Consider the following 230,686-nt stretch of genomic DNA (forward strand, 5'->3'; position numbering starts at 1 on the left):
CTCTGGCCAACATGAGGATCGGTCGGCTGTTGTCCCAGCACATCCTCCGCAAAGCCCGGGCACACGAGGCCGCCGTACAGCGGCGGATGTCCTGGATCTTCAACCTCGTCGACGTCATCATCGCGCCGACCACCGCCCAACCTCCGCCGCTCACACACGAATTCGACCGGCGCGGGTGGTCTGCCACCGAACGCAGCTCGATCGCCGCCTGCCCGGTGACCTGGCCGTGGAACCTGCTGGGCTGGCCATCGATCAATGTGCCCGCCGGCTTCACCTCTGGCGGGCTGCCGATCGGCATCCAGCTGATGGGGCCGGCCGACAGTGAGCCACTGCTGATCTCACTGGCCGCCGAGTTGGAGGCGATCACCGGTTGGGCAGCCAAGCAACCCGAGGTCTGGTGGAATACCCCGTCGCAGACCGACGCGTCACAGGCCGCCGCCGCGATCAACTCGCTTGACGGGTAGGACGGAAGAGCTGGTCACACCTGGCAGGAAGCCGTCGAATCGCTTTGAAAATTGCCGCAATTGACGCCTGCCACTCGTTGCTACGCTCGAATCCACGGCGTGGGGGCCGCGAACAAATTGTTCAAGCTGTCGGGAGGGTCAAGAGGCGTGCACACTGATGCATCCATGGGCGATACGCGGGCCTCTGAATGACGGGGTCATCGTCATCGGAAGGTGAGGGCACCAGAGCGCCCAGCAAGGGACCCAGCAAGTCCGGCATAGCGTCTACCGCCTGGAGCACCTACGGCAACCTCAAGAAACTCATGGAAGGCGATCCGCAGGGCGCGGTCGGCTTGTTCGGCGACGCCGGCAAATGGGCGCAGGCGCTCGCCCCCGCCGCGACCGCCACACCGGTGATCAAAGGCGGCTTGTGGACCCTGACGGCAGTCAGCGTCACCATGGGCGAGGGAAGCCCGGACGGTGGCGGCGACTTCAGCGACGGCGCCAAACTGTTCCAGTCCAACGGGAAGAGCCTCGAAGGCGCCTACCCCACCGAGACGTGGTCCGGTTCAGCTTCTGACGCCTATATGTCGCAGAACTCGCACCAGATCCAGCGTGCGACAACCATGCTGGCAGCCGACAACGACATCGTTCGGATCCTGTCTACCCAGGCGGGCCAGGTGGACCAGGCCCGCAGGGAAGTCGACTGGGCGTCAAAAGGTTTGGCCGCAATGATTCCGGTGGCGCTGGCGTTGGAAGCCACCGTGCTGGGAGCTCCGGAGTCGATTGCACTCCAGGTCGCTGCGGTGGCTGTAGCTCTCACAGCCGCCGGTCTCACGGCAAACAATCTGCGCAACTACGCGCAAGACAATGCCGCCCAGATACGGGAAGCCACGACCAAGTACCGCGAAGCGGGCGCGGTGAGCCCGTCAGGGACAGGTTCGCCTACCTCACCATCCGGCTCGGGCGGCGGCAACGGCCCCGGGTCCGGGTCCGGAAAACCGAACAATCCGTCCGGACAGGACACTCCTGGTACCCAGAGCGAACCGGCAGGTAACGGAAGTTCGGGTAGCCAGACCAGGGGCGGCGGTTCAGGTGCCGGCGGCGGATCGAGTGCCGGCGCCGGCGGCGGCTCCCGGAGCGGTGGCGGATCGGGCAGTGGGAGCGGTGGCGGAGCTGCGGCATCGATGCCGAGCACGACCGGCATGTCCAGCGGGGCCGCAAATGCCGCGAGCAGTGGCGCCGGGATGGGCGGCATGCCATCGCTACCTCAAATGGGTGGCGGTTCCGGTGGCGGTGGCGCCGGAACGCTCGGCAGTCTCGCGGGCGCCGCCGGCCAGATCGTCGACACCGTCATGCAGGCAGTGGAGCAGTCCGATCAGCAAGACCCGAACACGCAGAATGGCGGCCAGCCCGGTGCGGCGGCAGGTGGCGAATCGCAGGCCGGTCGCGCACCGATCAATGTATCGGTTGGCGCCGACACCGCGAACCATGCTGCGCCGCAGCGCCTCACAACCGAACTGTAACCGCGAAAGGAGCACTTCTTGTCTGACGAATTGAACGTTCTCACTTCGGATCTCCGAGACATGTCGACCACGCATGACGCGGCCGCGGCCGGATTCTCCGCGGCGGGCGATACGACGTCGTATGTGGAATGGAAGGTGCTGGCAACGCATGGTCCGATCTGTTGGTCGTCGCAGCAAGCCTTGTGCGAAGCGAACGAGGCCCGCAAATCCGCATCCGAGGCGATGATGAAGAAGTCCAACGAACTGGCCGGAAACCTGACCACGGCGGCCTCGCAGTACGACCAGACCGACGCACAAGAATCCGGCAACCTCGGCCGCACCATGCACTCCTGATCACATGACCGATCACACCTGGGACGATGACGGTCCCGAAGACGAACAGTTCCCGAGCGACCTCGATGCGCTGGGTTTCGACGACCACCAACACGGCCATGACGACCACGAAGACGACTGGTCCGGGCTCGACGGGTTCACTGCCGACGAAGCCCCGAGCGAGAGCTTCAGCGACCCAACGGGTGATGCGCCTGCGCCGACGATGCCCGGGGACGATGACTCAGACGATGAGTCGTCGGGGCCGGTCACGTTCGGGATCACCAACCCGGCCGGGACGATCACGGCGCAAGCCACCATCTCGGGTGCGATCAATCGGATCGAGTTGTCCTCGGCCACAACCTCGATGACCGAATCGGACCTTGCGCGCGACATCATGTCCACCGCCAAGCTGGCCAACATCCAGGCCCGGGCAATTCAACGCGCGATGGTGCAGAGCCTGCTCATGCATCAGGGCATGGACCAGGACGTGGCCGCGCAGTTCATCGACGACATCAGCGATCTACCCACACCGGCACAGTCCGAGGCTGCCCAAGCCGAGGCAATGGCAGAGTATCTGCGAAGCGGACGTTGACCGTCAGCAGTTCGTCGGCCAGTTAGGATTTCGCAGGCTATCGAATAGGGCAAGGGGAATGCCGCAATGAGCTATCCGGATCCGTACCACCCCCAACAGCAACCTCCGCCGGGGCAATATCCGCCCGCCCCGCCTGGATCCCATGGATTCGGTTATCCGTCCAACGTGTCACCCAACGGTGGTTACCCGCCCGCTCAGCCCTACGGCGCCCAGCCACAACCCCCGTATTATCCGCCTCCGCCTGTCCCCCCGCAGCCAGAGGCCGAGCGAGACAACGGCAACTCGCGGGGTTGGCGGATGATGGACGCGCTGTTGGTTCTCGCCAGCGGCTCCGGGGAACGTGGCGGTACCGCACGCGACCGTGTCAAGACCCAGCTGATTATCTTCGGCGTCGCTATGCTCGGGTTCGCGATTCTGATGCTAGTTGTCGTGTTGATCGGCAAATAGCGAGTCACAAACGCTGGGTCAGTCAGAAGCCCAGCCGGCCGAGCTGCTTGGGATCGCGCTGCCAGTTCTTGGCGATCTTGACCCGAAGGTCGAGATAAACCTTTGTGCCGAGCAGCTTTTCGATCTGGGTGCGGGCGGCGGTGCCGACCTCACGCAGCCGGGCGCCGCCCTTACCGATCACGATGCCCTTCTGGCTGTCGCGCTCGACGTACAGGATGGCGTGCACATCGATGAGATCGTCACGTCCCTCACGCTCTTCGACCTCTTCGATGACCACAGCCAGTGAATGCGGCAGTTCGTCGCGCACACCTTCCAGGGCAGCCTCGCGGATGAGCTCGGCCATCAGTACTTCCTCGGGCTCATCAGTGAGCTCGCCGTCGGGGTAATACGCAGGCCCCGGTGGCAGTTTCGAGACGAGGACTTCGGTGAGAACGTCGAGTTGCTCGTTGGCGGTGGCCGAGACCGGCACGATGTCGGCATCGGGTCCCAGGAGTTCGCTGACGGCCATCAGTTGTTCGGCGACCCGGTCCTTGGGCACCTTGTCGATCTTGGTGACGACAGCGATCAGCGTGGTCTTGGGCGCGACCGCGCGGATCTGCTGATAGATCCAGCGGTCACCGGGACCGATGCGCTCATCGGCGGGGATGCACAGACCGATCACGTCCACCTCGGAGTAGGTGTCCTTGACCAGGTCGTTGAGCCGCTGCCCGAGCAGGGTGCGCGGACGGTGCAGCCCCGGGGTGTCGACCAGGATGATCTGGAAGTCCTCACGATGCACGATGCCGCGGATGGTGTGCCGGGTGGTCTGCGGCCGGTTCGAGGTGATCGCGACCTTCTGACCCACCAGCGCGTTGGTCAGCGTCGACTTGCCGGTGTTGGGCCGGCCGACGAAACAGACGAAGCCGGAACGGAACTCAGTCATCGTTCTCCCCTATCACCGAAACTGCGGTGAGATCGCAATCTGCACCAGAAACGCGATCTGTGCGCAGTCTCGGCGGTGTCACAGCGGTTTTCCCGCCCGATCGGTGACGATCACCGCGGCATCGGCGGACAGTTCCCGCACCGCCGCGACGCCCGCGTCATCAGCGGCACCGCCCACCAGCACCGCGGCCTCGAGGCCGGTGGCACCGCTGGACACCGCGGCCGCCACCGCCGCTTGCAACGCAGTCAGCTGCAGCGCCGCCAGGGTCACCGGGGCGCCGGCATAGGTACGACCGTCCTGGTCGCGCACCGCCGCACCCGCGGGCGCCTCGGCGCGGCCCATCGCGCCGCGGGCCAGCACCACGAGCTTGTTGTCTTCTGCGTCGAGCTCAGTCATCGGTATCTCGGGTCTCCTGTTTCTCAGATTCAGCCGGGCTGACCAGAATTGTGCCGATCCGCACTCGTCCACGATGGTCGGAATCCCCCTCGGCGCGCAGCCTCAGGCCGTCCCACGTGACTTCGGCGCCGGGCAGCGGCACCCGGCCCAATTCGAAGGCCACCAAGCCGCCGACAGTGTCCACGTCGAGATCCTCGTCGAACTCCATTTCGTAGAGTTCGCAGAGGTCTTCGATCGGCAGCCGTGCCGACACCCGGTACTGACGGTCACCGAGGTCTTCGACCGGAACCACCTCGCCGGCGTCGTACTCGTCGACGATCTCGCCGACGATCTCCTCCAGCACGTCCTCGATCGTGACCAGGCCGGCGATCGCGCCGTACTCGTCGACGAGCAGGGCCATGTGGTTGCGGTCGCGCTGCATCTCGTTGAGCAGTTCGTCGAGTGGTTTGGAGTCCGGGACGAACACCGCCGGGCGCATCACCTGCGCGACGTTGGTGTCACGGCCGCCGTTGGTCGAGTAATAGGTCTGCTGGACAAGGTCTTTCAGGTAGACCACGCCGACGATGTCGTCGACGTTCTCCCCGATCACCGGGATGCGGGAATGTCCGCTGCGCACCGCCAGTGACGTCGCTTGGCCTGCCGATTTGTCACTTTCGATCCACACCATCTCGGTGCGCGGCACCATGACCTCGCGGGCCGGGGTATCGCCGAGCTCGAACACCGACTGGATCATCCGGCGTTCCTCGTCGGCCACCACACCGCGCTGCTGGGCCAGGTCGACGACTTCACGCAGCTCGATCTCGGAGGCGAACGGTCCGTTGCGGAAGCCGCGGCCGGGAGTCAGCGCGTTACCGATCAACACCAGCAGCCGGCTGATCGGGGTGAGCAACACCGAGATCGCCTGCAGCGGAAGCGCCGAGATCAGCGCGATGGAGTAGGCGTTCTGCCTGCCGACCGTGCGCGGCCCGACGCCGATGGCGACGAAGCTCGTCACCACCATGATCGCGGCCGAGGCAACCAGACCCCAACTGACACCCAGGTGCCCGTCGAGGAAGGACACGAGGAGGACCGTCGCGCTGATCTCGCAGGTGATCCGCAGCAGCACAACAAGATTGATATAGCGGGGCCGTTCGGCGACCACCCGGCTGAGCCGTGCGGCGCCGGGACGTTCGTCGCGGACGAGCTCTTCGATCCGCGCGATCGAGACCGTGGACAGTGCGGCGTCGATGGCCGCGAACAGGCCGCCGAACCCGACCAGCACCACGGCGCCGAGCAGCGGGAGTATGCCACTCACTGATTGTCGCCGTAGTTGAAATCACTGAAGTATCGGGACTTGTCCAGCAGGCGCTGATCTTTCTGGCTCTGCCGGTCGGCGTGATAGGCCTCGACCTGATCAGCCACCCACTCCTCGAGGAGCTGACGCTGCAGCGCGAACATCTCCTTTTCCTCGTCCGGCTCGGCATGGTCGTAGCCGAGCAGATGCAGCACCCCGTGCACGGTCAGCAGGGCCAGCTCCTGACCGAGCGAGTGCCCGGCCTTGGTCGCCTGCTGCTCGGCGAATTCCGGGCACAACACGATGTCGCCGAGCATGGACGGACCCGGCTCAGGTGAGTCCGGTCGGCCTCCCGGCTCCAGCTCGTCCATCGGGAAGCTCATCACGTCGGTGGGCCCCGGCAGGTCCATCCACCGCATGTGCAGGTCGGCCATCGCGGCACTGTCCAACAGCACCATCGACAACTCGGCCGCCGGGTGCACGTCCATCTTGGCGATGACGAAGCGCGCGACGCTGATCAGTTCGTCCTCGGAGACGTCGATGCCCGACTCGTTGGATACCTCGATGCTCATCGGCGGGGCCGCCCGTTCGGCGAACGGCGTTGGGCACGGTTGAGCAGGGCGGGCTCCTCATGCCGGGCGTAGGCGTCAACGATCTCGGACACCAGGCGGTGGCGGACCACGTCGGCACTGGTGAGTTCGGCGAAATGGATGTCGTCGATACCGTCGAGGATGTGCATCGCCGCGCGCAGGCCCGAGGTGTTGCCACCGGGCAGGTCGACCTGCGTAATGTCGCCGGTGACAACGACTTTGGATCCGAACCCGAGACGGGTCAGGAACATCTTCATCTGTTCGGCGGTGGTGTTCTGCGCCTCGTCGAGGATGATGAATGCGTCATTCAACGTCCGGCCGCGCATGTACGCCAGCGGCGCGACCTCGATCACCCCGGCGCTCATCAGTTTTGGAATGAGCTCAGGGTCCATCATGTCGTGCAGTGCGTCATACAGCGGCCGAAGGTATGGGTCGATCTTCTCGCTCAACGTGCCGGGCAGGAAACCAAGGCGCTCACCGGCTTCCACCGCGGGGCGGGTCAGGATGATCCGGCTGACCTGCTTGGTCTGCAGGGCGCTGACCGCCTTGGCCATCGCCAGGTACGTCTTGCCGGTACCGGCCGGGCCGATGCCGAACACGACGGTGTGCGCATCGATGGCGTCGACATAGCGCTTCTGGTTGAGCGTCTTGGGCCGGATGGTCTTGCCGCGGCGGCTCAGGATGTCGAGCGTCAGCACCTCGGCCGGCGACTCGTCTTCGGTGCCGGTGAGGATCGCGACGCTGTGCCGCGCAGCCTCGGGCGTCACCGCCTGTCCACTGGAGGCGACGGCGATCAGCTCGGCAACCACACGTTCGGCCAATGCCACGTCGGCCGGCTCGCCGGTGAAGGTGATCTCGTTGCCGCGGGCGTGAATGTCAGCGGTCAGAAGTCTTTCGAGTGCCCGTAGGTTCTCGTCAGCGGAGCCGAGCAGGCCCACGATGATGTCGGGCGGAACGGTGATGCTGCTGCGGACAGATTCCGATGCGGTGGCCGACGAGTCAGCGGTCGTGTCGCGGGGCGTCACGTGAAGTTTGTGCCTGCTTTCCGTGTTTTCAAGACGGCTGGCTGCCGTCGTACTGTTGCCAGTTTACCGCTGGTCAACGACACGCCCCAATGGTTAAGCAGGCTGATGGCGATCGGTACCGCGCGGTTGACGGGCCGAACTGGCCGGCCGGGTGAACACACAGGTCAGCGTGATGGCGTGGCCATCCGGGTGGCACGCGAATCTCCCGGTGATGCGACCTGCCAGACCCTGCGCCGAGTGTGGCGCCTGTCGCGACGTTTCCGCCGCGTCGGCTCAAGAAGCTGCACCCTCGTCGCAGCGCGCGGAGGCCGACATCAGGACCTGAATCGGCGTCGGATCAGCCCGCGAACGCGCCCAACTTGGCCTGCACCGCATCTTCGTCGGGCCTGGCGTACATCTTCCGAGACCCGCGATCGTAGGTGGCGATAAAGGGGCAACTTCCGGCGGTACCGGGCACTGTTCCCCCGCTCTTGATCACGGTGCCGGTCTTTGCCTCGCGGAAGGTGACCTCGTATTCGACCGAGTAATAGTCGACGGTGACGTGGTCCCCGTCATCGTCGTCGACGCACGACGCGGATTTCACCTCGCTGCCCTTTTTTCGATCCAGGCAGGCAACGACATTGATCTCGGAGAACTGGTCGGACGTGGTCCATTTGTCGGCAGCGACCGGCAGCCAGATTTCGTCCACGATGCCGAGACCCTTGAAGAAGGCCACGACGTTGTACGGCTTGCCATATTCCGCGGAATTGCTGATCCGATCGTTCTCGCACACATATGAGAAATCAGATGCCGAACTGGCGACCCGGTCCTGCCCCTCACCAGCAACTTTGACGATCTCGTACCCCATGAATCCGACGAACGAGATGCCTACGACAGCGATGACGGCGACGATCGCGATGGCGAGTCCCGATTTCTTGGGCCGGATCGGTGGTCGCGCCGGCGACCACTGCGGCGGCTGGCCGTATGGGGGCGGGGCACCCGCCTGCCCGTGCCACGCTTGGCCCTGCCACGGCTGCCCCTGCGACGGTGGCCAATGCGGGGGAGGCTGTCCGTAAGGAGGCTGTCCGTAAGGAGGCTGTCCGTAGGGCGGCTGCGGGCCTTGCGGCGGAAAACTCACAAATAGAGCGTAATGCCTGGCCAGGCACGCCGTTGGCGCTAAATCTCCCAGCGCGCCGTCAGAGCACCGATCGCTCCCAGGGCCACGGCCGCAGCTGTCGACGTGCGCAGCACCGTCGGGCCCAGGCGGACCGTCTTCGCGCCGGCCCCGGTCAGCGCTGCGATCTCCTCGTCGGCGATCCCGCCCTCCGGCCCGACGATGAGCATCAGTGAATCCGCTTGGGCCAGAGGCAGTTCGGCAATGGGCTCGGTGGCCGACTCGTGCAACGCCAGCACCACCGCGCCGGCTGCCGCGGCGTCGGCGACACGCTGGGTGAGCGCCGGCGTCGAGACCACGCCCTCGACGGCGGGGACATACGCGCGGCGCGACTGCCGGGCCGCCGAACGAGCCACCGCCTCCCACCGCCGCAGGCCCTTGTCCACCTTCGGGCCGTCCCAGCGGGCCACGCACCGAGTCGCCTGCCAGGCGACAAAGCCGTCGGCACCGGCCTCCGTCGCAAGCTCGACAGCCAGCTCTGACCGGTCGGATTTGGGCAGCGCCTGCACCACGGTGACCGTCGGGCGCGGGGCCACGATGGTGACCCGCTCGGTCACCCGCGCCGACAACCGGCCCTTGGCGGTCTCTTCGACGACACAATGCGCCAGCACTCCGGCGCCGTCGCTGAGGTCGATCTGTTCGCCGACGCGGATGCGGCGCACGTTGGACGCGTGGAAGCCCTCGTCACCGTCGACGACGGCGAGTTCCCCCGCGCCCGGCAGCGCGTCGACGTAGAAAAGCGCTGCGCTCATCGGGTAGCTCGCGGCGTCAGCGGCCGGAGAACGTCTCGCGCAGCCGGCTGAACAGACCGCCGGAACTCGCCGCGGCCTGCGTCGAGCGCACCTCCGCGGCGTCGCGGCTGCGGTTCTCCTTCAGCTTGCGCAGCAGGTCGGTATCGGTGCTGTCCAGCCGCGACGGCACCACCACGTCGATGTGGGCATGCAGGTCACCGCGCACCCCCGAACGCAGATGCGGCATGCCATGGCCCCGCAGTGTGGTCACCGAGCCGGGCTGGGTGCCCGCGGCGATGGTCAGTTCGGTGGGTCCGTCGAGAATGGCGTCGACGGAGACCGTGGTGCCCAGCGCAGCGTCGACCATCGGCACCGAGACGGTGCAGTGCAGATCGTCGCCGTCGCGGACGAAGATTTCGTGCTGCTTCTCGTGGACCTCGACGTAGAGGTCACCGGCGGGCCCGCCGCCGGGTCCGACCTCGCCTTGCGCAGCCAGCCGTACCCGCATGCCGTCGCCGACACCGGCCGGGATCTTGACGCTGATCTCGCGTCGGGCGCGCACCCTGCCGTCGCCGCCGCAGCGGTGGCACGGATCGGGAATCACCTCACCGATTCCCCCACAGACCGGGCACGGCCGGGTGGTCATCACCTGGCCGAGCAGCGAGCGCTGCACGGTCTGGATCTCACCGCGGCCGTCACAGGTGTCGCAGGCGACGGGAGTGGAATTGCCGTTGGTGCCCTTGCCGTGACACAGATCGCACAACACCGCGGTGTCCACGGTCACCTGCTTGGTCACGCCAGTGGCACACTCCGCCAGGTCCAGCCGCATCCGCAGCAGCGAATCGGCGCCGGGCCGCACCCGGCCGACCGGCCCGCGCGACGCGGTGCCGCCGCCGAAGAACGCCTCGAACACGTCCCCCAGACCGCCGAACCCGCTGAACCCGCCGGGCGCTCCGCCCACCGATTCCATCGGGTCGCCGCCCATGTCGACGATGCGGCGCTTCTCCGGATCCGAGAGCACCTCATAGGCGACCTGGATCTCGGTGAACCGGGCCTGCGCTTCCTCGTCGGGGTTGACGTCGGGGTGCAGCTCACGCGCCAGCCGCCGGTAGGCACGTTTGACCTCCGAATCGCTCGCGCCTTTGCTCACTCCGAGCAAGCCGTAATAATCGCGTGCCACGCTGACCTTGCCTGACCTTTCTATGCCGGACTAGCCGGCTGATTTACCGGGTACCTAAGACTTCGCCGATGTAAAGAGCAACCGCCGCGACATTGGCAATGGTTCCCGGATAGTCCATTCGGGTGGGGCCCACCACACCCATTCCGCCGTACACCTTGCCCGAACTGCCGTACGTCGTGCTCACCACCGACGTTCCCAACATCTGTTCGGCCTCGGTCTCATGACCGATCCGCACGGTCACCTTGCCCGCTTCCTGCTGGGCCGCCAACAACCTCAGCACCACCACCTGCTCCTCCAGCGCCTCCAACACCGACCGCAGCGATCCGCCGAAATCAGCGGTGTTGCGGGTCAGGTTGGCGGTTCCGCCGAGTAGCAGTCGTTCCTCGGTGTGCTCGACGAGCGTCTCGACCAGCACGGTCGCCGAGCGGCCGACAGCATCGGCCAGCGCACCATGTCCGTTGAGGTGCGTGGCCAGATCGCTGACCGCGATCGATGCCGCGGTCAACGGCTTGCCTTCGAGCGCCTGCCCCAACATCTCGCGCAGTTTTGCCAGCTCATGCTCGTCAATGGCATCGCCGAGCTCCACAATGCGCTGATCGACCCGGCCCGAATCGGTGATGACCACCAGCAGCAGCCGCGCCGGAGTCAGCGCGACCACCTCGAGGTGACGCACGGACGAGGTGGAAAGTGTCGGGTACTGCACGATCGCGACCTGCCGGGTCAGCTGCGCGAGCAGCCGCACCGCGCGCCGCAGCACGTCGTCAAGGTCGACCCCGGACTCCAGGAACGACAGGATCGCGCGACGTTCCGACGAGGACAACGGCTTGACGTTGTCGATCCGGTCGACGAACTCCCGGTAGCCCTTCTCGGTCGGCACCCGGCCCGAGCTGGTGTGCGGCTGGGCGATGTAGCCCTCCGCTTCCAGCACCGCCATGTCATTGCGGACAGTGGCGCTGGACACTCCGAGGTTGTGACGCTCCACCAGCGTCTTGGAGCCGATGGGCTCCTTGGTGGCCACGAAGTCGGCGACGATGGCGCGCAGCACCTCGAATCGACGTTCGTCGGCACTCCCCACCAGTTCACCTACCCTTCACAGCAGCGATGACTTTATTTTGCTCGGTTCATTTTACTGATCAGCAGCGGGTTTACCGATTCGCAGTGAGCGCTGGGGATAAATACGCCGAGCGATACCGGCGCAGGCAACAACCCGAGAACGTATTAGCCTAGGCACCTATGCCGATGGCTACACCGCGCGACAGTGCGACGGACGCGGGCCGGCGATGATTTTCAAAGGCGTCCAGGAGGGCAAACCCTACCCGGAACACGGGCTGTCCTATCGGGACTGGTCCCGTATCCCGCCGCGCCAGTTGCGCCTCGACGAGCTCGTCACCACCACCACGGTGCTGGCCCTGGATCGCCTGTTGTCCGAAGACTCGACGTTCTACGGCGACCTGTTCCCGCACGCCGTGAAGTGGCGCGGTGACATCTACCTGGAAGACGGCCTGCACCGGGCCGTGCGCGCGGCGCTGCGGAACCGCACCATCCTGCACGCCCGGGTGTTCGACATGGACGCGCTCGCGCCCAGCCCGGCGTAACCGCCGTCGGTCAGCTGTCCCCTAGTTCGCCATCGCCTCACGCAGGCTGCCGGGCCGCAGATCCGTCCAGTTCGCCTCGACGTAGCTCAGGCACTCGTCGCGGCCGGCCTCACCGAAGACCACGCGCCAGCCGGCCGGCACATCTGCGAACGCCGGCCACAGGCTGTGCTGCTCCTCATCGTTGACCAGTACAAGGAACGTGCCGTTCTCGTCATCGAACGGATTGGAACTCATCGAGTCTCCTCATCGAGGGGTGGGCCAGGTCTGCACCCAGCACCCGGTCGGACAACAGGCCAAGGCAGCTCAAGTTCGGGAAGCCGGGGCCCTGGGTGAGCCCGGCCAGCCCCGGAAGGAACAACTTCGGGAAGACATCGGTCAGAGCCAGGTCGTGACCGATGTGCTCCTGCAGGGATTCTCCGCTCAGCGGACCGCCGAGACCCAGCTCGAGCAGGTCCAGGGCGTCCTGGCTGAACAATGGGGCGAACCATAACGCGTCGGCGCCGGACCCGTCGATCACCAGATCGAAGCCGTGGACGGTCTCGACCGCCTCGCCCCCGGTGTTGGTGGACAGTGTCAACCGGATCCGCTCGTCACGAGCCACCGCGTGGGCGACCCGGCCACGAAGATGGCGGATCCGATCGTCGGCCAGCAGTGCATCCTGAACGCGCGCCGAGAACACGCCACGATCGGTGCGGGCCAGCGCATCCCGGCGCTCGGCCAGGGTGAGCCCGGTCCACCCGGTCGGATCGGAGAACAAGGTGTTCTCGAAGAACCCCTCGCCGCGGGTGAACAGGGTGACCGTCGGCGAGATCACCGTGATGGTCGAAACCCGGTGGCGGAACAGCTCGTTGAGCATCGACGCGGCGGTCTCACCACCGCCGATCACCGCCACCCGCTCGGCGGTGATCAACTCGTGCTTGCCGGCCTGATGCCAGAACTGCGCGATCGACATCACCCGGGGGTTGCCCGGCAGCACCGAGCGTTCCGCCTGACCGGGCCCGGTGACCATCAGACCGTCGGCACTGACGGTGTCATCGGCGGTGTGCAGAACCCACCGGCGCGCATCACCGTCGACCGAGATCCGTTCCACGTCACCGGAAACCACGGTCATGCCGATGTCATCGGCCACCCAGCCCAGATACTGGCTCCAGCGCCTGTGGGTCGGCGCGGGTCTGCCGCGGTCCACCCATTCGGCGAACCCACCCGTGGCGATCAGGTAGGCCTGCCAACTGTGCCGGGTCATCCGCTCATCGAGTTCGGCGTTGCGCCGCGGCACCAGCGACGACCGGTAAGGGAAGCCGACGTCCTTCTCGGGTCCGGTACCGAGGCGATGGTTGCCGTCGGTCCAGCCGCCGACGGCCTGCCAGTTGGCGGCCACCCCGGCACGTTCGACGACGACAACCTCGGGGGCCGGCACACCCATCGTCCGCAACTCGGCGGCCTTGGCGGCCACCGCGATGGCCTTGGGTCCAGCTCCGATGACGGCCAGGGTGGGGGCCGATGGGGCGCTCATTGGGTCACCTCTCGCAACACCTCTCGCAATGCGTCCTGCCACATCGCCTGCAGGGCGGCGACGTCATCGGCGGACAGAATGTCTGGCAGGGACCGCCACTGGGTACCGAGCACAGCTGACCCGTCGCGGTCGATCACCGCGGCCATGATCGTCAGTTCATGGCGCACAGCGACATTCGGTTCGGGAACCGGGGTCACTCCGGTCTGCAATGACCGGTCCTGCAACAGGGCGTGGTCGGACGCATCCAGCTCGATCCGGCCCAGATAGTTGAGCAGAACCTGTGGATCCCGATGAGTTCCCAGTCGTTCAGCGGTGTCCTCGCGCAGGTAACGCAGCAGCCCGTAGTCGATGGCATCGCCGGGGATCGCTGCCACCTGCGCGGCCACACCACGGGCGCCATCGGCGTCCAGGCGCAACGGGTAGATCATGCTGAGCAGACCGGCGGTGTCGCCGGTGTCGACCTCGTCGTGGTCCGACACCACCGCATCCGACCTGCCGTGGGTCTCCAGCGCCAGCAACGGCGCCGGGGTCGGCTGGCGGCGGTGCCGACGCCAATCGGTCAGGGCGCGAGCCGTGGCAGCGGCGAGCACGTCGGTCACCGGGACCGCGCCGGTCAACAAACGAGCGGTCAACTCGGGATCGGTGAAGGCCATCGTGATCGTCACGTCGGCCATTCGGTCGGTGGCGGGATCGATCCGGCGGGCGCCGATGTCAGGATCGTCGCCCTCGAACTGCTGCTCCCAGAAACCGCACGTTCCGAGCTCGGCCGCCCGTTCGGTGAGCAGACGTGACCACTGCCGTAGCGGGGTGTGTTCGCGGACCGGCATCGGATCACGCCCGGAAGCCAGTGCATGCCAGGCATTTTCGAGCTCACCGACCAGGATCCGCCATGATGCCGGATCCAGGGCCAAAACGTGGGCGGTCAGGATCAGCAGCCCGGCCTCAGCCTGTGGGTGATGCAACCAGACCGCGTCGAGCATGGATCCGTTCTCCGGATCCATGCGCTGCACCGAGAGCTCGGCCTGCTCCGCCACCGCGGCGTTGAGATCACCCGAACCTGTCGCCTCCGAAAGCACCTCGCGCCTTGGGTGCGCGACCAGGGCCATGGCCTCACGGTCCAGCCGGGTGCGCAGCACCTCGTGTCCGTCGATCACGTTGCGCAACAGCGTCTCCAGCTGCGCACCGGTGATGCCCGCAGGCAGCCGGAATACCTCGGTCTGTGCGAGCCGGCGCGGGTCACCGTACTGGTAGAGCCACCGCGCGTTCGGCAGGAGCGGGATCGGACCCGATGTCCCCGCCCGTTCGTCGGCCGCATCGTCGGCGTGTTCGACGGCGACCGCATCGGCGTCGATCGCGGCCGCGAGTTCGCGAACGGTCGCGCAGTCCAGCATCAACCGGGCCCGCAGCGCCACGCCTCGGCGCCGCACGGCTTGCACGACCGACAGCGCCACGATGCTGTCCAAACCGAGATCGAGGAAGTCGGCGGTGACGTCGACACCCGATCCCTCGGGAGTTCCCAGGACTTCGGCCAGCACCTCGGCGAGCACCCGCTCGGTTTCGGTGGCCGGATGCTCGGACCCCTCGGCAGAGCCACCGGTGCCGACCGCGGCCAGCGCGGCATCGTCGACCTTGCCGTTGGTGGTCAGCGGGATCTCGTCGACGACGACGATGTGGTGTGGCACCAGATGTCTCGGCAGGGTTGCGGTCAGCATCCGGCGCAGCTCGGCGACCGCACTGTCGGTGACGACGTACGCGACGAGTCGCGGCCCGCTGCGGTGCTGACGTACCGCCACGTGGGCATGCCGCACCCCGGGATGGGTGTGCAGCGTCGCGGCCACCTCTCCGGGCTCCACGCGGAAGCCGCGGATCTTGACCTGGTCGTCGCTGCGGCCGAGAAACTCGATGGCACCCGATTGCGGATTCCGGCGCACCACGTCACCGGTGCGGTACATGCGGGCACCCGGCGTGAACGGATCGGCGACGAACCTGCCCGCCGTCTCCCCCGGCCGGCCGAGGTAGCCGCGCGTCAATTGGCCACCGGCCAAGTACAGTTCGCCGTACACACCGTCGGGAACCGGACGCAGCCAGCGGTCGAGCACATAGGCCGCGGTCGAATCCGTGGGATGACCGATGCACGGTTGCTCGTGGTCGGCGATCGCCGCGACGACGGCTTCCACCGTGGTCTCGGTGGGTCCGTAGCAGTTGTGCGCGGACATCCAGGTGCGCTCGCACTCGGCCTGGATGCCCTGCCAGGTGGCGGTGTCGATGGCCTCCCCACCGAGCGCGAGGACCGCCAGCGGCACCCGGCTGAGCAGCCCTGCCGCGCGCAGCGAGGCGAACATCGACGGGGTGGTGTCGATCATGTCGATCGCGAACTGCCCGATGGTGTCCACGAGCGCCTCGGCGTCGCGCTGCACCTCGTCGGAGACGATGTGCACGGTGTGCCCGTCGAGCAGGGCCGCCAACGGCTGCCAGGCCGCATCGAAGGTGAACGACCAGGCGTGCGCCACCCGCAACGGGCGGCCGAGGCGCTTGGCCGCGGGCTGCAGCACGTGGTGGGCGTGATCGGCGGCATAGGCGCGCAGCGCCTGATGGGTTCCGATGACTCCCTTGGGTTTTCCGGTGGTCCCGGACGTGAACACGATGTAGGCGGCCTGGCCGGGCTGAACCGGCGCGGGCCGGTAGTCGGCGTCCGGTTCGGAACCGGCGGATGCCAGGAGCGCGTCGTCGACGATGAGCTGCGCGGGCCGGGCTGCGCCGATCTGGCGCAGGATTTCGGCGACCCGTTCCTCGGGCATGGCCGGATCCAACGGCACGATCATCGCGCCCGCCTTGAGCACTGCGAGCATCGCCACGACATAGTCGGGCCCTCGGCGCAGCCGGATGGGGACCGGAGTCTCGGCGCCCACACCACGGCGGATCAGCTCGGCGGCCAGGCGGTCGGCGGCATCGTCGAGCTCGCGATAGCTGAGTTCTCCTCCGTCCCAACTCAATGCCACCGAACCGAGCCGCTCCTCGGCGGTCTCACTGAACGCGATGTGAAAGCCCGCGTGGAATCGGTCATCGCCGGCAACGGTTGGTGCCCCGGTCGGCCGCGGATCGTCGTCGAGTGTGACGGCCACCTCGCGCAGCGGATGCTCCCAGCCGTCCAACAGCCGCTGGACGACGGCCAGCACCCGCAGTCCCAGGGCACGCGGATCGAGCAGTCCCAGTGCCCCGTCGAGGGTTTCGACGAGCACTGTGAGCCGGCCGTGGGTGGGATGTGCGGCGATGGTGACCGGGAAGTGCGACAGGCTCTCCAGCGCCGACGGCCGCAGCACCGCTCCGCCGAGATCGAACTCGTCGCTGCCGACCAGCCCGCCGGGCGGGAAGTTCTCGTAGACCAGCAAGGTGTCGTACAGCTCGCCGATGCCGCCGAGCGAACGCAACTCGGTATGGCTGAGATAGCTGTGCTCACGCAGTTCGGCGGCTTCGCGCTGCAGGGCAAGGCACTGGCCGCCGACCGGCAGGCTGGGGTCGACCCGGACCCGCAGCGGCACCGTGTTGATGAACAGGCCGACCATCGACTCGACGCCCGCCAGCTCGTCCGGGCGCCCCGACACAGTGACGCCGTACACCACATCGGTGCGGTCGGTGAAGACGGAAAGAATTGTTGCCCAGGCCATCTGGAACAGGGTGTTGACGGTGACGCCGCGGCGACGGGCTGCCTCGAAGATCGCGGCGGACTGCTGTTCGTCGAGGTTCACCTCGGTGCGGGCAGGCAGGCCCGGCTGGGTCTCCCGCCCGGACAGCACCGGAGACAGCAGTGTGGGCGCATCCAGGCCGTACAGATGGGCCTGCCACCGTGCCCGGCTGGCCTGCTGGTCGCGCCCGGCCAGCCAGCCGATGTAATCGCGATACGGGCGCACCGTGGACGGCAGCGCGGTGACGTCGCCCTTCGCCCCGTAGAGCGCCAGGAGCTCGCCCACGAAGACCGGCAGAGACCAGCCGTCGATTGCGATGTGATGGGCGACGATCACCAGACGCCAATGCAGGCCCGGCTTTTCGATGAGCAGGAAACGGATCAGCGGCCCGCGTCCGAGGTCGAACCGCCGGGCGCGTTCTTCGGCCTCCAGAGTGACCGCCTGCGCTTCATCGGTCTGCACATGCCGCCAGGGCAGTTCGATGGCGGACGGGACCACCGCCACCGGGCGGCTCAGGTTTCCCTGGAAGAAGCTGGCCCGCAGGTTCGGATGACGCACCAGCATCGCCTCGGCGCAGGTCCTCAGCAGTTCCGGGTCCAGCGCCCCGTCGACGTCAGCGGCCATCGCGATGACATACGGATCGGCTCCGTCGTCCCCCTCGGTCAGCCCGGCCAGGGAGTACAGCCCCTGCTGCAGTGGGCTGAGCGCCAGGACATCCTCGACGCCGGGCGGCGTTCCGGTTGTCGTCATGTCGAGATCCCCTGGTCCTGGCCCCAACCCGCGGTCAGCGCGGCCAGTTCGTCGGGCGACAGGCCTGATGCGGACATCGGCTCATGGCGCACGTCGGCCGCCGCGGGGCCGTCGCCAGCCGCGTCGATCGCGGCAGCCAGGTCGGCCAGCCCGGGATGTTCGAACACCATGCGTGCCGTCATCGCCATACCGGCATCGCGCGCCCGCGCCGCGAGCTGCACGGCCAGGATGCTGTCGCCGCCGAGGGTGAAGAAGTCGTCGTACCGCCCCACCTCGGTGGCACCGAGAAGATCCACCAGCATCGCTGCCATCGTGTGCTCGGTCGGGGTGGCCGGCGGCTCGGACGGTGCTGAGGCGGTGACTCGAGGACGGGTCAGAGTGGCCGGTTCGATGCCGTCGACCACGGTGAGCACGGCACCGGCGAACTCCTCGGGCAGCGCGGTCCGTGCGTTGTCCAGGAAGGTTTCCGTGCCAGCAACTCCGGGCTCGAGCACCACGTAGCCGGCCAATGTGATGGCGCCACGGCCGTCCCAATGTCTGGTCGCCGCGACCGCCACGCCGTCGAGCGCTTCCAGCGCGGCCTGCAGGCGGGGCTCACCGGTGATGATCGGCTCAAGCCGGCCGTCGGTGGTCCAGCGGCCCCGGTCCCCGGTGCGGTACAGCAGTCCCTCCCCAAAAGGATTGGGCGCGAAGCGCTGTGCGGCAATCCCGACGGCAGCCCGGGCGGCCTCGTCCACCGCACCACCGGCGTAGTAGACGTCCCCGGTGACACCGATGGCCACCGGTTGACGCCACTCGTCGAGCAGGTAGACGCGGTCCGCACCCTCGGTCTGCGGCAGCCCGGCCGGCGGCACCGCCTTGCGGCTCCAGTCATCGACCAGCAGGTCGCGTTCGGCCGCATCCAGGACTGCGATATCGCGCACCGTCTGGTCGGCGTCGCCGGCGAAAGCCTCGGCGATGCGGTGCAGCCAGCCCACGAGACGCTGTGCGGTGGCCGCCTCGTAGAGCTCGGTGCGGTAGATGACGGTGGCCCGATATCCGGCGCCCGCTTCGGCGAAGAAGTTGAGCGACAGGTCGGCGTGGGCCACATCGAAGGTGGGTTCCAGTGCGGTGAAACGCGTTTCACCGTCAGCACCGGAGTCGATGACCTGCTCGGCCGGCAGGTCCTCACGCACGTGCACCACGACTCCGAACAGCGGGTTGCGCGCCAGCGAACGCACCGGGCTCACCGCGTCGACGACCCGGTCGAACGGCAGGTCCTGATGCTTGTAGGCGGCCAGCGCCATGTCACGGGAACGGCGCAGCACCTCGCGCAGGGTCGGGTTCCCAGACAGGTCGTTGCGCAGCACCACGATGTTGATGAAGAACCCGATCAGCGCGTCGAGTTCGGGCGCGGTGCGCCCGGCCACCGGGGTACCCAGCGCGATGTCGCTGCCCTGACCGGCCTTGTGCAGAGCGATGGCGACGGCCGCCTGCAACACCATGAACTCGGTGACTTCGAGTTCACGGCTGAGCTCGATGAGCTTGGCCCGCAGTGCCGCGTCAATGGTGAAGTCGAGTGCCTTGCCCTCACCGGTCGGAACCGGCGGCCTCGGGAAGTCGGGCTGCAGGCCGTTCTCGACGTCCGGCTCCCCCGACAGCCCCGCCAATTGCTTTGTCCAGTAGGCGCGTTGCTCCTCGACACGCTCCTCGGCGCCCGAGAGCACCTCGGCCTGCCAGGCCGCGAAGTCGGCATACTGCACGGGCAGCGCTGCCCATTCTGGCGCCTGTCCGGCCCGGCGGGCGTGGTAGGCGGTCAGCAGGTCGGTGAACAGCACTGTGCCCGACCAGTGATCGGCGGCGATGTGGTGCACGATCAGCGAGAGCACATGCGAGTCTGGGGTGGACAACATCGCGGCGCGGACCGGCCACTCGTTCTCCAGGTCGAAGCAGTGCCGCCGTTCGGCGTCGAGTTCGCTCTGCACCCAATCCTCGCCCGCGCCGTCGGCACGGCGCACCTCGACCGGAGCGGCGGGATGGACCACCTGATAAGGCACACCGTCGATTTCGCGATAGGTGGTGCGCAGGATCTCGTGGCGGGCGACCACATCGCTCACCGCGGTGGCCAGTGCCTCGACATCGCAGGGGCCGGTCAGTCGTGCGGCGAAGGGCACGTTGTTGACCGGGTTGGGTCCGTCGATGCGGAACTGGAACCACTGCCGGTGCTGGGCCGCCGACATCTGCGCCGGGCGGTCATGGCTGGTGGCGACGATGGCAGGCAGGCCGGCACCCAGGCCCGATGCGCGCAGTTCGTCGACCTTGGCCGCCAAGCCCGCCACCGTGGCGTTCTCGAACACATCGGCCACGCCCAATTCGACACCGCAGCGAGTCCGTACCGCGGCAACCAGTTTGGTGGCCAGCAGCGAGTGACCGCCCAGATCGAAGAACGAGTCGTCCGCGCCGACGCCGTCCCGCTCGAGCAACTCGCCGAACAGCGCGACGATCTCGTGTTCGGTTTCGGTGTCCGGCGCGCGGAATTCGGTGGCCGAGCGGATCTCCGGCTCCGGCAGGGCCCGGCGATCGATCTTGCCGTGCGCGGTGATCGGGATCTCGGCCAGCTCGACGAACGCCGCCGGGATCATGTACTCGGGCAGCGCGGCGGTCACCCTGGCGCGGATGCGGTCGATCTCCACCTGTTCGGCATCGGCGGCCGGCGTGATGTAGGCGACCAGGCTCTTGCCCAGCGACGGCAGGTCGCTGACCACCACCACGGCCTGCCCCACCGACGGGTCGACGGAGATGGCCGCGGAGACCTCGCCCAGTTCGATTCGGAAGCCACGGACCTTGACCTGCTCGTCGGCACGGCCGACGAATTCGATGTCACCGTCGGCGTTGCGCCGGGCCAGGTCACCCGACCGGTACATCCGGCCGCCGGGATTGAACGGATCGGCGACGAACCGCTCCGCGGTGAGTCGCGGGCGGTCGTGATAGCCGTGCGCGACGTGTGTTCCGCCGATGTAGATCTCACCGATCACCCCGGCCGGGACCGGCTGCAACGCATCGTCGAGCAGGTGGATCGTGGTGTTGATCTTCGGCGTGCCGATCGGCACGATCCGTGCGCCCTGCTTGCCCTCCACCTTGTACCGGGTGCAGTTGAGCACCGTTTCGGTGGGCCCGTAGAAGTTGTGCAGCAGGGAGTCGAACGTGGCGAGGAACTTGTCGGCGATCTCCCCGGGCAGCGCCTCGCCACCGATCGGCACGCGCTGCAGCGTGCGCCATTCGTTGACACCGGGCAGCGACAGGAACAGCCCGAGCAGCGACGGGACGAAGTGCATCGAGGTGATGCCTTCGTCGCGCAGCAGATCGGTGAGGTATCCGATGTCGCCCAGGCCGCCCGGCTTCGGGATCACCAGGCGCGCACCGGCGGCGAGCATGCCGAAGATCTCGCCGATCGACACGTCGAAGCTCTGCGAGGCCACCTGCAGCAGGCGTTCGTCCTCGGTGACCTGGTAATCGCCGCCGAACCAGACGAAGTACTCCGCGATCGGCCGGTGCGGCACCGGCACGCCCTTGGGCAGGCCGGTGGATCCCGACGTGTAGATCAGATACGCGGTGTTGTCCGGGCGCAGCGGCCGGACCCGCTCGGCGTCGGTCGGATCCGTGGCCGGATAGTTCTCCAGGCCGTCGACCGGCTCGCGCAGAACGATTTTCGGATCGGAGTCCTCGAGAATGTAGGTGAGCCGGTCCTCGGGATAGGTCGGGTCGACCGGCAGGTACACCGCACCGGCCTTGACGATGCCCAGCGCCGTGATGACCAGTTCTGGGGACTTCTCCAGCAGCACCGCCACCCGGTCCTCGGTACCGATGCCCTGCCCGATCAGCCAGTGCGCCAACCGGTTCGCCGACTCGTTGATCTCGCGGTAGGTGTAGTGGCGGCCCTCGTAGACCACCGCGACGGCGGCGGGGGTACGGGCGGCCTGCTCGGTGACCAGCGCAGCCAACGTGGTGGCCGGCGTCTCGAACTGCTCACCGGTGGACACCGCGCGCACCCATTCGGCGTCCTCGGGGGTGAACAGGTCCAGCCGCGACAGCGGCCGGCCGGGCTCGGCGAGCGCGCCGTCCAGCAGCACGACGAAGTGCCGCAGCATCTGTGCGGCAAGCTCGGCATCCATCACCTCGGTGAGATGCTCGGCCTCCACCACCGCACCGGCTGCGTCGAGTTCGACCATGAAACCCAGTGGCAGCTGGGTGTGCTGGCCGCGCAGGTCGGCACGCTCGCTCGTCACGCCCTCCGGGGCGAAACCGCCACCGTCGGGCTCGCGGAACCCGAAACTCACCCGGGTCATCCGCTCTGCCCCGTGGCGGCGGTCCGGGTTGAGCTCGGCCACCACGCGGTCGAGGTTGACCCGTTGATGCGCGAAGGCACCGATGGCGATGTCCCGGGTGGCCGCGACGAGATCCCGGAACCCGGCCGAGCCCTGCGGTCGCAGCCGCATCGCCACGGTGTTGCCGTAATAGCCGATGGTTTCGTCGGTGTCGCGGTTGAGCACCGGGGTGGCGATCAGGAAATCGTCGGCATGGGTGTAGCGGTGGATGAGTGCGCCGAAGGCCGCCAGTAGGACCATGTACGGCGTGGCACCGGTTTCGCGGGCGAGCGCCGATACGCGGGCAACCGTCTCGGCGGACAACCGCACCGCGCTGCGCTGGGACCGAAAACCGTTGGGAACCACCGACCCCGACGGACCGGGCAACTCCAGCGGCTCCGGTGGGTTCGCCAGCACCTCACGCCAGTACGCCAGGTCCTCGCCGCCGTCCCCGGCGGCGGCCACCGTCACACGCGGCGTCTCGGCAAGCTGCGCCCCGGAATAGGCCCGGGTCAAGTCGGCGAAGAAGACCCGCCACGACCCGTCGTCCCAGGCGATGTGGTGCGCGACGAGCAGCATCACGTGTTCGGCGGGCCCGGTCTTGATCAGCGAGATCCGTAGCGGGGAGTCGCTGCTCAGATCGAAGGCCGTGCCGAACTCGCGCTGCGCCAGCACCTCCAGCCGCAGCTTGCGGGCCCGCTCGGATTTGTCGGACAGATCGTGGACCGTCCAGCCCGGGGTCAGGTCATCGTGGACCGTCGCGGTGGGCTCGCCGTTCTCGTCGGCCCGATAGGTGGTGCGCAGGATCGGGTGCCGGCGTGCCACCGCATTCAGGGCATCGTGCAGCCGCTCGGCGTCGATCACCCCACTGAGCCGGTAGGACAGGCAGATGTTGAGCAGTACCCCGCTCGGGTCGAATCCCTGCACGAACCACATCCGGCGTTGCCCGTCCGACAGCACGGTCGGATCGACCGGCGAGCTTTCGCTGCCCGCGGCGGCTTGCCCTGATTCCGCACCCGACGCCGAGGCCAGGCCCCGTTCGGCAAGCCTGCGCCGCATCAGCTCCAGACGCTCATCGGAGGTGCGGGGGGCTGCCGAGTCGGCACTAACCATGTCAGTCACGCGAAAATGCTTCCTTTTCAGGTCTTTCCAAATGCCCGATCAATTCGGCGGCGGTGGCGCCACCGAGGATGGTGGCCAGCGGCACTGATCGGCCGGTGGCCTTCTTGAGCTTCTTGCGCAGATCGATCGCCAACAGAGAGTCGACTCCGAGATCCAGTAACGACGTGTCGAAATCAAGTGCGGTGGTGTCGGTCAGCTTCAGCACCGACCCCAGTGCGATCCGCATCGCGCCCGTGGCGTCAGCCGCATCGCTGTCCGCCGCCTCGGGGGTGTCACCGAGGGCCGCAACGGCACGTTCTTCGGTGTCGCCGAGAAACGTCCGCAGCCGGTCGGCGTCGGCGGTGAACACCAGCGGATCGGCCGGGTAGTCCCGCAGCCCGGCCTCGACCGCAAGGTCGGGCGCCATGGCCCGCAGCCCGGACTTCTCCACCCTGCTGACCTCAGCCGAGTCGATGATGCCGTCGCCTTGCCACAGTCCCCACCGCACCGCGGTGCAGTGCCGGCCCTCGGCCTTCAGTTGCCCGCCGAGCGCGTCCAGCAGCCGGTTGGCCGCTGAATAGGCGGCGTGGCCGTATCCGCCCCACAGGCCGGATACCGAGGAACACAACACGATCCGGGCATCCGGGCGCAGCGGCCATGCCATCGTCAGGTTGGCCAGGCCGCTGACCTTGGCCGCGAACGTATCCCGCACCGTCGCGCCGGTCAGCTCGCCGCCGGGGGCGAGGGTGGCTGATGCGGCCGCGTGGATCACCAGCGATGCCGGGCCGACCGCCAGCTCGGCGATGGTTGCCGCGATCTGCGCCGGGTCCGTGAGATCGCATCGGGGCGCGAGGATCTCGGCCCCGTCGGCGGACAGTGCGGCCACCTGCTGATCGTCGAGTCCACTGCGGCTGAGCAGCACGATACGTCGCGCCCCCTGCTCGACCAGGTGGCGGGCATAGTGCAGACCCACCGCGCCGGCGCCGCCGGTGATGACCACCTCGTCGAAGATCCCCGACTCCGCAGTCCACGACCGGACCTCTGAGGTGTCGTCGCGCATCCCCCGCTGCCAGAGGGTCGGCCCGGACCCGTTGTCCCGCAGGGCGATATCGCGCGCGGTCGTCAGCATCGCGGTGACGGCCGCGGTTGCGGCGGCCGTGCCGAGGGTTCCAGGCGACAGGTCCAGATGCCGGAACGTCTGGTCGGGATGTTCGTAGCCCAGGCTGCGGTGCATCGCGGCCAGCGCCGCAGCCTCGGGTCGCGATGAGTCGTCGCCGGGGAGCTGCTCCCCGCCGACGGTGACCAGCCACACGTCGCGGGTCTCGGCGGCGATCGCCCCGGCATAGCCCAGCAGTCCGTCATCGATGCGGCGGCTCAAGGTTTCTGCCGCGGTCACGGTGTCGACCTCGTCGGACACCGGCGCGACCACGACCAGTAGGTCGGCGTCGGCGGGTGCGGCAGCGGTGGTCTCGGTGATCTCCTCGATCGCGCGGCCCAACGCGCCCGCCGATCCCTGCCCGGCAGCCAGGTCCAGCACCGCGACGCGGCGCTGGCCGGCCGGTACGTTGAGCGGGGGCACCTTCTCCCAGTGCTCCACACCCACCGTCACACCGGCGACCGGAGGTAGCGGTTGCGGTGTCGCCCAGAGATGTTCGGTCCGCATCGGCGCGAACGGGAAGTCGCGAAGCGATGTGGCGCCGTGGTTCGGGAGGTCGCCCCAGCGATAGCCGGTGTCGGCCATCGCCACCGAGACGATGTTGGCACTGAGCCGTTCGGTGATCGGTTCGTCGCGCCGGCCCGATCCCACCATCACCACCGGACCACCGGTGAGTTCGGCCGCGTCGTCGAGCAGATCCCCCATGGCGAACAGCAGCGCCGGATGCGCGGAGAGTTCCACGAAGATCCGGGCGCCGCGCCGGGCCGCGGTCTCGATGGCCCGGTCGAAGCGCACGGTGCTGCGCAGATTCGTGTACCAGTAGTCGGCGAAACCGGTGCCTGCCTCGACCACATCAGCGGTGGCCGAGCCGATGAACTGCACCGGCGACTCACTGAATTGCGCTGCGGGAAGCATCGATTCCAGATCGGCGCGAGCCGAGTCGAGCGCGGTGGTGTGCGCCGGGAACCACATCTCGATTTCCTTGGCGAACGATCCGCGGCCGGACACAGCGGCCACCGCCGCGGCCACCGCATCGGTATCCCCAGACACCGCGACCGATGACCGTGAGTTCACCACCGACAGTTCGAGCCAGCCCGGTGTGTCGGCAACGACTTTCGACGCTTCGTCGGGCGTGATCCCGAGCACCGCGACCCGGTAGGGGCCCGTCAGACGGTCGAGGACGGTCGCGCGGGCGACCACCACGGCCACGGCCTCCGGCAGGCTGATGCTGCCCGCCACGTAGGCCGCCCCGATCTCACCCAGGCTGTGGCCCACGGTGATATCGGGCAGCACGCCACAGGAACGCCACACCCGGGCCAGCGCCACACCGTGGACGAACTGGGCACCCTGAATCTGCACCTGAGAGAAATCGTTGGTGACCGCACCCGAATCCGGATCGGCCAGTAGGTAATCCAGTGGGGAGGCCGCACCGGCAGTATCGAACTCGGCCGCGCACTTGTCGACCTCGGCCCGGTAGACCGGCAGCCGGTCGTAGGCCTGCACACCCATCGATGGCCACTGGCTGCCCTGACCCGGGAACACGAACGCGATGCGCGCACTCGACCCCGGTGCCGCAGACCCGCCCTGTACCCGGGTGACCAGCGGATGATCCGCGTCCTCGGTGAGAGCACGCAGACCCGCGGCAAGTTCGTCACGATCGGTGGCCCGGACCACAGCGCGGTGACGGCGCAGGCGCCGCGTGGACAGCAGGGTGGCGGCGACGTCGCCGGCGTTCACCTCGGGACGCGAATCCAGATAGCGCAGGATGGCGGCGGCATCGGTGCCGATCAGGTCCTCTGCGTGCGCGCTGAGCAGGACGGGTGTGCGCCCGTCGGGGAGACAATCGACTTCGGACCCAGGAAGCACGATTCGCTCGCAAGCTTCGCTCATGCCGCAGCCTCGGGAACCGAGATGATCGCGTGGGCATTGGTGCCGCTCATCCCGAAGGCCGAGACCGCGCCGATGCGCTGCCCGTCGACCGCGGACCAATGAGTCAGCTTGGTGGCCAATCGCAAACCCTGGGCATCCCAGTCGATCTCCCGGCTGACCTCGTCGACGTGCAGGGTGGCGGGGATCGACGCATGCTCGGCGGCCAGGATGACCTTGGCCAGGCCGAGCCCACCGGCGGCGGCCTGCGAGTGGCCGACGTTGGATTTCACCGACCCCAACAGGGCGCCGGCGCCCGGGGATGTGGCGCCGTATGTCTGTGCCAGCGAACGTAATTCGGTCCGGTCGCCGAGGCGGGTGCCGGTGCCGTGGCCTTCGATCATGCCGACGTCCTCGGGCCGCACGCCCGCCTGCTCGATCGCCTTGGCGAACAACCGCTGCTGGGCGCCGCCACTGGGCGCGGTCAGACCGGTGGTCCGGCCGTCCTGGTTGACGGCGGTGGCGCGCACCTCGGCCAGGATGCGCCGACCGTTCCGCAGGGCGGCGGATCTGCGCTGCAATACGAACATCGCCGCACCCTCGGCCCACACCGTCCCGCTCGCGTGTGCGCTGTAGGGCCTGCAGTGCCCGTCGTCGGACAATGCGTGCTGTTTGGAGAATTCGACGAAGTACCCGGGTGTGCCCATCACACAGACACCGCCGGCCAGCGCCATGTCGCAGTCCCCCACCCGTACCGCGGCCACAGCGGTGTGGAACGCGGTCAACGCCGACGAACACGAGGTGTCGATGGTCAACGCCGGACCGCACAGGTCGAGTGTGTAGGCGATCCGGCCGGAGATGACGCCCAGCGAGGTGCCGGTGATCAGATGACCGCTGTGGTGGGAGAACTCCGACAGTGGCGGCCCGTACTCCAGGCCGGACGCACCGACGTAGCAACCCACGTCGTGCCCGGCGAGGTCGTCGGGGTTGATGCCGCTGTGCTCCAGCGCGCGCCACGCGATCCGCAGTCCGATGCGTTGCTGCGGATCCATCGCCACCGCCTCACGCGGTGAGATCCCGAAGAACGCGGGGTCGAATGCACCTGCGCTGGACAGGAATCCGCCGAGGTCGTGAATGCGCTTGAATCCGTCGCGACGGGAGCCGTCGAACAGTTCGCGCACTGACCATCCTCGGTCGGTGGGAAATCGGCCCAGCGCCTCACGCTGCTCGGTCAGCAGCGACCAGTAGCCGGCGGCGGTGTCGATCCCACCGGGAGCTTCCAGCGCCATCCCCACGATCACCACCGGGTCGGCGGCGTCTGGCCCGGGTTGATGCCCGCTAGAGCTCATTGACCAGCTCCGCCACATCCTCGAGCTGGGCGTTGAGATAGAAATGCCCGCCGTCGAACATCGAGCACGTGAAGGCACCGGCGGTGTGAGATTCCCAGCGCCGCAACATGTCCTCGCTGATGCGGTGGTCGCGGTCGCCACCAAGGGCGTAGATGTCGGCGGCGATCGTCACGTCGGCCTCACACGAGTACCGGTTAAACGCCGCGTAATCGGCCCGCACCGCCATCAGCAGCAGTTCGACGAAATCCTCGTCGGCGAGCAGCGCCTCATCGGTGCCGCCGAGATCGACCATCTCGGCGAGGATCTCGGACTCGGCCATCGGCAGCGCGGGCGCGGCCGCCACCGCTGACGGCGCCTCGCTGGCCGACACCCACAGGGCATCGATCGCCACACCGTTGCGTTCTGCGATCCGTGCGAATTCGAAGGCCACCACTGCGCCCATGCAGTGTCCGAACAGCCGGATCGATCCGATACCGGCCCAATCAGCCGCGTCGAACAGATCTTTGGCCAGATCGCCCACCGTGGGCGCGGCCGGATGCGACAGTCGGTCGCCGCGTTGGGGGTACTGCATGACGTAGGCATCAGACCCGGCTGCGGCCAATGCCATACCGAATCCGCGGTAGGCCAGTGCCGCTCCGCCGGCGTGCGGGAATACCAGTGTGGCTGTTGTGCTTTCGGACCCTGAGTAGCGCTTCACCCAGGGCTTGACCGTGATCTGGGTATCCGGCCCAGTCACGATGGCATTGCGGTGTCGAGAGCAGCCACCGCATCCCGATGCCGCACAGCGAGGGCGAAGCCGTTCATCCCCCGCTCGAGGTTGCGTCGCGGCGCATCATCGGCGACGACGACGGCTGCGCCCGCGGTAAGTGCCATCAGCATCATGAGGATCGGAGCCGCAGCACCGGTAGCCGCGAACGCGCCGATGCGGTCGTCGCCGGTGACGCCCAGCCGGACGCTGAGTTCCATCACGGCATCATGGGCGGCGGCGTGAGTCACCACCGCATATCCCGTCTCGTCGATCGATCCCAGGAAAGCGGGATCGGCCGGCGCGGAGCGCACCGGGGTGACGTCACATGTGCGGGCGCCGATCCGCAGCGCCTCGGACACGGTGAGTGCAGGTAGCCAGTTGGGTGGTCCGTCTCCGGTGAACAGCGCCATCCGCACGCCCGCGTGCTCCAGGACCGGCTCGGCCGGCTCGACGGTGTCGATCGGGACGCACACGCCGCCTGCCGCCAGGATTGCCAGCGTGGCGATCACGGTGTCCAGGCCGGTGGGCCCCACGACCGCGACCCGGTCACCGACGCGTACCCCGGCCACAGCCAGCGCACCGGACACCGATAGCGCCTGGTCACGCAGTTGCCCATAGGTCCAGCGAACGGTCGGGCCGATCACCGCGATATCGTCGGGCGCAACCTGCGCATGTGTGAAAAACCCCTGGTGGAGCGGCTCGGCCGCCACCGCGTGCATGGTCTGTGTAGTCGTGCGACCTACGGCGTCCACAACGACCTCCTGACGATAAGCAAAGCCTGCCCTAACTGAAGTAACTCTAACCTTAGTTGCCGAACGCGGGTTCTGGGGCCGTGCGTTCCAACTCGGACGCCACATCTGCGCTGTCCATGCCCGCGACCTCGAGATACAGCTCGGAAACCAGCTGCAGACGGTCCGAGCCCGCCTCCCGGCCGACCAACAGCGCAGCCATCTCGGCGACTGTCCGGGCCGCGAAGACGTCTGCGACCATGACGGTCGAGGTGTCCAGCCAGTCCCTGATCCGGGCCACCAGCTGTGTGCCCAGCACCGAGTCCCCGCCGAGGGCGAAGAAATCGTCGTCGACACCGACGCCGGACTGCCCGAGAACGTCGCCGACGATCGCACACAACGCCGTTTCCAGCGGGTCCGACGGCGCCCGGTAGCCCCTGGCCTCGGGGGCGCCCACCGCCGAGAGCATCCGGACTACCGCGGTGCGGTCGGTCTTGCCCCTGGCGTAGGGAATCTCGTCGGCGACCAGGAGCACCTGCGGAATCATGTGCGCGGGCACCAGCTCGGCCAGTGCGGTCGTCACCGCCTGAGGGTCGAGGCCGGCATCCTGACCGTCCTGATCCGCGCGGACCACCGCGCCGAGCAGATCGTGGCCGCCGTCGACGGGCACCAGCACCGCGACGGCCGCGTCCACGCCGGGAACCCGGCACAAGGCGCCCTCGACCTCACCCAGCTCGATACGGAAGCCACTCACCTTGATCCGGTGATCGGCCCGGCCCACGAATTCCAGCGTGCCGTCGGGCCAGGACCGCACCAGGTCCCCGGTGCGGTACCAGCGGCGCCCGTCGTGCTCGACGAACCGTTCGGCGGTCAGGTCGGGGCGGCCGCGGTACCCGCGGGCGATGCCGCGACCACCGACCCACAGCTCACCCGGAACCCAGTCGGGGCAGTCCTCTCCACGAGAGTCGACCACCCGGCAGCAGTTGTTGGTCAGCGGGACGCCGAACGGCACCGAGGTCCAGTGCGGCGGCAGCGCGTCGTCACCGGATCCGACTTCGAAGATGGTGTTGTGCGTCGCGGTCTCCGTGGCCCCGCCCAGCCCGGCGAACCGCACCCGGGGCGACGCGGCACGCAACGCGCGCACCATGTCCGGACGCACCCAGTCACCGCCGGTGGGCACCACCCGCAATGAAGACAACGATGCCCCGTCAGTCGCGGCCACCAGCATCTCCAGCCAGCCGGTCAGGAAGTGCAGGACGCTGACCTGGTGCTCGTCGATCAGCTTGACCCAGACGTCGGGATCGCGGCGGTTTTCCTCGTCGACGACCACCATCGAGCCGCCCGAACGCAATGTCCCGTAGACATCGATCACCGACAGGTCGCACTCCAGGTGCGACAGCGCCAGGCAACGATCCGCCGGACCGATCTCGAAATGGTCGTTGATGAATTCGATGGTGTTCATCGCCGCGTCGTGGGTGATCTCGACGCCCTTGGGCTCGCCGGTGGAGCCCGACGTGAACAACACATATGCCAGGTCCGAGAGAGCGACCTCGACCGGCTCGAAATCTTCTGGGTCACCGATGATCTCGGCGTCGGCAACGGTCAGGTGCGGCAGATCCGGATGCTCCGACCCCGAACCACACACCAGGGCGAAGTCCACCCCGCCGGTGTGCAGGATGCGCGCGGCCCGATCGGCGGGCTGATCCACCCCGACCGGCAGGTACGCGGCGCCGACCATCGAGATGGCCAGCAGCGCGATGACCTGCTCGACACTCTTCGGACCCAGTACCGCGACCAACTCGCCGTGGCACACCCCGCGAGACTGCAGTGCGGCCGCCACGGCCAGCACCTTCTCCCGCAGCTCGCCGTAGGTGAGATTCCCGGCGCTGCAGAACACCGCAGGCGCGTCCGGAGTGGCGGCCGCGTTCGCCAGGAAACCGGTGTGCAGCACGTCGCCGCTGGGCGTCGAGGCCGTCGCGTTCAGCTCGGCCCGCACCCGGCGCTGCTGCTCGGACGCCGCAGGCGGGTCCGGGGCATCCCAGGCGGAGTCGTCGGTGGCCAGGCGGCGCAGTTCGTCCAGGTGGTAGGCGAACATGGCCTCGGCCACACCCGGCCTGAACGCCTCGACCCGGACGTCCCAGTTGATCATCAGGCCCTCGGCGATCGGGGTCGCCTGGGCATCGATGAGCACCTGGGGTCCCTGCGAGATGGTCCACACCGGCGCTCCGAAGTGATCGGTGACGTCACCGGCGAACAGATCGCCCAGCCCGAGCGCGCTGGTGTAGACGATGGTGGCCAGTGTCTGGCTGCCGCGATGGCGGCTCATGTCGCGCAGCACATCGAGCCCGGACACCGACGAATGCGCGGCGGTGGCGTGCAGCGTCTCCTGCACGACCCGGGCCCGGGCCGCGGCGGTTTCGGCTCCGGTCAGGTCGATGTCGAGCAACAGCGAGGAGGTGAAGTCACCGACCAGCTTGTCCACATCGGGGTGATACAGCTCCCTGCCGAACATCGGCAGGTTGAGCAGGAACCGCGACTGCGTCGACCAGTGCGCGAGCGCATTGGCGTACGACGCCCCGACCGCCATGGCCGGGGTGATGCCGCGCCGGTGCGCCGCCGCGAACAACGCGTCGCGGGTCGCCACGTCAAGGGTTTCCCACAGCCGGATGCTGCGGTGTGGGTTGCGCTGATCGGACAGCGGAACCAGCGGCAGCGCAGGCGGATCCGGCAGATCCGGGACCCGTTCGGCCCACCATTGCAGGTCCTGCTCCGAGGGCGGCGGCACCGAAGCTGTCAGCTGCGCCCGGTACTCGCGGTAGGTGTAGCCGAGATCGGGCAGGTCGGCGCCGCCGTAGAACGCCGCCAGGTCGGCCATGAAGTTGCGGTAACTCACCGCATCGGCGCACTGCATGTCCATGTCGACGTGAAGACGCGTGCGGCCGTCTGGCAGCAGAGACAGGCTCAGCTGCAGCACCTCGTCGTGCAGCATCTGATGCGACTTGGATTCTCTGGTCAATTCCAACTGCGCTTGTGCCGCAGCCTCATCCAGGTCGCGGAGGTCGTAGACGGTGACCGGCAGCGACCGGTCACCGATCCGCTGTGTGCCGTCGGGCAGGATCTCCACCCGCAGCATCGGGTGGCGCGCGGCCAGTTTCGCCGCGGCCGCCTGCAGTCGCTGTGGATCGACACCGTCGCCGTCGAATTCGACGTACAGATGGGCGCCGACTCCGCCCAGTTGCTGATCCTGGTTGCGTCCAACCCAGAAGGCGTGCTGGATGGGCGCCAGCGGGAAGGGTTCGCCCGCATCATCGGCGACGTGACCCGCGGTTTCGGGGACGGAGTCTTGGACCGGGGCGTCGGGAGTGTGCTCAGCGACCAGGTCGATCCAGGCGGCGACGGTGGGATTGGCTGCCAGAGCGGCGAATCCGACATTGATGCCCTGCTTACGCCACCGCCCCGACAGCGACATCATCCGGATCGAGTCGAGACCGGATGCGATCAGGTCGGCGTTGGGATCGACGTCGTCTGCGCTGACCCCCAGGAGTTCGGCAACCTCGTCGCGGACCGTCCGGGAACTCGTCGCCACCACGCTTCATCCTCCAAACAATTAGTACAGGCTGCCCTAACTTAGTGGAGGTTACCCTATATTCGATCTGCTGACACACCCACCCGACGGGAGCCGAGACCACCGATGACCACCGGTTTTGACCGCGAACAGGACGTACTGGCAAACGGATTCACACCCTTCCCCGAGGACCGCGCCGAGGTATACCGCCAGGCCGGGTACTGGCAGGGCAAAGCGCTGGACAGCATCCTGCGCGAGGGAGCGCAGCGTTGGCCGGACAAGCCGGCCGTCGTCGACGCCACCGGCAGTCACACGTTCGCCGAACTGGACGCACTCGCCGACCGCATCGGCGCCGCTCTGGCCGCCCAGGGCATCGTCCCCGGCGACCGCATCCTGGTGCAGCTGCCGAACACCCGCGAGTTCGCGGTCGCCACCTTCGGTCTGCTTCGCGCCGGGGTGGTCCCGGTGTTGTGTCTACCCGGCCACCGGTCGGCCGAGCTGGGTCACTTCGCCCAGGTGAGCGGAGCCGTCGGCCTCATCATCGCCGACGTCATCGCCGGATTCGACTACCGCGACCTGGCGGAGCAACTCGTCGCCGAACATCCACGATTGCGTCACATCCTCGTCGACGGGGATGCGGGCGCCTTCCAATCCTGGTCGGCCCTCAAGGATTTCGAGGGCAGCCCGCTGAACATCACCGTCGACACCAGCGGCCCGGCCGTACTGCTGGTGTCCGGGGGGACGACGGGACTACCCAAACTCATCCCCCGCACCCACGACGACTACCTCTACAACGCCGCGGCCTGCGCCCAGGCCTGCGAGATGGTGCACGACGACGTGTATCTGGCAGTGCTGCCGGCCGGCCACAATTTCCCGTTCGCCTGCCCCGGCCTGCTCGGCTCGATGACGGTCGGCGCCACCACCGTCTACACCGACGACCCCAGCCCCGAATCGGCCTTCGCCCTGATCAACACCCACGGCGTCACGGTGACCGGACTCGTCAACGCCCTGGCCAAGCTATGGGCCCAGGCCTGCGACTGGGAACCGGTCCTGCCGACGTCGCTGCGGGTGGTCCAGGTGGGTGGATCGCGGATGTCCCCGGACGAGGCCCGGTTCGTGCATCAGGGCCTGAGCTCGGGGCTGCAGCAGATCTTCGGAATGGCCGAAGGGATGCTGAATTTCACCCGGCCGGGCGATCCGGTGGACGTGGTGGAGCACACCCAGGGCCGGCCCATGTCGCCCCACGACGAGATGCGGGTGGTCGACGAGGACGGTCACGAGGTCGCCCCCGGGCAGGAGGGTGAGCTCCTGGTGCGCGGGCCGTACACGCTCAACGGCTACTACCGCGCCGAGGAAGCCAATGCCCGGTCCTTCAGCCCCGACGGGTTCTTCCGCACCGGCGACCGGGTCCGGATCTTCACCGACGGACCCCGCGCCGGCTATGTCGAGGTGACCGGCCGGATCAAGGACGTCATCCACCGGGGCGGCGAGACGGTGTCGGCCACCGACCTCGAGGACCACCTGCTGGCCCACCCGGCTGTCTTCGCGGCCGCGGCAGTGGGGTTGCCCGACGATTACCTCGGCGAGAAGATCTGTGCCGCAGTGGTGTTCAAGGGAACACCGATCACCCTGGTCCAGCTCAACGAGTTCCTCGACGAACGTGGCGCATCGGCCCACGCCCGGCCCGACGTACTGGTACCGATGTCGACGCTGCCGGCCACCGCGGTCGGCAAGGTCGACAAGAAGAAGCTGGTGACGTCGCTGTCCCTCGGGTGAAAATGTCTCGACCTTCACGGCGCCATGGACGACACTGCCCGACATGACCAGCGAGGTGGTGTTCATCGGCGGGCGTTCGGGGACGGGCAAGACCAGCACCGGTTTCGAGATGCACGCCATGCTGAGCGTCGCCGGCGTCGCACACTGTCTGATCGACGGAGACTTCCTCGACATGGCATACCCCGCCCCGTCGGAACACCAGCTCGCCGAGCAGAACCTCGCAGCGATGTGGGCGAACTACCGCGCTGTGGGTCATCGCCGGTTGATCTACACCAACACCGCTTGCGTTCTACCCGACGTGGTGCACGACCTCACCACCGCGATGGGCGACAATCCCGAGGTTCGCACGGTCCTGCTCACGTGCACCGACGCCACGGCGCGAGCCCGGCTCGGCAGGCGCGAGATCGGCTCGACACTCGACCAACACATCGCGTCCAGTGCCCGGATGGACACCCGCCTGCGAACCGGCGTCGCGCCAGGCACACACCGAATCCCGACCGACAACCGCACCGTCTCCGATATCGCCGAGGAGATCATCGGTCTGACCGGATGGAGCGCGGCTACGCCTTGATCTCACACTCCACGGGAGGCGCCAGCAGCTCGATGATCCTGGCTGTCACGGCCGCGGCGGTGGGGTGCTCCCACAGCAGTGTCGGCGGCAGTGACAGCCCGGTCTGCTTCTCCAGCTGCCGGCGCAGCCGGACCGTCATGATCGAGTCGACGCCCAGTTCGACCAGCGGAAGGTCGACGTTCACTTCGGACTCCGCGAGCCCCAATTGGCTTGCCACCGCCGTCAATACGTGAGACGCGAGTTGTTCGGGGTCGAACTCCCCCGCGACCGGCTCCGCGGCGTCATCGGGCTCTTCCTCGGGCGCCACCTCCGCCAGGATGGGCACGGCCGCAGCCGCGGGCAACACCGGCAGCACCACGACGTTGGCCGCGTCCTCACGCATCGCCAGGTCCAGTGCGCGTATCGCGTCGTCCGCGCCGACCGTGCCCATGCCGAGCGCATCGAGTTGTGCGGCCACGAACTCCGACGCCGACCCCATCCCCAACCCACGCCACGCCGTCCACGCGATGGCCGTGGTGCGGTCGCCGAGACCGCGCCGGCGCCGGGCCATTCCGTCCAGGAACGCGTTGGCGCAGCCGTAGGCGCCCTGTCCCGGGAAGCCGGCGAGGTAGCCGCAGGAGGAGAACAGCACCATCCAGTCGAGCCGCTCGGGCGGGAACACCTCGTGCAGCACAAGGGTCCCCCGCACCTTCGGATGCATGGCGGCGGCGAACTCGTCGGAGGTCGTATTCATCAGCAGCGCACCGGCTTCCACGCCGGCTGCGTGGATGACGCCACGCACCGGCGGGAGCGGGCGCAGCACGTCCCGCAGGGCGTCGGCCGATCCCGGTGCTCCGACGTCCACTGCGGCGACAGTGACCGACACCCCACGCTCCTCAAGCGCGGTCACCGCACGGACTGCCGCCGACTGCTCGCCGCCCGTCCAGGCCGAACGGTCGCCCAGGCCCGAGCGGGACAGCAGCACGAGACGGCGCGCACCCAGATCGGCCAGGTGCTGAGCCATCCGCAGACCGAGCACGCCGGTACCGCCGGTGATCAGATAGGTGCCGCCCGGCTCACACCGCATCGGGGTCGCCTGCGCCGCACCGGCCGATGCCGAGAGGCGGGCGGCCAGGGCAACGCCGTCGCGGACCACGAGCACACCGTGCCCGGGCAGCGACCCCAGGACGTCCAGCGGGATGCGCCCGTCGGCCACGTCCACGACACCGCCCCACAGCTGCGGATGCTCGGCGGCCGCGACCCGGCCCAGTCCCCACAGCGGCGCGTGGGTCACGTTGGCTCCCTCGTGGACGCCGACGGTGAGCGCCCACAGCCGCGCCGACAGTCCCAGGCGGTGTTGCAACGCCAGCGTCCGCGTCACGAGGTCGACGGCCACCTCGGGTGCGTCATCGTCGCGCGGCAGCACAAGCACGACCGGATGGTCGCCGAGTTCGATTGGCAGCGAGCCGAAGTCGACGATCGATTCCAGTTCGGCCGGATCTTCCACTGCCACGTACGGCACCGCCGCCGTCGTCAGGTCGTCAACCGCGGCTTCCAGCCGATCGACATCCCCGCCGACCAGAACCACACCGCTGGGGCGCCGCTCGCCGCGAGCCGACACCGGATGCCACGACACCTGATGCACGATCCTGCGGACGTCGGTCCCCGATGACTCCCGCCCGGAATTCTCTAGTTCCTCGAAGGCCATGCCGCCGATCGACACCAGCACCGATCCGGACTCGTCGGTGATCGCCACATCGGTGGTAGTGGTGCCGGGCCTGCGCCGCACAGACAGCATCGCGACTGCCGGCGGCGCGCCATGGACGTCAACCCGTTCGATCCGCGCAGGCATCCGCAGCCGGGGCGAACCGTCGAAACTCGTCGAGGCGGCCGAGGTGGCCGCGTCCACCAGCGAGGCCCAGGTGCTCGGCTGCGCGCCGTCGGGTTCAGAACTCACCGTGGCTAGCAGTTCACCTTCACCGCGGCGCAGATCCGTGATGTCCCAACCGAATCCCATGGCAGCGACCCCGAGTTCGGCCAGGGTGTCGATCACGTGGCGCGGCGGCAGCTGCTCGGGGCAACGCGACCGCGCGGCATCGAGATCGACATCGGCAACCTCGGCGGGAGCCGGATCCACCACCGCACTGCTGTGCGTCAGCCATCCGCCGTCCTGGTCCTCGGCGTCGGCCAGCCGTGAGGCCAGCGTCAGTTCCCGGTCGGCCAGCACCACCTGAAGATCCCGGGCGCGCGCGGGGGCCACGGGCGTGCGCAACCTGATGTCGGTCAGCCCGGCGCCGTTTCCGGCCGCCGTCAGGAACGTGTTCAACAGCACTGCGGCCGGCACGATCTCGGTGCCCTGGACCGGATGGTCGCCGGGATACGGCCGGGTGTCGAAGTCCAGCCGCGTCTGCCAGATCCGGGTGGCGACGGTTCCGGCCACGTCTGTGCGTCCACCCAGCAGGGTATGGCTGGTGGTGTCGTGTACCGCGCGCCCACCGGGCGCGGCAGAGGGCACCCGCCAGAAGTGCCGGTGCTGCCATTGGGTGACCGGGAGGTCGGCGGCCCACGGATCGGTCTCGGCGAAACCGTGTTCGATGTCGGCGCCGTAGCAGTACAGCGAGGCGACCGCGGTCATGACGGCCGGCGACTCGGGCGTATCGCGACGCAGCAGCGGGACGACGGCGTGGTCCTCGATACCCAGGTGCAGCAGGGTCTCGACGATCGAGTGCGACACCACCGGATGCGCGGATACCTCCAGGAACAGCCGGTGCCCGTCCTCGGCGGCGGCCGTGACGGCCTCGGCGAACCGGACCTGCCCGCGCAGGTTGTGCACCCAGTAGTCGGCGTTCCGCGACGCGGCGGAGCGGGGATCAGGCAAAGCTGTGGTGTAGAGCGGGATCACCGCACCCCGGGCCGGGTCCAGCCCGGCGACGTTCTCGGCGAGAGCGCCGGTGAGGTCGTCCATCGCGGGGCTGTGGAATGCCACGTCGGTGTTGACCCGGCGCACCACGACGCCCTGCTCGCCCCAGGACCGGCAGATCTCCTCCACCGCGTCGGTGATCCCCGAGATGACACATGATTCGGCAGACGCGCTGATGGCCGCCACCACATCGGTGCGGCCGGTCAGCCGCTGTTCGGCCTCGGCGAACGGCAGTCTCACCAAAGCCATGGCACCGCATCCCATTACGGAGCGGAACCCGCGGGCCCGATAGCACGCCACGGCCGCGCCCTGGCGCAACTCGAACACCCCGGATACCACGCACGCCGCGACCTCACCCACCGAGTGCCCGATCACCGCGGCAGGCCGCACCCCCCGCTCGCGCAGGACCGCGGCCAGCCCGACCTGCATCGCGAAGGTCAGCGCCTGGATGCCGTCGGTGCCGCCGAGTTCGCCGGTGCTCAGCGCCTCGCGGGCGGAGAATCCGAGCTCGCGCCCGAAGACCTCGTCGATCTCGTCGATGATACGGGCGAAAGCCGGTTCCGCCGTGAGCAGTTCGCGTCCCATACCGGACCAGTGCGACCCGTGTCCGGAGAACACCCACACCGCGTCCCGGGCCTGGCCGCCCGGAACCTCCCCGGTGACCAGCCCGGCGCCGGATTCCCCTCGCGCGAGTGCGTCGAGGCCGGCGATCAGTTCATGGCGATGCTCGGCGACGACCGCGGCCCGGACCGGCTCGTGCCCGCGCCGTGCCCACAGCGTGGCGGCCACCGGCGCCATCTCCTGGTGCCCGGCCCGGAGGTGATCGCCGAGCGCTTCGGCCTGACGGGCCAGGCGCTGTCCGGACCGTGCGGACAGCGGGACGATCAGCGGACCGGGCACATCGTGCGACGTCGTGTCCTGTTGTGCCGGAGCCTCTTCGAGCAGGATATGCGCGATCGTGCCGCCGTAGCCGTAGCTGCACACCGCGGCCTGACGGGGCGTATCGGCGCGGGCCCACGGTTCTACCTCGGTGGGCACCCGGAGTCCGCTGTTTGCCCAGTCCACCGCACCGGTGAGCTCCCGCAGGCCGGCGGTGGGCGGGATCGCCTCATGGTGCAGGGCCAGGACCGTCTTGATCAGGCCCATCACCCCGGCGCCACCCTCCAGGTGGCCGATGTTGGGCTTGACCGAGCCGATCCGGCAGCGGTCCCCGCCGGCCCGCCCGGCGCCGTACACCTCGGCCAGCGCCCCGACCTCGGTGGGATCGCCTGTGGGAGTGCCCGTTCCGTGCGCCTCGACATAGCCGACGCCGGCCGGGTCGACACCCGACATCCGGCACGCGAGCCGGAACATGTCCGCCTGGGCGGCGCCGTTCGGCGACATGATGCCGACGGTGCGCCCGTCCTGGGCCGTGGCACCACCGCGCACCACGGCCAGGATGCGGTCACCGTCGCGTTCGGCGTCGGCGAGTCGCTTGAGCACCACGACGCCGGCGCCCTCGCCGCGCCCGTAGCCGTCCGCGGCGGCGTCGAAGGTCTTGCAGCGGCCGTCGGGGGCGGTTGCCCCGGCCTCGTCGAGCACCCGGGTCAGGCCCGGGCCGATCAGTGCGCTGACCCCACCGGCCAGCGCCAGCGATGTCTCGCCGGCCCGCAGCATCTGGCACGCCTGGTGCACCGCGACGAGCGAGGCCGCACACGCGGCGTCCAGCGCCACACTCGGGCCCCGGAGGTCCAGCAGATGCGAGACCCGGTTGGCGATTCCACACAGCGAGGTCCCGATTCCGGTCCACGCGTCGATGCCGGTCAGGTCTTCCATGATCAATTTGCCGTAGTCGTCGGAGTTGACACCCATCAGCACCGCGGTGTCGCTGCCGGCCAGCGCCTTCGGCGAGACGCCGGCATGTTCGAGCGCCTCCCAGCTGACCTCGAGGGCCAAGCGCTGCTGAGGGTCCATCACCTCGGCCTCGCGCGGTGACACACCGAAGAACTCGGCGTCGAATCCGGCCAGGTCGTCGAGGAAGGTGCCCAGCCGGGTCACTTCACGCAGCACTGCGGCATTGCGCGGATCGCGCCGCAGGTAGGGCTCCCAGCGTTGCTCGGGCACCTCGGTGACGTGGCTATGGCCCTCCACCAGGAAATTCCAGAAGTCCGCAGGAGTGGCGACGCTGCCGGCCACCCGGCAACCCAGTCCGATGACGGCGATGGGCTCCGGGGTCGAAGTCTCGGATGCCATGTCAGCAGGACCTCGACGGAAGGAAAGTCTGGATAGGCTTGCCTAAATACGCTGCCGACATGCGGACCATAGTGGCACACGATCCGAGAGAGCAGGAGTTCTACATCAGAACCAGCTGTGAATCTCCTGGGAGGCCCTCAGGTGGCGATGACGTGCAGGTTTGCCGGTCGAGTCGGCGGTTTTGACCACCCGTTCGCCCTCGCGGGCGACCGCCGTCGGCGTGTTAGCTCACTCACATGTCGGCTCGGCTCCCTCGATGAGGTACGGCGACAAGGTGCTCAGCTTCTCGCAGGTCTCCTCGAACTCGCGGTCGGGCGTGGACTCGGCGATGATGCCGGCGCCGGCCCGCAGCCAGGTGTGTCCGTCCGCTTCATACGCCGCCCGTAGCGCGAGCGCTGCGTCCAGGGAACCGTCGGCCGAGAACATCGCCACCGCCCCCGAATACAGCCCACGGGGCAGTTCGTCGTGGCGCAGGATCGCGTCGACGCCCTCGGCCTTGGGAATTCCCGATGCCGTCACCGCCGGGAACAGCGCTTCCAGCGCGTCCATGCGATCCATCGACGGGTCGAGGCGAGCACCCACCGTGGACCCCAGGTGCTGCACGCTTCCTCGCTCACGAATGGTCATGAAGTCGGTGACCGTCGCCGTGCCGGGTTCGGCGACCTCGGCAATCTCCTTGAGCGAACTGCGCACGGATATCGCATGTTCGACGATTTCCTTGGAGTTGGACTCAAGATCGTCGCGGGCTGCCTGATCGTTGGCTGCGCCGCGACCGAGCGCCCGGGTTCCGGCCAGTGGTTCGGTCACCACGAGCCCGTCCTGGTGCACAGCTGCGACGAGTTCGGGGCTGTATCCGAGCGCACGAAGTGAGCCGAGCCGCAACAGGAATGACCGTGCCGGGTTGTTGTGCCGGCGCCCCAGCCGGTAGGTCGACGGGAAGTCGAGCCGGAACGGCACGTCGAAGCGCCGCGACAGAATGACCTTCTGATACTGCCCCCGGCCGATCTCGTCGATCGCCGATGCCACCCGGTCACGGTAGCCACTACCGTCCTGCCGGATGTCGACGCCGCGAGGGTCGGCCGTGGGCGGGAGGCCCTCGGTGATCAGTCGCCGCACGACATCGTGGTCGCTCTCGCGGCCACCGAGCACGGTGACCCGTTCCGCGGTGACCTCGATCTGGGTCAGCGGACTGAAGACCCGCGCCAGTGGCGTCTTCGGCGGCAATCGGTCTTCGAGACCGAACTTGAACGCGCCGAATTCGAATGCGACCCAACCGAATGCGGTGTCAGCGTGGGTTTCGGAGTCCGCGAGCATCAAATCCACCGCTTCGCCGAGCACGGCGCCCGGCCTACCGGTCCATGGCCGACGGGCAGCTACGGCTCCATCCCGGGTGAGCCGCAGTTCATCGCTGTCCAACTCGACACCGCATTGCGCTCCGGAAGCCAGAATCCACCGGTTTCCCCGCTCGTACACCACGTAATCACTGCCGTCGCCGGACAGCGCGCGAGCGATCTCGGCGACCAGGTCGGCCGGGCCGGTCGAGTTGTCACCCGCAGGCAGCTCGAACGAGGCGAGCGCGGCCGAAGCATTGCAGTCAGCTTGGTCGTTCCTTGTGAGCATTCGGCAAAGGTTAGCCCGATGGTTTCCATTGCACAGACCTACGTATTTACTACGGATTCAACATCATCCGCATAGACGACACACATACGAACACAGCCGACTCACAGACACTCCACAGGAGCGCGGCGGTGTTCGCCGCTACCCGAGTAAGTCCCGGACGACCCCGTCCGCGAGCAGGCGGCCCCGGTCGGTCAGCACCAGGACTTCTCGCTGCCGGAGGAGAAGTCCTTCACCACAGAGAGTTTCGGCGCGAACCTGTTCGTCGGCATCGAGCAGTGTCACCGGGAGACCGTCACGAAGCCTGACCCGCAGCATCACTTCCTCCACATGCCGGTCGCGAGCATCGAGCTTCTCGAAATCGGCGATGGGCAACCGGTCTTCAGCCAAAGTCTGCGCATAAGCATTGGGGTGCTTGACATTCCACCACCGGGTGTCCCCGAGGAAGCCGTGCGCTCCGGGGCCGGCGCCCCACCACTCGCCACCACCCCAGTAGCCGAGGTTGTGCCGGCATTCCCCGCCTTGGGCGCTCCAGTTCGACACCTCGTACCAGTGCAGGCCCGCCGCCGAGAGCCGGCTGTCGAGCAGTTCGTAGCGCTGCGCGAGCACGTCGTCGTCGGGCCGGGCGATCTCGCCACGGCGCACGCGGCGGGCCAGGGCGGTGCCGTCCTCGACGATCAGCGAATACGCGGACACGTGGTCGACACCGGCACCCACCGCGACGTCGATCGAGCGCCGCAGATCGTCGTCGGTCTCCCCCGGCGTGCCGTAGATGAGATCGATGTTGACGTGTTCGAACCCCGCGTCCCTGGCCTCCACTGCCGCCGCCGGCGCGCGCCCCGGGGAGTGCGTGCGGTCCAGCACCGCCAGCACCTGCGGCGCCGCCGACTGCATGCCAAGGGACACCCGGGTGTAACCGGCCTCGCGCAACGTCGCGAACATCTCCGGCGAGGTGGACTCCGGGTTGGCTTCGGTGGTCACCTCGGCGCCGACCGCCAGGTCGAAGTTGTCGCGGACGGCTCCGAGCACCGCGGCCAGGCCGGTACCGCCGAGCAGCGAGGGCGTGCCGCCGCCGACGAACACCGTCTGCACGGGCACGGAACCGACCCTTTGGGCCGCCAGCCGCAGTTCGACGCGCAACGCGGCCAGCCAGCCGTCGGGGTTCGCACCACCCAGTTCGGCGGGTGTGTAGGTGTTGAAGTCGCAGTATCCGCACCGCGTCGCGCAGAACGGAACGTGGATGTAGATGCCGAACGCGCGACCTGGCAGGTGGGCCAACTCGGGTTGGCCGACAGGCGCGGTACGGGTGTTCATGGTTTTGATTTTCCCAGACTGTCCAGCGCGGACTTTTGCTCACCGTGAGCGCAAATATGGCCCGGTTAGGGCAGGTGGCGACAATCGTGGCACAATGGCGTCGTGACTGCCGCCCACAACAGCACCACCCGCATTCAGCTGGTGGCCCGTCGGCATGTCGATTTCAAGCGCGTCTGTAGCTGTTGCTGTCTGCCTTAATCGTGCGTTGATTTCGGAACCCGCCCGCCCAATACATTCAGCTGGCCGCCGGATCTGCGCCGCCGGACAGCCCCACCGGCGATAAGCGCATTCCAGCGGTCGGTTCCATAAGAGGAGCCAAGCAATGACCGAGGTTCAAGCCCAGCCGCGACCCGCGAAGACTCGCGACGAGGGTCAGTGGGCGCTGGGTAGCCGCGATCCCCTGAACCCCAACGAGGTGTTCAAACAGGAGGATGACGCCCTCAACGTCCGGGCCCGCATCCTCGACGTCTACTCCAAGCAGGGCTTCGACAGCATCGACAAGACCGACCTGCGCGGCCGGATGCGCTGGATGGGCCTGTACACCCAGCGTGAGCAGGGCTATGACGGCACCTTCACCGGTGACGACAACGCCGAACTGTTGGAGGCCCCGTTCTTCATGATGCGGGTGCGCTCCGACGGCGGCGCGCTGACCGCCAAGTCGCTGCGCACGCTCGGCGAGATTTCGACCGAATTTGCCAGGGACACCGCTGACATCACCGACCGGGAGAACATCCAGTACCACTGGATCCGCATCGAGGACGTACCGGAGATCTGGCGCCGGCTCGAAGAGGTCGGTCTGCAGACCACCGAGGCCTGCGGCGACTGCCCCCGCGTCGTCCTGGGTTCGCCGCTGGCCGGTGAATCCCTCGACGAGGTACTCGATCCGACGCCCGCGCTGGAAGAGATCGTCCGCCGCTACATCGGCAACCCGCTGCTGTCGAACCTGCCGCGCAAGTTCAAGACCGCGATCTCGGGCCTGCAAGACGTGGCGCACGAGATCAACGACGTGGCGTTCATCGGGGTCAATCACCCCGAGCACGGCCCCGGCCTCGACGTGTGGGTCGGAGGTGGCCTGTCCACCAACCCGATGCTGGCCCAGCGCCTGGGCGTCTGGGTGCCGCTGGACGAGGTGCCCGACGTCTGGGAGGGCGTCACCTCGATCTTCCGCGACTACGGCTACCGCCGCCTGCGCAACAAGGCCCGGCTGAAGTTCCTGGTCAAGGACTGGGGCCCGCAGAAGTTCCGCGAGGTGCTGGAGACCGAGTACCTCAAGCGCAAGCTGATCGACGGTCCTGCGCCCGAGCAGGTGCCCCACAACATCGACCATGTCGGCGTACAGAAGCTCAAGAACGGTCTGAACGCCGTCGGCGTCGCACCGATCGCCGGTCGGGTGTCCGGCACCATCCTGACCAAGGTCGCCGATCTGGCCGAGGCCGCCGGGTCCGATCGGATCCGGTTGACCCCGTACCAGAAGCTGATCGTGCTCGACGTGCCCGATGACAAGCTCGCCGAACTGCGCGCCGGTCTCGATGCGCTGGGACTGTCCTCGACCCCGTCGCGCTGGCGGCAGAACGTGATGGCCTGCACCGGCATCGAGTACTGCAAGCTGTCCTTCGCCGAGACCCGGGTGCGGGCACAGAGCCTGGTACCCGATCTGGAGGAGCGCCTCGCCGACCTGAACTCGACGCTGGACGTGCCGGTGACGGTCAACCTCAACGGCTGCCCGAACTCGTGCGCCCGCATCCAGATCGCCGATATCGGCTTCAAGGGGCAGATGATCGACGACGGCGACGGGCCCGAGGAGGGCTTCCAGGTGCATCTGGGCGGCAGCCTCGGCCTGGACAGCGGATTCGGCCGCAAGTTGCGCCAGCACAAGGTGTTGTCCACCGAACTCGGTGACTACGTCGAGCGGGTCGTCCGCAACTTCGTGAAACAACGCGAGGACGGCGAGCGTTTCGCCCAGTGGGCCGTTCGGGCCGACGAGGCGGACTTGAGGTAGATCGCGAGATGAGCGCATTGACTGAAGCGGAATTGATCGAGCTGGCCGAGCGCGGTGCGGCCGAGCTGGCCGACGCCGGCGCCGAGGAACTCCTGCGCTGGACCGACAAGCACTTCGGCGGCAACTACGTCGTAGCGTCCAACATGCAGGATGCCGTGCTCGTCGAGATGGCGGCCAAGGTGCGCCCGGGCGTGGACGTGCTGTTCCTTGACACCGGCTACCACTTCGCCGAGACCATCGGTACCCGCGACGCCGTGGAACAGGTGTACGGCGTGAACGTGGTAAACGTGCATCCCGAGAACACCGTCGCCCAGCAGGACGCGCTGCACGGTAAGGACCTGTTCGCCCGCGATGCCGCCGCCTGCTGCCGGATGCGCAAGGTCGAACCGCTGGGCAAGGCCCTGGCGGGCTACAGCGCGTGGGTCACCGGTATCCGCCGGGTGGAGGCGCCGACGCGCGCCAACGCCCCGCTGATCAGCTGGGATGCCGCCTTCGGCCTGGTGAAGATCAACCCGATCGCGGCCTGGTCCGACGACGAGATGCAGGCCTACATCGAGGCCAACGACATCCTGGTCAATCCCCTTGTGTACGACGGCTATCCGTCCATTGGGTGCGCCCCGTGCACGACCAAGCCGGCCGAAGGCGCCGATCCGCGCAGCGGCCGGTGGGCCGGCCAGGCCAAGACGGAGTGCGGGCTGCACGCCTCGTGAGGTTTCGGTGACGCTCGTTCTCACAGCACACGGCAGCGCGGACCCGCGTTCGGCGGCGAATGCGCATGCCATCGGCGGGCATCTGCGTCGCCTGCTGTCCGACACCGAGGTACGGGTCGCGTTCTGTGAACAGAACGCACCCAACCTCACCGAGGTGCTGCCCGGCGTGGAGCCCGGCGCCGTTGTGGTGCCGTTGCTGCTGGGCAGCGCCTATCACGCCCGGATCGACATTCCTGGGCTGATCGCCGACTCGGGTGCCGAGGTGACCCAGGCCGATGTGCTCGGCGATGATCCCCGTCTGTTGCAGGTGGTGCGGGAGCGGCTGACCGCGGTGGGCGTGTCCCGGTTCGACGCGGACCTCGGCGTGATCCTCGCCGGGGTCGGCTCGTCACATCCGGCCGCCAATGCGCGCACCGCCGCACTTACCGCAGCGCTGGCAGAGGGCACCCGCTGGGTTGGCACCCACGTGGCGTTCGCCACAGGGCAGACCCCGTCCCTGCCGGAGGCCGTCGAGCGTTTGCGGCAACGCGGCGCGCGCCGCCTGGTGATCGCCCCCTGGTTCCTGGCACACGGCCGGATCACCGACCGGGTTGCCGAATTCGCCTGTACCGCAGGCATTCCGATGGCTGAACCGCTTGGCGCGCATCGCCTGGTGGCGGCCACGGTGCTCGATCGCTACGAAGAGGCGCTCGCCGCACGCAGCGCCGGCTTCGCCGCCTGACCCCCGCACCATTCAGAGCAATCGCGCCCCTGGGTACCGCCCGGGGGCGCCTTCATTGGCTTGACTCCTATACCCCAAGGGGTATATTCGACGGTATTGGTATACCCCCCTAGGTATACAGATCCACCCGTCAAGGAGTCGAACAATGAAGTTCATCCAGTACTACCTGGACTGTCTGTCGCACGCGTCGTACCTGATCGGCGATGAGTCGTCCGGGCGCGCCGTCGTCGTCGACCCGCAGCGCGACGTCGCCGAGTACGTCGCCGACGCCGAGAAGCTCGGCATGCAGATCACCCACGTGATCGAAACCCACTTCCACGCCGACTTCCTGTCCGGCCACCTCGAGCTGGCCGAGGCCACCGGCGCCGCGATCGTGTACTCGTCGGTCGCCCAGCCGGAGTTCGACCACATGGGAGTCGAAGACGGCCAACGCATTTCATTCGGCGAGGTGGTGCTGGAATTCCGGCACACCCCCGGTCACACCCCCGAATCGATGAGCATCGTGGTCTACGAGCACGCCGGCGACGACGTGCCCTACGGCGTCCTGACCGGTGACACCCTGTTCATCGGCGACGTCGGTCGGCCCGACCTGCTGGCCTCGATCGGCTTCACCCGCGACGAGCTGGCCGACAAGCTCTACCACTCGCTGCACGAGAAGCTGCTGCCGCTGCCCGATGCCACGCGGGTCTTCCCGGCCCACGGCGCGGGTTCGGCCTGCGGCAAGAACCTGTCCACCGAGCTGTCGTCCACCATGGGTGAGCAGAAACAGACCAACTACGCGCTGCGCGCACCGGACAAGCAGTCCTTCATCGAGCTGGTCACCGCCGGACAACCGCCCGCCCCGGGCTACTTCGTCTACGACGCGATCCTCAACCGCAAGGACCGCGCACTGCTCGACGAGGAGGCGATGCCGAAAGCGCTGGACTACGGTCAGGCCACGGACGCCGTCGCGAACGGGGCCATGCTGATCGACGGCCGCAGCCCCGAGGATTTCGCGCTGGGTCATTTGCGCAACGCAGTCAACATCGGGCTGGCCGGGCGCTACGCCGAATTCGCCGGATCGGTGGTCAAACCCGACGCCGACATCGTGCTGGTCACCGACCCGGGCGAGGAGCGCGAGGGCAAGAATCGCCTGGCGCGCATCGGGTTCGACAGGGTGCTGGGTTACCTCGACAATCCGGAGCGGACGATGTTCGAGAACCGCGACGATGTGACGGTCGCCTCACGGTTGACCGCCAGCGCCTTCGACGAGCGGGCGGCCGCAGTCGCAGACCTGCAGATCGTCGACGTGCGCAATCCTGGTGAGACCGAGGCGGGCATGATCCCGGGCGCGGTCAACATCCCGGTGGGTCAGCTGGCGGATCGGACCGACGAATTGGATCGCACCCGCCCGACCGTGGTCTACTGCGCCGGCGGCTACCGCTCTTCTGTGGCGGCCAGCCTGCTGCGTCAGCGCGGCTTCACCGATGTCAGCGACATCCTGGGCGGCTACGGCGCCTGGGCTGACAGCACCCACGCCGCCTGAAACCGCGCACACCCTCTGAGAGACAGGAAAACACAACAAGCATGTCGACCCCAGTCAAGCACGAGGTCCTGATCATCGGCGGCGGCACGGCCGGGATCACCGTGGCGGCCCGATTGCTGCGCAAGCACTACCGCGACGTGGCGATCATCGAGCCGTCCGACAAGCACTACTACCAGCCGCTGTGGACGCTGGTGGGCGGCGGCCAGGCTACGGCCGCCGAAACCGAGCGCGCCGAAGGCTCGGTCGTGCCACGCGGCGCCACCTGGATCAAGAGTGCGGTCACGGCCGTCGACCCGGATGCCAACACGGTCACGTGTGCCGACGGAGCCACCTACGGCTATGACGTACTGGTGGTGGCGCCGGGCATCCAGCTGGACTGGGAACGCACCGAGGGTCTGTCCGACACCCTTGGCAAGGACGGCGTCTCGTCGAACTATCTGTTCGACCTGGCGCCGCGCACTTGGGAGTTCATTCGCAACACCCGGTCCGGGACGGCCGTGTTCACCATGCCGTCGGGACCGATCAAGTGCGCGGGTGCACCGCAGAAGATTGCCTACCTGGCCTGCGACCACTGGCGGCGCCAGGGTGTGCTCGACAAGATCGACGTGCACCTGGTGGTCCCGACCCCGCGGATCTTCGGTATCCCCGCGATCGCCGACAACCTGGACAAGGTCATCGCCGACTACGGCATCACGTTGCACACCGGAAGTGAAGTGCGGTCCATTGATTCGGCGGCGCGCAAGGTCACGATGACCAACATTGCGGAGGGAATCGAGACCACGCTCCCCTACGACGTACTCCACGCGGTCCCGCACCAGTCGGCGCCGGACTGGATCAAGACCAGCCCGCTGTCCACGAGCCATGTCGGTGGGGACGCCAACGGGTATGTCGACATCGACAAGCACACGATGCAGCACGTGCGCTACCCGAATGTATTCGCACTCGGCGATGCGGGATCGTCCCCGAACTCGAAAACCGGTGCGGCCATTCGCAAGCAGGCACCCGCCGTGGTCGAGAACATCGGTGCGGTCCTGAGCGGACGCCCGCTGTCGGGATCCTACGACGGCTATGCGTCCTGCCCCATCGTGACGTCCTCACACGACATGTTGCTGGCCGAGTTCGACTACGACTTCGCCCTCAAACCCTCCTTCCCCCTGCTCGATCCGGTGAAACCACACCGGCCGTACTGGTACCTGAAGAAGTACGGACTACCCGCCATGTACTGGAACCTGATGTTGAAAGGTCTTGCCTGATGTCCACCTCGTCGATCATCGACGCCGCCGAACTGAACGAACTCAAGCAGACCGGTAACGGCCCGCGGCTCATCGATGTCCGCACGCCCGGCGAGTTTGAAACCGCCCACATCCCAGGCTCTTACAACGTGCCACTGGATCTGCTGCAGGAACATCGGGACGAGATCGCCCAGCACCTCGACGAGAACGTCGTGCTGATCTGCCGCTCCGGGCAGCGGGCGAGCACCGCCGGCCAGACCCTGCGCGACGCCGGTCTGCCGAACGTCTCGATCCTCGAGGGCGGCATGACCGCCTGGCACGACAAGGGATTCGGGGTGCGCCGTGGCGCGCAGCGCTGGGACCTGGAACGCCAGGTCCGCCTGGTTGCCGGGTCGATCGTGCTGAGCAGTGTCCTGGGCAGCATCGCCTCCCCGAAGCTGAAGTGGGTCGCCGCGGCGATCGGAGCCGGGTTGACCACCGCCGCGCTGACGAACACTTGCGCCATGGGCATGATGCTGGCCAAGCTGCCGTACAACCGCGGTGCGTCCTGTGATGCCCAGAGCGTCGTCGAGCAGCTGATCGGTTCCACGCAAACACCTTCCGGCGCGTTGGCATGATCGCCGTCGCTGTCGCGCTGGCCGTCCTGGTCGGGGTGTCCCTCGGACTCCTCGGCGGGGGCGGCTCGATCCTGACCGTTCCGCTGCTGGCATATGTGGCCGGCATGGAGGCCAAGCAGGCGATCGCCACGTCGCTGCTGGTCGTCGGGGTGACCAGCGCGGTCAGCACCTTGTCGCATGCGCGCGCCGGCCGGGTGCAATGGCGCAGTGGCCTGATGTTCGGGGCGGCCGGCATGGTCGGCGCGTACCTGGGCGGACTGCTGAGTTATGTCGTGCCCGGATCGGTACTGCTGACCGCCTTCACGGTCGTGATGATCGCCACGGGTATCGCAATGATCAAGGGACGCAAGGCGTGCGATCAGACGACTCGGACGATGCCCGTGGTCAAGGTCCTGCTGATGGGGCTGGGGGTCGGCGTGGTGACCGGAGCCGTCGGAGCCGGCGGTGGGTTCCTGGTGGTGCCCGCCCTGGCGCTGCTGGGTGGTCTGCCCATGCCCGTCGCGGTGGGAACCTCTCTGCTGGTGATCACGATGAACTCGGCCGCAGGTCTGGCCGGACATCTCAGCACCGTGCCGATCGACTGGACGATCGCCGGCGCAGTCACCGCCGCGGCGGTGCTGGGCAGCCTGCTGGGCACCCGCCTGACCGCGCGCGTCGACCCCGACGCGGTGCGCCGGGCCTTCGGCTGGTTCGTGTTACTCATGGCGTCGCTGATCCTCGGCCAGGAAGTCCACCCCGCCATCGGGCTCACCGCCGCCGGACTGACTGTGCTGGCCGGCCTCGGCAACCTGAGCTGTGCCCGGCTCGGATGGTGTCCGCTGCGGTGGATTTTCGGTCCACCTGCTACGACAACATGACGCCAGAAACATACCCCCACGGGTATGATGAGAATCAGAGGACCCAACCGCGAAACCGCTCTTTAAGGGGGACAACATGATCTGCGACGAGGAATCGATCGCCGCCATCCTGAACCGGCTCAAGCGCGCGCAAGGACAGCTCTCAGGCGTCATCTCCATGATCGAGCAGGGCCGCGACTGCAAGGATGTCGTCACCCAGCTCGCCGCGGTGTCCCGCGCGCTGGACCGCGCCGGATTCAAGATCGTCGCAACCAGCCTGCGCGAATGCATCAACGGCAACAGTGACGAAACCATGGATGTCGCCGAGCTGGAACGGCTGTTCCTGACCCTGGCCTGACCGGGTGGGCCTGACCGTCAGCTGACGGTCAGCGCCTCATCCTCGTCGTTGGTCTTCTCAGAATCCTTCGATGGTTCGTCGCCACGCGCCGGAATCTGCACGCCCCCGGCGATCTGAGGAACGCGCGTCGCCCGCACATAGACCGTGTCACCCTCACGCAGCCCCAGCGCCTCGGCGTCACCGCGGGTGATCTGTGCGGTGAACGGGACATGCGTTGCGGCACCGGTCAATTCGACCCGCACCTCGAAGCCGAGCATCACGATCCGATCGATGGTGGCCCGCAGTACCCCGGTGGCCTCGGCGGTGCCGTCCCCGGCGGCAACGGCCAGCTCCGGATTGCGCCCGACCCGAATATCGTGCGGGCGCACCAAGATCCCGTTCAGCTCCGAGACCGCACCCAGGAACGACATCACGAACGCGTTCGCCGGCTCGTCGTACACCACGGTCGGTGAGCCGACCTGCTCGATGCGCCCCTTGTTGAGCACCGCGATCCGGTCCGCCACGTCGAGCGCCTCGGCCTGGTCGTGGGTCACCAGCACTGTGGTGACGTGCACCTCGTCGTGCAGGCGACGCAGCCAGGTGCGCAGGTCGTCACGCACCTTGGCATCCAGCGCCCCGAACGGCTCGTCGAGCAGAAGCACCTGCGGATCCACCGCCAAGGCCCGCGCCAATGCCATGCGCTGACGCTGACCACCGGACAGCTGGTTGGGGTAACGGGTCTGAAAACCGGCCAGCCCCACCACTTCCAGCAGGTTGTCGACCTTCTCCTTGACCTCGGCCTTGGGACGCTTACGGATCTTGAGGCCGAACGCCACGTTGTCGCGGACGGTCAGGTGCTTGAACGCCGCGTAGTGCTGGAACACGAACCCGATACCGCGGCGCTGCGGCGGCACCCCGGTGACGTCGCGCCCGTTGATGGTGATGGTCCCGGTGTCGGGCTGGTCCAGGCCCGCGATGGCGCGCAGCAGGGTGGACTTGCCCGACCCACTGGGGCCAAGCAGTGCGGTCAACGAACCTGACGGCACCTCGAAGTCGATGTTGTCGAGTGCCGCAAAATCGCCGTAATGCTTGTTGGCGCCCCGAACCACGATCGCGTCGGTCATAGCTCTTGTCTCCTTCTCGGGCCTACTGCGCGGCCTTGGTTCGGCGTCGGTCGAGGATCACCTGGACGACCAGGACGATCACGGCGACAGCCATGAGCAATGTCGAGATGGCGTACGCCCCGTACACCGATTCGGCGGTACCGCGGTTGTAGCGGTCGGCCACCAGCAGCGTCAGCGTCTGGGAGGTGCCCGGCAGGTTCGAGGACACCATGATCACCGCACCGAACTCCCCCAGCGTGCGGGCGATGGTCAGCACGATGCCGTACGTCAGTCCCCACCGGATCGACGGCAGCGTGATCCGCCAGAACGTCTGCCACCAGGTCGAACCCAGCGTCGCGGCGGCTTCCTCCTGATCGGTGCCGATCTCGTGCAACACCGGCTCGACCTCACGGATCACGAACGGGACCGTGACGAAGATGCTGGCCAGCACGATGCCGGGGAACCCGAAGATGATCTTGAAGCCGAGGTTGTTCTCGACGAACCCGAGCAGCCCCGCCGAACCCCACAGCAGGATCAGCGCGACACCCACGACCACCGGCGACACCGCGAACGGAAGGTCGATGATCGCCTGCAGCGCACTCTTGCCGCGGAAGCGGTTGCGCGCCAGCACCAGGGCCGTGGGAACACCGAACAACACGTTCAGCGGCACCACGATCGCCACCACAAGAAGCGACAGCTGCAGCGCGGAGACCGCGGCGGGCGTGCCCACCGATGCGAAGAACGCTCCGACACCAGGGCTGAAGGTCCGCCACAGGATCAGGCCGACCGGCACCACCACCAGCACCGCCACATAGGCAAGCGCCAGAAAGCGCAGCAGGTAACGCACCGACGGTGAGAGCGTCATGCCGAAAGCTCCTCACGTTTGGCCGCACGCGAACCCACCGCCCGCAGCACGAACAGCACCACGAACGAGATCACCAGCAGCACAATGGAGATCGCCGCGGCACCGGTCCGGTCGTCGTTCTCGATCAGGGTCCGGATCCACTGCGAGGACACCTCGGTCTCGCCGGGAACCGCGCCACCGATCAGCACCACCGAGCCGAACTCGCCGATGGCACGAGAAAACGCCAGCCCGGCACCGGACAGCAATGAGGGCAGCAACGCGGGCAGGATGATCTTGGTCAGGATGGTGAAGGTGTTGGCGCCGAGCGATGCCGCGGCCTCCTCCACATCACGGTCCAGTTCCAACAGCACCGGCTGCACCGAGCGCACCACGAACGGCAACGTGACGAACAGCAACGCGACACCGACACCCCATTTGGTGTGCTGCAGGTGCAGGCCGACCGGGCTGGCCGGGCCGTACAGCGCCAGCATCACCAGGCTCGCCACGATGGTCGGCAGGGCGAACGGCAGGTCGATCACGGAGTCGACCAGCCGCTTGCCGGGGAAGTCGTCACGGGTCAGCACCCAGGCCACGATCAGCCCGAAGAACAGGTTCACCACAGTCACACCGGCCGAGATGGTCAGGGTGACCCGGAACGACTCCAGCGCCGCGTTGGAGGTGACGGCCAGCCAAAAGGCGTTCCACCCGCCGCCGGCCGCCTGCCACAGGATCGCCGCCAACGGCAGCAGCACGATGACGCTCAACCAGATCGACGCCGCCCCGACGCGCAGCGAGGTGCTGCCGTAGCGGCCGGGCCGCGCGCCGGGGGTGGGATCCCCCGGCGCGGGCGCAGCCGAATCAGGCTCGGCTGCATCGGTCTGCGTTACTGAAGTCATCCAGTCGCCTGCTTGTAGATCTTGGTGATCGAGCCGTTTTCCTTGTCGAACAACGCCGGGTCGGTCTCTTTCCATCCGCCGAGATCAGCGATCGTCCACAGCTTCTCCGGCGTCGGGAAATCCTTGGCGAAGTCCGCCGCCACCGCCGGGTCGACCGGACGGAAGCCGGCTTCGGCCCACAGCTTCTGGCCTTCGGCGGTGAACAGGAAGTTCTCCAGGGCCTTGGCCTTGTCGGCGTGGGCACTGGTCTTGACGACGGCCACCGGGTTCTCGATCTTGAAGGTCTGCGGCGGGTTGATGTGCTCGACGGGCTTGCCCTGCCGCTCGACGTTGATCGCCTCGTTCTCGTAGCTGATCAACACGTCGCCGGTGCCCTGCAGGAACACATCGGTGGCCTCACGGCCCGAACCTGGGCGGGTCTTGACGTGCTCGGTCACCAACTTGTTGATGAAGTCGAGACCGGCCGCGGAATCCTTGCCGCCGTTGCTCTTTGCCGCATACGGGGCCAGCAGGTTCCACTTGGCCGAACCCGAACTCAGCGGGCTCGGGGTGACTACCTCGAGCCCGGGCTGCAGCAGGTCATCCCAGTCTTTGATGCCCTTGGGGTTACCCTTGCGCACCACCAATGACACCACAGAACCGAACGGGACGCCCTTCGTATTGCCCGCACTCCAGTCGTCGGCCACCTTGTCGGCCTTCACCAGCCGGGTGACGTCGGGTTCCACCGAGAAGTTCACGATGTCGGCCGGCTTGCCGTCGGCGACGGCGCGGGACTGATCTCCCGACGCGCCGTACGACGTGGTGACCGCAACGCCCTTGCCCTCTTCCGTGGCGGCGAATGCCGGGATGATCTTGCTCCAGCCCGGCTCGGGCACCGCGTAGGCGACGAGTGTCAGCGTGGTGTCGGCGCCCGCGGCACCGTGGTCACCGCCGGCGACGTCGCTGGCGCCCCCACCGCAACCGACGGCGAGCACGCCGGTGGCAGCCAGGACGGTGGCAGTTCGCCAGAACTTGTTGACGTTGGACTTGTAAATGGGCACTGATGACCTTTCTTACGGACAGCGGACAAAACGAGGTCCGTCATGCGGAAAGGCTAGGGAGGCGTGGCAGGCGAGAAAAGAGCATCCGGGCACAGGACCGCCACCGACACCAAACCGCGGACGGGTTGGAGTCAGCGACAACAGGCGACGTCAGCAACAGCGCATGAACCCACGGCAATGAGAGCCAAGACATGGCTCTCGGTCTTGCCGGACGCTGAATGCATGGCGCGAAGAATAACAGAATTCCGGCGTCGTGCCCGCCGAGCGATCTGTGTCCGTGTCAGCGGGTCAGCAACCACATCACGATGACCAGGACGACCAGCAGAATCAAGATCAGGGTGACACGTGAGCGTGGCATACCGTTCACTCGGATTCCACCTCGTCTGCCGGGGCGTGGCGCAGTCGGTGCAACCCGGTGATTCCCCAGCCCAGCGCGCCGTCGAGCACCAGCGCACTGCCATAGGCCAGCGCCAGAACCACCGGCATCACGACAGCGGTCTGCACGACGAACGGCAGCCCGGTCAGCCACAGTTCGACGCCGTCCCACCAGTTCAGGATTGCCGCCATGGGGCAAGCGTAGGCGATCGACAAGTGGGCCCGTTATTAGTCCCGTCCCGCCCGTAACATTCGACACGCGTGTCTTGGGTAGACGACACCTGTATCCACGCACGATGATGTGCGGATGGTTCTGCAACACACCGAGCCCACGGATGTCGTCGCGGCACTCGACAAGGCATCGGACACTCCCAAGGCGCCCGAGGCACCGTTGACGGTCACCGCCCCGGTGCCGTACTCGTCCGGCGGGGCACTGCGGAACCCGTTCCCGCCGATCGCCGACTACGGCTTCCTGTCCGACTGCGAGAACACCTGCCTGATCTCCTCGGCCGGATCGGTGGAGTGGCTGTGTGTCCCCCGGCCCGACTCCCCCAGCGTGTTCGGCGCGATCCTGGACCGCAGCGCGGGCCATTTCCGGCTCGGTCCCTACGGCGTGACCGTTCCGGCGGCGCGGCGCTATCTGCCGGGCAGCCTCATCCTGGAGACCACCTGGCAGACCCACACCGGCTGGCTGATCGTGCGCGACGCGCTGGTGATGGGCCCATGGCACGACATCGACACCCGCTCCCGCACACACCGGCGCACCCCGATGGACTGGGACGCCGAGCACATCCTGTTGCGCACCGTGCGGTGTGTCAGCGGCACCGTCGAACTGGTGATGAACTGCGAGCCGGCGTTCGACTACCACCGGGTCAGCGCGTCGTGGGAGTACTCCGGACCGGCCTACGGCGAGGCCATCGCCCGCGCCAGCCGGAACCCGGATTCGCACCCCACACTGCGGCTCACCACCAATCTGCGGATCGGCATCGAGGGCCGCGAGGCCCGCGCCCGCACCCGGCTCACCGAGGGCGACAACGTGTTCGTCGCGCTCAGCTGGTCCAAGCACCCGGCCCCTCAGACCTACGAAGAGGCCGCCGAGAAGATGTGGAAGACCAGCGAATCATGGCGGCAATGGATCAACATCGGCGACTTCCCCGATCACCCGTGGCGGTCGTACCTGCAGCGCAGCGCGCTGACGCTCAAGGGCCTGACCTACTCGCCGACCGGCGCCCTGCTGGCCGCGCCCACCACGTCGCTGCCGGAAACCCCTCACGGCGAACGTAACTGGGACTACCGCTATTCGTGGATCCGGGATTCCACCTTCGCGCTGTGGGGTTTGTACACACTCGGCCTGGACCGGGAAGCCGACGATTTCTTCTCGTTCATCGCCGACGTCTCCGGCGCCAACAACGGCGAACGGCACCCGCTGCAGGTGATGTACGGGGTCGGCGGCGAGCGCAGCCTGGTCGAGGAAGAACTGCACCACCTCTCGGGTTACGACAACGCCCGGCCCGTGCGCATCGGCAACGGCGCCTACAACCAGATGCAGCACGACATCTGGGGCACCATGCTCGATTCGGTGTACCTGCACGCCAAGTCGCGCGAGCAGATTCCCGAGGCGCTGTGGCCGGTGCTGAAGAACCAGGTCGAGGAAGCCATCAAGCACTGGAAGGAACCCGACCGGGGCATCTGGGAGGTGCGCGGCGAACCGCAGCACTTCACCTCAAGCAAGATCATGTGCTGGGTGGCACTGGACCGTGGTTCGAAGCTGGCCGAACTGCAGGGCGAGAAGAGCTACGCGCAACAGTGGCGCGCGACGGCCGAGGAGATCAAGGCCGACATCCTGGCTCGCGGGGTCGACTCCCGCGGCGTGCTGACCCAGCGGTACGGCGACGACGCACTGGACGCGTCACTGCTGCTGGCGGTGTTGACTCGGTTCCTGCCCTCGGATGACCCGCGGGTACGGGCCACGGTGCTGGCGATCGCCGACGAACTCACCGAGGACGGCCTGGTGCTGCGCTACCGGGTCGAGGAGACCGACGACGGCCTGTCCGGCGAGGAGGGCACCTTCACCATCTGTTCGTTCTGGCTGGTGTCCGCTTTGGTCGAGATCGGCGAGGTGAGCCGGGCCAAGCATCTGCTGGAGCGGTTGCTGTCGTTCGCCAGCCCGCTGCATCTGTACGCAGAGGAGATCGAGCCACGCACGGGCCGCCACCTGGGCAACTTCCCGCAGGCGTTCACCCACCTGGCCCTGATCAACGCCGTGGTGCACGTCATCCGGGCCGAGGAGGAGTCCGACAGTTCCGGGGTCTTCCAGCCCGCCAACGCGCCGATGTAGGCCGGAGGCCTACGTTCTACAGATGTAGCCGCTACAGCTAGGCGCTGCGGGTCAGCGTGTCCGTCGACACGGCGCCGAACTGGACGTCGAACTCGACCTCCAACTGGGCCGGGGTCACCAGTACCACCGGCGTGAGTCCGCTCGCAGTGCCGCTCCCCGGGGACTGGGCGATCGCTGTGATCACGCGCCCGCCGAATCCGTCCGGGGTGGCCGGGACGCGCACGGTCAGCGTGACCTGATCGACGCCCGGGGGCACCCGCAGAAAGAACTCGTCACCGGGTTGCACCGCGCCGCTCAGTTCCCGGCCGGCGCGATCGACGACGACCCCGTGCGACACCTCGAGCGCCGCACTGTCGGTGGCCCGCAACCGGAACGGCCCGATCACCCCGGCCTCGACCACCGCCTCCTCGGCCGACAATGCGGGGGACGTCGTGGCCCGCCGGGCCGCCCGGGCCCCGGCGGTCAGATAGTTGTACAGATGCACCACGCGGTCGGAGTTGGCGTACGCGCCAGAACCGTTGAGCCAGAACCGGATATCGGTGACCCGAACCAGCGCGTCACGATCGGACAGGACGGCCAGCCGGTAGTACCGGTAGCCCTCCGGCCCGCGGCCGGGCCGGGTCGAGGACACCGTGCTGCCGACGCCGAGAGTCCGGCGATGCGTGCCACGGCCCGCGGCGATATTGAGTCCCGAGGCCGCCACGTCCTCCCACAGCACGCCGTCGTTCGACTTCTGCAGCACCAACGACACCGCGGCGGTCGATTCCAATTCGACCGTGTAGCCGCCCAACTGGGGAGCCCCGTCGAAGTCGAACACGATGCCGTCGGCATCGGGGTAAGCCCTCGCCGGTTCGTTGCGCGCCCGGTTGTCCAGCGCCAGCCCGTTGGTGAACAACCAGATGGCCGCCTGAGTGGCCGCGATCGCCTCGTGTTCGGCCAGGTTGGCCGACCCCAGCGGCACCCCGGCCGCCCGCACCCGGCGGCTCAACTCGGCCGTGCCGAGGGTGGGAAACGAGTTGCGGACGATCCAGTCCACCTCGGCCTCATAGGACCGGGCGCGCAGGTTGCGCACCGCCGACCACGTGGCGGCCTCATACCGCGACGGTCGGGTGGGCGCGATGCCGGCGAAGTCCAGCGAGTAGGCCTCGACGTTGGGATTGAGCCTGATCAGATCGGTGCGAGCCGAGGTGCCGTCGGTGAACACCACGGTGTCCACGGTGTGCGAATAGGTGCCACCGCGATACCGGGTCATCGTTACCGGGTCGGTCCGGCGGGGACGTATCCGGGTGCGTACGGCCACCGGGCCGGACACCCCCTGGGAATCCATTGGGAGTTCGCCGCGGGAATCAGCAACAGACAGGACAGACATGACGGGTTGACTTTCTTGAAGGCCGGATACGCGCGCATCAACGCACCGCGAGAAAGGCGGGCGGACGACGCAGAGGAGGGCGTCAGAAAATCAACAACAACAACGCACGTCGAGGCAGCGCACGATGGCGACGCGCAGCGATTCGACGTGTTGCATGGGGCCCACCATACGGCAAGTGGACAGCAATGCCCAGTTCACATCGTGGTGACAGATTTGAATCGTCCGCGCACTAAACACTGTCGTGGACAGATTTTGGCCGTATCGTTGCCGCCCACACTCACATTCATCGGTTGGAGGTAGGACCCCGTGACGTCCGCACAGAACGAATCACAGGCACTCGGCGATCTCGCCGCCCGCCAGCTGGCGAATGCCACCAAGACCGTTCCCCAGCTGTCCACCATCACCCCGCGGTTCCTGCTGCACCTGCTGAGCTGGGTGCCCGTCGAGGCAGGCATCTACCGGGTCAACCGGGTGGTCAACCCCGATCAGGTGGCGATCCACTCGGAGGAAGGCGCGGGCACCGAAGAGCCGCTGCCCGAGACCTACGTCGACTACGAGACCAGCCCGCGCGAATACACGCTGCGCTCGATCTCGACGCTGCTCGACGTGCACACCCGGGTGTCGGACCTGTACTCCAGCCCGCACGACCAGGTCGCCCAGCAGCTGCGGCTGACCATCGAGACGATCAAGGAGCGCCAGGAGTTCGAGCTGGTCAACAACCCCGAGTACGGGTTGCTGTCGCAGGTGACGCCGGAGCAGACCATCCAGACCCTGCGCGGCACTCCCACCCCCGATGACCTGGATTCGCTCATCACCAAGGTGTGGAAGACCCCGGCGTTCTTCCTTACCAATCCGCTCGGAGTGGCGGCGTTCGGCCGCGAGGCCACCCGCCGCGGGGTGCCGCCGCCAGTCGTCAGCCTGTTCGGCGCCCAGTTCATCACCTGGCGCGGCATCCCGATCGTGCCCTCGGACAAGGTTCCCGTCGAGAAGGGCAAGACCAAGTTCATCCTGGTGCGCACCGGCGAGGAGCGTCAGGGCGTCGTCGGCCTGTTCCAGCCGGGACTGGTCGGCGAGCAGGCCCCGGGCCTGTCGGTGCGCTTCACCGGCATCAACCGGTCGGCGATCGCGTCCTACCTGGTGACCCTGTACTCGTCGCTGGCTGTGCTCACCGACGACGCGCTGGCGGTCCTCGAGGACGTCGGAGTGGACCACTTCCATGAGTACAAGTGAGTTCGAGCCGCTAGGCCCAGAAGGACGGGCAAGCGATCAGCCGTTCACTGAAGCCGAACTGGCCGCGCTGGCCACCCAGCTGTACGCGACCAGCATCCGGCCCGGGCCCGACAGCCCGCCCGCGGCCACACAGGTCGCCCCGCGCGGGGTGGCACCGGATACCACCTCGGCGGCGTCGGCGGGCTCAGCCGCGGCCGGCCTGGCACATCCGGGCACTCCGGCCGAGTTCGTGTCGGTGCCGGAGGTTTTCGTTCCGGCACCGAGCACACCTGAGCCGGAAGGCATTCCGGGCGTGGTCCCGGTAGCGCCCCGCGGTGGTGCGGCCAGTCCCATCGCCCCCATCGGTGGGCTGGAGGCGTTCGCGGTCCCCACGGGCCTGGTCCCGAAGGTGCCCGGCGTGCTGGCAAGCGCTCCCCCGTCGGCACCGGTGGCGCCCCGTGGATCGGCGCCGACGTGGCCGGGCGCGGTGCCGGACGTACCGCATCTCGGGTGGTCGGACACGCCGGCAGTTTCCGAGGATGCGGGGAGCTACTACTTCCTGCAGGCTCCTACCGATCCCGTTGCAACCGAGCCGGTCCCGGCAATCCAAGACGACCACGAGATCTTCGACGTCAACGCGATCCGCGCGGACTTCCCGATCCTGCGGGAGACCGTCAACGGCAAGCCGCTGATCTGGTTCGACAACGCCGCCACCACCCAGAAGCCCCAGTCGGTCATCGACCGGCTGTCGTACTTCTACGCGCACGAGAACTCCAACATCCACCGGGCCGCCCACGAACTGGCGGCCCGCGCCACCGATGCCTATGAGGACGCGCGGGAATCGGTGCGCCGCTTCATCGGCGCGGCGAAGGCCGAGGAGATCATCTTCGTCCGCGGCACCACCGAGGCGATCAATCTGGTGGCCTACGCATGGGGCGGCAAGCATCTGGGCCCGGGTGACGAGATCGTCATCACCCACCTCGAGCACCACGCCAATATCGTGCCGTGGCAGCTGATCTCACAGCAGACCGGCGCGGTGCTGAGGGTGGCGCCGGTGGACGACGCGGGCAACCTGTTGCTCAGTGAGTTCGAGGATCTGCTCGGGCCCCGGACGAAACTCGTTGCCGCCACGCAGGTGTCCAACGCGCTGGGCACGGTGACCCCGGTCAAGACCATCGTCGAGCTCGGGCACCGCTACGGCGCCAGAGTGCTGATCGACGGGGCCCAGTCCATTCCGCACATCCCGATCGACGTGGCCGAACTCGGGGCCGACTTCTTCGTGTTCTCCGGCCACAAGATCTACGGACCCACCGGAATCGGTGCCCTGTACGGCCGCGAGGACGTGCTCGCCGAAACCCCGCCGTGGCAGGGCGGCGGCAACATGATCGCCGATGTCACCCTGGACCGGTCGTTGTATCAGGGCCCGCCGAACAAGTACGAGGCCGGCACCGGCAACATCGCCGACGCGGTCGGACTCGGTGAGGCACTGCGGTACGTGGAGCGGGTCGGTATCGAACGCATCGCGGCCTACGAGCACGCGTTGCTGGAGTACGCCACCCCGCGACTGGCCGCCATCCCGGGCGTGCGACTCGTCGGAACCGCCGACGAGAAGGCGAGCGTGCTGTCGTTCGTGCTGGCCGGGCATGAACCGCTGGAGGTGGGCAAGGCGCTCAACGCCGAGGGCATCGCGGTGCGGGCCGGGCATCATTGCGCCCAGCCGATCCTGCGTCGCCTGGGCCTGGAAGCCACGGTGCGACCGTCGTTCGCGTTCTACAACACCTTCGAGGAGATCGACGTGTTCATCGACGCGGTGCGCCGGATCGCCGAGGGCTCACCCTAACTGCGCGAGCAGACGTAAAACTGCCCCAAATCCGATGATTTGGGGCAGTTTTGCGTCTGCTCACGGGAGAAATCACCGTGCGCCGATCTCTGGATCCACCGTTGCCGGCACGGCACCATCGGACCATGAGCTACAACCGCCTCCGTGCAGACGACACCTCACGCATCAAGATCGACGTGGCGATCGGTGTTCTGGTCGCCCTGCGCGGTTGCGCGCCCGATCAGGCGTTCGCCGAGCTGGTGCGGGTGGTGCAGCGCACCGGCATCGGAATCGGCAGCATCGCACGGGCGTTGGTCGACCTCGCCGGTGGCAGATCGGGCACCACGGCCGAATATGCCGAGGCCTTCAACGCCTGGGGTGAACTGCTGGCGCAGGCCCGGCGGGTGCCGGTCAACACCGCCCAGTGACCGCGCAGTCGCCGGCCACCGATGGGCCGATCATCCTCAACGGTTTCTCGATGGACGCGGTCTCCCACGTCAACTACGGCCTGTGGCGCCACCCCCGCGACCAGACCCACCGCTACAACACCATCGCCTATTGGCTCGAGCTGGCATGCATCCTCGACGAGGGGCGGTTCGACACGTTCTTCCTCGCCGATGCGGTCGGCCTGCTCGACACTTACGGCGGCAGCGCGGCCACATCGTTGCGGACGGGCACTCAATCTCCGCTGAGCGATCCGCTGTTACTGGTTTCAGCCCTCGCCGCGGGAACCACGCATCTCGGATTCGGTGTCACGGTGTCGACCACCTACGAGCATCCGTATCTGCTGGCCCGCAAGTTCACGACCCTGGACCATCTCACCGGCGGCCGAGTGGCCTGGAACATCGTCACGTCCCAACTCGACAGTGCCGCACGCAATCTGGGCCTGGACACCCAGATTCCCCACGACGAGCGCTACGAGCGCGCGGACGAGTTCCTCGACGTCGCCTACAAGCTGTGGGAGGGGTCCTGGGAGGACGACGCCGTGGTGCGCGACCGTGACCGCAACGTCTACACCGATCCGGGCAAAGTGCACGGGATCGCCCACCGCGGACGGCACTTCAGCGTGCCCGACGCCCACCTGTCCGAGCCGAGCCCGCAACGCACCCCGCTGCTCCTACAAGCCGGCGGCTCGCCGCGTGGCCAGCACTTCGCCGCCAAACACGCCGAAGTGGTGTTCGTGGCCGGGGCCGACGCCCCCGGAATCCGGCGCAACGTCGAAACCATCCGCGGGTTGGCGGCCCACTACGGGCGCGATCCCGACTCCCTGAGCTTCGTCAGCGCGCTGTCGGTGGTGGTGGACGACACCGCGGCGGGCGCCGCAGCCAAACTCGCCGACTATCAACGGTATTTCGATGTCGAAGGGGCGTTGGCGCACTACTCGGCGAGTACCGGCGTGGATTTCTCCGGTCAGGACCTCGACACCGTGATCGGCCACCACGACACCGATTCGAACCGCTCGCTGCTGTCGATGTTCGCCGACGCCGACAAGGCCTGGACCCTGCGCCGCGCACTGGCCCCGGACACGGGATTCGGCCGGTCCCACACCCTGGTCGGGGATGCCCCATCGGTCGCCGACCAGTTGGAGCAGTGGTTGCGCGACACCGGAACACAGGGCATCAACCTGATCCACATCGTCAATCCGGAGAGCTATCGGGACTTCGCCGAACTCGTTGTGCCCGAGCTGGACCGGCGCGGTCGGGTGCGCCCCACACCGGCCGCCCCGGCCACTCTTCGCGGCAGGATCGGCGGGCGGGCCAGGGTGCGCGACGATCACCCGGCGGCACGCTACCGGGACGCCCTGTCCGCCGACGCGAGCCGCCAGACGCGGACGGGTTAGATTCACGGCTGGTTTATCGGTTGTCTGCGGCCGGCTCCGGTGGCAGCGTTGCCAGGCTGATGAGCATTCACCTGCACTGGTACCTACCCACCAACGGAGACAGCCGCGATATCGTCGGGTCCGGCGACGATTCGCACCTGGCGGTCGGTCCGTCGTCCAGCAGAATCCGGCCACCGACAATCGAATACCTGACCGAAGTCGCCCGCACGGCAGAACTTCTCGGCTTCGAAGCGGTACTGACGCCCACCGGGACCTGGTGTGAAGACGCCTGGATCACCACAGCGGCGCTGAGCCAGGCCACCACCCGCCTCAAATTCCTGGTGGCGTTCCGTCCCGGATTCATCTCGCCCACGCTGGCGGCGCACCAGGCCGCGACCTTCCAGCGCATCTCCGGTGGACGGCTCCTGCTGAACATCGTCACCGGTGGCGACCCGGTGGAACAGGCCCGCTTCGGTGACCACCTCGGCCACGACGAGCGGTACCGGCGAACCGGCGAGTTTCTCAACGTGGTGCGCGGTGTCAGCACCGCCCCGGCGGGAGCCGCCTTCGACTTCGACGGGCAGCACTACCGAATTTCCGGCGCCCGCATCGACTTCGGCGACTGGGATCCGCCGCAGATCTTCTTCGGCGGTGCCTCACCGGCGGCAGAGGAGGTCGCCGCCCGGTATGTCGACACCTATCTGGCCTGGGGCGAGACGCCGGCCCAGATCACCGAGCGGCTGCAGCGGTTGCGGGCCCGTTCAGCGGCTCACGGCCGGACCCTGCAGTTCGGTATCCGGCTGCACGTGATCAGCCGGGACACCTCGGAACAGGCGTGGGCACATGCCGAGCGGCTACTGGGCGCGATCAGCGAGGAGCGGATCAGATCCGCTCAAGAGGTGCTGGCCCGCACCGAATCGGTGGGACAACAACGGATGACCGCGCTGCATGAGGGCAGCACGGCCGACCTTGAGATCTCCCCCAACCTGTGGGCCGGCTACGGCCTGGTCCGCGGCGGTGCGGGCACCGCGCTCGTCGGCAGCCACACCGAGGTCGCCGACCGCATCAGCGAGTACCACGATCTGGGCATCGACCACTTCATCCTGTCCGGGCAACCCCATGTCGAGGAAGCCTTCTGGTTCGCCGAGGGCGCCGGATCCATTCTGAGAGAACGGGGTCTGGTGTGAGCCGCGGCAGCACCGACATCCGGGTGCTCGACACCGAACAGGATCTGACCAAGGCGCTCAACGTGTTCCGGGCCGCGATGGTCGGTTTCCCGCAGCTGACCGGGTTGTCCTCGGGACGTATCCACCAGATCCTCGAGCCGGGACGCACGTTGGGGGCGTTCGTCGGCGGAGAACTGGCCGGCACCACCGACTCGGCGTCCAGCTCGCTCACCCTGCCCGGCGGCAAGATCGTGGGCCACGCGGCGGTGACCCACGTCGGCGTCCTACCGTCGTATACCCGGCGCGGGATCGCCACCGACCTCATGCGCCACCAACTTCGCGATATTCGTGACCGCGGTGAGGCGGTGGCGACACTACGGGCCTCAGAGGCCACCATCTACGGGCGTTTCGGATACGCCGTCGCCAGCTTCTCCACCACCGTCGAAGTGCTGACCAGACGGGCCGGCTTGCGGCCGGGCGTCGGCCACGGCGGGCCGGTCCGGCTGATCGGACCGGACGAATCCTGGCAGCTGTTACCGCAGATCTTCGCGGTCAACCGTCCCGAACGACCGGGCACCATCGACCGTCCGGCGGTGTGGTGGCAGTCCCAGCGGCTACGGGCCGAGAGTTCCACCGGGCCCAGTTATGTCGCGGTCCACGGTGAACCGGGGTCTGAAACGGGGTTCGTCAGGTACCACCCGGTGGAAACCGAGACATGGTTCGTCAGCGAGCAACGAACCGTGGTGGTGGATGATTTCTTCGCCCCCACCGACGACGCATACCTGGGCCTGCTTCGCTACCTTCTCGACCTCGACCTCATCGACCGCCTGGTCTTCCAGATGCTGCCGACCGATGACCCCCTGCCCTGGCTGCTCACCGACCGGCGCGCGGCGCGGGTCGCCGGTACCCGCGACGAGACCTGGCTGCGGGTCATCGACGCCCCGGCTGCCCTGGGCGGCCGCAGTTACCCCGACCAGGGAGAGCTCACCCTTGAGCTGGACGACCCGCTGCTGCAGGAGAATTCCGGAACCTATGCGATCTCGGCGGGAGGCGCGCAACGCGTGGAAGGACCGGCGCAGCTGGAAGCCGGCACCGGCGCGGTGGCGGCGGTGCTGCTGGGTGCCGCGTCGTGGCGCGCCCTCGCGCTGAGTGGATTGGTGAGGGTCAACGACCCGACCGCGCTCGCCACCGCGGACCGCCTGTTCAACGTTCCGGTGCAGCCGCACACCGGGATCTACTTCTGACGTGGAGTTGAGTGCCGATAACTTCGGACTGATCGAAACCGTTGTCCACCAGATCATCCTGGCAAAGGATGTTCCTCATGAGATCGGCGCCCGCGCAGCAACACACGCACGATGACGCTGTTTGACGTCACCGATCTCGCCGTCACACTTCACACCGGTAACCGGGCTCGCGGTCGGCGAGCGGTGAGGGCGGTCGAGCGGATCAGTTTCTCGGTCGAGCCCGGCCAGACCGCGGCCATCGTCGGTGAATCCGGTTCCGGTAAGAGCGTTTCACTGCTGGCGGCCACCCGCCTGCTCGGGCCGCAGGCCGAGGTCACCGGTTCGGTTCGATTCGCCGGCCACGATCTCCTCGGGCTGCGGGAGAAGGTGCTGCGCCGGATCCTCGGCAAAGATATCGGTTTCGTGTTCCAGGACCCGCAGAGCAATCTGCACCCGTTCAAGACCATCGGTCACCAGATCGACGAGGTATTGCGGATCCATACCCGGACGGGTCGCGGGCAGCGGCGCCGGCGGGTCGAGGAGCTGCTGGACGAGGTGGGCATCGCCGATCCCTCCGGTGCCTTCAGCAGCTATCCCGCAGAGTTCTCCGGCGGAATGCGCCAGCGGGCAATGATCGCGATGGCCATCGCGCTGAATCCGGCGCTGCTCATCGCCGACGAGCCGACCACCGCGCTCGACGTGAGCGTGCAAGCCGACATTCTGAGCCTGCTCAAACGGCTGCAGCGCGAGCATGGCACCGCGATCCTGTTCGTCAGTCACGACCTGGGCGTGGTGCACGAGATCGCTGACACCGTCACCGTCGTCAAGGACGGACGGGTGGTGGAAAGCGGTCCACGAGAAAGGATCTACGAACAGCCCCAGGAGCAGTACACCCGCGACCTGTTGTCGGCATCGCTGCTGCACACCGTGGATACCGGCCACCTGGCGCGGGCGGTCGAACCAGCCGGTTCGGCCGAACCCCTGCTGTCCGTGCGTGGCCTGCGCAAGAGTTATCCCACCCGGAGCCGACGGGAGCGCCGGACCGTGGTGGATGCGCTCGACTTCACCATCGGGCCCGCTGAGATCGTCGGCCTGGTCGGTGAATCGGGTTCCGGTAAGTCGACGGTCGGGCGGATCGTCGCCGGGCTGCAGTATGCCGATTCCGGTGAGATCACGTTGTCCGGAGCGCGTTTCCCGACCGGGTTCGGCGACGGCGTACCGGCCTTGCCCCCCGCTGCGCGCCGTGACGTGCAGCTGGTGTTCCAGGATCCCTACTCCAGCCTGAATCCGCGCCGTACGGTGGCCCGGTCTCTCGCCGAACCGCTGCGGGCGCAGCGGGTTGACGAGGCCGCCATCGCCGCCCGGGTGCGGCGCGCGGCCGACGACGCGAAGCTGTCCCGTTCGCTGCTGGACCGCTACCCTGCCGAATTGTCCGGTGGACAACGGCAGCGTGCCGCGATCGCCCGGGCACTGGTCTTGCAGCCCCGGTTGATCGTCGCCGACGAGGCCTTGTCCTCCCTGGACGTCACCACCCAGAGCGAGATCATTTCGCTCGTCCGCCAGCTTGTCCGGGAGCAGCACACCGCATTCCTGTTCATCACTCACGACCTGGGCGTGGTGTCTTCGATCGCACACCGGGTGATCGTGCTGGGACCGGACGGGGTGCAGGAAAGCGGCGTCACCTCCGAGGTCTTCGCGAACCCACGCTCGGCCTATACCCGCAAGCTGCTCGACGCGATCCCACGTCTGAAGGCCTCATGACCGATCTGCTGTTCAAACCGTCTGTCGCCATTGGCATCCCGGAACCCGTACGCCGCGGTCGGCTGCACTCATTCCTGCGTGACCCCGGCCTCGTGGTGGGTTCGGCCCTGGTCGGCCTCGTCCTGCTGGCCGCACTCGTGGCACCCCTGATCGCCGCCGCTGTGGGCCACGGCCCCAATGAACAATTCCCCGATGAAACTCTCGACGCGGCCGGGCTGCCGATCACCGGTGGACACGGATTCCTGTTGGGGGCCGACGGGAGCGGTCGAGATGTGCTCATCCGCACGCTCTACGGGGCGCGGGTGTCCCTGGCCATCGGGATTCCCGCCACCACCATCGCCATGCTCGTCGGACTCGTGGTGGGGCTCACCGGAGGGTACTTCGGCGGCCGGATCGACGCCGCGCTCTCCGAGGTGACCAACATCGCGCTGGCTTTTCCCTTTCTGGTGACGGCACTCAGCGTGGTGACGCTCAACCGCGGCACGGCCGGCTCGACCGTAGTTGACCCGATCATCGTGGTGATCGGCATCATCGCGCTGTTCTCGTGGACGTATTTCGCTCGACTGGTGCGCAATTCGGTGGTCGAGATCAAGTCCAAGCCGTTCGTGCTCGCCGCGATCGGCGCGGGCAGTTCACCGACCCGGGTGATCCTGCGCGAGATCCTGCCGAACATCGCACCGACCGTCGTCATCTACTGGGCCGTGCAACTTCCGATCAACATCATCGCGGAGGCATCGTTGTCCTACCTCGGCGTCGGGATCAGACCGCCCACACCGAGCTGGGGCACGATGATCGCCAACGCCCAGGATTCCGCGCTCTACCAGACTCAGCCGCTGATGCTCATCGCCCCCGCGGGGGCACTGTTCCTCACCGTGCTCGGCTTCAACGTGCTCAGCACGGCGCTGCGCAATCGCTTCGACCCGGGTGCCGCCCGATGACGCGAACCCTGCTCTGGCGTTCGGCACGCATGGTGCTGACGGTGTTCGCCGTGGTACTGGTGACGTTCGGGCTCACCAAGGTCGCCTACCAGAACCCGGCCCGGATGTTGGCCCCGGAGAACGCGTCCCAGCAGACCGTCGATGCCATCGCCAACAGCCTGCGGCTCAACGACCCCTGGTTCGTCCAGCTCTGGCATTACGTTGTGCGCGGTCCGGAGATCAAGGGAACACCCACCGGATTGCTGAACTGGCCGCCGAGCCTCGGGTACTCGTACCGAGAACAACGTCCGGTCACCGATCTCATCCTGGAGAAGATCCCGGCCACGCTGAGCCTGGCCGTCGGTGCACTGGTGTTGTGGATCGCCTTGTCGATCCTGCTCGGAGTCTACGCAGCTCGTTCGCCCGGCAGCGTGTTCGACGCCGTCACCTCCGGGTTCTCCTACGTGTTCTTGTCGATCCCGACCTTCGTCACCGGCGTGATCCTGTTGTTCTTGCTGTACTACCAGCTCTCCCTGGCCGGCCTGAAGTGGTTTCCCAGTGGCGGGTACGTGGCGTTGACCGCCTCACCCACCGAGTGGGCCCGGCACCTGCTGCTGCCGTGGCTGACCCTGGTGCTCGCCGAGCTCGGCCTGTTCCAGCGGGTGGTTCGCGCCTCGGTCCTGGAGGTCGCCAACAAGGACTACATCCGCACGGCACGCGCGAAAGGAGTAGCCCCACATGGGGTTTACTTCAACCACGCCCTGTCGGCAGCACTCAATCCGATCCTGACCCTCGGCGCCATCGAGTTCGCCGCGATACTGGGCGGCGCCATCATCACCGAGCAGATCTTCGGTCTCGACGGGGTGGGGCGTCTGGCCGTCAGTGCCGCGAACAACGGGGATGCGCCCGTCGTGATCGGCTGCACCTTGCTCGGCGCTGTCATCTTCGTCGTGTCCACATTCGTCATCGACGTCATCACCGCAGCCCGCAGCGGCAAATAGGCCGTCCCACAACACAAATGAGGAGCACAATGAGCACACCACGGACAGTGGTCGGCGCCTTGATCACGACGACCGCACTGCTCGTCGCCGCATGCGGTACCGACAAGGGCGAGTCGGCATCGCCGACCGACCCCAACAGCCTCTACGGCGGGACGCTGCAGATCGCCTCCGTCGGTGACGTCGACGCACTCGACCCGCTGATCGCCTACTCTGCCGAATCCTGGCAGGTGATCCGGGCGACCACCCGCCAGCTGGTCACCTATTCCGGCAACAAGGAGAGCATCGGCAAGGACACCCAGGTGGTCCCCGATCTCGCTGAGAGCTGGGATGTCAGCCCCGACGGCAAGACCTACACCTTCCACCTGCGCGACAACATCAACTACTCGGGCGCCGCGACCCGGCCGATCACCGCGCAGGATTTCGTGTACGCGGTGAAGCGCTTCCCCGACCCCAACGCCCAGGTCAGCGCCATCACCTACTACAACGCACTGTTCGACGGGTTCAAGGAATACGCCGATGAGTTCGCCAAGGTTCCCACCGGCGATCTGGCCGCGGTCAAGAACTTCATCGATACCCACCAGATCAGCGGACTGAAGGCCCTGGACGACAAGACATTACAACTCACCCTGACCCGGCCGGCCAGTGATGTCCTCGACATCCTCACCCTCAACTTCGTCACCCCGCTGCCCGAGGAAGTGGTGTCGAAGTATTTCGCCGACAGCCTGGAGTTCCGCAAGAACTACGCCTCCAGCGGCCCGTACTTCATCGAGTCCCTCGATCCGGGCAAGCAGCTGACCCTGGCCAAGGTGCCCGAATACCACTCCGACGGCGATCCGCGAAAGGCATACGCGGACAAGATCGTCTTCGACACCACGGTCAGCTCTGCCGACGCGGCCTCCCAGCAACTGCAGACCGGCACCGCCGATATCGGGCTGTACGTCCGCGCCTATCCGGCCAATGTCATCGCCCAGTACAAGACGACCGCCCCGGACCAACTGCACACCTCGGCCAGCGGCTCGGCGATCTTCATCAGTCAGAACAACCCTGCCGATCCGAAAACCCCTGCGCAGGAGGCATTCAAAGATCTGCGGGTGCGACAGGCGTTCAACTACTCGCTGAACCGGGCCGACGTGGTCCGTGGGCTCGGCGGCCCGGACTCCGCGATCCCCAGCAATGAGATCCTGACCTCGACGATCGTCGGGTACACCGGGAAGAACCCCTACCCCACCCCGGAAGACAAGGGCGATCCGGAGAAGGCCAAGGCCTTGTTGGCCGAGGCCGGCAAGGCCGGCCTGCCGGTCAACGTGGCATACCGCAACAATCCGGAGTTCGAGAAGATCGCCACCTCGGTGCAGACCGCTGCGGCCCGGTCCGGGATCAACGTCACGCTCACCCCGATCGCGGCCGACAGCTGGGGCGCCTTCGACGCGTTCCTCAGCGACAAGTCCAAGCTCGGCCAATGGGATCTGGCCATCACCAACTGGACTCCGGACTGGCAGGGCAACAGCGCCCGCATGACCCTGGGCGGCTGGCTGGATTCGGACTTCGCCCCCGGCGGCACCTGGAACGGCGTCACCTACCACAACCCCAAACTCAACGAAGCCGTCAACCGCGCATTCGCCGCCAAGGATCCGACCGCCGACTGGCAGGAAGCCAACACGATCGCAACCGAGGATCTGGCCTGGTTCCCGTTGATCGAGCGGGTCAAGACCGTCCCGACGTCTGACCGGGTCACCAACTGGACCTGGCAGTCACTCGGGAACAACGCCGACATCACCAATATCGCCGTCAACGGGTAGCGCATCTCGCCGGCTGTCGCACCACCTCGAATTGAATTGAGCTGAACTCTTGGTCACCCCTGCACGAAAACGCCTCATCCTCAACGGTTTTGTCATGCCGACGGTCGGACACCTGTCCCCCGGACTCTGGCGGCATCCCGATGACGAGGCACACCGCTACCTCAAGCTGTCGTACTGGACCGATCTGGCCCGACTGCTGGAGTCCGGTGGCTTCGACGCGCTGTTCATCGCCGACGTGCTCGGCCCCATCGAGGTGTATCAAGGCAGCCACGACTCAGCGTTGCGCAATGCCACACAGATGCCGGTGAACGATCCGATCCTGGCGGTGTCGGCCATGGCGGCGGTGACCGAGCACCTGGGGTTCGGCGTCACCGCGTCGACGTCGTACACCCAGCCGTACCTGCTGGCCCGCAGCTTCTCCACGCTCGACCACCTGACCGACGGCAGGATCGCCTGGAACGTCGTCACATCCATGGTCGACAGCGCCGCCAGAAATCTGGGCCTGGACAAGCAATTCGACCACGACGACCGGTACAACCGGGCACAGGAGTTCCTCGACGTCACGTATCAACTCTGGGAAGGCTCGTGGGAGGACGACGCGGTGGTACGCGACCAGGCCGCCGGCGTCTACACAAACCCGGCGAAGGTGCATTCCATCGGCCACGTGGGTTCGTACTACCGCGTGCCCGGCCCGCATCTGTGTGAGCCGTCCCCGCAGCGCACTCCGGTGATCTTCCAGGCAGGTGCCTCGGCCCGAGGCCGCGAGTTCGCGGCCCGCAACGCCGAATTGGTCTTTCTCGGCGGGCGGGACGCCGCCGAGATCGGCCGCAGCGTGGCCGCCGTCAAGGATTTGGCAGCCAAGTTCGGGCGCAACCCGGATGCCATCAAGTTCGTCACCTCGGTCACGGTGGTGACCGCGGCCGATGAGCGGTCCGCCGCCGCGAAGTACCGCGATTACCAGTCGCACGGGAGCATCGAGGGTGCGTTGACCCTGTTCTCGGCCTTCACCGGAATCGACTGGTCTCAACACGATCTCGGCGAGATCATCACCCAGCGCGACACCAACGCATCGCAGTCCACCCTGGCGACCGGACAAGGACGCACGCTGCGTGAGGTTGCCGAATCCATGACGCTCGGCGGCCTGCACCCGACCATCGTCGGGTCGCCGCAACAGGTAGCCGACCAATTGGAAAGCCTGGCCGATGAAGCCGATCTGGACGGGTTCAACATCGCCTATGCCGTCAGCCCCGGCTCGTTCGCCGACTTCATCACCTACATCGTTCCCGAGCTGCGCTCGCGCGGTCGACTCGACACGTCCTATCGACCCGGCACATTGCGCGAGAAGCTCAGCGACAACGGGACGGCCAGACTTGCCGCGGATCATCCGGCGGCGCGATACCGCACCGAACTACCCATCGCGGCCCAGCAGTGAGCAGGGCCGCCACCACACCACTGCTCGATGATCGGCCCGTCGGCGAATCGGTGGTGCGCCTGCAGGACATCACGAAAACCTATCCACATCACGAGCACGGACGGTTCACCGCACTCGATGGGGTGAACCTCGACATCGGACGCGGCAGCGTGCACGGCATCGCAGGCTTCAGCGGCGCAGGCAAGTCGACACTGCTGCGCAGCATCAACCTGCTGGAGCGTCCCGATTCTGGTGCGGTGCTGCTCAACGGTGAAGATCTCACGTCGCTACCCGAGAAGGTGTTGCGGGAGAGGCGCCGCAAGGTCGGGATGATCTTCCAGGAGTTCAACCTGCTCGCCAACCGAACGGTGCTGGAGAACGTCGAATTGCCGTTGCGGCTGGCCAAGATCGGCACTCGGTTGCGCCGCGAGCGCGCCGCGGCGGCGCTCGCGGCCGTGGGTCTGGCCGACAAGGCGGGCGGATATCCCGAGAAGCTCAGCGGCGGCCAGAAACAACGCGTGGGCATCGCCCGGGCACTGGTCACCGAACCGGATGTGCTGTTGTGCGACGAGGCGACATCGGCACTCGACCCGCGGACCACCGACGAGATCCTGGAACTGCTGCGGGGAATCAATGCCGAACGCGGCATCACGATCGTCGTCGTCACCCACGAGGTGCACGTGATCAACGCGGTGTGCGATCGCGTCTCGGTGATGGAACAGGGCCGGGTCGTCGAAGACTTCAGGCTCGGCACGCCGATCCGGCCGCAGTCACCGATCGCCCGCTATCTGTTCGGGCTGGCCGAACGCCCCACGCGGGGTTGGGAGGTTCTCGGTGATTGAGAAGATCCACTCCGTACTACCCGAAATCGGGTTGGCGACCGCTCAGACCGCCTACATGCTGGCGCTGACGTTGGTGATCGCGCTCGTCTTCGGCGGGGCGTTGGGCGTATGGCTCTACGTCGTGCGGCCCGCCTCACTGGCCCCGAAAAGGTCGCTGTACATCGTGCTGGACGCGGTCGTGAACTTCGTGCGGTCGTTTCCGTTCCTGATCCTGTTGGTCTCGGTCATCCCGTTCACCCGGTTCGTCGTCGGCACCGCAATCGGCACGACGGCCGTCGTCGTGCCGCTATCCATCAGCGCCATACCGGAATTCGCGCGCCTCGTAGAACAGGCGCTACTAGACGTCCGGGCCGGCGTTGTCGATGCGGGACGCGCATTCGGCGGCGGACGACTTCAGATCATCCGCCATGTTCTGCTCGTCGAGGCCCGTCCGGGATTGATCAACGCCTTCACCATCCTCAGCGTGATCTACCTATCGGCCACCACGGTGGCCGGGCTCGTCGGCGGCGGAGGGCTGGGCAACTTCGCCATCACACACGGCTACTACCGCTACGAACCGATGGTCATGGTCGCCACCGTTCTGGTGATCATCGTGTGGGTCCAGCTCATCCAGACCATCGGCAGCTTCTTCGTGCGCCGCACCGACAAGCGCCGGCGCTGATCCCGGTTCACCCGGATCCGATCCCAAGTAGGGCAAGTAAGGAATGAGAATGAAAAGACACACACCACACCGGTCGATCCTCACGTCGAGCCTGCTCGCGTTGTCCCTGCTGATCGTCTCAGCATGCAGCCAGGTGACGGGCCTGTCCAGCGGCGGCAGCGATGACAAGACCATCAAGTTCGTCTCGACGAACATCGCCCTCTACGAGGACACCACGAAGGTGCTTGCCGACGAGGTGGCCAAGCACGGTTACAAACTTGACTACAAGTTCATCACCGACGGTCCAGAGCTCAATGCCGCCGTAGAGAGCGGCGAAGCCGACGCCACATACCACCAGCATCAGGCCTACCTGGACTACTACGACCGCCAGTTCGACGGTCACCTGGTCGCGGCGTTCGATGCGTTCGTCGATCCGAGCGGTCTGTTCTCCAAGAAATGGAAATCCATCCAGGACCTGCCCAACGGTGCGCTGGTCACTGCACACGTCGATCCGTCCAACTACTACCGGCCGTTCCTCATGCTGGCCGACGCGGGTCTGATCAAGCTACGGCCCGGTGTCGATCCGCTCTCGATCACCGAGAAGGACATCGTCGAGAATCCGAGAAACATCAAGATCCAGGGCCTGGACTACGCCCTGCTGCCCAAGGCGCTGGATGACGCGGACGCGGGCTTCCTCTACGGATCCCAGGCCGCCGACATCGGTATCGACTTCAGCACCGCACTGGTCACCGAAACCAAGCAGAATCAGTCGCCCGACGTGATCGCCGTCAAGGACGGGCAGCAGAACAGCGAGAAGATCCAGGCGCTCAAGGAGGCCTATCAGTCCGACGCGATCAAAGAGCAGCTGGTGAAATCCTTCGGCGGCAAGCAGGTGGTGCTCCCCGCGTGGTGAGAATCTGATCGCGCGCACGTGGGGCCGGGCCGATTCCGATCGGTCCGGCCCTGCGGCGTCACCGGCCAGACACGGCCGGGCCCGGGAGGCGTGCCAGCAGCCAGGCCTCGCCGTCGCCCTCCCCCGCCGCCAACACGTCGAGCTCGGTGAAGGCGGAGACAAGCTCACCGGGAGCGGCCCGGAACCGTCCCGGTGCCGCGCCGACCTCGCTGAGGACGCAGATCGCCAGCAATCCGCCTGGGGCCAAGCGTTTGACGACCGTGTCGTCGAGTCGACTGTCGCGGAACCGGTGACAGACGATCACATCCACCGGCGGACCCGGCGGCAGACCGTCGTCGAGGTCGACCACATCGAAACGGCAGCGGGAGGCGACGCCGCACCGTGCCGCCAGCTCCGTGGCCTGCTCGATGGCGATCGCAGACACGTCGATCCCCCAGACATCCAGACCGCGCCGGGCCAGCCATACCGAGCCGAGTCCCTGGCCGCAGGCGAGGTCGAGCGCTGTTCCGCGCACCGGAAAAGCGTCGGTGTGGGCGGCGAAGGCGGGTGGCGGCGTGGGTTCGCCGGCCGGCCCACGGCGGCTGGAGTACGTCGCGTCCCACCGGATGCGGTCATCCTCGCTCACCTCGCCAACCCTACGGAATCACCGGAAAGGGAATAGCGGCGATACAGCTGGGGTTGGCCACTTCATGCGAGCCATCGTCTACGACCCGCACGCCCCCGCCAAGCTACGGTTCGACGAGGTGGCTGAGCCGCCGGCAACCGAATCTCAGGCGCTGATCGACGTCCATGCGATCGCTCTGAACTTCGGCGAAGTGCACTTCATCGATCACATGCGCCGCCCGGGCGAGGTTCCTGGATGGGACAGCGCGGGTGTGGTCGCACGGGCCGCGGCAGACGGGTCCGGCCCGCCCGTCGGTACCCGGGTGGTCGGCTTCAGCGGTGAATCCGGCTGGGCGGAGCGGCGCGCGGTGTCGACCGAGAATCTCGCCGAGCTTCCCGAGTTCGTCGAATTCGAGGAAGCCGCCGCGCTGCCGGTGGCCGGCGTGACCGCATTGCAGGCGCTGCGGGCCCTCGGCCCGGTACTTGGCCGGCGGGTGCTCATCACCGGTGCCTCCGGAGGCGTCGGCCGGTTCGCCGTGCAACTGGCAGCCCGGGCCGGTGCACACGTGGTGGCCACGGTCGGCAGCCCCGCGCGCGGTGAGGGTCTCGAGGAACTGGGCGCGGCCGAAGTCGTCGTCGGGCTCGACACCGTGACCGAGCCGGTCTTCGGCGTGCTCGACAACGTCGGCGGGAAGCTCTTGGCACAAGCCTTCAGCCTGGTGTCCGACGGCGGGTCGGTGCAATCGATCGGGATGGCCTCCAACGAGCCGACCACGATCAACTTCGAAGCGGAACGGCGCCGCGGCAACCGGAAGCGATTGGAGCCGTTCACCGTCCGGGCACCGTTTCAGGCGGACCTGGATTACCTGCTGACCCTGTTGGCCGACGGTGAGCTGGACCCGCAGATCGGGTGGCGGGACACGTGGGACAACATCGCCACGGCAGCCCAGGCCCTGCTCGACCGCAAGGTCGCGGGCAAGGCGGTGCTGCGGGTCGGCTGACCCGCAGCCTCAGTTGCCCTGCCCGCCGCGTCCCCGGGACGCCAGGTCGGCCACCGGATCCTTGCCGTTGATGAACCAGTCCCCGAGAATCCGGGCCTTGTAGACCACCGGATTGTGGGACGCCAGCGTACGCGCATTGCGCCAATGCCGGTCCAGGCCAAGCTCTTCGGATACCCCTGAGGCACCGAGGGCGTCGAACAGCCGGGTGGTGGCCCGCAATGCGGCACCGATGATCACCAGCTGCGCCTGCGTCACCGCGACTTCGGCTTCGATCAACAACTGACGGGCGTGGTCTTCACCTCCGGCCAGTCGGCCGGCGACGATCCGGTCCAGGGTGCGTGCGCTGACGCCCAGCGCCGCCTCCGCGCCGAAGGCCTCGGCCGAAAGCTCACCGATGACCTGCAGTAGCTGAGGGTCCTGAGCCGGCACCTCGGCCAGACCCTGCGGATAGTTGCGCTTGCGGTCCTTCAGCGCCGCCGACGCGTCGCGCTGAGCTGCCTTGGTGATGCCGGTGAGTACCGCCAGCATCGCGGTCTGATAGAAGTGCGCCTGGTAGCTGAACCGTTCCGCTGCGGGGAACACGTTGCCACGCTCGGCGCGGGCCAGTTCATAGTGGGCCGAACCACTCGCGGTGGTGCGCTGGCCGAATCCTCGCCAGTCGTCGGTAAGGGTCACTCCCGGATCATCGGCACGCACCAGCGCCGTCCACAACTCACCGTCGTCACCCCGGCCGAGCACATCGAGCCAGTCCGCGTACAGGCTGCCGGTCGCATAATATTTCGCGCCGCTCACCAACCAGTGGTCATCCTTGGCGATCACCGTGGTGGCCAGGTTGGCCAGTGTGACGTTGTTGGCCTCGGTCCAGCCGCCGCCGACGAATTCGCCTGCCAGGAAACGTTTGATCCAGGCGTTGTTGTCTTCCGACACCGGCGCGTTGAGGCGATCCTCGACGAAGGCCAGGTGGTTGCGCCAGATGTGGGCGACGTTCGGGTCCGCCGCCCCCAACTCGGCCAGCAACAGGAAGGTCTGCTCCAGCGACGCACCGAACCCGCCTTGCTCGGCCGAGATCCGCAGGGTGCCGAACCCGGCGTCGCTGAGCCAGCGCACCTGCTCATGCGGGAACACCCGGTCGGCCTCACGCTCCCGATTCCCCTCGGCGATCCGATCGAAGATCGGCGCGAACACCGATCGAAGCTCAGCGTCATAGCCCGTCGGGCGCTTCAGATAGGTACTAGCCGTTGTCATTACAAATTCTCCTCGGCGTCGATTCGATACGCGTACTCGTCGCGGACAGTGCGATAACCCAACCGCTGATAGAGCAGGTGGGCATTGCTGGCATTGGCGATGTCGGTGCCCAACGAGGCATGGGTGAATCCCCGCCGCAGCGCCGCCAGCCAGAGCTTTCGCAGCAGCAGTTCCGCGGTTCCGGCCTTGCGGCGGTCCGCGCGTACACCGATGTAGTCGGTATGGGCGCTGCGGATCTCGTCCGCGCCGGTTCCCGATGTGTAGGTGGAGCCGAGCACGTACCCGACCACCACACCGTCGTCATCCACCGCGGCCAGGCTGAAATCCGGGGTGAACGCTCGGCTGGCCAGGTGATGTTCCCAGCGCTGCGGGGTCTTCGACATGTTCCCGAAATGCTCGCGAAAGGTGTCGAATTGCACCTGTCGGACCTGCTCGGCGAGACCTTCCGCCAGGACCTGTGGCCACGACAGGATCGTGATCGACTCGATCCCTGCCTCGGCCAGCGCGACAGGATCCTCGTCGCGCAACGACTTTCGGGTGCTGGCGAATTGGCGCTCTTGGCGCGCTCCCCGGGCGAGCAGGGCATCGATCGTCACTGCCTGGTCGGCACCGATGAACACCCGTAGGTAGGCGCCCGGCACGGCCACCCGGCCGAACCGATCGACAGTGTCGTCGACGATCGCCCGCACCGTCCCGGCTGGGGCGTGCGGACCGAATACGAAGTCCCCCAACACCTCCGGTTCCGCACCGTCCGGTCGGTGCAGGGCTGTGTATCCGGCCACCGCACCGTCCTCATCGAGGAGAACGACCGCCGAGCCGGGATACGCGCCGTCGAGTTGTTCTGCGATATCGCGGGAATCGGCGGCGAACTTGCGTCCACCGAGCCCCGGCGTGGTGGCCAGGAAGTCGGCGATCAGCGGGTGGTGTCGTGGGGTTACCTCCGCGACGGTCCAACCGGTGACATCCGACGCTGCGGACGGGCTGTCATGGATCAGCGTCACGGCGTCACGCCCGCGTCGAGCAGTCGCTGCTGTTCCTCGGGCGAGACGCTCTGGATGGTGCCGATCCGGTTGGCCACCTCAGGACGGGTCCGCTTGAGGTACCAGTACCAGGACAGCCCGGCCAGCAGAATGGCGCCGAACACGAAAGGCAGGATGTTGAAGGGGAACTCGGGCACCGGGTAGAAGTTGCTGACGATCACATACCCGAGGCCGATGGTGGCCGCGACCGCGACGGCGAGCCGCCGCGGGGTCAGGGCACCGATCTTGCGAAGCCAGATCGGCGTGGCGATGACCACCAGCAAGTAGCTCACCAGGAAGCCCCAGTTGGCCACGTAGCCGCCGTACACGTCGAACACCAGCCGGCCCGCGGAGCTGAACGTGGCCGTGATCGAGAACGCGAGGGCCAGGATCCCGACGAACACCACACCGGCCCACGGCGTCTTGTAGGTCGGGTGCACCTTGGTGAACACGTGCGGCAGGGCGCCTTCGTGGGCGAAGGTGAACAACGAGCGCGCGGCGGCGGTGGTGACCGCGGTGACGAACACGATGAACGCGACCGCAACGGCACCGCTCACGACCTGGTTCACCCACTCCACCCCGACACTGGTGGCCAGCTGCGGCAGCACGGCCTTGTCCCCGTCGATCTCGCCGAAGTGCAGGATCTGCGGGTACGTCGCGAAGATGTAGAGGGCCCCGATCAGGATCACCACACGCAGAAGGGATCTGGCGATGTTTCGGTGGGCGTCCTTGGCCTCGGCGCCCAGCGAGGCGACGCTTTCGAAGCCGGCGTAGGAACCCACCGCCGTGACCGCCGCGATGAATGTGGCACTGGACCCGAGATGCTGGGGGTTCCACTGCTCCCAGTCGATGCGGAACCCGTAGCCGATGTAAGAGGCCACGATGATCACCAGGATCGACGCGATGGCGAGCAATTCGAAGGCCAGCTCGTATTTGGCGGCCAGTGAAACCCCCCGGTACGGCAGGTACACCGCGACGCCGACCACCACGATCACCAGTAGCAGGCGGAACCAGACCGCTTGGGATCCAAGGCCGATCGACTCCAGGAACGCGTCGAGGTACAAGACCCCACCGAGGGTGCCGGTGGTCGCGAAACCGATGTAGCCGAACAGCAGGCTGAACCCGGCGGCGAAGGCGAAGCCGGGGCCCAGACCGTTACCCGTGTAGGTCCCCAGCGATCCGGACGACACCGTGCGCTTGGCCTGGAAACTGATCGTGATGGCGACCAGCACCACGATGGACAGGCCGATCACCGCGGCCCACGCCGCACCCTTGCCCGCCGCCACGAACAGCGAGAACGGCACGACGGCCAGGGCCACGCTGGGTGCGGCGGCCGCCAGCCCCTGGGCGAACACGCCCCACGGGCCGAGTGCGCCCGATTCCAGCCCCGTCGACTCCGCCGCAATCAGCGTGCGGCCTCCGGCCTCCGTCGGCGGGTGCGTCTTCGGATCGTCTGTAGTAGTCACGGCAATGTCCCTTTCTGACCGCGACGCCTCCCGTCCGTGAACCGGTACGGGTGGTTGATATGTCGGTATGTGTTGCCACACTGCCGCAATCGGATTCGCGTCGTCAGCTATGGAATCGACGGGATTCTATTGCGAATGAACGGAATTCCTACGGAATGCGGCGGCCGGGTGCCCATCAGGCAGTAATCCGTCGCCTCCGCCGAACAGCTTCTGCCGCAACGTGGTCGGATCGGAGGTCTCGCGGGCGCGGCCACGCCGGCGAAGCTCGGGGATGAGGTAGGTGGCCACATCGGCGAAGCTGCCGGGCGTGACGTGATAGGCGATGTTGAACCCGTCCACCCCGGTTTTGTGGGCATACGCGTCCAGGGCATCGGCCACCGTGGCGGCCGACCCGACGAACAACTCGCCGCCGAACCCGCCCAGTCCCCCGACGTAATCCCGCAACGTCAGGCGCTCACGGACCCCGGAATCGGTGACCGCGGCCAGGATGGACCGGCTGGCGTCGGTGTCGAACTGCCCGATCGGGCGGTCGACCCCATATGTCGACCAGTCCACCCCGGACAGTGCCGACAACAGCACCAACCCGCCTTCCAGGTCGTGGAAGTCGGCGAGTTCGCGTGCCTTGGCCTGTGCCGCCGAATCGGTACTGTCAGTGACGATCTCGACCGAGGTGATGAACTTCAGCGATTGCGGGTCGCGACCGTGCCCGGCCGCCCGGCGCCGGATGTCCTCGATGTGGTTGCGCAGGACGTCGGGCCGCGGATCGCTGACGAACACCAGTTCCGCGTTACGGGAGGCGAATTCCCGTCCCGCTGGTGAGGTACCCGCCTGGAACAGCACCGGAGTACGTTGCGGCGAGGGTTCGACCAGGTGCGCCCCGGGCACGGTGAAGTACCGGCCGTTGTGGCCGATGTCGTGCACCTTCGCCGGGTCGGTGTACACCCCCCGCACGGCGTCGCGCAGCACCGCACCCGGCTCCCACGAACCTTCCCAGAGCTTGTAGGTCACCTCCACGAACTCCTGCGCCATCGCGTAACGCTCGTCGTGCGGGATCTGCCGGTCACGGCCGATGATGTTGCGCGCCGCGCTGTCGAGCAGCGAGGTGACGACGTTCCAGCCGATCCGGCCACCGGTGAGGTGATCCAGGGTGCTGAACTTACGTGCCAGCAGGTAGGGGCTCTCGTAGGTGGTGGACACCGTGATGCCGAATCCCAAACGCTGCGTCGCCGCGGCCATCGCCGACACCGCCAGCAGCGGGTCGGTCACCGGCGTCTGCACGCCCCGCGCCAGCGCGGCGCGGGCGTCACCGCCGAACACGTCGAGTTGGCCGACCGCGTCGGCGATGAACAGCACGTCGAATCCGCCGTCGTCGAGCAGCTTCGCCAACTCCACCCAGTACCGGACATCGGTGTAGTCGGCGGTGCGGTCCTGCGGGTGGCGCCACAGCCCGAAATTGCCGTGCGACACGGTCGACATGGTGAACGCCGACAGAACATAGGGTTCGGTCATGACAGCTGCCGCTGTGGTGCGTCCAGCCCCAGATGGGATCGCAGTGTGGCGCCGGCGTATTCGTGGCGGAACAGCCCGCGCTTGCGCAGCACCGGCACCACCTGCTCGACGAAAAGCTCGTGCTGACCCGGTAATCCGGAGTCCCGCAGCACAAATCCGTCGGCAGCGCCTGCGCTGAACCACTGCTCGATCTCGTCGGCGATCTGCTCGGGCGTGCCCACCACCGCGGCTCCCCAACCGTTGACCGTGCGATACAGGAACTCTCGCACCGTTGGGTTTCCGTCGGTGGCCAGTAGCCGGTAGCCCGCCAACGCGGTCTGGTGGGTCTCGGTGTGCGCCGGGAACGCCGACTCCGGAACCGGACCGTCCAGGTCCGCACCGGTGACGTCGACGTCGACCTCGAGCAGCCACCCGGCCTGGTACTGCGGGCTGAAGTACTCATACTCCTGCTGCTGTGCGCGCCTGGCTTCTTCCTCGGTGGAGCCGACGAGATACCGCAGCGACGGGGTGATCAACGGAGGCCTGGCCCGGCCCGTGCGCCGCGACTCCTCGTGGATCTGGGTGTAGAACTCCCGCGCCCGCGCCCGATTGCCGTGGCTGGTGAAGATCACCTCGGCGTGCCGAGCCGCGAAACCCCGTCCGGTTTCCGATGATCCGGCCTGGAAGATCACCGGTTGCCCCTGCGCCGACCGGGCCGAGCCCAGCGGGCCTGCCACGTCGAAGTAGCGCCCGTGGTGATCAGTCCGCTGAATCTTGGTGACATCGTTGAATATCCCCGCAGCGCGGTCTTCGACGATGGTGTCTTCGCCCCAGCCGTCCCACAGCTTGCGCACCACCGCAAGCGCTTCCTCGGCGATCCGGTAGCGCTCGTCGTGGGCCACCACACCGCGGGCGCTGAAGTTGTCGGCGGCGGCCTGCGCGAAGCTGGTCACCAGATTCCAGCCGGCCCGGCCACCGCTGAGATGATCGAGTGAAAGCAGCTGGCGGGCAAGGTGATACGGGTGGGCCAGGGTGGCCGATCCGGTCACCACCAGCCCGATCCGGTCGGTGACCGATGACAGCGCGGCCGTCGCGGTGAGTGGTTCGAAGTCTTCGGTGATCTTGTACGGCCAGGTCGCCGGCGGACCGTAGTTCAGGCCGTCGGCGAAGAACAACGCGTCGAATGTGCCGGCCTCGGCGGTCTGGGCATAGCTGATCAGCCGCCGGCGTACTCCGGCGGTGCTGTTGTCGATATCGGGATGCCGCCACGGCCCGGTAGACCGGGTATTGCCGAAGGCCAGCAGATGCAGCTCTCTGGACACTGCGCCGACACTACGGTCGCGGTCGCCCCGCGCCGAGAGTTGCACTCAGCGCGAAGAAATCCGAGCCTACTTGCTGCGGACGTGGGCGACGATCTCCCTGACGACCTCGGTTGCCTGCTGGTCTATGTCGTCACCGCAGACCCACGCCTCGACGACCACATTGGACGCCGCCGACAGCACGTGGTGGCATCCTCCGCTGGGACTGTCCTCGGGGGTCGACATCTGGCTTATCGAGGAATCATCTGCAGTGACGTCGCTGACCGACCAGATCTGGGGCATGTCCTCGGAGTCAAAGGTGACAATCGTTCCCGCACAGCCCTCCCAGATCGCCTGGGAGTGCTTCACGAATGCCTGGGCCTGTTCGGCCGTGGAATGGAGCACCACGACCTGCTCGATCCAATGCGGGTTGCCCTCGCCAGGCTCGCGCACGATCTGGTCGCGCACGGCCGTCCACCCGCTGTCCTGATAAACAAGCTCCTGAGCACCGAACGCGGCGGCCAGACAATCCCGATCCGATACGGCTTCCGAATTGTCGTTCAAGGTACTGGAATCGAAGCTCACCTGTAGATCCGACGACCCGACGATGTCGTTGAGGTCATCGACCCCCAGCAGTAGGCCATCGAGGTCGGCCTCGATCAGCATCGGCTCCCACCTCGGCTCATCAGGGTCACGCGACGCCACACCGGCGACAGTGCTCACACAACCCGACAGCCCGAGCGACAACGCCAACACCGCCGCCGCCACGACCCCGGTGGTGCACAGCCGGGCCCAGCCCGGAACGGTCATTTCTTTGGTTTGTCCGAGGCCGCGTCGGTGGACAGGGCCGCGACGAACGCCTCCTGAGGAACCTCCACGCGACCGATGGTCTTCATGCGCTTCTTGCCCTCTTTCTGCTTCTCCAGCAGCTTGCGCTTACGAGTGATGTCACCGCCGTAGCACTTGGACAACACGTCCTTGCGGATCGCCCGGATGTTCTCGCGGGCAATGATTCTCGCTCCGATCGCGGCCTGCACCGGCACCTCGAACTGCTGACGAGGGATGAGCTCTTTGAGCTTGGTGGTCATCTTGTTGCCGTACGCGGACGCCGAATCCTTGTGCACGATGGCGCTGAACGCGTCCACCGCCTCGCCCTGCAGCAGGATGTCGACCTTGACCAGATCGGCCAGCTGCTCACCGGCCTCCTCGTAATCGAGGCTGGCATAACCGCGGGTACGGGACTTCAGCGAATCGAAGAAGTCGAAGATGATCTCGCCCAACGGCATGGTGTAGCGCAACTCGACACGCTCGGGCGACAGGTAGTCCATGCCGCCGAGCTCACCGCGCCGCGCCTGACACAGCTCCATGATGGTGCCGATGAACTCGCTCGGCGCGATCACCGTTGTCTTGACCACGGGCTCGTAGACCTCGCGGACCTTGCCCTCGGGCCAGTCCGACGGGTTGGTCACCACGATCTCGGAGCCGTCGTCCTTGATCACCCGGTACACGACGTTGGGCGCCGTGGAGATCAGGTCGAGGTTGAACTCGCGTTCCAGGCGCTCGCGGGTGATCTCCATGTGCAGCAACCCGAGGAAGCCGCAGCGGAACCCGAAACCCAGCGCCACCGAGGTTTCCGGCTCGTAGGTCAGCGCGGCGTCGTTGAGCTGCAGCTTGTCCAGCGCCTCGCGCAGCACCGGATAGTCGGAGCCGTCTACCGGGTAGAGCCCGGAATAGACCATCGGCCTGGGCTCCCGGTAGCCGGTCAGGGCCTCGGTGGCTCCCTTGCGCGCCGTCGTCACGGTGTCGCCCACCTTGGACTGCCGGACGTCCTTCACACCCGTGATGAGGTAGCCCACCTCGCCGACGCCGAGACCGTCGCTGGGCTTCGGGTCCGGTGAGACGATGCCGACCTCGAGCAATTCGTGGGTGGCGCCGGTGGACATCATCGCGATCTTCTCGCGCGGGGTGATCTTGCCGTCGACGACGCGCACGTAGGTGACCACGCCGCGGTAGATGTCATAGACCGAGTCGAAGATCATCGCCCGCGCGGGAGCGTCGGCGTCGCCGGTCGGCGCCGGCACCTGCCGGACCACCTCGTCGAGCAACTCGGCGACCCCGACACCGGTCTTGCCGGACACCCGCAGCACATCCGAGGGCTCGCAGCCGATGATGTGGGCGAGCTCGCCGGCATAACGCTCCGGGTCCGCGGCGGGTAGGTCGATCTTGTTGAGCACCGGGATGATCGTGAGGTCCCGGTCGAGCGCCAGGTACAGGTTGGCCAGCGTCTGCGCCTCGATGCCCTGGGCGGCGTCGACCAGCAGCACTGCCCCTTCACACGCCTCCAGCGCGCGGGACACCTCGTACGTGAAGTCGACGTGGCCGGGGGTGTCGATCAGGTGCAGGACATAGTTCTCTTCGGATCCGTCATCGCCGGTCACCTTCCAGGGCAGCCGCACGTTCTGCGCCTTGATGGTGATGCCGCGCTCACGCTCGATGTCCATCCGGTCCAGGTACTGCGCCCGCATCGACCGGTCGTCGACGACGCCGGTGAGCTGCAGCATCCGGTCCGCCAGCGTCGATTTGCCGTGGTCGATGTGGGCGATGATGCAGAAGTTCCTGATCTGCGCCGGCGCAGTGAACGTCTTGTCGGCGAAGCTGCTGATGGGAATCTCCTGGTGAGCGTGGGTGTCCAGCACGTGCTGTGCTCCCTAAGGGTATCGAGCAACCACCGTCGCGACACAATCGCCAGGGGTCCGCTCGCATATGCTCGACACCATGGCGTCGCAGTGGAAGGCGTTCCAACAGGTTCTCAGGGGCGTAGTGGATGGCGCCGAGAACCTGGTGTTCAACGAGGCACCGAAGTTCGTGCGTCAGCTACAGACCACGGACAACGTGCCGCGGACTGTGCAGCAAGGCATCCAACAGGGCCTTCAGCAGGGCCTCAGGCTGGGTCTCGGCGTGCTCGCCGGTGCGGCCGCCCCGCCGCCGCAAGCGATCACCGCCGGCCGTCCGGTATCGAAGAACAGCGTGCCCACCGCACACCGGGCCCGCAAAGTCGTCTACGCCCCCGATCTGGACGGGCAGGCCGATCCCGGCGAGATCGTCTGGACCTGGGTGGTCTACGAGGACGATCCGACCCAGGGCAAGGACCGGCCGGTCCTGGTGGTGGGCCGCGATCAGCGCACCCTGCTCGGGTTGATGCTGTCCAGCCAGGACTACCACCGAGACGATCCGGACTGGATCGCCATCGGCACAGGCACCTGGGATTACGACGGCAGGCCGAGCTGGGTGCGGCTGGACCGGGTGCTCGACGTTCCAGAGGAAGGCATCCGCCGTGAGGGCGCGATCCTGGATCGCGGCCGGTTCGAAGCGGTCGCGCTACGGCTGCGCGCTCAGTACTCCTGGAGCTGACTACCCGTGCCGCGGGTCGGGCCGCCGCGTTCGAATCGCACGTACGGTCCGGCGTCGTCGACAGTGATCCGGCACCGCACTCCGTAGACGTCGGCCACCAGCTCCTCGGTCAGCACCTCGACCGGGGAGCCGTTGGCCACCACGGTTCCCGCTGACAGCACCACCACGTGGTCGCAGAACATCGCCGCGAGGTTGAGATCGTGCAGGGCCACCACACTGGTGACGTCGAGCGTGCGGATCATCGCCAAGATCTCCAGTTGATGGGCGATGTCGAGATGGTTGGTCGGCTCGTCGAGCAGTAGCTCGCTGGGTTCCTGGGCCAGCGCCCGGGCGATCTGCACGCGCTGACGCTCCCCACCCGAGAGGGTGTGCCACAGCCGGTCGGCCATGCCGCGCAAGCCGGTGGCCGCCATCGCCGCGGTGACGGCTTCGGTGTCGTCGCGGCCGGCCCCGAACACCGGAGTGTGCGGGATGCGCCCCAGCCTGACGACGTCGCGGACCGCGATGTCCAGATCGGTGTCGGCGTGCTGCCCGACCATCGCCACCCGGCGTGCCACCGCGCGCCGCGACATCGTGTGCAGCTCACGACCGTCGAGCTGCACAGATCCGGAATCAGGCCGGTCGATCCCGGCCAACAGCCTCAGCAGTGAAGACTTGCCGGATCCGTTGGGCCCCAACAATCCGACTGTGCTGCCCGGAGCCGGGTCGACCGTGACACCGTCGAGCACGACCCGCCCCGAACGGGTCCAGCACACCTCTAACGCCCGCAGGCTCATCGGCGTATCCCCCTGCGCCGCAACAAGATCAACGCGAACGCGGGGACGCCGAGCAGTGCGGTGACCACCCCGGTGGGCAATTCCTGCGGAGCGAAGACGGTCCGGGCCAGGGTGTCCACCCACACCATGAAGATCGCGCCGAGGATCACCGCGGTCGGCAACAGGCGCCGATGGCCGGGCCCGACGACGAAACGCGCGGCGTGCGGCAGCACCAGCCCGACGAATCCGATCGCCCCGGCCGCACTGACCAGGGCCGCCGTCACCAACGCGGTCATGACCAGCAACACGACGCGTGCCCGGGCCACCGCGACGCCCAGCGTCGCGGCCGCATCCTGACCGAAGGCGAAGGCGTCGAGGGTGCGCGCATAGGCCAAACACACCGCCAGCCCGACTCCGACGACGACCGCGCAGGTGAGGACATCGGACCAGGACACCCCGGCCAGCGAGCCCAACAGCCAGAACAGCACTCCCCTGGTCTGTTCGGCGTCGGCCGACGACAACACGATGAAGGACGTCAGTGCCGAGAACAGCTGGGTTCCGGCCACTCCGGCCAGTACCACCCGGTCGGTCCCGCCGCCGGCCGCGTAGGCCAGCAGCAGCACCACGGCGAACGACAGCACCGCACCGGCGAAGGCGCCGCCGGACAAGGTCAGCGTGCCCGCGCCGACGCCGAGCACCGCGACCAGCACCGCGCCCGTAGAAGCACCCGATGAGACCCCCAGCACGAACGGGTCGGCCAGCGGATTGCGCAGCAGCGACTGCAGTATCGCCCCGCACAGCGCCAGCCCGGCTCCACAGATGGCCGCCAGGACGACTCTCGGCAGGCGCAGTTGCCAGACGATGCTCTCCTGCAGTCGGGTCGTCCCCGAGGGCCCCGCGCCGAGACGGTCGCCGACGATGCGGTAGACGTCGCCCACCGACAACGCGGCGGGCCCGATGGTGATGGCCACCGCGGCCGAGAACACCAGAAGGACAAGGCCGGCGGCCCACAATCCGCCGAGCCATCCGGTACGCAGACTCACCGCGGTGAGCCGAAACCGAGTTCGGCCAGGCCCTTCGCCACCTTCTCGACGCCGTCCACGGTGCGGATGGACGGGTTGAGATCGGCCCCGTTGACCACGATGTAGCGGCGGTGCCGGACGGCGGTCAGGCCTCGGGTGAGCGGATTCGATTCCAGGAAGTCGACTTTGGTCTCCAGCGCGTCACCGTCGATCGTGCGGCGGCTCAGGTCGCCCAGCACCAGCACATCCGGATCGCGGTCGGCCACACTCTCCCAACTCACCTGCGGCCATTCATCTGTGGTGTTGGCGAACACGTTGCGTGCCCCGACGGTCCTGGCGATCACCCCGGGGGATCCGCAGCAGCCGGCGAAGTAGGGGGCACGAACATCGGAGAACCAGAAGGCCATGTCGACTCCGGAGAGAGCCGCACCGGCTGTGTCCATCCGGCGGCGCAACTCCGCGATGAGCCGATCGCCGCGTTCGACGACACCGAATATCGTCGCCAGGTCCCGGATTTCGGTGTAGACGGCATCCATGCTGAACGGGGTGCTGCGCGCGCCGTCGCCGTTGACCGAGTTCTTGCCCTCGCAGTCACTCGGTGCCAGATAGGTCGGCACGCCCAGCTGTGCGAACTGGTCGCGGTCGGCGACACCACCGGGTCCCAGGGTGCCGCCGAAAGACGCCGACACGAAATCGGGTTCGGTGTCGAGAACCGTCTCCAGCGACGGCTTGTTCACCGCCAGGCGCGGCACCCGGGCATTCTCGGCCTCGAGGCCGGGGCGGACCGGGTCCGTCCACGTCGCGGTGCCGACCATGCGGTCCGCCAAGCCCAGCGAGAGCAGAATCTCGGTGGAGCCCTGGTTCAACGACACCGCCCGCTGCGGCGGTGCATCGATCACCACCTGCCTGCCGCAATTCTGCACCGTCACCGGATATCCGGGCGCCGCCCCGGGAGGCGCTGCCGGGTCGGCAGCCTGGCCGCAGGCAGCCAACAGCAGCGCGCCCATCAGTCCGACCATCAGCCGGACCCGTCCCGTCACCGGGCCAGCCCGAACGCCCTGAAACCGGCAGCCAGCTTCTCCAGGGCATCGATCTCGCGGATTCCGGGGTCGAGTTCGGATCCGGACAGCACGACATAGCGCTTGTCGCGCACCGCGGTCATGTTCCTGGTCACTGGATTCGATTCCAGGAACTTCACCTTCGCATCCAGAGCGTCCCCGTCGACGCGCCTTCGATTGAGGTCGGCCAGCACCAGCACGTCAGGATCGCCGTCGGCCAGGGCCTCCCAGCTGACCTCCGGCCAGTCCTCGCGGGTATCGGCGAAGACATTGGTGACGCCGAGTTCGGTGGCGTACAGCCCGGGCGCCGAACAGCAGCCGGCCAGATACGGCGTCCGTAGCCCCGAGAACCAGAATGCGACGCTGGTACCCGGCTCGGTGATCGACGGTGTGTCGTCCAGCCGCCGGGTGAGCCGGGCGATCAGGTCGTGGCCGCGCTCCTGCACATCGAAGATCTGGGCCAGCTCGGCGATCTCCCGGAACAGTGTGTCGAGGGCCAGCGGTTCGGTGCGGGTGACGGTCTCACCCTCGACGCGCGCCCCGGTGCACACCGAAGGCGATTGATACGTCGGGATGCCCAGCTGGGCGAATTTGGGCCGGTCGGCGACCACCGCGGAAGTAAAGGTGTGAGCGCTGGCCGAGGTCACCAGGTCCGGCTCGACACCGAGCACCGTCTCCAGCCCCGGGTCGTTGTCCGCCAACCGGGGCACGGTGGCATTGTCGGCCGCGAGCTCGGGCAGCACCGGATCAAACCAGGTCGACGTGCCGACCATCCGATCAGCCAGACCGAGCGCCAGCAGTATCTCGGTCGAGGACTGGTAGAGCGACACCGCCCGCTGCGGCGGCCCATCGAAAGTGACTGTCACACCGCAGTTCTCGATCGTGAGCGGATAGCTGGTCGGGCCCGCGGTGGCCTCGGCGGCGGGGTTGTCGGCGCCGGACTCTCGGTGCCCGCAAGCCACCGTGAGCGACAATGTCACAGACAACAGGCACAACAGTGCGGTGAGCACACGCACGGCCAACAACTTCCTTTGATCCAGGGCCCAGTCGCGGAGCCGTCAACGGTCATTCCCGGCCACAGGTAGTCGGACTCGAGGCAGTGCCTCACACCGTTGCGCGTCAGTTCCGGCTTTTCACCGGATTCCCCTGTTGGTCGGCCTTCGCACTGTAACAGCCGCGATGCGTCAGCGATTGCCGTCGCGTCTGGCTACCGCGGCGCCCGCCACATCGGCGTCATGGTGGGTCCGCCGTCGGGCAGCACGATCTCGCCGGTGACCTCGAACCCGAAACGCATGTAGTACGGGATGTTGTCGGGGTTGCTCGACTCCAGGTAGGCGGGTGCATGCTCGGCGTCCACCCGGTCGAGTCGCGATTGCATCAGGGCGTGCCCGAAACCGCCGCCGCGCACCGCGGGGTCACTGCCGATCACCGCCAGATACCAATGCGGTTCCTCGGGGTGCTGCTTCTTCATCAGCTCGACGACCTGCTGTCCACGCCGCATGGCGCTGCCGAAGGCCAGCACCATCGTGGGCAGCATGCGCAGTTCTTCGCTCGGCGTCTGTTTCCAGCGGCCCGGGCCGTCCCACAACGCCGCCGCGCCGATCTCGCCGTCCCGGACGGCCACCTCGGCACCACCGCCGGAGAGAAAATGGTGGCGCGTGATCGCCGCGAACAGCCGCGGCAGGCCCTTGGCGCGACGGGTGTCGTCAGCCAGGATCCAGGCCATCACCGGGTCATCGTGGAAGGCCCGGCCCAGGACCGCGGCGAGCCGCTTCACGTCAGACTTGTTCGGGGGACGGACATCGACGGCAGCCACCAACCCACCATCGCACACCCGGCCCATGCTCAGCACCCCTGCGGTCGGTGACCTCGACGTTGTCAGACCACCTCGATGGCGGGCGAGTTCCAGGTGCCCTCGGTGATGCCGGGCACATTCCCGTAGGTGCGAAAAGTCGAGAACGGCGGTGAATACCTTTGCCCACCAAGGCTTTCACCGACTAGTGCGCCGACCATAACCAAGGTTACTTCCGATCAGAAGGATTTCTATCCTGTACCGCCGGTAGTCCGCTGCGTAGCTTCACCCGCTGTCTGACCTTCAGACCCGGTAGATCCCGCATGGCCGCAGCCGCAACCGAAGCGCTCGGCCTGCCGCAGTCCCTTCAGAGAGCCCCGTGATAGAGATCGAGAACCTGACCAAACGATTCGGGGACCGCACGGTCCTCGACGACATATCGCTGACCGTCGGTAGCGGTGAGATCTTGGCTGTCGTGGGCCCCAGCGGGGCCGGTAAGAGCACGCTGTCGCGATGCGTCAGTTTCCTGGAACGCCCCAGCAGCGGCGCCGTCCGGGTCGGCGGCCTGGATTTCAGCCGGCTCGACGGCAACGAATTGATCGCGGCGCGCCGAAGGATCGGAGTGATCTTCCAGAACGCGCCGCTGCTGCGGCGGCGCACTGTCGCCCAAAATGTATCGCTGCCACTGGAATACCTCCGGGCCACCGACGAATCGATCGACCGGCGGGTCGGCGAGCTGCTCGAGCGCGTCGGCCTGTCCGACCGCAGCGAGTACTTTCCCGCGCAGCTCTCGGGCGGTCAGAAGCAACGGGTCGGGATCGCCCGGGCCCTGGCGCTGCGTCCTTCGGTGCTGCTGTCCGATGAGGCCACCTCGGGGTTGGATCCCGCCACGACCACCGCGATCCTGTCCCTACTCGGCCAGTTGCGCGACGAGTTCGGCTTGTCCATCATCCTGATCACCCACGAGATGGAGGTCGTTCGCGAGATCGCCGACTCGGTGGCCCGTATCGACGGTGGACGGATCATCGAGAGCGGCGCGGTCACCGACATCATTCTCGACCCGAGCTCGGCACTGGCCCGGGAACTGCTGCCACACCGGCCGATAGTGCCACCGCCGTCAGCGGGTGACATCTGGGAGATCTCCTACGCCTCCCGGGAAGTTCCGCTCGACTGGCTCACGTCGATCCACCACGCTCCGGGCATCTCGGGTACCCAGGTCAGCGTGCTCAGCGCCAGCGTCGAGGCCATCCGCGGGATCGCCGTCGGACGCGCCACACTGGCCGTCTCCCCCACTGCGCCAAGTGGATTCGCCGACTATCTGGCCGATCTGGGGCTGCACGTCCACACCGGCCCGGCACGCTCCGACGACGAGGCCGCCGCATGAACCTGTTGGCCCAGGAGGATTTCAGCACGCCGTGGGTGAGGGTGCCCGACCTGCTGCTCCCCGCCTACGGCGAAACCTGGATCATGGTCGGTGTCACCATGGTGCTGGTCGTCTTGATCGGCACCCCGCTGGGAATCGTCCTGCACAACACGTCGAACCTGGGACTCCATCCGAATCCACGGGTGTTCACCGCGCTCAACACGATCGTCAACATCGGCCGGTCACTGCCCTTCCTGATCCTGATGGCGGCCATCATCCCGGTGACCCGGTTCATCGTCGGCACCACGATCGGCATCCCGGCGGCCATCGTGCCGATGACAGTCGCGGGTGTGCCGTTCTTCTCCAGGCTCGTCCAGAACGCACTGCGCGAAGTGCGCCCCGATGTCACCGACATGGGCCAGGCCTCCGGTGGGACCACCCTGCAGGTCATCCGCACCGTGCAGCTCTCCGAGGCGCTACCCGCCTTGGCGGGTGCGCTCACGGTCAACACCATCGCGATGATCGAGTACTCGGCGATCGCCGGATCAATCGGCGCCGGCGGCATCGGAAATCTGGCGATCACGTACGGCTACAACAGATTCGACCACAACATCATGATCGCCACGGTGGTCTCGCTGATCATCACCATCCAGATCGTGCAATTCGTCGGCGACCGTGCGGTCAGGGCGCTGACGCGCTGAAAGGAAGACTCGTGACAAACCACACCATCTCGCCGGCCGGCGACGATATCGAGATCAGGCAACGCAAGCGCTGGCCGTGGATCGTTGCCGCCGCCGGCGTGGTGATCGTCGCCGTGGGCGGCGTCGTCTTCGCGAAATACTCCAACCAGGACAAGCCGTTCGGCACCACCTTGGAGGTCGCGACCTGGAGCACCGACATCGCCGCCGAGAACCTGCTGTCCTACATCGCCGAGAACGTCGCGCCCGAACACGGCATCACGATCAAGCCGGTCCAGATCGACAACATCATCGAGATCAACCGTGCCGTGGATGCCGGCAACGTCGCCGGGAACTTCTTCGAGCACCAGCCGTTCCTCAACGACGCGATCGCGGCCAACGGATTCCAACTCACCCTGGCCGCACCGGCATTCACGTGGGACCAGGCGACCTACTCGAACAAGTATCGCGACTGGAACCAGCTGCCCAGGGGTGCCAAGATCGCTCTGCGCGACGACCCCGCCGGTCAGGCGATCGCCCTGCTGGACCTCTCCGAAGCCGGGCAGATCACCCTCAAGCCCGGCAAGGACACCCTCGCCGGTCTACCGCAGCTGGGTGATATCGAGGGCAATCCCAAGAACTACCAGTTCGTCCAGGTTCCGATCGGCCAGCTTGCGCGCAGCCTCGCCGATGTCGACGCCGTCGTCGTACACATCTCCGACGTCTACGCCGCGGGTCTGCGCGAAAACCAGATCCTGGCCCGCCATCCCGCCCCGAAGGGCAGCGAAGGCGGACTCGTGGTCAGCAACAAGCATCTCGACGATCCCAACGTGCAGAAGCTGATCGAGACGTTCAAGGACCCCAAGATCGCCGAGTTCCTCGAGACGACCGACAACGAGCTGATCCGCAACACTCTCGGCCCAATCGGCCGGTGACCTTACTTCCGTCAGGAGCATCGACGTGACCTATCAGCGAGAAGCGAGGCGAGATCGCGCATGAGCAAGAAGCCGCTGTACTTCTCGGCCTTCGTGATGAACACCGCATCCCATGTGCTGCATGGCCTTTGGCGCGCACCAGAAGCCGAGAACCACAAGTTCAACGAGCTGCGGCACTGGACTTCGCTGGCGTCGGCGGTGGATAAGGCCGGCTACGACCTGCTGTTCTTCGCCGATGTGTTCGGGCTGCGCGCACCCTGGAACGGCAATTGGCGCAAGTCGGTCGAGGGCGGCATCCAGATCCCGGTCAACGACCCATCCGTGCTCGCCTCCGCCCTGGCCGCGGCGACCGAGAACCTGGGCATCGTCTTCACCAGTTCGATCGTCCAGGACCACCCGTTCGACTTCGCCCGCCGCATGTCGTCGCTCGACCACTACACCGACGGCCGGCTGGGCTGGAACATCGTGACCAGCTTCAACGAGAACATGTTTCGCAGCTTCGGGCATGAGGGCACCCTCGCGCACGACGAACGTTACGAATGGGCATACGAGTACGTCGACGTGACGTACAAGCTGTGGGAGGGTTCCTGGGACGAGGGTGCGCTCGTGCAGGACAAGGAGCGCGGTGTGCACTCCGATCCATCGAAGATCCACAAGATCAACCATGTCGGCAAGCGATACAAGGTCGAAGGACCGCATTTCAGTTCGCCGTCGCCGCAACGCACCCCGGTACTCTTCCAGGCCGGTTCGTCTCCTGCCGGGCAACTCTTCTCGGCCCGCAACGCCGAGGGCGTGTACATCAGCAGCCCGAATCCCCCTGCCGCGCACGCACTCACCTCGGAGACCAGGGCTCTGGCAGCGGACAACGGTAGAGACCCGGAGGGCATCACGTTCGCCCAGGGCCTGTCGTTCGTGATCGGCGATACCCACGCCGAAGCGGTCCGGCGCAACGACGAACTCAAGCGCTACCTCGACCTGGAAGGCATTGCGCTGCACGCCCTCGGCGACGCCGGGATCGACGCGGGCAGCCTGCCGCTGGATACGCCGATCAGCCAGCTCGGCGAGTTCACCGGCATCAAGAGCTTCATTCGATGGGCCGCCGAAGCCTCCGGCAACGACGAGCCGACGATCCGGGATATGGCCTGGGTGCTGGAGGGGGCGAACCGGGTTGTGGGGACCGCCGAGGAGATCGCCGATCGTCTCGAAGAGTGGCGGGAGGCCGGTGTCGACGGCATCAATGTCTACCACGCGACCGTTCCCGGTTCATTCCAGGAAGTTGCCGACCGGCTCTTCCCGACACTGCGGGAGCGTGGCCTGATCGCCACCGACAAGTCGGGCACCCTGCGCCACAAGTTGCTGGGTCGCGGCGACCGATTGCCCGACAGCCATCCCGCCGCGGCCTATCGCGGTGCATTCGGCGACAACGACCTACTCAACGACGTCGGGATCGCCTGATCCCTTCGTCGGCTCAGCGGCCTTGCGTGATGTAGGCCTGCAGCTGTTCCTGCTCGGCCTCCAGCTCTTCCATCCGGGTCTTGACGATGTCGCCGATGCTCACGATGCCGGCCAGCCGGCCGCCGTCGAGCACCGGGATGTGACGCACGCGGTTCTCCGTCATCAGCGCACTCAGGTGATCCACGGTGTCGCGCGGCGTGCAGGTCGCCACCACCGTGGTCATGATCTCCGACACCGGCTGCGCCAGCAGGCTGCTCCCCCGCTCGTGCAGCTTGCGCACCACATCACGCTCCGAGACGATGCCGGCCAGCCCGCCGGGCCCGATGACCACCATTGCACCGATATTCAGCTCGGTCAGCCCGGCCAGTAGTTCGGTCACCGTTGTCTCCGGCGAAATCGTCACCACCGCCGTGCCCTTGTTTTTCAGCACGTCCGCGATTCGCATCGGCAGCCTCCGATCGTGATCCACCTCACATAAGGCTAGGTCGGTGACGGTCAGTAAGAAAGAAGCCACGCCTGTTTGGCCCGGGACGAGTAGGAATGAGCACATGATCGAGGTCACGCTGCTCGGCACCGGTAGCCCGATCCCTGATCCGGAGCGGGCCGGACCGGCCACCTTGGTGCGCGCGGGTGACCAGATGTTCTTGATCGACTGCGGCCGTGGGGTGCTGCAGCGCCTGGCCGCCGTCGGCTCGGCCGCCAACCAGCTCAGCGCGCTATTGCTGACCCACCTGCACAGCGATCACATCGCCGATCTGGGGGACGTGATCATCACCCGCTGGGTCAGCACCCTCACCCCAGAGGCAGCGCCCCTGCCGATCATCGGCCCGCCGGGAACCGCCGAGGTGGTCGATGCGACGCTGCGCGCATTCGGACACGACATCGGCTATCGCATCGCCCACCACGCCGACCTCACCGGCCCACCGCGGGTGGAGGTCCACGAATACACCGACGCTGTGGTGTGGGACCACGGCGGTGTGCAGATCCGGGTCGCCCCTACCGATCACCGGCCGGTGACACCGACCATCGCGTTCCGGATCGAACACGGCGGGGCCTCGGTGGTGGCGGCCGGTGACACGGTGCCGTGTCCCAGCCTGGATGCTCTGGCCGCCGGTGCAGGGGCCTTGGTGCACGCGGTGATCCGTAAGGACCTGATCGAATTGCTTCCGCAGCAGCGGATCCGCGACATCTGCGACTATCACTCCTCGGTGCAGGAGGCGGCGGCGACCGCCACCCGCGCCGGCGTCGGGATCCTGATCCTCACCCACTATGTGCCCGGGATCGCCGCGGGCTCCGAGGACGACTGGCGCGCGCTGGCCGCATCGGTGTTCGACCGCCAGATCGAACTGGGCGACGACCTGCACCGGGTGGAAGTTCATCCCGGGGTGTGCACCCGCTCGCGCAGCTGATCGGCCGCCCCGGCAGCGACGTCGAGATCGGCACCGGCCCAGGGACGTCCGCGGGTGATCAGCACGACGTGCTGCAGGCCGAGGTCTGCGAGCGCCCGGCAACGCTGCACCAGCTGTGCCACCGTTTCGCCGGGTTCGAGCCCGGTGGTGACGGTGCGGTGCACCGCGTCGGCTGCTCGCCCGATGTCGGCACAGTGCCGGTCCAGTACCTCGAGCTGACGGCGGATGGCTCGGCCACCGTCGGGAACGTCGAACAGGTTGCACGCGTCGCCGTACTGCGCGACGAGCCGCAGCGTGCGGCGCTCACCGGTGCCGCCGATCAACACCGGAGGGTGCGGCAGCGTGACAGGACGTGGACTGCCGACCGGTTGTCGCAGTGCCAAATATTCTCCCCGGAAGGCAGATTCGTCGCCACGCCACATGTGCTGGGCCAGTCGCAGCAGCTCGGTCATCCGCTCGAACCGCTCTGTGACACCCGGCAGGAACAGCCCCATCGCAGTCGCCTCGGCCGCGTTGTAGCCGGCGCCGAGCCCGAGCCACGCACGGCCGTTCGACAGCACGTCGAGCGTCGTCACGGCCTTGATCAACAATGCAGGCGCGCGAAAGGTCGCCGCTGTCACCATGGTGCCCAGCCGGATCCGGCGCGTCGCCGCGGCGAGGTATCCGAGCGCGGTGTACGCCTCCAGCATCGGTTCGTCGGCGGGGCTGGCGGGGTCGGCCTGGAGCAGATGGTCGGCCACCCACAGCGTGTCGACGGCGGTGCCGTCGAGAAAGGACCCGATCGAGGCCAGCCGCTCGTGAATCGGCTCCCGCCACGAGTAGTTCGTGACGCTCACGCTGAGTTTCATGACCGGATCCGAGCGGCCCGACGCGCCGGAAGGAGTACGCCGACGACGATGAGCCAGATGAGACCCGTGAACCGCGCGATCGGCAGGATCACCGACGATTCCGGCCAGATCAACACCAACGTGGCCAGTTCCGCCAGTGCGGCGATCACCAGGCCGATCCAGGCCACCGGTCGCGGCAGCAGTCCGAGGACGAGGCCGGGCACCGCGATCCCGGCGAGCAGCAAGCCGAGGGCGACGATGTGCCCGACACCGCCGGTGAGGAACACCAGGTAGTACAGCGCACGGATCAGACCGTCGTCGACGACCACCTCCGCCCTGGACATCGTCCAGCAGATCAACCCGGACAACGCGAGGGCGCCGGCTGCCAGAATGCCGCCGGCCAGCGCGATGGTGGCCCCGGGCGCCGTCACGCCCAGTTGCCGCAAGCGGGTGCTCACGGTCGCGGCGTAGATCGCCAGCGGCACCGATGCGGCGAACGTGCCCACGGCACTGGCCTGCACCGCGGAGTGGTTGTCGTGGATGTATCGAACGACCTCGGCCGCCGGGCCGTAGGGCAACGGCATCACTCCGCCGAGTGCAACACCGACGGCGAGTCCGGCCAGCAGCAGCGTCAGGGATACGGCCGCTACCGGAGCCAAGGGCGGTCCACCCTGCCGCCCGGTCGGCCGGTCGGCGCGAATTCGATCTCCTGTTGAATCGTTCATGAGTTGAACGATATGCCCGGTTCGCGCCGAACTCAACCTTCTGAATGTTTTCGGTTTTGAACGATTTCATCGTGATACGGTTCGACCGTGGAGAACGGACGGCCCGACACCGTGGCATTTCTGTTGGCGCAGCTCGGCCACCGGGCCGCGACGCAGTTCGCCGAACAGATGGCGACGATCGAGCTCACCCCGCCGCATGCCGGAATCCTGCGCGCCATCGGAGCGCAACCCGGGCTCAGCCAGCAATCCCTGAGCACCCAGCTGAGCCTGCTACCCAGTCGCGTCGTCAGTTATGTCGACGATCTGGAGGACCGCGGTTACGTCGAGCGCCGCCGCAACCCCGACGATCGCCGCCTCCACGCATTGTTCCTCAGCACCGCGGGCAAGAAGACGCTGCGCCGCATCGGGGAGCTGGCGCGTCGGCACGATGAACAGCTGACCGCCGGGCTCGACGCCGGACAGCGCGACGAGCTACACAAGCTGCTGCAGATACTCGCCGACCACCAGGGGCTGACACCGCACGTGCACCCCGGCTTCCGCAATCTCGGCCGCACCGGCCGCGTCAAGCCAGTCGGGTGACCTCCACCACCACGTCGAGATCTGTCGACCCCTCGCCCGAATAGATTCCCTTGAGCGGGGCCACATCCGAGTAGTCCCGGCCCACACCGACGCTGATGTACTGCTCCGTGATCTCGCTGTCGTTGGTCGGGTCGTAGTGCCACCACCCGCCGGTCCACGCCTGAATCCAGGCGTGGCTCTGCCCGTCTATGGTGTCCCCCACCACCGCCTCGCGCGAAGGATGCAGGTAACCCGAGACGTATCGAGCCGGAATTCCCATGGACCGCAACATGATCAGCGAAAGATGCGCGAAGTCCTGACACACCCCTTTGCCCTCACGCAGAGCATCCAGGCCCGAGGAGTGGACCCCGGTGGTCCCCGGAACATAGTCGAGCTCGCTGCGCACCCACTGCGCCACGGCCGTCACCGCATCGAACGGGTTGTGCTCCTTGGCGATCCGTTGCCCGACGCGCGCGATGCGCCGGCTGTTCGGGGTGTAGTGCGTCGGGCTGAGCACCTCGTCGAACCGGTCGATCACGGCCTCTGAGCGCAGATCATCCCAGCCCACCAGCTCCTCGGGTTTCTCGGCGACCTCGGTCTCGACCACCGAGGAACCCGAGACCTCCAACTCGGTGTGCGGGGCGTGCAGATCGAATGCCGTCACCGCAGTGCCCCAGTAGTCGACATACCGATAGGACCTGGTGGCCGGGATGGTCTCGACCCGGTTCAGGATCACGTTCTGACGCGAATCCGAACGCGGGGTCAGCCGGGCCTCGTTGAAGGACGCGGTCACCGCCGACTTGTAGGCGTATCCCGTGGAATGCACCACCCGTAGCCGCCACATCTAAACCTCGCCTTCCTCGATCACGACCGCATCCCCGTGCCCGGCATCGGTCCAGGCCACCCATGGTGCGGAGTGGAAGTACTGCAGCGACAGCGCTTCTCCGACATCGCGGCAGGTTTTCTGCAGCTCGGCCAGCCGGGCGTCCAGGGATTCCAGCACCGCGCCCGGCTGCAGGAACTCCAGCTCGCTGCGCGCCCGGCCCAGGAGCCGCTGTGCCTCGGCAGTGGCCCCGAGCCGGCTGTGCGGCCGGTTGAGCAACTCGTCGAGGCTGTGTTCGGCCAACCGCAACGAATAGAAGATCGACCGCGGGAAAAGCCGGTCCAGCAGCATGAACTCGACCACACGACCGGCATCGAGCGCGCCGCGGTAGGTACGCAGGTACGTGTCGTGCGCCCCGGCCGAGCGCAACAACGTGACCCAGGCCGGCGACGACCCGCTGTCCCCGACCCGCGACAGCAGTAGCCGCACGGTCATGTCGACGCGTTCGATCGCGCGGCCCAGCACCATGAACCGGTAGCCGTCATCGCGGCTCAACGTCGAATCGGCCAGCCCGGCGAACATCGCCGCGCGCCCCTCGACATAAGACAGGAATTCATGCGGGCCCAGACGTTTGGCCGCGCGCTCCCGCTCGGCCAGCGCGTTGTAGGTGGTGTTGAGGCACTCCCAGATCTCGGTCGAGGTGACTTCGCGGGCACCGCGGGCGTTCTCGCGCGCAGCCGAGATCGAGTCGACGATCGAATAGCCGCTGCTGTCACGGCTGAAGGCCACGATGTCGGTCAGCGACCACACGTCCAGGCGCCGCGTGGGCGGCTCGATCCCGAGCACCCGCAGCAGCGTCCGCGAGGCGACATCCGGGTCGACGCTGGAGTCCTCCAACAGCTGATGCACCGTGACATCGAGGATGCGTGCGGTGTCGTCGGCCCGTTCCACATAACGTCCGATCCAGTACAAGGATTCGGCATTGCGCGCCAGCATCCACTCCACCCCCTACTGCTGTTGTTGGGACGACGAACCATCAGGCGCGCCATTGCCTTTGGGCCCCTTGGCGGATTTGGGCAGTGACCGCACCACCTCGGCAGCGGCCAGCTCGCGATCCGCCGCCGATGTTCGCGACGCCAGCACCCAGGTGTCCTTCGATCCGCCGCCCTGGCTGGAGTTCACCACCAGGGACCCTTCAGGCAGCGCCACCCGGGTCAGCCCGCCGGGCAGCACCCAGACGTCGTTGCCGTCGTTGACGGCGAACGGGCGCAGGTCCACGTGCCGGGGCGCCAGCGTGTTGCCGATCTGGGTGGGGACCGTGGACAGCTGCATCACCGGCTGGGCGATCCAACCGCGAGGGTCGGCGCGGATCTTCTTGGAGATCGCCACCAGCTCCTTGGCCGTGGCGTCCGGGCCGAACACGATGCCGTAGCCGCCCGAGCCCTCAACCGGTTTGATGACGAGTTCGTCGATCCGGTCCAGCACTTCCTCCCGTTCGGCGTCCAGCCAACAGCGGTAGGTGTCGACGTTGGCCAGGATCGGCTTCTCGCCCAGGTAGTACTCGATGATGGTCGGCACGTAGGTGTAGACGAGCTTGTCGTCACCGACCCCGTTGCCCACCGCACTGGAGATCACCACGTTGCCCGCGCGGGCGGCGTTGAGCAGTCCGGCCACCCCGAGCACCGAGTCGGGACGGAACTGCATCGGGTCCAGGAACGTGTCGTCGATGCGGCGGTAGATCACGTCGACCTGGCGCTCGCCTTCGGTGGTGCGCATGTAGACGGCGTTGTCGCGACAGAACAGGTCGCGGCCCTCGACCAGCTCGACGCCCATCTGCCGGGCCAGCAGCGAGTGTTCGAAGTAGGCCGAGTTGTAGACGCCGGGCGTGAGCACCACGACGGTGGGGTCGGCGACGTTGGTGGGTGCGGCGTTGCGTAGTGCCCGCAGCAGGTGCGACGAGTAGTCACCGACGGCACGCACCCGATGGGTGGCGAACAGGTTCGGGAAGACGCGCGCCATGGTGCGCCGGTTCTCCATCACGTAGGACACCCCCGACGGCGATCGCAAGTTGTCCTCGAGCACGCGGAAGTCACCCTTGTCGTCGCGGATCAGGTCGATGCCGGCGACATGGATACGCACACCGTTGGGCGGGACGATGCCCGCGGCTTCGCGGTGGAAGTGCTCGCAGGAGGTCACCAACCGGCGTGGGATCACCCCGTCACGCAGGATCTCCTGCTCGCCGTAGATGTCGTCGAGGTACATCTCCAGCGCCTTGACGCGCTGGGTGATGCCACGTTCCAGACGCGACCATTCGGCCGCCGAGATCACCCGCGGCACCAGGTCCAGCGGGAACGGCCGCTCCTGGCCGGACAGCGAGAATGTGATGCCTTGATCGATGAACGCCCGGTCCAGCGCCTCCGACCGGGACTGCAGCTCCGAGGCATCCGACGGAGCAAGCTCGGCAAAGATGCCCTTGTACGGTCCGCGGACGTTGCCGGCGGCGTCGAACATCTCGTCGAACGCCTCCGAGTACCGGCCCAGCCGGTTGTAGCCGTCGAAGATGCCCTGATGTTTGACGCGTCGTGCCGACGCGGCGCGCTGGCCGGCGGGCCTCGACCCGTTCGACTCAGCTCCTTGCGCACGGACAGTTCTCAGGCTCACCCTCATCATGCTGCCGCACCTGGCCGGGTTTCGCCGGGTCAACGGCGCAGCCCGTTTCGGCAGGCCAAAGGGCGGTTAAGGTGGTATGAGAGCCGAATAACGGGGTATCCGCACCCCAGCTTTCCGCTGCACCGCTTTGGGAGTTCAGAGGTCTCGCTGGTACCCTGAACAGTCGCTGCCCGCAGTGCGGGCGGGCGCACCCAGACTTCGGTAACCCCAGCTAGAGAATTACGAAGGAATTTTTACGTGGCCAACATCAAGTCGCAGGAAAAGCGCATCCTCACCAACGAGCGTCGTCGGCTGCGTAACCAGTCCGTGAAGTCGTCGCTGCGTACGGCTGTGCGCAGCTTCCGCGAGGCCGTCGAGGCGGGCGAGAAGGACAAGGCCGCCGAGTTGCTGGTGGCGACCAGCCGCAAGCTCGACAAGGCCGCCAGCAAGGGCGTCATCCACGCCAACCAGGCCGCCAACAAGAAGTCGGCTCTGGCCCTGGCGCTGAACAAGCTCTGATCCTCCGGTCCTACCCGAAGTAGTTTTCCCGGTTCACCGGGTGGCGAGTTCCGCCACCCGGCGTACCGCTGTCTCAAGGGCGTAGTCGGCATCTGCCGCTGCGCCCTTTACGTCTGCATTGAGCGTGGCGACCACCCGCATGGCCTCGGCCACCGAGTCACGCGACCATCGGCGTGCCTGCTTCTGCGCCTTCTGCACCCGCCACGGCGGCATCCCCAGTTCACCGGCCAGCCGGTACGGATCCCCTGACAGCGGACCGACCCGCGCGATCGTGTGCACAGCCTCGGCCAGCGCGTCGGCCAACACCACCTGCGGCTCACCGGCCAGCATCGCCCACCGCAACGCCTCAGCGGCCCCCGCGACATCTCCGGTGACCGCCTTGTCGGCGATGTCGAAGCCCTTCACCTCGGCCTTACCGCTGTGATAGCGACGCACCGCGACCGCATCGACCTGCCCGGCTGTGTCGGCCACCAGCTGTGAGCACACAGCGGCGAGCTCACGGATGTTCGATCCGACCGCGTCGAGCACCGCATTGACCGTGTCGTCGGAGACCTTGGCCCGCAACTGGCGGAACTCGGCACGCACGAAATCCGCACGCTCGGCCGGCTTGGCGATCCGTGCACACGGATGCACCTGTGCGCCAAGCTTTTTCAGCTGATCGGCCAGCGCCTTCGCCCGCCCGCCTCCGGAGTGGATGACGCACAGCACCGTGCCGGGCGGCAGATCGGCTGCGGCCGAGGCGATCAGGGCCACCGCATCCTTGCCCGCCTCGGCAGCGGCCTCCAGCACCACCAGACGTTCCTCGGCGAACAGCGACGGGCTCAACAGCTCGGCGAGCTCGCTGGTGCTGACCTCGCCCGCCCGCATCCGGTCCACCGGGACGTCGTCGGATCCGGCCTGCTGACGCAGTGCCCGCAGCACCGCCCCCACTGCCCGTTCGACCAGCAGTTCCTCATCGCCCAGAACCAGGTGCAGACCGTCGATCTGTTGACTCACACCGATGATCGTGTCACGCCGACCCGACAGCTCCGACCACCTGGCCCGCCAGCGTCCAGGCCAGCAGGCCCAACACCGACACGGCCAGCCCGCGACGCACCCAGCGCAACCGCCACAGCACCGTCAAGGCCACACCGCCGAGGGCCACCGACACCACACCGGCCACGCCCGAGGGCGACGGCAGCGCGGCCGCGGGCAGCGCCGACGCCCACCGCGCCACCGACAGCAGCCACCACAGCTCAGGTCCGGTGAACCGGACCAGCAGCTGCGCTCCGCCCGGCCAGATGCCCGCACACACCGCCGCGGCGGTGCCGAGGACCGTGATCGGCGGAACTACCCCCGCCACAGCGAGATTGGCGGCCACTGCCACCAGGCTGACGGTTCCCGAGATCCCTGCCACGAGTGGGGCCGTGACCAACTGGGCCGTCACCGCGACGCTGACCGCCGCCGCCAACGGGCGCGGCCAACCACGGGCCTCCAGCCGGCCCGACCACACCGGAGCGAGGACGACGATGCCTGCCGTGGCGCACACCGACAGCGCGAACCCGACATCGACGGCGAGTTCGGGGGCGGCGATCATCAACGCGATCACGCTGGCCGCCAGCGCGGGCACGGCCTGCCGCCGCCGATGGCTCAACACCGCCAGCAGCGTCACCGCACCCATCACCGCGGCCCGCAACACGCTGGCCGATGGCTGCACCACGATGACGAAGCCGACCAGGCCTGCGCCGGCCAACAACACGGCCGCCCTGGGGCCGACGAGGGCGGCACTCAGCAGCAACGCACCACACACGATGGTCAGGTTGGCCCCGGACACCGCGGTCAGATGGGTGAGACCCGCTGTGCGGAACTGCGCGGTGGTCGTGACGGTGACCGCCGAGGTATCCCCGAGCACCAGCGCGGGCAGCACGCCCGCCTGGTCGGCGGGCAACACGGCACGCGCCGCGTCGGTGAACCGCGAACGTATCTGCGCCGCAACACGTTGCACGGCCGAGGCCTCCCGTAGCGACGGCTGACCCGATGCCGCCAGCACGGCCACGCTCAGGTCCTTGCGGTCCGGGCGTCGCACGGTGGTCCGGAACCGCACCGGAGTCCCGGGACCGGCCCGGCCGAAGCCCGCGGGGGCGAACACCAACACCCGTCCCGACATCGGGACCCGATCGACCTCGCGCAGCACGGCGCGGAACATCAGCCGACCACCGCTGATCACGCGCGGGGTCTCCCCGGGCACCACCTCGACCGTGGCCGCGACGCCGTAGAGCCGGCCGATCGGATGATGCTCGACCTGGTGCACGCGTAGTCCGATCGCCATGGCGAACCCGGCGGCCACGGCCGCAACCGCCAGAACCGCGGCCGCGATCGGTCGATCGTGAGCGCCTTCCGAGTCGTGCGCGCGACCCCACCATGCGGCCAGCCAGGTGGACCCCACCGCGCCGAGGCCCACCACCACCGCGGCACCGGGGTGCCAGACGATTCCGGCCGCCGACACCGACCACGCGGTCAGGGCGGCCGGGACGATCCGCAGATCCAGGGATCGCCCCTCAGCCCCCGCATCGGCGGCCGGGCCGTCACTGCCGGAGCCATCACCGCCCGCAGCGTCACGCCCGTACCAACTCACGCAGTTTCTCCAGCCGTGCCGGGCCGATCCCGTCGACGTCGCCGAGCTGATCGACGCTGTCGAACCGGCCGTGCGCGGCACGCCAGGCCACGATCGCCTCCGCGGTCACCGGACCGACGCCGGGCAGCGCATCGAGGTCCTCGACGGTGGCGGTGTTGAGGTCCACCGGTCCCGACGGTGCGCCGGATGCCGCCGCCGGAGCGCCGGGTTGCGCAGCTGCCGCAGTGTCGCCGGCGACCGAACTGCCCATGGTCGCCGGTTGGCCCGCGGGCGGGTCGATGCCGACCACGATCTGCTCACCGTCACCGATCTTGCGGGCCATGTTCAGCCCGATCAGGTCGGCTCCGTCGAGCGGCCCACCCGCGGCTTCCAGGGCATCGGCGATCCGCGCCCCGGGTTGCAGGGTCACCAGGCCCGGCTTGTGCACCAGGCCGACCACACTGACCACCACCTGCCCCGCCGGGGCACTGCCCGCCGGCGTCGGGGCAGCCGACGAAACCATCTGCACCGGTGGAAGATTCGCCGAGGCAACCGGTGGCGGCTGCTGACGGATCAGGGCGAAGACGGTGACCAGGATCGCAAGCACCCCGACGCCGGCCAGGGCCAGCGCCCCGGCGCGGCCGGGATCGGCGCGCGCTGCAGCCAGCCACCCCGGGCCATCCCCCGGTGCCGTATCGGGCAGCCATCTCGACAGCGCACTCTCGGAGGCGGTGTCGCGGTCTGACCCGTCTTCGTTCTCGGCATCCGGATCATCCCCGCCGCCCGGTCGGTCGCCACGCAGGCGCCGGAGCCGCTCCACCGACAAATCGGTTCCCATGCCCGCGACGGTAGGTGCGGGTCGCGACGATTCCGGGCTCGCGGGCCGTCGGCGCCGGCCGGCTGGGGATGAATCTCGCGCTGTGGATTACCTACCCGCTGCACCATTGGAGGACGGCGGGGGCGTGACCCGCTCCAGGAACCGCAGCAGTTCCACCGGGAACGGCAGCACCACGGTGGAGTTCTTCTCCGCGGCCACTTCGACCACCGTTTCCAGTAGCCGCAGCTGCAGTGCCGCGGGCTCGGCGGCCATCACATCGGCGGCCGCGGCCAGTTTCTCCGACGCCTGCAGTTCACCGTCGGCGGTGATGACCCGGGCCCGCCGTTCCCGCTCGGCCTCGGCCTGACGCGCGATGGACCGCTTCATCGAATCCGGCAGCACGACATCTTTGATCTCGACCCGGTCGATGTGTATCCCCCAGCCCACCGCGGGGTTGTCGATGAGCAGTTCCAGACCTTGGTTGAGCCGCTCGCGGTTGGACAACAGGTCGTCCAGATTGCTCTTGCCGATGATCGACCGCAGCGAGGTCTGGGCCACCTGACCGATCGCCGACATGTAGTCCTGGACGTCGACCACGGCCCGCACCGGGTCGATCACCTTGAAGTAGATGACCGCGTCGACGCGCACGGTGACGTTGTCGCGGGTGATGCCGTCCTGGGCGGGGATCGGCATCGTGATGATCTGCATGTTGACCTTCTGCAACCGGTCGGCGACCGGAATCAGCATCGTCAGACCGGGTTGTCTGACGTTGTCCCGGACCCGGCCCAACCGGAACACGACGCCCCGTTCGTACTGTCTGACCACGCGGATGTTGCTCACACCGAGCCAGAACAGGGCGATGGCGCCGGCCCCCACCGACATGACCGCGTAGAGCATCTCCATGATCCGACCTCGATTCATGGCTTTCGCCGGGGCGCGCATGCCCCATAGTTCGATTGTGCGACGCCGGTGTGCCTACCGCCAGGACCGCGGCCGGCCGGTGCCCCTACCGGCGGTGAACAAGTTCCCGATAGTGTCTAGAGTCCAGCAGCAGGGCTCAGCGAGGGAGGCGATCATGACCGCAGCGGGTAAGCCGATTCGGGTCATCCAATGGACCACCGGCAACATCGGGCGACGCTCGCTGCACGCGATCATCGGTCGCGACGACATGGAACTGGTCGGCGTCTTCGCCCACGGCGCCGACAAGGTCGGCGTCGACGCGGCCGAGTTGGCCGGCTGGCCCGAACCCACGGGAGTGCTGGCCACCAACTCGATCGACGAGCTGATCGCACTGAAACCCGATGCCTGCTGTTACAACCCGCTGTGGCCCAACATCGACGAACTGGTCGCGTTGCTGGAGGCCGGGGTCAACGTGTGCTCCAGCGCGGCCTGGATCACCGGCGGCAAGCAGACCCCCGAAGACCTCGATCGCATCCGGAAAGCCTGCGAGACAGGCAAATCCACCATCTTCGGCAGTGGCGCCCACCCAGGCATGACAAACATGGTCGGCATGGTGCTGTCCGGGTCCTGCGAGCGCGTCGAGGAGATCCGCATCACCGAATCGGTGGACTGCTCGACCTACGAATCCGCGGGCACCCAGTCGGCGATGGGATTCGGCCAGGACCCAGAGACCCCGGGCCTGGCCGAGAGCGTGCGCCGCGAGAGCGAGGTGTTCGCCGAGTCCGCGGCGATGATGGCCGACGCCATCGGCGCCAAGCTGGACCGGATGACCTTCGACGTGACCTTCACCGCCGCCACCGACGATTCCGATCTGGGCTTCATGCAGATCCCCAAGGGCACCGTGGGTAGCGTGTACGGCTACCACCGCGGCTGGGTCGGCGACAAGAACGTGGTGAGCGTCGGATTCAACTGGACCATGGGCGATCACGTCACCCCGCCCAAACCCCTTGAGCACGGCCACGTCATCCAGGTCTTCGGACTGCCCAACATGCGCACCGTGCTGCACTGCCTGCCGCCCAAGGACTGGACCGAACCCGGCTTCATGGGGCTGGGCATGATCTACACCGCGCTGCCCGTCACCAATGCGGTACCTGCGGTGGTGGCCGCCCCACCCGGGATCGTCACACTCAAGGACCTGCCGCCGATCACCGGCCGGTTCGCCGGCTGACACCCGCCGCGGCGCCGCCGACAATGCCCGTTCCGTCGGCGCCGCCGACAATGCCCGTTCCGTCGGCGCCGCCGACAATGGCCCTCAGGGCGGCGACGTGACCCTCGAACGCCACCCTGCCGGCGTCGGTGAGCCTGGCGTGCACCTTGTGCCGGCTGGCATCGAGGCGCCGCTCGGTGGCGACATACCCCGCGTTCTCCAGAATCGCCAGCTGCTTGGACAACGCTGAATCCGAAAGTCGCAGCGTCTCTTTGAGATAGGAGAACTCAGCCCAGTCCGCCGCGGCCAGCGTCGCCACCAGCGTCAAGCGTGTGCTGGGGTGGATCAGCTCGTCGAAGCACGGCCTCGTCGTCATGCATTGGCCCAACGGCACAGAGTTCGCAGAATCTCGGGGCCACCCAGTCCGACGATCGCGGCGACGAATACCGCCGCCGCAGTTCCGGCGTGACGGGCACCATCGGCGTCCAGCAGAAATCCTGCCGCGATCGTCACGGCGACCAGCGCGATCAGCATGCCGATCACCACCACCGGAACCCGGCGTCCGGCCGTGTCGGCGCTGACCTGAAGGCGGCCGGTCCTGCGGCGGCCGTTCAGACGGCGCGACGCGATCGTGGAATGAGCGATACCGAACCCGACGGTGGCGGCGATGGCGAGCCACTGCGGGCCGAAATCGCCGATGCCCCCGAGGCAGACCCAGGCCGCCGCCAGCAGCCACCAGTACCACCGCGGCAGCCCGACTTCATCCGCCACCCGCGCCGTTGCGTGGTCGACGGCATCCAATGCAGCGCGAGCATCGGCCGGTGTTGTGTCCCCCATAGCCATTCCTCACTTTCCTATATGGAAAGTAGCCTCCCAGTTTCCAAGCGGGAAAGTCAAGGGTCGGATGTCGTGGAGCGTGTGCCGCCGCGCCGCTGTTCTACCTGACGGTTGTGCGCGCCGCCGATCGACAACCCACAGACAGAAACCGGCGTCGAAAATTTGGGGACGACCCGCTAAGCGTCCTCCACGGTGATGCACGCACCGACCGCGCCGCCACCGACGTGCACGGCGAGCACCGGACCCATGTCCGTCACCGACAGTGACCGCAGGTGCGGCAGGCGGTCGGTGAGCGCAGCCGCGATCTCATCGGCACCGTCCGGGTTGTCGACGTGGTGCACGACCACGCTCACGGCACGGTCCCCCGCCACGTCGACGATCTGATCGACAAGTGCCGCATGCGCTTTCGATATCGTCCGGATGCGTTGCGAGAGCACCAGCCGGCCGTCCACATCCAGCCGCAGCAGCGGTTTGAGTGACAGTGCCGTACCCAGCCACGATGCCGCCGCACCGATCCGGCCGCTGCGCCGCAGGTTGTCGAGCCGGTGCACGACGATGAACGCCTGCCCGCGCGGGATCGCGGCGCGAGCCGCCGCCTCGACAGCGTCGAGTGTTCCTCCGCCACGGGCTGACTCGGCAGCGGCCAGGGCGACGAAGCCCACCCCCATTGCCGCAGCTCGGGAGTTCACCACCCGTACGGCCTGCCCGATCTCGCGGGCAACCGCTGCCGCCGTGCTGTAGGTACTCGACAGCGCAGCCGAAATATGGACTGCGACAACACCGTCGCCACCGCTGTCGGCCAGCGCCTGCCGATAGGTGTCGGCGAGATCGGCCGGCGAGGCCCCCGACGTCGTGACCCTGGCCCGGTCGTAGACGGCCGCCGGAATCGGATCAACACCGTCGCGCCAGTCACTGCCGTCGTCGAGGATGTGCAACGGCACCTGCCGGATTCCCCACTGCTCGCACAACTCGGGTCGCAACCGCGACGTCGAGTCGGTCACCACCATGACCGCCATCGTCAGTCTGTGGAATCCAGTTGTGGCACACCGGCATCGGCAAGGCCCTTGAGCATCAACTCGGCCACGGCCCGGTGGGCTTCGAAATTCCAGTGGATGCCGTCGGGATTGCCGCGCCCGCCGAGGACCTCGTCGGCCACCGCGGCCTTGAGATCCACCAACGGCACGTCGTGCTCCTGCGCCCAGGCCGTGATGGCCTTGACCGTGGGCTCGCGTCCGTGATGGGCCTTGCCGTACGTATCGGCGATGTGCACCGACGGCAATGAGGCCACCACGGGAATGCCGGGTCGGTTGAAATCGATGGCGTTGCGCGTCATCTCGAGGTACTCGACCGTGACGTGCGGGGGCAGCGCCGCTCGTGAGATCGGTGACAGCCGGGGCTGAAGCCAGCCGTAGCCGTCCCGTGCCCAGCGCCGCAGCCAGGCCGGACGCACATAGCGGATCAGCTCGCGCAGCGCCGTCGGCAGCGGAGACGGCAGCGAATCCATGCCGCTGGTGGCGAAGACCACCGCACCCGCGCGCGGCAACGCAGCCCATGCCCGCGGATCCTGCGTCGAGGCCCACCAGACGTCTCGACAGGTCCAACCGATCCTGCCGATGAGTTCCACATCCCAGCCCAACTGATCGGCCACGATGTTGGGCCAGATCCGCGGATCGTCGGACGGCAGACCACCGGTCGGGCCGAAATAGGACAGCGAGTCGGCGAATACCAGCAAGACCGGCTTGCGGTCAGGCGAGCGATCAGAGGACATCGTTGGCCACCTGTGCCGAGGCATTCCAGACATCCAGCCGCCACCGGGTCGCGTCGAAATCTCCGTCATCGTCGGAGTATCCGGACAGCTGAACCCAACTGGCGTTGCCCATACCGCCGAGCACCGGCCAGTTGTCCACCGGCAGGCCGAGCAGTCCGGCGGTCAGCGCCGCGATCAGCCCGCCGTGCGCAACCAGCACAACGGGGCGGTCCGAGCCATCCAGACCCCACTCCGCTTGTCCGGCAACAAGTTCAGCGACCACCGGAACGCTTCGGTCGGCCACGTCGACACGGCTCTCACCGCCGTGCGGTGCCCACCGCGCATCCTCGCGCCAGGCCACGCGAGCGCCCGGAGCCATCGTGTCGACCTCCTGGTGGGTCAGGCCCTGCCAGTCCCCCAGATGCGTCTCACGCAACCGCTTGTCCACCTGTACCGCGATCCCGGCGCGATCACCGAGGGTCACCGCGGTGTCGAGGGCGCGTTTGAGATCCGAGGACACGATCAACAGCGGCTGGCGCTTGGCCAGCACCTCGGCGGCCGCGGCAGCCTGGTCGCGGCCGAGATCGGACAGCTCGGTGTCGAGCTGACCCTGCATCCGGCTGCCCGCGTTGTACTCGGTCTGGCCGTGGCGCAACAGCACCAGCCGACGGACCCTCATCGCGCCCTCATTCCGCCAACTCCGGGTCCACCGGCCCACCAAGATCGACCGGAACCGTCGGGCAATCGCGCCACAACCGTTCCAGGGCGTAGAACTCCCGCTCGTCCTGGTGCTGGATGTGCACCACGATGTCGACGTAGTCGAGCAACGTCCAGCGCCCCTCGCGGGTGCCCTCGCGGCGCGCGGGCTTGTAGCCGGCCAGCCGCATCTTGTCCTCGACCTCGTCGACGATCGCATTGACCTGGCGCTCGTTGGAGGCTGACGCGATCACGAAGCAGTCGGTGATCACCAACTGACCCGACACGTCGATGACCACCACATCGTCGGCCAGCTTGGCCGAGGCAGCCTGGGCGGCCACCGTCGCCATCGCGACGGCCTCGTCGGTCGCGCTCATCGAACCGGCTCCATGATGTGTTCACCCTTCCCGTCTGCGGAGTACAACCCGCGTTTGGTCACGTACTGGACCACGCCGTCGGGCACCAGGTACCAGATCGGCCGGCCTTCGGAGGCCCTCTTACGGCAGTCGCTGGAGGAGATCGCCAGCGCAGGCACCTCGACCAACGTCAGTGCGTCGGGCGGCAGCTCGCGCAGCGCCGCCTCGATATGGTCACCGTCCAGCTCGTAGCCCGGCCGGCTGACGCCGACAAACCTCGCCATGGAGAACAGGTCTTCCCAGTTCTGCCAGGACAGGATCGATGCCAGGGCATCGGCTCCGGTGATGAAGAACAGGTCGGTGCCGGCGTTGAGATCACGCAGGTCACGCAGGGTGTCCTTGGTGTAGGTCGCCCCGCCCCGGTCGATGTCGACCCGGCTGACCGAGAAACGCGGGTTGGACGCGGTCGCGATCACCGTCATCAGATACCGGTCCTCGGCCGCGCTGACCCGCCGGTCGTGTTTCTGCCACGGCTGACCGGTCGGGACGAACACCACCTCGTCGAGTTCGAACAGGTCCGCCACCTCACTGGCGGCGACCAGGTGCCCGTTGTGGATGGGATCGAACGTCCCACCCATCACACCCAACCTGCGCCGTCTTGCCACAAAGAGGCAGCTTACGGGAGCGTTGACGGGCGTCGGCACCCGTGCGAACCCGGCGGCACGGGGGTGACGCGATGCGCGGGCTCAGACCGGCAGCAACCCGTCGATCACCGCGGCCAGCTGCTTGGCCGAGCGGCACTCGTGCATCGGGATCGTTTCGAGGTATTTCGGCACCGCAGAATCCCCGCTGCCCCACAGGTGCTTGGGCTCCGGGTTGAGCCAGTGCGCGTGACGGCTGGCCGACACCATGTGGGCCAGCAGTGCCGTCTCGGGATTGCGGTAGTTGTTCCGACCGTCGCCCAGCACCAGCAGCGAGCTGCGCGGCGACAGCACGTTGGGGTACTTGTCCAGGAACGACACGAAGGCGTGGCCGTAGTCGGAGTGCCCGTCGCGGGTGTAGACGCCCGCCTCACGGGTGATGCGCTGCACCGCCACCGCCAGATCGGCCTCCGGCCCGAACATGTCGGTGACCTCGTCGGTGGTGTCGATGAAGGCGAAGACACGAACCCGGGAGAACTGCTGGCGCAGCGCCGAGACCAACATCAGGGTGAAGTGGCTGAACCCGGCCACCGACCCGGACACATCGCAGAGCACCACGAGCTCGGGACGGGCCGGATGCGGCTTCTTGAGCACCACGTCGATCGGCACACCGCCGGTGGACATCGACTTGCGCAGCGTCTTGCGCAGGTCGATCTCCCCGGACCGGGACCGGCGGCGCCGGGCCGCCAGCCGCGTCGCCAACGTGCGTGCCAGCGGTTGCACGGTCTTGCGCATCTGGCGGAGCTGCTCACCGGACGCGCGCAGGAACTCGACGTTCTCGGCCAGCTGCGGCACCCCGTACATCTGCACGTGGTCGCGGCCCAACTGCTCGGCGGTGCGGCGCTTGGTCTCGGACTCGACCATCTTGCGCAGCTGGGAGATGCGCTGGGCGGCCAGGGCCTTGGCGATCTCCTCCTGGGTCGGCGTGGGCTCGTCGCCGTAGGGGGCGAGCAGCCCGGCCAGCAGCCGGCCCTCCAAATCGTCGAGGCTCATGGCCTTGAGCGCCTGATACGACGAATACGACGGGCCGCGGCTGGAGTTGTAGCGGCCGTAAGCCTCGACGATCCGGGCGATCATCGCCGCCATCCGGTCGTCGAGGTTGGCCAGATCCTCGTTGTCGGCCAGCATCTGCACCAGCGCGTCGCGCATCGCCTCGATGTCCTCGGGCGGCAGCTGGAGCCGATCCTCGTCGCCGGTGTCGCCCTCCTCGTCATCGTCGAGCACGGTGCGCGCGCCGAGCGCCGCCGGGAAGAACAGGTCGAACATCGCGTCGTAGGTCTCGCGGTGGTCGGGGCGCCGCAGCACCGCGCAGGCGATGCCCTCGCGCAGCGCCTCACGATCGCCCAGCCCCAGCACCGTGATCACCCGGCCGGCGTCCACGGTTTCCGACGGACCGACCGAGATTCCCTGCCCGCGAAGGGCTTCGACGAACTCGACGAGGTGCCCGGGCAGGCCGTGCGGGGCCAGCGGCTGGGGCGGTCGGACCCGGCGGGGCACCACTAGTTGAGCCTGAGCTCGCCGGCAGCGCGCTGCTGGTCGGACTGGTGTTTGAGGACCACGCCGAGGGTGGCGGCGATCATCTCGTCGTCGATGGTGTCCAGGCCCAGGGCCAGGACGGTGCGGCCCCAGTCGATGGTCTCGGCGACCGACGGCAGCTTCTTGAGCTGCATACCGCGCATCACGCCGATGATCCGCACCAGCTCGGTGGCGATGTGCTCGGGCAGCTCGGGAACCCGGGACAGCAGGATGCGGCGCTCCAGATCCGGATCCGGGAAGTCGATGTGCAGGAACAGGCAGCGACGCTTGAGCGCCTCGGAGAGCTCACGGGTGGCATTGGAGGTGAGGACCACGAAGGGCGGCCGTTCGGCGGTGATCGTGCCGAGTTCCGGGACGGTGACCGCGAAGTCGGAGAGCACCTCCAAGAGCAGGCCCTCGATCTCGATGTCGGCCTTGTCGGTCTCGTCGACCAGCAGCACGGTCGGGTCGGTGCGCTTGATCGCGGTCAGCAGCGGACGGGTCAGCAGGAACTCTTCGCTGAACACGTCCATCTTGGTCTGGTCCCAGTCACCGCCGTTGGCGTTCTGCCCGGCCTGGATCCGCAGGATCTGCTTGGCGTGGTTCCACTCGTAGAGAGCGCGGGCCTCGTCGACGCCCTCGTAGCACTGCAACCGCACCAGCTCCGAGCCGGTGGTCGCGGCCACCGCGCGGGCCAGCTCGGTCTTGCCGACACCCGCGGGCCCCTCCACGAGCAACGGCTTACCCAGCCGGTCGGCGAGGAAAACCGCCGTCGCGGTGGCGGTATCGGGCAGGTATCCGGTCTCCGCCAGGCGGCGCGCGACATCGTCGATGTCGGCGAACAACGGAGCGGGGCGAGCGGGCACGCTCATGTGGTCTCCTGGTCTCTGTCTGGTCGGCGCCTAGGCCGGGCGGGTCTGACCGTCTCCCCACACGATCCATTTGGTGGAGGTCAGTTCGGGCAGGCCCATGGGTCCGCGGGCATGCAGCTTCTGGGTGGAGATGCCGATCTCTGCGCCGAAACCGAACTGCTCTCCGTCGGTGAACGCGGTGGACGCGTTGACCATCACCGCAGCCGCGTCCACCTGTTCGGTGAAGCGTTGGGCCGCAGCAAGATTCGTAGTCACGATGGCCTCGGTATGCCCGGTGCCGTACTCGTTGATGTGGGCGATCGCGGCGTCGAGACCGTCGACCAGGGCCACGGCGATGTCCATCGAGAGGAACTCGGCGTGCAACTCCTCGTCGGTGGGGTCGGCGTGGACCGTGACCCCTGCCTCGCGTAGTGCGGAGGTCAGCCGGGGCAGAGCGGTGGCCTCCAGCGCCTTGTCCACCAACAGCGTCTCGGCGGCGTTGCAGACGCTGGGACGCCGGGTCTTGGAGTTCAGCAGGATCTTCTCGGCAACGTCGATATCGGCCGACTCATGAACGTAGACATGACAATTGCCGACGCCGGTCTCGATGGTGGGCACCTGGGCGTCGCGCACCACGGCCTCGATCAGACCCGCTCCCCCACGCGGGATCACCACGTCTACCAGACCACGGGCCTGGATCAGGTGGGTGACACTGGCGCGGTCATGGCTGGGCAGCAACTGCACGGCGTCCAGCGGCAGCTCCACCGACTCCAGCGCCGAACGCAGCGCGGTCACCAGTGCCTGATTGGACCGGGCCGCGGACGAACTGCCGCGCAGCAGAGCCGCATTGCCGGATTTGAGGGTGAGCCCGAACGCGTCCACCGTGACGTTGGGACGGCCCTCATAGACCATGCCGACCACGCCGAGCGGCACCCGCTGCTGACGCAGCTGCAGACCGTTGGGCAGGGTCCGGCCGCGCAGCACCTCGCCGACCGGATCGGGCAGACCGGCGACCTGGCGCAGCCCGGCGGCGATGCCGTCGACGCGTTGCGGAGTGAGCGCCAGCCGGTCCAGGATCGCCTCCGGGGTTCCGGCCTCGCGGGCGGTCTGAAGATCGGCGGCGTTGGCGGCCAAGATGTCGTCGACATTGGCCAGCACGCTGTCGGCGGCGGCATGCAGCGCACGGTTCTTGGTCTCGGCGCTCAGGGTGCCCAGGACGCGCGCCGCGACACGGGCCCGACGCGCCGCTTCGTGCACCTGGTCGCGCAGATCGGCGTGCGGCACCGCAGCCGCCGGAGACTCTGTCTGAACGCTCATCTAGCCAGCGTATCGGACCTGTTGACGTCCTTCGACACGTGTCAGGCACCACTGACGGGCCAGCCCGGTTAGCCTTTTTATCTATGGCCGCTGCGCGGGTTTGCGTCGTCGGGAGTATCAACGCCGACCTCACGTTCACCGTCGGTGCGCTGCCGCGCCCGGGACAGACGGTGCTCGCCTCGTCGCTGTCATCGGCGCCCGGCGGCAAGGGCGGCAACCAGGCGGTGGCGGCCGCGCGGGCCGGCGCCGACGTCGAGCTGGTGGCCGCGGTCGGAGACGATCCCGCCGCAACCACCCTGCGCCGTCATCTCCAGGCCAATGGCGTCGGGGCCGACGCCGTGACCTGCATGCCGGGCCCGAGCGGATCGGCCGCGATCCTCGTCGACACCGTCGGGGAGAACTGCATCGTGGTGGCGCCGGGCGCCAACTCACGGCTCGAGGTGGATTCCGCGGCGGCACGCTCGGCGATCGTGTGGAGCGAGGTCACCCTGATCCAGTTGGAGATCCCGGTGGCGACGGCGATCGCCGCGGCCAAACTGGCCCGGGCCGCCGGCGCGGTGGTGATGCTCAACGCGTCGCCGGGAGGCACGCCCGCCCATCACCTGCTGGCCTTGTCGGAACTGGTCGACGTCGTGGTGGTGAACGAGACCGAGGCGGCGGAGTGGCATTGGCCGGTGCGGCATCTGGTGATCACCCGGGGCGCACGAGGGGCCAGCTACCTCGGCGAGGACGAGCGCTTCGACGTGCCGGCCCCCGCGGTGCGGGCGTTGGACACCGCCGGTGCCGGTGACGTGTTCGCCGGCGTGCTGGCCGCCGGCTGGACCACGGGCCACGAGCAGGCCCTGCGCCGCGCCTGTGCGGCCGGAGCCCTGGCCACCCTGGTGCGAGGGGCCGGCAACTGCGCGCCGTCCGCCGTCGACATCGATGCCGTCCTCACACACTGAGACGGCCAACTGAATCCGATACCGTTGGCGTTATAGTCGCCAACCATGACACAGGGACTCTCCCCACGACCCCCCGAAGGCGACTGGCTCGGCACGCCGTACCTGAAGTTCGAGCGACAGGGCCCGTTCGGTGTGGTCACCCTGGATCGGCCCGAGGCCCGCAACGCGATGACCCCTGCCATGTACTTCGGCATCCGGTACGCGGTCACCCATGTCGAGGCGGACCCGGATCTGGCCGGCCTGCTCATCACCGGCACCGGAGACGTGTTCGCACCGGGCGGTGACCTGGGCGGCGGCAACGGCGTCGACGACTGGATGAGCTTCGGTGCGGCCCTGTCGATGGACGTCACACCGTTCGAAACCCTGCGCCAATCGGTCAAGCCCGTGGTGAGCGCGGTCAACGGCTTGTGCCAGGGCGGTGGGCTGCAGATCGCGATCTGCAGCGACATGGCCGTGGTCAGCGACCGCGCCACGTTCCGGGTGCCCGAGTTGTACCGCGGCATCGCCGACACCTACTACAGCCAGATGCTGGCCCGCCTGATCGGCCCGGTCCGGACCCGCGACCTGATGTTCACGGGACGCACCCTCAGCGCGCAGGAGGCGGTCGACTGGGGCATGGTCGCCCGGATCGTGCCCCACGACGAATTGCTCACTGCCGCAAGCGAAGTGCTCGCTCAGTGTTGCCGGACCGCACCCCGGGCCCGCGGCGTGGTCAAGTCCAGCCTGGACAGCTACATGGGCCTCTACGACCGCATCGGCATGAAGGCCAGCTACAGCGGCGACGAGGCGGTGGAGGGCTTCCGGGCATTCAAGGCACGTCGCTCACCCGAATGGGTGCATCCAGACCTGCGGGCCGAGGGCCGGCTCTAGACGCTGACCACCTGCTGAGCGGCGTCGGCCGCGGGGTGCGCGTTGGCACCGGGTCCCACGGTCGGCAGCGCCACCTCGACACCGGAGATGTTGATGACGCCGAACTGGGTGAAGTTGAGGAACGGTGTGGCCGAACTGGTGATCTGCACCGTGGCGGTGTGGCCGGGCTCCAGCGTGTAGGCGACGGCCTCCATCGGAATGGTGACGGTGTGCTCCTTGCCGTCGAGGGTGACCGGGATGGGAGTGACCACGTTGCCGATCACCTGCCCGGTCTGGTCGTCGACGATCTGGGCGTAGACGTGACGGCTGGTGCCGATGCCGGAGTAGGTCATCGTCAGTTCGGGCGCACCGACGATCTGGGTCGCGGTGCCCGACGGCGCGGTCACCGTGGTGTTCACCGCGTTCGCCGCCTTGGTGCCGTCGCCGAGCCCGAACGGAATCCCCGCGGCGCCCGGTCCCGAACCGCCGAGGATCGGGACGATCCCCAGCACGCCACCGCCGCCGGACGCCGTGACCGGGGTGCCGGTGAAATCGGGGTCGGACGGCAGCAGATCGGACGTGTAGTGATCGCCGTTCTGGTCGATCCACTGGAACTTCGGAAGGCCGTCGTCCACGTCTTCGCCCTTGTGCTTGACGTAGGTGTCCAGCCAGCTCAGCGTCGCGGTCTGGACCACCTCCGTGCTGTCACCGGGCGGGGTCTCGCAGTTGCCGTGGCCACCGCAGAACCAGACCATCTTCACCGGCACACCGTTGGCGTCCAGGATCGTCGCGTTGTCGATCGCCTGCTGCAGCGGGAACAACACGTCGACGGTGCCCTGGATGATCAGCGTCGGAGCGGTGACCTTGTTGACCAGCGCGGTCGGGCCGCTACTGGCCAGGATGGCCTGCTGCTCGGGGGTGAGGACGCCGAGCAGCGCACCGGTGAAGATGCCGCTGTACAGCTGGCTGTTGATGTTCGCGCCCGACGTCACCAGCGACAGCAGCAGCAGCGCGGCGTACGACGTCTTGAACGCCCCATTGGGGTACAGCGAACTGTTCAGGGAGTTCCACGAGATCGTCGGGACGATCGCGTCGACCCGGTTGTCGGTGCCCGCGGTCACCCACTGAATGCCGCCGCCGTATGAAGGGCCCACCATGCCCATGCGCGGGTCATTCACGGCGTCGAGCTGGGTACCGGGCTGCTTGGCGACGTAGTCGATCAGGGCCGAGACGTCGCGGCCCTCGAAGAACGGATTGTCCAGCTGCAGGATTCCACCCGAGTCGTGCTCGCCGCGCGAATCCCAGGTGACGACGTTGTAGCCCGCGTTGCGCAACGTGCCGACGCCGGTGGCGCCGCCGGAGTACGGGTTGGTGTCACCCGCACTGGACAGACCCGCGCCGCTGAAGATCGTGGGGGCCTCGTCCCCTTCCTCAAGCCCCGACGCCGGGAAGTAGTTCATGCTGATCTGCGCGCCGTCGAAGGACGTCACCTTGACCGTGTAGGCCACCGGGACGCCCGCCGGTGCCAGCTCGCCGACGTCGACATTGACGTCCACCACCTCGGCGTCGCCGATGAGCGGTGCCAGCAGGTCGCTCACGACCGGCACCTGGTGGACGATCACCAGCACCTGCGGAACGAACGAGCCCACGATCGGGATCTGTTGCAGCGCAGCGTCGAACGCTGTGGTCTCGGCGACCAGAACAGTGAACTTCTCGGTGCCGCCGCTGTCGACCACGGTCGCGTAGGGCAGGAACGTGAAGGTCCCGTTGGCCGTGTTGAGCCGCACCTTGCCACCCGCGCTCGGGTCACCGATCACGGTGTAGGTGAGCGGCAGCCCGCTCGAACTGGTGGCCCCGGTGGTGCCGTGGATGATGCCGTCGGTGATGCCGACCGACGGCGTCGCGGCGATGCCGCCGGTGGTGCCGACGGATGGCGACACGGCGGCCGTGGAGAACTCCCGACGCGCGGCCGCCAGCAGAACCCACTCGGCAGGCGAATCGGGCGTGGGTGCGGTCGGCGAATTTCCGGCGAGCGTCCTGGCGATGTCGTCGACGACGGTCTCGATCAAGCCCCGCACGGGGGCCGCGCCTGCAGCAGGCGCTGTCTCGGCCTTGGTCGTCGCGGTGACCGCCGGTGTCGTTGCGGGTTCGTCAGCCAGACCGGTTTGGACGGCCTCGATCGTCGGCTCGTCATCGGTCGCGCCCGGCTCCTGAGCGTGATCGCGCAGCAAACGGGGCAGGTTCGGTTTGTCGGACTGGGCCCGCAGCGTCTCGGCGGGCTTGGTGACCTTGGGTTTTTCGATCGGGGCCGAGTCATTGCCGTGACGGGTCAGGCCGGCCGCCATCGTGGCCTGCGCCTCCGACAGTCGGTCGGTGATCGACTGCACGACGTCGGACTTCGGCGTCGTCGCGCTGACGCGATGGCGGCCGGATTCACCGAGCTTGGCCGCCCGGTCCTTGATCGCTGCGCGTACCGCGGCCTGCCGCGAAGACTGGGCGCTCTGCCGGTCCTTGGCTGGGCCCTTCTTGGCGACCGGCGCGGACGGGGACTCCGACGAGGTGTCGCTGGAACCGGGTGATGCCGAGGCGACCGGCGCACCCAGCACCTGCCCGCCAAGCACGACAGCCGATCCGACCCCGAGCGCGACCGCCAATCCGCCTACCCGACCGACGTACTTCGCAGCACCCAACGCAACCTCCTCGACGCGACATCCGGCACCGCCGAACTGTGACCCGCCGCACATTAGCGCGCCGATGTGAGCCAGAAGGTTAGCTTGTCAATTTTTTGCGTCGTCAATTGGGCGGACCGACCATTCGAGCCGGTCGGAACTACTGCTCGGGAACGCTCCGCTCGATCTCGTCGAGCCAGATCCGCGCCGACATGTCCGACGGCGCCCGCCAGTCGCCACGCGGCGACAGGGCACCGCCATGCGACACCTTGGGGCCGTTCGGCAGCGCCGAACGTTTGAATTGCGAGAACGAATAGAACCGCTGCGCGAACACCTGCAGCCAGTGCCGGATCTCCTTGAGCGAATACGCCGGGCGCTTGTCCTCGGGGAACCCGGCGGGCCAGTCGCCGACGGCCGCGTCATGCCAGGCATGCCAGGCCAGGAACGCCACCTTCGACGGACGGAACCCGTGGCGCAGCACCTGGAACAACGAAAAATCCTGCAGCGCATAGGGACCGACCTTGGCCTCGCTGCTTTGGATCTCCTCGTCCTCGCCGGTTGGCACCAGCTCAGGGGTGATCTCGGTGTCCAGCACCGATTGCAGGACCTCGTTCACCTCAACGCCGAACTGGTCCGAGGAGATCACCCACCGAATCAGATGCTGGATCAGGGTTTTCGGTACCCCGCCATTGACGTTGTAGTGCGACATCTGGTCGCCGACGCCGTAGGTCGACCAGCCCAGCGCCAGCTCGGACAGGTCCCCGGTGCCGAGCACGATGCCCCCGCGCTGGTTGGCCAGCCGGAACAGATAGTCAGTGCGCAGGCCGGCCTGGACGTTCTCGAACGTGACGTCGTAGACCTTCTCCCCACGGCCGAACGGATGGTCCATCTCGGTGAGCATCAGCTCGGCGGTGTTCTTGATGTCGATCTCGGCGAACGTCACGCCCAGCGCCTCACTCAACCGGATCGCGTTGTTCTTGGTGCGCTCGCCGGTGGCGAAGCCGGGCATGGTGAACGCGAGAATGTCACTACGCGGACGGTTTTCCCGATCCATCGCCCGGGCCGCCACGATCAGGGCGTGGGTGGAATCCAGACCGCCGGAGACCCCGATCACCACCTTGGGGTAGTTCAGCGCCCGCAGTCGCTGCTCCAGACCCGAGACCTGGATGTTGTAGGCCTCGTAGCAATCCTGTTGCAGCCGCGCGGGGTCCGCCGGAACGAACGGGAAACGCTCGATCTCGCGCAGCAGCCCGATGTCGCCGGTCGGCGGGTCGAGCTGGAACTCGATGCGGCGGAACGAATCCACAAGACCGCCATGGTGTCTGGCGTTGTCGTCGAACGTGCCCATCCGCAGCCGCTCGGACCGCAGCAGCTCCAGATCCACGTCGGCCACCGAGCGTCGTTCACCGCGGGGGAAACGTTCGCTCCCTGCGAGCAACAGCCCGTTCTCCCAGATCATGGTCTGGCCGTCCCAGGCCAGGTCGGTGGTCGACTCCCCCTCACCGGCAGCGGCGTACACGTACGCGGCCAGACACCGCGACGAAGCCGAACGGGCCAGCAGCGCACGGTCTTCGGCGCGGCCCACGGTGATCGGGCTGCCAGAGAGATTGGCCAGCACCGTCGCACCGGCGAGCGCGGCCTGCGCACTGGGGGGCACCGGGACGAACATGTCCTCACAGATCTCGACGTGCAGGACCAGTCCGGGAAGGTCGGAGGCCACGAACAGCAGGTCGGGTCCGAACGGAACCTCCGCGCCGGCCACGCGGATGGTGCCGCGGACGTCGGCGCCGGTGGCCATCTGCCTGCGCTCGTAGAACTCCCGGTAGGTCGGCAGGTAGGACTTGGGTGCCACGCCGAGCACGGCGCCGCGGTGGATGACGACCGCCGCGTTGTAGATCCGGTGCCGGTGCCGCAGCGGCGCGCCGACCACCAGCACCGGTGTCAACACCACCGAGGCCGCGACGATTTCGATGAGCGCCTGTTCCACGGACTCAAGCAGGGCATCCTGCATCAGGATGTCGTCGATCGAGTAGCCCGACAAGGTCAGCTCGGGGAACACCGCGACGGCCACGCCGTCGTCGTGGCAGGCGTGCGCCAGTCGGAGCACCGATTCCGCGTTCGCCGGCGGATCCGCCAGCGCCGTGTGATGGGTGCAGGCGGCAACCCGCGCGAATCCGTGGTGGTAGGCGCTGTAGAAGTCCATCGCGCCCATTGTCACCCGAAAAGTGTCAAGATCGGGTCACTGGGTACCAAATGACGCATGAGTGATACCGCGCTGGTCGTTGTGGACATGCTCAACGCCTACCGGCACGAGGACGCCGAATTGCTGGCACCCAACGTGGCAGCGATCGTCGATCCGCTGGTCGGACTGATCGATGACGCGCACGACCGCGAGAATGTGGACCTGATCTACGTCAACGACAACTATGGCGATTTCACCGCACAGTTCAGTGACATCGTCGCCGCAGCGCTGGCCGGTGAGCACCCGGATCTGGTGCGCCCCATCGCGCCGGCGGACGGCTGCCTGCTGCTGACCAAGGTGCGCCACAGCGTGTTCTATGCGACCGCACTGGATTACCTGTTGGGCCGGTTGGGCACGCGACGGCTGATACTCGCGGGCCAGGTCACCGAGCAGTGCATCCTCTACAGCGCGCTCGATGCCTATGTGCGGCATTTCGACGTGGTGATCCCTTCGGACGCAGTGGCGCACATCGATGCCGACCTGGGCGGGGCAGCGCTGCAGATGATGTGCCGCAACATGAGCGCCGAGATCATGCCCGCGTCCGAATGCCTGGACTGACCGGAGGCCTATCCTGGCGAGGGTGGATGCCCCCGAACTCGTCGCCCTACTTCAGGGCCGCCGTCTTGCGGTGCTGACCGGGGCCGGGATGTCGACCGATTCCGGCATCCCCGACTACCGCGGCCCGGATTCCCCGCCGAGCAATCCGATGACGATCCGGCAGTTCACCTCCGATCCGGTGTTCCGTCAGCGGTACTGGGCCCGCAATCACGTCGGCTGGCGCCACATGGACGAAACCCTGCCCAACGCCGGGCACCGTGCCCTGGCCGCGCTGGAATCCACCGGCGTGGTGAGCGGACTGATCACCCAGAACGTGGACCTGCTGCACAGCAAGGCCGGCAGCCGGTCGGTGGTCAACCTGCACGGCACCTACGCACAGGTGATCTGCCTGGATTGCGGCGCGACCATGGGCCGTGACGAGTTGGCCGCGCTGCTGGAGGCGGCCAATCCCGGCTTCATCGAACGCGCCGAGTCGGTCGGCGGCATCGCAGTGGCACCCGACGCCGACGCCGTGATCAGTGAGACGGGTTCGTTTGTCATCGTGGACTGCCCGGTGTGCGGGGGCATGCTCAAACCCGACATCGTCTACTTCGGTGAGAACGTCCCCAAAGACCGTGTCGAACAGGCGTATTCGATGGTGGAGGACGCCGAGGCGCTGTTGGTGGCGGGTTCCTCGCTGACCGTGTATTCCGGCTACCGATTCGTCCGGCATGCGGCCGCGCGCAACATCCCGGTGGGCATCATCAACCGCGGCCCCACCCGCGGCGACGACCAGGCCACGGTCAAGGTCGAAGCGGGCTGTTCGGAGATGTTGACTCTGTTGGCCGGCGAACTCAGGAGAACGTGCACGGCATCGCCCGGATAGCGTGCACGAAGTTGCCCTCCAGGTAGGCGGGCTCCCCCGCGGCGATATCGGGCAGCTGGTGCAACAGCTCACCGAAGAGCGCCCGCAACTGCGTCCGGGCGACATGCGCACCCAGGCAGAAGTGGCGGCCGCCGCCCCCGAATCCGAGGTGCGGATTGGGCTTTCGGCTCAGGTCGAAAACCTCGGGCCGGTCGAACACCTCGGCGTCCCGGTTGCCCGAGGCGTAGAACATCACCACCTTCTCCCCCGCGGCGATCTGCTGTCCACCGAGTTCGACATCGACGGCCGCGGTGCGCCGGAAGGTCATCACCGGTGTCGCCCACCGGACGAACTCCTCGACCGCACCGCCGATCCGGTCGTCGAAATCCGCCATGAGCCAGGCCCTCTGATCGGGGTGGTCGGTGAGCGCCTTGAGCGCGTGGCTGGTGGTCTGGCGCGTGGTGTCGTTGCCCGCCACCGCCAGCAGCACGAAGAACGCCGCCACCTCGGCATCGGTGAGCCGATCCCCGTCGACCTCAGCGTGCACCAGCGCGCTGATCAGATCATTGCCCGGGTTTTCCCTGCGTTCGGCGGCAAGCGCATTCGCCACCTGATGCAGGTACATCTGGTTCTGCAGCAGCACCTCGAGCGGGTTGCGCCCGGCCAGATAGACCGGGTCGGCCCAGGACACCAGTGCGTCGGCGGCGTGTGCCACCCGCTGGCGTTCGGACTCGGGAATCCCGACCATGTCCGACAGCGTGCGGATGGGCAGTTCCTTGGCGCACTGGTCGACGAAGTCCACCCCGCTGCCGACTTCCTTGAGCTCGGCCACGATGTCGCGGGCGTTCTCCTTGATCGAGTCTTCGATGCGGGCCACCTGCCGGGGCGTAAACGCGGCGTGGACCAGTTTGCGGATCAGTGTGTGCCGCGGCGCGTCCATCGCCAGGAACGACTGTGACGCCTCGAGCAGCTCTTCCGGAACGGATTCGAACAGCACCCCTTTGCCCGACAGGAATGTATCGCTGTCCCGGCTGACCGCCACGATGTCGGCGTGCCGGGTAACCGCCCAGAACCCGCGATCGTCGGGATCCTTCATGAGGGCGTCCTCGACGGGCGGATGCCAGCTGACCGGGCGGGAAGTGCGCAGTTCGGCAAACGTGACTTCACGATCGGCGGCCGTGGTGGCCCAGAACTTCCGCGACGACAGGTCGATCGGGTCGTAGGGGCGTGCGGCGGAAGGCCACGAGGGGGCAGATGTGATGGGCGACACAGTCATGTTGGTGACAATAAGTCTAGACACTATGTCTAGTCAAGGTGTGACGAATGCCGATACGCTGAGGGCATGCCATCGGTAACGCGAAAACCGCAGGCCAACCGAGAGGAACGGCGCGAGCGGATCGAACGCCAACTGCTCGATGCCACCGACCGGCTGATGGCCGACGGCACCAGCTTCACCGAGCTCAGCGTCGACAAACTGGCCACCGAGGCCGGGATCTCCCGGGCCAGCTTCTACATCTACTTCGAGGACAAGGGCCACCTGCTACGCCGGCTGGCCACCCAGGTGTTCGGCGATCTGACCCAGGCCGCCCAACAATGGTGGAGCGTCGCCGGACGCCGCGACCCCGCCGACGCCCACACCGCCATGTCGGGCATCGTCGCCAGCTATCGGACCCACCAACCGGTGCTGATCGCGCTCACCGAGATGTCGAGCTATGACCCACTCGTCGCACAGACTTACCGTGAGCTGCTGGCCGGAATCTCCGATCAGCTCACCAAGGTGATCGAGGACGGGCAGTCCGACGGGTCGATCCGGCCGCAACTCCCTGCCGCCGCCACCGCAAGCACGCTGACGTGGATGGTGGAGCGGACCTGTCATCAGAATCTGCCGTCGCAGCCGCCGTCCTACGACGCCGAGCTGGCGAACACGATCACCCAGATCGTCTGGGGCGCCCTGTATCTGGAGTCCCCCAAGCTGTGATTTCGGTGCATCTGGCGGCGGTGGGCGCCGGTCGATGCACCCAAATCGCTAGGTGGCGACCAGGTCGTCGGCGTGCACCGCGGGCCGGCGCAGCTCGGCCGGCAGATCCGGTGTCGAGCGGCCGATGATCGCGGCCAGCTCCGAGGCCTCGTAGGCCACCACGCCACGAGCGACCGTCTGCCCGTCAAGCCCCCGCAGATCCACCACGTCACCGCCATGGAAGTGACCGGTGACTTCGGTGATCCCGGCCGGCAGCAGCGAGCGACGCTGTTCGACGACCGCGCGCACCGCACCGTCGTCGAGAGTGAGCGCACCGTGGGACTCCGCGGCATGGCGAACCCAGAACCGCCGGGCCGACATCCGCTCGGGACGCGGCGCGAACACGGTGCCGACCGAGGCATCGCCGAGGGCGGCACCGGCATCCGATGCGGCGGCCAGCAGCACCGGCACCCCGGCATCGGCGGCCAGCAGGGCCGACGACAGCTTCGAGGCCATGCCTCCGGTGCCCAGGTGGCTACCCCCGCCGGCCACCACTCCATCGAGATCACCCTGCGCGGCGACCTCAGGAATGAAGCGCGCGTTGCCTTTTCGGGGATCGGAATCGTAGAGACCGTCGATATCGGACAGCAAGATCAGTGCGTCGGCGCCGACCAGCTGGGCCACCAGCGCCGAGAGCCGGTCGTTGTCACCGAACCTGATCTCGTTGGTGGCCACGGTGTCGTTCTCGTTGACGATCGCCACGGCGTGCAGGGCGCGCAACCGGTCCAGGGTGCGCTGCGCGTTGTTGTGTTGCACCCGCATCGCGATGTCTTGTGCGGTCAGCAGAACCTGGCCGACCGTGCGGCTGTAGACGGCGAACGCCGAACTCCACGCGTTGACCAAGGCTACCTGCCCGACGCTGGCGGCGGCCTGTTTGGTGGCCAGATCCGTTGGGCGCTTGGACAATCCGAGCGGCTCGATACCGGCGGCGATGGCACCCGAGGACACGATCACCAGATCGGAACCGGCTTTCATCCGTCCCTCGATGGCCTCGACCAGGACCGCGAGCCGGCCCGCGTCGAAGACACCGGACGGAGTGGTCAACGCAGTGGTGCCGATCTTGACGACGACGCTGCGCGCGGTCCGAATCGCCTCGCGATGTACCGAGGGCGACGAGTCTGCGCTCGTCACTCGTCTTCGCTCTGGTCGTCGGTGCTCCTCGCATGCGCGCTGGACTGGCGCCGCTCCCGCCGGGCGGCCTTGCGTTCGGCGGCGCCGATCCGGTCGGTCTGCTCGAGCCGGATGTCGGTGCCGCGCCCGGTCAGCGGCATGTCGATGCCGGCGGGGGTCTGCGGTTCCCAGTCGAAGGTCATATCGCCGATGGTCACGGCGCAACCGGGCTTGGCACCCTTCTTCCACAACTCGTCTTCGACGCCCAACCGCGCCAGCCGGTCACCGAGGTAACCGACGGCCTCGTCGTTGTCGAAGTTGGTCTGCGCGATCCAGCGCTCAGGTCGGGTACCGCGCACGATGAATCCGCCGTACCCGTCGGTCTCGACGGTGAAGCCGCTCTCGTCGACGGCAATCGGCCGGATAACAGGACGCCTCGGCACCACCGCGGGCTGCGCATCGCGATAGGCCTTCACCATCTCCCACAGCGCGAAGATCAACGGGCGCAAACCATCACGGCTGACGGTCGAGATCTCGTACACGGGCCAGCCGAACTTCGACTGCACTTCCTCACGCACGAAGTCAGCCAACTCCCGGGCATCGGGAACGTCGATCTTGTTGAGCACCACCGCACGTGGCCGCGACGCCAGATCGCCCAGCGTGGAATCGCCCTGCAGGGTCGGGGTGTAGGCCGCGAGTTCGGCCTCCAACGCCTCGATGTCAGAGATCGGGTCACGCCCGGGTTCCATGGTCGCGCAGTCGACGACATGCACCAGCACCGCGCAGCGCTCAAGGTGCCGAAGGAATTCCAGGCCCAGGCCCCGGCCTTCGGACGCGCCGGGAATCAGGCCGGGAACGTCGGCGACGGTGAAGGTGTTCTCGCCGGCCGACACCACGCCCAGGTTGGGCACCAACGTAGTGAACGGATAGTCGGCGATCTTGGGCTTGGCCGCCGAGATCGTCGACACCAGAGAGGATTTACCCGCCGACGGGAAGCCGATCAGGCCGACATCGGCGACGGTCTTGAGTTCGAGTGTGAGGTCTCGGGTCTGGCCCTTCTCACCGAGCAGGGCGAAACCGGGAGCCTTGCGGGCCCGGGAAGCGAGTGCGGCATTGCCGAGCCCACCGCGACCCCCTTGCGCCGCTTCGAACCGGGTACCCGCACCGACCATGTCGGCCAGCATCCGGCCGTTCTCGTCGAGCACCACCGTGCCGTCCGGCACGCGCACGATCAGATCGTCGCCGGCAGCGCCGTCACGATTGCTGCCCGCGCCCTGCTTACCCGAGGGTGCGACGACATGGGGATGGAAGTGGAAGTCCAGCAGGGTGTGAACCTGTGGGTCCACGACGAGCACGATGCTGCCACCGCGACCACCATTGCCGCCGTCAGGACCGCCGAGGGGTTTGAATTTCTCGCGGTGCACCGACGCACAGCCGTGGCCGCCGTTTCCTGCACTCGCATGGATGACGACGCGGTCGACAAACCGTGGCATCGGACATCCTCTCCGTCGAATGTGAAGCTATTGCGATAGTCCTATCGAGAACTCGCAGCTGCTTCACATTCGCGGAGAATCCTCGGAGTCTCAGGCCTCCGGGCGCGGCACGGGAACGATGTTCACGTGCTTGCGACCGCGCTTGGAACCGAACTCGACGGAGCCGGGAGCCAGCGCGAACAGGGTGTCGTCGCCGCCACGGCCGACGTTGACGCCGGGGTGGAAGTGGGTGCCGCGCTGGCGGACGAGGATCTCGCCGGCCTTCACGACCTGACCACCGAACCGCTTGACGCCGAGTCGCTGTGCTGCAGACTCACGACCGTTGCGCGAGCTGGAAGCGCCCTTCTTGTGTGCCATTAGTTCGCTCCCTCGCTACTTGATGCCGGTGACCTTGAGCACGGTCAGCTGCTGACGGTGCCCCTGGCGCTTGTGGTAGCCGGTCTTGTTCTTGAACTTGTGGATACGGATCTTGGGACCCTTGGTGTGCTCCAGCACCTCGCCGGTCACGGCGACCTTGGCCAGGTCGTCGGCCTTGCTGGTGACCTTGGCGCCGTCGACCACGAGGGCGACGGGCAGCGACACCGACGCGCCGGGCTCGGCGTCGAGCTTCTCAACCTTCACCACGTCACCGGCGGCAACCTTGTACTGCTTGCCGCCGGTCTTGACGATTGCGTATGTCGCCATCGTGTCCTCTGCTCTGCTGCTCTCTGCGGGCGCGCGCTACCGGTCGGTGCGTGCGCGGGTCTTGGGTGGCGGGATGCCCCGCCGTCACCGGCCTGCGACTACTACAGGCACTGGAGACAACTGGTCAAGGGTACTTGACCAGCGGGTAGAGGGTCAAACCGCCCTCTACTCGTGGCGGGGCGGCCCCGCGGGCCTGGCTGCGGCGCGTCGCCGGGTACGGCCACGACTCGGCTGCACCTCGGCCACCACGGGCTCCGGTGCCTGGTAGACGTCCTCTTCCGACTCATCAGAGTCTTCTGAGTCGTCTGAATCCTCGGAGTCGTCGAACTCGTCCGACTCGTCGTCGTCCGAGTCATCTTCATCCGAGTCATCGTCGATGTCGTCAAGATCATCGTCGTCGTCATCGAGGTCCTCGTCGTCGAGGTCGATCTCGTCCTCGTCCGATTCCTCGTCAGAATCCTCGTCCGATTCATCGGACTCGTCTTCATCGGACTCGTCGACATCCTGTGCGTCGAACTCACCGTCGGGAGATTCGTCGGTCACATCCACGTCCTCGGGCGTGACCTGCTCGTCGCCTTCGCCGTCGAGAGTCTCGGCGGCAGCGTGCTCGTCAAAGTCCTCGTGACCGTCATGTCCTTCGTGGTCTTCGTCGTGGCGACCGTTCGCCGCAGCCATTGCCTTGAACATCGGGTGTTCGCCGGCCGGATGGTCGGGCACCTTGACGACCGGCATCTCTTCGGGCTCGGGACGGGCAGTACCCCTCTTGCCCCGCTTGCTGCGGCGGCCGCCGCCACCCCCGCCACCGGATTCGGTCTTGCGGCCGGCGTTCGATGACGAGGCCGTGTCGACCGGGTCGCCGTGCAGCACGATGCCGCGGCCGGCGCAGTGCGTGCAGGTGGTCGAGAACGCCTCGACCAGACCGGTTCCCAGCCTCTTCCGGGTCAGCTGCACGAGGCCCAGTGAGGTCACCTCGGACACCTGATGGCGGGTGCGGTCCCGGCCCAGCGCCTCGGTCAGCCGGCGCAGAACCAGATCCCGGTTGGACTCGAGCACCATGTCGATGAAGTCGATGACCACGATGCCGCCGATATCGCGCAGCCGCAGTTGCCGCACGATCTCCTCGGCAGCTTCCAGGTTGTTACGGGTGACGGTCTGCTCGAGGTTGCCACCGGCACCGGTGAACTTGCCGGTGTTGACGTCGACGACCGTCATCGCCTCTGTGCGGTCGATGACCAGGGTTCCGCCCGAGGGCAGCCAGACCTTGCGGTCCAGCGCCTTGGCCAGCTGCTCGTCGATGCGGTGTACGGCGAACACGTCGGGAGCGTCGGCGCCGCCGGCGGGTTCGTACTTGGTGAGCCGGCCCACCAGATCGGGGGCGACGGTGTTCACGTAGGAGTTGATCGTGGCCCAGGCCTCGTCACCCGAGACGATCAGACCCGAGAAATCCTCGTTGAACAGGTCGCGGATGACCTTGACCAGCACGTCGGGCTCTTCGTAGAGCGCAACGGCCGCGCCCGCCTTCTTCCCGGTGACCTCGGTGGCCTTGGCCTCGATCTCGGTCCAGCGCTGCTGCAGGCGCTCGACGTCGGAGCGGATGTCCTCTTCCTTGACGCCCTCCGAGGCGGTACGGATGATCACGCCCGCATCGGCAGGCACGACCTCTTTGAGGATTTCCTTGAGCCGCTGGCGTTCGGTGTCGGGCAGCTTGCGGCTGATCCCAGTCGACGACGCGCCCGGTACGTAGACCAGGTAGCGGCCGGCCAGCGAGACCTGCGTGGTGAGTCGAGCACCCTTGTGCCCCACCGGGTCCTTGCTGACCTGGACCACCACGTAGTCGCCAGGCTTGAGCGCCTGCTCGATCTTGCGGTTCGACCCGCCGAGCCCGGCGGCCTCCCAGTTCACCTCACCGGCGTAGAGCACACCGTTGCGGCCGCGGCCGATATCGACGAAGGCGGCTTCCATCGAGGGCAGCACGTTCTGCACGATGCCCAGATAGATATTGCCGACCAGAGACGCGGACGCCGCTGAAGTGACAAAGTGCTCGACCACGACGCCGTCTTCCAGAACGGCGATCTGGGTGTAGCGGGCGCCCTCGTGCGGCGGCTCGGTGCGGACCTTGTCGCGGACGATCATGGTGCGCTCGACGGCCTCGCGACGGGCCAGGAACTCTGCCTCGCTCAGGATCGGCGGGCGACGACGGCCCGCGTCCCGGCCGTCACGGCGGCGCTGACGCTTGGCCTCCAGGCGGGTCGATCCGCTGATCCCCTGGATCTCCGAATCATCGCTGCCCTTGCCGGACCGCTCGGCGCGCGGGGCGCGCTCGTGCACCACGGTGTTGGGCGGGTCATCCGGGGAGCCCGCATCATCGTTGTCACCCGAGCCGGACTTGCGCCGCCGGCGGCGACGCCGACGACGGTTGCTGCCGTCGCTGCCCGCGGTGTCCTCGTCGTTGCCCTCGTCCGACTCGTCGGAGTCGTCATCGGAGTCCTGGTCTGACTCACCCTGGTCATCGTCGATATCGGAATCCGGGCCCGAGTCAGAGCCATTCTCGTCACTTTGTTCACCGCGGCCACGGCCACGGCCCCGGCGACCCCGGCGGCGCCGACGCGCGGCGGGGCGATCCGCCTGTTCGTCGTCCGTCTCGGAGTCGGTATCGATGCCGGTGTCGCTGTCGTCGTCGTCTTCGTCATCGTCGTCGTCTTCTTCGACGCGCACTGGCACGAAGCTGACAGGCTGCGGTGCGACGAACAGCGGAAGGTAATCGGCCCGCTCGGTGTGGGCTTCGCGGGCCGCGGGGATGTTCGCGGTCTCCAGGATCAACCGGGATTCGGGCTCATCGCCCACCAGAACGGCGTCCGCCTCGGACACCGGTTCGGCCGCGGCGGCGGGCGCCCCAGCTGCTTCGGGGGCATCGGCCGGGGTCTCGACCGGAGCCGCGTCGGACTCCGTCACAGCGACCGTGACGACCTCGACCTGCGCCGGGGCCGCTTGATCGTTCGGACCCGGCTCTGTCGAGCCGAGGGCCAGTGCGTCGCGGACGCGCTCAGCATCGACCTTGTCGATGGTGGAATGCGCACTGCGCGCACGCCCGTCGAACTCGGCAAGGGCATCGAGCACGCGCCTGCTGGTGGTGCCGAGTACCCGCGCCAGGGAGTGGACTCTCAGCCGCTCGGGCAGTCCCTCCTGTTGCGGAGGCTGGGTTGATAGGTCTTCATTCTGGGCATCTTCGGCCACGAATTCTCCTCAAGCCCCCGGGCGCGTCGTATCGACGCGGCCACGCGAGGGCTTCCGCTATTGGCCCGGGACACTTTCCCCGGACTTGTTGTGGTCTCGCTCCGGGCGGTCCGCTACCGAACCCACCCGGTGCCTGGCTGAATGATGGCTGGACGGCCCGCGCCGCACCGGATTGCGGTGGTCGCGCTCGTCGAAGTCTTCATTCGGGTGTTCAGCCTCGGTTGAGGCTGGCTACCCGCAACCAGTATCCCACATCACTGACGCGGTACTGACCAGACTGCGAGAAGGGTTATCCGGCGGAGGCTTCGCCAGGGAACCACAGGGCGATCTCGCGGGCCGCCGACTCCGGCGAATCCGACCCGTGCACCAGGTTGTCCTGGGTCACAAGTGCCAGGTCACCGCGGATGGTGCCGGGCACAGCCTTCTCCACCGGGTCGGTGCCGCCGGCGATCTGACGGAACGCCGCGATGGCGCGCGGCCCCTCCACGATGGCGGCCACGACGGGTCCGGAGGTGATGAACTCCAGCAGCGAATCGAAGAACGGCTTGCCGTCATGCTCGGCGTAGTGCTGCTTGGCCAGCTCAACGCTGACGTTCTTCAGTTCGAGCGCCGCCAGGGTCAGACCCTTCCGCTCGATCCGGCCGAGAATCTCTCCGACCAGGTGGCGCTGCACGCCGTCGGGCTTGATCAGGACAAGGGTCTGCTCAGTCACGGCAGAGAGCGTACCGGTCGGTAACAGCACGGCGCCATCTCGGGGCCCCGCCGGAGCCCGCGCTGTGGCCCAGCTATCACTGCCCTATTCGCTGGGCGGTTGCTGGCCCGGCAGCAGGCCACGATCCTGCCTGCGTTTGACCTCACCCCGCAGGTACACGATCAGCAGCCAGACCACGGCGAAGATCACGCCGATGAAGCCGATAGCCCCATGGATGAGGGCACCGGCGATCACCACCAGCTGGATGCCCAGGTTCGCCCAGATGGCCCAGGGCCGGCCCTGGATCCCCGACATCAGGATCAACACGATGGCCAGCCCGACCACGAATCCGCCCGACGCCCAGGTCAGCCCGGAGCCGCTGACACCCACCACCGGCAGGGCCAGCAATACGACGATCGCTTCGAGAATCAGCGTCCCCGCCATCACCCCGCGGAAACTCTTCCAGGGGTCCGGCGGAGCCGGCTTGTCACTCGGCGTCTGGTCGCCAGGGGTCTGATTGCTCACTGCGGGTCCCGTCCGAACAGGGTCCGGGCCACGCCGGCAGTCACCACTGAACCGGTGATCACCATGCCGGACCCGGACAGTCCTTCGTCTGCCCCGGCCTCCTCGACCAGGGCGGTGGCCGTCTCGATCGCATCCGGCAGCGTCGAGGCGGTGATCACCCGGTCCTGCCCGAAACGCTCTTCGGCCAGCGACGCCAGCGACTCGACGTCCATCGCCCGCGGTGAACCGTTGTGGGTGACCACGATCTGATCGAAGACCGGCTCCAGAGCGCTCAGGATGCCGCCGGCGTCCTTGTCCCCCATCACCGAAACGACCCCTACCAGGTAGCGGAAGTCGAACTCCTGTTGCAGGGTCTGCGCCAGCGCCGCCGCTCCGGCAGGATTGTGTGCGGCGTCGATGAAAACCGTTGGCGCACTTCGCATGCGTTCCATGCGGCCCGGGCTGCGCACCGCCGCGAAGCCGGCCCGGATCGCGTCGACATCGAGCTGACGGTCCGCGCCCGCACCGAAGAACGCCTCGACCGCGGCCAATGCGAGAACCGCGTTGTGGGCCTGATGCTCACCGTGCAGGGGCAGGAAGATGTCGGAGTACACACCGCTCAGGCCCTGCAGCTCGAGCACCTGCCCGCCGATGGCGACCTGCCTGCTGAGCACTGCGAACTCGGAATCCTCGCGGGCCACAGCCGCGTCGGCGCGCACCGCCTCGGCCAGCAGCACCTCCATGGCCTCGGGAACCTGCTTGCCGATCACCGCGACGGTGTCGGTCTGCACCAGGTCCTCCGGCTGCCGGGTGATGACGCCCGCCTTCTCCCCCGCGATCTCGGCGATCGTGTCACCGAGATAGTCGGTGTGATCGATGCCGATCGGGGTGATCACCGCGACCGGTGCGTTGACGACGTTGGTGGCGTCCCAGCGTCCACCCATTCCGACCTCGATGACCGCGACGTCGATGGGCACATCGGCGAAGGCCGCGAAGGCCATCGCGGTGAGGACCTCGAACTTGCTCATCTTCGGGCCACCGGCAGCCTCGGACTGCCGGTCCACCAGTTCCACGAACGGTTCGATCTCGGTATACGTGTTCACGTATTGCGCTGGGGTGATGGGCTTTCCGTCGATCGAGATGCGCTCCACCGCGGACTGCAGATGCGGACTCGTGGTGCGCCCGGTGCGCCGGTGCAGGGCGACCAGCAACGCGTCGACGATCCGGGCCACCGACGTCTTGCCGTTGGTCCCCGCGACGTGGATGGACGGATAGGCCCGCTGCGGCGAGCCCAACAGCTCCAGCAGGGCGGAGATTCGTGCCGTGCTGGGGTCCAGCTTGGTCTCGGGCCACCGCTGATCGAGCAGGTGCTCGACCTGCAGCAGCGCGGCGATCTCGTCCGGCGAAGGAATCGGGTCGGTCACCGGGCCCTCATTTGAGCCCGGCCAGGCGTACGTTGATGCGCTCGACCTCTTCGCCGGCCAACTGCTGGCGGCCGCGGATCTTGTCGACGACGTTCTCGGGCGCCTTGGCCAGGAAGGCCTCGTTGCCGAGCTTGGCCGTAGTGGTGGCCAGTTCCTTCTGCGCTGCGGCCAGGTCCTTCTCCAGCCGGCGCCGCTCGGCCGCGACATCGACGGTGCCCGAAGTGTCCACCTCGACGAGGACCGTGGCCTGCGTCAGACGCACCTCGACCGAGGCCGACGGGGTGAACCCGTCACCGGCGTCGGTCAGCCAGGCCAGCGCGGTGACCGCGGGCAGCTGCTCGGTCAGGCCGGCCTCCGTGATCGCCGACAACCGGGCCGGGACCCGCTGCCGGTCGGCCAGGCCCTGGTCGCTGCGGAAGCGGCGCACCTCGGTGATCAGCTTCTGCATATCGGCAATGTGTTGCGCCGCAACCGGATCAAGTGCGATACCGGATGCCTGCGGCCACGGCGCGATGACGATCGACTCGCCGTCGGTGAGCGCCTTCCACAGCGTCTCGGTGACGAACGGCATGACCGGATGCAGCAGCTTGAGCAGTGCGTCGAGCACGAAGGCCAGCACCCCGGTCGTGTGAGCCACGCCTGGTTCTTTCTGGCTGCCCAGCTGCACCTTGGCCAGTTCCACGTACCAGTCGCAGAACTCGTCCCAGGCGAAGTGGTACAGCGATTCGCAGGCCCGGCTGAACTCATAGCTGTCGAGTGCCGCATCCACTTCGGCGCGAACCTCTTCGAGGCGGCCGAGGATCCAGCGGTCGGCGTCGGTCAGGTCGCCCGCGGCGGGCAGCGGCGCGGGCGCCGCACCGTTCATCAGCGCGAACCGCGTGGCGTTGAACAGCTTGGTGGCGAAGTTGCGGGAGGCCCGGGCGTGGTCCTCACCGATGGACAGGTCGCCGCCGGGGCTGGCACCGCGGGCCAGCGTGAACCGCAGCGCGTCGGCGCCGAACTTCTCCACCCAGTCCAGCGGATCGATCCCGTTGCCGCGCGACTTGCTCATCTTGCGGCCGAACTCGTCGCGGATCAGCCCGTGCAGGAAGACGTTCTCGAACGGCACCTGCGGGCCGCGCTTGCCGTTGAACGTGATGGCCGGATCGTCGGCGACGAACGTGCCGAACATCATCATCCTGGCCACCCAGAAGAACAGGATGTCGTAGCCGGTGACCAGCACCGAGGTCGGATAGAACTTGGCCAAATCGGGCGTGTGGTCGGGCCAGCCCATGGTGGAGAACGGCCACAGCGCCGAGGAGAACCAGGTGTCGAGCACGTCGGGGTCCTGCTCCCAGCCTGCCGGTGGGGTCTCGTCGGGACCGACGCACACCGTCTCGCCGTTGGGACCGTGCCAGATCGGGATCCGGTGTCCCCACCACAGCTGCCGGGAAATGCACCAGTCGTGCATGTTGTCCACCCAGGCGAACCACCGCGGCTCCAGGCTCGGCGGGTGAATCACGGTGTCGCCGTTGCGCACCGCATCGCCTGCCGCCTTGGACAGGCCGTCCACCTTGACCCACCACTGCAGGGACAGACGCGGCTCGATGGGCTCACCGCTGCGCTCGGAGTGTCCGACGCTGTGCAGGTACGGCCGCTTCTCCGCGACGATCCGGCCCTGCTCGGCCAGCGCCTCGCGCACCTTGACCCGGGCCTCGAACCGGTCCATGCCGTCGAATTGGGTTCCGGTGTCGGCGATCCGGCCCTTGGCGTCCATGATCGTCGGCATCGGCAGCTGATGGCGCAGCCCGATCTCGAAGTCGTTCGGGTCGTGCGCGGGGGTGACTTTGACTGCGCCGGTACCGAATTCGGGGTCGACGTGCGTGTCAGCCACAATGATGAGGCGATCATCCAAAAATGGGTGCGGCAGCGTTGTGCCGACCAGATGGCGGTACCGCTCGTCGTCGGGGTGCACGGCGATCGCGGTGTCACCGAGCATCGTCTCGACGCGGGTGGTGGCCACGATGATGTGGGGCTCGTCGTCGTTCATCGAGCCGTAGCGGAACGAGACCAGCTCGCCCTCGACGTCCTCGTACTTGACCTCCAGGTCGCTGATCGCGGTCTCCAGCACCGGTGACCAGTTGACCAACCGCTCGGCCTGATAGATCAGGCCCGCATCGAAGAGCCGCTTGAAGATGGTGCGCACTGCGCGCGACAGGCCTTCGTCCATGGTGAAGCGGTCGCGGCTCCAGTCCACGCCGTCACCGAGGCGGCGCATCTGCCCGCCGATGGTGCCGCCGGACTCACGCTTCCAGTCCCACACCTTCTCGACGAACAGCTCGCGACCGAAGTCTTCCTTGGTCTTGCCGTCGACGGCGAGCTGCTTTTCCACCACGGTCTGGGTGGCGATGCCGGCGTGGTCCATGCCGGGCAGCCACAGCACCTCATAGCCCTGCATGCGCTTGCGGCGGGTGAGGGCGTCCATCAGGGTGTGGTCGAGCGCGTGGCCCATGTGCAGGCTGCCGGTCACATTGGGCGGCGGCAGCACGATCGAGTACGGCGGCTTTTCGCTGGCCGAATCGGCGGTGAAGTATCCGGCATCCACCCAGCCCTGGTACAGGTCGGCTTCTACCGTGGCCGGATCCCAGGATTTGGGGAGGGCATCGGCACGATTGTCAGGGGTGGGGGTCACCGAGCCATTCTAAGAAGGACGTGCCCGAATACGCGAAAGCCCCCGATGCCCGGTGCGTTCCCTGGGCGTCGGAGGCTCTCGAGCCGGCTTGTACCGGGGCTACTTCTTGCCGCCGAGCAGGCCGCCGAGGATCTCACCGATGGCATTGCCCTGGCCGCCACCGCCGCCGCCGAGCACGCTGCCGAGGATGCTGCCCAGCGGGTTGTTGGCGGCGGCACCGCCACCGGTCGCGCCGCCCAGGATGCTGCCGAGGATGTCCCCGAGCCCTCCGCCGGAAGCCTGAGCCTGCGCCTCTCCGGCCGGAGCGGCGTTCTTCTGGGCGAACTGCTTGCCGATGTAGGCGAGCACGATCGGCGCCAGGATCGGCAGCAGCTTCTTGATCAGATCACCGCCACCGGCGCCCGTGCCTGCCAACGCCGACGCGACCTGGTTGCTGTCGTTGCCGCCGAAGATCTTCGAGACGATCTGGTTGCCTTCGTTGGCGTCGACCTGATCGACACTCACCCCACCGTCGAGCAGGCCGCTGGCGCCCTGTGCGGACACTGCGGACTCGAGGTCACTCGAATCGATGTTGTCTGCTTGTACGTTCTCCGCCACACCGCCGACCAGGGCCGGAACCAGGGTCTTGATGGCGGCGTTCACCTCGCCTTCATCTGCGCCGAGCTTGCTTGCGATATCCGCCACCGGGATCTGCGCGAACAGATCATCGAGACCGGCCATTTTTCATCCCACCTTCGTTGCTGGCGTACTGCGTACTGGAAGTCCTCGACAACGACACTAGTCGAATCTGATCTTGCCCCACAGGTGTTCGACGCAGGCCGATCCGTTCGTGTTGCGCCAGCTCAGCTCAGGGCGGTGGTATCCAGCGACACCCCGGCGGCCGGTAGCCGAGTGAGCAGGACGTCCCCCATGGCGGCCACCGGCGTCAGCACGCCACGGCGGTCCGACAGCGCGTCACGATCGGTTGCCAGCGCGAGCCCGCACTCGCCGAGCAGCACCGCGGTCGACTTGTATCCGGGGTCGCCTTGCTGGGCCATGCTTGTCACGTACCGGGCGCCCGACGTCGTCGTGGTGTAGGTCTCGACGCGGTAGTGGCCCCGCTCGCGGGCCCGCTCGCTGGGACCGGTTCCCGGCTTGGGAGCCAGCTTCGCGACCAGGCCGCTGGGCAGCCGGTTGAAGTAACGGCCGCCCACGCCGAGCGTGAAGGCGTTGGCTCCGGTCACCGCCGCTGCCGCCAGCGGCGCGGCGACCGAGCGGCCCAGGCTCATCTGCTCGGCGTACTCGAAGCGGCGTCCGTAGGCGTAGTTCAGTAATGCGTTGCTACGCCGCACGATTCGGGTGTTCGGCGCGGCCATGGCAAACGCGCCGGTCCAGTACCCGGCGAGCTCCGGAGCGATCTCACCACCGCGGCGCCACCGCACGTCGGGCTGAGCGCCGAGTTCGGGCTCGGCCCCACGGTCAGGGCTCAGCGTGTACGGATCGTTCATCAGCGCCCGGGCCTCCGGGTCCGACGACAGCGTGTCCAGCAGTTCCAGCATCGAGGCCACCGTGCCGCCCGACACGCCGCCGGCGAAACTGCGCACCACCAGGTTGGTGTCACCGAGTTCCCCGGCGCCGTCTGCGAGCGCCCGCTGATACAGCGCATACACCGTGAGATCAGATGGCACCGAATCGAATCCGCACGAATGCACGATCCGGGCACCGGTGTCGACCGCCTGCTTGTGATGGAGGTCGATGCTGTCGCGGATGAATGTCGTCTCACCGGTGAGGTCGGCGTAGTCGGTGCCGGCCGCGGCACACGCCGCGACCAACGGCATGCCGTAGCGGGCGTATGGCCCCACCGTCGTCACCACCACCTGGGTGCGTGCGGCCATCGCGTCGAGAGAGGACTGAGAAGTGGCGTCGGCGATCACCAGCGGCCACGACTGCGCGCCGGGCCCCAGACCCTCGCGGATCGCGCGCAGGCGCTCCTCGGAACGGCCTGCCAGGGCGATCCTGGCCGATCCCCCGGCCCCGGCCAGGTACTCGGCCGTCAGTTTTCCGGCGAATCCCGTGGCGCCGTACAGCACCAGATCAAACTCACGCTGCGTCACGATCTCGACGCTACCCGAGCAGTTCGGGCAACTGCACCGGTTCGCCGCGCAGGTGGTCGCCCAGGAACGCCGTCACCACCTGGTACCAGATCTTGGCGTGCTGCGGCGCCAGCACCCAGTGGTTCTCCGTCGGGTAATACAGGAACCGGTGCGGGCTTTCGCCGTTCTCGTCGGCGGGCAGCCCCGAAGAGGTGAGCAGCTCGTACCACAGCCGCAGCGCCTCGCCGATCGGTACGCGATAGTCCTTGTCGCCGTGGATCACCAGCATCGGGGTGGCGATATCGCCGACGAACCGATGTGGTGAATTGCGCTGGGCCATCTCGGGTGTCATCTCCCGGGCCCACCAGTACGCGCCGTCGGTGGTGGGGCCGAACTGGTCCAGCGCCCACAGGCTGGCATGGGTGACGATGGCGTCGAACCGATCGGTGTGCCCGGCGATCCAATTGGCCATGTAGCCGCCGAACGATCCGCCCATCGCGGCGGTGCGCGAGGCATCGACGCGCGGATGTGCGCACGCGGCGTCGGTCGCCGCCATCAGGTCGGTGTATGGATCGTCACCCCAGGAGCCCCAGCCGCGTGCGATGAAGTCCTGGCCGTAGCCGGTGGACAGGCCCGGATCCGGCATCAACACGGCGTACCCCCGGGCGGTGAGCAGCCACGGGTTCCACCGCCAGTGCCAGGTATTCCAGCTGCCCAGCGGGCCGCCGTGAATCCACAGCACCAGCGGGGCCGGCTCGTCGCCTTCGGGCAGGGTGAGCCAGGACCGGATCGGGGTGCCGTCGGCGGCGGTCGCGGTCACCTCGGTCACCGTGCCGGGCAGTTCGGGTGCCTCGAGGCACGGCAGCGCGGTGACGGTGCCATCCCGATCGATCCGGACCGGATGCGGCGGCACGGCATAGGAGCTGCGCAGCGCATAGATCACTCCGCCGGGCGCGGGACGCACATCGGAGTAGGTGAAATCATCATCGGTCAATTTGGTGACCGCGCCGGATACCGGGTCCACGGAGAAGATCGGGCCACGGCCGCCGTCGTCGGCCGTCACGATCAGCGCCGAGGAATCCAGCGCCCAGGCCACCGAGGACGGCCAGCGGTCCCAGTCGCCCGTCAGCTCCACCGGATCTTCTCCGAACCGCATGCAGCACAACGTGATCCGTGGCGGTGCGGTGGGAGTGGAATGGGTTTCCCGGGTGAAGGCCACCGCGCTGCCATCCGGTGCGATCGCGGGGCGTTCCAGGTCGGCTCCGGGTTCCTGGGCGATGGTGGCGCGTTCGCCGGTGGCCCGGTCGATGCGCACCAGCACCACCCGCAGGGCCGTGCCAGGACCCGGCTCCTGCCAGGACGTCACCACGAATTCGCCGTCGGCGCTGAGATCGAAGGTCGTCTCCCGCAACGCCGCGCCCGGGTCAGCGGTCAGATCCCTCGGTCCGTCGGCATCGAAGAGGTGGGGTTGGTCTGGACCCAGGTCATGATCCCAGTGCCGGACCGGGTAGCCGGTGTGCAGGATCGCCGACACCTTGGTGTCCTTGCGGGCCTCGCGCTTTGCCTTGTCGTCGTCGACTCCGGCCGATGACGGCAGCAGTAACGCGGTGACGACGGTGGCGTCGGCGGCGCGGGCGCTCGCCGCACCCGCGACACCGCCGGGCATCGTCAGCACCTCGGATGCCTCACCGCCGGCCGCGGGTAACCGCCACAGGGCCGCCGGCGGGTTGTCCTCGCCCTCCCCGGGACGCACCGCGAGGAACAATACGTCTCCGTCGGCGGTGAACACCGGCGCGGACTCCCCTTTGGCGCCTTGGGTCAGCCGGCGCGCGGGTTCGACCCCAGTAGGATCCAATTCCCATATGGAGCTTAGGAATTCGGTCTTCTTCTCATTGAGCGTGCTGACCGTCGTGACCAGCCGCGAGCCGTCGGGCGACACCGCAAGACCGGACACCCGGGGAAACGCGAGGTAGTCGTCGAGATCGTCAAACACCGTCATGACTCCCCACCGTAACGGCGCGGCCCGCACCGGAGTCCGGTACGGGCCGCGTGATGCGGGTCGGTCAGGACACCTTGATGACCTGTCCGGTGGTGTCGGTTTGCACCTGCTTGCTGCTGCGCTCACCCTGGACGTTGATGAAGATGATGACGTTCGCGTCGAACGGGATGTTGCGCTTGATGCTCACCGTCTGGACCTTGCCGTCGGGGATCTCGCTGGCCGCCACTGCGCCGTCGATCGCCGCGACGATCGCGCTGGTGGGTACATCGGTGGTGACGAACAGATTCTGCTGAAGGGCCTCGGTGTCGTCGTCGTAATCGATGGGACGCGACGGTCCGACCGCGCCTGACGTATAGCTCCATTCGTTCAGCTCGGTCGGCGCGTTCGGGTCGATCGCCTCGACCTTGAGCAGGCTGGGCGTGATGACGACGTCGACCACCTGCATCGGGTTGGCACCGACCTTCCCCGCGATCGCCGCATAGGCGTTGTCGATGCCCTCGGCGGTGAACAGGTTGCCCGAGACCGCTTCGGTGATCTTCTCGGTACCCGAGGAGACGACCTTCTCGGCCGCCCCGGCGGCAGCGTCCCTGATCTCGGTCACCTTCGAGCAACCACTCAGTGCCGAGGCGGCAATCAGTGTGGCGCCAAGCGCGATACCGAAGCGGGTGAGTTTCATCGGGTCCTCTCAACTGTTCTGTCCCGGCACTTTCGGCACGGGAACCTGCGTAAAGACTGTGCGAACGCTGGAAGGCTACCGATCCCAACTCCGGCCATGGTGAGCCACCTCACCCCACCCGTTAGATTCGACCGATGGCGCAGTCCATTCTGGTCGTAGGTGCCGGTATCACCGGCCTTGCCACCGCAGTCGCGTTGCAGCGGCAGGGATATGAGGTCACCGTCCTCGAAACCCGCACCGACACCACCACGGGCGCGGGCATCAGCATCTGGCCCAACGCTTTGGCTGCGCTCGACGAGATCGGGCTCGGCGACGCGGTGCGCGGGTCCGGCGGACGGGTCACCGCCGGCGCGATGCGCTGGCACGACGGCACCTGGCTGCGGCGACCGGCGCCCGACCGCATGATCCGGGCGCTGGGCGAACCGCTGGTGGTGATCCACCGGACGACGTTGACCGAGATCCTCACCACGGCCCTGCACCCGGGCACGGTCGAATACGGGCTCGGGGTGCAGTCGCTCGACGACCACGACGGCGGCGTGCGTGTTCGGTTGTCCGACGGATCCGAGAGGAAGGCCACCTCGGTGATCGGCGCCGACGGAGTGGATTCCGTGGTGGCACGTCACCTCAACGGCCCGCTGGAACGTCGCTACGCCGGGTACACGGCCTGGCGCGGGGTCGCCGACTGCACCATCGACCCCGAACTCTCGGGCGAGACGATGGCCCCCGGGATGGAAGCCGGCCATGTCCCGCTCGGTACCGATCACACCTACTGGTTCGCCACCCAACGGGCTCCGCAGGGACACACCAACGACGACGGGGAGCTGAGTCACCTCCAACGCATCTTCGGCAGCTGGGCCGACCCCATCCCGGCGGTGCTCGCCGCGACCGATCCCGAACAGGTGCTGCGCAACGACCTCTACGACCGCACCCCGGCGCGGCGATGGGCGCGGGGACCAGTGGTGATCGCCGGGGACGCCGCACATCCGATGCGCCCGCATCTGGGCCAGGGCGGATGCCAGGGGCTGGAGGACGCGGCGACGCTGGCCGGCCTCGCCGTCCGGGAGCCGGATTTGCCGACCGCCTTCGCCCGCTTCGCGGCCCTGCGCCGGAAGCGGGTCATGCGGATCGTGCGGGAGTCACAGTTGATCGGGCGGGTCGTGAACCTGCGCCCGCCGGCGCTCAGCGCCGCGGCCACCCGGGCGACCGTTGTCGTGCCCGAGTTCGTGTTGACCCGGCACCTGGCCTCGATCGCCGCGCGCGGGGCATTCACCCCGGTCCGCTGAGCTCAGTGCGGCACGCCGAAGGCCCCGAGCGGATCCAGGAAGGTCGTGCAGATCCGGCGCAGGTCGAAGATTCCCAGCACCGAGCCGGGACGCACAGCCTGGCAGCCGGTCGGCGCACCGGGGGCTGCCCAGCCCGCAGGCATTCCGCCCCGGACGCCGCACTTGGGCCAGGCTCCGATCCCCTGGGTCGCGAGGACGTTCTCGGCCACCCTTATCTGCTCTTCGCGGGACGCGGTGGCAGGCGATCCGATTCCGCCGTGCGAGGCCCAGGTGGCGGGTTTGAACTGCAGGCCGCCGTAGTGACCGTTGCCGGTGTCGATGGACCAGTTGCCGCCCGATTCGCAGTCGGCGATCGCATCCCAGTTCACGGTGTCCGCACCAGCGGTGGCCGTCGAGGCGAACATGGGTGCCAGCATGAGGCCCGCCGACGTCGCAGCAAGCCAGAAAGCCCTGGTTAACGCCCTTCGTATGGTCATCTCACGGCCCTTCCCCGACCTTTGACACCAAGGACCGCTGCAGATGCCGATCACGTTCGTGCAACTGTGCGGTCACTAATGGGTTCGTGTGACCAACGTCACGCGTTACAGAGGGGGCAGAAGTTTTTTCAGAGGTAGCCGAGGCTGGAGCAACCGGAGGGCCTTCTGATGAAACAGAAGCGGCGCCGGGCAGAGGCCCGGCGCCGCTTCGTATCAAGTTGTCAGTGGCTCACGTTGTGAGCGGCTCTGTCCTAGCCGCGCTTGCCGCACACCGGCCACGCGCCGATGCCCTGGGAGCGCAGCACATTCTCAGCGACCCGGATCTGCTCGGCACGCGAGGCCTGGTGGGGAGAACCCGAGCCACCGTTGGCGCGCCAGGTGCCCATGTTGAACTGCAGGCCACCGTAGTACCCGTTACCTGTGTTGATCGCCCAGTTGCCACCCGACTCACAGGCAGCGACGGCGTCCCAGTTGACGCTGTCCGCATTGGCGGTACCGGCACCCAGTGCCACGGGAGCCACAGCGAGCGCTCCAGCAATGATGCCCAGCCCAAACGTCTTGCGGATGTTCTTCACTTCGTTCCTCTCGCCAAGCGCGCGCCAAACAGCACCCGCCAGGCGGGTGCGGAAGCCTGAATCCAGGCCGGAGGGGTTGGTTCGCGCCGTCTCGGTCAGGCACGAAAGGGAGGGCCACAGTGCCCGGCCCGGGATCAGACCCAGGCCCCCGCGTCGGGCGTAATCGCCACCGCGGCCCCACTCACACGCAGGTTCTTGGTGTTGAAATTATTTGCTCCCTGTGGAGACGCTTTGGACCGTACAAAGGTCTCGGAGAGAAGTCACCTCGATGTAGAAGCGATCGCGGAAAGATCACGGACAGATAACGAGACGCTGAACGAATCGTTTGTGCAGGTCAGCGACGGATAGTCGTCGTTACCGTTTCGTGATCGGCGCAAACGGAAAGTGAGGCAGATCACCCATTTTTTGTGAACTGGCCCACTTGATTCCGGTGCGATATCGCGAGCAAACAACACTTGGGACAACAAAGTCGCTGGTAGAAGCCATCGGCGAGTGTCACTACGCGCCACACCAAGAGAATCTGTTCGCTACAGACACCTGGCTCCCCGAGCCAGCGCCGACATCCGATCATCCTGGCACACAAGGGATATCGCCTCCGTCGTCCACCGCGGACAGGGCCGAACCGTCCCATGTCCGACACCCGCAGAGTCGGTAGCTGACTCGCCAAACAGACTGAGCTACAAGGTCTTTCACCACCGCGACTCGAATCGTCAGTCAGCCCGGCCAACCCTGCGGCACGAATCCGAATCGCTCGGATCCGACAAACCGAGCGGTCAGGGGCCTTTTGGCACAAACTTAGACACGCTGAACACCTGCCGCAGCGAATAGCGAGCGAAGTTCCCACACTGCGCAACAAGTCGAATGATCATGAGCGCCAGTGACTTTCACGCACACCCGATGGCCATCTACGGATGACGTTTTCCGAATTGATCCGACTTCCAGGAGCTCAAATACGGTGAAATACCGTGCCAATTATCTCGGTACGATAAATTCAGCCCAGTTGGCGTGCTAATTCGCAATTTGCTGAGATTTGTCCGTCACATAACTCGGCTCAGGGCAGATCGGCCGCGGTGTTGACGTTGGTCAGCGCGCGCTGCGGTGCCATCACGATCCGCTGCGTATCGACGGACTCGGCCAGCGCCCGCATGCTGCGCCGGCCGTTGCGCACCAGATCGGCGATCTGCTCGGTGAGCGCACTGCGGTAGATCCCCGCCAGGTAGTGGTCCCTGCCGTCCCACGGCAACACGATATCGGCAGGTGACCGCTCCGCAGAGGCCGCCAGGGTGTCGATCAGCTCCGACGACAGATACGGCATGTCCACGGCGCAGACGAAGGCGCGGTCCAGGCCGGCCTCCGCAACGGCACGCAGTCCGCGACCCGTCGCCACCAGCGGCCCGACTCCACGCACCTCGTCACGGAGCACCTCGGCGCTCAGCGGCGGCAGTGGCTGGCCGGGCGCTGCGATCACGAAGACCGGTGAACAGCGCCTACTCACCGCGGCGACCACATGCTCGACCATCGTCGAGCCGTCGAACGGCAACGTCGCCTTGTCGCGCCCCATACGGCGCGAAGCCCCGCCCGCCAGAACTACGGCGGCGAGCGGGGCTGTGCTCAGGTTGTTTTGGTCAGCGGGGTCAGTCGACGGTCCAGGTGTCTTTGCCACGCAGCAAGGATTGCAGAGCTGCGGTGTCATGAGGCTTGGATTCGATGGCCGTGTTGACCTGCTGGCGCGCGGCGTCGTCGTAGGTGGGCCGGCTGACCTTGCGGAAGATACCCATCACCATGTGATCGAGGTTCTGCTCGCTCAGCCGCGACAGCGCGAAAGCATAGGCAGGGTCATCGATCTCGGCGTTGTGCACCACGATGTCGGCGGCCGCGACGTCGGCGGTCTTGGCGACCTCCAGGCCGTACCCGGACTTGACCACGCAGTACTCGCCGTCGGTACCGAACTTGATCGGCTCACCGTGGGTGACGTTGATCAGCCGTTCCTCGGCGCCTTCCTTGCGGAGCGCGTCGAACGATCCGTCGTTGAAGATCGGGCAGTCCTGCATGATCTCCACCAGCGCGGCGCCGCGGTGCTCGGCCGCGCCGCGCAGCACCTCGGACAGACCCTTGCGATCGGAGTCCAGCGCGCGGCCGACGAACGTGGCCTCCGCTCCCAGCGCCAGCGACACCGGGTTGAACGGGTAATCCAGCGAACCCATCGGGGTCGACTTGGTCACCTTGCCGACCTCGGAGGTCGGCGAGTACTGACCCTTGGTCAGGCCGTAGATCCGGTTGTTGAACAGCAGGATCGTGAGGTTGACGTTGCGGCGCAGCGCGTGGATCAGGTGGTTACCACCGATCGACAGGGAGTCACCGTCACCGGTGACGACCCACACCGACAGGTCCGGACGGGCCAGGGCCAGGCCGGTGGCGATGGTGGGGGCGCGACCATGGATCGAGTGGAAGCCGTAGGTCTCCAGGTAGTACGGGAACCGACTGGAGCAGCCGATACCGCTGATGAACGCGATGTTCTCGCGCTTGAGGCCCAACTCTGGCAGGAAGTTGCGGATGGTGTTGAGGATGACGTAGTCACCGCATCCCGGGCACCAGCGGACCTCCTGGTCACTGGTGAAGTCCTTGCCCTTCTGCGGCTGGTCGGTGGTGGGCACCAGGGCGTTCTTGGTCAGTCCCGCCTCTGTCAGCCCCAGGTCTGCGCCGATCAGATCAGTCATGCGTTCGCTCCCACACCGCTCGCCTCAACCTCAATCGTGGCCGCCGCCAACCGGGCGAACTTGGCCTTGTCACTTTCCTTCTCACCGAGTGTGCCGTCCAGGGCCGCATCGATGATGCCTTCGACCTCGTCGGCGAGGAAGGCCATGCCCTCCACCTTGGTCACCGACTGGACGTCGACCAGGTACTTGCCGCGCAGCAGCAGCGCCAGCTGGCCCAGGTTCATCTCCGGCACCACCACGTTCGGGTAGCGACGCAGCACCTCACCGAGGTTGGTCGGGAAGGGGTTGAGGTGGCGCAGATGGGCCTGGGCCACCTTGATGCCCTTGCGCCGGGCCCGCCGGCAGGCCTCGCCGATCGGGCCGTAGCTGCTCCCCCAGCCCAGCATCAGCAGTTCGGCGTCGCCGGTGGGGTCGTCGACCTCCAGATCGGGCACCTTGATGCCGGCGATCTTCTCCTGGCGCAACCGCACCATGAGGTCGTGGTTCTTGGGCTCGTACGAGATGTTGCCCGAGCCGTTGGCGGCCTCAAGACCACCGATCCGGTGCTCCAGGCCCGGAGTGCCGGGCACCGCGAACTGACGGGCCAGGGTCTCGGGGTCGCGCGCGTAGGGAGCGAACGGCTCGCCGGACTTGGCGAACGTGTGCTCGATCGGCGGGTAGGTGCTGATGTCCGGAATCTGCCAGGGCTCAGAGCCGTTGGCGACCGCACCGTCGGACAGGATGATGACCGGGGTGTGGTAGTCGATCGCGATCCGCGAGGCCTCCACGGCGATGTCGAAGCAGTCCGACGGCGACTTCGGGGCGAGGACCGCGACGGGCGATTCCCCGTTGCGGCCGAACAGCGCCTGCAACAGGTCGGCCTGCTCGGTCTTGGTCGGCAGACCCGTCGACGGGCCACCGCGCTGCACGTCGACGATGAGCAGCGGCAGTTCGGTCATCACGGCCAGGCCGATCGCCTCGGATTTGAGCGAGACACCCGGGCCCGAGGTGCTGGTGACACCCAGCGCGCCGCCGTAGGAGGCACCGATTGCCGCACCGATGCCGGCGATCTCGTCCTCGGCCTGGAAGGTCAGCACGTTGAAGTTCTTGTGCTTGGACAGCTCGTGGAGGATGTCCGACGCCGGAGTGATCGGGTAGGTGCCCAGCACCACCTGGATCTGGGCCAGGTGCCCGGCGGCCACGATGCCGTAGGCCAGCGCGGTGTTACCCGAGATCTGCCGGTATTCACCCGACTTCAGCTTCGCCGGCGACACCTCGTAGGTGGTGGCGAATGCCTCGGTGGTCTCTCCGTAGTTCCAGCCGGCCTTCAGGGCCAGGACGTTGGCCTCGGCCACATCGGGCTTGCGGGAGAATTTCTCCCGGATGAAGGCCTCACTGTGCTCGAGCTCGCGGCCGTACATCCAGGACAGCAGGCCGAGGGCGAACATGTTCTTGGCGCGCTGGCCGTCCTTCTTGGTGGCGCCGATCACCTCGACGGCGCCCAAGGTCAGCGTCGTCATCGCAACGGAGGTCACCACGTAGTCGGACAACGTGTCATCCTCTAGCGGATTGTTGTCGTATCCGACCTTTGCGAGGTTGCGCTTGGTGAACTCATCGGAGTTGGCGATGATCAGGCCGCCGCGGGGAAGGTCTGACACGTTGGCCTTGAGCGCGGCGGGATTCATCGCCACGAGCACGTCGGGGCGGTCTCCGGCGGTCAGGATGTCGTAGTCGGCGATCTGGATCTGGAACGACGACACACCGGGCAGAGTGCCCTGTGGCGCGCGGATCTCGGCCGGGTAATTCGGCTGGGTTGCCAGGTCGTTTCCGAACAGTGCAGCTTCAGAAGTGAAGCGGTCACCGGTCAGCTGCATACCGTCGCCGGAGTCGCCGGCGAAGCGGATGACGACCTTCTCCAGCTTCTGCCGCGGCGCGGCGCCATTGCCGTTGCCGTTCTCACCCACGGCTACCGCCTTTCACACGTTCTTTGACCACGTCTTTCCGGGCCGCTGTCATGTGACGCGCCGCCGGATCGAACGTCCACCGAATTTTGATGTCACTACCAGTACCGATTATTGCACTGCTCTTAGGCTGCGCTTCACCGCGCCGTGCCCCGACACGCGGGTGGGTTCCCGCCGAAGGTGCTGTTCGTGGGCGTGAAGGAAGCCCATTTGAGACAGAACTGTGGTTTTCGTCACGTTTAGGAGAATGTCATTCTCTAAGGAAAAGGCTACTGGCCGGTAGCTCTCCGCTAGCACCGGCAAGCACAAACTTGACACCTGTCGAGTTTAGACCTCGACCTGCGGCTACGCCAGGCCGGGTGCCCCGGTGTGAACCCGCTTGTCCAACTCCCTGGCCACCAGTTCGCTGGCCGATTCCGCCGAGCGACGCGGATCATGGCCCGCCGCCCGATGCGCGACGTAGCAGGCGGTGAACATGTCCCCCGCCCCCGTGGTCTGAACATCCAGGACCCGCCAGGCGGCCGGCACGCGTTCCACCGCACCCTCTATATAGATGTCGCATCCTTCCGAGCCGTAGGTCACCAGGATCTCCGCGACGCCGAGTCGCTCCGCGCTCGACGCGTCGAACGCACCGTCGGCGACGATCACCGCCTCATCCTCGGCGAGCTTGAGGATGTCGACATCGGCCAGCAGGCCCGCGGGAAAGTGGCGATCCTCGATCAACGGCCCCAATCGGTCGGCCCGCACCAGCCCCTGCCCGTCATAGGCGACCCGATGGCCGCGTGCCGCGAGGGCGGCCAGCGTCTCCGCCGGGAAATCGGTGCGGAGCAGCGGGGCCAGGTGCACCCATGTCGTCGCCGGATCGGCCACGTCGATGTCCGCGGCGGTCCACACCGGGCCGATAGCCTGCACACCCATGTGACGGTGATCGGTGTCGTCGTAGTCGAGGCTGAACGAACTGGTCACTTCCGAGGGCAGGATCTGCACCAGCGACCCGAACCGCGCGCGCAACTCGTCGAACAGGGCGTGATCACGTTCGGCACCCATCGCGATGATCCGGCCGGGTCCGCCGGCCGCCTGCAGCGCCACTCCCGCGAACGACGCGCATCCCCCCGGGCTCGGCGGAGCCCCGTTGATGATGTCGATCGCGAGGTTGCCGAGCACGGTTACCCCAGGGACTAGCTCTCGTGGCATGGATGAAGTCTCCCGGTCTGGACGATCGCCGCGCTCCCCGACCCTGCCCGACTCCCCGTCCCGACATCAAAATGTGATCCACCTCACATCGCCGCCGGAGCGGAATGTCACTCGCGGGATCCGCATTCAAATCACATAGATAGCCAATGTTGTGACGAAGGGTAGTGCCAAATGCGCATGGATTCGAGACTGAAACTCCTCCTCTGTACCGCCGGCTTGGCGGCCGCCGCCGTCATGGCGGTACTGGGCCTCCAAACAGCCCAGATCCAGAGCACACCCGACATGTCCGTGCCCGCAGCCGAATCCACCATGCAGTTCGGCGAGACCGTGACCCAATCCGTACCGCCATCCCGGCCCGACACACCCGCAGCCACGCCACCGGTCAAGGCGCAACCCGCACCGACCGCAGAGCCCGGATAAGCCCGAAGGCTCACGCCGGCAGGTTGTATGGCGTGATCACCTGAATGGGTACGGGGCGGACCGGCTCGCCCGGCAGTGCGCCGTGTTGCTGCAGGATCAGCCGCATCGCCAGTCGCGCGTCGGCCCGGAGATCGTTGTGCAGGACCACCGAAATCCTGCCTTCCCGCAGCAGTCTGCGGTTGTCCACATCGAGATCGTGGGCGACGAACACCCGGCACTCTCGTCCGAGCTTCTCGAACGCCGCCACCGTGGCAGCGTTCCCGCCTCCTGGTGAATAGACCGCCTCCACGGACGGGTGACGCTGCAGCGCGTCGAGCACCAGCCGTTCGTTGGTCGCGTCGATGCCATCGCTGTCGGTGACCTCGACGACCGCGCGACCGGAACCGCGCAACCCCGACCGGAATCCCACCTCACGCTCGCCCTCGCCACGAAACACCGTGCGGCTCAGGGTGATCAGCACCTCGGAGGGGGCGGGTCCCAGCCATTGCTCGATCAGGTAGGCCGCCGTCGCACCGGCCCCGTGGTTGTCGATGCCGACGTATGCACTGCGGGCACTGGTGGGGATGTCGGTCGTGTACGTCACCACCGGAACACCGGCGGCGACCAGGCGATCGACGGCCTCGGCCACCTCGGGTTCGTCGGCGGCCTTGAGCACCACGCCGTGGCTGCTGCGGATGCCCGCCAGGGTGTCGACCATCTGGGCGGTCGAGCCGGATTCCCACAGGTGGAAGCGAGCCCGCAGCATTGCCGGGGCGAACGTGGGCAATTCGGCCTCGACGGCGGCCCGGAACGCGTCGGAGAACCGTTGCGGGGTCTGCATGACCACATCGATCAGGTAGCGACGCCCGTTGAGCCGCAACTGCGCCCGTTGCTTGTCCAGATCGGCGATCGCCTGGCGCACCTCGGCTCGGGTGTTCTCACGCACGCCAGGGCGGTCGTTGAGCACCCGGTCCACCGTGGCCTCGCTCAAACCGCACTGCTGAGCGATCTCACGGACCTTGTATCGGTGCGCCACCTCCGACCTCCGATGCCTGCTGATGGTTTTTTGATGGATTTTTGCCGTTGATTGTGCCACAGGACACAGCAAGACTGTCAGCCATGACCACGACATTGCGGACATCGCAGACCAGGCCCCGGGCTTGGATCGAGGAAGCGGACTGCTCCCTCGACGAGTTCCGCGCCCAGGTGTCCCGCACCACCGACGCCGACGACTACCCCCTGGCCGCCGATATCCGGCACAACGTCCCGGTGTACTCGGCCGCCACCATCGCCGGCGCCGACCGCCGCGGGCTGCAGGCCGAGTTGATCGGCGCGTTGGCCGACGGCCCGGGCGTCGTGGTGTTCGAAGGTGCCTTCGATGAGGACGTCGTCGATCGGGCCGGCGCTGCGTTCGGCGCGCTGATCGAAACCCAGCGCGCCGAAGGCGCCGCCGCCGGTGACCACTTCGGCAAGGCCGGTGCGAACGACCGCATCTGGAATGCCGCGCAGAAGCTGGCCCTGCATTCCCCCGGCGTGTACGCCGAGTACTACGCCAACGACGCACTGGCCGTCGTGTCACAGGCCTGGCTGGGCCCGCGCTACCAGGTCACCTCACAGGTCAACGTCGTCAATCCCGGTGGTGCAGCACAGGTTCCGCATCGCGACTATCACCTCGGTTTCGTCACTCCGGACCAGTTGGCCGATTACCCCGCACATCTGCACCGGCTGTCGCCGGCGATGACGCTGCAGGGTGCGGTGGCGCATTGCGACATGCCGCTGGCCAGCGGGCCGACCATGCTGTTGCCGTACTCGCAGACGTTCGAGGCCGGGTACATCGCGTTCTACCGGCCGGAGTTCATCGAGTTCTTCGCCGCCCACCAGGTTCAGGTGCCGCTACGCAAGGGCGATGCGGTCTTCTTCAATCCGGCGCTGTATCACGGCGCAGGCACCAACACCTCGACCGACATCCGGCGTATGGCCAACCTGCTGCAGATCTCCTCGCCGTTCGGGCGCGCGATGGAAGCACTCGATCGAACCGCGATGGTCCGGGCCGTGTACCCGGCCCTGCTGGCGATGAAGTCCGCGGGTTACTCCGAGCGGGAGCTGTCCAACGCCGTCAACGCCACCGCCGAGGGCTACGCGTTCCCGACGAATCTCGACAGGGACCAACCCATCGGCAGTCTGGCGCCGCCCAGCCAGGTCGACACCGTGCTGGCCGCACTGGCCGGCGATCTGTCTCCCGAAGAACTCGACACCATCCTCGATCAGCAACACGAACGGAGAATCCCATGACCACGCTCGGCGTTATCGGACTGGGCCGCATCGGCGCATTCCACACCGAAACCCTCTCCGCCTTGGACGGTTTGGACGGGCTGGTGATCACCGACGAGCGCACCGACGTGGCCGCGGCGGTGGCCGCCAAGCACGGCGCCAAAGCCGTCGACACCGTCGAGGAACTGTTGTCCTCCGGCATCGACGGCGTGGTGGTTGCCGCCGCGACACCCGCGCACGCCGAGCTGACGCTGGCCGCCGTCGGGCGCGGCATCCCGACCTTCTGCGAGAAGCCGATCGCCTCCACCGCCTTGGAGAGCGCGCGGGTCGCCGAGACCATCGCACGAACCGGCGTCCCCGTGCAGGTCGGATACCAGCGCCGCTTCGATGCCGCCTTCGCCGCCGCCAAGCGTGCGGTCGACGACGGGTCGTTGGGCACCCTGCACACGGTGCGCAGCACCACGATGGACCCGGCTCCCCCGCCGCTGGACTACATCAAGGGCTCCGGCGGAATCTTCCGTGATTGCGCCGTGCACGATTTCGACATCATCCGCTGGATCACCGGCCAGAACGCGGTCGAGGTGTACGCCACCGGATCCGTACAGGGCGACCCGCTTTTCGCCGAGTACGGCGACGTGGACACAGCCGCGGTGATCGTGCGGTTCGACGGAGGTGCGCTGGGCGTCGTGTCGAATGCCCGCTACAACGCCCGCGGATACGACTGCCGCCTTGAGGTTCACGGGTTCGACGACAGTGTCGCCGCCGGCTGGGATCAGGGTGTGCCGATGCGAAATGTCGACCCGGCCAACACATTCCCGGCCGGCCCCGCACACAATTTCTTCATGGACCGCTTCACCGAAGCGTTCCGCACGGAGCTGGCCGGCTTCGTGGAGGTGGCCAAGGGCGCGCCGGTCGCCGGCGCCACGGTGGCCGACGCCGTCGAGGTGGCCTGGCTGGCCGAGGCCGCCACCGAGTCCCTGCGTCGGGGCACCCCGGTGCGCATCGAGGAGGTTCGCAACGCATGAGCGCCAACATCAAGACCGGCGGGCAGGAGCGCAGCGACCGGGGAATCAAAATCGCCGGGGCGCCGATCTCGTGGGGCGTCTGCGAGGTACCCGGCTGGGGTCATCAACTCGACCCCGAACGCGTGCTCACCGAGATGCGCGACACCGGCCTGACCGCCACCGAACTCGGCCCGGAAGGCTTCCTGCCCGCCGACACCGCCGAACTTCAATCCGTGCTGACCCGGCACGGGCTGGCCTGCGTAGGTGGGTTCGTCCCGGTGGTGCTGCACAACGCCGGCCACGATCCCGCCGATGACCTCGCCGGACCGCTCGATTCGCTGGTGGCGGCCGGCGCCGGGGTCGTGGTGCTTGCCGCGGCCACCGGTTTCGACGGCTACGACTCCCGGCCGGTGCTCGACGACGACCAGTGGGCGACACTGCTGTCCAACCTGGACCGGCTGGCCTCGATCGTCGCCGCCCGCGGCCTGCTTGCGGTGCTGCATCCGCACGTGGGAACCATGGTCGAGACTCGCGACGATGTGGACCGAGTGCTGGCCGGCTCGACGATCCCGCTCTGTCTGGACACCGGCCATCTGCTGATCGGCGGCACCGACCCCCTTGAGCTGGCCAAGGCCGTCCCGCACCGCATCAAGCACACTCATCTGAAGGACGTGGACGCTGCGCTGGCCGCCATGGTGCAGTCCGGTGAGGTCAGCTACACCGATGCCGTCAAGGCCGGGATGTACACGCCCTTGGGCACTGGTGACGTTGACATCGCGGGCATCGTCTCGGTCTTACGGGACAACGGTTTCGACGGATGGTTCGTGATGGAGCAGGACACCATCCTGGACGACGCGCCCGTCGGTGACGGGCCGGTCGCCGACGTGCGCACCAGCGTGGCGTACTTGAAGTCCGTCACCTCGTGACCGGATTGCGCATCGGTGTGCTCGGCGCTTCCCGGATCGCTGAGAAGGCCATCGTGGGGCCGGCGCAGGAACTGGGACACCGGCTGGTGGCGGTCGCCGCGCGTGATCCGCAGCGCGCGGCGGCTTTTGCCGACAAATACGGTGTGGAGCGCGTGCTCGGCTCGTACCCCGAGGTGATCGACGACGCCGAGGTGGATGTCGTCTACAACCCGTTGGCCAACGGATTGCACGCGCCGTGGAATCTGGCGGCGATCGCCGCCGGCAAGCCCGTGCTCAGCGAGAAGCCATTCGCACGCAACAGATCTGAGGCCGCCACAGTCGCCCGGGCCGCCGAGGCCGCGGGAGTGACGGTGCTGGAGGGGTTCCACTACTTCTTCCACCCGGTCACACAGCGGGCCTTTGCCCTGGCCGCCGGCGGTGAGATCGGTCGGCTCACCCGGGTCGAGGTGCGGATGGCGATGCCCGCACCGGACGACGATGACCCCCGCTGGTCCCTGGAACTGGCCGGCGGGGCCCTGATGGACCTCGGCTGCTACGGCATGCACGTCCTGCGATCGTTGGGCCGTCTGGACGTCGACGGGCTTCGTGGCGCACCGTCAATCGTCACTGCCCGTGCCGAGCAACGCTCGACCAATGTCGATGCGACGTGCGATGTCGAGGTCGGTTTCCCGGGCGGCGCGACCGGGTTGACCGCCAATTCGATGGTGGCGCCCGAGTATTCGTTCACTATCAGGATCGTCGGCAGTGAGGGTGAGGTGCTGGTCCACGATTTCATCCGGCCCAACGACGACGACGGGATCACCGTGCGGACGGCCGCCGGCGAACGCGTCGAGCGACTCGGCACCCGGGCCAGCTATACCTACCAACTGGAGGCGTTCGCCGATCACGTACAGAACGGTGCGACGCTGCCGTTCGGAGTCGCGGACGCGGTGACCAACATGGCCTACGTCGACGCCGCATACCGGGCCGCGGGACTACCCACGCGTTAGTGCCGCGGCGCCGCGGTCGAACCCCGCACCACGAGCTTGGGTTCGCACACCACATCGACCCGATCGCCGGTCGCTTCGATCCGCTCGACGGCTCGGCCCACTGCCAACTCGGCGAGTTGCGCGCTGTCCTGTCCGACGGTTGTCAGGTCCACATGGGCCAGTCCTGCCAGCGGGCTGTCGTCGAACCCGACCACCGACACGTCCTGCGGGATCCGGATTCCGGCCCGGATCGCCGCGTCGACGAAGCCCAGCGCACAGCGGTCGTTGAAGGCGAATACCGCTGTGGGTAGGGATGGTTCGGCGCACAGCGCGGCCGCTGCGGCAGCTCCTTCACGTTCGGTAGTGCCGCCTTCGAGAAGGGTCACGACAATCCCCGCCGCGGCGGCGGCGCGGCGAACGCCCTTGCGGCGTTCGGCCGCGCCGGGTGCCCGACCGCCGTCCAGGTAGGTGATCGCCGTGTGGCCCCGTTCGGCCAGGTGGCCGACAGCCAGTCCGGCCCCGAACGTGTCGTCGTTGCGGACCGCGTCCACACCGCGGACCTTGCGCGCCATCGCCACGACGGGCAGCCGGGTGTCGATGTCGACCAGTTCGCGCACCGGTAGTTCGGTACCGATCAACACGAGCGCCTCGACGCGGTCGTCGAGCAGGGTCCGGACCGCGCGCCGTTCGTCGTGGTGCGGGGTGACACAACTCAACAGCACGTCGTACCCGCGCATCTCGGCCGCCCGGTAGACACCGTCGACCAAGCCGGCGTGGAACTCCTGGCCCGCGGTGAACACCACGCCGAGAAGGTTGGAGCGCTGAGAACGCAACATCCGGGCCCGCAGGTCGGGCCGGTAGCCGATCTCGTCGGCGGCGCGGCGCACCCGTTCCCGGGTGGCGGCACTGGCACCGGGGGCATCGCGCATCACGATCGACACCAGGGCACGCGATACCCCGGCATGTTGAGCCACGTCATGGAGGGTGGGCCGATCGCGCATCCGGTCATTCTAGAACGTTCTAGGAATTTTCTTGACTAAGCCCGCCCACGGCCGCTTTACTTTTCCTCAGACCTAGAACGTTCTAGTAAACCGGGAGACCTCATGGCGGATCAGCTGAACTTCGGCCTCATCGGCACCGGGTGGATCGGCCGATTCCATGCCGAATCCCTGGCGTCCCGAGTACCAGGCGCCACCCTGGCCGCCGTCGCTGATCCGAATATCGAAGCGGCCCAATCGATCGGAGCGCCCCGCGCGTACGCCGACCCACTGGAGCTGATCGGCGACAGCCGGATCGACGCGGTGGCCATCAGCTCCCCCGCCGCCACCCATGCCGCCCTCGTGGTGGCCGCCGCCGAGGCCGGTAAGCACGTCTTCTGCGAGAAGTCGATGGCCCTGACCCTGGACGACGCCGATCGTGCGATCCGCGCCGCCGAGCAGGCCGGCGTGGCGCTGCAGGTCGGTTTCAACCGTCGCTTCGCGAGCGACTTCGCCGCGGCCCGCGAGGCGATCGCGGCAGGCTCGATCGGTACACCCCAACTGCTGCGCTCCCTGACCCGCGACCCCGGCATCTCCGTGGAAGTCGCGGCCCGCGTCAAGCCCTGGACGATCTTCAACGAGACCCTGATCCACGATTTCGACACCTTGTGCTGGCTCAACCCCGGTGCGCGGGTGGTCGAGGTCTACGCGCAGGCAGCGGCATTGATACATCCGCAGTTCGCCGGGGACGGATTCCTGGACACGTCGGTGGTTCAGATTCGCTTCGACAACGGGGCCTTCGGCACCGCCGAAGCCAGCTTCCAGGCCTCCTACGGCTACGACGTCCGCGGTGAGGTCTTCGGTTCAGAAGGCGTGCTGCTGGCGGGCCGGGCGCCCGAGCAGGCGGGCCGGCTCAACACCGAACTGTTCCACGACGCCTATGCGGCCCAATTCGTCCACTTCGTCGACAGCGTCAAGGCTGGCACGCAGCCGTCGGTCACCGGCCACGATGCTCGGATCGCGCTCGAAATCGCCTTGGCCGCGGCAGAATCCGTCCGCACCGGCGCACCGGTCGCGCTCGCGGACGCGGTGCGCTCATGACATTCGAACTCGCGATCTGCTCGGAGATGGTGTTCAGCGATCTCGACATCGTCGAACGGGCCCGGCGCATATGCGAACTCGGCTTCGCGGTGGAGATCTGGAGCTTCCACGACAAAGACCTCGATGCACTGGCCGCGACCGGCGCCCGGTTCTCATCGATGACCGGCTATCTGCACGGAGATCTCTACGACCCGGCCGGCGCCCGCGAGGTGGTGCGTACCGCGCAGCAGGCCATCAAAGCCGCTGAGGTACTCGGGGTTCCGCGACTCGTCGTGCATCCGGGCGAGCTGGTCGACGGTCAGGCCGCCCGGCCCCGCCACCGGGTCACCGGCGACATGTGGTTCGCGGCGCTGCGGGGGCTGGAAGCGCTCGGTGAGCTGGGCGCCGAAGCCGGCGTCACGTTCTGTCTGGAAAATCTCAACACCATCGTCGACCATCCCGGGGTACCGCTGGCGCGCGCCAAGGACACCCTGGCGCTGATCGAAGCGGTCGACCACCCCAACGTCAAGATGATGCTCGACCTCTATCACGCCCAGATCGGTGAGGGAAACCTCGTCGACCTGGTGCGCCGGGCCGGGTCGGCGATCGGCGAGATCCAGGTGGCCGACGTGCCGGGGCGTTGTGAGCCGGGGACGGGTGAGATTTACTATCCCGCCATAGCAAAGGCGTTGCGCGACAGCGGCTACACCGGGACCGTCGGCATGGAGGCCTACGCCTCCGGTGACAGCGTCGCGGCGCTGGAAGCCTTCCGAGCCGCGTTCTCTTGATGCCCCACTGAGCATTGCGAGCGTGCCCGTTTCGGCGATGCGCCGCATTCCATGGTCCGCCGTGCGCACAATGGCGGAATGTCCGAGGCATCCTTTCCGCACGGCGACTGGGGACGTGACGACGTCTCGCCGATGTTCAAGCCGGTGTTCGCGTTCGCCGCATCCCCATTCGGCTCCAAGGTGATCCGCGCGATCGTGCCACTCGACAGGCGGGTGGTCGACCGCACGAAGGGTCGCTTCTCGTTGTTCGGACCGCTGTCGATGCCCGAACTGCTGTTGACCACGACCGGTCGAAAGTCCGGCCGGCCACGCACCTCCGTGCTCAGCTATGTCCACCAGGGCGACCGCCTACTGGTGATGGGCAGCAACTTCGGCCAGCAGCACCATCCGTCGTGGTCGAGCAATCTCGTCGCCGAACCACAGGCTTCGATATCGATGGCAGGCCAGGACATCCCCATCGTCGCGACCGTGCTCTCCGGCGCCGAGCGCGACGCGGCCCTGCAGCGCTTTCTCGCCTACCCGATGTACCGGGCCTACCAGACGCGCACCGACCGGGACATGCGGGTTTTCGCGCTGACGCGCAGATAGCACGGCGCCCCGCCTGCCGGTGGCCGACGGGGCGCTGAGGCGGAAACTACCGGCGGAGCTCGTGGCTGAGCGCCTCAAGCTCGTTGCCGCCGGCCATCTCCTGGGTCAGGGTTTCCAGGGAGATCTCGTCGTAGGTGCAGTCCAACTTCTGCCGCCCGCGATTCAGCAGCACGAAATGGTCACCGACCATGTGTGCGTGGTGCGGGTTGTGGGTGATGAAGATGACCCCGAACCCCTGTTCCTTGGCGGCCGTGATGTAGCGCAGCACCATGCCGGACTGCTTGACACCCAGCGCCGCCGTCGGCTCATCGAGGATCAGCACGCGGGCACCGAAGAAGATCGCCCGCGCGATCGCCACACACTGGCGCTGGCCACCCGACAGCGAGCCGATGGGCGCGTCGACATCGGGCAGGTCGATACCCATCTTGTGCAGCTCGGAAATGGTGGTCGCGCGCATCGCGGAAATGTCCAGCGACGGCAGGATGCCCTTCTTGCGCAACTCGTTACCGAGAAAGAAGTTGCGCCACACCGGCATCAGTGAGACCACCGCCAGGTCCTGGTAGACGGTCGCGATTCCGGCCTTGAGCGAGTCCTTGGGCGAGTCGAACACAGTCGGCGCGCCGTCGATCAGCAGCTCGCCCTCGCTGGGCTTGTGCAGGCCCGCGATGATCTTGATCAAGGTGGACTTACCGGCACCGTTGTCGCCGAGCACGCCCGTCACCTCGCCGGCACCCACCCGCAGGTTGATGTCTTTGAGCGCAATGATGTTTCCGTAGCTCTTGCCCACGTGTTTGAGTTCGACCAGCGGCACCGCGCCGCCCGAGGGTGACTCCGCAATCGGGGCTTCAGCAGTTGTGCTCATCTACTTACCTCTTCACCGCGTAGTTACGGACGACGTTGTTGGCGATCACCGCGAACAGCAGCATCCCGCCGAGGAAGAACTTGAACCAGTCCGGGTTCCACCCGGCGTAGACGATGCCCTGGTTGGTCATGCCGAAGATGAAGGCACCGATCAGCGTGCCGATCGCGGTGCCGTAGCCACCGGTGAGCAGGCAGCCACCGACCACCGCGGCGATGATGTAGAAGAACTCGTTACCGATGCCCTGACCGGACTGCACCGTGTTGAACGCGAACAACAGGTGCATGCCGACGAACCAGGCGCAGAAGCTCACCACCATGAAGAGGCCGATCTTCACCTTCGTGACCGGCACGCCAACGGCACGGGCGCTGTCCTGGTTACCGCCAACGGCGAAGATCCAGTTGCCGATCCGGGTCTTGAACAGCACATAGGTGGCGATGACGACGAACAGGATCCACCACAGCACGGTGACGCGGACCGACACCCCGAGAATGTTGAACGACGAGGCGAATACGGCGCGGCCGGAATCGAATCCCTCCATGTCCGACACACTGGGGGTCGCGACCTGGCCGGACAGCAACTTGGTCACCGCCAGGTTGATGCCGGCGAGCATGAAGAAGGTGCTCAGCGTGATGAGGAACGACGGGATCTTGGTCTTCATCACCATGTAACCGTTGAAGAAGCCGATCGCCAGGGCCATCACCAGCGCCAGGACCGCACCCGTCCACAGGTTCAGGTGAAGGTTGTACGACAGCATCGAGGCGGCCAGCGAAGCCGTGGTGACCGCGACGCCCGACGACAGATCGAACTCACCGCCGATCATCAGCACGCCCACCCCGACAGCCATGATGCCGATCGTCGAACTCGCATAGAGCACCGTGGCCAGGGCTTCCGGGGTCCGGAAGGGCGGAGCCACGATCAGGAACAGCACGAAGATGCCGATCGCACCGATCGCCGCACCCATCTCGGGACGGATCAGTAAGCGCTGCAGCTTGTTCTGTTCCTTGACCCGCTCGTCGCGGACGACTTTGTGTGTCTCGAGGTTGAGGTCTGCCTGGGTACTCATGGCTAGCGTGTCCCGTTCTTCGCGTACTCGGCGATCGCGTCGATATTGGTCTTGTCGATGAACGACGGACCGGTCAGCGTCGGCTGATTGCCACCGATGACGTTGCCGTTGTTGAGGTAGAGCCACAATGAGTCGACGGCGAGGTAACCCTGCAGGAACGGCTGCTGGTCGACGGCCCATTGGACGTCACCATTCTTGATCGCGTCGACCAGTGCGGCGTTGGTGTCGAATGTGCCGACCTTGGCCGAGCTACCGGAATTGCGTACCGACTGCACGGCGGTCGGCGCGAACGGCGCACCGAGCGTCACCACGTAGTCGATCGACCGGTCCTGCTGCAGCTTGGCGGTGATGGTCGACTCGACCGACGGCATGTCCTTGCCGTTGACGTTGAGCGTCTCGGTACCGGGGAAGGTGTTCTTGACGCCGGCGCAGCGGGCTTCGAGGTCGACGTGGCCTTGTTCCTGGATAACGCACAGGACCTTCTTGGCGCCCTCTTCGGTGAGCCGCCGGCCCGCCTCCTGCCCCGCGATGTAACCGTCTTGACCGAAGTACTCCTTGACGCCGATCTTCTGCCAGGAATCGAGGCCGGCGTTGAACGCGACCGTGGGAATGCCTTTGCCCGTGGCATTTTCGATGGCGGCCTTCATTGCGTCCGGCTTGGCCAGCGTCACCGCGATGCCCTGCACACCGCTGTCCACGGCGGTCTGGACCAGGTTGGCCTGATTGGGCGCCTCGGGATCAGAGGAGTAGCGCAGCTCGATGTTGTCTTTCTTGGCCGCGGTCTCGGCGCCCTTGCGCACCAGGTCCCAGAAGGAGTCGCCGGGCACCTCGTGGGTGATCATCGCGATGGTGGCCCGAGGGGTGTCGACGGTTCCGCCGCCCATTCCGCCACCGGTATCCCGCGGCTTTCCGCCGGTGCTGGAGCACGCGCCGGCGCCCATGACCAGCACACCCGCCGCAGCTACCACCGCGAGCCGACTGAACCTCATTGCTTCTCCTTGCCATCGACGTCACCGGGTGCTTGTGCGTCTGGGTGACAAGCGACACGGCCTCGCAGTCGATGTAATACCGCTCACAATCGAATGTCAAGACTTTGTTCTGACATTAGGACTGCATATCAAATGCTCGGAAGCGGCGTGGCCGATCCCGCACCACCGGCGGTGAGCGACGCCAGTGCGTCAAAACATGCAGGGAAACAACGACTTTGGGAGATCTAGCGATCGACGAGGGTGGTGTCGAAGTAATACCGCGATGCACGGTAGGCGTGGCTTCCGTACTCGACGACGCGTCCGGAATCGTCGAATGCCGTCCGTTCCATCACCAGCAGCGGGGCCTTCGGCTTCTCGTCGAGCAGCTTCGCCTCATCCCGCTCCGCAGCCTTGGCGCCGATGCGCTGCTGAGCCAACCGGATGTGCACCCCACGGGAGCGCAGCGACTGGTACAAACCGGCCCGCTCGAGTTCATCGCGATCCGGCGCGATCGAAGCGGGAAGGTAGTTGGTCATCAGCGCCAGCGGTTGACCGCCGGACATTCGCAGCCGGCGCATCGTCACCACCTCGCTGCCCGCTTGCAGGTTGAGCCGTTCGGCAATCTCGTCGGACGCCGGACCCACGGCGTACTCGAGCACCTTGGTGGCCGGTTCCTGGCCGGCCCGCGCAAGATCGTCGAACAGACTGGTCAGCTTGACGGGGCGATGCACCGGGGTCTGCACCACCTGGGTGCCCACACCGCGCTTGCGAACCAGCAGTCCCTTGTCGACCAGTTCCTGAATCGCGCGGCGTGTCGTCGGCCGGGACAGACTGAGCCGGCTGGCCAGTGCCAACTCGTTTTCGAAACGATCCCCCGGCTTGAGTTGCCCATCCAGGATTGCCTTTTCGAAGACCTGAGCCACCTGGAAGTACAGCGGCACCGGACTCGAACGGTCGAGCTCCACTGACAACGTCGGGGTCACGTTCACTCCAATCCTCTGTCCTCCGCGCGCAGTTCGCCGGGAGTGATTGTTCAGAGTACCTGCTTATGACTGAAAGTAAGAATGTCCGAACAAAGTCTTGACAGCACCTGGTGACGGGGAGCACAGTCGACACCGACACCAGGCGCGCTCGTCGTCGCCGGAACGCACATACGCACATCGCACTCGGGAGTCAGTCGTGACCGATAACGCCAGCCAGCCATTCGACGTCATCGCCATCGGGCGCAGCGGCGTCGACGTGTATCCGTTGCAGGTCGGGGTGGGGCTTGACCAGGTGGAATCGTTCGGAAAATTCCTCGGTGGCAGCGCCGCCAACGTGGCAGTCGCCGCGGCCCGGCTGGGCGATCGCACCGCGCTGATCTCCGGGGCCGGCGACGACCCCTTCGGCCGGTTCGTCCGCGACGAGCTGGCCCGGCTGGGTGTCGACAACCGGTATGTCAGCACCCATGGCGAGTACCCGACGCCGGTGACCTTCTGCGAGATCTTCCCGCCCGACAACTTCCCGTTGTACTTCTACCGCAAACCGTCGGCACCCGACCTGCAGATCAGTCCCACCGAACTCGACCTGGACGCCATCCGTACCGCTCGCCTGTACTGGTCGACGGTGACCGGCCTGTCCGAAGAGCCCAGCCGCAGTGCGCACTTTGCAGCCTGGTCGGCTCGGGATGAGCGCTTGCGCGAAGACAATCGGCACAGCTCGAGAGCCCCTTTGACCGTTCTCGACCTCGACTACCGGCCGATGTTCTGGGAAACACCGGCCGCGGCCACCGAGCAGGTTCAGCGAGCGTTGCGGCACGTCACGGTGGCGGTCGGAAATCGCGAGGAGTGCGAGATCGCCGTCGGTGAGACCAGCCCGCACAAGGCTGCCGACGCCCTACTCGACCTCGGCGTGGAACTGGCGATCGTCAAGCAGGGGCCGCGCGGTGTACTGGGCAAGACCAAGCAGAGCTCGGTCACCGTGCCGCCCAACGAGGTTGATGTCATCAACGGGCTCGGTGCCGGAGATGCCTTCGGTGGCAGCCTGATTCATGGCCTGCTCCGCAACTGGCCGCTGGAGAAGACCCTGCGCTACGCCAACGCCGCCGGGGCCATCGTCGCATCCCGGCTCGAATGCTCGACCGCGATGCCGACCGCCGTGGAGGTGGCCGACCTCGCCGAACAAACCGCCGTGGAGGCTGTCAATGTCTAAACCCACCGTGTGCACGGACTACGCCGCGATCACCGAACTCCGGGCGTCCGAGCCCGGCACGATCGCCGCGGCGTGGCAGCACCGCACCACCCGGCCGGCCGTGCGCGGTGACGGCAAGCTCATGATCGTCGCGGCCGACCATCCGGCCCGCGGCGCACTCGCCGTCGGGTCGCGGCCCACCGCGATGAACAGCCGCACCGACCTGCTCGACCGGCTGTGCGCCGCACTCGCCGACCCGGGGGTCGACGGTGTGCTGGCGACTGCAGACATCCTCGATGATCTCCTGCTGCTCGGCGCGCTGGAGGACAAGGTGGTGTTCTCCTCGTTCAACCGGGGCGGACTGGCAGGGTCGTCCTTCGAGCTCGACGATCGGATGACAGGAGCCACCGCGGCATCGACTGCCACCGCCCGGATGAACGGCGGAAAGATGTTGTGCCGCATCGATCTCGACGATCCCGGCACGGTAGCCACGCTGGCGTCCTGCGCCCAGGCGGTCGATGCGCTCGCCGCACACGGCCTGGTGGCCATGCTGGAGCCGTTCATGTCCAGCCGGGTCGATGGCAAGGTACGCAACGACCTGTCCCCCGACGCGGTGATCAAGTCGGTACACATCAGCCAGGGGCTGGGCTCGACCTCGGCCTACACCTGGATGAAGCTGCCCGTCGTCGACGAGATGGATCGAGTGATGGAGTCGACGACCTTGCCGACCCTCCTGCTCGGCGGTGATCCGACCGATCCCGACAAGGCATTCGCGTCCTGGGAGAAGGCGCTGACCCTGCCGGCCGTGCGGGGCCTGATCGTGGGGCGCACCCTGCTGTATCCGCCCGATGACGACGTCAGTTCAGCGGTCGCGACCGCCGTGAAGTTGGTGAGGTGACCGTGCTGAATTCATCTGATGCTCCTCGCGTGCGCGCAAAGTGGTACATCCCGGCCCGCAGCGCCGAGCTCCCGTTCACTGTCGACGTCACCCCGGAATCCGCCGGTTGGGCCGAATCCTCTTTGCGGGTACTGGAGCTGGACGACAGCCAGTCCGCAGAACTGCACACTGGGCACACCGAGGTGATGATCCTTCCGCTGACCGGTGGCGGCACCGTCGAATGCGGCGGAGAAACCTTCGAACTGTCACCGCGATCGTCGGTTTTCGACGGTCCCGCCGACATGGTCTATCTCGGTATCGGTCAGGAGTACCGGCTGTCCGGTGCGGGACGCTTCGCGATCTGCGGCGCGCGGGCAACGCGTTCGTTTCCGAACCGACGGCGCGCGGCCGCCGACGTCCCCGTCGAACTTCGCGGCGCGGGCAACTGCAGCCGCCAGGTGCACAACTTCGGCACCGCGACAACATTCGAGGCCGACTCGCTGATCGCTTGCGAGGTCATCACCCCGGGTGGCAACTGGTCGAGCTATCCCGCGCACAAGCACGACGAGAACACCGAGGTGGAAACCCAGCTGGAAGAGATCTACTACTTCGAGATCGACGACAGCCCCGCCGGCACACCAGGATTCGGCTATCACCGCGTCTACGGCACCCCCGAGCGCCCCATCGAGGTGCTTGAGGAGGTCCGAACCGGGGACGTCGTCTTGGTGCCACACGGCTATCACGGACCGTCGATCGCGGCACCGGGCCACCACATGTACTACCTCAACGTCATGGCCGGCTCCGGCCCCGAACGGGCCTGGCTCATCTGTGACGACCCGAATCACACCTGGCTGCGGGGCAGCTGGGAGCACCAGGACGTGGATCCGCGTCTCCCGTTCCGTACCTCCACCACTGGCGAAGGAGCCTGATTCCGTGGTATCCACCGCACCGAAGTCGACCGAGAAACTGGTCGACGCCGAGGGCACCGTGCGACTCACCGTGGCCCAGGCGACCATTCGCTTCCTGGCCAACCAGTACGTGGAGCGTGACGGAGTCCGGTCCAAGTTCTTCGCCGGCTGCTTCGGCATCTTCGGCCACGGGAACGTGGCCGGGCTGGGCCAGGCGCTGCTGCAGGACGAAATAGACGCAGCCGAGGCCTCGAAAGTGCCCGGACTCAAATACGTGCTCGGCCGCAACGAGCAGGCCATGGTGCACAGTGCGGTGGCCTATGCCCGGCAGAAGGACCGGCTGCAAGCGTGGGCGGTGACCGCCAGCGTCGGGCCGGGCTCCACCAACATGCTCACCGGCGCCGCGCTGGCCACCATCAATCGGTTGCCGGTGTTGCTGCTGCCCGCCGACACGTTCGCCACCCGGGTCAGTTCACCGGTGTTGCAGGAGCTCGAACTGCCGTCCTCCGGTGACGTGACGGTCAACGACGCCTTCAAGCCGCTGTCCCGCTACTTCGATCGGGTCTGGCGGCCCGAACAACTGCCGGCCGCCCTGCTGGGGGCCATGCGGGTGCTGACCGATCCCGTCGAGACCGGAGCCGCGACGGTGTCGATCCCCCAGGACGTGCAGGCCGAGGCGCACGACTGGCCGGAATCGCTGTTCGCCGAACGCACCTGGCACATCGCCCGCCCGCTTCCCGAACGCTCGGTGATCGCGCGCGCCGCCGAGATCGTCGCCTCGGCCCGCAAGCCGCTGATCATCGCAGGCGGTGGCGTGCACTACTCCGGCGCCGAAGAAGTTCTGGCCGCGTTGTGCGAGCAGACCGGCGTCCCGGTCGCCGAGAGCCAGGCCGGCAAGGGTTCGCTGCGCTACGACCATCCGCAGTCGGTCGGGGCGATCGGTTCCACCGGCACGACGGCAGCCAACGCGCTGGCGTCGGAAGCCGACGTCGTCATCGGAATCGGCACCCGCTACAGCGATTTCACCTCCGCGTCGCGGACCGCTTTCAACAATCCCGACGTCCGGTTCGTCAACATCAACGTGGCGTCGCTCGATGCGGTGAAGCAGGGTGGTGTCAGCATGGTCGCCGACGCCCGGGAGGCACTCGAGGCGCTGGGCACCGCGCTGGGCGACTACGTCGTCAGCGACGAATACCGTTCGCGGGTCACCCAACTGGCAGCCGAGTGGGAGGACACCGTGTCCGCGGTCTACGCGACCTCCGACGACGGCGCGGCGTTGAACCAGAACCAGGTCATCGGCCTGGTGAACACGCTGTCGGATCCGCGCGACGTGGTGGTGTGCGCGGCCGGCTCGATGCCCGGGGACTTGCACAAGATGTGGCGCACCCGTGACCGCAAGGGTTACCACGTCGAGTACGGCTACTCCTGCATGGGATACGAGATCGCCGGCGGGATCGGCGTCAAGATGGCCGATCCGGACCGCGACGTGTTCATCATGGTCGGCGACGGCTCCTACCTGATGATGGCCACCGAACTGGTGACCGCCGTGCAGGAGGGCATCAAGGTCATCCCGGTGCTGGTGCAGAACCACGGATTCGCCTCCATCGGTGGACTTTCCGAATCACTGGGCTCGCAGCGGTTCGGCACCTCCTACCGCTACCGCACCACCGATGGGCGTCTCGACGGCGACACACTGCCCGTGGACCTGGCGGCCAACGCCGCCAGCCTGGGCGCCGACGTCATCAAGGCCACCACCGCCGCGGAGTTCACCGACGCGGTCAAGGCGGCCAAGGCCGCTGAGCGAACCACCGTCATCCATGTCGAGACCGACCCGCTGATCTACGCCCCCGACAGCCAGTCCTGGTGGGACGTACCGGTGTCGCAGGTCTCCACGTTGGAGTCCACCCAGAGCGCCTACGCACGGTATGCGGACTGGAAGAAAGTTCAACGCCCCCTTGTTAATCCGTCTGACCGCTGAAAGAGATCCATGAGCACAATTCTCGTTGGTTCGGCCCCCGACTCCTGGGGTGTGTGGTTTCCCGAGGACCCGAACCAGACGCCCTATACCCGCTTCCTGGACGAGGTGGCCGCATCCGGCTACCAGTGGATCGAATTGGGCCCGTTCGGCTATCTGCCGACCGATCCGAAGCAGCTGTCCGACGAACTGGCCAAGCGCAACCTGAAGCTGTCCGCGGGCACGGTCTTCGAGCACCTGCACCAGGACAATTCGTGGGACGCCGTGTGGACGCAGATCGAGGACGTCGCGAGGCTGACTGCGGCCGTCGGCGGTAAGCACGTCGTGGTGATCCCCGAGATGTGGCGCGATCCCGCCACTGGCGCGGTGCTCGAGGACCGCAACCTCACCGCTGATCAATGGCGCAAGAAGACCCAAGGCATGAACGAGCTCGGCAAGGCCATGTTCGAGAAGTACGGTGTCCGTGCGCAATACCATCCGCACGCCGACAGTCACGTCGACACCGAGAAGAACGTGTATCGATTCCTCGACGGAACCGACGGCGAATTCGTCAACCTGTGCCTGGACACCGGACACATCAGCTACTGCGGCGGCGACAACATCGCCATCATCCAGCGGGCCCCAGAGCGTATCGGCTATCTGCACCTCAAGCAGGTCGATCCCGAGGTGCGGGCCAAGGTCGAGGCCGAGGACCTGCCGTTCGGCGAGGCCGTCAAGCTGGGCGCGATGACCGAACCGCCGCTGGGTATTCCGGAGATGCCGCCGTTGCTCGCCGAGATCGAAAAGCTCGGCATCGACGTGTTCGCGATCGTCGAGCAGGACATGTACCCCTGCGAGGTCGACGCTCCCCTGCCCATCGCCAAGCGCACCCGGAACTACCTAGGTTCGTGTGGCATCCCTTCCGTCAAGTTCGGATCAGCATGAAGCTCGGCGTCTACACCGCGATCCTGCACGACAAGCCACTGCGCGAGGCACTGGGGTGATCGGGTCACTGGGACTGGTGGGCGCGGAGATGGATCCTTCTCATCTCTTCTGGCAGGGCATCGACCCGGTGCGGGCCATCGACTGGCTGGCTGGGACCGCTGGTGCTCCATGCCGCGGCCAAGGACACCCGGGTCAACCCGAACTGCAGCATCTACGGCGTCCTCGACGATCGCTTCACCCGGATTCCGTTGGAGCAGAACCCGACCGGGCTCGGCGGGAGGCATGTGGTGAACCGCTGGCCCGAGGACTCGGCGTGGAACTTCGTGGCCGTCGGCCAAGAACACGGCGTCGGCTTCTGGTCGGACTTCCTCCGGGCGCTGGAACGAGTTGATCCCGGGATATGGGTGAACATCGAACACGAGGACCTTTCCTTCGGGCCGTTGGAAGGTCTTCGCGTCGCCGCCGAAACCCTGAAGACTGCCGACGCGACGCTAGTTCGGTGATGACCGCCGGTGCGCCGGCCAGCTCAGCGCCGCGGGGCTGCGGTGGTCGATCGCACCACCAGCTGCGGCTCCAGCACGACGTCGTCCGGCTCGGTTCGGGCCCGCTCGAGGAACTCGACGGCCATCTCCACCGAGCGGGCGCCGATGGTCGCGGCGTCCTGGTGGATGGTGGTCAGATCGATCCGAGGATTGTCCGAGAGCCTGCTGTCGTCGTAGCCGATCAGCGACACCTGACCGGGGATATCGACGCCCTCGCGGGTGAACACGTCGAGCAAGCCGAGCGCACAGCGGTCGTTGCCGGCCAGCACCGCGGTGGGCAGCGACGGTGCCTGCAGCATCTGGCGGGCGGCCGCGGCGCCGGCGCGCTCGTTGTGTGCTCCGGGGATGACGGTGATCTTGTCGTCCAGTCCGTGCGCGCGCATGGCCGCCCGGTAGGCGCGTCTCCGATCCGCCGAGCCAGGTTCGTCGCCCCCGTCGACGTGGTGGATGTCTCGATGGCCGAGGCTCACCAGATAGTCGACGGCCATCCGCATTCCCTTGGTGTCGTTGGTCCGCACCGTCCCCAGACGACCGGGCGTCTTGGCAAGACCGGGGAGGCGGCGACCGACGGTGACCACCGGGACCCGCTGCGACAGCCCGACCAGATAGTCCTGAGTCGAACTGGGCCCCAACAGGATCAGGCTGCCGCAGCGATGGCTGAGCAGAGAATCCACAAAGTCGGACTCGGGCTGGTCCTGCAGATTCGCCGACAGCAGGACTTCGTATCCGAGCTTCCGTGCCGCCGGGTAGATCGCGGTCACCAACTCGGCTTCGAACATCTGCTGGACGTCCATCAGCACCCCGAGGGTGCGGCTACGCCCCTGCGCCAGCACCCGGGCAGCCGCATCACGCCGGTACCCGATCTCGTCGGCGATAGCCAGCACCCTGCGTGTGGTTTCTTCACTCGCCCGGGGCTTGCCGTCCAGGATGAACGAAACCAGGGTGCGCGATACACCAGCCCGTTCGGCCACGTCGGCCATGGTGGGGCGCCGGGCCTCCCCGCCGGGAAACGATGTCATCGCATCCCCTTCCGAAGTGACGCTTGACACATCTTGAGCACGGATCCATAGTAGACGTCACGCGCGTTAGTAACGCGCGTTACACAGATCAAAGCGAGGCCTACATGTCGTCGGATTCCCGAACAACGGCCGGCCACGGGAAGTTCTTGGGCCGACTCACCGTCATCGCCACTCTCGGCGGTCTGCTGTTCGGTTACGACACCGGCGTCATCTCCGGTGCTCTGCTGTACATGAAGGATGACCTGGCGCTGAGCCCCTTCGGCGAAGCCACCGTCGTCAGCTCCCTGTTGTTCCCCGGAGCGGCGTTCGGCGCGCTATTCGGCGGTCGTGTCGCGGACCGGATCGGACGCAAGCGCTCGCTGATGGTGTGCGCGGTGCTGTTCCTCGCCGGCGCCATAGGCTGCGCGCTCGCCCCCAACGTCCAGGTCATGGTCGCCGCCCGCATCATCCTCGGGCTCGGTGTCGGCGCGGCCGCCGTGACCTGTCCCCTCTATCTGGCCGAGATGGCTCCGGCGGAACGGCGCGGCCGGATGGTCACCATCAACGAGCTGATGATCGTCACGGGCCAGATGCTCGCCTTCGCGACCAATGCCCTGCTGGACCACCTCATCCACGATCCGCACGTCTGGCGCACCATGCTCGCGGTCGCGGCCGTTCCCGCCGTCGCACTGCTGCTGGGCATGCTGGTGCTGCCGGATTCGCCGCGCTGGTACGGCCTCCACGGGCGGATGGCCGAGGCACGGGCCGTACTGGAGCGCAGCCGGCCGGCCGCGGAGGCCGACAGCGAGTACGCCCTGATCGTCGAGCACACCGCGCACGTGCTCAAAACGAAATCCACGCCGTTCTCGGTGATCCGCGACGTGCCGTGGATCCGGCGGGTGGTCCTGATCGGCTGCGGGCTGGCGATCGTCCAGCAGGCGACCGGCATCAACACCGTGAACTATTACGCGCCAACGATTCTCGAGCAATCCGGGCTGGGCGTCAGCGCGGCGTTGGTGGCCACCATCGCTGTCGGCGTGACCTCGGTGATCACCACGATCATCGGAATCATCCTGCTCGGCTACATCGGACGGCGCACCATGCTGCTGATCGGATTCGGCGGCGTCGCCGCGTCACAGGCCGCGCTCGCGCTGGTGTTCCTGATGCCGGTGTCGACAACCCGCAGCTACGTCATCCTCGGCTGCATGGTGGTGTTCGTCGCCTTCGTGCAGATGTTCATCGGCACCTGCGTGTGGCTGTTGCTCTCGGAGATCTTCCCTTTGAGCATCCGCGGCGTCGCGATGGGTATCGCCGTGTTCATCCTGTGGTGCACCAATGCCGTCATCTCGTTCCTGTTCCCGCTGCTGAACAACGCGCTCGGTTCCACCGGAACCTTCGGCCTGTTCGTCCTCGTCAACATCGGCTCCTGGGTGTTCGTCCGCCTGCTCGTGCCCGAAACGAAGGGCACCAGCCTCGAAGAACTCGAAGAACGTTTCGAGGTCGAGGGCACCGGGCGAATTCCTGCCGTGACTCCAGCCTGACCACACCCCATCGAAAGGACCCCCTCCAATGTCTGATCTGCGCGTCGCCGTGCTCGGTGTCGGCCTCATGGGCGCCGACCACGTACACCGCATCGAGGCCCGGATCTCCGGTGCCCGAGTGTCCGTGGTCAACGACTACGTGACCGACAAGGCCGAGCAATTGGCCGCGGCGATCCCCGGCTGCCGGGCCGTCACCGACCCGCTTGACGCCATCGCCGATCCCGAGGTCGACGCCGTCGTACTCGCCACGCCCGGGCCGACCCACGACAAGCAGCTCTTGGCCTGTCTGGAGCACGGCAAACCCGTGCTGTGCGAGAAGCCGCTGACCACCGATGTCGAATCGTCCCTGGACGTGGTCAAGCGCGAGGCCGAGCTCGGAAAACGGCTCATCCAGGTCGGTTTCATGCGCCGCTTCGATGAGGAGTACACCCAGCTGAAAGGCCTGCTGGATGCCGGTGAGTTCGGCCGCGCGCTGGTACTGCACTGCGTGCACCGCAACCCGGCCGTGCCGCCGAGCTTCGACAGCTCCATGATCGTCAAGGATTCCCTGGTCCATGAGGTCGACGTGACCCGCTTCCTGTTCGACGAGGAAATCGCCTCGATCCAGATCATGAAGCCCGCCGTCAATCCGGGTGCCCCCGAGGGCATCCAGGACCCGCAGATCGCCATCATGCGCACCGATTCCGGCAAGCATGTCGATGTCGAATTGTTCGTCACCACCGGGGTGGCCTATGAGGTGCGCACCGAGCTGGTCGGCGAAAAAGGTTCGGCGTTCATCGGACTCGATGTCGGTCTGGTCCGGAAGGGCTCACCGGGCACCTGGGGCGGCACCATCACCCCCGGTTTCCGGGAGCGCTTCGGCCGGGCCTATGACATCGAGTTCCAGCGCTGGGTCGACGCTGTTCAGCGCGGCACCACGACCGGAGACTACACAGATGGCCCGACCGCGTGGGACGGCTACGCCGCTGCCGCGGTGTGTGCGGCCGGTGTCGAGGCACTGGAGACCGGTCTGCCCGTCGACGTGAAGATGGTGTCGCGCGCGTCGATCCCGGGGGCATGAGCATGAAGATCGCGCTGGATCCGACACCGTTCCACCACGACTACGAGTTACTCGAATTCCCCAGTCTGGTGGCAGAACTCGGCTACGAGTACCTGCAACTGACCCCGCACCGCGACTTCATCCCGTTCTTCAACCATCCGCGTGCCGACGACGACCTGGTGTCCAAGTTCCGCAAGGCCTGTGCGGACGCCGGTGTCGGGATCGCCTCGGTACTGCCCGTGCTGCGCTGGTCCAGCCCGGACCCCGACGCCCGCGAGGCCGCGGTACGCAACTGGAAGCGGGTCATCCAGATCACCGTCGACCTCGGCGTCAACGTCATCAACACCGAATTCTCCGGCCGACCCGAAAAGGCCGAGGAGTCCGAGCGGGCGTTCTTCCGGTCGATGGAAGAACTGCTGCCGATCATCGAACGCGAAGGCATCGACGTCCGGATCGACCCGCACCCAGACGATTTCGTCGAGGACGGCCTGGAGGCGGTGCGGATCATCCGCGGGGTCAACTCCCCCAACATCGGCATGGTGTACGTGGCCTGCCATACGTTCCACATGGGTTCGAACATGACCGAGATCATTCGCGCCGCCGGAGACAAGCTGCGCCTGGTCCATGTCGCCGACACCATGGACCACCGCCGCAGCCACGGATTGCGCTACATCACCAATCCACCGGGCAACCCGGTGCGGGTGCACCAGCACCTGAAAATCGGTGACGGCGATATCAACTGGGATGAGTTCTTCGGCGGCCTGGCCGAGATCGGCTTCTACGACCGGGACGACACCGTCATGGTGTCCTCGGTCTTCGCCGAGGACGAGAACGCCCATGACGTGTCGCGGTATCAGCTGAAGACGATGACCGGGTACGTCACGAAGTACCGCGGATGATCGTCGGGTGTGGAGGCTGCGCGGTTACCAGGATCCGGACGGATCCAGCCTCCACACCCGACGACGTCTATCTCAGAGGATGTAGAGCATCTCCTGATAGGTCGGCAGCGGCCACAGGTCGTCGGCCACGATGCCCTCCAGTGCGTCGGCGGCAGTGCGCACGGCGTCCATCGCCGGCAACAGCACATCTCGGGCATGCGCCGCCTCATCGAAGGCTGTCTCCGCGGAGTGATCGGCCAGCGCCGCCTTCAGGCTCGCAAGCGCAGCCGACAAGTCGGCGATCGGGGCCGAAACCGCCTCCAGCAGAGTCATACTCGGCTCTACGCCGGCCGCTTTCAGCGCGGCGATGTTCTGCGCGAGCTCGGTCTGGTAACGCATCGCGGCGGGCAGCACCACCGTGGAGCCAACCTCCAGGGTCAACTTCGCCTCGACGGCGATCGTCAGCGCGTACTGCTCCAACCGGACCTCGTAGCGGCTGTGCAACTCCCGCTCGCTGAATACGCCGTACTTCTCAAACACCTCGATGGCCTCGGGCTTGATCAGTTCCGGGATGGCGTCGAGAGTGGTCTTGAGGTTCGGCAGTCCCCGCTCGGCGGCTTCGATCTGCCAGTTCTCCGAGTACCCGTCCCCGTTGAACACCACCGCACCGTGCTCGGTGATGATCTCGGTCAGCAGTGTCTGAACCGCGGAGTCGAAATCCTCGCCGTCCCCGACTGCCTTCTCCAGGACTGTCGCCATGTAGTCGAACGAGTCGGCGATGATGGTGTTGATCACGATCATCGGCACGGCGACGGTCTGTCCCGAACCGGGCGCGCGGAACTCGAATCGGTTGCCGGTGAACGCGAACGGGCTGGTGCGGTTGCGGTCGCCCGGGTCGGTCGGCAGGCTCGGCAGGGTGTCGACGCCGATGTGCATGACGCCCTTGCCCTTGGACGAGGTCGCGGCGCCCTTCGCGATCTGCTCGAAGACGTCGGCCAACTGCTCGCCGAGGAAGATCGAGATGATGGCCGGGGGCGCCTCGTTGGCGCCAAGGCGGTGGTCGTTGGTGGCCGAGGCGACCGACACGCGCAGCAGCCCACCGAACTTGTGCACGGCCCGGATGATCGCCGCGCAGAACACCAGGAACTGAGCGTTCTCGTGCGGGGTGTCGCCGGGCACCAGCAGTGACCCCAGCTCGGCGTTGCCCACCGAGAAATTCACATGCTTACCCGACCCATTGACACCGGCGAACGGCTTCTCGTGGAACAGGCACTCCATGCCGTGTTTCTTGGCGATGGTCTTGAACACCGTCATCAGCAGCTGCTGATGATCGGAGGCGATGTTGGCCCGCTCGAACATCGGCGCGACCTCGAACTGCGCCGGAGCCACCTCGTTGTGCCGGGTCTTGGCGGGAATGCCGAGTTTGAACAGCTCCCGCTCGGTGTCCATCATGAAGCCCAGCACCCGCTCGGGCACCGCACCGAAGTAGTGGTCGTCGAACTCCTGCCCCTTCGGCGGTTTGGCGCCGAACAGGGTTCGGCCGGCGTTCACCAGGTCCGGACGTGCCAGGAAGAAGTGCCGGTCCACCAGGAAGTACTCCTGCTCGGGGCCGCAGAACGACACCACCTTCGCCAGGTCGGTGTGGCCGAACAGCTTCAGGATCCGCTCGGCGTGCACGCCCATCGCCTGCTGACTGCGCAGCAGCGGGGTCTTGTAGTCCAGCGCCTCGCCGGTCATCGACACGAAGACGGTCGGGATGCACAACGTATTGCCGTTCGGGTTCTCCAGGATGTAGGCCGGGCTGGTGACATCCCAGCCGGTGTAGCCGCGCGCCTCGAAGGTGCTGCGTAGACCGCCGGACGGGAAACTGGATGCATCGGGTTCGCCCTGGATCAACGTCTTGCCGGCGAACTCGGCCAGCGTCTGGCCGTCGGAGACCGGTTCAAGGAAGCTGTCGTGCTTTTCGGCGGTCAGCCCGGTCATCGGGTAGAAGACGTGCGCATAGTGGGTGGCGCCCTTGGACAGCGCCCAATCCTTCATCGCCGAGGCGACAGCATCGGCAACCGCGGGGTCCAGTTTCGCGCCCTTCTCGATGGTCGCGACGACTGACTTGTATACGGACTTCGGCAGCCGCAGCCGCATCTCGGCCTTGGTGAAAACGTTGGCACCGAAGATCTCGCCGGGCGCTTCGGTGGGGTCGAAGCTGATGGCCGGCGGCACGTAGGCCTCGACGTTGTTGATCGCCTGCAAACGAACTGCGTTTCCGCTCATAGTGTTCCTATCACCACGTGTGCTTGACCGGCCAACCGTAGGAGCATCCTGTGGCAAATTTGTTACGGCCGCGTCAACGGTTCAAATCACCGGTAACGGGCTGGGCATCGATCCTGGTGCTCAGATCCAGATCGGTGGCCACTTCGACGAGTGCGGCCGCGACGATCGAGGCGGGTTCGCGGTCGAGCACCACCAGTCCGATCGCCGGCCGCGGACCGTGCTGCACCATCGGCCGCGCGGCAAAGCCTGGAGGCACCCCGAGCTGTGGCAACCATGCGGTGGAGGCGATGGTCGCGCGCGGCGAGTTCGTCAGGTGCGCATAGAGCGCGTCGACCGAATCCGCTTCCACCACAGGGCGGTAGCGCACCCCTTCGGCGGCCATGTTGGCATCGAGGATGCGCCGGTTACGCATCGTGGTGGTCAGCACGCAGAGCTGCAGTCCGGCCGCATCCGACCACGCGATCTCGGGCTGGCGCATCAGCGCATGATCGGCCGGCGCGATCAGGACATAGCGCTCCCGGTACATCTCCACCGAGGTGGTTCCGGGCGGGGTTTCGTCATCGAGATAGGTCAGCCCGGCGTCGATCTCGAAATCGGCCAACCGCCGGGCGATCTCACGGGACGACAAGGCTTCGATGCGCACGGACGCCGCCGGGTTGCGGCGCAGAAATTCGGTGGTGATGAACGGGCCGGTGGGCACCGCCGTCGGTATCGCACCGATCCGGGCCGTGACGGTCAACCGTCCGCGCATGCGGTCGATATCGGCGAGCATGTCGTCGCGCTCCGCGACGATCCGCTGCGCCCACGTCACGACGCGCTGCCCCTCCTCGGTGAATCCTTCGAACCGGTGTCCCCGCTGCACGATGACGATGCCCAGCTCGCGCTCCAGCCGGCGGATCGCCACCGACAGCGTCGGCTGACTCACATGGCACCGTGCGGCCGCCCGGCCGAAGTGCCGCTCGGTCGCGAGCGCCAGAAGGTAGTCGAGCTGCTGTAGCAGCACGTCACTCGCCATGGCTCCCCGCATTCGTCACCGTTCGATAGAAAGCATCTATCACTGCATGTGAAATATCGAATGTCGAGGCCCGCCAACCGGCGCAGCCCGCAGTTTTCGGGGACTAGATTGGGTTCATGACCCGTGCCAAGGACATCGATGCCGATTACGACGAGCACAACGTCATCAGCACCGGCGCCAAGCACGAAGCGGCCGGGGTCGAGGCAGTCCTGGTCAGCATGCGACGGGGCTTCGAGCAGATGGGTCCGCTGCGCACTGCCGCCGCGTTGACCAGGCTCAACCAGCGGCACGGGTTCGATTGCCCGGGCTGCGCGTGGCCCGAGGAGCACGGTGGCCGCAAGCTGGCCGAGTTCTGCGAAAACGGTGCCAAAGCGGTGGCCGAGGAGGCCACCAAGCGGGTGGTGACACCGGAGTTCTTCGCCCGGCACAGTATTGCCGAGCTCGAGACCAAGCCCGAGTACTGGCTGTCCCAGCAGGGGCGGCTGAGCCGGCCGATGGTGCTCGCACCCGGCGACGAGCACTACCGGCCCATCGAATGGGATGACGCCTACCGCCTGATCGCCGAACACCTCAATGCACTGGCCTCCCCCGACGAGGCGCTGTTCTACACCTCCGGGCGCACCAGCAACGAGGCCGCGTTCCTCTATCAGCTGATGGTCCGCAGCTTCGGCACCAACAACCTGCCCGACTGCTCGAACATGTGCCACGAATCCTCGGGCACCGCGCTGACCGAGTCGATCGGGATCGGCAAGGGCTCCGTCACCGTCGAGGACGTCACCGAGGCCGACCTGATCGTGATCGCCGGGCAGAATCCGGGCACGAACCACCCGCGCATGCTGTCGGTGCTGGAGAAGGCAAAGGCCAACGGCGCCAAGATCGTTGCGATCAACCCGCTTCCCGAGGCCGGGCTCATCCGGTTCAAGGACCCGCAGAAGGTAAACGGTGTCGTCGGGCACGGCGTCCCGATCGCCGACGAGTTCGTGCAGATCCGCATCGGCGGGGACATGGCGCTGTTCGCCGGCCTGGGCCGGCTGCTGCTGGAGGCCGAAGACCGGGCCCCCGGTACGGTGCTGGACCACGAGTTCATCGCCGCGCACTGCGCCGGATACGACGAGTACGCCGCCCAGACCCGCGGCGTGGACCTCGACACGGTGACCGAGGCCAGCGGCGTCGACCGGGCTCAGCTGCAGCGGGTGGCCGACCTGCTGGCTTCCTCCCAGCGCACCGTGGTGTGCTGGGCGATGGGCCTGACCCAGCATCACCATGCCGTGGCCACCATCGGTGAGGCCACCAACCTGTTGTTGCTGCGCGGCATGATCGGCAAGCCCGGCGCCGGGGTGTGTCCGGTGCGCGGCCACTCCAACGTCCAAGGTGACCGGACCATGGGCATCTGGGAGAAGATGCCGGACACGTTCCTGGATGCGCTCGACGACCGATTCGGTATCGCCAGCCCGCGCAAGCACGGCTACGACACCGTCGACGCCATCCGGGCCATGCGTGACGGCCGGGCCGGCGTATTCATCGGGATGGGCGGCAACTTCGTCTCGGCCACGCCCGACACCGAGGTCACCGAGGCCGCGCTGCGCAGTTGCGGTCTGACCGTTCAGATTTCGACGAAGCTCAACCGCAGTCACCTGGTGCACGGCCGCACCGCGCTGATCCTGCCCACGCTGGGACGCACCGACAAGGATTTCCAGGCCGGCGGAAAACAGATGGTGTCCGTTGAGGATTCGATGTCGATGGTGCACCTGTCCCGCGGCAGCCTGACACCGCCCAGCGAGCACTTGCGCAGCGAGGTGGCGATCGTCTGTCAGCTGGCTCGCGCAGTACTGGGCCCGGACCATCCGGTGCCGTGGGAGCAGTTCAATGCCGACTACGACCGCGTCCGTGACGCGATCGCCGATGTGGTGCCCGGCTGCGAGAACTACAACCGCAAGGTGCGTCAGCCCGACGGGTTCCAGCTCCCCCACCCTCCCCGCGATTCCCGCGAATTCCGCACCACCACAGGTAAAGCCAACTTCGCGGTGAATCCCCTGCAGTGGGTACCGGTGCCCGAGGGCCGCCTGGTGCTGCAGACGCTGCGCAGCCACGACCAGTACAACACCACCATCTACGGCCTGGACGACCGTTACCGCGGGGTCAAGGGCGGGCGCCGCGTGGTGTTCGTCAATCCCGCCGACATCGAGGCGCTGGGTTTCGCCGAGGGTGACCGCGTGGATCTGGTGTCCGAATTCGAAGGACAGGAACGGCGCGCCAAGGACTTCCTGATCGTTCCGTACTCCACGCCGGCCGGCAATGCTGCCGCCTACTATCCCGAGACCAATCCACTGGTACCGCTTGATCACACCGCGAAGAAGTCGAACACACCGGTGTCGAAGGCCGTCGTCATCCGGTTGGAGCGGACCTAGTGGGCCGCGTCACCGCCCGCCGTCGCGCCCACCACCTGTCGGGCGCCACGGCTGAGGCCCGCCCCGAAACTCTGGTGGTCGAGGAACCGCTGGAGATCCGCGTCGACGGCTCACCCATCACCGTCACGATGCGAACCCCGGGCGCCGATGTCGAATTGGCCCAAGGGTTTCTACTGACCGAGGGCTTGATCGCACAGCGCGAAGACCTGGTGTCCGTGCGCTACTGCCGGGGCGCCGACGTGGATGGGGTCAACAGCTACAACGTGTTGGACGCGACCCTGGCCGCTGGCGTCCCCAAGCCCGACGTTGACGTGACCCGCAACTTCTACACCACCTCGTCGTGCGGGGTGTGCGGCAAGGCCTCGCTGGAGGCAGTGCGATTGAGCAGCAAGCACTGCCCCGGCGATGACCCGTCGACGGTTCCCGCCGCCGCGCTCTCGGCGATGCCCGCGCAACTGCGCGATGCGCAGAAGGTCTTCAACAGCACCGGCGGCCTGCACGCCGCAGCGCTGTTCACCGTCGATGGCACCATGCTTGTCGTCCGCGAGGACATCGGCAGGCACAACGCCGTGGACAAGGTGATCGGCTGGGCGCTGGAGAACAGCCGGATTCCGTCGACCGCCACGGTGCTCCTGGTGAGCGGCCGGGCCTCGTTCGAGCTCACCCAGAAGGCCGTGATGGCGGGCATCCCGATCCTGGCCGCGGTGTCGGCGCCGTCCTCCCTGGCCGTCGATCTGGCCGGCCAATCCGGCCTGACCCTGGTGGCCTTCCTGCGAGGCGATTCGATGAACATCTACACCCGCCCCGACCGCATCACCCGCTGAGCCACCGAATGCAAAAAGCCCCGCCGTAGCGGGGCTTTTTGCTTTTGCCTGTTACGCGGACTTGTCGCGCCGCTCCGAACGCGACGGCTTACGCGGCACGATGGTCGGCAGCACGTTGTCCTGCACGGTCTCCTTGGTGACGACCACCTTGGCGACGTCGTCGCGGCTGGGGATGTCGTACATCACCGGCAGCAGGACTTCCTCCATGATGGCGCGCAGGCCGCGGGCACCAGTGCCACGGTGGATGGCTTGATCGGCGATCGCCTCCAGCGCCTCCTCGGTGAACTCCAGCTCCACGCCGTCCATCTCGAACAGGCGGACGTACTGCTTGACCAGAGCGTTCTTCGGCTCGGAGAGGATCTTGACCAAGGACTCCTTGTCCAGGTTGGTCACCGAGGCCACGACCGGCAGACGGCCGATGAACTCGGGGATCAGACCGAACTTGATCAGGTCCTCGGGCATCACCTCGGCGAAATGGTCCTGGGTGTCGATCTCGGCCTTGGACCGCACCTCGGCACCGAAGCCCAGACCCCGCTTGCCGACCCGGTCGGAGACGATCTTCTCCAGGCCGGCGAACGCACCCGCCACGATGAACAGCACGTTGGTGGTGTCGATCTGGATGAATTCCTGGTGCGGATGCTTGCGGCCGCCCTGCGGCGGAACCGACGCCTGGGTGCCTTCCAGGATCTTCAGCAGGGCCTGCTGCACGCCCTCGCCGGAGACGTCGCGGGTGATCGACGGGTTCTCGCTCTTGCGGGCGATCTTGTCGACCTCGTCGATGTAGATGATGCCGGTCTCGGCGCGCTTGACGTCGTAGTCGGCGGCCTGAATCAGCTTGAGCAGAATGTTCTCGACATCCTCGCCCACATAGCCGGCCTCGGTCAGCGCGGTGGCATCGGCGATGGCGAACGGCACGTTGAGCATCTTGGCCAGGGTCTGCGCCAGATAGGTCTTGCCGCAGCCGGTGGGGCCCAGCATCAAGATGTTGGACTTGGTCAGCTCGACCGGCTCAGAGCGCGAATCGCGGGACTTCTCCTGGGCCTGGATGCGCTTGTAGTGGTTGTAGACCGCCACCGCCAGCGTGCGTTTCGCGGTGTCCTGACCGATGACGTAACCCTCGAGGAAGTCCCGGATCTCCGCGGGTTTGGGCAGCTCGTCGAGCTTGACGTCGTCAGCGTCGGCGAGTTCCTCCTCGATGATCTCGTTGCACAGATCGATGCACTCGTCGCAGATGTACACGCCCGGACCGGCAATGAGCTTTTTGACCTGCTTCTGACTCTTGCCGCAGAACGAGCACTTCAGCAGGTCACCGCCGTCTCCAATGCGCGCCATGTGGGGGGGTCCTACTTCCTGTTTGCAGTCGGTCGTTACGCCACTTGCTGGGTTACTTCGGGCGTAAACCCGACGCTACCCGTTCGTTCCGTCGCGGTGCGACCGATAAGGCCGAATCGCTCCGGTGGTATTTGTTCGTGTGCAGGAGAACATATCTCTCCTGGCCTCTCGTCACCCGGCGGCACGCTGACTGCGACCTTGGCGTGTCGTTGCGGAGCGCCGGCGAATAGCCGAACGACGTGGCCGTACGTGACATTCGCCGTGGTCGAGCGTACCGGCGCCACTCCTACGCCGCCGCGACCGCAGGTCAGCGGGGTTTCGGTCCTTCTCCGTGACGACGCACGCCCCGCACCGGAGGTCACCGGGCAGGGCGTGTGTCATCGGATCAGGGGTTGCCGCTGGAAATGCCGGCCGGCGCTAGCTGCCCTGCGCGGACAACTTGCGGTACTCCAGGACCGTGTCGATGATCCCGTAGTCCTTGGCCTGCGCGGCGGTGAGGATCTTGTCGCGGTCGGTGTCCTTGCGGACCTGCTCGGGATCCTTGCCGGTGTGGCGGGCCAGGGTGGTCTCCATCAGGGTGCGCATCCGCTCGATCTCGGCGGCCTGGATCTCCAGGTCCGAGAACTGACCCTGGATCACTCCACCCAACGACGGCTGGTGGATCAGCACCCGGGCATTGGGCAGAGCCAGACGCTTACCCGGGGTACCGGCGGCCAGCAGTACCGCGGCGGCCGAGGCGGCCTGCCCGAGGCACACCGTCTGGATGTCGGCGCGCACGTACTGCATGGTGTCGTAGATCGCCATCAGCGAGGTGAACGAGCCACCGGGCGAGTTGATGTACATGGTGATGTCGCGATCGGGATCCAGCGACTCCAGCACGAGCAGCTGGGCCATGATGTCGTTGGCCGACGCGTCGTCCACCTGTACGCCGAGGAAGATGATGCGCTCCTCGAACAGCTTGTTGTACGGGTTCGACTCCTTGACGCCGAAGCTGCTGTGCTCGATGAACGACGGCAGGATGTAGCGAGCCTGGGGCTGGAGGCGGGGATCAGTGTGGTCGGTCATTTGTCTAGTCCTGCTCCCGGTCCGGTGCCGTTGACGTTGGCGCTGGTGATGATGTGGTCGACAAACCCGTATTCCAAGGCTTCCGGCGCGGTGAACCAACGGTCGCGATCGGAGTCGGCCTCGATGCGCTCGATGGTCTGCCCGGTGAACTCGGCGTTGAGCCGGAACATTTCCTTCTTGATGACCGCAAACTGCTCGGCCTGGATGGCGATGTCCGCGGCGCTACCGGTGACGCCACCGAGCGGCTGGTGCATCAGGATCCGGGCGTGCGGCAGGGCGAAACGCTTGCCCTTGGTGCCCGCTGCCAAGAGGAATTCACCCATCGAGGCCGCCATGCCCATCGCATAGGTGGCGATGTCGCACGGCGCCAGGACCATCGTGTCGTAGATGGCCATACCGGCGCTGATCGAACCGCCCGGCGAGTTGATGTAGAGGTGGATGTCCTTGGTCGGATCCTCCGCCGACAGCAACAGGATCTGCGCGCACAGCTTGTTGGCGATGTCGTCGTCCACTTGGGAACCCAGGAAGATGATCCGCTCGGCAAGCAAGCGCTCATAGACGGAGTCGACGAGGCTGAACCCGCTCCCGTTCGAACGCATGTCAGTCACGACTGGATACCTGCTTTCTCTTACGCATTGGTACTGACGACACTAACGAAACTGGGGCGTCACGCACTCCCGTACGGGGCTGCGTTCGCTCACAGCGTCACTCGGCGGTGTCGGCGTCCTTTTCGGCGGACTCGTCGGCAGCGGCCTCGTCAGCCTGCTCGCCCTCGGCCTGCGCAGCCTCGGCCGGACCGAAGAACTCCGTGGTGTCGATCACGGTGCCGTCGGTGTCGGTCACGGTGGCGGCGTGCACCACAGCGGCAATGGTCAGCCCACGACGCACGTCGGCGAACATGGCCGGCAGCTGGTTGTTCTGCTGCAGGATCTGGATCAGCTGCTGGGGCTCGATGCCGTACTGGCGCGACATCAGCACGAGACGCTCGGTGAGGTCGTTCTGGCCGACCTGGATGTCGAGCTTGTCGGCGACGGCGTCCATCAGCAGCTGGGTCTTGACGGCCTTTTCGGCGTTCGTCTTGTTGTCGGCGTCGAATTCCTCACGGCTGCTGCCCTGTTCGGTGAGCTGCTCGGCGAACTTGTCCTCGTCGTGGTCGAGGCCGTGGATCGCGTTGTGCAGGGCGTCGTCGATCTGGGCCTGAACGATCTTCTCCGGCAGCGGAACCTCGGTCTGCTCCAGCAGCGCCTCGATGGCCTTGTCGCGGATCTGCTCGGCCTGCTGCACGCTCTTGACCCGGCGCACCTGGTCGGTGAGGCTCTCCTTGAGCTCGCCGATGGTGTCGAATTCGCTTGCCAGCTGGGCGAAGTCGTCGTCAGCCTCGGGCAGCTCGCGCTCCTTGACCGACTTCACGGTCACCGTCACGTCGGCATCCTTGCCGGCGTACTCGCCGGCGGCCAGCTTGGTGGTGAAGACCTTGGACTCGCCGACCTTCAGACCGATGATCGCGTCGTCGAGGCCCTCGATCAGCTGACCGGAACCAACCTCGTGCGACAGACCCTCGGTGGCAGCCTCGGGGACATCGGTGCCGTCGACGGTTGCCGACAGGTCGATCGAGACGAAGTCGCCTTCCTGGGCACCGCGCTCGACGCCGGTCAGGGTGCCGAAACGGGCGCGCAGCGACTGCAGCTCGGCGTTGACCTCGTCATCGTCCACCTGGATCGGGTCGACGGTGATCTTGAGCGCGTCGAACTCGGGCAGGGTGATCTCGGGACGCACGTCGACCTCGGCGGTGAACGCCAGCTCCTGGCCGTCCTCCAGCTTGGTCACCTCGATCTCGGGCTGACCCAGCGGCTTGACGTCGGAGGCCGAGACGGCCTCGCTGTAGCGGCTCGGCAGCGCGTCGTTGACGACCTGCTCCAGCACCGCACCGCGGCCGACGCGGGCCTCCAGCAACTTGCGCGGGGCCTTGCCCGGGCGGAAGCCGGGGAGGCGGACCTGCTGGGCCAGCGCCTTGAACGCGCGATCGAAATCGGGCTCAAGCTCGGTGAAGGGCACCTCCACATTGATGCGCACCCGGGTGGGGCTCAGCTGCTCGACCGTGCTCTTCACTGTTCCTGCTCCTAGATAGTTCTCTCGTATTGGCGGATGAGTCGGGGTGACAGGATTTGAACCTGCGGCCTTCCGCTCCCAAAGCGGATGCGCTACCAAGCTGCGCTACACCCCGTGGTGGTGGTCCATCCGCCGCGGCAAAACCCACGAACGGACCACGCGAGATACTACGTGCTCACGGCACGGGGCATTCAATTGGCTTTGATCGGGGGCACACCGGTACAGTGCTGATGCTGCACATGCGGGCGTAGCTCAATGGTAGAGCCCTAGTCTTCCAAACTAGCTACGCGGGTTCGATTCCCGTCGCCCGCTCCACAAGGACCGCCCTGATGGGGCGGTTTTTTGTTTGTCCGGGCTGTCATCGCCTCTCCGCTGCCGCACCCCGGCTGTACCCCCGATCGGGTCGTACCGCCAGGGTTGCCCTGCGCAACCCACCGGGCGCGTCAAAGCGAACCGTCGTCACCATCGACGTGGCAGTCGGCTAACGTCTATCGCGACTCGATCGAGGAGTCGGCAACCACTGGTGAGCCAAGGGGACGATGTGGCCAAATCTCTTCAAGACGAGATCGAGACCGCCAGGCAGACGATTCGTTCAGAGTCAATGTCGATGTCAGTTGGCGAGATCGCGAACCTATACCGAAGCGAAGAGATAGTGATTCGCCCCGAGTTTCAGCGCTTGTTCCGCTGGGACGTTGAGCAAAAGTCACGACTCGTAGAGAGCCTCCTACTAGGCATCCCAGTGCCGTCGGTGTTCGTAATGCAACGCGAAGATGGCATCTGGGAAGTCATCGACGGACTTCAGCGCCTGAGTACCATCCTCGAATTCATGGGTGAATTACGCGACGAAGCCACGAAGGAACCCATCGAACCCAGTATCTTGCGAGGCACGCAGTATCTGTCGAACCTAGAAGGCGCCTCATACGAGGACGGTGTCGACGGTGCCCAGACTTCACTAACCCCAGGCCAACGACTTGGACTGAAGCGCGCCAAGATCGATTTGAAAATCTTGTTGCCGGAAAGCGACGACAAAGCCAAGTTCGAATTGTTTGACCGATTGAATACCGGCGGCAGCCCACTGTCCGCACAAGAAATTCGGAATGCGCAATTGCTTATGCGCGATCCTTCACTATACGAATGGCTCGAAGCACTTCGAAAAGACTTTAACTTCCAGCAGACTATAGCGATTACCGAGCGGCTATATGACGAAGCGTACGACATGGAGCTTGTTTGTCGGTTCTTTGCGCTTATCTGGAGTTCAGACACTGATCTTAAGAACATTGGAAACATCGATAACTACGTTTCAAACAAGATATTCTCGACCATTGGCGACAAAGCATTTGACCGGGCGAGTGAAGGCAAGCGATTCTCAGCCATCTTCTCCCACTTGCAAGCCGCACTTGATGACGACGCCTTCAAGAAATTCGAGGGTAACCGCTTCGTCGGTGGATTCTCGGTTTCCGCCTTCGAAACAATAACTGTTGGAATCGCCCGGAATGCCGACGTGTGGCTGCTCGACGATTTGGAGCCCGCAACTCTTCGAGAACGGGTCGCCCACTGGTGGGGGAACACAACCTTCCGGAGTGGGTCTAAAGCCGGAAGCAACGCCGCCAGCCGCCTTCCAAAGACCCTACCCGAAGCTCGGGATTTCTTCAGCACAGTGAAATGAAGATTCGCACATCCGAGGAACTCTACGACCGCATATACGATGACCTCGTTTGGCGGAAGCGGGAAATCGTGCTCTTCAACACGCAGCTCGCCAAAGCCAACCCCGAATTTTCTCGCGCCCTCCTGCGCGGTTCCGTAGCGCTACTTTATGCCCACTGGGAGGGGTTTATTAAGAATGCTTGCCATTTCTATTTATGTTACCTATCGAGTCGCCCCCTAATATTCTCCGACTTAATACCCGAACTAGCAGCACTGACATTACGCGCACACATATCTGAAGCTCTTCAGGCGAAGAAAAATACGATGCGAGCTGATCTCGTTCGCGCCATTCGTGAGCACGCTCAGCACCCCGCAACCATACCAACTTCGCGGGATGCAGTTCGCACCGAATCGAACCTATCGTTTAATGTTTTTTCTGAAGTTATTACAAGTGTCGGTTGCGATGCCCTGCGATATGAACCTTATCGGGATTTGATCGACGATCAACTCGTAAATTCACGAAATCAGATCGCACACGGAGAGAATGCAAATATTGCCAAAACAGAGTGGGATGACTTGTCAACGGAAGTCATCTGGATTATGGATGACATAGCTACACAACTGGTTAATGCTGCAGTACTGCGCTCCTATATGGCCTCTTAACGCCGCGGCGGCACAACGTTTCGCCGTAGGCCGGGGCGGCTGCCATCGCGTCTAGGGCGCCCATCGCCTCGGCGTGGTCGTCGATGTTGAACAGGTGCGCGTATACCGCCAGGGTTGTGGTGACCTTGGCGTGGCCCATGAACCGGGCGATCTCCAACGGTGGTCGCCCCGCCGCGTTGTACAGGGACGCGTAGGTGCGTGCCACGACACCCCAGCCGGTAACAGTGCACTGTGATCTTTCGTGGCGGCTGCAGTCCGGTTCGTCCGCAGCACCGCAGGCCGATACACCGCCTTATGGAAGGTGGCGTATCGAACTGGAACGCTCTAATCCAGATTCAGCCGCGCAGCAGCTTCCCCCACCGTCAAGCCCGCCAGGGCGGAAGCCTGTCGGTGAGCCTTCTGCGTGGCAGTGGCTTCTCCTGGCTGCGCAACCTCGCCGTGGGCCACCGGGCCAAATCTGGCCAGCAACTCGGCACTGGAAATTAGCAGCCCGCCACGGCGTTCCGCGCTGCACTGATATGCTGGAAAATGCCGACACATATCTAGGGCCAACCGGCACCTGGGTCGAAAGCCACCTGGCTAAGGGGTGGCAGGGTGGAGCACTCCCCGTAGGTGCTGTGAAACCCGGCAGGTGGTTACCTTCTGCGCGGCCTACAGTGCAGCGTCTGTGCGAACGGGAAACAGGCGGTCCGGTGATGGAGAACCATCGTGCTTGGTTACCTGATTATCAGTTCATTTCTGGCTGCGTTCGTGGCGCTGAGCGGGCTTCGACTCTGGCTCGAGGCAAGCGTCGAAATCACGCGTCTCGACCCCAAGAACGCTCACAAGACCATCGGTGCGATGGGCCAGCACTTCCCGCTCCGGCGGTGGCAGCGGTGGCGGCGGCGTTAAAAGCACAATCGAATTACATTGTCCCCCTGGGGGTATGGCAATCCGGCCATTGCCCCGAGGGCGGTCACCGCGCAGCAGGTGTGCGTAGACGACCTCGGCCATAGAGAGGATCGAACCCTCGCGGTGGCACGCACAACGGCCTTGCGATGGTCGCGAATCGCCTCGGCGGCAACGTCGGGCACCGGCAAGCGCCCGAAGTTCGCCTGCGGCGACGGGCCGGTCGAGCAACCCCGCCGCTGCGGTGTCGAGCTAGTGCCCTACGCCCGTCCGCGCTTGATTCGGCGGCCACCGCCGCAGGTTAAAGCGCCCGGCCCTGCGACGTTCTTTCGGTGCCGCGATTACGGGGCGCAAGTGGCTGCCGGACCCGAACATCGGGCCAGATCCTGACCACCTGCCCGAATGGGAACCCGACCGGCCGTCCTAGTCGAATGACGAAGGCGAGTTATCGGCCGGCGCCGACACCTACGGCCCTAACTCACCGCTATCGCCGCTTGCAACACCTGCAAATCGAGCACGAGCGATTTGCAGCGTGCAAGTGGTCGACACCGCTGACGAGGCACGCCCGCAAGCCTGACGGGCGGTTTTTTGTTTTGTTTGCCCTGCTCACCGTGGCCCGGTCGATGGCGGGTCAACCGGCGTCAGCGATATCGGCAGCCAGTGGGTGCCCGGTCCCTCACCTGGGCATCCGGTTCCCCCGATGACCAGGGTGCGCTCCCCGAAGAAGCTGCCGTCAGGGTTCGGGATCCAGTAGTCCGAGCGCTGGGCCTGCACGGCGCTGCCGGGGTTGTTGCGATCGCAGAAGTAGGGATACTCACCGCTCGTTTCCCAGCGGTCGTTGTTCCATCTGTACTCGTAGGCCACTGGGGCGCCCGGGTTGCGGGCGTGGTCGTCCGTATTGTCCATGCGCGCAACACATCCGTTCGCGTCGCACTTGGTGGTGAATTCGGCAGGCACGGTTATCGAATTCATCGGTGTCGGGTTTCCGTTGAATGTCTGCTTCGAGAAGTCGATGAGCAGGTTGTAATGCCCGTACAGCGGCGGTGGTTCAATTCGCTCCGCATCAGCGATCGGCGACCCCAGCGCCAGAACGCTTGCCGCGAGGGCTACTCCCAGCATGGTTTTCATAGCGTTAGTCGTCCTCGTCATCATCGCGGTGTGCCGCCTCGACCACCTCGGGCGGCACCGGCTTTTGGAGCCAGGCACGAATGCGCAATAGCCCACCGGCGACGACGCCTACGGCGAATACCGCGACGAGTACCCACAGAACGGTGGTCATGGCACCGAATTATCCCGCCCCGCGGCGCGCTGCGGCCGATTACCCACGAGTAGGCCACTGCCGGGTATCGCGCACATCTCAATACTGGCCGACTCCCGAAAATCGGAGGAAAGTGATGTGTATCACACCGCTTGCAAGAAGTCGGTTAGAACGAAAGGCAACGAGATGATCGGAGCAATTATTACCGCAGTCGTCGTCGGTGCGATTATCGGCGCACTCGCGCGACTCATCATGCCCGGTCGGCAGAATGTCAGCACACTCATGACAGTCGTGCTCGGCATTGCCGGAGCCCTGATCGGCTCTTGGCTCACCGCTGTCGTCGGATACACCAACTCGAACGGCGGATTCGCAATCGTCCCGTTCGTGGTCGGTGTCGTGGTCGCGATTGTGCTGATCGCGATCTACACGGCCCTGTCGGGCCGACGCGGCACGCCCGTCGGGCACTGAGCAGGACAGCCGCCGGCTCCGCCGATCCCCTGTCCTCATGATCGCGGAGCCCATTCTTGGCGCCGTCACCGGTTAAACATGTTCCTGCCGCCACGAGCAAGGCATTGCGGAATGTATGCACATCGTGGCGCTCAATTGTCGCGTTGTTTTATTTCGTTTCCGTCTGGAATGCCAGCAAATCCCATGCACCAAATTGGTGCGCCTCCCCGGTAAATACGTTCATCAACAACGGCCGGATTTTCGCGATACGTGGATCGCGCGTGAGTCGACCGGGTAAGCCCGGAATCGGCCGGGCTGCTTAGATCTTGTTGGCTGAGTATGGCTTTCGAGCGACGGGGGCGCGAATGATCAGTGTCCGCGCCCTGGCCCACCGGGAACGCCGGGAATTCGCCGACCTGCTCGACGGGTTGGCTCCGCACGAATGGCAGGCACCGACGTTGTGCGCGGGCTGGAATGTTCGCGACGTCGTCACCCACACCGTCGCCTATCTGGGACAGACCCGGCTGCAGCTCACCGGAGCGATGCTGGCAGCGCGGGGGCGCGTGGACAGGATCAACGACCGCGCGCTGCAGGCCGACGCCACTGCCGGACCCGACGAACTGCGCATCCTGATGCGGGCCGGCACCGATCCGTCAGGTGCGGGCGCGCTCTACGGCTGCCGGGTGGCCCTGATCGAGTGCCTGATCCACCAGCAGGACATCCGGCGCCCGCTCGGGCGGTCCCGCACAATTCCGGCCGACGCACTGCTCGCCTCCCTGTCCTTTGCGCGGATCAGCCCGGTGATCGGCGGAGCCCGCCGCACCCGGGGGGTGCGATTGATCGCCGGTGACCTCGACTGGTCGGCCGGCCGCGGGCCGGAGATCCGTGGACCGGGTGAGGCGCTGTTGCTGGCGATGACGGGACGCGTTGAGGCGGTCGCCGGCGAGCTGCAGGGACCGGGCGTGGCTCACCTGTGCGGACGATGAAACGTCCGGTCTCGATCCGGCGTCGAATCGGCGCAGACCCGACGCCAACCTCGTAACGATCCGACCGCGCCCATCGATTCAGTTAGCGGACCGCCCCTAGCATCGGGCAGTGACGTGTTTCGGCGCTCCGCCGAGTCATCGCCCACGTCCGTTGTCCCCGCTGGAGGATCGTTGAGAAGTCAGCCGATCGATGCGATCGACGGCTTCTGCACGTCCGAATTCGCCCGGGTGCGCGATGCCTTCGCGGACAACTTCTCCCACCACAACGAGGTCGGCGCTGCTGTCGCGGTCTGGGTCGAGGGCGACCTGGTGGTCAACCTGTGGGGCGGATCCGCCGACGCAGCCGGTACCAGGCCATGGCAGCAGGACACCCTGGCCAGCGTGTATTCCGGATCCAAGGGGCTGTTGAGCACCTGCATCCATCTGTTGGCCGACCGCGGCGAGATCGACCTCGACGCGCCGGTGGCCCGCTACTGGCCCGAGTTCGGCCAGGCCGGAAAGCAGAACATCACCATCGCCATGGTGCTGGGCCACCGCTCGGGCGTGATCGGCCCGCGCGAACCGATGAGCTGGCAGCAGGTGACCGACTGGGACGCGGTGTGCGCCCGGATCGCAGCCGCGACGCCGTGGTGGCCGCCGGGCAGCGCGCAGGGCTACCACGTGGTGACCTTCGGCTTCATCCTCGGCGAGGTGGTTCGCCGGGTCACCGGCCGCACCCTCGGTCAGTACCTGCGCACCGAGATCGCCGAACCGCTGGGCGCCGACATCCACGTCGGCCTGCCTGACTGGCACCACCATCGCTGCGCGGAGATGGTGAACAAGCCGTCGGTGCGCAGCCTGCTGGCCGACAACGGGGTCGACGAACCGCCGGCTTCGCTCGGAGACCATCCGATGGCCGGCTGGGCGGTGTCGATGGACTTCGTGCCGGATGACGAACTGGGCGTGCAGGCCCTGGACGCCTGGCGCAGCGCCGAGTTCCCGAGCACCAACGCCCACGTCTCCGCGCTCGGCATGGCGACCTTCTACAACGCGCTGGCCCAGGAGAAGCTCCTGACCCGCGAGCACATGGAGCGCTGCCGGGTTTCCCAGGGCGGATTCGACGCCGATGTGGTGCTGGGCGCGCGAGTCGCCGATCACGGCTGGGGTCTGGGCTACATGCTCAACCAGCGCGGCATCGCCGGACCGAACACCCGCATCTTCGGGCACGGCGGGTCGGGTGGTTCGTTCGCCTTCGTCGACCTGGAGCACCGGATCGGCTACGCCTACGTGATGAACTATTTCGACGCCACCAAGTGCAATGCCGACCCGCGCACGGTCGCGCTGTCCAACGAGGTGTACTCCGCTCTCGGCGTAATTTGAGTTCTCTTCGAGGACCCGGAGACGCCGTTTTCCGTGGGTACGCTGGACGCCATGAACAGCGTTTTGCTGGTACTCATCGTTCTGGTCATCGCCGCGATCGCGTTCGCTGTCTACAGCTCGTCGCAGGCCAACGGCCGCCGTTCGGCGGAGTCGCTGGCCGACGCCAAGGCTGACGCCCGCCGGCTCATCGAGCGCCTCGGCGGACAAGTGCTCAACCTGACCGGCTCCGACGATGCCTCCAAGCAGGCACTGGCCGACGCGTCCGAGCGCTACACCGCGGCGTCCTCCCAGATCGATCAGGCCACCACGGCCAAGCAGGCTGCGCTGGCCAAGGAGAGCGCCATCGAGGGCCTCTACTACGTGCGCGCGGCCCGCACTGCGATGGGCATGGATCCCGGTCCCGAGTTGGAGTCGCTGAGCGGGCAACGTTCGGCCGGCGCGGTCACCGAGGACCGCCGGATCAGCTTCGAGGGCCGCGAGATCGAGGCGTCCCCGACTCCCTCGGCGAACACACCGAACTACTACCCGGGTGGCCGGGTGGCCGGACGCCCGGTGCCCGCCGGCTGGTACTCCGAGCCGTGGTGGAAGCCGGCCCTGGTGGCCGGCGCCTGGGGCCTGGGCTCGGTGCTCCTGTTCGACGCGATGTTCTCCGGAATGCACGGAGTCAACTACGGCGCACAGGGTTTCGAAAACGGTTACGGCGATGGCTATTCCGACGGTTTCGCCGCGGGCCAGGACGGCGGCGACGCCGGCGGGTTCGATGGCGGCGACGCCGGCGGCGGCGACTGGGGCGGTACGGACGCCAGCGGCTGGGACGGCGGAGGCTTCGACGGTGGCGACTTCGGCGGTGGCGATTTCGGGGGCTTCTGACCCTCTGCCGAACAGACGCTCGGGTACCTGTGGCTCACACTTTTCGGGTACCTACGTGTCTGTTCGCGCGAATTTCTTTCTAGAGGCGGCTCTCCAGACGCGCCGACACGCCGGCCTCCTGCAGGTCCAGACGCTCCAGCATGGCCCGCACCGCCTCGTCCTCGATCCGGCCTTCATCGCGCTCGGTGATGAGCGCACCGCGTTGCGCCGCAAGCACATCCCGGTACAGACCCGAGAACACCGCGGCCCGTTTGGTGAGCGCTTCAGGGTCGGGCATCTCGTCTGCGTCCTGTGAATGCCGGGCGATCACCGCGCGGATCTCGGTCACCACCCGGGGATCGAGACCTTCGGGCGGATCTGCCTCGAACGCGTCGAGCACATCGTCGGCCGCATCGTGCACCACGCGTTCGGCCTTGAGTTCCTCCTCCCGGTCGGCAGCGTGGTCGTCGCAGAACCGGGACAGGTTCAGCCGGCGGATCAGCAGGGGCAGGGTCCAGCCCTGGATCAGCAAGGTGCCCACACTCACCGCGAACGCGATGGCCTGGATGGTGGCGCGTTCCGGGAAGGGTTCGCCCGAAGCCGTGGTCGCCGGGATCGCGGCGGCCGCGGCCAGTGTCACCACGCCACGCATCCCGGTCCAGGACACGACGACGTTCTCCCGCCAGCTCAGTGAGCGGCGGTCGATCATCCGGCGCCAGCGCGCCCTCGGCGTTCGGTTGCGCCGGCCGAGGGCCCCGCGAGCACCGTCGGGCACCGGCACGCTGAACTTGCTCTCCACGTGCCGGGACAGCTTGTTCCGGCCGAACATCAGGAACACCGACAGCGGGCGGATCACCAGCACGATGAGCAACACGATCACCGAGGCGACCGCGACGACGGCCAGCGACTCGTGGGCTTCGTTGAGGTCCTGCAGCACAAACCGCAGATGCAGACCGATGTAGGCGAACACGAACGCCTCGAGCAGCACGTCGACCGAATTCCAGACGTACCGTTCCTGCAGTCGCGTCTGGTACGCCGCCCCCATCGCACCGTTGCCGACCACGAAGCCGGCGACCACCACCGCCAACACACCGGAGGCGTGCAGTTCCTCGGCGGTGATGAAGGCCGCGAACGGAACCACCAGACCCTGCACCGTCTCCAGACCCGGGTTGTCCAGGTGCTTGCGAATCCACAGCGTCACGTAGCCCAGCAGTGCCCCGACCACCGGGCCGACCGTGGCGCTGTACCCGAACAGCAGGAAGGGGTTCTCGATGAAGGTGTGGCTCCCGGCGACCTGGGCCACCGCGATGGAGAACAGGGTCAGCGCGGCCGCGTCGTTGATCAGGCTCTCGCCGGTGAGGATCGCCATCACCCGTTTGGGCAGGCCGAGCTTGCGGCCCACCGCGACGGCGGTGACGGCGTCCGGCGGCGCGACGATGGCGCCGAGCACGAGGGCCAGCCCGAAGGTCAGTGGCACCAGCACCAGCCAGGACGAGACCGCTGCCACGGCGAATGCCGTCACCACGACCAGGCCGACACCCAGGCCGAGGATCGGGCGGATGTTACGGAAGAACGTCGGGAAGGAGAAGTCCAGCGCCGCCGAGTACAGCAGCGGCGGCAGCACCACCGTCAGCAGAATGTGCGAATCCAGTTCGGGGGGCTCGAAGCCCGGCAGGAACGACACCGCGCTGCCGATCACCACGATGATCAGGGCGGGTTCCATCCCACGGCGGTGCGCGATTGCTGTGACGAGGATGGCTCCGACGACGACGAGGATCAATTCCACCCGGGAATTGTCCCGTGCCCGCGCCGGCGCCGCGCGCTCACACCTGGCAGTCGGGGCACCAGAACAGGTTGCGGCCCTCCAGTTCTGCGGTGCGCACCGGGGCGCCGCACACCCGGCAGGCCTCCCCCGCCCGGCGATACACGTAGGTGCGGGGCCGGCCCGGACCGTAGGACGGGGCACCGTGGTCGTGCTCGGGGCGGACGACGACGATCTTGCCCCGGCGCACCCCGACCTTCATCAGTTCGACGAGATCGGTCCACATGTCGCTGAATTCGGCCTGAGCCATGTGCGTGCCCGACCGGTACGGATTGATGTGATGACGGAACAGCAGTTCGCTGCGGTACACGTTGCCGACTCCGGCGATCACCGACTGGTCCATCAACAACGCACCGATTGACCTGCGCGACTTACTGATTCGCGCCCAGGCCGACGCGGGATCGGCGTCCTTGCGCAGCGGGTCGGGACCGAGGCGCGCCACCACATCGGCGATCTCGGGCTCGGCGATCACCTCGCAGACGGTGGGGCCACGCAGGTCGGTGCCGTACTCGGCACCCACGATCCGCATCCGCACCTGGCCGACCGGCAGCCCCAGCGGAACGGGAGCCTCGGTGAACTTGCCGTACAGGCCGAGGTGGATGTGCACGACCCGGCCACCGTCGTAGTGGTGGAACAGGTGCTTGCCCCAGGCGTCGGCCTGCTTGAACACCTGGCCGTTGACCGCGGCCGCACCGTCGGCGAAGCGGCCCTGCGGGCTGGACACCACCACCGGTGCCCGGCCGAACCGCTTCTGGTGCAGCCGGGCCAGCCGGTGCAGGGTGTGCCCTTCGGGCATGGGTCAGGCAGGCGCGCCGGGAACCGGCGGGGCCACGTGATCCTTCTCGTAGGCGGCGAGAATGTCGATGCGGCGCTGGTGACGCTCGGCCTCCGACCACGGCGTCGACAGGAACGCGTCGACGATGGCCAGCGCCTCCTCCTCGCTGTGCATGCGTCCACCCAGACCCATCAGTTGCGCGTTGTTGTGCTCGCGGGCCAGTTTGGCGGTCTCGACGCTCCAGGCCAGGGCACAGCGGGCACCGGGCACCTTGTTCGCGGCGATCTGCTCACCGTTGCCCGACCCGCCCAGCACGATGCCCAGGCTGCCCGGGTCGGCGACTGTCCTGACCGCCGCGTCGATACAGAACGCCGGGTAGTCGTCATCGGCGTCGTAGGTGTAGGCACCGCAGTCGATCGGCTCGTGGCCGGTCTTCTTGAGGTGCTCGATGATGGTCTGCTTGAACTCGAATCCGGCGTGGTCGGCACCGATGTAAACGCGCATGTCGGTAACCCTAACTGGTCGGTAACTCCGCTTGGCCACAGCGCAGGATGATGGTACGGGGATTGAGGGTGCGCGTTCTCACCGCCGGGTCGGTCACTGCGCTACCGCGTCAACCCTTTTCAGTACCAGCGCGGATACCTGCCAGGAGCAGGTCGAGCATGCGCTGCGCCTGCTCGGGTGAGCCGCTGGCGAGGAAGATCCCGAGCATGCTCGAAACCACGTCGTCGGCCCGCACATCGACGCCCAGGCTGCCATCGGTGACGCCGGCATCGAGCAAGGTCTGGACCGCACCGGTGACGCTCGCCTTGGTATCGCGGTGATCGACCGCGCCGGATTCGAAGATGGTGCGCAGCGATTCGGCCATGCCCTTCTTGGCGGCGACGAACGTCGCGTAGCGGTCCATCCACCGACGCAGCGCCACCGGCGGCGGGTACCGGCCGGACAGCTCGGCGGCGGATGCGGAGACTTCGGCCAGCTCGGCCCGGTAGACGGCCTCGATGAGGGCCTCGCGGCTGGGAAAGTGACGGTAGAGCGTCCCGATGCCGACACCGGCGTCGCGGGCGATCGCCTCTAGCGAGACCGGTCCGTCTGACGCGGTGAACGCTGCCGCAGCAGCCGCGAGCAGGCGCTCCCTGTTGCGCCGCGCATCAGCCCGCTCAGCCATAGCGGAGGCTCCTCCGTTTTGCTAGTGTGCGAAGCGGAGGTTCCTCCGCTTTAGGTTCTATTATGACACTCCAGGAGCGCACCATGACCACATCGCACCCCGGCGGCACTGGCACCCTCGGCGCACACACGGTCGCGCGGATCGGCTACGGCGCCATGCAACGCCGTGGCTCCGCAGAGGACGCGATCGCGCTGCTGCGCCGCGCCGCCGAACTCGGGGTCAACCACATCGACACGGCCTCGTTCTACGCCGAGGGTGAGGTCAACCGGACCATCCGGGCCGCGCTATCGCCTTATCCCGAGGACCTGGTGCTGGTCAGCAAGGTCGGCGCCGCGCACGTACCCGGTGCGGCGATTCCGCTGACCGCGGCGCAGAAGCCGCACGAACTGCGGGCCGCGGTCGAGAAGGACCTGAGCCAACTCGGGGTCGAGCAGGTCGCAGTGGTGAACCTGCGCCGGATGGACCTGGGTCCCGGCGTGGTCGCCGAGGGGGATCAGGTGGTGCCGCTGGACGATCAGTTGGCCGAGATGATTGCGCTGCGCAACGAGGGCAAGATCGGTGCGATCGGGATCAGCAACGTCGACCTGCCGATGCTTGAGCAGGCCGTACCCGCCGGCATCGTCTGCGTGCAGAACGCCTACAACCTGTTGGACCGCCGACGCGAGGACATGCTGGGGTACTGTGCCGAACACGGCATCGCCTGGGTGCCGTACTTCCCGCTGGGCTCGGCATTTCCCGGCTTCCCCAAGGTCGCCGACAACGATGTGGTGCGCCGCCTGGCCACCGAAACCGGTTCCACCCCAGCACAAGTCGGTCTGGCGTGGTTACTGGCGCACTCCCCGAACATTTTGCCGATTCCCGGCACCGGATCGATCGCCCACCTCGAGGAGAACCTGGCGGCCGGCAACCTCACGCTCAGCGACGCGCAGATGGCCGACCTCGACGCGGTACCCGGCGCAGGGCTATCCGATGGTGATGGCGTCGAGGCGTTCCTTGATGAAGGCCGATGACGTCACGGGCTCCAAACCACCGACCTTGCCGACGGGCGGTTCCAGCGGGGTGACGAGTGCGTCGTGGTTGGCCTCGTAGAAGTAGATCAGCGAGACCAGGTCCTCCTCGGGGGCGTGCGACTGCGGCGGCAGCACGCGGTGCCGGCCGGAGGGCCAGCGGCGGCCACTCCAGTACTCCAGCAGGTCACCGATGTTGACCGTGAGCGATCCCGGCTCCCACGGCGCGTCCTCCCAGCCCTCCTGCTCGGAGAAGACCTGCAGTCCGCCCGCACCCGGTTCGCGGTCCAGGATCGTCACCGTGCCGAAGTCGGTGTGCGGACCGATGCGGAACTGGCCCGGCTCCGGCTCCCCCACCACGCTAACCGGCGGGTAGTGGTTGATGTTCATGGTCCAGGTCGGCCGATCCGCCAGGGCGACAAAGGGATTGACCGGCAATCCGAGGGCGTGGGCGAACAGCGCCAGCAGGTCGTCGGAGACCGTCCGCATCGCGGCGGTGTACTCGTCGACCAATACCTGCAACGCGGGCACCTCGGCCGGCCACACGTTGGGTGCGAACCAGATCCGGTCGACCTCCGGGTCGCCGGTCGCGGTCTCGGCGCCCAGGCTGTAGCTCTCCTTCAGATCGGGCGGGGTCTCGGTGCCCTCGGCGTAACCGTTGGCTTCGGCTCCCGGCCCGATCCAGCCGTGCCCGCCCACGGGCACCGAATAGCCCTGCTTGACCTGGTCCGGGAGTGCGAAGAACTCCCGGCTGGCCGCGCGCACCTTGGCCGCCAGGTCGGTGTCCACACCGTGGCCGGTGACGACGATGAAGCCCGCGCGCTGCAGACCCGCGTCGACCTCGGCGGCAACCGCGTCGGCCTCGGCCCCGCCGGCGTACCACCGGGACATGTCAATCGTTGCTATCGCGCTCATTCGCCGATGTCCTCCGCCCACAGATCCGGACGCTCGGCGATGAAGTCCTCCATCATCGCCACGCAGCGTTCATCGTCGAGCAGGGTAACCGCTACCCCGTGCTCGGCCAGCCAGTCGTGGCCACCTGTGAAGGTCCGGCTCTCGCCGATCACCACCGCGCCGATGTTGAACTGGCGGACCAGGCCGCTGCAGTACCAGCACGGCGAGAGCGTCGTCACCATGATCGTGGAGCGGTAACCGCGCTGACGCCCGGCGGCCCGGAAGGCGTCGGTCTCGGCATGGATGGACGGGTCATCGTTCTGAACGCGCCGGTTGTGGCCGGCCCCCAGCAAGGTCCCGTCCGCGCTGAACAAGGCGGCGCCGATGGGAATACCGCCTTCGGCCAACCCTTTTCGCGCCTCCTCGACGGCGACGTCGAGCATCTGTTCCGGGCTCATGCCGGCACCGCCCGTTCCGCGGTGAGCTTGGACCGGCACAACACGAGATAGCAGGCACCGGCGATCAGGAACCCGACGAAGAACGTGATGTCGCCCAACTGCGGTACCTCGCGAGCGATGTAGCCGACGAACTTCGCCTGGTTGCAGAACAACGTCACCGACACGACCAGACCGACCAGGAACGACACCAGGCCGGGCCAGTTCGTGTAGGACCGGTCGTAGAGGAAGTCCGCGACGGGCGCGTCGCCACGCAGGTACTCGTCGGCGAACACCACTCCGAGCCACGGTCCGATCCAGTACGCGATGATCAGCAGGAACGCCTCGTAACTGGCCGCGGCGTCGGCCAGTGCCCACGCGGCGATCAGGAACCCGACCACCCCGAAGAACGCGGTCGCCAGCGCCCGGGCGATGTGATGCGGAAGCTTGATCCCGATGGTTACGAAAGCCATTGCGCCCGAATAGATGTTGATCGCGTTGGCGGCCACCGCCCCGATCGCGATGGCCAACAGGGTCAGACTCGCCAGCCACGGGGCCAATTCCGAGGTGAAGGCAGTGGTCGGATTGTCCGAGACCGCAGGGCCGATGGTCACCGAGGCCGCACCCACCGTCTGAAGCAGCATGCAGGACACGAACAGTCCTGCGGCGGCGAAGAACCCGGTGCGGGGTCGGGCCTCGGACCGCGGCAGGTACCGCGTGTAGTCGGCGGCGTACGGCGCCCACCCCGCGACATAGCCGAACGCGGTGCCCACGGTCAGCAGGAAGCCCCCCATACCGCCGACACCGCCGGTCACCGCGGGCGCACCGAAATCGGCCTTGGTCAGGATCACCACGGAGGTGATCGCGAAGATGACCGCGAGCACCGGGAAGGCCCACCGCTCGAAAGCCTGAACCAGGTTGTGCCCGAACACCGCCAGCGCGGTCTGCACCACGACGACGAGCACCAGCGCCAGCACCGGAGCGATGCCGAACAGCGTGGAGAGCGCGAACGCACCGCTGACGCTGTTGGTGGCGAACCACCCGATGCCCGCGGTCACCGTCATCAGCAGCGAGGGCACGGCGTTGCCCTTGAAGCCGAACGCCAGCCGGCCCAGCACCATCTGCGGCACGCCGTGCAGGGGGCCACGCTTGGACAGGAAGTAGTGCGCAAGCGCGCCCAGACCGGTACCGATCCCCAGGCCGGCCACTGCCTGCCAGAACGTCATGCCGTAGACGGAGACCGCCAGCACGCCCAGGAAGATCGTGGCGAACTCGAGGTTCGGCGAGGTCCAGGTCCAGAACAACTGGCTGGGCTTGCCGTGCCGATCGGCCTCGGCGATGTGCTCGTTACCGCCCGGCTCGACAGCTGCGATCCGGTCGCGGTAGGAACCGTCGGTACTGGGCTCAGCCGCTGTCATGCGTACACCGTGGCGTGAACCGTGGCCCAACGCAAGCTGAACGCGGAGATTGGTTGGCGTTCAGTCGGGCTCGGCGACGGCAAGCAACTCGCGGGCGCTGGCGACGATGTGGTCGTGGAGCGCTGAGCGGCGCACGTCCGGCCCGCCGGTCGTGATCGCGTGCAGTAGAGCGCGGTGCTCTTCGGGGATCGCGAACGGGCTGTCGTGGCGCCTGGCGAGCCGGTGGATCTGCATCCGGATGCGCGGTTGCACACTGGCCCACAGTTGCATCGCGTGTTCAGAGTGAGCGCTCTTGACGATCGACTCGTGAAACAGCACATCGAGTTCGTTGAGCAGATCCAGGTCGTCGGCCGCCGCGGCATCGTCCATGAGCGCCACCAGCCGCTGCAGCTCGGCCAGCACGGCTGGATCGAGGCTTGCCTTCTCCACGGCGAACTGCTCGATGGACAACCGCACCGGAAGCAACACCCCCAGCAGCTCGTCGGCGCTCACCGTCGCCACGAATGCCCCGCGGTTGGGGATGTGATGCACCAAGCCTTCACTTTCCAGCTGCCGCAGGGCTTCGCGCACGGGACCGGGGCTGGTGCTCAGGTGTGCGGCCAGCACATCCTGCTTGAGCTGCGCACCGGGTGCCAGGCCGCCTTTCACGATCTGCTCGCGCAGCCAGTCTGCGATCTGATGCCGTCGCGACGCGGGCAACGGGGCGACTACGGCCAGTGGTTCCAGCGCCTCCGTCAATGGTCCGTTCTCCTTCACACAAGGTCGCCAGGGTTGCCCAGTGGCGTCAATCCTATGCAGCCGCCTGCACCCATTCGGGCGCAGACGCTGTCGCCCGACACTGTTGCGTAGATTACAGATTATAGATAATCTCTGATTTATCCAAACGGGGCCCGACGGTTACGGGCCTCGACCTGAAAAATCTTCTGAACAAAGGACATTCATGCGTAGAGCCCTCCGCGCCGTGTTCGTCGCCCTTGCCGCCACCACCGCGCTGGTGCTGGCCGGCTGTACGTCGTCGGGTCAGACCGGCACCGCCCAGAGCAGCGTCCTGACCAAGGTGCTGACCTCCAAGAAGATCACCATCGGAGTCTTCGCAGATGCACCTCCTTATGGCGTGATGAACGGCTCCGGCAACTACGAAGGCTTCGACATCGACAAGGCCAGAGCACTCGCCGACTCACTCGGCGCCAGCGTGGAATTCGTCAGTGCCACCAACGCGAGCCGAATTCCCATGCTGGAGACCGGAAAAGCCGACGTCATCATCGCCGCTCTGACCAACCTCGACGAGCGGGCCCAGGTGGTCGCGCTCACCCGGCCGTATGCGTCCGAGGGACAGCTGGTCGTAGTGCCCGCGGACAGTCCGATTCGGCGCTATGACGACCTTGCCGGCCGCACCGTGGCCTCGACCCGCGGCAGTGTGCCCGCCACCATCTTGGAAGCCGAGTTCCCACAGGCCAAGCCCAGCCTGTTCGAAGCCGTCGCCGACTCCATCCAAGCCCTGCGCAGCGGAAAGGTGGATGCACTGATGGAGAGCACGGCGGTGGTCGCCGGCGTCCGCGCGAGCCAGGGTGATGCGGTACGGGTGCTCGATGCGCCCCCACTGGCGCCCTCGTTCGTGTCCTTCGGCATCAAGATGGGCGACCAGCTCTGGCTCAACTACCTGAACAACTTCATCTTGAACTACAACATCAGCAGGGCCGCCGATGAGTCCTACAACAAGTGGCTCGGCATGGACGTCCCCGCACTCATCAAGTAACTCGCTGCATCCCAACATTTCTCAGGACAACACATGCAGCTCTACTACGGGGACCTGATCCCCTATCTCGTTCCACTACTCAAAGGCCTCGCGGTCAGCATCGGGGTGAGCCTGGTCGCGGCAGTAGTCGGCGGCGCATTCGGAATCCTGCTGTACTCCGGGCGCACGTCCAAGGTGAGCATCTGGCGCGTCGCGTCATCGACCTACATCGAGGTCATCCGCAACACGCCATTGCTGTTGCAGCTCTACCTGGTCTACTTCGCACTGCCGCAGGCCGGTGTGAACCTCGACCCGGTTGCCGCGGGCATCCTCGCTCTCAGTATCAACAACGCGGCGTACATGGCCGAGATCTTCCGCGCCGGCTTTCAATCCGTGCCGGCCGGCCTGCGCGAAGCGGGCGCGGCACTCGGGCTCAGTCCGCGCGACACCTTCTGGCGGGTGCTGTTCCCACCGGCGATGCGAAATGTCCTGCCGGCCATTACCAATCAGACCATTCTGCTGTTCCTCGCCTCGTCGATCACGTCGGTCGTATCCCTGCCCGACCTGATGCACGTGATGATGGGAATCACCTCGACCACGTTCCGCACCATCGAGGCGTTCACCGTCGGCGGCCTGCTCTACTTCGCGGTCGCGTTCCTCATCGCGAGCCTTTCGCGAATCGTCGAAACCTGGTTCATCAAGTGGAAGGTGGCGTGATGTTCGAAGGACTCGGCACCCAACATCTCTCGTTGATCTGGCACGGGGCCCTCGTGACTCTCCAGATATGCACGCTGTCAGTGCTTTTCGGCGGCGTGTTCGGAATCGTCATCGGCCTGATGTCCACCGGAACAATCCGCGCCCTGCGGTGGGTGGCCGCTCTCTACGTCGCGTTGATCCGCGGCATCCCGGTGTTGCTGATCATCTTCTTCGTCTACTTCGGCATACCGTTGATGGCCCCGGGCAGCAGCCTCTCGGAGTACTGGGCCGCGGTGATCGCGCTGTCGGTGTTCGCGTCGGCCTATATCGGCGAGCTCGTGCGCGGCAGCATCCAGTCCGTCCCCCGCGGACAGTTCGAGGCCGCAGACGCACTCGGGCTGTCCTACGCCCAACGCATGCGCTGGGTCATCCTGCCGCAGGCCGCGCGGGTGATCGTGCCACCCGGTGTCGGTTTCCTGGTGGTGCTGATCAAAGACAGCTCACTGGTCGCAGTCATCGGTCTCATCGAACTGACCCGCGCGGGCAACGTGGTCAGCTCGCTGACAGCCGATCCGATCACCACCTACCTCATCGTCGGGGCCTGCTACTTCGTCATCTGCTACGCGCTTTCGTCGCTGGGCCGCCGATACGAACAACGGCTCGGCATTCACGTCAAGGCGCCCGATGTCGGCGACACCCTCACCCTCACTACAGGAGCGAACAAATGATCGAGGTCGACGGACTCCGGCTGAGCTTCGGCGACACCGAGGTACTGCACGGCGTTTCGTGCCGGGTGGCCGAGCGTGAAGTGGTGTGCATCATCGGCGCGTCGGGCTCGGGCAAGAGCACGCTGCTGCGCTGCATGAACGGTTTGGAACGGCCGTCGCACGGCACGATCGTGATCAACCAACACACGCTAGGGCCCCAGGAGAAGACCGCCGACCTTGCCGTGGTGCGCCGCGACGTCGGCATGGTGTTCCAGCATTTCAACCTCTTTCCGCACATGACCGTCATCGAGAACATCGTGCTGGCGCCGCGGCGGGTACTGGGTCGCACCAGGAGCGAGGCCGCGGAACGAGCCCGCACCCTACTGGGGCGAGTTGGTCTGGCAGACAAGGCCGACGTCTATCCCGATTCGCTGTCGGGTGGCCAGAAACAACGCGTGGCCATCGCCCGTGCGCTGGCCATGGATCCAAAGATCATGCTGTTCGACGAGCCCACGTCAGCGCTGGACCCCGAGATCGTCGGCGAGGTGCTGGCGGTGATGAAAGACCTCGCCGCCGAGGGCATGACGATGGTCGTGGTGACCCACGAGATGGGCTTTGCCCGCGAGGTCTCCGACCGGGTGATCTACATGGACAAGGGCATAATCGTCGAAACCGCCAGCCCGACATCGATGTTCACCTGCCCGCAGGAGCCCCGCACGCGGGAGTTCCTGAGCAAGGTGCTCTGAGATGCCGGTACTGGACTACTTGCTGACGGGCGCAGAAATCGTCGACGGTACCGGGACGCCTGCGCGGCGAGCCGATGTCGGTCTGCGCGGGAACCGCATCGCATTCGTCGGGTTGTCGCCCGAGGTCCGAGCGGTCACCACCCTCGACTGCACCGGCATGACCATCACCCCCGGGCTGATCGATCCGCACAGCCACAGCGACTGGTCAGTGCTGGGCAATCCCGACGCGTTCAGCACGATCCACCAGGGCGTCACCACCGAGGTGGTCGGCAACTGTGGCGTCACCTATGCCCCGATCGGAGAGGACGATGTCGACACGACCGCAAGTGCCCTGCGCGCCATGGGCTACGACGGTCCGGTCGACTGGCGCAGCTTCGGCGAGCTCGTGCAGCGGGTGCACTCGGGTCCGACAGCGCAGAACCTCATGTGGTTCGTGGGGCACACTGCGATTCGCTGCGCCGCGCGGTCATCCACCGACCAACTGCGCGCGCAGATACGCCTGCTCGAGGAAGCGATGGAGGCCGGCGCGATCGGCTTCTCCAGCGGACTGGAGTACGGCTCAGGACGCTTCGCGGCCACCGAGGAACTCGTGACGCTCGCCCAGGCGGCAGGCCGGCGTGACGGCATGTATGCCAGCCACATCCGAAACCGCGACGCCGATCTCGACAGCGCCGTGGACGAGTTCTTCGCCGTCGTCGACGGAGGGCAGGTGCGGGCTCAACTTTCGCACCTGAACGTGCGTCACGACACCGGTGCCGAATCCGGCGCCTGGGAGCGCGCGGCCGAGCGCGTTGTCACCGAACGACAGCGTGGAACCGATGTGTTGGCCGACATGACCCCCTACCCCCACGGTATCGGCATGGCCACCGGGTTACTCCCCGCCTGGTTGGCAGAGCGTCCCGGCGCCGAGGCCGCCGAGCTGCTCAAGGACCGGGAAGTCCGGGAGCAAGTGCGCCGGGACAGCGACCGCTACTGGCGGTTCGTCCACCGCGGCCAGTGGCACCGCGTGCGGCTCGGAGTCAGCCCGACCCACCCCGACTGGGAAGGACTGCCCTTCACCGAGATCGCCGAGAAGCACGGCGCCGACGAATGGGAGTGCCTGTTCGACATCCTCACCGCGGCGGGCGCCGACATGGGCAGTGTGCAGCTGCTCGGCGAATTGTTCACCGCGGGCCACCTCGCCGAGGCCATCGCGCACGACCACTTCCTGCTCGGGGTCGACGCCTTCACCACCTGCCGACACGGCGCCCTCGACGGCCGCACCCGCAATCCGCTGTTCTACCACGGACATACGCATTACCTGACTCACCACGTGCGGACGGGCACCCTGTCGCTGGAGACGGCCATCCACAAGATGACCGGCATGGTCGCCGAACACTTCGGCATGCGCGACCGGGGTGAACTACGCGAGGGCGCTTTCGCCGATGTCGTCGCGTTCGACCCCGCGATCATCGGCCGCACCGACACCTGGACGCTGCCGCCCCGATATGCCGACGCGGCGCGACATGTCTGGGTGAACGGCGTGCCCGTCGTCACCGACGCCACCCACACGGGCCGCAGGCCCGGACTCATGCTCACCCACCGGCCGTGACCACACGACCGCATCATCCCGAGGAGCTCCGAAACACATGAAAATCACTGGCATTCAGACGTGCGGGCTGCGCGGCGCCACCCCGGAGGGGGGCTGGTCCAACGAGCTGCGGCCCGACGACGTCGTGCACACCCTGGTCGCCGTCCACACCGACAGCGGCCAGGTCGGCATCGGCAGCGCCTTCACGACCGAAGGTTTGGTCGCCGCCGCCGTGGATGTGCTTGCGCCGCAACTGATCGGTCAGAGCGCAATCGAGGCCGAACGGCTGACGGAGACGCTGCACCAGAGTGCGTTCTGGATGGGCCGCGGCGGCTCCCTCACCCACGCCACCAGCGCCATCGACATCGCGCTGTGGGATCTGGCCGGCCAGGCGCTCGGTCAACCGGTAGGGCGGCTGCTCGGTGGCCGCTACCGGGAGCGGGTGCGGCCCTACGCCTCGGTGCTCATGGACGAGGCGCCGGTAATGACCGAAAACCTTGCCGAACTGGTGGATCAGGGATTCACGGCGTTCAAGATCGGCTGGTGGAAATTCGGCCGCGTGGACGGCAAGACCGACGAGCGTACCGTGGCCGCGGCCCGAGAAGCCGTCGGCGACCACGTGCTGGCCGTCGACGCCGGTGGTTCTGAGGCGTTCTTCCCTGGTGGGCTGTCGTGGGCCAAGCGCACGGCCGACATGCTGGCCGAGTACGGCATCGCTTGGTTCGAAGAGGCGTTGGCCCCCGACGATGTCGACGGTTTCGTCGAGTTGAGGCGCCACTCCAAGGTGCCCATCAGCGGCGGCGAGGTGCTGACCCGTCGCCAGACGTTCCTGCCATTCCTCGATGCCGGGGCATTCGACATCGTCCAACCCGACAGCACAAAGGGGGGTGGTTTGAGCGAGTCACGCCGTATCGGGTGGGCCGCCCAGGACCGCGGGGTGCGGCTGATCCCGCACGGCTGGAACACCGCGATCGGGTTGGCCGCCGATCTGCATCTGGCGTCGGCACTGGCGGCGACCGACCTCGTCGAATACAAGACCGGATCGGCCTACATCGACGAACTCGTCAGCGGCGGATGGGATCTCGACAGCGACGGCATGCTCGCGGTGCCGGACGGGCCCGGGCTCGGCGTCACCCTGGACCGAGCCGCACTGGAGCGCTACGGCACCCGCCCGACGTTCGCCGACGCCCGATGAACGCGGTGTTCGAGCACCGCGTGATCCCGCTGGCGACCGTACGGGATCCGGGTCACATCGACGCGATCGGCGACGGGCTCGTCGACGGCGGTCTGCCGGTGGTCGAGGTGGCGTTGCGCGGCGAGCACGGCCTCGCCACAATTCGCCGGCTTGCCGCCCGCGGCGATCTTCTGGTCGGCGCGGGCACCGTCCGCTCGAGCGCGCAAGCCCGCGATGCTATCGAGGCGGGCGCGCGATTCGTGGTATCCCCCGGGCTGGACGCGGAGGTGGTGCGATGCGTCGAGCAAGCCGGTCTGGCAGTCATCCCGGGTGTGCTGACGCCAACCGAGGTGGGCGCCGCGGCCCGGCTCGGCCTGCACCGGGTCAAATTGTTTCCGGCCGCCGCCGTCGACACGTCTGCTCTGTTGTCGGCCTACGCGGCGGTGTTCCCGGAGATGATGCTCATGCCGTCAGCCGGTGTCACCACCGCGACCATGCCTGAATTCCTCTCTCAGCAGACAGTTTTCGCCGTCAGCGGCAGCTGGATTACTGCCCGGGCCGACGCCGGTGCCGATGCCGTGGCTGACGCGGCCCGCGCAGCGGTCGCGGTCGCGGCACAGGCACGGCGATGAGCCCGACCTTCGACGTCGTCACCGTCGGCGAGAGCCTCGGCCTGCTTACCGCGCCGCGGTCGGGGCGCCTGCACCACAACCCGACGCTGCGGCTGGGATTCGGCGGCGCCGAGAGCAATGTGGCGATCGGGGTGGCCCGGCTCGGCGGCGCGGCGGCCTGGATCGGACGGCTCGGCGCGGACAGCCTCGGCGAGTTGATTCTGCGTGAACTACGGGCCGAAGGTGTTCATCCGTACCCGGTGCTCGATCACGACGCCGCGACGGCGCTCATGGTCAAAGAACGTCCGCACCCCGGCAGCGCCCGCGTCAGCTATTACCGTCGCGGGCAAGCCGGCAGCCGGCTGCGACCGAGCGACGTCCCGGCCGCCGTCGTCGCCGACACGAGAATCCTTCATGTCACCGGCATTTCGGCCGGACTGGGTGAGTCCGCCCGGACCGCGGCACACGCGGCGGTGGACGCCGCGACATCGGCCGGGGTGACGGTCTCGTTCGACGTCAACCACCGCAGCGCCCTGTGGAGTGACCGGCAGGCGGCGGCGGCGGAGTATCTCGAACTTGCCCGGCGGGCCCACATCGTGTTCGCCGGGGAAGACGAGGCGGAGCTGCTCACCGGAGCCGATTCCCCGCAGTGGCAACTCGACGCTCTGCTGAATCTTGGCATCGATTGCGCGGTGGTCAAGCGCGGCGCCGACGGGGCGATGGCCGCCACGGCCGAGGGCCGGTATTCGGCTCCGGCCGTCGCTGTCCCGGTTATCGACACCGTCGGTGCCGGGGACGCCTTCGTCGCCGGCTGGCTGGCTGACCTCGCCCGCGGTGCGACGTTGCGCGAGTGCCTCGACACCGCGCTGGCGTGCGGCGCGTTCGCATGCACCGGCGAAGGCGACTGGGAGTCGGCTCCAAGCCGCGACGACCTGCGGTGGCTGCGTCGCGGCCCGGTGGATCCGGTTTCGCGCTAGTCGAACTCGGGCGCCTCCGTGCGGGAGCGCTTGAGCTCCCAGAAATGCGGGTACGACGCGAACGTCACCGACGCATCCCAGAGCTTGCCGGCTTCCTCACCGCGAGGGATCTTCGAGAGCACCGGGCCGAAGAACGCGACACCGTTGACGTGGATGGTCGGGGTGCCGACGTCGTCGCCCACGGCGTCCATACCGGCGTGATGGCTCTTGCGGAGTTCCTCGTCGTACTTGTCGGTGTTGGCGGCCTCGGCCAGTTCGGCGGGCAGACCGACCTCGTCGAGTGCCTGAGCGATGACCTGATCAAGGTCTTTGTTGTTCTGGTTGTGAATCCGGAAGCCCATCGCGGTGTAGAGCGGGCTGAGAATCTCCGGACCCTTGAGTTGCTCGGCGGCGATGGCGACCCGGACCGGGCCCCATGCCTTCTTCATCAGTTCCTGATAGTTCTCGGGTAGGTCACGGCCCTCGTTGAGTACCGCCAGGCTCATTACGTGGAACTGCACGTCGATATCGCGGACCTTCTCGACTTCGAGGATCCAGCGTGAGGTGATCCAGCACCACGGGCACAGCGGGTCGAACCAGAATCCGGCCGTGTCTTTCTGGTCTGTGGCCTTCTGATCTACGGGGGCCATCTACGCGTCCTCTCGATGTGGTTCAGGGCACAACTGCATTCAGCACAACTCTGCACCCACACCGAGATGTTCCCGAAGCGAGTAACTATCCGAGGAGCAATTGCGACAAGTTTGGTGACTGGCATGTCGACATGCATGCTGAAGTCACGGCAGCAGCACAGGAAACGCATAGTGGGCGAACCTTTATCTAAACGTGTTGTTCCTGTGACCCTGGTAAACCACTGTTGCCCAAGTGAGCAGAGCGATCTAAGGGTTCTGCGTTATAGCTGAGGAGCTCAATATGGCCGCTCGTGCCTTCCTGGCGACCGCCGGTGCCGTCGCCGCCGCCTTCGCGTTTGCAGCCCCAGCGCAAGCCGATCCGGTCCCGGCCCCGAACGATCCGACCGACACCTCGTTCCTGAACGCGCTGAACAACGCCGGGGTGGGCTACGGCGACCCCAACACCGCCGTCCAGATGGGCCAGGACGTGTGTCCGATGCTGGTCGAGCCGGGTAAGAACTTCGCGTCGGTGGCCTCGCAGATGCGCGGTGACGGCGGCATGTCCCCCCAGATGGCGTCGTTCTTCACCGGCATCGCCATCCAGATGTACTGCCCGCAGATGATGTCGTCGATCAGCGACGGTTCGATCCTGAACAACCTGGGCGCGCTGAACGGGCTCGCCGGGATCGCCGGCTTCCCCCAGTAGCCCGGGTCCCTCGGACGTCCAGCCACTAGGTTGGACACGTGGCACTTCCCAATCTCACTCGCGAACAGGCCGTCGAGCGCGCCGCTCTGGTCACCGTCGACAACTACAACATCGTCCTCGACCTCACCGACGGCAACGGCAACCCCGGCGAACGCACCTTCCGGTCAACCACGACCGTGACGTTCGATGCCCTCGCCGGCGCCGACACCTTCATCGACCTGGCGGCCGACACGGTCCGCAGTGCGACGCTCAACGGCGTCGCACTGGACGTATCCGGTTACGACGAATCCACCGGCATCGCACTCACGGGCCTCGCCGAGCACAACACCCTGGTGGTCGATGCCGACTGCCTGTACTCCAACACCGGCGAGGGCCTGCACCGCTTCGTCGACCCCGTCGACAACGAGGTCTACCTCTACTCACAGTTCGAGACAGCCGACGCCAAGCGGATGCTCGCCTGCTTCGATCAGCCCGACCTCAAGGCCACGTTCGATGTCCGGGTCACCGCGCCGTCGCACTGGCAGGTGATCTCCAACGGGGCAACCACGAGCACCGAGCCCGACGGCGCGGTCACCGTGCACACCTTCGCCACCACCCCGAAGATGAGCACCTACCTGGCGGCGTTGATCGCCGGACCGTACGCGGTGTGGCGCGACTCGTATTCCGACTCGCACGGCGAGATCCCGCTGGGTATCTTCTGCCGGGCCTCGCTTGCCGAGTTCATGGATGCCGACCGGCTTTTCACCGAGACCAAGCAGGGTTTCGGCTTCTACCACAAGAACTTCGGTACGCCGTACGCGTTCGGCAAGTACGACCAGCTGTTCGTCCCCGAGTTCAACGCCGGGGCCATGGAGAACGCCGGCGCGGTGACGTTCCTCGAGGACTACGTCTTCCGGTCGAAGGTGACCCGGGCCTCCTACGAGCGTCGCGCCGAGACCGTGCTGCACGAGATGGCCCACATGTGGTTCGGCGATCTCGTCACCATGCAGTGGTGGGATGACCTGTGGCTCAACGAGTCCTTCGCGACGTTCGCGTCGGTGCTGTGCCAGGCCGAGGCCACCGAATACGACACGGCGTGGACCACTTTCGCCAACGTGGAGAAGTCCTGGGCCTACCGGCAGGATCAGCTGCCCTCGACTCACCCGGTCGCCGCGGACATCCCGGACCTGGCCGCCGTGGAGGTCAACTTCGACGGCATCACCTACGCCAAGGGCGCTTCGGTGCTCAAGCAGCTGGTGGCCTACGTCGGGCTCGAAGAGTTCCTCTCCGGGCTGCGCGATTACTTCCGCGACCACGCCTTCGCGAACGCCACGTTCGGCGATCTGCTGGGTGCGCTGGAGAAGTCCTCGGGACGTGACCTGTCCGGCTGGGGCCAGCAGTGGCTCAAGACAACGGGTTTGAACACGCTGCGGGCCGACTTCGATGTGGACGGATCGGGTGCGTTCACCCGGTTCGCCATCTCCCAGTCAGGTGCGGCCCCGGGCGCCGGGGAGACCCGGGTGCACCGGCTGGCCATCGGCATCTACGACGACGACGGTTCGGGCAAGCTCGTCCGCGTACACCGCGAGGAGCTCGACGTCGAGGGCCCGGTCACGGAAGTTCCCGCACTGGTGGGCATTTCACGCGGCAAGCTGATCCTGGTCAACGACGACGACCTGACCTACTGCTCGTTGCGGCTCGATCCCGCCTCGCTGTCGACCGTGCTGTCCCGGATCGCCGACATCGCCGATCCACTCCCCCGCACGCTGGCATGGTCGGCAGCCTGGGAGATGACCCGCGAGGCCGAGATGAAGGCCCGCGACTTCGTCGCCCTGGTGATGAGCGGCGTGCACGCCGAGACCGAGGTCGGTGTCGCCCAGCGGCTGCTGATGCAGGCACAGACCGCGCTGAGCTCCTACGCCGATCCCGCCTGGGCCGCCGAAATCGGCTGGCCCTCGTTCGGGGATGCACTGCTCGATCTGGCGCGAGAGTCCGCGCCGGGTTCCGATCACCAACTCGCGTTCGTGAACGCGCTGTGCACCTCGGTGCTGTCGCCGAACCACGTCGCCGTGCTGTCGACCCTGCTCGACAACGAGCCGGCCGCGGTGAACATGACCGGCCTGGTGATCGACACCGACCTGCGCTGGCGGATCGTCACCGCACTGGCCCGGACCGGCGATGTCGACGCTGACGGGCCCGAGACGCCGTTCATCGATGCCGAGGCCGAGAACGACCCGACCGCGGCCGGCAAGCGTCAGGCCGCGGCGGCCTCGGCCGCCCGCCCGCAGGACGTGGTGAAGTCCGCGGCGTGGGAGCAGGTCATCGAGGACGACACGATCGCCAACATCACCACCCGCGCGATCGTCGGCGGTTTCGTGCAGCCCGGTCAGTCCGAGTTGCTGGCCCCCTTCACGACGCGCTACTTCGCGGCGATCTCCGGGGTGTGGGAGCGGCGGTCCAGCGAGGTCGCCCAGACCGTGGTGATCGGGCTGTACCCGTCGTGGGACATCAGTCAGAACGGGCTCGACGCGGCGGACGCGTTCCTGTCCGATCCCGAGGTGCCGCCCGCGCTGCGCCGGCTGGTGATCGAGGGCCGCGCCGGCGTGGAACGCTCCCTGCGCGCCCGCGCCTTCGATGTGAGCTGATTTGCCTCTGCCCCGCGAGCGACCGTGTCTGTACGGCGACACGCCGTGATTTCTGTACCGACGCGGTCGCTCGTGGGGCTCATAGGCTTGATCGGTGGCGGTCAGTCGAACCCGCGCGGCACGGGCTGCCCGCAAGCGCAAGCGCCGGATGGACCTCGTGGTCCACGACCTCACCGACGAACAGTGGGAGGCCATCAAAGCGGCCTGGGGCGGGTGCGCCTACTGCCGCGGGACCGCGGGTCCGTTCCAGAAGGACTGCGTCATGGCGATCTCGCGCGGCGGGCGCTACACCGTGGACAACGTCGTGCCGGCGTGTGGATCGTGCAACGCCAGCAAGTGCAACTTCGAGGTCAGCACCTGGATGCGGCGCAAGCGGCTCGATGAGCGTGCGTTCTTGACGCGATACGTGGAGATCCGCAATGAGCTGACGGGCTAGGCCACCCTACAAATGCAGCGAGCGTGCGTGCTTGTCAGTCGACAACCACGCACGCTCGCGGTGCTAGGTACTGAAAAAATCAGGCAGGAGAGACGCCGGCTGACAGCACGCGCACGGCGCTGATCAGACCGTCGATCAAGTTGCCCTCCTTGAAGGAGGCGGCAGCTGCCGAGACGCCCAGCGGGGCGGCCTCTTCGATGCCACGGCCCTTGACGTCGGCGCCGTAGACCACCTCGATCGCGTGCTGGTCGGGTGAGACCGCGAGCAGCACCGCGTTGTTGGGGGTGGGCACCTTGGCCAGGATCTCGCGTGCCGTGGCGGCGGTGTCCGCGCCGAGGTCGCCGATGTAGACGGCGAACCGGGCCTTGGCCGCGCGCGAGCCGTACTTCAGCGCGTCGTCGAGCACGACCAGGTCCATCGTCGGGAACGGGTAGTGCACCGAGAGCTCACCGGGCTCGGTGACCCCGGAGATCCGGCCGCTGTAGGTCAGGGCGTAGCCGTAGGGCAGGTCCAGATCGGACGGCGCGACGGTTGAAACTTCACCACTTGCCACTTGCGCCGCCTCCGATCGTCACACCGTGTGAATCATGCCCGCCGTGCCCGTGATCCTGCGGCTCCTCGGCAGCCCACAGGATGGGCTCGTGGGTCCACGGCTCGGACAACTTGTAGGTAGCCGGGTGCGGTCCCTTGCGGGTCATGAAGATCAACGCCAGGACCACGAACAACAACAGCGGAACCCCTCCGAGGAGGGAATGGGTAAGTGCTGTGCTCACGCGCAAACCGTATCAGCCGCAATGCGACGATGCGTCGAGAGTGCCCAGCAAGTCGGGCGTCAGGCCGCACCCTCGCCCAGATAGCGCACCCAGGCCGGGTCGAGCTCCTTGATCGTCGACAACAGTCTCCAGTGCTGCCCCTTCGGCGGCGTCGGCACACACCGCAGTGACCAGCCCAGTTCAGCCAGCAGACGGTCGGCCTTGCGGTGGTTGCACGGCGCGCACGCCGCCACACAGTTCTCCCAGGAGTGCTCGCCGCCGCGGCTACGCGGGATCACGTGGTCGACAGTGTCGGCCCGCCCGCCGCAGTACGCGCACCGGAAGCGGTCGCGGTGCATGAGCGCGGCCCGGGTCATCGGGATACGGGCCCGGTAGGGCACCCGTACGAAGGTGCGCAGCCGGATCACCGACGGCACCACGATGGTGCGGGTGGCCGAGTGGATGACCGGTCCCGACGGGTCGTCGTGCACGACGTCGGCTTTGCCACACATCACCATGATCACGGCACGCCGCAGCGGCAGCGCGGTCAGCGGTTCGTAGGTGGAGTTGAGCAGCAGCACCCGACGCCGCCCCCACAGGGAGGCGTCAGGGTTGATCGTCGGCAGTGCCTCGACGCTGTGCAGAGGGCGATTTGGCACATGGGGTCCCGATGGGCCGGGTATGTGGCCGGTCCGTCGCATATGGCTTTTTTTGCTGTGCGCCATGGAGCCTCCGAGGAGACAGTCCACCATGGATCCTGCGGATACGCACGAAAATTCTTTGTGTGTTCGCAGGTCAGTCCAATGAACACCAGGTGACCACGGTGCCGTGACCGGCGCCGACGTGCCGTCAGGCCACAATGGACCACAATGAACGACGTGACGCAGGTGCAACGATCTTTCTACGACGAAGTCGGTGGGCACGACACTTTCGCGGCGATCGTGTCGCGGTTCTACCAACTGGTGCGCGAGGACGAGATCCTGCTGCCGCTGTATCCCGAGGACGACATCGATGGTGCCGAAGAGCGGCTGCGGATGTTCCTCGAGCAGTACTGGGGTGGGCCGCGGACGTACTCCGACCAGCGTGGCCACCCGCGGCTGCGGATGCGGCACGCCCCGTTCCGGATCGGATACCTCGAGCGCGACGCCTGGCTGCGCTGCATGCACACCGCAGTGGCCTCGATCGACTCGACGACGCTGGACGAGCCGCACCGGCGCGCGTTGCTGGACTATCTGAACATGGCCGCGGACTCGATGGTGAACTCGGCGTTCTGACATGCGCCGGTGGTGGGCAGACGCGGTTTTCTACCAGGTCTATCCCCGCTCCTTCCGAGACAGCGACGGCGATGGAGTCGGTGACCTCGACGGGGTGAGCGCCGGGCTGGACTATCTGGCGGCGCTCGGCGTCGACGCCCTGTGGCTCAACCCGGTGATGGTGTCGCCGATGGCCGACCACGGCTATGACGTCGCCGATCCGCGCGACGTCGACCCGCTGTTCGGCGGCATCGACGCCCTTGACCGCCTGCTCGACGCCGCTCATGCCCGCGGCATCCGGGTCACCATGGACCTGGTGCCCAACCACACCAGTTCGGCGCACCCGTGGTTCGTCCAGGCCCTGGCCGACCCACGCCATCGCGACCGCTACATCTTCCGGGACGGCCGCGGCCCACACGGTGACGCGCCGCCCAACAACTGGGTGTCGGTGTTCGGCGGCCCGGCATGGACCCGCATCACCGAACCCGACGGCACACCGGGCCAGTGGTATCTGCACCTGTTCGATCCCGCTCAGCCCGACCTGAACTGGAACCACCCCGCGGTGTTCGAGGACCTGGAGAAGACGCTGCGGTTCTGGCTCGACCGCGGGGTCGACGGGTTCCGCATCGACGTAGCCCACGGCATGGCCAAGCCACCCGAGCTCCCCGACATGGCGGTCACCGACACCGCGCTGCTGCGCAACAGCGACGACGACCCGCGGTTCGACAACGACAGCGTGCACGACATCCACCGGTTCATCCGCACGGTGCTCGACGACTATCCGGACGCGGTGGCCGTCGGCGAGGTCTGGGTGCACGGCAACGAGCGCTTCGCCAGGTACCTGCGCCCCGACGAACTGCACCTTGGCTTCAATTTCCGTCTGGTGCAAGCCGATTTCGACGCCCGCGAGGTTCACGACGCGATCGACAACGCGATCGCCGCGGCCAACCTCGCCGGGGCGACACCGACGTGGACGCTGTCCAACCACGACGTGGAACGCGAGGTGACCCGCTACGGCGACGGCGCCCGGGGATTGGCGCGGGCGCGGGCGATGGCGCTGGTGATGCTGGCACTGCCGGGCGCGGTATTCGTCTACAACGGCGAGGAACTCGGGCTGCCCAATGTCGATCTGCCCGACGAGGTGCTCCAGGATCCGGTGTGGGAGCGCTCCGGCCACACCGAACGCGGACGTGACGGGTGCCGGGTCCCGATGCCGTGGTCGGGCGATGCCCCGCCGTTCGGCTTCTCCTCGAGCACCGGCACCTGGCTGCCGATGCCCGCCGAGTGGGCGCCATTGACGGTGCAGCGTCAGCAGGCCGACCCGACGTCGACGCTGGAGTTCTACCGGCGGGCCATCCAATTGCGCTCCAGCCGCGCGGAATTCACCGGCAGCCGGATCGAGCTCAATACCGCCGACGAGGTTCTCACGTTGCGGAGCGAAGGTGGCCTGGTGTGTGTCCTCAACACCGGCGCCGAGCCGGTGCCGTTGCCGCCGGGCGAGGTGCTGCTGACCAGTGCTGAGCTGACGGACGCGCTGCTGCCCGCCGACTCCGCCGTCTGGCTGATCTAGAGGCGGGGCGTCAGCGCTGCGCCCTCAGGGCATCATCCAAGGTCGCCATCAGCCGGGCCACCGGGCTGGTACCGGCCGGCGCGGGCGGATAGCGGCGGAGAACGTCGATCAAGACCGGTGTGGCCCGTTGTCGAACTCGTTGCAGCACCATGTCCCCCGCCGCAGGATCGCCGCTGTTGATCTCGGCGATGCGGGCCACGTTCGCCGCGGCCCGCAGGATGTGGCCGACCTGATGAGCTTTCGCGATCGGGTGCAGATAGGCCGCCGAGGCGGCGTCACCGGCTGCCTGCGCGGCCAGACGCGCGGCTTCGGTATCGGCGTCTTTCGCGGCCCGGTGGGCGTCCAGCGACGCGACCCGCTGCGCCTGGGACCTGGGGGCACCGTCGACGAACCGCCAAGCGGCGGTGATGGCGGCCCGCGGCCGAGGGTCATCTGGATGCACGCCCTCGAATACGACAAGGACCTCTTCAGCCGCCTCCGCCACGTATCGAGCGACGACTCGCAGCTCGTCCATGGTCAGCGCGAAGTCGCCCGATGTCACGTTGCGCACCCGATGGTCAGCCCAGGATCAGGGCGGCGCTGTCGCGGCGGCGGTACACCGAGCCGAATCGGGCGTCGATACGCAACCACGACGGGTGTGCGCGGACCCGGACGATCTCCTGCTCGCTGACCTCATCGCCGGTCTGCGGCAGAAACCCCATCGCCGTCAACGCGAAGACGCAGCGCATCGGGATGCCGACGCTGTATTCGCCTGCACTGACCGCGATTACCTCCTGGTCGAGCAGTGAGACCGGCGGCCCGTGGGCACTGCCGTGCTCGCGAGCCAGTGCACCGCCCTGCTGGGCCAGGTCGAGCATCACCCGTGCGGGGATGTCATCGAGGTGGACGAATCCGCCCTCCGGCGGCAGGCCACCGCGCCAGGCCGAATCCATCGGGAAGCCGGGGTCGACGTACCCGTCTGCGGCAGTAGACAATCCGGCCACCAGCGCGTCGGCTCCCGCGGACAGGTCCGACGGGCGCACCCGCCCGGCCACCACCCGGCTGGCCAGCACCTCCAAGCCGGTCGCCACCCAGGCGACGGCTGTGCCGGGCTGCTGCCCGCCGGCGCCAATCCCCCGGTCGCTGCGCTCCTGCCCACCGGTGCGCTCCCGCAGCCGCACCACCGCAGCATCGTCCAACCGCAGAGCACGGTCGAGGAACGTCGCGAGATCCTCTCGATCGCGCGGATCGTCGATCCACAGGCCGCGCTCCGAGATGGTCATCGCAGGTGGCTCTCCAGGTAGCCGCGCTGCTCGGCCGTCAGACGTTCCAGTCGTTGCTCGGCGATGTGGACCGCGGCCAGCTGGGTCTCGCCGATCACCGACGGTTTGGAGTCGGGTGCGGCATTCAGCGAACGCACTTCGTACCCGATCGTGAAGTCGACGGCCCGCACCCGCTTGGACCACATGGTCACCTGAAGCGGTGAGTCCACAAGCCGCAGTTGCCCTTTGTAGGAGATTCTGACATCGGCGATCAGCAGGCCGATGGTCTCGATCGTGGCGCCGAACGGCTCACGAAGGAACGGTATCCGGGCCTCTTCGAGAAGGGTCACCATGGTGGCGTGATTGATGTGCTGGTACATGTCGATGTCCGACCAGCGCACGTGCACCGGCGTTGTGAAGCTCACGCAGTTGTTCCCGTTCCACTCGTTCGTGTCATGCTGCGGATCTGCCGCGCCGCCACAGACAGCGTTGCCAGATCCTGCTCACCATCTTGGTATATCTCGGTCAGCGTGCGGCGGGCGCGGGTCACCCGGGAGCTGTTGGTCAGCTCCCACTCGGCGATCTTCTCCTCGCCGGTCTCGTCGGGTTCACCGACGGCGAGCACGTCGAAGCACAGGGCCCGAAGCGAACCGTAGATGTCGTCGCGAATCGCCAACCGCGCCAAGGAATGCCACCGGTCGTCGCGGCCCAGCTGGGACACCGCGGTGAGCAGCCCATCGGCACCGAGGCGATCCATCAGCGCGAAGTAGGTGTCGGCCACCTCGGCGGGTTCTCGGTCGACGATGTCGGAGATGTCGATCACGTCGAGCAGGCTGTACTGGTACAGCCCGGTCGCCACGGCATACGCCAGTTCGTCGGACACCCCCTGCGCGGAGAACTCCCCGGCCTCTTTCTCGACGATGGCCTTGTCGTCACCGCGCAGCCATTGCGGCATGTGCGGGCGCAGGGCGGACACCTTCGCGGCGAACCGGTTGATCTCGGCACCGACCGCCAGCGGCTGCGGACGGTAGTTGAGCAGCCAGCGCCCGGCCCGATCGACCAGCCGGCGCAGATCCAGCGTCATCCGGTCGGTCACGAACACCGGGACCCCTTCGTCACCGGCTGCCCGGATCTCGCGCCACACCTTGCCGATCCCGAAGATGGCGTCGGTGGCGACGTAGCTGCGCACCGCGTCGACCGGGCCGACCCCGACATCCTCGGTGATGCGGTACGCGTAGCTGATCCCGCTGGTGTCGACGAGATCGTTGACCAGCATGGTGGTGACGATCTCCCGGCGCAGCTGGTGCGACCGGATCTCGCTGGTGAACTGCTTCCGCAGCTTCTCCGGGAAGTACCGCGGCAGCCGGGAGGCGAACACCTCCTGCTCGGGTAGGTCACTGGCCAGCACGTCATCCTTGAGATTGAGCTTGACGTGTGCCATCAGTGTCGCCAATTCCGGTGAGGTCAAACCGATTCCGGCGTCGACGCGGCGCTTGACCTCCTTCTCCGAGGGCAACGCCTCCAGCTCACGGTTGAGACCGCGGTTGGCGACGAACTCCTTGATCATCCGGGCGTGGACCGAGAGCATGCTCGCGGCGTTGGCCCGGCTGGTGCCCATCAGGTCGTTCTGATCCTTGTTGTCGGTCAGCACCAGGGCACCGACCTCGTCGGTCATCGACAACAACAACTCTGTGCGTTCGGCGGGACTCACCTTGCCCGCGGTGACCAGCGAGTCGATCAGGATCTTGATGTTGACCTCGTGGTCGGAGCAGTCCACACCCGCGGAGTTGTCCAGCGCATCGGTGTTGATCCGGCCGCCGGCCAGGTCGAATTCGATGCGCCCCAGGGACGTCACACCAAGGTTGCCGCCTTCGCCGATGACCTTGGCCCGCACCTCGTTTCCGCACACCCGGATCTGGTCGTTGGCGCGATCACCGACGTCGGCCTCGGTCTCGGCCTTGACGTAGGTGCCGATCCCGCCGTTCCACAGCAGGTCCACGGGCGCCTTGAGGATGGCCTTCATCAGGGCGGGCGGCGTGAGTTCCTCTATGTCACCGTCGATCCCGAGCGCCGCGCGGGCCTGCGGGCTGATCGGGATGGACTTCTGCTGACGGCTGAAGACACCGCCGCCTTCGCTGATCAGCTTGGCGTCGTAGTCCTCCCAGCTGGACCGCGGCAGCTCGAACAGGCGCTTGCGTTCCACCCACGACACCGCCGCGTCGGGGTTGGGATCGACGAAGATGTGCCGATGGTCGAAGGCGGCGATGAGCCGGATGTGCTTCGAGAGCAGCATGCCGTTGCCGAACACATCGCCGCTCATGTCGCCGACGCCGACGACGGTGAAGTCTTGGCTCTGGGTGTCCACCCCCATCTCCCGGAAGTGCCGCTTCACCGACTCCCACGCGCCCTTGGCGGTGATACCCATGGCCTTGTGGTCGTAGCCGATGGAACCGCCCGAGGCGAACGCGTCGCCCAGCCAGAACCCGTAGGACTTGGCGACCTCGTTGGCGATGTCGGAGAACGTGGCCGTGCCCTTGTCGGCCGCGACCACCAGATAGGCGTCCTCCCCGTCACGCCGCACCACGTCCGGTGGGGTGACGACGGCACCGGTTCCCTTGTCGACGTTGTCGGTCACGTCGAGCAGTCCGGAGATGAAAAGTTGGTAGCACGCAACGCCTTCGGCGCGGGTCGCCTCGCGGTCGACGGCGGCATCGCCGGTGGGCTCGGGCGGTCGTTTGACCACGAACCCGCCCTTGGCGCCGACGGGCACGATGACCGCGTTCTTCACCGCCTGGGCCTTGACGAGACCGAGGATCTCGGTGCGGAAGTCCTCACGGCGATCCGACCAGCGCAACCCGCCGCGGGCCACGAACCCGAACCGCAGGTGCACGCCCTCCACCCGGGGTGAGTACACGAAGATCTCGAATTTTGGCCGCGGCAAAGGCAGCTCGTTGATCAGGCCGGGGTTCAGCTTCATCGCCACCACGCCGCGTTGGCGCGCCGAATCCGGCTGCTGCACAAAATAGTTGGTCCGCAGCGTGGCCTGGATCAGGGTGGCGAACGCGCGCAGCACCCGGTCGGTGTCCAGGCTCACCAGGGCGTCGATGTCGGCGGCGACGGCAGCCGCCGCCCCCTGGGCATCCCGGGCGCCCGCGGTGTCCTCGGACGGGTCGAACAGCGCCTCGAACAGTTGCACCAATGACCGTGTGGTGTGTGGGTTCTCGTTGACCACCGACTCGATGTGCGACTGGCTGTACGGAAAACCCGCCTGGCGCAGGTACTTCGCGTAGGCGCGCAGAATGACCACCTGCTGCCAGGTCAGGTCGGCACGCAACACCAGTTCGTTGAACCGGTCCACCTCGACCCACCCGTGCCAGATGGCGGTCACCGCGTCGGCGAATCGCTGGGCGGTGGCCTCACGCGATGCCGCGTCGGGCGCCTCGGGGATGCTGCGCTGCCGGGCGACCTTGAACTGATAGATCCAGACCGGCAGCCCGTCGGCCCGGCGCACGGTGTACGGACGCTCCTCGAGCACCACCACACCCATCGACTGCAGCATCGGCAGCAACTCGCTCAGCGAGGCCGACTGTCCCCCGAGGTACCAGGTGAGCTGAGCCAGCCCGTCATCCCCACCCTCGTCGAACACCAGCTTGACCGAATTGTCCTGCAGCCCTTCGATGATCGCGATATCGGCGATGGCATCGGCCGGGGCGACAGCTTGCTTGTAGTCTTCCGGGAACGCGGTCGCATAGTGCTCGACGGCGGCGGGGCTGAGCGCCGCGTGCGCCGCGGCGCTGGTCATGCGATCACCCCAGTTGCGGGTGGCCTCGGTCAGCAGGTTCTGGATCCGGTTCTCGTTCTCCGTGGAGGTGTCCACGGTGTGCGAGGCCTTGCCGTCGGGCAGCCGGACCGTGAAATGAACCACTGCCCACGGTGATTCACTCACCCTGGCCGAGTAGTCGATGCTCTCACCGCCGAGCTCGCGCACGAGGATGTCCTGCATCTCCAGCCGTACCGCGGTGGTGTAGCGGTCTCGGGGCAGGTACACCAGGCAGGACACGAAGTGCGCCAGTTGATCCGCGCGCAGGAACAGCAGGGTGCGGCGACGTGACCCCAGATCCACCACGGTCAGCGCCATGTCCAGCAGCTGCTTGGAGCTCAGCGCGAACAGTTCGGGGCGCGGGATGGTCTGGACGATGTCACGCAGCAGCTGCCCGGGATGACTGGGATCGCGGCGGGCCATGGCCAGCGCCTCCTCGACGCGCCTCGAGATCAACGGGATCTCCAGCACGTTGGCGTTCATCGCGGCCACGGTGAACAGGCCCACAAAACGATGCTCTGTAGCGGTGACATCACGGCTCGCGCCACTCTCGCGTACGACGACGATGTACGGGTTGGCGCCGTAACGGACATAACTCGGCATCGTGGCCTGCGCCAGCACCATCAGGTCGTCGGCGGCAGTCAGCGGCGGGAGCACATCGTCGCGTAGCTTGAGCACACCGAGCCGGCTCGCCGGGTCGACCAGGGCCTGCCCATCGCTGATCGCGCACTGCTGGTACCCCAGCAGCACGAAGTGTCCATCGGACAGCCAGCGCAGCAGAGCGGCCACGTCCCTGCGATCGGCGTTGGGAAACCGGCCCTCCGCATCGGTGGCCACGTCGTTGGCCAGGGCATGCAGAGCGGCGCCCATGGCCGCGGAATCCAGCCCGATCTGACGGGCCTCGGCGAGGACACCGGGCACCAGCCCGACCACCTCGGTGAGCGCCGGACCCTCGGCCGCCCCGCTGACCGGGACCAGGATCCAGCACTCATCGACCCCGTCACCCCCGGTCGCCTCGGCAGCGGGCTGGAAATCCAGCAGCACACCGTTGGCGTCGCGGCGCACCCGGAAGACCGGGTTCATGATGGCCGGGTAGGCGATGCCGTGGCGGTGCAACAACACCGTCACCGAATCCACCAGCATCGCCGCCTGCTCGGTGACGATCTGCAGGGCCGGGCCGGAGTCGGCGTCCCCCGGATAGACCATGACCTTGGTTTCGCCCGGCGCCCGTTGGCCGGCCAGCGCGTAGTGGGCGGCCAACGTGGCATCGGAGACCAGGCGCTCGGCCACTGCGGTCTGAGGACCGGTCGCCGCGACTCCCGGCGCATCAGCCTGCGGAGCCCGGTAGGTGGACAGGAAAGCCACCGCGAGCCGGTGGATCACCTCAGGCGGTGCCTGCGAGCGATCCCGGTCGCTAATTCCCTGTCCCCGAAGAGCTCCCGGTTCGGCCGTCATACGGATCACTCCCTACTCACGCCCATACACCGGCATTGGTGCATAGCTGCGACATTAGTAGCGCCACCGAGCCCGCTGCGCCGTTTATCCCGTCACGGCTCAGTCGCGGGTCAGTCTCCGGTGGGTCACCCGGTGCGGGCGCGCTGCTTCGGCACCGAGACGTTGGATCTTGTTCTCCTCGTAGGCACCGAAGTTGCCCTCGAACCAGAACCACTTGGCCTCGTTGTCGTCGTCGCCCTCCCACGCCAGGATGTGCGTGCAGGTGCGGTCCAAAAACCACCGGTCGTGGCTGATCACCACGGCGCAGCCGGGGAACTGGTCAAGCGCGTTCTCGAGCGAGGACAGCGTCTCGACATCGAGGTCGTTGGTCGGCTCGTCGAGCAGGATCAGGTTTCCCCCCTCTTTGAGGGTCAGCGCCAGGTTCAGCCGGTTGCGCTCACCGCCGGACAGCACGCCCGCCGGCTTCTGCTGATCCGGTCCCTTGAACCCGAACGCCGACACGTAGGCCCGCGACGGGATCTCGTTGTGGCCGACCTCGATGTAGTCCAGGCCGTCGGAGACGACTTCCCAGACGTTCTTCTTCGGGTCGATGCCCGCGCGGCTCTGGTCGACGTAGCTCAGCTTGACCGTCTCACCGACCTTGACCTCACCGCTGTCGGGCTGTTCGAGGCCGACGATGGTTTTGAACAGCGTGGTCTTACCGACACCGTTGGGACCGATGACGCCGACGATGCCGTTGCGGGGCAACGTGAAGGACAGGTCCTTGATGAGCGTGCGGCCCTCGAAGCCCTTGTCGAGGTGGCTCACCTCGACCACGAGGTTGCCCAGCCTCGGCGGCGCCGGGATCTGGATCTCCTCGAAGTCGAGCTTGCGGGTCTTGTCGGCCTCGGCGGCCATCTCCTCGTAGCGGTCCAGACGTGCCTTGTTCTTGGCCTGCCGGGCCTTGGCACCCGAACGCACCCAGGCCAGCTCTTCCTTCAGCCGTTTCTGCAGCTTCTGGTCCTTCTTGCCCTGCACCTCCAGGCGCTCGGCCTTCTTCTCCAGGTAGGTCGAGTAGTTGCCCTCATACGGGTAGGCGCGGCCGCGGTCGAGCTCGAGGATCCACTCGGCGACGTTGTCGAGGAAGTAGCGATCGTGGGTGACGGCGAGGATGGCGCCCTTGTAGTTGGCCAAGTGCTGTTCGAGCCACAGCACGCTCTCGGCGTCGAGGTGGTTGGTGGGCTCGTCGAGCAGCAGCAGATCCGGTTTGGACAGCAGCAACTTGCACAGCGCCACGCGGCGGCGCTCACCGCCGGAGAGGTGGGTGACGGGCTCGTCGGGCGGCGGGCAGCGCAGCGCGTCCATGGCCTGCTCGAGCTGGGAGTCGATGTCCCAGGCATCGGCGGCGTCGAGCTCCTCCTGCAGATGACCCATCTCTTCCATGAGCTCATCGGTGTAGTCGGTGGCCATCAGCTCGGCCACCTCGTTGTACCGGTTGAGCTTGGCCTTGATCGCCACGCCGGCCTCGACGTTCTCGCGGACCGTCTTGGTTTCGTCGAGCTGCGGCTCCTGCATCAGGATGCCGACCGTCGCGCCGGGTTGGAGGAAGGCGTCGCCGTTGTTGGGCTGGTCGATGCCGGCCATGATCTTCAGCACACTCGACTTACCGGCCCCGTTGGGACCGACAACGCCGATCTTGGCTCCCGGAAGGAAGTTCAGGAAGACGTCGTCAAGGATGACCTTGTCGCCGTGCGCCTTGCGGACCTTGCGCATCGTGTAGATGAATTCGGCCATGCCGTGATGTGCCTTTCTGAAACTCTTCGGGAATGTCGGATGGGCGCTTGCGCGAAGGGTTGCGTCAAGCCCAACTCACTCGCGCCCATCCTAGGCGTGGCCGAATGTGGCTAGGCCGACAGTGGCAGGTCGCCCTCGTCGGGCTCGGCTTCGGGCGCGTCGCCGGCGACGGGTTCGGGCTCGAGTACCGGGCCGGCCGACGGCTTCGGCAACGGCGCGACCTTGGCTGTGCACCGGGACAGATCGGGCCCGACCGCGGTCGCCCGCACCTCCACCGAGGACCGGCGCACACCCTCCTTGTCTTCGTACTCATCGGTGTGGACATGCCCGACCACGATCACGGCGTCCCCCTTCATCAGAGAGGCGCTGGTGCCGGTGGCGAGATTTCCCCAGCAGTTGACCGTGACGTAGAGCGAGTTCCCGTGCTCCCAGTTGCCGTCGGGCGTGCGGCGCCGCGAATTGCTGGCCACCCGGAACTTGTACAGCTCCTGATCGCCGAATCGCCGCCGGACGGGGTCGGTGATGATGTTGCCCACGATCGTGAACGGGGTCTCGAACATTTCTGGTTCCTTTCGCTTCATCGATGCGGCGGCCGGAGGTGAAGCGTCGACCGCCTTACCCGTCAATTGACGGTCGACGCCCCGACATCAGGACGCCCGACGCAGCCGACGAACCCGTCGGCTGGGGATGAAACGCAGGCTGGGGATAACTCCGGAGTCAGCCGGAAGGACGGTCGCGCCGCGCCATCTCGGCGAGCATGGCGTTATAGGCCGCCAGATCGGCGTCGTCATCGCGGTCGGCGGCCCGGTCCAGCCGCTTGGCGGTGCGCTGATCGCTGCGCCGCCACTGGATGAGCAGTGCCAGCATCACGATGACCAGCGGGACTTCCCCGGCCGCCCAGGCGATGGCGCCGCCGAGGTGCTGGTCTCCGAGCAGGTCGGTGTGCCACGGCAGTAGCAGTGACCGGTAGAAGCTCTCGCCGAGCACGTTCTTCATGCCCATCAACACCACACCGAAGAACGCGTGCAGCGGCAGCGAGGCGAACACCATCCCGATCTTGACCAGGTGCGGGACGGGCCTCGGGGTCGGGTCCACGCCGATGACCACCCAATAGAACAGGTAGCCCGAGAGCAGGAAGTGCACGTTCATCAGGATGTGCGCGGCGTGGTTGCTGACCGCGGCGTCGAAGATGCCGCCGAAGTACAGGCCGTAGAACCCGGCCACGAACAGCACGGTCGCGACGATGGGATGGGTCAGGAATTGCGACACCCTGGAGTGCAACGCCGCCAGCAGCCATTCTCTGGGGCCGGGTGGCGAGCCGCGACCCGCGGTCGGCAGCGCCCGCAGCGCCAGGGTCACCGGGGCGCCAAGCACCAGCAGCACCGGAACCAGCATGGACAGCAGCATGTGGGCGATCATGTGCATGCTGAACATCGCCGGCATGTAGCGACCGAGCCCCGATGAGGTGGTGAACAGCAGGACGGCACAGCCGAGCAGCCAGGCGAACGTGCGGCCCACCGGCCAGGCGTCGCCGCGGCGGCGCAGCCGGTACACACCGGCCAGGTACACCACCGCACCGACGATGGCCGCGGTCCCGAACAACAGGTCGAATCGCCAGTCGAACAACACCCGAACGACCGTCGGCGGCCCAGCGAAGTCGTACCCGATCGCGACCTCGGTGGCGCTGGGGATCCTCGGCTCGGGCGGCGGCGGGGTGCGTCCCAGCCCGACGGCGATGCCGAACGTGGCGCCGAACAACGCGGCCTCCGTCAGCGCCAACCGGATCAACGGTCTGCGCGCACCGGCGTCGGCGGCCAGAGCGGTCAGGCTGACCCGACGCTGTCGCCAGCCCAGCACGCCGAGCAGGCTGAGGGCCACGAGCTTGGCCACCAGCAACCACCCGTAGCTGGTGCGCACCAGATCGGCGGGTTGGATCCGCACCAGCGCGTTGAGCACACCGCTGATGGCCATCGCGATGAAGCACCACAGGGCCAGCGCCGAGAAGCGGCGTGCCGCCAGCGCGGTGGCCGGGCCGTCACCGCCGGACCCGGCAGCGGCCCGGATCGCGTGGGCCAACAACGCCAGCAGACCGCCGGCCCACAGCGCGGCGGCCACCAGGTGGACGAACAGGCTGTTGGTGGCCAGATCGTGGGCTCCGCCTGCCGACGAGTGCCCGGTCAGAACCAGCGGCATCAACGTCACCAGTGACCCGGCCAGCAGCACCGGCGTCCACCCCCACCGCAGCACCGGGAGGCTGGCGATGGTGACAGCGGCCGCCAGGATCGCCGTCCACCGCCAGGCGACGGCGACATCGACCAGGCCGGCGGCCGACCACACGTCGACCGGTGCGAGATGGTCGAGCAACGGCTGCCCGGACACGTCGGAGACCGTCAGCGGAACCAGCAGCGCTGCGCACACCGTCCACACGCCTGAGGCCGCCGAGCCGAGCCGCAGCGCCCGGTAGCCGGCGACATCGAGCACGCCGTTGGTCTGGGGTGCTGCCAGGAACGCCGCGAACAGGAAAGACCCCACCGCGATGACGGCGGCGATCTCGCCGGCAGCCCGCACGAACGGCAGTCCGTAGGTGGTGACCGGGCCGGGATCAGGCAGGCCGGTGGCAGTCAAGGCGTCGGCCAGCGACAGCGCGCCGATGCCTGCGGCCACTGCCCCGGCCAACAGACCCACGCCGACCAGCACAGGCCACACCACGCTGTTGCGCACGCTGGATGCGGCCACCTGGCCGGCAGAAGTCATGGTGCAAGGGTATGGCGTGGGCTCCACCACACCCCGGGCGCCGGACAAATCCGGGTGGGCAGCCCGGCCGTCGCCTAGCCCTGTAGGAATCTCTGGGCGCGACGCTGCTGCTCCCGGACGTAGAACTGCTCACGCGCGATCTCGTCGACCTTGTCCATGTCGGCGACGATCCCGCGCAGTTCGTCGCGGAAGGCGTTGCGGCGCTCCTGCAGACTCGGGTCGCTCACCAGCAGGTTCTGATCGGCCGCCACCTGACGCGCGGTGGCGAACAGCAACGCCGAAACCGACTCGTTGCTGCCCACGCGGCCCTGCGCGACGTACTGGCGCCCCACACCGAGCGCCCGTTTGGTCAGGTCCCGCTCCCCGATCTCCGCCGGTGCATCGCGCAGCACATCGGCGACGATCGCGTACGCCTCGAAGAACGGCCGCAGCATCGCGCCCACCAACAACGGTCGCTTGCCGCGCAACATCTGATAGATCTCGTCGCCTCCCGCCGAGACCTTCGCTTCCCAGCCGCCTGCCGCCTGACCTTCCGGCGTGCGGTCGTACCACGACATCTCTTCGGCGACGTTGTCGCGGAAGGCCGCCGAATCGGCGAAATAGAAATCGAACTTGAGCAGGTCACGCAGCCGCATCACCTGGTCCCAGAACGACTGCAACGGGTCTTCGGCGACACGGGCGGCATAGGCCAGGGCCAACTCGACGATCGAGGTCTCCTGGAAGGCGTGGATCAGCGAA

206 protein-coding genes, 2 tRNA genes and 1 pseudogene (2 of these 209 only partly in view) are annotated in these 230,686 nt (G+C 67.0%); 88 read left to right on the plus strand and 121 right to left on the minus strand.

From position 1 onward, the window contains the following. The 5 genes from EH231_RS09850 to EH231_RS33800 form a co-directional block, all read left to right on the plus strand. Positions 1-464 carry the end of an amidase gene (locus EH231_RS09850; protein WP_124712325.1) on the plus strand. It extends 1,024 nt beyond the left edge of the window, so the window shows 464 of its 1,488 coding nt (coding positions 1,025-1,488); the start codon falls outside the window, past its left edge; the stop codon is at positions 462-464. A gap of 188 nt (positions 465-652) precedes the next feature. Then, positions 653-1,969, plus strand: coding sequence for an EspA/EspE family type VII secretion system effector (locus tag EH231_RS33795; RefSeq protein WP_164480833.1), 1,317 nt, complete (start codon positions 653-655; stop codon positions 1,967-1,969). 18 nt (positions 1,970-1,987) lie between these two features. Further along, positions 1,988-2,302, plus strand: coding sequence for an ESX-1 secretion-associated protein (locus EH231_RS09865; protein ID WP_124712328.1), 315 nt, complete (start codon positions 1,988-1,990; stop codon positions 2,300-2,302). 4 nt (positions 2,303-2,306) lie between these two features. Next, positions 2,307-2,873, plus strand: coding sequence for a hypothetical protein (locus EH231_RS09870; protein WP_124712329.1), 567 nt, complete (start codon positions 2,307-2,309; stop codon positions 2,871-2,873). A gap of 297 nt (positions 2,874-3,170) precedes the next feature. Further along, positions 3,171-3,320 (plus strand): hypothetical protein, encoded by a 150-nt coding sequence (locus EH231_RS33800; RefSeq protein WP_164480834.1) that lies wholly within the window; start codon positions 3,171-3,173, stop codon positions 3,318-3,320. 22 nt (positions 3,321-3,342) lie between these two features. On the opposite strand, the gene era is transcribed toward EH231_RS33800, so the two are convergent. From era to hrcA, 9 genes are all read right to left on the minus strand, one after another. Next, on the minus strand, positions 3,343-4,242 hold the full coding sequence (gene era / locus EH231_RS09875; protein ID WP_090431572.1) for a GTPase Era: 900 nt from the start codon (positions 4,240-4,242) through the stop codon (positions 3,343-3,345). Positions 4,243-4,320: 78 nt separating this feature from the next. Then, positions 4,321-4,638 (minus strand): cytidine deaminase-like protein, encoded by a 318-nt coding sequence (locus EH231_RS09880; protein ID WP_124712330.1) that lies wholly within the window; start codon positions 4,636-4,638, stop codon positions 4,321-4,323. After that, positions 4,631-5,932 (minus strand): hemolysin family protein, encoded by a 1,302-nt coding sequence (locus EH231_RS09885; RefSeq protein WP_124712331.1) that lies wholly within the window; start codon positions 5,930-5,932, stop codon positions 4,631-4,633. The genes EH231_RS09880 and EH231_RS09885 overlap by 8 nt, the downstream gene beginning before the upstream one ends. After that, positions 5,929-6,483: an rRNA maturation RNase YbeY gene (ybeY, locus tag EH231_RS09890; RefSeq protein ID WP_090431575.1), complete on the minus strand. Its 555-nt coding sequence runs from the start codon at positions 6,481-6,483 to the stop codon at positions 5,929-5,931. The genes EH231_RS09885 and ybeY overlap by 4 nt, the downstream gene beginning before the upstream one ends. Then, positions 6,480-7,526, minus strand: a complete 1,047-nt coding sequence (locus tag EH231_RS09895; RefSeq protein ID WP_124712332.1) for a PhoH family protein — start codon at positions 7,524-7,526, stop codon at positions 6,480-6,482. Before EH231_RS09895 ends, ybeY begins: the two co-directional genes overlap by 4 nt. A 337-nt stretch (positions 7,527-7,863) precedes the next feature. Continuing rightward, positions 7,864-8,643 (minus strand): hypothetical protein, encoded by a 780-nt coding sequence (locus tag EH231_RS09900; RefSeq protein ID WP_124712333.1) that lies wholly within the window; start codon positions 8,641-8,643, stop codon positions 7,864-7,866. 38 nt (positions 8,644-8,681) lie between these two features. Beyond that, positions 8,682-9,431, minus strand: a complete 750-nt coding sequence (locus EH231_RS09905; RefSeq protein WP_124712334.1) for a 16S rRNA (uracil(1498)-N(3))-methyltransferase — start codon at positions 9,429-9,431, stop codon at positions 8,682-8,684. A 16-nt stretch (positions 9,432-9,447) separates the two neighbouring features. Then, a complete protein-coding gene (gene dnaJ, locus EH231_RS09910; RefSeq protein ID WP_044524229.1) occupies positions 9,448-10,590 on the minus strand; it encodes a molecular chaperone DnaJ in 1,143 nt (380 codons plus the stop codon). A gap of 43 nt (positions 10,591-10,633) precedes the next feature. Then, a complete protein-coding gene (gene hrcA / locus EH231_RS09915) occupies positions 10,634-11,665 on the minus strand; it encodes a heat-inducible transcriptional repressor HrcA (RefSeq protein WP_090431583.1) in 1,032 nt (343 codons plus the stop codon). 205 nt (positions 11,666-11,870) lie between these two features. Here hrcA and EH231_RS09920 point away from each other — a divergent pair, with 205 nt between their 5' ends. Then, the gene (locus EH231_RS09920; protein WP_039322059.1) at positions 11,871-12,185 is read left to right on the plus strand and encodes a type II toxin-antitoxin system VapB family antitoxin; all 315 of its coding nucleotides are present in this window, start codon (positions 11,871-11,873) and stop codon (positions 12,183-12,185) included. Positions 12,186-12,206: 21 nt separating this feature from the next. On the opposite strand, the gene EH231_RS09925 is transcribed toward EH231_RS09920, so the two are convergent. Genes EH231_RS09925 through EH231_RS09965 form a run of 9 tightly spaced genes read right to left on the minus strand, consistent with a single transcriptional unit; the run spans position 12,207 to position 33,011 of the window. Further along, positions 12,207-12,419, minus strand: coding sequence for an MbtH family protein (locus EH231_RS09925; RefSeq protein ID WP_090431585.1), 213 nt, complete (start codon positions 12,417-12,419; stop codon positions 12,207-12,209). Next, on the minus strand, positions 12,397-13,698 hold the full coding sequence (gene mbtG, locus EH231_RS09930) for an NADPH-dependent L-lysine N(6)-monooxygenase MbtG (RefSeq protein ID WP_124712335.1): 1,302 nt from the start codon (positions 13,696-13,698) through the stop codon (positions 12,397-12,399). Before mbtG ends, EH231_RS09925 begins: the two co-directional genes overlap by 23 nt. After that, the gene (locus tag EH231_RS09935; protein WP_124712336.1) at positions 13,695-18,131 is read right to left on the minus strand and encodes a non-ribosomal peptide synthetase; all 4,437 of its coding nucleotides are present in this window, start codon (positions 18,129-18,131) and stop codon (positions 13,695-13,697) included. The genes mbtG and EH231_RS09935 overlap by 4 nt, the downstream gene beginning before the upstream one ends. Further along, positions 18,128-23,587 (minus strand): non-ribosomal peptide synthetase, encoded by a 5,460-nt coding sequence (locus EH231_RS09940; protein WP_241178160.1) that lies wholly within the window; start codon positions 23,585-23,587, stop codon positions 18,128-18,130. Before EH231_RS09940 ends, EH231_RS09935 begins: the two co-directional genes overlap by 4 nt. 1 nt (position 23,588) lies before the next feature. Beyond that, positions 23,589-26,621 carry a mycobactin polyketide synthase MbtD gene (mbtD, locus tag EH231_RS09945; protein ID WP_124712338.1) on the minus strand — a complete coding sequence of 1,011 codons (3,033 nt, stop codon included), beginning with the start codon at positions 26,619-26,621 and terminating at the stop codon, positions 23,589-23,591. Further along, positions 26,618-27,946: a beta-ketoacyl [acyl carrier protein] synthase domain-containing protein gene (locus tag EH231_RS09950; protein ID WP_090431595.1), complete on the minus strand. Its 1,329-nt coding sequence runs from the start codon at positions 27,944-27,946 to the stop codon at positions 26,618-26,620. The genes mbtD and EH231_RS09950 overlap by 4 nt, the downstream gene beginning before the upstream one ends. Next, on the minus strand, positions 27,936-28,682 hold the full coding sequence (locus EH231_RS09955) for a thioesterase II family protein (RefSeq protein ID WP_090431597.1): 747 nt from the start codon (positions 28,680-28,682) through the stop codon (positions 27,936-27,938). The genes EH231_RS09950 and EH231_RS09955 overlap by 11 nt, the downstream gene beginning before the upstream one ends. Next, the gene (locus EH231_RS09960; protein WP_164480835.1) at positions 28,679-29,446 is read right to left on the minus strand and encodes an AMP-binding protein; all 768 of its coding nucleotides are present in this window, start codon (positions 29,444-29,446) and stop codon (positions 28,679-28,681) included. The genes EH231_RS09955 and EH231_RS09960 overlap by 4 nt, the downstream gene beginning before the upstream one ends. 52 nt (positions 29,447-29,498) lie before the next feature. Then, positions 29,499-33,011 (minus strand): non-ribosomal peptide synthetase, encoded by a 3,513-nt coding sequence (locus EH231_RS09965; protein ID WP_124712340.1) that lies wholly within the window; start codon positions 33,009-33,011, stop codon positions 29,499-29,501. A 102-nt stretch (positions 33,012-33,113) separates the two neighbouring features. On the opposite strand from EH231_RS09965, the gene EH231_RS09970 reads away from it, so the two are divergent. Together EH231_RS09970 and EH231_RS09975 are read left to right on the plus strand one after the other, a co-directional pair. Beyond that, the gene (locus EH231_RS09970; protein ID WP_124712341.1) at positions 33,114-34,763 is read left to right on the plus strand and encodes a (2,3-dihydroxybenzoyl)adenylate synthase; all 1,650 of its coding nucleotides are present in this window, start codon (positions 33,114-33,116) and stop codon (positions 34,761-34,763) included. 43 nt (positions 34,764-34,806) lie between these two features. Beyond that, positions 34,807-35,334, plus strand: coding sequence for a hypothetical protein (locus EH231_RS09975; RefSeq protein ID WP_124712342.1), 528 nt, complete (start codon positions 34,807-34,809; stop codon positions 35,332-35,334). Here the strand turns inward: EH231_RS09975 and EH231_RS09980 are convergent. The 3 genes from EH231_RS09980 to hemW form a co-directional block, all read right to left on the minus strand. Further along, the gene (locus EH231_RS09980) at positions 35,324-40,465 is read right to left on the minus strand and encodes a type I polyketide synthase (protein WP_124712343.1); all 5,142 of its coding nucleotides are present in this window, start codon (positions 40,463-40,465) and stop codon (positions 35,324-35,326) included. The two genes, EH231_RS09975 and EH231_RS09980, sit on opposite strands and share 11 nt — an antisense overlap. A 228-nt stretch (positions 40,466-40,693) precedes the next feature. Beyond that, a complete protein-coding gene (locus tag EH231_RS09985; protein ID WP_124712344.1) occupies positions 40,694-42,085 on the minus strand; it encodes a salicylate synthase in 1,392 nt (463 codons plus the stop codon). Positions 42,086-42,223: 138 nt separating this feature from the next. Continuing rightward, entirely contained in the window at positions 42,224-43,396 is a 1,173-nt protein-coding gene (gene hemW, locus EH231_RS09990; RefSeq protein ID WP_124712345.1) for a radical SAM family heme chaperone HemW, read from the minus strand. Positions 43,397-43,537: 141 nt separating this feature from the next. Between hemW and EH231_RS34765 the strand changes: the two genes are divergently transcribed. The 9 genes from EH231_RS34765 (at position 43,538) to EH231_RS10030 (ending at position 51,394) form a co-directional block, all read left to right on the plus strand. Continuing rightward, positions 43,538-43,594, plus strand: coding sequence for an Ms4527A family Cys-rich leader peptide (locus EH231_RS34765; protein WP_353612280.1), 57 nt, complete (start codon positions 43,538-43,540; stop codon positions 43,592-43,594). Positions 43,595-43,718: 124 nt separating this feature from the next. Then, on the plus strand, positions 43,719-45,395 hold the full coding sequence (locus EH231_RS09995; protein ID WP_090431612.1) for a nitrite/sulfite reductase: 1,677 nt from the start codon (positions 43,719-43,721) through the stop codon (positions 45,393-45,395). 8 nt (positions 45,396-45,403) lie between these two features. Further along, positions 45,404-46,105, plus strand: a complete 702-nt coding sequence (locus EH231_RS10000; protein ID WP_090431614.1) for a phosphoadenylyl-sulfate reductase — start codon at positions 45,404-45,406, stop codon at positions 46,103-46,105. Between the two features lie 7 nt (positions 46,106-46,112). Next, positions 46,113-46,826, plus strand: a complete 714-nt coding sequence (locus tag EH231_RS10005) for a sirohydrochlorin chelatase (RefSeq protein WP_090431617.1) — start codon at positions 46,113-46,115, stop codon at positions 46,824-46,826. 145 nt (positions 46,827-46,971) lie between these two features. Further along, positions 46,972-48,351: an MBL fold metallo-hydrolase gene (locus tag EH231_RS10010; RefSeq protein WP_124712346.1), complete on the plus strand. Its 1,380-nt coding sequence runs from the start codon at positions 46,972-46,974 to the stop codon at positions 48,349-48,351. Positions 48,352-48,392: 41 nt separating this feature from the next. Further along, positions 48,393-49,604, plus strand: coding sequence for an NAD(P)/FAD-dependent oxidoreductase (locus EH231_RS10015; RefSeq protein WP_090431621.1), 1,212 nt, complete (start codon positions 48,393-48,395; stop codon positions 49,602-49,604). Next, entirely contained in the window at positions 49,604-50,200 is a 597-nt protein-coding gene (locus EH231_RS10020; protein ID WP_124712347.1) for a rhodanese-like domain-containing protein, read from the plus strand. Before EH231_RS10015 ends, EH231_RS10020 begins: the two co-directional genes overlap by 1 nt. Beyond that, positions 50,197-51,057, plus strand: coding sequence for a sulfite exporter TauE/SafE family protein (locus tag EH231_RS10025; protein WP_090431625.1), 861 nt, complete (start codon positions 50,197-50,199; stop codon positions 51,055-51,057). The genes EH231_RS10020 and EH231_RS10025 overlap by 4 nt, the downstream gene beginning before the upstream one ends. A 76-nt stretch (positions 51,058-51,133) precedes the next feature. Further along, complete coding sequence (locus EH231_RS10030; RefSeq protein ID WP_090431627.1) at positions 51,134-51,394, plus strand: metal-sensitive transcriptional regulator; 261 nt, start codon at positions 51,134-51,136, stop codon at positions 51,392-51,394. A gap of 17 nt (positions 51,395-51,411) precedes the next feature. Here EH231_RS10030 and EH231_RS10035 read toward each other — a convergent pair whose 3' ends face one another. From EH231_RS10035 to EH231_RS10055, 6 genes are all read right to left on the minus strand, one after another. Next, on the minus strand, positions 51,412-52,497 hold the full coding sequence (locus EH231_RS10035) for a sulfate/molybdate ABC transporter ATP-binding protein (protein ID WP_241177920.1): 1,086 nt from the start codon (positions 52,495-52,497) through the stop codon (positions 51,412-51,414). Between the two features lie 22 nt (positions 52,498-52,519). Then, positions 52,520-53,341 carry a sulfate ABC transporter permease subunit CysW gene (cysW, locus tag EH231_RS10040; RefSeq protein WP_090431629.1) on the minus strand — a complete coding sequence of 274 codons (822 nt, stop codon included), beginning with the start codon at positions 53,339-53,341 and terminating at the stop codon, positions 52,520-52,522. Beyond that, complete coding sequence (gene cysT / locus EH231_RS10045; protein WP_090431631.1) at positions 53,338-54,216, minus strand: sulfate ABC transporter permease subunit CysT; 879 nt, start codon at positions 54,214-54,216, stop codon at positions 53,338-53,340. The genes cysW and cysT overlap by 4 nt, the downstream gene beginning before the upstream one ends. Beyond that, positions 54,213-55,256 carry a sulfate ABC transporter substrate-binding protein gene (locus tag EH231_RS10050; RefSeq protein WP_090431633.1) on the minus strand — a complete coding sequence of 348 codons (1,044 nt, stop codon included), beginning with the start codon at positions 55,254-55,256 and terminating at the stop codon, positions 54,213-54,215. Before EH231_RS10050 ends, cysT begins: the two co-directional genes overlap by 4 nt. A 131-nt stretch (positions 55,257-55,387) precedes the next feature. After that, a complete protein-coding gene (locus tag EH231_RS34770; protein WP_413183183.1) occupies positions 55,388-55,717 on the minus strand; it encodes an Ms4533A family Cys-rich leader peptide in 330 nt (109 codons plus the stop codon). Further along, positions 55,620-55,823: a hypothetical protein gene (locus EH231_RS10055; protein ID WP_090431635.1), complete on the minus strand. Its 204-nt coding sequence runs from the start codon at positions 55,821-55,823 to the stop codon at positions 55,620-55,622. Before EH231_RS10055 ends, EH231_RS34770 begins: the two co-directional genes overlap by 98 nt. 115 nt (positions 55,824-55,938) lie before the next feature. Here EH231_RS10055 and EH231_RS10060 point away from each other — a divergent pair, with 115 nt between their 5' ends. Further along, positions 55,939-57,969 (plus strand): glycoside hydrolase family 15 protein, encoded by a 2,031-nt coding sequence (locus EH231_RS10060; RefSeq protein WP_090431637.1) that lies wholly within the window; start codon positions 55,939-55,941, stop codon positions 57,967-57,969. Between the two features lie 37 nt (positions 57,970-58,006). On the opposite strand, the gene EH231_RS10065 is transcribed toward EH231_RS10060, so the two are convergent. Then, positions 58,007-59,296, minus strand: coding sequence for a thioester domain-containing protein (locus EH231_RS10065; RefSeq protein WP_241177921.1), 1,290 nt, complete (start codon positions 59,294-59,296; stop codon positions 58,007-58,009). Positions 59,297-59,644: 348 nt separating this feature from the next. Here EH231_RS10065 and EH231_RS10070 point away from each other — a divergent pair, with 348 nt between their 5' ends. The 14 genes from EH231_RS10070 to EH231_RS10135 all read left to right on the plus strand — a co-directional run bounded on the left by EH231_RS10070 (position 59,645) and on the right by EH231_RS10135 (position 75,858). After that, positions 59,645-60,568: a family 2A encapsulin nanocompartment shell protein gene (locus tag EH231_RS10070; protein WP_044523008.1), complete on the plus strand. Its 924-nt coding sequence runs from the start codon at positions 59,645-59,647 to the stop codon at positions 60,566-60,568. After that, positions 60,555-62,387 (plus strand): family 2A encapsulin nanocompartment cargo protein cysteine desulfurase, encoded by a 1,833-nt coding sequence (locus tag EH231_RS10075; protein ID WP_090431641.1) that lies wholly within the window; start codon positions 60,555-60,557, stop codon positions 62,385-62,387. The genes EH231_RS10070 and EH231_RS10075 overlap by 14 nt, the downstream gene beginning before the upstream one ends. 125 nt (positions 62,388-62,512) lie before the next feature. After that, positions 62,513-62,794 (plus strand): ANTAR domain-containing protein, encoded by a 282-nt coding sequence (locus tag EH231_RS10080; protein WP_090431642.1) that lies wholly within the window; start codon positions 62,513-62,515, stop codon positions 62,792-62,794. Positions 62,795-62,844: 50 nt separating this feature from the next. Further along, positions 62,845-64,206 (plus strand): NtaA/DmoA family FMN-dependent monooxygenase, encoded by a 1,362-nt coding sequence (locus EH231_RS10085; RefSeq protein ID WP_124714235.1) that lies wholly within the window; start codon positions 62,845-62,847, stop codon positions 64,204-64,206. Between the two features lie 59 nt (positions 64,207-64,265). Further along, positions 64,266-65,372, plus strand: a complete 1,107-nt coding sequence (locus EH231_RS10090; protein ID WP_090431644.1) for an LLM class flavin-dependent oxidoreductase — start codon at positions 64,266-64,268, stop codon at positions 65,370-65,372. After that, positions 65,369-66,595, plus strand: a complete 1,227-nt coding sequence (locus tag EH231_RS10095) for a GNAT family N-acetyltransferase (RefSeq protein WP_124712349.1) — start codon at positions 65,369-65,371, stop codon at positions 66,593-66,595. The genes EH231_RS10090 and EH231_RS10095 overlap by 4 nt, the downstream gene beginning before the upstream one ends. A 111-nt stretch (positions 66,596-66,706) precedes the next feature. Next, a complete protein-coding gene (locus tag EH231_RS10100; protein ID WP_090431648.1) occupies positions 66,707-68,335 on the plus strand; it encodes a dipeptide ABC transporter ATP-binding protein in 1,629 nt (542 codons plus the stop codon). Next, on the plus strand, positions 68,332-69,273 hold the full coding sequence (locus tag EH231_RS10105) for an ABC transporter permease (RefSeq protein ID WP_090431650.1): 942 nt from the start codon (positions 68,332-68,334) through the stop codon (positions 69,271-69,273). The genes EH231_RS10100 and EH231_RS10105 overlap by 4 nt, the downstream gene beginning before the upstream one ends. Continuing rightward, the gene (locus EH231_RS10110; RefSeq protein WP_090431652.1) at positions 69,270-70,253 is read left to right on the plus strand and encodes an ABC transporter permease; all 984 of its coding nucleotides are present in this window, start codon (positions 69,270-69,272) and stop codon (positions 70,251-70,253) included. Before EH231_RS10105 ends, EH231_RS10110 begins: the two co-directional genes overlap by 4 nt. 29 nt (positions 70,254-70,282) lie before the next feature. Further along, complete coding sequence (locus EH231_RS10115; RefSeq protein WP_124712350.1) at positions 70,283-72,052, plus strand: ABC transporter substrate-binding protein; 1,770 nt, start codon at positions 70,283-70,285, stop codon at positions 72,050-72,052. A gap of 94 nt (positions 72,053-72,146) precedes the next feature. Next, entirely contained in the window at positions 72,147-73,484 is a 1,338-nt protein-coding gene (locus EH231_RS10120) for an LLM class flavin-dependent oxidoreductase (protein ID WP_124712351.1), read from the plus strand. Then, positions 73,481-74,305 (plus strand): methionine ABC transporter ATP-binding protein, encoded by an 825-nt coding sequence (locus EH231_RS10125; protein WP_234927211.1) that lies wholly within the window; start codon positions 73,481-73,483, stop codon positions 74,303-74,305. Before EH231_RS10120 ends, EH231_RS10125 begins: the two co-directional genes overlap by 4 nt. Beyond that, the gene (locus EH231_RS10130; protein WP_234927212.1) at positions 74,298-74,966 is read left to right on the plus strand and encodes a methionine ABC transporter permease; all 669 of its coding nucleotides are present in this window, start codon (positions 74,298-74,300) and stop codon (positions 74,964-74,966) included. The genes EH231_RS10125 and EH231_RS10130 overlap by 8 nt, the downstream gene beginning before the upstream one ends. 49 nt (positions 74,967-75,015) lie before the next feature. Further along, the gene (locus EH231_RS10135) at positions 75,016-75,858 is read left to right on the plus strand and encodes a MetQ/NlpA family ABC transporter substrate-binding protein (RefSeq protein WP_164480836.1); all 843 of its coding nucleotides are present in this window, start codon (positions 75,016-75,018) and stop codon (positions 75,856-75,858) included. A 58-nt stretch (positions 75,859-75,916) separates the two neighbouring features. On the opposite strand, the gene EH231_RS10140 is transcribed toward EH231_RS10135, so the two are convergent. After that, the gene (locus tag EH231_RS10140; RefSeq protein WP_124712352.1) at positions 75,917-76,483 is read right to left on the minus strand and encodes a class I SAM-dependent methyltransferase; all 567 of its coding nucleotides are present in this window, start codon (positions 76,481-76,483) and stop codon (positions 75,917-75,919) included. Between the two features lie 64 nt (positions 76,484-76,547). Between EH231_RS10140 and EH231_RS10145 the strand changes: the two genes are divergently transcribed. Then, entirely contained in the window at positions 76,548-77,462 is a 915-nt protein-coding gene (locus EH231_RS10145) for a zinc-binding dehydrogenase (RefSeq protein WP_090431662.1), read from the plus strand. A 9-nt stretch (positions 77,463-77,471) separates the two neighbouring features. Here EH231_RS10145 and EH231_RS10150 read toward each other — a convergent pair whose 3' ends face one another. The 7 genes from EH231_RS10150 to lepA form a co-directional block, all read right to left on the minus strand. Continuing rightward, positions 77,472-78,707 carry an acyl-CoA dehydrogenase family protein gene (locus tag EH231_RS10150; protein WP_090431664.1) on the minus strand — a complete coding sequence of 412 codons (1,236 nt, stop codon included), beginning with the start codon at positions 78,705-78,707 and terminating at the stop codon, positions 77,472-77,474. Further along, positions 78,707-79,708, minus strand: coding sequence for a GNAT family N-acetyltransferase (locus tag EH231_RS10155; protein WP_241177922.1), 1,002 nt, complete (start codon positions 79,706-79,708; stop codon positions 78,707-78,709). The genes EH231_RS10150 and EH231_RS10155 overlap by 1 nt, the downstream gene beginning before the upstream one ends. Beyond that, on the minus strand, positions 79,705-81,192 hold the full coding sequence (locus EH231_RS10160) for an APC family permease (protein WP_090431666.1): 1,488 nt from the start codon (positions 81,190-81,192) through the stop codon (positions 79,705-79,707). The genes EH231_RS10155 and EH231_RS10160 overlap by 4 nt, the downstream gene beginning before the upstream one ends. Before the next feature lie 126 nt (positions 81,193-81,318). Next, positions 81,319-82,701: an LLM class flavin-dependent oxidoreductase gene (locus EH231_RS10165; RefSeq protein ID WP_090431668.1), complete on the minus strand. Its 1,383-nt coding sequence runs from the start codon at positions 82,699-82,701 to the stop codon at positions 81,319-81,321. Further along, a complete protein-coding gene (locus EH231_RS10170; protein ID WP_124712353.1) occupies positions 82,698-84,002 on the minus strand; it encodes an NtaA/DmoA family FMN-dependent monooxygenase in 1,305 nt (434 codons plus the stop codon). Before EH231_RS10170 ends, EH231_RS10165 begins: the two co-directional genes overlap by 4 nt. A 66-nt stretch (positions 84,003-84,068) precedes the next feature. Continuing rightward, positions 84,069-84,788, minus strand: coding sequence for a sensor domain-containing protein (locus EH231_RS10175; protein ID WP_090431672.1), 720 nt, complete (start codon positions 84,786-84,788; stop codon positions 84,069-84,071). Next, entirely contained in the window at positions 84,785-86,674 is a 1,890-nt protein-coding gene (lepA, locus tag EH231_RS10180) for a translation elongation factor 4 (protein WP_090431674.1), read from the minus strand. Before lepA ends, EH231_RS10175 begins: the two co-directional genes overlap by 4 nt. Positions 86,675-86,753: 79 nt before the next feature. Here lepA and EH231_RS10185 point away from each other — a divergent pair, with 79 nt between their 5' ends. Beyond that, the gene (locus tag EH231_RS10185; RefSeq protein WP_090432194.1) at positions 86,754-87,389 is read left to right on the plus strand and encodes a type II toxin-antitoxin system PemK/MazF family toxin; all 636 of its coding nucleotides are present in this window, start codon (positions 86,754-86,756) and stop codon (positions 87,387-87,389) included. On the opposite strand, the gene EH231_RS10190 is transcribed toward EH231_RS10185, so the two are convergent. The 6 genes from EH231_RS10190 to EH231_RS34575 form a co-directional block, all read right to left on the minus strand. Further along, positions 87,371-88,165 (minus strand): ABC transporter ATP-binding protein, encoded by a 795-nt coding sequence (locus EH231_RS10190; protein WP_090431676.1) that lies wholly within the window; start codon positions 88,163-88,165, stop codon positions 87,371-87,373. The two genes, EH231_RS10185 and EH231_RS10190, sit on opposite strands and share 19 nt — an antisense overlap. Further along, entirely contained in the window at positions 88,162-89,187 is a 1,026-nt protein-coding gene (locus tag EH231_RS10195; RefSeq protein WP_164480838.1) for a FecCD family ABC transporter permease, read from the minus strand. Before EH231_RS10195 ends, EH231_RS10190 begins: the two co-directional genes overlap by 4 nt. After that, entirely contained in the window at positions 89,184-90,185 is a 1,002-nt protein-coding gene (locus EH231_RS10200) for an ABC transporter substrate-binding protein (protein ID WP_124714238.1), read from the minus strand. The genes EH231_RS10195 and EH231_RS10200 overlap by 4 nt, the downstream gene beginning before the upstream one ends. Positions 90,186-90,202: 17 nt before the next feature. Then, positions 90,203-91,240, minus strand: a complete 1,038-nt coding sequence (locus EH231_RS10205) for an ABC transporter substrate-binding protein (protein ID WP_090432200.1) — start codon at positions 91,238-91,240, stop codon at positions 90,203-90,205. Between the two features lie 191 nt (positions 91,241-91,431). Continuing rightward, entirely contained in the window at positions 91,432-92,040 is a 609-nt protein-coding gene (locus tag EH231_RS10210) for a GNAT family N-acetyltransferase (protein ID WP_124712354.1), read from the minus strand. Positions 92,041-92,102: 62 nt separating this feature from the next. Then, complete coding sequence (locus EH231_RS34575) at positions 92,103-92,237, minus strand: hypothetical protein (RefSeq protein WP_273545718.1); 135 nt, start codon at positions 92,235-92,237, stop codon at positions 92,103-92,105. 158 nt (positions 92,238-92,395) lie between these two features. Between EH231_RS34575 and EH231_RS10215 the strand changes: the two genes are divergently transcribed. The 4 genes from EH231_RS10215 to EH231_RS10230 are packed head-to-tail and all read left to right on the plus strand — an operon-like array spanning position 92,396 to position 96,446. After that, positions 92,396-93,400 (plus strand): methionine ABC transporter ATP-binding protein, encoded by a 1,005-nt coding sequence (locus EH231_RS10215; protein ID WP_090431680.1) that lies wholly within the window; start codon positions 92,396-92,398, stop codon positions 93,398-93,400. Next, complete coding sequence (locus EH231_RS10220) at positions 93,397-94,080, plus strand: methionine ABC transporter permease (protein ID WP_090431683.1); 684 nt, start codon at positions 93,397-93,399, stop codon at positions 94,078-94,080. Before EH231_RS10215 ends, EH231_RS10220 begins: the two co-directional genes overlap by 4 nt. A gap of 11 nt (positions 94,081-94,091) precedes the next feature. After that, on the plus strand, positions 94,092-94,991 hold the full coding sequence (locus tag EH231_RS10225) for a MetQ/NlpA family ABC transporter substrate-binding protein (protein ID WP_124712355.1): 900 nt from the start codon (positions 94,092-94,094) through the stop codon (positions 94,989-94,991). Between the two features lie 60 nt (positions 94,992-95,051). Continuing rightward, positions 95,052-96,446 carry an NtaA/DmoA family FMN-dependent monooxygenase gene (locus EH231_RS10230; RefSeq protein ID WP_124712356.1) on the plus strand — a complete coding sequence of 465 codons (1,395 nt, stop codon included), beginning with the start codon at positions 95,052-95,054 and terminating at the stop codon, positions 96,444-96,446. Positions 96,447-96,459: 13 nt separating this feature from the next. On the opposite strand, the gene EH231_RS10235 is transcribed toward EH231_RS10230, so the two are convergent. Next, complete coding sequence (locus EH231_RS10235) at positions 96,460-96,891, minus strand: CBS domain-containing protein (protein WP_090432202.1); 432 nt, start codon at positions 96,889-96,891, stop codon at positions 96,460-96,462. 103 nt (positions 96,892-96,994) lie between these two features. Here EH231_RS10235 and EH231_RS10240 point away from each other — a divergent pair, with 103 nt between their 5' ends. Beyond that, positions 96,995-97,855: a ribonuclease Z gene (locus EH231_RS10240; protein ID WP_124712357.1), complete on the plus strand. Its 861-nt coding sequence runs from the start codon at positions 96,995-96,997 to the stop codon at positions 97,853-97,855. On the opposite strand, the gene EH231_RS10245 is transcribed toward EH231_RS10240, so the two are convergent. Continuing rightward, the gene (locus EH231_RS10245; RefSeq protein ID WP_124712358.1) at positions 97,822-98,703 is read right to left on the minus strand and encodes a TIGR03560 family F420-dependent LLM class oxidoreductase; all 882 of its coding nucleotides are present in this window, start codon (positions 98,701-98,703) and stop codon (positions 97,822-97,824) included. The two genes, EH231_RS10240 and EH231_RS10245, sit on opposite strands and share 34 nt — an antisense overlap. Then, positions 98,700-99,407: a hypothetical protein gene (locus EH231_RS10250; RefSeq protein WP_206429646.1), complete on the minus strand. Its 708-nt coding sequence runs from the start codon at positions 99,405-99,407 to the stop codon at positions 98,700-98,702. The genes EH231_RS10245 and EH231_RS10250 overlap by 4 nt, the downstream gene beginning before the upstream one ends. Before the next feature lie 87 nt (positions 99,408-99,494). Here EH231_RS10250 and EH231_RS10255 point away from each other — a divergent pair, with 87 nt between their 5' ends. Then, positions 99,495-99,986, plus strand: coding sequence for a MarR family winged helix-turn-helix transcriptional regulator (locus EH231_RS10255; protein WP_124712359.1), 492 nt, complete (start codon positions 99,495-99,497; stop codon positions 99,984-99,986). On the opposite strand, the gene EH231_RS10260 is transcribed toward EH231_RS10255, so the two are convergent. Genes EH231_RS10260 through EH231_RS10270 form a run of 3 tightly spaced genes read right to left on the minus strand, consistent with a single transcriptional unit; the run spans position 99,970 to position 103,458 of the window. After that, positions 99,970-100,809 carry a transglutaminase family protein gene (locus EH231_RS10260; protein WP_124712360.1) on the minus strand — a complete coding sequence of 280 codons (840 nt, stop codon included), beginning with the start codon at positions 100,807-100,809 and terminating at the stop codon, positions 99,970-99,972. The two genes, EH231_RS10255 and EH231_RS10260, sit on opposite strands and share 17 nt — an antisense overlap. Then, a complete protein-coding gene (locus tag EH231_RS10265; RefSeq protein ID WP_090432205.1) occupies positions 100,810-101,784 on the minus strand; it encodes an alpha-E domain-containing protein in 975 nt (324 codons plus the stop codon). It lies immediately after the preceding gene. A gap of 12 nt (positions 101,785-101,796) precedes the next feature. After that, entirely contained in the window at positions 101,797-103,458 is a 1,662-nt protein-coding gene (locus EH231_RS10270; protein WP_164480839.1) for a circularly permuted type 2 ATP-grasp protein, read from the minus strand. A gap of 237 nt (positions 103,459-103,695) precedes the next feature. On the opposite strand from EH231_RS10270, the gene rpsT reads away from it, so the two are divergent. Next, positions 103,696-103,956 carry a 30S ribosomal protein S20 gene (rpsT, locus tag EH231_RS10275; RefSeq protein WP_044522939.1) on the plus strand — a complete coding sequence of 87 codons (261 nt, stop codon included), beginning with the start codon at positions 103,696-103,698 and terminating at the stop codon, positions 103,954-103,956. Positions 103,957-103,989: 33 nt separating this feature from the next. Here the strand turns inward: rpsT and holA are convergent, their stop codons facing one another. The 4 genes from holA to EH231_RS10295 form a co-directional block, all read right to left on the minus strand. Next, positions 103,990-104,952 carry a DNA polymerase III subunit delta gene (gene holA, locus EH231_RS10280; RefSeq protein WP_164480840.1) on the minus strand — a complete coding sequence of 321 codons (963 nt, stop codon included), beginning with the start codon at positions 104,950-104,952 and terminating at the stop codon, positions 103,990-103,992. Positions 104,953-104,965: 13 nt separating this feature from the next. Then, on the minus strand, positions 104,966-106,570 hold the full coding sequence (locus EH231_RS10285) for a ComEC/Rec2 family competence protein (protein ID WP_420891958.1): 1,605 nt from the start codon (positions 106,568-106,570) through the stop codon (positions 104,966-104,968). Then, a complete protein-coding gene (locus tag EH231_RS10290) occupies positions 106,551-107,387 on the minus strand; it encodes a ComEA family DNA-binding protein (protein ID WP_124712361.1) in 837 nt (278 codons plus the stop codon). The genes EH231_RS10285 and EH231_RS10290 overlap by 20 nt, the downstream gene beginning before the upstream one ends. An 87-nt stretch (positions 107,388-107,474) precedes the next feature. After that, the gene (locus EH231_RS10295) at positions 107,475-108,269 is read right to left on the minus strand and encodes an SPFH domain-containing protein (RefSeq protein WP_090432212.1); all 795 of its coding nucleotides are present in this window, start codon (positions 108,267-108,269) and stop codon (positions 107,475-107,477) included. A 172-nt stretch (positions 108,270-108,441) separates the two neighbouring features. Here EH231_RS10295 and EH231_RS10300 point away from each other — a divergent pair, with 172 nt between their 5' ends. Further along, positions 108,442-109,494, plus strand: coding sequence for an NAD(P)H-dependent amine dehydrogenase family protein (locus tag EH231_RS10300; protein ID WP_090431699.1), 1,053 nt, complete (start codon positions 108,442-108,444; stop codon positions 109,492-109,494). Here the strand turns inward: EH231_RS10300 and EH231_RS10305 are convergent. From EH231_RS10305 to EH231_RS10350, 10 genes are all read right to left on the minus strand, one after another. Then, positions 109,472-109,849, minus strand: a complete 378-nt coding sequence (locus tag EH231_RS10305) for a transcriptional regulator (RefSeq protein ID WP_124712362.1) — start codon at positions 109,847-109,849, stop codon at positions 109,472-109,474. The genes EH231_RS10300 and EH231_RS10305 overlap by 23 nt on opposite strands. Then, entirely contained in the window at positions 109,846-110,310 is a 465-nt protein-coding gene (locus tag EH231_RS10310; protein ID WP_090431703.1) for a hypothetical protein, read from the minus strand. The genes EH231_RS10305 and EH231_RS10310 overlap by 4 nt, the downstream gene beginning before the upstream one ends. 176 nt (positions 110,311-110,486) lie before the next feature. Then, positions 110,487-111,326, minus strand: coding sequence for a DegV family protein (locus tag EH231_RS10315; RefSeq protein ID WP_124712363.1), 840 nt, complete (start codon positions 111,324-111,326; stop codon positions 110,487-110,489). A 2-nt stretch (positions 111,327-111,328) separates the two neighbouring features. Next, positions 111,329-112,078, minus strand: coding sequence for a diglucosylglycerate octanoyltransferase (gene octT, locus EH231_RS10320; RefSeq protein ID WP_090431707.1), 750 nt, complete (start codon positions 112,076-112,078; stop codon positions 111,329-111,331). Continuing rightward, positions 112,068-112,736 (minus strand): glucosyl-3-phosphoglycerate phosphatase, encoded by a 669-nt coding sequence (gene gpgP, locus EH231_RS10325; RefSeq protein ID WP_090431709.1) that lies wholly within the window; start codon positions 112,734-112,736, stop codon positions 112,068-112,070. The genes octT and gpgP overlap by 11 nt, the downstream gene beginning before the upstream one ends. A gap of 7 nt (positions 112,737-112,743) precedes the next feature. Next, entirely contained in the window at positions 112,744-113,130 is a 387-nt protein-coding gene (gene rsfS / locus EH231_RS10330) for a ribosome silencing factor (protein WP_090431711.1), read from the minus strand. Continuing rightward, the gene (nadD, locus tag EH231_RS10335; protein ID WP_234927214.1) at positions 113,127-113,747 is read right to left on the minus strand and encodes a nicotinate-nucleotide adenylyltransferase; all 621 of its coding nucleotides are present in this window, start codon (positions 113,745-113,747) and stop codon (positions 113,127-113,129) included. The genes rsfS and nadD overlap by 4 nt, the downstream gene beginning before the upstream one ends. A gap of 108 nt (positions 113,748-113,855) precedes the next feature. After that, positions 113,856-115,310, minus strand: coding sequence for a vWA domain-containing protein (locus tag EH231_RS10340; RefSeq protein WP_090431715.1), 1,455 nt, complete (start codon positions 115,308-115,310; stop codon positions 113,856-113,858). Beyond that, on the minus strand, positions 115,310-116,197 hold the full coding sequence (locus EH231_RS10345) for an AAA family ATPase (protein ID WP_044522897.1): 888 nt from the start codon (positions 116,195-116,197) through the stop codon (positions 115,310-115,312). Before EH231_RS10345 ends, EH231_RS10340 begins: the two co-directional genes overlap by 1 nt. A gap of 30 nt (positions 116,198-116,227) precedes the next feature. Then, positions 116,228-117,493, minus strand: coding sequence for a glutamate-5-semialdehyde dehydrogenase (locus EH231_RS10350; RefSeq protein ID WP_090431717.1), 1,266 nt, complete (start codon positions 117,491-117,493; stop codon positions 116,228-116,230). Between the two features lie 83 nt (positions 117,494-117,576). Here EH231_RS10350 and EH231_RS10355 point away from each other — a divergent pair, with 83 nt between their 5' ends. Further along, entirely contained in the window at positions 117,577-118,437 is an 861-nt protein-coding gene (locus EH231_RS10355; protein WP_090431719.1) for a ribokinase, read from the plus strand. 45 nt (positions 118,438-118,482) lie between these two features. Next, positions 118,483-119,307 carry an enoyl-CoA hydratase/isomerase family protein gene (locus EH231_RS10360; protein ID WP_090431721.1) on the plus strand — a complete coding sequence of 275 codons (825 nt, stop codon included), beginning with the start codon at positions 118,483-118,485 and terminating at the stop codon, positions 119,305-119,307. Here EH231_RS10360 and EH231_RS10365 read toward each other — a convergent pair. Together EH231_RS10365 and EH231_RS10370 are read right to left on the minus strand one after the other, a co-directional pair. Next, positions 119,304-121,976: a S15 peptidase family protein gene (locus EH231_RS10365; RefSeq protein WP_090432214.1), complete on the minus strand. Its 2,673-nt coding sequence runs from the start codon at positions 121,974-121,976 to the stop codon at positions 119,304-119,306. The genes EH231_RS10360 and EH231_RS10365 overlap by 4 nt on opposite strands. Positions 121,977-122,115: 139 nt before the next feature. Beyond that, entirely contained in the window at positions 122,116-124,158 is a 2,043-nt protein-coding gene (locus EH231_RS10370) for an NAD(+) synthase (protein WP_090432216.1), read from the minus strand. 57 nt (positions 124,159-124,215) lie between these two features. On the opposite strand from EH231_RS10370, the gene EH231_RS10375 reads away from it, so the two are divergent. Both EH231_RS10375 and EH231_RS10380 read left to right on the plus strand, forming a co-directional pair. Further along, a complete protein-coding gene (locus EH231_RS10375; protein WP_090431723.1) occupies positions 124,216-124,755 on the plus strand; it encodes a cysteine hydrolase family protein in 540 nt (179 codons plus the stop codon). A gap of 22 nt (positions 124,756-124,777) precedes the next feature. Next, positions 124,778-125,620: an NAD-dependent protein deacetylase gene (locus EH231_RS10380; RefSeq protein WP_090431725.1), complete on the plus strand. Its 843-nt coding sequence runs from the start codon at positions 124,778-124,780 to the stop codon at positions 125,618-125,620. Here the strand turns inward: EH231_RS10380 and EH231_RS10385 are convergent. Then, the gene (locus EH231_RS10385; protein ID WP_090431727.1) at positions 125,589-126,875 is read right to left on the minus strand and encodes a cytochrome P450; all 1,287 of its coding nucleotides are present in this window, start codon (positions 126,873-126,875) and stop codon (positions 125,589-125,591) included. The genes EH231_RS10380 and EH231_RS10385 overlap by 32 nt on opposite strands. A gap of 66 nt (positions 126,876-126,941) precedes the next feature. Here EH231_RS10385 and EH231_RS10390 point away from each other — a divergent pair, with 66 nt between their 5' ends. Next, complete coding sequence (locus tag EH231_RS10390; protein ID WP_044522868.1) at positions 126,942-127,577, plus strand: TetR/AcrR family transcriptional regulator; 636 nt, start codon at positions 126,942-126,944, stop codon at positions 127,575-127,577. A gap of 48 nt (positions 127,578-127,625) precedes the next feature. Here EH231_RS10390 and proB read toward each other — a convergent pair whose 3' ends face one another. The 13 genes from proB to EH231_RS10455 all read right to left on the minus strand — a co-directional run bounded on the left by proB (position 127,626) and on the right by EH231_RS10455 (position 144,174). Continuing rightward, complete coding sequence (proB, locus tag EH231_RS10395) at positions 127,626-128,747, minus strand: glutamate 5-kinase (protein WP_124712364.1); 1,122 nt, start codon at positions 128,745-128,747, stop codon at positions 127,626-127,628. Then, on the minus strand, positions 128,744-130,219 hold the full coding sequence (gene obgE, locus EH231_RS10400) for a GTPase ObgE (RefSeq protein ID WP_090431733.1): 1,476 nt from the start codon (positions 130,217-130,219) through the stop codon (positions 128,744-128,746). The genes proB and obgE overlap by 4 nt, the downstream gene beginning before the upstream one ends. A gap of 90 nt (positions 130,220-130,309) precedes the next feature. After that, positions 130,310-130,576: a 50S ribosomal protein L27 gene (gene rpmA, locus EH231_RS10405; protein ID WP_003879727.1), complete on the minus strand. Its 267-nt coding sequence runs from the start codon at positions 130,574-130,576 to the stop codon at positions 130,310-130,312. A 15-nt stretch (positions 130,577-130,591) separates the two neighbouring features. Beyond that, the gene (gene rplU / locus EH231_RS10410) at positions 130,592-130,903 is read right to left on the minus strand and encodes a 50S ribosomal protein L21 (protein ID WP_029367319.1); all 312 of its coding nucleotides are present in this window, start codon (positions 130,901-130,903) and stop codon (positions 130,592-130,594) included. A gap of 165 nt (positions 130,904-131,068) precedes the next feature. Beyond that, positions 131,069-134,137, minus strand: coding sequence for a ribonuclease E (rne, locus tag EH231_RS10415; RefSeq protein WP_124712365.1), 3,069 nt, complete (start codon positions 134,135-134,137; stop codon positions 131,069-131,071). 289 nt (positions 134,138-134,426) lie between these two features. Continuing rightward, a complete protein-coding gene (gene ndk, locus EH231_RS10420) occupies positions 134,427-134,849 on the minus strand; it encodes a nucleoside-diphosphate kinase (protein ID WP_044522837.1) in 423 nt (140 codons plus the stop codon). An 84-nt stretch (positions 134,850-134,933) separates the two neighbouring features. Continuing rightward, positions 134,934-135,272, minus strand: coding sequence for a DUF4233 domain-containing protein (locus EH231_RS10425; protein WP_084622311.1), 339 nt, complete (start codon positions 135,270-135,272; stop codon positions 134,934-134,936). Between the two features lie 77 nt (positions 135,273-135,349). Continuing rightward, a complete protein-coding gene (folC, locus tag EH231_RS10430) occupies positions 135,350-136,756 on the minus strand; it encodes a bifunctional tetrahydrofolate synthase/dihydrofolate synthase (RefSeq protein WP_090431737.1) in 1,407 nt (468 codons plus the stop codon). Between the two features lie 7 nt (positions 136,757-136,763). After that, positions 136,764-139,427: a valine--tRNA ligase gene (locus EH231_RS10435; RefSeq protein ID WP_164480841.1), complete on the minus strand. Its 2,664-nt coding sequence runs from the start codon at positions 139,425-139,427 to the stop codon at positions 136,764-136,766. Positions 139,428-139,526: 99 nt separating this feature from the next. Further along, complete coding sequence (locus EH231_RS10440; RefSeq protein WP_090431739.1) at positions 139,527-140,147, minus strand: DUF937 domain-containing protein; 621 nt, start codon at positions 140,145-140,147, stop codon at positions 139,527-139,529. 122 nt (positions 140,148-140,269) lie between these two features. Beyond that, entirely contained in the window at positions 140,270-141,520 is a 1,251-nt protein-coding gene (locus EH231_RS10445; protein WP_090431741.1) for a saccharopine dehydrogenase family protein, read from the minus strand. A gap of 10 nt (positions 141,521-141,530) precedes the next feature. Beyond that, positions 141,531-143,498, minus strand: coding sequence for a S9 family peptidase (locus tag EH231_RS10450; protein ID WP_124712366.1), 1,968 nt, complete (start codon positions 143,496-143,498; stop codon positions 141,531-141,533). Between the two features lie 64 nt (positions 143,499-143,562). Next, the gene (locus EH231_RS10455; RefSeq protein ID WP_124712367.1) at positions 143,563-144,174 is read right to left on the minus strand and encodes a hypothetical protein; all 612 of its coding nucleotides are present in this window, start codon (positions 144,172-144,174) and stop codon (positions 143,563-143,565) included. Positions 144,175-144,308: 134 nt separating this feature from the next. Between EH231_RS10455 and EH231_RS10460 the strand changes: the two genes are divergently transcribed. Next, positions 144,309-145,457 carry an FAD-dependent oxidoreductase gene (locus EH231_RS10460; protein WP_124712368.1) on the plus strand — a complete coding sequence of 383 codons (1,149 nt, stop codon included), beginning with the start codon at positions 144,309-144,311 and terminating at the stop codon, positions 145,455-145,457. A 2-nt stretch (positions 145,458-145,459) separates the two neighbouring features. Here the strand turns inward: EH231_RS10460 and EH231_RS10465 are convergent, their stop codons facing one another. The 6 genes from EH231_RS10465 to EH231_RS10490 all read right to left on the minus strand — a co-directional run bounded on the left by EH231_RS10465 (position 145,460) and on the right by EH231_RS10490 (position 152,359). Further along, on the minus strand, positions 145,460-145,933 hold the full coding sequence (locus tag EH231_RS10465; RefSeq protein ID WP_090431749.1) for a transglycosylase family protein: 474 nt from the start codon (positions 145,931-145,933) through the stop codon (positions 145,460-145,462). Between the two features lie 251 nt (positions 145,934-146,184). After that, on the minus strand, positions 146,185-146,508 hold the full coding sequence (locus EH231_RS10470) for a transglycosylase family protein (protein ID WP_065461838.1): 324 nt from the start codon (positions 146,506-146,508) through the stop codon (positions 146,185-146,187). A 1,051-nt stretch (positions 146,509-147,559) separates the two neighbouring features. Beyond that, on the minus strand, positions 147,560-148,123 hold the full coding sequence (gene mobA / locus EH231_RS10475) for a molybdenum cofactor guanylyltransferase (RefSeq protein WP_124714240.1): 564 nt from the start codon (positions 148,121-148,123) through the stop codon (positions 147,560-147,562). Positions 148,124-148,142: 19 nt separating this feature from the next. Continuing rightward, positions 148,143-149,225, minus strand: coding sequence for a 2-oxoacid:ferredoxin oxidoreductase subunit beta (locus EH231_RS10480; RefSeq protein ID WP_090431751.1), 1,083 nt, complete (start codon positions 149,223-149,225; stop codon positions 148,143-148,145). After that, the gene (locus EH231_RS10485) at positions 149,222-151,168 is read right to left on the minus strand and encodes a 2-oxoacid:acceptor oxidoreductase subunit alpha (protein WP_124712369.1); all 1,947 of its coding nucleotides are present in this window, start codon (positions 151,166-151,168) and stop codon (positions 149,222-149,224) included. Before EH231_RS10485 ends, EH231_RS10480 begins: the two co-directional genes overlap by 4 nt. Positions 151,169-151,510: 342 nt before the next feature. Next, positions 151,511-152,359 carry a PfkB family carbohydrate kinase gene (locus tag EH231_RS10490; protein ID WP_090431755.1) on the minus strand — a complete coding sequence of 283 codons (849 nt, stop codon included), beginning with the start codon at positions 152,357-152,359 and terminating at the stop codon, positions 151,511-151,513. 177 nt (positions 152,360-152,536) lie between these two features. On the opposite strand from EH231_RS10490, the gene EH231_RS10495 reads away from it, so the two are divergent. Continuing rightward, positions 152,537-152,779 carry a hypothetical protein gene (locus tag EH231_RS10495; protein ID WP_124712370.1) on the plus strand — a complete coding sequence of 81 codons (243 nt, stop codon included), beginning with the start codon at positions 152,537-152,539 and terminating at the stop codon, positions 152,777-152,779. Between the two features lie 10 nt (positions 152,780-152,789). On the opposite strand, the gene EH231_RS10500 is transcribed toward EH231_RS10495, so the two are convergent. Beyond that, entirely contained in the window at positions 152,790-153,794 is a 1,005-nt protein-coding gene (locus EH231_RS10500) for a LacI family DNA-binding transcriptional regulator (RefSeq protein ID WP_124712371.1), read from the minus strand. 83 nt (positions 153,795-153,877) lie between these two features. Here EH231_RS10500 and EH231_RS10505 point away from each other — a divergent pair, with 83 nt between their 5' ends. Genes EH231_RS10505 through EH231_RS10520 form a run of 4 tightly spaced genes read left to right on the plus strand, consistent with a single transcriptional unit; the run spans position 153,878 to position 157,948 of the window. Next, positions 153,878-155,050 carry a phytanoyl-CoA dioxygenase family protein gene (locus EH231_RS10505; protein WP_124712372.1) on the plus strand — a complete coding sequence of 391 codons (1,173 nt, stop codon included), beginning with the start codon at positions 153,878-153,880 and terminating at the stop codon, positions 155,048-155,050. Continuing rightward, on the plus strand, positions 155,047-156,054 hold the full coding sequence (locus EH231_RS10510) for a Gfo/Idh/MocA family protein (protein WP_090431763.1): 1,008 nt from the start codon (positions 155,047-155,049) through the stop codon (positions 156,052-156,054). The genes EH231_RS10505 and EH231_RS10510 overlap by 4 nt, the downstream gene beginning before the upstream one ends. Beyond that, a complete protein-coding gene (locus EH231_RS10515) occupies positions 156,051-156,959 on the plus strand; it encodes a sugar phosphate isomerase/epimerase family protein (protein WP_124712373.1) in 909 nt (302 codons plus the stop codon). Before EH231_RS10510 ends, EH231_RS10515 begins: the two co-directional genes overlap by 4 nt. Beyond that, complete coding sequence (locus EH231_RS10520; RefSeq protein ID WP_124712374.1) at positions 156,956-157,948, plus strand: Gfo/Idh/MocA family protein; 993 nt, start codon at positions 156,956-156,958, stop codon at positions 157,946-157,948. The genes EH231_RS10515 and EH231_RS10520 overlap by 4 nt, the downstream gene beginning before the upstream one ends. Here the strand turns inward: EH231_RS10520 and EH231_RS10525 are convergent. Continuing rightward, positions 157,945-158,928, minus strand: coding sequence for a LacI family DNA-binding transcriptional regulator (locus EH231_RS10525; RefSeq protein WP_124712375.1), 984 nt, complete (start codon positions 158,926-158,928; stop codon positions 157,945-157,947). The genes EH231_RS10520 and EH231_RS10525 overlap by 4 nt on opposite strands. Before the next feature lie 102 nt (positions 158,929-159,030). Between EH231_RS10525 and EH231_RS10530 the strand changes: the two genes are divergently transcribed. The 3 genes from EH231_RS10530 (at position 159,031) to EH231_RS10540 (ending at position 161,360) form a co-directional block, all read left to right on the plus strand. Then, complete coding sequence (locus EH231_RS10530) at positions 159,031-160,005, plus strand: Gfo/Idh/MocA family oxidoreductase (protein WP_124712376.1); 975 nt, start codon at positions 159,031-159,033, stop codon at positions 160,003-160,005. Beyond that, complete coding sequence (locus EH231_RS10535) at positions 160,002-160,772, plus strand: TIM barrel protein (RefSeq protein WP_124712377.1); 771 nt, start codon at positions 160,002-160,004, stop codon at positions 160,770-160,772. The genes EH231_RS10530 and EH231_RS10535 overlap by 4 nt, the downstream gene beginning before the upstream one ends. Positions 160,773-160,850: 78 nt before the next feature. Next, on the plus strand, positions 160,851-161,360 hold the full coding sequence (locus EH231_RS10540; protein WP_090431776.1) for a nitroreductase family deazaflavin-dependent oxidoreductase: 510 nt from the start codon (positions 160,851-160,853) through the stop codon (positions 161,358-161,360). 46 nt (positions 161,361-161,406) lie between these two features. Here EH231_RS10540 and EH231_RS10545 read toward each other — a convergent pair whose 3' ends face one another. The 4 genes from EH231_RS10545 to EH231_RS10560 form a co-directional block, all read right to left on the minus strand. Then, on the minus strand, positions 161,407-162,222 hold the full coding sequence (locus EH231_RS10545) for an ATP-binding cassette domain-containing protein (protein ID WP_090431779.1): 816 nt from the start codon (positions 162,220-162,222) through the stop codon (positions 161,407-161,409). A 4-nt stretch (positions 162,223-162,226) separates the two neighbouring features. Then, complete coding sequence (locus tag EH231_RS10550) at positions 162,227-163,285, minus strand: ABC transporter permease (protein ID WP_090431783.1); 1,059 nt, start codon at positions 163,283-163,285, stop codon at positions 162,227-162,229. A 2-nt stretch (positions 163,286-163,287) separates the two neighbouring features. Beyond that, positions 163,288-164,274, minus strand: a complete 987-nt coding sequence (locus EH231_RS10555; protein WP_090431784.1) for a substrate-binding domain-containing protein — start codon at positions 164,272-164,274, stop codon at positions 163,288-163,290. Between the two features lie 224 nt (positions 164,275-164,498). Further along, positions 164,499-165,236, minus strand: coding sequence for a GntR family transcriptional regulator (locus EH231_RS10560; RefSeq protein WP_090432222.1), 738 nt, complete (start codon positions 165,234-165,236; stop codon positions 164,499-164,501). A 196-nt stretch (positions 165,237-165,432) separates the two neighbouring features. Here EH231_RS10560 and iolC point away from each other — a divergent pair, with 196 nt between their 5' ends. The 6 genes and pseudogenes from iolC to EH231_RS10590 all read left to right on the plus strand — a co-directional run. Continuing rightward, a complete protein-coding gene (iolC, locus tag EH231_RS10565) occupies positions 165,433-166,443 on the plus strand; it encodes a 5-dehydro-2-deoxygluconokinase (protein ID WP_124712378.1) in 1,011 nt (336 codons plus the stop codon). Then, on the plus strand, positions 166,436-167,320 hold the full coding sequence (locus EH231_RS10570) for a Cgl0159 family (beta/alpha)8-fold protein (protein ID WP_124712379.1): 885 nt from the start codon (positions 166,436-166,438) through the stop codon (positions 167,318-167,320). Before iolC ends, EH231_RS10570 begins: the two co-directional genes overlap by 8 nt. Positions 167,321-167,349: 29 nt before the next feature. Continuing rightward, positions 167,350-168,228, plus strand: coding sequence for a 5-deoxy-glucuronate isomerase (gene iolB, locus EH231_RS10575; RefSeq protein WP_090431790.1), 879 nt, complete (start codon positions 167,350-167,352; stop codon positions 168,226-168,228). Between the two features lie 4 nt (positions 168,229-168,232). After that, complete coding sequence (gene iolD / locus EH231_RS10580; RefSeq protein WP_124712380.1) at positions 168,233-170,185, plus strand: 3D-(3,5/4)-trihydroxycyclohexane-1,2-dione acylhydrolase (decyclizing); 1,953 nt, start codon at positions 168,233-168,235, stop codon at positions 170,183-170,185. A gap of 9 nt (positions 170,186-170,194) precedes the next feature. Next, positions 170,195-171,106 (plus strand): sugar phosphate isomerase/epimerase family protein, encoded by a 912-nt coding sequence (locus tag EH231_RS10585; protein WP_090431794.1) that lies wholly within the window; start codon positions 170,195-170,197, stop codon positions 171,104-171,106. A 76-nt stretch (positions 171,107-171,182) separates the two neighbouring features. Next, positions 171,183-171,609 (plus strand): annotated as a pseudogene (locus tag EH231_RS10590) (sugar phosphate isomerase/epimerase); the annotation flags it as partial. A 23-nt stretch (positions 171,610-171,632) separates the two neighbouring features. Here EH231_RS10590 and EH231_RS10595 read toward each other — a convergent pair. After that, a complete protein-coding gene (locus EH231_RS10595; protein ID WP_241177924.1) occupies positions 171,633-172,667 on the minus strand; it encodes a LacI family DNA-binding transcriptional regulator in 1,035 nt (344 codons plus the stop codon). 104 nt (positions 172,668-172,771) lie between these two features. On the opposite strand from EH231_RS10595, the gene EH231_RS10600 reads away from it, so the two are divergent. The 3 genes from EH231_RS10600 to EH231_RS10610 are packed head-to-tail and all read left to right on the plus strand — an operon-like array spanning position 172,772 to position 176,125. Next, positions 172,772-174,187 (plus strand): sugar porter family MFS transporter, encoded by a 1,416-nt coding sequence (locus tag EH231_RS10600; protein ID WP_090431798.1) that lies wholly within the window; start codon positions 172,772-172,774, stop codon positions 174,185-174,187. A 28-nt stretch (positions 174,188-174,215) separates the two neighbouring features. Beyond that, complete coding sequence (locus EH231_RS10605) at positions 174,216-175,247, plus strand: Gfo/Idh/MocA family protein (RefSeq protein ID WP_124712381.1); 1,032 nt, start codon at positions 174,216-174,218, stop codon at positions 175,245-175,247. A gap of 2 nt (positions 175,248-175,249) precedes the next feature. Next, positions 175,250-176,125, plus strand: coding sequence for a sugar phosphate isomerase/epimerase family protein (locus tag EH231_RS10610; RefSeq protein WP_124714242.1), 876 nt, complete (start codon positions 175,250-175,252; stop codon positions 176,123-176,125). Positions 176,126-176,197: 72 nt separating this feature from the next. Here the strand turns inward: EH231_RS10610 and EH231_RS10615 are convergent, their stop codons facing one another. Together EH231_RS10615 and EH231_RS10620 are read right to left on the minus strand one after the other, a co-directional pair. Beyond that, positions 176,198-178,375 (minus strand): glutamine synthetase III family protein, encoded by a 2,178-nt coding sequence (locus EH231_RS10615; RefSeq protein WP_090431803.1) that lies wholly within the window; start codon positions 178,373-178,375, stop codon positions 176,198-176,200. Positions 178,376-178,448: 73 nt separating this feature from the next. Beyond that, positions 178,449-179,390: a LysR family transcriptional regulator gene (locus tag EH231_RS10620; protein WP_090431807.1), complete on the minus strand. Its 942-nt coding sequence runs from the start codon at positions 179,388-179,390 to the stop codon at positions 178,449-178,451. Positions 179,391-179,506: 116 nt separating this feature from the next. Here EH231_RS10620 and EH231_RS10625 point away from each other — a divergent pair, with 116 nt between their 5' ends. Together EH231_RS10625 and fdhD are read left to right on the plus strand one after the other, a co-directional pair. Then, on the plus strand, positions 179,507-181,798 hold the full coding sequence (locus EH231_RS10625) for an FdhF/YdeP family oxidoreductase (RefSeq protein WP_124712382.1): 2,292 nt from the start codon (positions 179,507-179,509) through the stop codon (positions 181,796-181,798). After that, positions 181,798-182,622 (plus strand): formate dehydrogenase accessory sulfurtransferase FdhD, encoded by an 825-nt coding sequence (gene fdhD / locus EH231_RS10630; protein WP_090431811.1) that lies wholly within the window; start codon positions 181,798-181,800, stop codon positions 182,620-182,622. The genes EH231_RS10625 and fdhD overlap by 1 nt, the downstream gene beginning before the upstream one ends. A 51-nt stretch (positions 182,623-182,673) precedes the next feature. Here the strand turns inward: fdhD and clpX are convergent, their stop codons facing one another. The 5 genes from clpX to EH231_RS10655 form a co-directional block, all read right to left on the minus strand. Beyond that, positions 182,674-183,954 (minus strand): ATP-dependent Clp protease ATP-binding subunit ClpX, encoded by a 1,281-nt coding sequence (gene clpX, locus EH231_RS10635; protein WP_044522656.1) that lies wholly within the window; start codon positions 183,952-183,954, stop codon positions 182,674-182,676. Between the two features lie 417 nt (positions 183,955-184,371). After that, positions 184,372-185,019: an ATP-dependent CLP protease proteolytic subunit ClpP2 gene (gene clpP2 / locus EH231_RS10640; protein ID WP_090431813.1), complete on the minus strand. Its 648-nt coding sequence runs from the start codon at positions 185,017-185,019 to the stop codon at positions 184,372-184,374. Next, on the minus strand, positions 185,016-185,618 hold the full coding sequence (locus EH231_RS10645) for an ATP-dependent Clp protease proteolytic subunit (RefSeq protein WP_039322277.1): 603 nt from the start codon (positions 185,616-185,618) through the stop codon (positions 185,016-185,018). Before EH231_RS10645 ends, clpP2 begins: the two co-directional genes overlap by 4 nt. Positions 185,619-185,724: 106 nt before the next feature. After that, on the minus strand, positions 185,725-187,128 hold the full coding sequence (tig, locus tag EH231_RS10650) for a trigger factor (RefSeq protein WP_124712383.1): 1,404 nt from the start codon (positions 187,126-187,128) through the stop codon (positions 185,725-185,727). Between the two features lie 41 nt (positions 187,129-187,169). Next, positions 187,170-187,243, minus strand: a tRNA-Pro gene (locus EH231_RS10655). Positions 187,244-187,369: 126 nt separating this feature from the next. Between EH231_RS10655 and EH231_RS10660 the strand changes: the two genes are divergently transcribed. The 3 genes from EH231_RS10660 to EH231_RS10670 all read left to right on the plus strand — a co-directional run bounded on the left by EH231_RS10660 (position 187,370) and on the right by EH231_RS10670 (position 189,435). Beyond that, positions 187,370-187,443, plus strand: a tRNA-Gly gene (locus EH231_RS10660). Between the two features lie 226 nt (positions 187,444-187,669). After that, positions 187,670-188,794 carry a DUF262 domain-containing protein gene (locus tag EH231_RS10665; RefSeq protein WP_124712384.1) on the plus strand — a complete coding sequence of 375 codons (1,125 nt, stop codon included), beginning with the start codon at positions 187,670-187,672 and terminating at the stop codon, positions 188,792-188,794. Then, positions 188,791-189,435 (plus strand): MAE_28990/MAE_18760 family HEPN-like nuclease, encoded by a 645-nt coding sequence (locus tag EH231_RS10670; protein ID WP_124712385.1) that lies wholly within the window; start codon positions 188,791-188,793, stop codon positions 189,433-189,435. The genes EH231_RS10665 and EH231_RS10670 overlap by 4 nt, the downstream gene beginning before the upstream one ends. Here EH231_RS10670 and EH231_RS10675 read toward each other — a convergent pair. The 3 genes from EH231_RS10675 to EH231_RS33805 form a co-directional block, all read right to left on the minus strand. Beyond that, positions 189,398-189,640, minus strand: coding sequence for a site-specific integrase (locus EH231_RS10675; protein WP_206429648.1), 243 nt, complete (start codon positions 189,638-189,640; stop codon positions 189,398-189,400). The two genes, EH231_RS10670 and EH231_RS10675, sit on opposite strands and share 38 nt — an antisense overlap. A 1,289-nt stretch (positions 189,641-190,929) precedes the next feature. After that, the gene (locus tag EH231_RS10680; protein WP_124712386.1) at positions 190,930-191,451 is read right to left on the minus strand and encodes an MBOE_33420 family protein; all 522 of its coding nucleotides are present in this window, start codon (positions 191,449-191,451) and stop codon (positions 190,930-190,932) included. A gap of 4 nt (positions 191,452-191,455) precedes the next feature. Continuing rightward, entirely contained in the window at positions 191,456-191,602 is a 147-nt protein-coding gene (locus EH231_RS33805; RefSeq protein ID WP_090431821.1) for a hypothetical protein, read from the minus strand. 165 nt (positions 191,603-191,767) lie between these two features. Here EH231_RS33805 and EH231_RS10685 point away from each other — a divergent pair, with 165 nt between their 5' ends. From EH231_RS10685 to EH231_RS10700, 4 genes are all read left to right on the plus strand, one after another. Next, positions 191,768-192,049: a GlsB/YeaQ/YmgE family stress response membrane protein gene (locus tag EH231_RS10685; RefSeq protein ID WP_090431823.1), complete on the plus strand. Its 282-nt coding sequence runs from the start codon at positions 191,768-191,770 to the stop codon at positions 192,047-192,049. Positions 192,050-192,393: 344 nt separating this feature from the next. After that, complete coding sequence (locus EH231_RS10690; RefSeq protein ID WP_124712387.1) at positions 192,394-193,014, plus strand: maleylpyruvate isomerase family mycothiol-dependent enzyme; 621 nt, start codon at positions 192,394-192,396, stop codon at positions 193,012-193,014. Positions 193,015-193,185: 171 nt separating this feature from the next. Further along, a complete protein-coding gene (locus tag EH231_RS10695; RefSeq protein WP_090431826.1) occupies positions 193,186-194,373 on the plus strand; it encodes a serine hydrolase domain-containing protein in 1,188 nt (395 codons plus the stop codon). A gap of 51 nt (positions 194,374-194,424) precedes the next feature. Then, entirely contained in the window at positions 194,425-195,243 is an 819-nt protein-coding gene (locus tag EH231_RS10700) for a hypothetical protein (RefSeq protein ID WP_090432224.1), read from the plus strand. 79 nt (positions 195,244-195,322) lie between these two features. Here EH231_RS10700 and EH231_RS10705 read toward each other — a convergent pair whose 3' ends face one another. The 4 genes from EH231_RS10705 to EH231_RS10720 form a co-directional block, all read right to left on the minus strand. Continuing rightward, positions 195,323-197,008 carry a cation:proton antiporter gene (locus tag EH231_RS10705; protein WP_124712388.1) on the minus strand — a complete coding sequence of 562 codons (1,686 nt, stop codon included), beginning with the start codon at positions 197,006-197,008 and terminating at the stop codon, positions 195,323-195,325. A gap of 37 nt (positions 197,009-197,045) precedes the next feature. Then, entirely contained in the window at positions 197,046-197,840 is a 795-nt protein-coding gene (locus EH231_RS10710; RefSeq protein WP_090431830.1) for an Fpg/Nei family DNA glycosylase, read from the minus strand. Positions 197,841-197,843: 3 nt separating this feature from the next. After that, positions 197,844-198,323, minus strand: a complete 480-nt coding sequence (locus EH231_RS10715) for a ribose-5-phosphate isomerase (RefSeq protein ID WP_124712389.1) — start codon at positions 198,321-198,323, stop codon at positions 197,844-197,846. A 109-nt stretch (positions 198,324-198,432) separates the two neighbouring features. Further along, positions 198,433-198,987, minus strand: a complete 555-nt coding sequence (locus tag EH231_RS10720) for a TetR/AcrR family transcriptional regulator (protein WP_124712390.1) — start codon at positions 198,985-198,987, stop codon at positions 198,433-198,435. Between the two features lie 83 nt (positions 198,988-199,070). On the opposite strand from EH231_RS10720, the gene EH231_RS10725 reads away from it, so the two are divergent. Further along, complete coding sequence (locus tag EH231_RS10725) at positions 199,071-199,997, plus strand: aldo/keto reductase (protein ID WP_124712391.1); 927 nt, start codon at positions 199,071-199,073, stop codon at positions 199,995-199,997. Here EH231_RS10725 and EH231_RS10730 read toward each other — a convergent pair. The 4 genes from EH231_RS10730 to EH231_RS10745 are packed head-to-tail and all read right to left on the minus strand — an operon-like array spanning position 199,950 to position 203,478. Further along, positions 199,950-200,909, minus strand: coding sequence for an isopenicillin N synthase family dioxygenase (locus tag EH231_RS10730; RefSeq protein ID WP_124712392.1), 960 nt, complete (start codon positions 200,907-200,909; stop codon positions 199,950-199,952). The genes EH231_RS10725 and EH231_RS10730 overlap by 48 nt on opposite strands. Next, positions 200,906-201,346, minus strand: a complete 441-nt coding sequence (locus EH231_RS10735) for a nucleoside deaminase (RefSeq protein ID WP_090431837.1) — start codon at positions 201,344-201,346, stop codon at positions 200,906-200,908. The genes EH231_RS10730 and EH231_RS10735 overlap by 4 nt, the downstream gene beginning before the upstream one ends. Beyond that, complete coding sequence (locus tag EH231_RS10740; RefSeq protein ID WP_090431838.1) at positions 201,343-202,740, minus strand: purine-cytosine permease family protein; 1,398 nt, start codon at positions 202,738-202,740, stop codon at positions 201,343-201,345. The genes EH231_RS10735 and EH231_RS10740 overlap by 4 nt, the downstream gene beginning before the upstream one ends. 60 nt (positions 202,741-202,800) lie before the next feature. Further along, the gene (locus EH231_RS10745) at positions 202,801-203,478 is read right to left on the minus strand and encodes a GntR family transcriptional regulator (protein ID WP_090432228.1); all 678 of its coding nucleotides are present in this window, start codon (positions 203,476-203,478) and stop codon (positions 202,801-202,803) included. Positions 203,479-203,680: 202 nt separating this feature from the next. On the opposite strand from EH231_RS10745, the gene EH231_RS10750 reads away from it, so the two are divergent. Genes EH231_RS10750 through EH231_RS10785 form a run of 8 tightly spaced genes read left to right on the plus strand, consistent with a single transcriptional unit; the run spans position 203,681 to position 210,956 of the window. Then, a complete protein-coding gene (locus EH231_RS10750; RefSeq protein WP_090431840.1) occupies positions 203,681-204,496 on the plus strand; it encodes a transporter substrate-binding domain-containing protein in 816 nt (271 codons plus the stop codon). A gap of 33 nt (positions 204,497-204,529) precedes the next feature. Next, positions 204,530-205,192: an amino acid ABC transporter permease gene (locus EH231_RS10755; RefSeq protein WP_090431842.1), complete on the plus strand. Its 663-nt coding sequence runs from the start codon at positions 204,530-204,532 to the stop codon at positions 205,190-205,192. Beyond that, a complete protein-coding gene (locus EH231_RS10760; RefSeq protein WP_124712393.1) occupies positions 205,192-205,899 on the plus strand; it encodes an amino acid ABC transporter permease in 708 nt (235 codons plus the stop codon). Before EH231_RS10755 ends, EH231_RS10760 begins: the two co-directional genes overlap by 1 nt. Further along, positions 205,896-206,624 carry an amino acid ABC transporter ATP-binding protein gene (locus EH231_RS10765; RefSeq protein ID WP_124712394.1) on the plus strand — a complete coding sequence of 243 codons (729 nt, stop codon included), beginning with the start codon at positions 205,896-205,898 and terminating at the stop codon, positions 206,622-206,624. Before EH231_RS10760 ends, EH231_RS10765 begins: the two co-directional genes overlap by 4 nt. A 1-nt stretch (position 206,625) precedes the next feature. Beyond that, positions 206,626-208,215, plus strand: a complete 1,590-nt coding sequence (locus EH231_RS10770) for an N-acyl-D-amino-acid deacylase family protein (protein WP_090431846.1) — start codon at positions 206,626-206,628, stop codon at positions 208,213-208,215. 37 nt (positions 208,216-208,252) lie between these two features. Beyond that, positions 208,253-209,389, plus strand: a complete 1,137-nt coding sequence (locus EH231_RS10775) for a mandelate racemase/muconate lactonizing enzyme family protein (RefSeq protein WP_090431849.1) — start codon at positions 208,253-208,255, stop codon at positions 209,387-209,389. Beyond that, positions 209,386-210,000, plus strand: a complete 615-nt coding sequence (locus tag EH231_RS10780; RefSeq protein WP_124712395.1) for a bifunctional 4-hydroxy-2-oxoglutarate aldolase/2-dehydro-3-deoxy-phosphogluconate aldolase — start codon at positions 209,386-209,388, stop codon at positions 209,998-210,000. Before EH231_RS10775 ends, EH231_RS10780 begins: the two co-directional genes overlap by 4 nt. Further along, on the plus strand, positions 209,997-210,956 hold the full coding sequence (locus EH231_RS10785; protein ID WP_090431853.1) for a sugar kinase: 960 nt from the start codon (positions 209,997-209,999) through the stop codon (positions 210,954-210,956). Before EH231_RS10780 ends, EH231_RS10785 begins: the two co-directional genes overlap by 4 nt. Here the strand turns inward: EH231_RS10785 and EH231_RS10790 are convergent. Next, complete coding sequence (locus tag EH231_RS10790) at positions 210,953-211,585, minus strand: mycothiol-dependent nitroreductase Rv2466c family protein (protein WP_090431855.1); 633 nt, start codon at positions 211,583-211,585, stop codon at positions 210,953-210,955. The genes EH231_RS10785 and EH231_RS10790 overlap by 4 nt on opposite strands. 280 nt (positions 211,586-211,865) lie before the next feature. Here EH231_RS10790 and EH231_RS10795 point away from each other — a divergent pair, with 280 nt between their 5' ends. From EH231_RS10795 to EH231_RS10805, 3 genes are all read left to right on the plus strand, one after another. Continuing rightward, the gene (locus EH231_RS10795) at positions 211,866-212,270 is read left to right on the plus strand and encodes a DUF732 domain-containing protein (RefSeq protein ID WP_090431857.1); all 405 of its coding nucleotides are present in this window, start codon (positions 211,866-211,868) and stop codon (positions 212,268-212,270) included. 38 nt (positions 212,271-212,308) lie between these two features. Then, positions 212,309-214,894, plus strand: coding sequence for an aminopeptidase N (gene pepN / locus EH231_RS10800; RefSeq protein ID WP_124712396.1), 2,586 nt, complete (start codon positions 212,309-212,311; stop codon positions 214,892-214,894). Positions 214,895-214,988: 94 nt separating this feature from the next. Then, entirely contained in the window at positions 214,989-215,330 is a 342-nt protein-coding gene (locus EH231_RS10805) for an HNH endonuclease (protein WP_124712397.1), read from the plus strand. 79 nt (positions 215,331-215,409) lie between these two features. Here EH231_RS10805 and EH231_RS10810 read toward each other — a convergent pair whose 3' ends face one another. From EH231_RS10810 to EH231_RS10820, 3 genes are read right to left on the minus strand one after another with little or no spacing between them, the layout of a single operon-like run. After that, positions 215,410-215,883 (minus strand): DUF5130 domain-containing protein, encoded by a 474-nt coding sequence (locus EH231_RS10810; protein WP_090431863.1) that lies wholly within the window; start codon positions 215,881-215,883, stop codon positions 215,410-215,412. Then, positions 215,870-216,103 (minus strand): aa3-type cytochrome oxidase subunit CtaJ, encoded by a 234-nt coding sequence (gene ctaJ / locus EH231_RS10815; RefSeq protein ID WP_044522623.1) that lies wholly within the window; start codon positions 216,101-216,103, stop codon positions 215,870-215,872. Before ctaJ ends, EH231_RS10810 begins: the two co-directional genes overlap by 14 nt. Positions 216,104-216,162: 59 nt before the next feature. Next, a complete protein-coding gene (locus EH231_RS10820; protein ID WP_164480842.1) occupies positions 216,163-216,807 on the minus strand; it encodes an HNH endonuclease in 645 nt (214 codons plus the stop codon). A gap of 144 nt (positions 216,808-216,951) precedes the next feature. Between EH231_RS10820 and EH231_RS10825 the strand changes: the two genes are divergently transcribed. Both EH231_RS10825 and EH231_RS10830 read left to right on the plus strand, forming a co-directional pair. Further along, positions 216,952-217,356, plus strand: a complete 405-nt coding sequence (locus EH231_RS10825) for a globin (RefSeq protein WP_234939957.1) — start codon at positions 216,952-216,954, stop codon at positions 217,354-217,356. 1 nt (position 217,357) lies between these two features. Further along, on the plus strand, positions 217,358-218,905 hold the full coding sequence (locus EH231_RS10830) for a glycoside hydrolase family 13 protein (RefSeq protein ID WP_090431867.1): 1,548 nt from the start codon (positions 217,358-217,360) through the stop codon (positions 218,903-218,905). 10 nt (positions 218,906-218,915) lie between these two features. Here EH231_RS10830 and EH231_RS10835 read toward each other — a convergent pair whose 3' ends face one another. The 8 genes from EH231_RS10835 to EH231_RS10870 all read right to left on the minus strand — a co-directional run. After that, the gene (locus tag EH231_RS10835; RefSeq protein ID WP_090432234.1) at positions 218,916-219,419 is read right to left on the minus strand and encodes a putative immunity protein; all 504 of its coding nucleotides are present in this window, start codon (positions 219,417-219,419) and stop codon (positions 218,916-218,918) included. Between the two features lie 43 nt (positions 219,420-219,462). Continuing rightward, positions 219,463-220,167: a DUF8185 domain-containing protein gene (locus tag EH231_RS10840; RefSeq protein WP_090431869.1), complete on the minus strand. Its 705-nt coding sequence runs from the start codon at positions 220,165-220,167 to the stop codon at positions 219,463-219,465. Beyond that, positions 220,164-220,526 carry an acyl-CoA thioesterase gene (locus tag EH231_RS10845; RefSeq protein ID WP_234927614.1) on the minus strand — a complete coding sequence of 121 codons (363 nt, stop codon included), beginning with the start codon at positions 220,524-220,526 and terminating at the stop codon, positions 220,164-220,166. The genes EH231_RS10840 and EH231_RS10845 overlap by 4 nt, the downstream gene beginning before the upstream one ends. A 41-nt stretch (positions 220,527-220,567) precedes the next feature. Continuing rightward, positions 220,568-225,421 carry an NAD-glutamate dehydrogenase gene (locus EH231_RS10850; RefSeq protein ID WP_241177925.1) on the minus strand — a complete coding sequence of 1,618 codons (4,854 nt, stop codon included), beginning with the start codon at positions 225,419-225,421 and terminating at the stop codon, positions 220,568-220,570. Between the two features lie 99 nt (positions 225,422-225,520). Beyond that, positions 225,521-227,194, minus strand: coding sequence for an energy-dependent translational throttle protein EttA (gene ettA, locus EH231_RS10855; RefSeq protein ID WP_044522607.1), 1,674 nt, complete (start codon positions 227,192-227,194; stop codon positions 225,521-225,523). A gap of 110 nt (positions 227,195-227,304) precedes the next feature. Continuing rightward, positions 227,305-227,754, minus strand: coding sequence for a single-stranded DNA-binding protein (locus EH231_RS10860; RefSeq protein WP_090431875.1), 450 nt, complete (start codon positions 227,752-227,754; stop codon positions 227,305-227,307). A 157-nt stretch (positions 227,755-227,911) separates the two neighbouring features. Further along, complete coding sequence (locus tag EH231_RS10865; protein WP_124712399.1) at positions 227,912-229,948, minus strand: bifunctional copper resistance protein CopD/cytochrome c oxidase assembly protein; 2,037 nt, start codon at positions 229,946-229,948, stop codon at positions 227,912-227,914. A 74-nt stretch (positions 229,949-230,022) separates the two neighbouring features. Continuing rightward, positions 230,023-230,686, minus strand: the final stretch of a protein-coding gene (locus EH231_RS10870) for a glycerol-3-phosphate 1-O-acyltransferase (protein ID WP_090431879.1). The gene runs 1,712 nt beyond the window's last position; only the last 664 of its 2,376 coding nucleotides appear in the window; its start codon lies off the right edge, out of view; its stop codon occupies positions 230,023-230,025.

The sequence above is a fragment of the Mycolicibacterium nivoides genome (assembly GCF_003855255.1).
In the GTDB taxonomy this organism is placed as follows: domain Bacteria; phylum Actinomycetota; class Actinomycetes; order Mycobacteriales; family Mycobacteriaceae; genus Mycobacterium; species Mycobacterium nivoides.

Bases quoted from the DNA above. Each gene is read 5' to 3' on its own strand.
- EH231_RS33795 (WP_164480833.1), top strand. From the start codon at position 653: ATGACGGGGTCATCGTCATCGGAAGGTGAGGGCACCAGAGCGCCCAGC.
- EH231_RS09870 (WP_124712329.1), top strand. From the start codon at position 2,307: ATGACCGATCACACCTGGGACGATGACGGTCCCGAAGACGAACAGTTC.
- EH231_RS33800 (WP_164480834.1), top strand. From the start codon at position 3,171: ATGATGGACGCGCTGTTGGTTCTCGCCAGCGGCTCCGGGGAACGTGGC.
- era (WP_090431572.1), bottom strand. From the start codon at position 4,242: ATGACTGAGTTCCGTTCCGGCTTCGTCTGTTTCGTCGGCCGGCCCAAC.
- EH231_RS09880 (WP_124712330.1), bottom strand. From the start codon at position 4,638: ATGACTGAGCTCGACGCAGAAGACAACAAGCTCGTGGTGCTGGCCCGC.
- ybeY (WP_090431575.1), bottom strand. From the start codon at position 6,483: ATGAGCATCGAGGTATCCAACGAGTCGGGCATCGACGTCTCCGAGGAC.
- EH231_RS09905 (WP_124712334.1), bottom strand. From the start codon at position 9,431: ATGAGCGCAGCGCTTTTCTACGTCGACGCGCTGCCGGGCGCGGGGGAA.
- EH231_RS09920 (WP_039322059.1), top strand. From the start codon at position 11,871: ATGATTTTCAAAGGCGTCCAGGAGGGCAAACCCTACCCGGAACACGGG.
- EH231_RS09925 (WP_090431585.1), bottom strand. From the start codon at position 12,419: ATGAGTTCCAATCCGTTCGATGACGAGAACGGCACGTTCCTTGTACTG.
- mbtG (WP_124712335.1), bottom strand. From the start codon at position 13,698: ATGAGCGCCCCATCGGCCCCCACCCTGGCCGTCATCGGAGCTGGACCC.
- EH231_RS09935 (WP_124712336.1), bottom strand. From the start codon at position 18,131: ATGACGACAACCGGAACGCCGCCCGGCGTCGAGGATGTCCTGGCGCTC.
- EH231_RS09940 (WP_241178160.1), bottom strand. From the start codon at position 23,587: ATGGTTAGTGCCGACTCGGCAGCCCCCCGCACCTCCGATGAGCGTCTG.
- mbtD (WP_124712338.1), bottom strand. From the start codon at position 26,621: ATGAGCGAAGCTTGCGAGCGAATCGTGCTTCCTGGGTCCGAAGTCGAT.
- EH231_RS09950 (WP_090431595.1), bottom strand. From the start codon at position 27,946: ATGAGCTCTAGCGGGCATCAACCCGGGCCAGACGCCGCCGACCCGGTG.
- EH231_RS09970 (WP_124712341.1), top strand. From the start codon at position 33,114: ATGACCACCGGTTTTGACCGCGAACAGGACGTACTGGCAAACGGATTC.
- EH231_RS09975 (WP_124712342.1), top strand. From the start codon at position 34,807: ATGACCAGCGAGGTGGTGTTCATCGGCGGGCGTTCGGGGACGGGCAAG.
- EH231_RS09980 (WP_124712343.1), bottom strand. From the start codon at position 40,465: ATGGCATCCGAGACTTCGACCCCGGAGCCCATCGCCGTCATCGGACTG.
- EH231_RS09985 (WP_124712344.1), bottom strand. From the start codon at position 42,085: ATGCTCACAAGGAACGACCAAGCTGACTGCAATGCTTCGGCCGCGCTC.
- hemW (WP_124712345.1), bottom strand. From the start codon at position 43,396: ATGAACACCCGTACCGCGCCTGTCGGCCAACCCGAGTTGGCCCACCTG.
- EH231_RS09995 (WP_090431612.1), top strand. From the start codon at position 43,719: ATGACCGAGGTTCAAGCCCAGCCGCGACCCGCGAAGACTCGCGACGAG.
- EH231_RS10000 (WP_090431614.1), top strand. From the start codon at position 45,404: ATGAGCGCATTGACTGAAGCGGAATTGATCGAGCTGGCCGAGCGCGGT.
- EH231_RS10010 (WP_124712346.1), top strand. From the start codon at position 46,972: ATGAAGTTCATCCAGTACTACCTGGACTGTCTGTCGCACGCGTCGTAC.
- EH231_RS10015 (WP_090431621.1), top strand. From the start codon at position 48,393: ATGTCGACCCCAGTCAAGCACGAGGTCCTGATCATCGGCGGCGGCACG.
- EH231_RS10020 (WP_124712347.1), top strand. From the start codon at position 49,604: ATGTCCACCTCGTCGATCATCGACGCCGCCGAACTGAACGAACTCAAG.
- EH231_RS10025 (WP_090431625.1), top strand. From the start codon at position 50,197: ATGATCGCCGTCGCTGTCGCGCTGGCCGTCCTGGTCGGGGTGTCCCTC.
- EH231_RS10030 (WP_090431627.1), top strand. From the start codon at position 51,134: ATGATCTGCGACGAGGAATCGATCGCCGCCATCCTGAACCGGCTCAAG.
- EH231_RS10035 (WP_241177920.1), bottom strand. From the start codon at position 52,497: ATGACCGACGCGATCGTGGTTCGGGGCGCCAACAAGCATTACGGCGAT.
- cysW (WP_090431629.1), bottom strand. From the start codon at position 53,341: ATGACGCTCTCACCGTCGGTGCGTTACCTGCTGCGCTTTCTGGCGCTT.
- cysT (WP_090431631.1), bottom strand. From the start codon at position 54,216: ATGACTTCAGTAACGCAGACCGATGCAGCCGAGCCTGATTCGGCTGCG.
- EH231_RS34770 (WP_413183183.1), bottom strand. From the start codon at position 55,717: ATGGCAGTGCGCTGGTGCTCGACGGCGCGCTGGGCTGGGGAATCACCG.
- EH231_RS10055 (WP_090431635.1), bottom strand. From the start codon at position 55,823: ATGGCGGCAATCCTGAACTGGTGGGACGGCGTCGAACTGTGGCTGACC.
- EH231_RS10060 (WP_090431637.1), top strand. From the start codon at position 55,939: ATGGTTCTGCAACACACCGAGCCCACGGATGTCGTCGCGGCACTCGAC.
- EH231_RS10065 (WP_241177921.1), bottom strand. From the start codon at position 59,296: ATGGATTCCCAGGGGGTGTCCGGCCCGGTGGCCGTACGCACCCGGATA.
- EH231_RS10075 (WP_090431641.1), top strand. From the start codon at position 60,555: ATGAGTACAAGTGAGTTCGAGCCGCTAGGCCCAGAAGGACGGGCAAGC.
- EH231_RS10080 (WP_090431642.1), top strand. From the start codon at position 62,513: ATGAGCTACAACCGCCTCCGTGCAGACGACACCTCACGCATCAAGATC.
- EH231_RS10085 (WP_124714235.1), top strand. From the start codon at position 62,845: ATGGACGCGGTCTCCCACGTCAACTACGGCCTGTGGCGCCACCCCCGC.
- EH231_RS10090 (WP_090431644.1), top strand. From the start codon at position 64,266: ATGAGCATTCACCTGCACTGGTACCTACCCACCAACGGAGACAGCCGC.
- EH231_RS10100 (WP_090431648.1), top strand. From the start codon at position 66,707: ATGACGCTGTTTGACGTCACCGATCTCGCCGTCACACTTCACACCGGT.
- EH231_RS10105 (WP_090431650.1), top strand. From the start codon at position 68,332: ATGACCGATCTGCTGTTCAAACCGTCTGTCGCCATTGGCATCCCGGAA.
- EH231_RS10110 (WP_090431652.1), top strand. From the start codon at position 69,270: ATGACGCGAACCCTGCTCTGGCGTTCGGCACGCATGGTGCTGACGGTG.
- EH231_RS10115 (WP_124712350.1), top strand. From the start codon at position 70,283: ATGAGCACACCACGGACAGTGGTCGGCGCCTTGATCACGACGACCGCA.
- EH231_RS10120 (WP_124712351.1), top strand. From the start codon at position 72,147: ATGCCGACGGTCGGACACCTGTCCCCCGGACTCTGGCGGCATCCCGAT.
- EH231_RS10135 (WP_164480836.1), top strand. From the start codon at position 75,016: ATGAAAAGACACACACCACACCGGTCGATCCTCACGTCGAGCCTGCTC.
- EH231_RS10145 (WP_090431662.1), top strand. From the start codon at position 76,548: ATGCGAGCCATCGTCTACGACCCGCACGCCCCCGCCAAGCTACGGTTC.
- EH231_RS10150 (WP_090431664.1), bottom strand. From the start codon at position 78,707: ATGACAACGGCTAGTACCTATCTGAAGCGCCCGACGGGCTATGACGCT.
- EH231_RS10165 (WP_090431668.1), bottom strand. From the start codon at position 82,701: ATGACCGAACCCTATGTTCTGTCGGCGTTCACCATGTCGACCGTGTCG.
- EH231_RS10175 (WP_090431672.1), bottom strand. From the start codon at position 84,788: ATGACCGTTCCGGGCTGGGCCCGGCTGTGCACCACCGGGGTCGTGGCG.
- EH231_RS10185 (WP_090432194.1), top strand. From the start codon at position 86,754: ATGGCGTCGCAGTGGAAGGCGTTCCAACAGGTTCTCAGGGGCGTAGTG.
- EH231_RS10190 (WP_090431676.1), bottom strand. From the start codon at position 88,165: ATGAGCCTGCGGGCGTTAGAGGTGTGCTGGACCCGTTCGGGGCGGGTC.
- EH231_RS10200 (WP_124714238.1), bottom strand. From the start codon at position 90,185: ATGGTCGGACTGATGGGCGCGCTGCTGTTGGCTGCCTGCGGCCAGGCT.
- EH231_RS34575 (WP_273545718.1), bottom strand. From the start codon at position 92,237: ATGGTCGGCGCACTAGTCGGTGAAAGCCTTGGTGGGCAAAGGTATTCA.
- EH231_RS10220 (WP_090431683.1), top strand. From the start codon at position 93,397: ATGAACCTGTTGGCCCAGGAGGATTTCAGCACGCCGTGGGTGAGGGTG.
- EH231_RS10230 (WP_124712356.1), top strand. From the start codon at position 95,052: ATGAGCAAGAAGCCGCTGTACTTCTCGGCCTTCGTGATGAACACCGCA.
- EH231_RS10235 (WP_090432202.1), bottom strand. From the start codon at position 96,891: ATGCGAATCGCGGACGTGCTGAAAAACAAGGGCACGGCGGTGGTGACG.
- EH231_RS10240 (WP_124712357.1), top strand. From the start codon at position 96,995: ATGATCGAGGTCACGCTGCTCGGCACCGGTAGCCCGATCCCTGATCCG.
- EH231_RS10245 (WP_124712358.1), bottom strand. From the start codon at position 98,703: ATGAAACTCAGCGTGAGCGTCACGAACTACTCGTGGCGGGAGCCGATT.
- EH231_RS10250 (WP_206429646.1), bottom strand. From the start codon at position 99,407: ATGAACGATTCAACAGGAGATCGAATTCGCGCCGACCGGCCGACCGGG.
- EH231_RS10260 (WP_124712360.1), bottom strand. From the start codon at position 100,809: ATGTGGCGGCTACGGGTGGTGCATTCCACGGGATACGCCTACAAGTCG.
- EH231_RS10265 (WP_090432205.1), bottom strand. From the start codon at position 101,784: ATGCTGGCGCGCAATGCCGAATCCTTGTACTGGATCGGACGTTATGTG.
- EH231_RS10270 (WP_164480839.1), bottom strand. From the start codon at position 103,458: ATGATGAGGGTGAGCCTGAGAACTGTCCGTGCGCAAGGAGCTGAGTCG.
- EH231_RS10290 (WP_124712361.1), bottom strand. From the start codon at position 107,387: ATGGGAACCGATTTGTCGGTGGAGCGGCTCCGGCGCCTGCGTGGCGAC.
- EH231_RS10295 (WP_090432212.1), bottom strand. From the start codon at position 108,269: ATGGAGATGCTCTACGCGGTCATGTCGGTGGGGGCCGGCGCCATCGCC.
- EH231_RS10300 (WP_090431699.1), top strand. From the start codon at position 108,442: ATGACCGCAGCGGGTAAGCCGATTCGGGTCATCCAATGGACCACCGGC.
- EH231_RS10305 (WP_124712362.1), bottom strand. From the start codon at position 109,849: ATGACGACGAGGCCGTGCTTCGACGAGCTGATCCACCCCAGCACACGC.
- EH231_RS10310 (WP_090431703.1), bottom strand. From the start codon at position 110,310: ATGGGGGACACAACACCGGCCGATGCTCGCGCTGCATTGGATGCCGTC.
- EH231_RS10315 (WP_124712363.1), bottom strand. From the start codon at position 111,326: ATGGCGGTCATGGTGGTGACCGACTCGACGTCGCGGTTGCGACCCGAG.
- octT (WP_090431707.1), bottom strand. From the start codon at position 112,078: ATGTCCTCTGATCGCTCGCCTGACCGCAAGCCGGTCTTGCTGGTATTC.
- gpgP (WP_090431709.1), bottom strand. From the start codon at position 112,736: ATGAGGGTCCGTCGGCTGGTGCTGTTGCGCCACGGCCAGACCGAGTAC.
- rsfS (WP_090431711.1), bottom strand. From the start codon at position 113,130: ATGAGCGCGACCGACGAGGCCGTCGCGATGGCGACGGTGGCCGCCCAG.
- nadD (WP_234927214.1), bottom strand. From the start codon at position 113,747: ATGGGTGGGACGTTCGATCCCATCCACAACGGGCACCTGGTCGCCGCC.
- EH231_RS10345 (WP_044522897.1), bottom strand. From the start codon at position 116,197: ATGAGCGTGCCCGCTCGCCCCGCTCCGTTGTTCGCCGACATCGACGAT.
- EH231_RS10350 (WP_090431717.1), bottom strand. From the start codon at position 117,493: ATGAGCGTTCAGACAGAGTCTCCGGCGGCTGCGGTGCCGCACGCCGAT.
- EH231_RS10355 (WP_090431719.1), top strand. From the start codon at position 117,577: ATGGCCGCTGCGCGGGTTTGCGTCGTCGGGAGTATCAACGCCGACCTC.
- EH231_RS10360 (WP_090431721.1), top strand. From the start codon at position 118,483: ATGACACAGGGACTCTCCCCACGACCCCCCGAAGGCGACTGGCTCGGC.
- EH231_RS10370 (WP_090432216.1), bottom strand. From the start codon at position 124,158: ATGGACTTCTACAGCGCCTACCACCACGGATTCGCGCGGGTTGCCGCC.
- EH231_RS10375 (WP_090431723.1), top strand. From the start codon at position 124,216: ATGAGTGATACCGCGCTGGTCGTTGTGGACATGCTCAACGCCTACCGG.
- EH231_RS10385 (WP_090431727.1), bottom strand. From the start codon at position 126,875: ATGACTGTGTCGCCCATCACATCTGCCCCCTCGTGGCCTTCCGCCGCA.
- EH231_RS10390 (WP_044522868.1), top strand. From the start codon at position 126,942: ATGCCATCGGTAACGCGAAAACCGCAGGCCAACCGAGAGGAACGGCGC.
- obgE (WP_090431733.1), bottom strand. From the start codon at position 130,219: ATGCCACGGTTTGTCGACCGCGTCGTCATCCATGCGAGTGCAGGAAAC.
- rpmA (WP_003879727.1), bottom strand. From the start codon at position 130,576: ATGGCACACAAGAAGGGCGCTTCCAGCTCGCGCAACGGTCGTGAGTCT.
- rplU (WP_029367319.1), bottom strand. From the start codon at position 130,903: ATGGCGACATACGCAATCGTCAAGACCGGCGGCAAGCAGTACAAGGTT.
- EH231_RS10425 (WP_084622311.1), bottom strand. From the start codon at position 135,272: ATGGCGGGGACGCTGATTCTCGAAGCGATCGTCGTATTGCTGGCCCTG.
- EH231_RS10440 (WP_090431739.1), bottom strand. From the start codon at position 140,147: ATGGCCGGTCTCGATGATCTGTTCGCGCAGATCCCGGTGGCGGATATC.
- EH231_RS10450 (WP_124712366.1), bottom strand. From the start codon at position 143,498: ATGACGGTGTTTGACGATCTCGACGACTACCTCGCGTTTCCCCGGGTG.
- EH231_RS10455 (WP_124712367.1), bottom strand. From the start codon at position 144,174: ATGAAACTCACCCGCTTCGGTATCGCGCTTGGCGCCACACTGATTGCC.
- EH231_RS10460 (WP_124712368.1), top strand. From the start codon at position 144,309: ATGGCGCAGTCCATTCTGGTCGTAGGTGCCGGTATCACCGGCCTTGCC.
- EH231_RS10465 (WP_090431749.1), bottom strand. From the start codon at position 145,933: ATGACCATACGAAGGGCGTTAACCAGGGCTTTCTGGCTTGCTGCGACG.
- EH231_RS10480 (WP_090431751.1), bottom strand. From the start codon at position 149,225: ATGACTGATCTGATCGGCGCAGACCTGGGGCTGACAGAGGCGGGACTG.
- EH231_RS10490 (WP_090431755.1), bottom strand. From the start codon at position 152,359: ATGCCACGAGAGCTAGTCCCTGGGGTAACCGTGCTCGGCAACCTCGCG.
- EH231_RS10495 (WP_124712370.1), top strand. From the start codon at position 152,537: ATGGATTCGAGACTGAAACTCCTCCTCTGTACCGCCGGCTTGGCGGCC.
- EH231_RS10505 (WP_124712372.1), top strand. From the start codon at position 153,878: ATGACCACGACATTGCGGACATCGCAGACCAGGCCCCGGGCTTGGATC.
- EH231_RS10510 (WP_090431763.1), top strand. From the start codon at position 155,047: ATGACCACGCTCGGCGTTATCGGACTGGGCCGCATCGGCGCATTCCAC.
- EH231_RS10515 (WP_124712373.1), top strand. From the start codon at position 156,051: ATGAGCGCCAACATCAAGACCGGCGGGCAGGAGCGCAGCGACCGGGGA.
- EH231_RS10525 (WP_124712375.1), bottom strand. From the start codon at position 158,928: ATGCGCGATCGGCCCACCCTCCATGACGTGGCTCAACATGCCGGGGTA.
- EH231_RS10530 (WP_124712376.1), top strand. From the start codon at position 159,031: ATGGCGGATCAGCTGAACTTCGGCCTCATCGGCACCGGGTGGATCGGC.
- EH231_RS10535 (WP_124712377.1), top strand. From the start codon at position 160,002: ATGACATTCGAACTCGCGATCTGCTCGGAGATGGTGTTCAGCGATCTC.
- EH231_RS10540 (WP_090431776.1), top strand. From the start codon at position 160,851: ATGTCCGAGGCATCCTTTCCGCACGGCGACTGGGGACGTGACGACGTC.
- EH231_RS10545 (WP_090431779.1), bottom strand. From the start codon at position 162,222: ATGAGCACAACTGCTGAAGCCCCGATTGCGGAGTCACCCTCGGGCGGC.
- EH231_RS10550 (WP_090431783.1), bottom strand. From the start codon at position 163,285: ATGAGTACCCAGGCAGACCTCAACCTCGAGACACACAAAGTCGTCCGC.
- EH231_RS10555 (WP_090431784.1), bottom strand. From the start codon at position 164,274: ATGAGGTTCAGTCGGCTCGCGGTGGTAGCTGCGGCGGGTGTGCTGGTC.
- EH231_RS10570 (WP_124712379.1), top strand. From the start codon at position 166,436: ATGTCTAAACCCACCGTGTGCACGGACTACGCCGCGATCACCGAACTC.
- EH231_RS10585 (WP_090431794.1), top strand. From the start codon at position 170,195: ATGAGCACAATTCTCGTTGGTTCGGCCCCCGACTCCTGGGGTGTGTGG.
- EH231_RS10595 (WP_241177924.1), bottom strand. From the start codon at position 172,667: ATGACATCGTTTCCCGGCGGGGAGGCCCGGCGCCCCACCATGGCCGAC.
- EH231_RS10600 (WP_090431798.1), top strand. From the start codon at position 172,772: ATGTCGTCGGATTCCCGAACAACGGCCGGCCACGGGAAGTTCTTGGGC.
- EH231_RS10605 (WP_124712381.1), top strand. From the start codon at position 174,216: ATGTCTGATCTGCGCGTCGCCGTGCTCGGTGTCGGCCTCATGGGCGCC.
- EH231_RS10610 (WP_124714242.1), top strand. From the start codon at position 175,250: ATGAAGATCGCGCTGGATCCGACACCGTTCCACCACGACTACGAGTTA.
- EH231_RS10615 (WP_090431803.1), bottom strand. From the start codon at position 178,375: ATGAGCGGAAACGCAGTTCGTTTGCAGGCGATCAACAACGTCGAGGCC.
- EH231_RS10620 (WP_090431807.1), bottom strand. From the start codon at position 179,390: ATGGCGAGTGACGTGCTGCTACAGCAGCTCGACTACCTTCTGGCGCTC.
- EH231_RS10625 (WP_124712382.1), top strand. From the start codon at position 179,507: ATGACCCGTGCCAAGGACATCGATGCCGATTACGACGAGCACAACGTC.
- clpX (WP_044522656.1), bottom strand. From the start codon at position 183,954: ATGGCGCGCATTGGAGACGGCGGTGACCTGCTGAAGTGCTCGTTCTGC.
- clpP2 (WP_090431813.1), bottom strand. From the start codon at position 185,019: ATGACCGACCACACTGATCCCCGCCTCCAGCCCCAGGCTCGCTACATC.
- EH231_RS10645 (WP_039322277.1), bottom strand. From the start codon at position 185,618: ATGCGTTCGAACGGGAGCGGGTTCAGCCTCGTCGACTCCGTCTATGAG.
- EH231_RS10670 (WP_124712385.1), top strand. From the start codon at position 188,791: ATGAAGATTCGCACATCCGAGGAACTCTACGACCGCATATACGATGAC.
- EH231_RS10680 (WP_124712386.1), bottom strand. From the start codon at position 191,451: ATGAAAACCATGCTGGGAGTAGCCCTCGCGGCAAGCGTTCTGGCGCTG.
- EH231_RS33805 (WP_090431821.1), bottom strand. From the start codon at position 191,602: ATGACCACCGTTCTGTGGGTACTCGTCGCGGTATTCGCCGTAGGCGTC.
- EH231_RS10685 (WP_090431823.1), top strand. From the start codon at position 191,768: ATGATCGGAGCAATTATTACCGCAGTCGTCGTCGGTGCGATTATCGGC.
- EH231_RS10690 (WP_124712387.1), top strand. From the start codon at position 192,394: ATGATCAGTGTCCGCGCCCTGGCCCACCGGGAACGCCGGGAATTCGCC.
- EH231_RS10700 (WP_090432224.1), top strand. From the start codon at position 194,425: ATGAACAGCGTTTTGCTGGTACTCATCGTTCTGGTCATCGCCGCGATC.
- EH231_RS10710 (WP_090431830.1), bottom strand. From the start codon at position 197,840: ATGCCCGAAGGGCACACCCTGCACCGGCTGGCCCGGCTGCACCAGAAG.
- EH231_RS10715 (WP_124712389.1), bottom strand. From the start codon at position 198,323: ATGCGCGTTTACATCGGTGCCGACCACGCCGGATTCGAGTTCAAGCAG.
- EH231_RS10720 (WP_124712390.1), bottom strand. From the start codon at position 198,987: ATGGCTGAGCGGGCTGATGCGCGGCGCAACAGGGAGCGCCTGCTCGCG.
- EH231_RS10725 (WP_124712391.1), top strand. From the start codon at position 199,071: ATGACCACATCGCACCCCGGCGGCACTGGCACCCTCGGCGCACACACG.
- EH231_RS10730 (WP_124712392.1), bottom strand. From the start codon at position 200,909: ATGAGCGCGATAGCAACGATTGACATGTCCCGGTGGTACGCCGGCGGG.
- EH231_RS10735 (WP_090431837.1), bottom strand. From the start codon at position 201,346: ATGAGCCCGGAACAGATGCTCGACGTCGCCGTCGAGGAGGCGCGAAAA.
- EH231_RS10740 (WP_090431838.1), bottom strand. From the start codon at position 202,740: ATGACAGCGGCTGAGCCCAGTACCGACGGTTCCTACCGCGACCGGATC.
- EH231_RS10750 (WP_090431840.1), top strand. From the start codon at position 203,681: ATGCGTAGAGCCCTCCGCGCCGTGTTCGTCGCCCTTGCCGCCACCACC.
- EH231_RS10755 (WP_090431842.1), top strand. From the start codon at position 204,530: ATGCAGCTCTACTACGGGGACCTGATCCCCTATCTCGTTCCACTACTC.
- EH231_RS10760 (WP_124712393.1), top strand. From the start codon at position 205,192: ATGTTCGAAGGACTCGGCACCCAACATCTCTCGTTGATCTGGCACGGG.
- EH231_RS10765 (WP_124712394.1), top strand. From the start codon at position 205,896: ATGATCGAGGTCGACGGACTCCGGCTGAGCTTCGGCGACACCGAGGTA.
- EH231_RS10770 (WP_090431846.1), top strand. From the start codon at position 206,626: ATGCCGGTACTGGACTACTTGCTGACGGGCGCAGAAATCGTCGACGGT.
- EH231_RS10775 (WP_090431849.1), top strand. From the start codon at position 208,253: ATGAAAATCACTGGCATTCAGACGTGCGGGCTGCGCGGCGCCACCCCG.
- EH231_RS10780 (WP_124712395.1), top strand. From the start codon at position 209,386: ATGAACGCGGTGTTCGAGCACCGCGTGATCCCGCTGGCGACCGTACGG.
- EH231_RS10785 (WP_090431853.1), top strand. From the start codon at position 209,997: ATGAGCCCGACCTTCGACGTCGTCACCGTCGGCGAGAGCCTCGGCCTG.
- EH231_RS10790 (WP_090431855.1), bottom strand. From the start codon at position 211,585: ATGGCCCCCGTAGATCAGAAGGCCACAGACCAGAAAGACACGGCCGGA.
- EH231_RS10795 (WP_090431857.1), top strand. From the start codon at position 211,866: ATGGCCGCTCGTGCCTTCCTGGCGACCGCCGGTGCCGTCGCCGCCGCC.
- EH231_RS10820 (WP_164480842.1), bottom strand. From the start codon at position 216,807: ATGGCGCACAGCAAAAAAAGCCATATGCGACGGACCGGCCACATACCC.
- EH231_RS10825 (WP_234939957.1), top strand. From the start codon at position 216,952: ATGAACGACGTGACGCAGGTGCAACGATCTTTCTACGACGAAGTCGGT.
- EH231_RS10830 (WP_090431867.1), top strand. From the start codon at position 217,358: ATGCGCCGGTGGTGGGCAGACGCGGTTTTCTACCAGGTCTATCCCCGC.
- EH231_RS10835 (WP_090432234.1), bottom strand. From the start codon at position 219,419: ATGGACGAGCTGCGAGTCGTCGCTCGATACGTGGCGGAGGCGGCTGAA.
- EH231_RS10840 (WP_090431869.1), bottom strand. From the start codon at position 220,167: ATGACCATCTCGGAGCGCGGCCTGTGGATCGACGATCCGCGCGATCGA.
- EH231_RS10845 (WP_234927614.1), bottom strand. From the start codon at position 220,526: ATGTACCAGCACATCAATCACGCCACCATGGTGACCCTTCTCGAAGAG.
- EH231_RS10850 (WP_241177925.1), bottom strand. From the start codon at position 225,421: ATGACGGCCGAACCGGGAGCTCTTCGGGGACAGGGAATTAGCGACCGG.
- ettA (WP_044522607.1), bottom strand. From the start codon at position 227,194: ATGGCCGAATTCATCTACACGATGCGCAAGGTCCGCAAGGCGCACGGC.
- EH231_RS10860 (WP_090431875.1), bottom strand. From the start codon at position 227,754: ATGTTCGAGACCCCGTTCACGATCGTGGGCAACATCATCACCGACCCC.
- EH231_RS10865 (WP_124712399.1), bottom strand. From the start codon at position 229,948: ATGACTTCTGCCGGCCAGGTGGCCGCATCCAGCGTGCGCAACAGCGTG.